Here is a 222,859-nt window from a genome sequence, read left to right as displayed (position 1 = left end):
CGCTCACACCATCATTGACGTCATGGAGACGAGCCGGACCTGCTCTGTTGTTCACATCGACGCCGCCGCCGGCCGAGGGCACGGCGGAAGCGGAATCTGGACGCCCTTCCCAGCTCGGTGATTGCATGGCCGCATGAACGCGGGGGTGGACAGGCACGGCCGGGTCGGCACGGATCTGGTCGGACGGGACGAGGATCTCGCGTTCGTCCGGTCCTTCCTGGCCGACTCCGAGGTCCAGGGCGCGGCCCTGCTGCTCTCGGGCGAGGCGGGGGTGGGCAAGACCGCGCTGCTCGACGAGGTGGCGCGGGACGCCGCACACCAGGGCGTCCGGGTGCTGCGCGCGAGAGGCGTGCAGTTCGAGGCGGACATCGGCTACGCCGGTCTCAACCAGCTCCTCGTACCCCTCTTCGACGACTTCGACGTCCTGGACCCGGTCCACCGCGACGCCCTGCGGGTCGCGGTCGGCATCGGCACCGGGCCGGCGCCCGACCGTCTCCTGACCTCCACCGCGGTCCTCCTGCTGCTCCGGCGGACGGCCGCGCGTACGCCCCTGCTGCTCGCCGTCGACGACCTGCCGTGGCTGGACCGGGCCACCAACGCCGTACTCGGCTTCGTGGCCAGGCGGCTGGTCGGCAGCCCGATCGGCTTTCTGGCCGCCGCCCGCGAGGGCACCGACAGCTTCTTCGAATCGAGCGGTCTGACCGAGTACCGGCTCAAGCCGCTGACCGACGCGTCGTCGGCGGAACTGCTGGCCCTCGCCCACCCCGACGTGTCCCCCGCGGTACGGCGCCGCATCACGACCGAGGCGAGGGGCAACCCGCTGGCACTGGTGGAGCTGCCGACGGCGCTCTCCGCCGAGCAGCGCACGACCCTGGCGGCAGTGCCCTCTGTCCTGCCCCTGAGCGAGCGGCTGCAGGCCCTGTTCGCCTCGCGCGTGGCCGGACTGCCCGCGCCCACGCGGAATTTGCTCCTGATCGCCGCCCTCGACGGCACCGGTGACCTGGCCGCGATCGAGGCGGCCGTCGCCGGCCGGGTCGGCGTGGACGATCTCGCTCCCGCCTCCCGCCACCGGCTGGTGACGGTCTCGGCCGACCACCGGCGGCTGTCCTTCCGGCATCCGCTGATCGGCTCCGCGGTGGTGGAGCTGGCGACGCCCGCGGAGCGCAGAGAAGCCCACCAGGTGCTCGCCGACGCCCTCGAGGACCGACCGGAGCGCCGTGCCTGGCACTTGGGCGAGGCCGCCCTGGGTCCGGACGAGACGGTCGCGGCGCTGCTGGAGGAGGCGGCACGACTGCGCCTGCGCCGCGGGGACGCGCTCGGCGCGGTGGCCGCGTTGACCCGTGCCGCCGCGCTGAGCCCCGCGCGGGCCGACGAGAGCCGCCGGCTGGCCGAGGCGGCCTACGTCGGTGTGGACTCCGGCGGCGAACTGGAGGACGCCACGCGGCTGCTCGCCGGAGCTCAGGCGCATCCTTCCGGGCAGCAGTCGCTGCACGCGGCGGCCGCGTCGGCGTTCCTGCTGATCAACCGGGACGGAGACATCGACACCGCCTACCGGCTGCTGGTCGGCGCGATCGAGACCGGGCAGCACGGCTGGGACGCCTCGGACGACGCTCTCGTCGAGGCTCTGCACCTGCTGGTGCTGCTGTGCTGGTACGGCGGTGAACCGGAGCTGTGGCAGCCGCTGTTCGCCTTCGTGGACCGGCTGACTCCCGAACCGCCCGAGCTGCTGTGGGTGATCACCCGGACGTTCGCCGACCCGGCACGCACCGGACCGGCCGCACTGCCCCGGCTGGCGAAGCTGATCGCGACCGTGGGCGACGAACCCAACCGGGTGATCCGGGTGGGCACCGCCTCCGTCTTTCCCGACCGGCTCGGGGAATTCCGGTGGGCCACCCGCCGGTTGGCCGAGCAGGGCCGCGCCGGCACCGCACCGGTCCGCAGGCATCTGGGCGCGCTCATGCACCTCGGCCTGGACTATCTGCACCTGGGCCGGTGGGAGGACTCCGACGACCTGGCGGTCGAGGGCCTGGCCCTGTGCGAGGACCACGACTACCGGTTCTTCGCCTGGTACTTCCAGTACATCCGGGCGGTCGTGGCCGCGGTGCGGGGCGACCGGGAGACCAGCGACGCGCTCACCGGGGAGATCGTCCGATGGGCGGGACCGCGCGGAGCACGCGGCGCGGTGTACTTCGCCGAGCACGCGCGGGCGCTGGCGGCCCTGGGCAGCGGCGACTTCGGGACCGCATACCAGCATGCCTGCGCGCTCAGTCCGCCCGGGACCGTGGCGCCGTACGTCCCGATCGCCATGTGGGGCACGATGGACCTGGTCGAGGCGGCCGTCAGGACCGGCCGGGACGCGGAGGCCGCCGCCCACACGGCGGCGATGCGCGCCTCCGGGATGGCCGGACTGTCACCCCGGCTGGAACTGCTCGTCCTGGCGTGCGAGGCACTGACCACGCCCGGCGAGGAGTCCGTGGCCCTCTTCGAACGGGCGCTGTCCCTGCCCGACCCCGAACGCCGGCCCTTCGACACCGCTCGCGTCCGTCTCTTCCACGGGGAGCGCCTGCGGCGGCTGCGCGCCACGACGGAGGCCCGGGAGCAGCTGACCCTGGCGCTGCGGTCGTTCCAGCAGTTGGGCGCCCAGCCCTGGACGGCCCGGGCGGCGGCGGAGCTGCGGGCGAGCGGCCGGGCCGCCCCGGCCGCGGCCACGCCGACACGGTCCGCGCTCACCGCGCACGAGCTGCAGATCGCCACCCTCGCGGCGACCGGCCTGACCAACAAGCAGATCGCCGAGCGGCTGTTCCTGTCCCATCGGACGATCGGCACCCACCTGTACCAGATCTATCCCAAGCTGGGCATCACCTCGCGGGCCGCCCTGAGGGACGCCCTCGCCGAGCTCGACGCCGAGGCGGGCGCCTGAGGAGGCCGGAGAATCGTTCCGGCCGCCCAGTCATTCGACGTATGCCGGGCTCCGGACACCCGCGCAGAGTGGACGCCCAGTGGCCGTGCCCCGATGCCACCGAGCGCCACGAAAGGAAGAACCGGATGCCTGGTGTCTCGGACAGTCATCCCGACATCCACTGGCCGTCCGGCTTCTCGCCCGATCACGCCCACAGCTTCTGCCAGGCGCAGGCCGTCGTGCACGCTCCGCCGGCCACGGCCTTCGGCCTGCTCGCGGAGGTGCGGCGGTGGCCCGACTGGGTTCCGGGCATCACCGAGGCACGCGCCGGAGTCGCGGAGGACACCTTTCACGTCCGGTTCCACGGCCACCGTTTCGAGGTCTACGTCGGCGAACGGGTGCCGCCGCACCGGCTCGGCTGGTCGGGTGTGGGCGCCGGAGTGCAGTTGTACCAGGCCTGGTTGCTCACCGAGGTCGACGGCGGCACCCACGTGGTGTCCGAGAACGTCGTACGGGGGCCCGCCGCCGAACGCCTGCATGCGCTGCCGCCCGTGTGGGCCCAGCGCATGCAGGCTCTGTGGCTCGCGCAGCTGAAGAGGCTCTCGGAGAACGCCCCGGCGTAGTCCTCCGCGGGCCTCGGCGGCGACTCAGGCCGCGGTGACGGTGTCCTCGGCCGCGCGGACGGGGGCGGGGGCGCCGGTGGTGTTCCCGGTCCTGCGGGACGGCTTGAGGAAGAGGGCGAGGACGATGCCGACGGCCAGGGTGGGGGCGATCCAGAGGTAGCCGGTGGCCGTGGCGTGGGCGAAGGCGTCCAGCGCGGTGTCGCGCAGGGCCCCGGGCAGCCGGCCGATGGTGTCGGGGCGGGCCGCGTCGAAGCCCTCGCCGGCCGGCAGGTCGTCGGTGCGGTCGGCGAAGCCGGTGTTGAGGAGCGTGCCGAAGACGGCGACCCCGAAGGCGGCGCCGATGGAGCGGGCGAAGGTGACCACGGCGCTGGCGGCACCGAGGTCGGCGGTGGGGACGCTGTTCTGGACGGTGGTCAGCACGACCATGGGCACCATGCCGATGCCGATGCCGGTGATCAGGAAGTAGCCGCTGAGCACCAGGGTGCCGGTGGCGGCCCCGATGGTGCCCAGCAGGAGCAGCCCGGCGAGGTTGGCGGCCAGGCCCGCGAGCAGGATCGGGCGCAGCCGGTCGGCGTGCGCGGACCAGCGTCCGGCCAGGGACTGGCTGATGACCAGACCGGCGACGAGGGGCAGCATGTGGATGCCGGAGAGAGTGGCCGAGATTCCGTGCACGATCTGGAGATACGTCGGCAGGTACACCAGGACCGCGAACATCGCGGCGTTCGCGAAGAACCCGATCAGCGAGGAGAAGACCACCGTCCGGGAGGCGAGCATGGCCGGGGGCAGGACCGGGGCGGCGGCGCGGCGCTCGGCGGGCACCAGCAGCACGGCCAGGACGACGGTGGCGGCGATCAGACCGACGATGGACGGCGAGCCCCAGCCCCAGCGCTCGCCGAAGGACGTGATCAGGACCAGTCCGGTGGCGATGGCGGCCAGGAGGGTGGCGCCGAGGTAGTCGATACGGGCCTTGGCGCCGCGGGTGGCGGTGGGCAGCGCCCGCGCCGCGATGGCCAGGGCGACGAAGCCGACGGGCAGGTTGATCAGGAAGGCCCACCGCCAGGACAGCTGGTCGGTGAAGACGCCGCCCAGCAGCGGTCCGACGATGCTGGCCACGCCGTACACCGAACCGAACATGCCCTGGTAGCGGCCGCGTTCGCTCGGCGCGACGATGTCGCCGACCAGGGCGAAGGTCAGCACGATCATGCCGCCGCCGCCCACGCCCTGCAGCACCCGGGCGCCGATCAGCTCGGGAAGGTTCTGTGCCAGGCCGCAGGCGACCGAGGCGACCAGGAAGATCGTGGTCGCGGTCAGGTAGAGCCGCTTGCGGCCGAACATGTCGCCGAGCTTGCCCCACAGCGGTGTCACCGCCGTGGAGGCGAGCAGGTAGGCGGCGCTGACCCAGGCGATGTCGTCGAACCCGTTCAGGTCCCGCGCTATGCGGGGCAGTGCGGTCGACACGATGGTCTGATCCAGGGCCGCGAGCAGCACCGCGAGGATCAGCGCGCTCATCGCCGCGGCGACACCGCCCTCCCGGGGTGAGGGGGACTGTGACTTCGGCATCGGAAGTTGCCTTTCGCTTGGCGCTACCAGAGTTAACTGTCACTTTAATGTAGCACTTAGATGGCAGATATCTACAGTCATGAGGTGTTAGCTGTCTCAGAGGTCACATGCCGGGCTAGACTGCCTGCCGTGAGAGCCGACGCCGTACGAAATCTGGAAGCCGTCCTGACCACCGGGGCCCGCATGCTCGCCACCGATCCGGGCGCGAGCATCGCGAGCATCGCCGCCGAGGCGGGGGTGGACCGGCGCACCGTCTACCGACGCTTCGCCTCGCGCGAAGAACTCCTCGCCGCCATCTACGAGTCCCGGCTGACGGCCGTCGAAGAGGCCATCGAGGACGCACGGCTGCGCGAGGCCCCCGTCGCCGTCGCCCTGCACCGCTATGTCGAGAACATCATCGCGGTCAACCGCAGATGGCCCGTCGACCTCGCCCGCATGCTCGCCGACGACACCGTCCGCCGACGCCGGGACGCGTCCGCCCACGAGGTCGACGTCTTCCTCGAACGCGCCACCGAAGAGGGATTGCTGCGCCCCGGGCTGCCCGAGGGCTGGGCGAGCGCGCTGCTGCCCCAGCTCATGCATCTGGTGTCCCGGCAGCTGCCCGAGTCGAGCCCCGCGCGGGCCGCGGACGTCGTGGTCGACACCCTGCTGAACGGTATCGGAGCTCCCTGACACGACGAAGCCCCCGGAGACACATGTGTTCACGTGTGCCCGGGGGCGGTGTGCGCGACGGTCGGGCGTGTCCCGTCAGCCGCGTCGCACGCCGTCGATGAAGCGGCCTGCCAGGTCGACGCGTTCGGCCAGGGTGGCGGGGGTCTGCCCGAAGTCCATGAACAGTTCGTGCACGCCGGCCTCGGCGGCGGTACGCGCGTAGTCGATGTACTGGTCCAGCGTGCCCGCGCGGGGCATCAGCTCCGCGTCGGTCCTGATGTCGGTCAGTTCCGGGTTGACGCGCAGCGCCATGTGCAGGCCGGCCGGGTCGCGTTCGGCCTCGACCGCCTCCTTGCGGATCACGTCCCACATGCCGAGGAGGTCCGGCAGCGGCATCGCCACCGGCAGCCAGCCGTCGAGCCGCCGGCCGATCCGGCGCAGGCCGCCCGGAGTGAACGCGGCGAGCAGCACGGGCGGTCCGGGCCGCTGGCTCGGCTTGAGCCCCACCACCGTCTCCGGGACCGTGAACAGCGGTCCCTCGTGGGCGAGGACGTCGTCGGCCCAGTACTTCTCCAGCACGTCCAGCGTCTCGTCGAGCCGCACTCCGCGACCCTTCCAGGGCACGGAGACCGCGGTGTACTCGTCCGGCATCCAGCCCAGGCCCAGCCCCACCAGCAGCCGTCCCCGGCTGAGCAGGTCGAGGGTGGTCAGCGAACGCGCCAGCATGATCGGCGACTGCCACAGGCCGTTCAGCGTGCTCGTGCCCAGCCGGACACGGGTCGTGTGGGAGGCCGCGAAGGTGAGCGCCACCAGCGGGTCCATGTGGTTCTCGTAGACGCGCGGCATCCGGCCGTCGGGGCCCGGGTAGGGGGCGGAGGGCACGAGCGGGGCGAGGACCCGGTCCCCCGTCCACAGGGAGTCGTACCCCATCTCCTCCGCGGTACGGCAGACTTCAAGGATGCCTTGCGGCCGGGCGTCGGGACCGAAGGTCGGTATGGCCAGGCCCAGTCTCATATGTGTCTCCTCGTGACGTGACGGCCCTTGCGATGTGACGGCCATGCTCACACCAGGGTGATCGGGATTCCAAAACACATGTGTCGAGCCGCGTGTCGGGGACCGGCCATATCCAGGAAAGTACGAGCAACAAGAACCTTTTCGGCCAAACCGCGTGACGAGGCGAGCTGAGACATCTACTCTTCTCGCGTGAGGTCCGAGGTGTGAAGTGGGCGGTCGGTGGCGGCACGCCACCACCGGTCCCCGCACCCGCCCGGAGACCGCTCCGCACCGGCGTGTGACGGGCCGGACACCGGCCGCGCAACCACGATGCCCCGGAGCGACGTAACCTCGCTCTTGCGCCTCAGCGGGGAAGACAGTGGGGGGAAGTATGGAGTCCGTCGTCGGGACCATGTTCGGCCGCGCACGCGAACAGGAGATGCTGTCCGAGTTCGTGACGGCCCCTGAAGGCCGGGCTCTTGTGCTGCGCGGCGAGACGGGCGTCGGCAAGAGCGCCCTGCTGGATCATGCCGCCGAGCTGGCGGCCCGCGAGAACCACCGGGTCATACGCGCGGCCGGTGTCGAGGCCGAGTCGGAGCTCCCGTTCGCCGGTCTGCACCAGTTCCTGTATCCGCTGCTGTCCTACGTCGACCGCCTGGACGACGTGCACCGGCGGGTGTTCGACGTCGTCTTCGGCCGGAGCGAGAGCACACCGCCCTCGGTCATGACCCTCGGCATCGCCGTGCTCGACCTGCTGTCGCTCGCCGCGTCGCACAAACCCCTGCTCCTGGTGCTCGACGACGGCCAGTGGCTGGACTCCTCCAGCACCGAGGTGTGCGGCTTCGTGGGGCGCAGGCTCACCGGCAGTTCCGTCCGGCTCATCGTCGGCCTGCGCTCCGACATACCCTCCGGCTTCGACACCGCCGCCCTGTCCGTACTGCCGGTGGACACACTGGACGAGAAGGCCTCCGAGCAACTCCTCGACCTGCGCCACCCCGGCCTCGACGCCCGGATCCGCCGGCTGGTCCTGGACGAGGCGCGGGGAAACCCGCTGGCCCTGCTGGAACTTCCGCCCTACGTCGAGCGGGCGGGGCTCAACTCGGCCGAGGGCGTCGGGTACACCGGCGTCCCGTTGCCCCTGCGTCTTCAGCAGGTGTACGGCTCCCGCATCGAGGGCCTCGGCGACGCCCTGCGCGCCGAGTTGCTGCGCGGCGCCCTGGACGGTGTCGAGGCGGGTACGGCGGCGGGCGGCACCCGTGGCACGCGCTACCGGATGCGGGACGCCGACGAGGCGGTGGCGGCCGGCCTGCTGGACATCGACCCGCTCAGTGGCGCCTTCGTCTTCCGGCATCCCCTGGTGCGGTCGACCGCGGTCCAGATGGCCACCCCGAACGAGCGACGGGCCGCACACGCGGCCCTCGCCCAGGTCCACCGGGACGACGTGGAGCGACGTGCCACCCACCTGGCGGCCTCGGTGGTCGACCCCGACGAGGAGGTCGCGCTCGCGCTGGAGGCCGCCGCGGAGTCGGCCACTCGGCGGGGCGGCGCGGTGGCCGCCGTCGCCTGGCTGACCCGGGCCGCGGAGCTGAGCGAGCGGCACGAGGACCGCTCCCGCAGACTCGGTGACGCGGCCTTCGTCGCGGGCCACACCGGCCGCCTCGACCGGGCACAGCAACTGCTGCGCTCCGACACCGCGTCCGGGCCGGGTGACTCCCCGGCCGCGGTGGTCGCCTCGGCCTACGCCGCGCTGTACGAGGACGGGGACGTGCGGTCCTCGCAGCACCTGGTACGGGCGGCGATCGAGAGCATCCGGGACGACGGCGCGGGAGAGCCGAGCGAGGTACTGACCCGGCTGGTCAACCTGCTCCTGGCCATCAACCAGTACGCGAGCGACGAGACGTCCTGGCAGCGGACCCATGAACTGCTCGACTCGCTGGGCGGCCTGGTGCCGCCGTACTCCCGCATCTACCAGGACTCCTGGAGCGATGTGGTCCGGCGTGGGACCGGCGTCCGCGAGCGGGTGGAGCGTGCGTTCGCCGACCTGCGCGCGCTCGAACCGTGGGACATCAGCCGGCTGAGCGTCGCCGCCTACCACGTGGACACCCTCAGCCAGTTCCGGCCTCATCTTCAGCGGACCGTGGACCGGGAAGTGGAGACCGGGGCCATGGCGCCGGGCATGACAATGCTGCATCTGATCATGCTCGACCAGATCGCCGTCGGTGAGTGGGCAGAGGCCGAGCGGACCGGGCAACGCGGTCTGGAGCTGATGACGTCGCACCGCCACGACCTGTTCGCGCACCACAGCCGGGCCTACCTGGGCCTGCTGGCCGCCCTGCGCGGCGACACCGACCGGGCACGCGAACTCCAGGCCGCCGTCGACTCCTGGGCCCGCCCCCGCGGCGTCGGCTTCCTCACCCAGATCGCCGACGCCATCGGCACGACCGCCGCCCTCAACGACGGCGACTACGAGGCCGCCTACCTCCACGCCATCGGCATCACACCCCCCGGCACCTTCCAGCCGTACACCCACCAGGCCCCCCGCACCCTGCTCGATCTCGTCGAGGCGGCCCTCCACACCGGTCGCACCGAACAGGCCCGCGCGCACGCCCTCGCCGCCCAGCACGCCCGGCTCCCGGACATCTCCCCCCGCCTGGCCCTGATCACGTACGGCGCCCTGGCCATGACCGCCACCGATCCCGGGGAGGCGGACACCATGTACCGCCGGGCCGAGACACACCCCGGCGCCGCCGGCTTCCCCTTCGAACTCGCCCGCATCCGCCTCGCCCACGGCATCCGCCTGCGGCACACCCAGGGCCGTAAAGCCGCACGGCACACACTCATGATCGCCGCGGAGACCTTCGAACGGCTCGGCACACCCGCGTGGACCGAGCGAGCCCGCGCCGAGCTCCTCACCGCCGGATCCTCCGCCCCTGCCGCCTCGGCGCACCCCACCGCGCTGACCTGGCAGGAGCGCCGGATCGCGGATCTCGCCGCCGGCGGACTCACCAACAAGGAGATCGGCGACCGGATGCACCTGTCGCCGCGCACGGTCAGCTCCCACCTCTACCGCGTCTTCCCCAAACTGGGCATCACCTCTCGCGCCGCCCTGCGCGACGCACTGGGCAGGCTGCCGAGCGATCAGGACATGTAGGGCCGGACGCCGTTCTCGTCGAGCCAGCCGAGCACGTAGTCGGCCACGAAGCGCCATCCGCTGTCCATCACCAGGGAGTGGGCACGGTCCGCGAACTGCTTGAGGTCGGTCGCGGCGGTGGAGTCGCCGTACCGCTTGTAGACCGCGCGTGTCACGGCGTCGGGTACGAGACGGTCCTCCTGCCCCGAGATCAACAGCAGCGGTCCGCGCCGCACGTTGCCGGTGTCGGCCGCCGCGAGGGAGTGGCGCTCCGCTCCCCCGCATCCGAGGTCGGTGAGCAGCCGGCGCGGTGCCGGTATCGCGTAGCGCTCGAAAAGGCGGCCGGACTCCTCGGGCCCGACGGTGTTCGCGACGACGTGCCGGAACTGCTCCGGGGACAGGGACACCAGCGGGTCGGTGCCCTCGCCCCGGCCGGGTGTCCACAGCGGGGTGGGGGGCGCCGGCTGGGTGACGGGGTGGATCGGGACGGGCGCGATCGCCACCGCGGCCCGGCCCACGTCGGCGCCGATGAGATGCTGCGCGATGAGCCCGCCGACGGAGTGACCGACGATCACCGGTGAGACGTCGAACGACCGCACGATGCCGGCGTAGTGCTCCGTCAGCGCCTCCAGGCCGAGCTCGCCGAGCAGCCTGGGAGACATGCGCGTCTCGCGGGCGGCCGCGGCCTCCCCGGGCCAGCCGGGGGCGACGGCGAGGAACCCCCGGCTCGCGAACCGCTCCGCCCATCCCTCCCACGACAGCGCGTGCAGCCACGCGCCATGGATGAAGACGACGGGAGTACGGTTCACGGCTGGTTCCTCCGAGCATCACGACCACCCGGCACCGGCACGCGGGCGATTGGTCCAGCATCGTTCAGGCGTGGGCCGGAGACGACAGTCGAATGACTGAATGTGGAAGAGCCTGCCCGGCGCGTCCGCGGGCTCCGGCCGGGCCGGAAGGCCTCGACCTGACGCACCCCGGAGACGGGCAACTGCCCGCAAACCGGCCCCCGGGCAAGACGATCACCCTCAAGCCAGGTGAGACGGGACAGTCAAGTTACTTATGTACACGGCTCCCGCGGCGACGAAAGTGGATCGGGCCACCCTCCGTCCCAGCGAAGGACCACTCCGACATGAGCGGCAACGAACCCGGTGTCCAGGCCCCTCGAACGGCACCGCCCGGCCGACTCGACCTGACCCTGGACATCGAGCGCGTACTCGGCGTCTCCGCGCGCCAGCCCGTCCGGGCGGAGTTCCGGTTCACTCCGGAATCCCCCTTGATCGTGAGCGTGGAGCTCCTCGTCGAAGGAGGCCCGCGGGTCCTGTGGCGGATCGGCCGGGACCTGCTTCAGCAGGGGCTCTACTCGATCAGCGGCCTCGGCGACGTCCGGATGTGGCCTTCCCAGCTGGAGGACGGCGCCACCGCGTGGCTTCAGCTGGCCGCGGGTGACATGGCGGCCCTCTTCGAACTGCCCGTACCGCCGCTGGCGCAGTGGCTGGAGCGCACGTATCACCTCGTCCCCGCGGGACAGGAACTCGCCGGCGTCGACTGGGACGTCGCCACCGCGGACCTGCTCCCCGCCCAAGGAGCGCCGTCCGACTGACGGCACGGGAACGCGCCCCGGGGAGCCGCCTCCTCGCCCACCGGACGATCACGCGTCGCCGCCGGCCGCGGACCACCACACGGCCGTCTGCGCCGTAGCCTCCGACACGACTGCGAGCCGCTCGTAGTCCAGGGTGCCCGGACGGTCCGTCGACCGGTGGTAGTGCGGATTACGGAAGTTGGCGGTGTCCGTGAGCATGAGCGCGGGGATCCCCCGGTTCCAGAACGGTGCGTGGTCGCTGCGCCCCAGGTGGTTGGCAGGCGGCACGGCCAGTCCGACGAGCAGCCCGAGCAGACCGTCCGGCCGCCGGTCCCGCAGCAGCAGACCAGGAAGGGCCGGGGACGCCTCGGCGGCGGCCCGCTGCCACACCTCGGCCGCCGGGGCGGAGGAGCGGCGGTGCACCACGAGGGTGAAGTCACCCCGCAATCCGTGGGCGCGGGTCATGGCAGACGCCTGCGGGAAGACCCGGTCGAAGCCGACGGGGAGGCGCTGCGTACCCGGGGCGTCGTCGAAGTAGCCGACCGATTCCAGGCAGATCATTCCGCGCACACCTCCGTCCCGGCCCAGGTCACGGGCGACTTGACGCGCGCCGATCAGTCCGAGCTCCTCCATGTCGAACACGGCGAGCACGACGTGCGGGGGCGTGGGCATCGTGGCCAGCAGCCGTGCCGTCTCCAGGAGCGCCGCCACGCCTGAGGCGTTGTCGTCCGCGCCCGGACTGCCACTGACGCTGTCCAGATGAGCACCCACCACGACGACCGGCCCCTCGCCGGAACCGGGCAGCGAGGCGATGAGATTCGACCCGGACAGGCGGCGGTGCAGCCGCGGTTTGAGGGCGAGCCCCCGATGACCGTGCCGGTCCGTGCAGCCGATCCGCCACCGGACGTCGAACGGCCGCCGTTCCACCAGCCAGCCCGCCCCCGCCAGTTCGTCCCGCACGTACGCCTCGGCACGCTTCATCGCCCGGGGCGCCCGCCGTCGGCTGCGGGGCTCGGCGGCGAGGAACTCCACATGCCGTCGCAGCAGGCCGGCTTCGGCACTCGGCCCCGGCCAGGGTGGCGGTGTCGGTGTCGGGTCGTTGGTCATGTGCGGCTCAGGGTCGCGCCGCGGTGAGAACCTCGCAATCGGCCGCCCGTGCGTCTTCGAGGGCCTGCAGGATGGCGGTCGGCGGGGCGGTGATGCTGCGCGCGCTGAGGTCGATCCACGCCCCGAGAGTACGCACTACGGCGGCTTCGGTCCCGCTTCGAGGGGAAGAACCTCCCGCAAGTAGCGGACCTCCTCGCCGAGCGACACCGCCGCGACCCCGGCTTTGAGCAGGTCTCTCGCGTCGTCCCAACGGACCTCGATGGACTTCGTCAGTTGTTCGGGCACCCCGGAGAACCAGCCTTTCCGTGCCGTGGTCGGCGATCGAAACGCGATCTCCACGTACACGAGTGGAAGGGCGGCGAGGGTTCACCACCACTTCCCGCGCCCCTACGACCGCGGCGGCACCGGACGTGTCACCATCACGGGGTCGGCGGGGCGAGGAGGACAGCCATGAGCACACGCACTGGCGCTGGCGGCCGGGTGGTCTGCGACATCACGATCTCCCTGGACGGGTACTCGGCCGGGTTCAACCAGACCGAGGAACGCCCCTTCGGCGACGACGGAGGCGATGGAAGCGGAAGCAGACTCCACGCCTGGATGTTCGACACGCCCGACGAGAACCGGGCCGAGGTCGAACAGGCGACCGCCGCCGGAGCGTTCATCATCGGCCGCAACATGTTCGGCCCCGTGCGCGGCGCGTGGGATCGGCAGTGGAACGGCTGGTGGGGCGACAACCCGCCCTTCCACGCGCCGGTCTTCGTGCTCACCCATCACGCGCGTGAGCCGCAGCCGATGGACGGCGGCACGACGTACCACTTCGTCACGGACGGAATCGACTCGGCACTGGAACGGGCACGTGCGGCTGCGGGCGAGGGCGACGTCTCGGTCCTCGGCGGGGCGACCACCATCAACCAGTACCTCGCGGCGGGCCTGGTCGACGAACTGCGCCTGCACTTCGTGCCGTTCACGCTGGGCGCCGGCACCCGGCTCTTCGACGGTGTACCGCCGCTGAAACTGGAGCAGGTCACGTCGCGGTCGGCGAGCCTGGTCACACACGTCACGTATCGCGTGCTGCCCTGAGCTCAGGCTAACTGCCGTAGTCATGGAGGCCGGCGAACAGGCCGTCGAGCGGGGCCGGCACACGGTCGGCGTCGAGAGCTTCGACGAGGACCCGGCCGTAGTGGATCTTGCGGCCCTTCTTCGTGCCGAGGAACCGCCTGAGCTGCCGCTCCGGGGCGCGGCCCTGCTGAGCGGGCTGGCGCAGGAAGGTCCGCAGCGGACGCAGGTCGCCTTCCGCGCGGACGAGTTCCTCCACCCGTGCCACGCCCAGTGCACGGATGAGCTCGTCCTCCAGGTCCGCGGCGCAGACGAAGAAGCCGTGCCGCGCCGCGCCGGCCCGCTCGAAGCCGCGGGCGTAGTACGCCCGTTCCGCCTCGTCGCACAGCCCCGTCAGGCGCAGGCCTAGTCCGGTCGGGCCGAGGAGTCCGGCGTAGCGCCCGACGCTCATCGCACCCCCGATCGACAGGACGCACACCCCCTCCGCCGCCAGGTCCCGCCCGCGGCGCTCGGCCAGCGCGTCGACCGCCGCGACGTCACTGAGCCCTTCGACCAGCACCGCCACCCGGACGGGCAGCCGCTCGGCCAGCTCCCGTGCGGGGCCGCCGGGGCCACCCGCCGCCCACGCCGTGACCGCGTCCCGGAACGCCCCCATGTCAGCCATGGGACGAGTCTCAGCCCGTTCTCGGCGCCGCGCGAGGGAATTTCCGCGATCCGGTCCCCGGTCATCGGGAGATCCGGTGATCCGGCGCCGCGGTCGTCACGCTACGGGCCTGCGCGTGGCGCGGCCGCCCTTGGAGACGATGGTGGTGACGTTGAGGCGCTTGCTGAACCGGTAGGTGAGCAGCGGGCTGCCGCTGACGAACTCCTTGTACGCGACGGCGCCGCGCCCGGTGAGGCGCATCCGGCCGGGGGTGTCGTCGGGCCGGGTGAACTGGATGACGGCGTCCCGGCGGCCGAGGCTGACCGGCTGGTGGAAGTAGCCGAAGCGGAATGGCCTGACGGTCCTGCCGCGCACGAGCCGCGCGATGGTGTCTGCGGTGTACTGGGCGGTGGGCAGTCCGCTCTGGCAGGTGCCGTGGATCCGTCCCCAGGCCAGGCGTACGGCGGCGGCGTCGCCGATGGCGTGGATCTCGGGGTGGGACACCGACCGAAGCGTGGCGTCGACCACGACGAGGCCGCGGTCGTCGGTGGCGATCCCGGCCTCGGCGGCGAGCGGGGACACCTTGACGCCGGTGGTCCACAGGCAGGCGTCGAAGGCGACGAGCCGGCCGTCGTCCAGCTCGACGGCGTCGGGCAGCACCTTGGTCACGCGGGCACCGCTGACCACGGTGACACCGAGGCGGTCCAGCGCGCGGTGGAGGTAGGCGCGGGCCTTGGCGCCCATCATGCCGCCGGGCTCGTCCAGGCTGATCAGCCGGACGTCCAGGCCGGGGTGGCTCTCGGCGATCTCGGTCGCCGCCTCGATGCCGGTCAGGCCGCCGCCGCAGACGGTGACCGTGCCGCCGGCCGCGGCCACCTCGGTGAGCCGTGCGGCGAACCGGCCCGCGATCTCGGGGCTGTTGAGGGTGAAGGCGTAGGTGTCGGCGCCGGGGACCTTGCCGGTGTCGGTCGAGCTGCCGAGCGCGTAGACGAGACGGTCGTACGCGAGGACACGTGTGCCGTCGACGACGACCTGCCGGGCCTCGGGGTCGATGGCGGTGGCGGCGCCCTGCACGAAGGTGACACCGGTCCCGGCGAGCAGGGCGGGGATCTGACGGTCGGGCAGTTCCTGTCCGGCGGCGATCTGATGCATCCGAAGGCGCTCCACGAACCGGCTGGACGGGTTGACCAGGGTGATCTTCACACCGGTCCGGCGGGTGCGGTGGGCCAGCCGGATGGCGCAGAACATGCCCGTGTATCCGGCACCCAGCACGACGACGTGACGGTCATTGCTCATCTCATCCTCCGAGGTCCCGCACCGGCTTCGGCGCCGGTGACACCCCTTTGACAGGCTGCGCGCGGCGAATCTGACAGACCGGCGATGTAAACCACGTCACAGCCGTATGGGCGGGTGAACCTGGAGCCGCCCCGGCGTATGGGGCGCGCGGCTGCATATATCTGCCCCCGCCGGTGCGCCAGCGCTCACCTCATACGGCGAATTGCGCCTCGCTGCTATAGCCACTCTCCGTCGCGCCCGCTGCACTAGGCCATCCACCGATCACCTACGACCGCAAGGCGCAACAGCACGGACAGTCGCGACCCCACACGGATCACGCCGACTGGGCAGGCCCCCGCGGATCCGCGCGGAGTCGTCCCGGACGTCGGCACCCCACAAGGAGGCTCGGATGGCACTCGCAGAATGGACGAGGTCGATGGAGTGGCTGGCGGCGGCGTCGGAGGACCCCCGCGCCTGCAAGGACGAATGGCAGAACGGCTACACCGGCATCGCGCTGCTGGCGGCCGGCCGGTTCTGGGACGTGCTCGTCGTACCCGAGGAACTGGGGCTGCGCGTCGCCGGCATCCTCGACGACCTGCCGCTGGTCCAGCCCGGCCCCTGTCTGCTGGACACCCGCACCCACCACGTCGGCTTCCTCCTGCCCCCCGACCCCCACGCGGTGTGGGTCGGCACGGGCGTGCGCTACCTGAGCAAGGGCGCCTGGATCGCCGCTCCCGCACCCCACTGCCGCTGGGGCGATCTGCGCTGGCTGTGTCCCCCGGACGGCACCGGCAACCTCACCATGCCCGAGGTCCTGGAACTGGCCCTGCAGCGCTGCGCCACCGAACTCTCCCACCTCCAGGGCGATCCCGCCCCGAGAACGCCCGCCCACCCGGCGGACCGCGGACAGCAGGAGGACACGTCGTACAAATCCCTGGCCGGCGCGGGCACACCGCACTGGTACACGTCCCAGACCCGTCAGGAGCACAGCTAGCCGGCCCGGCCCCCTCGGCGAAGCGTGCCGGGTCCTCCGCCCGCGACGGTGCGGCCCTTACGGCGCACGGCGATGGGCTCCTGTGACTTGCCGGAATCAGCGGCCGGTCGTGCCGTCGATGTGTTCGCGGAGGATGTCCGCGTGGCCCGCGTGGCGGCCGGTCTCCTCGATCATGTGCGCGAGTGCCCACCGCACACTGGGCGCTGGGCGGTCCGGCCGTGACCGCGGGAGCGGTGCGCCCAGGTCGGCGCAGCCGTCGAGCACGTCGTTCGCGCGCTCGACCGCGTCCCGGTAACGGGCCACGACATCGGCCACGCTGTCCGTAGGCGCGGCCTGGAACGTCGCCTTCCAGTCGGTGACGTGCTCGCCGAGGAACAGTGAACGCTCCACGAAGGTCAGGTGGTTGAGAAGCCCCAGCAGGTCGTGCCCGACGGCACTTGCGCGGTGCGCGCCTGCGGTTCCGGGGCGCCCTCGACCTTCGCGGCGATCGAGGTCCGGAGGTAGTCGAGGAAACCGCGCAGGACCTCGGCCTCACTGTTTCCGGTCCGGGGCGGCGGGGCGTCGCGGCGCCGGGGCTTCGATGGCACGGGGGTCTCCTTGGCGTCGGGGGCCTTCGGCGGGCTGCCGCCGGGTCAGGCCGTACGGCGGATGACGAGGACGTGGTCGGTGACTTCGGCGGTACGTCCGTCAGGCCCGGTGGCGATACGGCGGGGCGCGTCGGCCCGCTGGACGGTCCACCTCACCGGGTCCAGAGCCAGGTCCGCCGCGACCTCTTCCGGGCTCGGGTAGTGGAGATCAGGATCCTGGTTCCACGACCAGGGCGCGGCCGAGCCGTGGTCGACGACCAGCAGCAGCCCGTCGGCGCGCAGGGCGTGCGCGGCCGTACGCAGAAGGGGCGTCCGGTCCAGGTCGTAGGGGGTGTGCAGATAGTGGGCGCAGATCAGGTCGAACGCGCCGGCGGGGAACGACGCCTGCAGGTCGTGTCGTACGGCCGCGACGAGGTCCCCCAAACCCTGCGCGCGGGCCAGGTCGGCGAGCCGGTCGACCGCCACGGCCGAGATGTCCGTGGCGGTGACGCGCCACCCCTGACCGGCGAGCCACAGCGCGTCGCCGCCGTCGCCGCAGCCGAGGTCCAGCGCGTCACCGGGCGGCAGGCCCGTCACCGCTTCGGTGAGGCGGACGTTCGGCCGCGGGCCCTCGCCGGCGGCCGGGCCGCGTAGACGCCGTCCCAGAACGCGACCGCATCGGTGGTGCTCATCAAGGCTCCGCGTGTCGGTGTGCGGAGAAGTCTCGTGGTCCTCTGTCCGACTTGGCACGCAACCTTGCCGTTCCGGCAAGTCCGGCACTGCGCGCCCAAGCACGGCTCGCCCGCGTCACAGAAGGGCCCGTGCAGTTCGCCTCGTCAAACGCACGGGTCTGATCCGCCCCTCCGGGCATGCCCAGTGCCCCCTTCCGACACCCCGGGGAGGTATTGGGTAGGGTCGGAGGCAGTCAAGGTCATGAGCCGGAGACGGAGTTCCGAAGTGCGAGTGAGTCGGTGTGTGCGCGCGGGGGGTGCCCTCGGGCATCTGCTGCTCGTGGCCGGCCTCGCGTTCGGCATCTTCGCGATGCACACCATGGGGCACCCGGACGAGTCGTCCGGATCCGCCATGAGCACCGCCTCACATGCGTCGGCGCCCGACATGGGCGCTCCGGCGGCACCACACACGAGTAACTCCGGCCATACGGCCTCCTCCACGGAGGCGTCCTCACACGGACCCGGCATGGCCATGGACATGGCCTCGCTGTGCGTGGCGGTCCTGTTCGGCGCGTGGGTGCTCGCCGCGCTGCTGAAGTCAGCGTTCGCCCGTCACCAGGAGTGGCTGGCGCTGTTGCGCGCCCAGGTCGGGGTCGTCCTGCGACCCAACCCGCCGCCTCGCGGCCCTGATCTCACCCAGTTGTCGGTGCTGCGGCTGTAGGCCGAAGCGCACTCGCGGGCGCGCACTTGCGCGAACCCGCGACTTCGCGTTCGCCGAGAACAGTCACAGAACCGACGTAAAGGGTGAAATCAACCATGACCTCGTTCACGCGCGCCTCGCTGCGCCGCACGTCCACCCGCCGTATCGCCGCCGTCGGCCTCGTCACCGCCGGCGTGTTCCTCCTCGCCGCCTGCGGTGACGACGACATGGGCGGCATGGACCACGGCAGCGACGGCGGCTCCGCGTCCGCCTCGGCCACCGAGAACGCCGCGGACTTCAACGACGCCGACGTCACCTTCGCGCAGATGATGATCCCGCACCACGAGCAGGCCCTGGAGATGGCGGAGCTGGCCGACGGCCGTGCCTCCGACGCCGAGGTCAAGACCCTCGCCGCGCAGATCGAGAAGGCCCAGGACCCCGAGATCAGGACCATGAAGGGTTGGCTGACGTCCTGGAAGCAGCCGACCGCCGCCGAGTCCACGCCCGGCATGGACCACGGAGGCCACGGCAGCGGCGGCCCGAGTGGTGACGGCATGATGTCCGACGCCGACATGGGTGAGCTCAAGTCCATGAAGGGCGCCGAGTTCGACAAGGTCTTCGCCGAGATGATGATCGAGCACCACAACGGCGCGATCGCCATGGCCGAGGACGAGCGGAAGAACGGCGAGAACTCCGACGCCAAGACCATGGCAGGCGCCATCGTCAAGGGCCAGTCCGCCGAGGTGAAGCAGCTCCAGAGCATCGCCGACCGGCTCTGAGCCGCCAGTGACGCGGGCACCGCACGACGGCCCGCGTCACACCCCGTGAGCCGGGGCCCGCACACCAAGGGCCCCGGCGCACAGCCTGGGCACCGAATCGTGCCTTCACCCGGGTGTGCCCCGCGACCGGGTTGCCGCGATACGGGAGCGTGGAGAACACGTCGACCTGCATGAACGATCGCGGTGAACTGGACTGATTGCCCGGGGCGTCACTCGGGCAGTCGCCGCGACACGCACCGACATCCCCTGACCGTCAGGCCGTCGCCGAACGAACCGTCCCCGTGCTCAACTCCCGTGATACACAAGGAAGATCACCACGACGTCAGCAGAAAGGCACACGCATGGGCCGGCCGACGACCATGACTCCGTTGCCGCGTGGCACGAAGGTGTTGTCCATCGGGCTGCACCCCAGCGCCCTCGACTACAGCCGGATGCCCGACGGTATCGACGAGCCAGGCTTCACCGCCCGCATCGCGGCGGCCAACTCGGCACTCGTCGAGTCGGGGTTCGCTGTCGTTCCGTGCCTGGTCGACGCCTCTCCGGACCGCGCCGAGGCGGCCGTACGGGAGCGGCTGGCGGAGCAGGCCTTCGGCCTCGCGATGATCGGGGGCGGCGTACGGATGCTGCCCGAGCACACGCTGCTGTTCGAGCGGCTGGTCAACGTACTCACGGAGGCTGCGCCCGGGATCCGGCTGTGCTTCAACACGTCGCCGGAGGGCACCGTCGAAGCCCTCGGGCGATGGATCCAGCCGTAGGCGTGATGGAGGCAACGCACGCGGCCCGCCCCGGAGTTCGGGACGGGCCGTGTGTTTCGAGCGCCGGGCAGGCCTTGCACCTGCATTTCCCCGCAGGAAGCGGGGCGTCTTTCCTTGGACCACCAACGCAGCACCGGTTGCCCTTGGTTGTGGCGACCAGCTCAAGATCAATCATACCAGCGTTTCGCCGGTCCGCTGACCTCACGCCTCCGCGTCCACAAAGCGCTCCGCGACGGCCAGCGCGGCCGCCATGATGCTCAATTGGGGATTCACCTCCGGGCAACTCGGCAGCAATGAGCCGTCGGCGATCAGGACGCCGTAGACACCCCGCAGGCGGCCCTCCGGGTCGGCCGAGGCGCGTTGTGGGTCCGATCCGGCGGCGGCGGTGCCCGTGGGATGGAACGCGGACACGTGGAGGTGGCGTGCCGTCAGCCCGTTCAGGAGCGACTCCAGCTCGTCCGGCGTACGGGCCCTCGGAGCGTGCGCCACTCCCGTGAGGACCTCCTCGGCGCCCGCGGCGAACAGCAGGCGTCCCATGGCCCGTTGGGCCCGGAGAAGGCGGGCGGCGTCCCGGGGCGCCAGGGAGTAGCGCAGCAGGGTGCGCTCCCGGCCCAGGACCCTGCCCGACGGCCTGTCGGCGATCATGGCGCCGAGGGTCGCCAGGTGCTCGGTGCCGTCCAGTTCTCGGCGCAGGGCACGCCCGACGCCCGGCAGTACGAAGGACGTCATGCCCGGGGGTGCGGCGGTGGCCTCGATCAGGATGCCGTCGGCGTGCAGTTGCTCCACTCCGACGCTCTGGAGCACGCCGGCGCCACCGGTGACGGGGTCACGGAAGCGGCCCGCGACGCTGATCGCGGGGTGCACGCTCAGGTTCCGGCCCGTCCAGGGGTGTCCGCCCAGGCCGGAGCGGCGCAGCAGCGGCGGGGTCTGCAGGGCGCCGGCGGCGACCACCACCAGCGGGCTGAGGATCTGCAGTTCGCTGCCGTCCGGGCGGCTGACCAGGACCCCTGCCGCGCGCGAGCCGCCGGGCCGGTCGGGGTCGGTGAGGATCCGCCGTACGCGGGCGCCCGTGACGATCCGGGCGCCGACCGCGCACGCGTCGGGAAGCACCGAGAGCTGAACGCTCTGCTTGGCGCCGGTGGGGCAGCCGACCACGCACTGGCACGAGCCCTTGCAGCCGGGAGCGTTACGGCGCAAGGGGGCCGCCTGCCAGCCGAGTTCCCTCGCTCCGGTCAGGGCGAGCCGGCCGTTCGCGCCGAGTACGTCCACTGGCTGCCGCGCCACGCGCAGTGTGCGCTCCACCTCGTCCAGGTACGCGTCGAAGCCCTCGGCGGCGGCGAAGCCGTGGCCGTCGCGCCAGCGGGCCACGACCGTGGCGGGAGTGCGGTAGCAGGTACCGGAGTTGACGACCGTCGTCCCGCCCACCGCGCGCCCCACCGGCAGGACGAGCGGCGGATCGCCCACCGCGATCGTCGCGCCGCCGTCACGGTAGAGGTCGGTGAAGCGGTCCAGCGGTGCCCGGCGCCCGAACGACGCGGTCGTGTGGTGCTCCCCTTCCTCCAGGACGACGACCCGCAGGCCCGCTCGGGCCAGTGTCCTGGCGGCTATGGCGCCGCCCGCCCCTGATCCGACGACGACGGCGTCGGCCGTGGACCGCGTCGGCCACTCGCGGGAGGGGGTGCAGTCCAGCGGCGGATCGTCGGGGGCGGACGACGTCGAGGCGGGGGCCCGGTGCAGTGCCCGTTCGGTGCCGGCCGCGAGCAGCACGGGAACCTTGATCGCGTCCAGCAACGGCAACAGGGCAGGCCGGGCCGCTAGTTGGGTCAGGACACGCTCGCGTTCGGCGGAGCCGAGGGTGGCCAGGCGGCGGCCCGTGCGCGCCACGGCGTAGGCGTCGATCGCAAGCGAGGCGCCATGGATGCCGGAGCGGGCGGGCGCGGGCAGGGCGTCCAGCAGGGTCTGGAGGCGCCGCGGGACACCGCGGGTCCACTCGGCCGTGCCGTCGTCGGCGAGCAGTGCCGCGGCGAGTGCCGCGACGGCGGTCGGGGGTGTGCTCATCGGTCGCCGACTTCCGCGTGGGCGGTGCCCGACAGCCGCCATACGGCCTCCTGCCGCCACCGTCCCCACCAGTGCTCCAGGCTCACCACGGCGTCCGCGGTCTCGCTGTTGCGGCATACGGCGCCGGCCCCGTCGGGGTCCGTGTAGTCCAGGGCGAGGGTCCGTTCGGGCGGCTGTGTCACGGTCACGCGGATGCGGCGCCTGCCGACGCGGCCGGTCACGCGCCACTCGGGCAGGCCGATGGCGGCGCGGAACCGGCCGCCGCCCGCCCAGCCCACGGCCGTGCGTTCCGGGCGCCGGGGCCAGGTGCGGCCCTGGTGCAGCAGGCGCAGGAAGACCAGCGGCGGCAGCCGGGTCAGGCCGGGCCGCATGGACACGGCGGCGATGATCTCCAGTACGTCGCCGCCGCCCAGGTCCGCGTGCAGCCAGGCCCAGCGCCGGGCGTTGCCGTGGCCGTAGATCCGGGCGCTCGCGCCGACCGCGTTCTCCAGCCTCAGTTCGGAACTGCCGTGGCGGACCGTGCCGTTGTAGCGGCAGCGCGCGGCGGGCAGCATGTGGCTGGCGGGCAGTACGGGACGGCGCCACGACCAGCGGGGGAAGGTGTGGACCGGCGCGCCCTCGGGTGTCTCGATGAGGTCCCAGGTGAAGGAGCCGACCGAGCCCGTGAGGCGGCCGGGCCGCGCGCTGACTTGCTCGGCGAGGAACCCTTCCCGGTCTCCGGTCCAAGGTACGGGGCCGAAGCGGGCATGTTCCGCGGGCGCGTCCTTGGGGAAGACGGCCGTCCAGCCGTGGGCGTAGGCGGGGGATCCGTCGGTGGGTGCCACCAGTTCGTGGTGCAGCCAGACTCCGGTGCCGGTCGCCGGGTCGGTAAGGGTCGTGTACCAGACCTCCGTACGGCCGGGTGTGCCGTCCCAGCGCGGGGCCAGGTCCCCGGGAGCTCCGGCCCGGGGGAAGCGGAAACTGGTCAGGAACGGCAGGAGTCCGGTGGTGAGGGGGAAGCGCAGGGTGCCTTCCCCCACTCGCGTGCCGTCTTCGTACAGGGTGAAGGGCAGTACGGTCATCGAGGTGAACGGCCGCGCGGGCGAGACGGACTTCCAGCCGTCCAGGAGCATGCTGCGGCCCTCCAGGGTGAAGGTGACGCGGTAACGGATCCTGCGGCGGGCCAGCGGGGAGATCTCCAACTCCCCCACGGCTCCCGCGTCATCGGCCCGCCCGGCTATGCGCACCCGTCCTGTCAGGCGCGCCGGGGTCGTGCGGTGGGGCAGCAGCACCGTGTCGGCGCGGACCGCGAGGTCCAGCCGTACCGGCCGCTCGCGCTCCTCGTCGGTCAGGCGCACGCGGCCCAGCATCGTCTCCTCGAACTCCGTGCCGCGGGACGTCACCAGGCACCGTCCCGGGGACGGCGGGTGCGTGCCAGGTCCTCGAGCATGATGCGTTCCGTCGCCGACAGGTAGGCGCCGGCAGCCGTCCGGGCCGCTTCCTGGTCACCGGCGGCCACCGCGTCGACGACGGGAGCCAGCCGCTCGTGAGCGGCCCGCGCGTCGACGAACGGCCCCACCAGTGCTGCCCGCACCGGGAGATAGGCGTTGAACAGGGTGTTGGTGAGCAGCACGTACACCCGGTTGCCCGTGGCGCGGGCCAGCGCCCGGTGCACCTCGGCATCCGCCAGCTGCGCCTCCTCGCCCCCGTCCGCGTCGGCGACCGCGGCCAACAGCAGGCGCAGTTCGGTGACTTGGAGCTTCGTGGCGCTGGCGGCGGCGCGTTCGGCGATCAACGCGCCGATACTGCGCCGTACTTCGAAGATCTCACCGATCCAGTCCGGGCTGTGCCGCACGAGCATCGGCAGCAGATCGGCGCCGCCGAGACGCAGGAAGTCCCGCACCCGGGTGCCGACTCCGTGCCGCGTCTCCAGCAGCCCCGCGTGCACCAGCCGGCCGAAGGCGTGCTTGAGGGTGGTGCGGTTCACCCCGAACTCGTCGGCCAGCTCCCGCTCGGGCGGCAGATAGCTCCCGGCGGGATGACGACCGCCGAGGATATCCTCCCGCAGCCGCTTCTCCAGTACGTCGACCGTGCTCTCGCGCTCCAGCGCGCCCATCCCGACCCCCAGCAACCCGAAGACTCAGTGGTTCAGTGGCTCAGCCACTGAACCACTTGGTTGACGCGGGGTCAACAAGTCGCGCGCGAGCGCCCGCTCAGATCTCCGGCTGCTCCGGGGGCTCCGCGGGGGACTCCGCCGGCGGCCGGAAGAGGACCGCCCTGGCCACCTCAGGGGCGAACAGGGCCGTGACCGGTGCCGAGAGGGTCAGTACGGCTCGGAAGGCACGCCCCACGACGGGGTCGCCGGGGGCGCAGTCCGTCACGCGCTGGAGGTACCAGTCGGCGACACGGTCCGCGGGGCGCCCCTCGACCGCGTTGCCGACCGCGCCCGGCATCTTGCGGTCCGCCCCGGCGGAGATGTCCCAGGCCAGCCGGGACGACGTGAGCAGCGCCTGCTGCACCCTGCGCGTCGTGGGGATCCGGCGCGCGTCGGTCAGCGCGTCGCGCAGGGCGACCGCGTTCATCGCGGCGACGGCCATGCCCTGGCCGTAGATCGGGTTGAAGGTGCACAGGGCGTCGCCGGTGGCGAGGAATCCGGCCGGGCCGCGGGCCGAAAGGTCGTAGCGGCGGCGGACGTTGGCGGTCCGCCGAAACCCGAACGGCGGTGTGAGCGGCTCCGCCTCGTGCAGCCAGCGGTGCAGTAGGGGATGCGGCAGCCGCTTGGTGTACGTCACGAACTCGTCCTCGTCCGTGGGCGGTTCATCGCCCCGCAGTCCGGAGACGATGACGAGATGGCTGCCGTCCTCCAGCGGCAGGGCACCGCCCGCGTGGACCTGGTCGGGGCTCGGGTAGACGTAGTAGCCGGCGGTCACCCCGTCGAGGACGCCGCTCTTGCCGCGGTAGACGCGCGAGGCGTACGCGAGCCCCGTGTCGATGGTCTCCTCGTACGGCGCCTTCGCCCCGATCGCCGTGAGCCACTGCGATGCCTTCGTGCCGCAGCCGGAGGCGTCGACGACCAGGTCGGCCTCCAGGGTCCGCTGCTCACCGCGCTCTTCGCCGGACCGGTCCCGCAGCAGCACGCCCCGCACCCGCGTGGCGTCCCCGAGGAGCCCGACGACGTCCGTCCCCTCCACCACACTGATCAGGGGGTTGGCGAGGACCCGGCGCCGGACGAGTTCCTCGAGCTGCGCGCGGGAGCCGGTGTAGATGTGCGTCGTCTCCGGCACCCGGCGGAACCAGCGGCCGTTCTGCCACAGCACCAGGTTCGTGGGCAGACCCACCCGGGGCGCCCCCGCCGTCCGCAGCTCGGCCAGAAAGCCCGGGAGCAGCGACTCCAGGGCCGACTGGCCGCCCGCGAGCAGCACATGCGGGTGCCGGCCCTGCGGCACGCCCGACCGCGCGGCCGTCCCGTCCGGGAAGCGGTCTCGCTCCACCACGGTCACCCTGTCCGTGTGTTCCGCGAGAACGTGCGCCGCGAGCAGCCCAGCGAGGCTTCCGCCCACGACGACCGCGTGCCGCCCGGAGCTGCCGCCGTCCACGTGCCCACGAACCGTTGCCTCCGACGAGTTCACCGAACCGCTCCCCTGGTCGTCCGATCCGTCCGGTCGCCACATCGCGTCCGCCTGACCGCCACATCGCGACAAACCACCAGTATCGCGATCCTCAAGGCGGTTGACCGTTTTCCAGCCCTCTCGCGCCGCCCCGAATACATCCGTCCGCCCCCTCCCCCTGGCGGGTGACGGTTCGTTCACGCCCGGACGAACGGCCGAAATTCACCCCACCGTCTCGACCGCCGGACGCCGGTGCGGGTGACCCGGTAGGGTCCGGGCGTGCGTTGATCCTCCGGGCGGCGGCCGTGAGCCGCCGCGGACGGTGCGGGGCGCCTCCCACCATGGGGGGCCGCCCCGGCAGGCATGCCCGCCACCACCCCACCGGAGACCCCGCCTTGACTGCCCAGCAGCCCCTCGCCTACGACGCGTTCGTCGACCTCGCCACCGCCGATCCGGCCGTCGTCGGCCTCGTCCTCAAAGGCTCCCGCGCCCACGACGGCATGGTCACCCCGCACTCCGATCACGACCTGTACGTGGTCCTCGCCGATGACGCGCCGACCGGCCTCACCCGCTTCGCGGGCCACCGCACAGCCGCACTCGACCTCGTCGTCCTCACGCTCACCGAGTTCCGCGCGGCCGGCATGCCCGGCTTCGAGCGCTACGCCCTCGCCCGCGCCCGAGTCGTACTCGACCGGCTCGACGGAGACATCGCCCGCATCCTCGCCGACAAGGCCCGCCTGACGGACGACGAGGCGTTCCAGTTGGCCCGCGACCATCTCGACGCCTACGCCAACTCCCTCTACCGCTCCGTCAAGAACCACCGCGACGGCCATCACCTCGCCGCTCGCCTCGACGCCGCCGACAGCGTCCGGTTCCTGCTGGAACTGCTCTTCGCACTCGACCGCCGGCCCCGCCCGTACAACAAGTACCTGGAGTGGGAGCTCACCCGGCATCCGCTGCCGGGCTGGGACACCGACGTACTGCTCCGAGCCGTGGACCGCGTCACCGCGACAGCCGACCCGGATGTGCAGCGGCGCCTCTTCGCCCTTGTCGAGCCCGCGGCCCGGCGAGCCGGACATGGTGAGGTGCTGGACGCCTGGGGCGCGGACCTCGACCTCATGCGACCGCGCCGAGGAGCCGGGACCCTCGGCAGTCCCTAGTCGGCGGCGGCGCCGAGGCTGCCCAGGATCAGTTCGGTCAGGGCGGTGACCGCCTCCTCGGGTGTCACACTCTCGCGGTTCAGCTCCCCCGCGATCGCCTCGGCCGCGCCCAGGAGGGCGGTGCAGCGCAGTCGGAGGCGCTCGCGGGTGATGTGGGTGTACGGCTCCAGTGCGGCCGTCATCAGGTCCGTGTAGCGGTCCGTCAGCTCGGTCGGGTCCAGGTCCGGGCTGCCTTTCAACGCGGCGTCGACGGCGGTGAGTTCGGGTATGTCGGTGGCGCACGCGAAGTAGGCAGCGCTGATGACACCGGCGACGTCGGCGGGGGTGGCCGGGGCGTCCCGCAGAGCCTCGGCGATCGCGGCCAGGTGGCGTTCCTCCAGACGCCTATGGAGGGCGCGGAGCAGGCCGGGGCGGGTGCCGAAGTGGTCGTACACGATGGGCCGGCTCACTCCCGCGGCCTCCGCGAGCGTGACGAGTGTCAGCCCGTCGGTGCCCTGGCCGCGGACGAGGGCCAGGGCGGTGTCGAGCAGCTGTTCCCGTCTGGCCTGCTTGGACATCCGGGGCGTCGTGGTCGCCATGGCCCTCCTTCGCGCACCCCTTCGAGATTAGGCTACAAAACGTAACCTACAAAATGTAGGCTACGGGATGTAGCTAAGGCTCACACGACCGCCACCCGGCGGTCCTGCGAAGGGAGTTCCTCGTGGAACCCATGGCACCCGTACTCATCCTCGGCGGCTCGGGACAGACGGGCGCGGCCACCGCCGCCCTGTTACGTCGCTGGCATCCCGAACTGCCGCTGACGATCGCCGCCCGCGACCTCGACCGCGCACGACGGGTGGCCGACGACCTCGGCACGGCCACGGCCGTCACCGTCGATCTCGCGCGCGCCGACCTCGGACTTCCGCCCGGACACCGGCACTCCGCGGTGGTGGCCGCGCTGTGGGACCGCGAACTCAACGCACTGGCCTACGCCCAACGCCATCACCTGCCCTGCCTCAGCCTCTCCAGCGGCCTGGTCGACATCGCGCCGGAGGTCGTCGGCGCGGCCCAACGCGCCACTGCCGCGCCGGTGTTGCTGGCCAGTCACTGGTGTGCCGGTGTCCTCGTCCACGCCGTACGGGACCAGGCGCGCGAGTTCGAACGCCTCGACACCGTCCGGATCGGGGCCGTGCTGGACGAGGCGGACACCGGCGGGCCCGCGGGCGTGGCGGACCTGGAGCGGTGGGGCTCGGTCACCTCGGCGGGTCTGGTGCGCCGGGACGGCGTGTTCGCCTGGGTGGACGGCGCCGACGCGGAGGTGGCCGTGACCACTTCGGACGGCCGGGTCCTGCCCGGTCGCGCCGTACCCGTCCTCGACGTGCCCAGCCTCGCCCTCGCCACCGGCGCCCCCGACGTCAGCTTCGCGCTCGTCGTCGGCGAGTCCGCCGGCCGGCTCCGTGGGGACGGTCCCTCCCTCGAGGTCCGGATCGACCTCGAAGGGGTCTCGGAGGGCGGCGAGCCGCTCAGCAGGAGCCGCTACCTGGTCCACCCGGAAGGGCAGAGTCCGCTCACCGCGCTCGGTGTCGCTCTCGGGGTCGAGCGCTTGACCGGGCTGCGCGGAGAGGCCGTGCCGCCGGGGATCCACACACCGGAGGCACTGGTGGACAGCGCCTACGCGGCCGTACGACTCGCGGAGGTCGGCGCTACGTTCGTCGAGGCGCTGCCCGCTCGGCCGGACGCCAAGTGCGCGGTCAGCCGGCCGCGTTGAGCTGGTCGAAGGGCTGCTGGACCTGGTGCTCGGCGAGGAGCGCGCGAAGGGCTTCGAGCTGACCGGCCGTTGCTCCTTCCGGACTCCACAGCCGGACCCGGGTGGTGGCGGTGACGTCGATGCGGCTGCCGTCGTGCGTGCGGCAGCCGTCCCCCTGGGGAAGGCCCGCCTGCCAGGCGCCCTCGCCTGTCTCGAACTCCCAGAGGAGGGCGTGGGCGACGATGCCGGTGAGCGGGTGATCGCGGTAGTAGCGGGCCCACTCGCTGTGCGGCCACACACGCTCCTCCCGCAACAGCGCACGCAGCCGCAGACGCTCGGCGACCAGCGTGTCCTCTATCGCCCGTGCCAGCAGACGGGTCCCGTCGACGTTGTGCGGCAAGTACTTGGCCTTGAAGCCGGTCGGCGAGCGGAAGGGCGCGTACGTGCGTGTAGTGGCGCCGCCCTCGTCGACATCGATCCAGTCGACGCACACCCGGCCGGTGCCGGAGACGGTGATGACGGCCTCGTAGGGGACATTGATCCAGATCGCCCCGCGGCCTGTCCACCCCAGGCGCAGGGTTCCGTCGTCGCCCACGCCGTGCGTGAGTACCGTCCGCTCCTCCCATTGGTGGGGCGGAACGCCCAGGCGGCGGGCCGTCTTCTTCACCATTTTCGACAGGAGCCGGTGGGAGTGCGCGCCGGGCTGGACCTCGCGATGCAGGGTCCACAGGGCTTCCATGGCCGACAGATCGGCGAGCGCGGTGAAGACGGCACCGGACAGGTCGTCGTCGCGCTTGTAGTACCCATCGAGAACGAAGGCGTTCTTGCGTGCCACCATCACCAGGTCGTCGATGAGTGCGCCGAGTTCGGCCGGTGAGGCGCCGCGGGCGAGGTATCCGGCGGCCAGGGCGAAGCCGTTCGCCAGGTCGCGGGTGGGCGTGGGATCAGACTTCGCCCACAGTTCCTGCCAGGTGACGTTCGGGTCGGTGCAGTCGTGGAGGGAGCCGTCCGCCGCGAGTTGCCGTATCGCCTCCGCCACCAGCTCCCTGGCGCCGCTCGCCTTGAGCAGAACCTTGGTCTGACGCTTCCAGGCGGCGTCGACCTTGTAGTGCCAGTCCCAGAACGTTCCGGCCCGTCCCAAGTGCAGTACGAGGTCCGTCAAGTCGGGCGGCAGATCGGTGACTCGGTCCCGGATCCGCTCCGCCCACCTGTTGCCTTCGTCCAGCAGGTCATCCACACGCTCAGCCATACCCGCGATCTTGTCAGGCGGCACTGACACCGCCTCCCGCGACGGCTACTTTGGGCACTGACACGGCAGTTGGGCCGTGTCACCGAGGGGGAGGCACGGGGGATGAAGCGACTGTGGGGGCTCGGTGCGGCCGTGGGGCTGGCGGCGCTGCTGCTGACGGGGTGCAGCCAGCCGACGGACTACAGCGAGATCGTCACGTTCACCGATGAGCACGGCCGGGCCTGCACGGCCGCGGTGGTCGTGGACCAGGAACAGAGCGAGGGCGACGACTACGAGATCTCGAGCGTCGACTGCGACTACCCGCCGGAGGGCCGCACTCCGGGGGCTTCCGGCTACTCGTCCCTGCCGGACCGGGACGAGAAGTGATCCGTTGACCGCCGAGGACCAACTGTCGCGGCTGTGGAACGAGTTCCTGCAGATGCCCTTTCCGCGGGCCTTCTACCGTCGGGAGCCGGAAGGCGAGTGCATGGTGTCGCTGGACACCGCCGTCGCCGGCTGTGTCTCCTCGGCCATGAACGGTCCGCTGGACACGTCCCGCAGCCGCGTCCTGCGCCGGCAGACCGCGATCCTCGGCAGAGTCCTGCCGTCGATCGACGATGACGAGTACGCGGCGCGGTACTTCACGCGCCTGCACGAACTGGCCGTACTGGCAGCCGGGATCGACTCCGCTCGACACCATTGACTGATCGTTCCGCCCTGCTGCAGCCGGCGCACCGGCGTTGCCTGGCGCGCCGGGTGCAGGTGACCCCGTGGGCGTCGGTGCGCGTTCGGCTCCGGGCCCGCGTCATGGTGGTCACGGCGGGGCGCGTGGGCGGGCGCGCCCCGCCCACGCGCCCCGCCGTGACCGACTCACAGGGCGAACAGGGCGCGGCCGGCCGTCTTGGGATCGGCCAAGGGCCTGAGGGCGAGGCGGAGCAGGGCGAGCGGGTTGTCGTCGCCCGCGATGCGGTTGGCGCTGAGCTCGCCGCAGGTGACGCACTGGTGGATGATCATCCACTCGCCGTCCGGGCGGACGGACATGCCCAGTGCCTCCATCCGGCCTCGGCAGTCCGCACCCCGGTCGCCGGGGAGCTTCCGGTCGACGTGCAGGCTGGCCAGGCAGTTGGGGCAGTGGTTGCGGTGCGCGGTGCCGGGTGCGTCCAGGGACACGTCGAGCCGGCAGGACGTACACCGGAAGTCGTTGGCACGATGCCCGCCCTGGGTGTGCAGGACGTCCTTGTGCCGCTGCGGACGGCGCTGTCCACGTGTGCTGCGGTTGTTGCGGGACACGGCTGTGACTCCTTTCCTTCCCGGGCGGTCAGAGGGTTCCGAACGCTTCGAGCGGGAAAGGCGGTTGTGCCAGCGGGCGGACCGCCATACGCATCAGGATGAGCTGGTTGTCGTCCGTGCGGACCGGGTTCGAGGTGAGCTCGTCGCAGCGCACGCAGCGGTGGATCACCATCCAGTCACCGGTGCGGAGCACGGCGATGGCGATCGGGGACATCCGGCCCTCACAGTCGCTCGCACCGCCCTCGACGTGGTCGAGGACGTGTCGGGAGTGCAAGCAGGAGGGGCAGTGGTTGCGCGGCGCGCCGTCGGCGGCGTACGCGGACACGGTCAGACCGCACCAGGCGCAGGCGAAGGTGCCGAGGCTGAGAGTGTTGTTGTTGGTGGTGGTGTGGCTGGACACCCGGGTGCTCCTTGCTGGAAGTGGGTCAAGACAGCAAGAGCAGGCCGAGTGGCCTCGGGAGCACCGGAGGACACGTCCGGCGACCGCCCGGAGAAACGGGCGGCGGAAGGCTACGGACGGTTACGCGGTACGGCGAGGCGCACTCGGCGCGGGCCGGGTCATCAAACACCCTTTTCCAGGGCACACAGGCCCAGAACGATTCAGAACGACGGCTTGAGTTAACAGAACGCCTTCCAGCGGTGTCAACGCATTATTCGACGCACTACGCCCCTGTGTAAGGCGCATCGCCCGCGCCATCCGTGTATCGGGCGGCGGTCGCGGCGGCGCGCTCGCGCAGGCAGGTGCGCAACGAGGCGGGGGCCAGGGCTTCGGCGTCCGTGCTGAGCTGCCACAGCGCCCACTCGGCATGTCGTAGATCCTGGTAGGTCACTTCGAGTCGCAGCCAGCCGTCGGCATCGGGTTCCTCGGCGCGGACGGCCACGGCGGTGCTCAGCAGTTCCTCCCGACGCTGCGGGTTCACCCGTACCAGCACGGCTATGTGGTCGTCGGACAGGAACCGCGAGCAGCGTTCCCGCCAGGCCCGGTCCAGGTCGACCTGGTTCGGTCGCTGCGCCGGTTCGGGAAGCTCCTCGGCCGCCAGTACCCGCGACAGCCGGTAGGTGCGGTCCGCGCCGGAGCGTGTGGCCAGCAGGTAGACCCGGTCCCGTACGGTGACCAGGCCGATCGGGTCCACCGTGCGCCACTGGGGTGTCTGACCCGTGGCCGCGTAATGGATGCGGAGCCGGTGGCCGGCCAGTACCGCACGCCTGACCTCGACCATCGTGGTGTCGGCGACTTCCTCGGTGACCTGCCGCCGCGAGAGCAGGTCGGTCTCCGGTTCGACGAGAAAGCGCTGGGCCGCGTCGTTCGCGGTGGCCCGATGGCCTTCGGGCAGCGCGTCGACCACCTTGCGCATGGCCGAGGCGAGCGCCGAGCCGAGGCCGAACACCTGCTCGCCGCGCCCCGATCCGGCGGTCAGCAGAGCAAGGGCCTCGTCGTGGTTCAGCCCCGTGAGCTCGGTCCGGAAACCGGGCAGCAAGGCGAACCCGCCGTGCCGGCCTCGCTCGGCGTAGACCGGCACTCCGGCCGCTGACAGCGCCTCGATGTCGCGCAGCACGGTACGGGTGGACACCTCCAGCTCGCGGGCGAGGGTGTCCGCGGTCATCCGACCGCGCTGACGCAACAGGAGCACCAGCGAGACCAGCCGATCGGCGCGCATACAAATAGCCTAACGAATACATGACCAAGGGTGTCATGATTTGTTGGAAGGCTCCTGACCAGCGACGTCGACAAACGCGGCAACCGTGCCGAGGGACGTACGCACCCCCTGAACCGAATGGAGCTGAAGTGGCGATGGAACGCACGGCGGTCAACCCGGTGACGTGGTCGGTGGAGCTGGGTTTCAACCAGGGTGAGCTCGTCACCGGGCACACCCGGACCCTCTACTGCTCCGGACAGACCGCGATGGGCGAGGACGGCAAGCCCCGGCACGACGGCGACATGGCCGCACAGCTGGCGCTGAGCCTGGACAACCTGGAGGCGGTACTGGGCGAGGCCGGCATGTCCCTCGCGAACCTCGTCCGGCTCAACGTCTACACCACCGACGTCGATCAACTCTTCCCGCACTATGGCGTGCTGGCCTCGCGGCTGGGCGCCGCCAGGGTGGCACCCGCCACCACCATGCTCGGGGTGGCGCGGCTGGCGATCCCCGGCCAGATGGTCGAGCTCGAAGGGACCGCCGTCGCATGACGGTGCCCAGAATCGTGACGGTCGGCGTCTACGGCTTCGACGCCGCCTCCTTCGTCCAGCGGCTGCGGGACGCCGACGTGCACCTCCTGCTCGACGTACGTCAGCGCCGTGGCGTCCGTGGACCGGAGTACGCCTGGGCGAACGCCCGAAGGCTCCAGAGGGCCTTGGCCGAGGCGGGAATCGCCTACGAGCACCACCCCGACCTCGCCCCCACCACCGAACTGCGTCACCTCCAGTACGCCGAGGACGACCGCCAAGGCGTCGGCAAGCGCTCACGCCGTGAACTGGCCGCCGAGTACATCCGCCGCTATACGACGGAGATCCTCGACGAAGCCGACCTCACGCCGCTCGTCCCGGCGCTGTCGAGCGGTGGCACCGCGGCGCTGTTCTGCGTCGAGCGCGACCCGGAAGCCTGCCACCGCTCACTGATCGCCCGGAGGCTGGCCGAGCGGTACGGCGTCGTGATCGAGCACTTGCGCCCGTGAGAGCCCCATAGCCCCCCGGTCCGATCGCACGCCACAGGTTGCGAGAGGGTCGCACCATGAGCGGACACGGGAACGGTCGGAGCACTGAAGGAGTCGGCGCCGCAGTCACTTTCGGGCTGTGGGCCGCGTGGGCGGCGCACGACGCGGAGGAAGTGGCCATGGTCCCGCGGTGGGCTCGGGCCCGGGTGCCCGAGCTGCGGGAGCGGTATCCGCAGGTGCCGGAGCGGATATGGCAGGGGCTGGAGTCCGTCGACGAGCGCGAGTTCGCGGCCGCCGTAGCGGTGATGGCGTGCGTGGTCGCCGCCGCGGCGGCGGACGGGCACCGCACCGGCGGGCGCTCCGCCTTCTACCAGGCGTCCCTGAACGGATTCGGGTTGCACGGCCTGGTCCATCTGGCGCAGGCCGCCGCCGTACGCGGATACACCCCCGGCTCGGTCACGTCCCCGCTGCTGGTCATCCCCTTCACCCTCTGGGCTCGCGGCCGTATGCGGCGCGCCGGGGTGCTGCGCCCCGCGCGGCCACGCGATGTCGCGCAGGGCCTGGCACTCGCCGCGGCGGCCACGGCGGGGGCCCACGCCCTGGGCCGACGGCTGGTCGGTCGCCGCACCTGAACTCGGCCTGGGCGGTGTCCGGAGTCGTACCCGAAGCGCGCCCGCCACAGGTCGCGCAGGAGGGCGATCTCCGCCATGTGGTGGATGAACTCCAGGCAGCCTCCCGACAGGACGCCGATGAACGGTTCGTCGGGGTCTGAGCCGTAGGGGTACTGGGACAGGCCGACCGTGTCGAGTCGCTCCTCGGTCAGGGCCCCGACGTCGGCCCGCCAGCGGTCCAGCGCGGGCCAGAAGCGGGCGAGGGCCACGGCGGCGGACGGGCTGAAGTCGACCATCCGCCGGGGGTCCTGGCGCCGTTCGCCGAAGGTCCACTCCCACTGACCGTCGAACTGGACGTGCAGATGCGCCAGTCGCCACGCGACGGTGGTGACCGGTGTCTCGCCGGGCTCCAGCGGGCCGGTGTGGTGGAGGATCGACCTCCTCGTACTCGTTCGCCGGGATGTCCGGGGCGGCCAGGTCCAGAACCCACAGCACACCCAGACGATCCGTCCGCACCCCCGAGATCTCCATCTCGGCTCCCCTCGCGGTCGCGTGTCGCAGCCTCGTCGCGCCGCGGAGCCCAACGGGCGGGACAGCGACGGGCGAGCCGTCTTCCCGACGGCACCACCCGTGAACCCGCCTTGCCGAAACGGCAAAGCCGCTCGCGATGACGGCTGCTGCCTCGCATGATCGGCACTGATACGGCACAGCAGCGGAGATCCACGACCTGGAGGACACGTATGCCCCAGCACCCCTCGCAGCTCACACACCGGCTGGTCTCCTCCCCCGCCGGCCGGATCCACCTCGCCGAGCAGGGCACCGGGCCCCTCGTACTGCTCCTCCACGGCTTCCCCGAGTCCTGGTACTCCTGGCGCCACCAGCTGCCCGCACTCGCGGCAGCCGGATACCGTGCCGTCGCGGTCGACGTCCGCGGCTACGGCCGCTCCTCCAAACCGGCCGCCGTGGACGCGTACCGGATGCTCGACCTGGTCGAGGACAACGTCAGCGTGGTCCACGCCCTGGGCGAGGAGTCCGCGATCGTCGTCGGGCACGACTGGGGCGCCGCCATCGCCGCGAACTCCGCCCTGATCAGGCCCGAAGTCTTCAGCGCGGTCGGGCTGTTGAGCGTTCCCTACACCCCGCGCGGAGGCCCCCGCCCCAGCGATGTCTTCGCAAGCATGGGTGGCGAGGAGGAGTTCTACGTCTCCTACTTCCAGGAGCCGGGCCGCGCCGAGGCAGAGATCGAACCAGACGTACGCAGCTGGCTCGCCGGCTTCTACGCCGCCCTGTCCGCCGACACCATGCCCGCACCCGGCGCCCCGGACCCGCACTTCGTCGGCAAGGGCGGGAGACTGAGTGACCGCTTCCCGCACGGCCGCCTGCCCGCATGGCTCAGCGAGCACGAACTCGACTTCTACACAGCGGAGTTCGAACGCACCGGCCTGACCGGAGCACTCAACCGCTACCGGAACATGGACCGCGACTGGGAGGACCTCGCCCCCTACGACGGCGCTCCCCTCACCCAGCCGTCCCTGTTCATTGGCGGCACGCTCGACGCCTCCACGGCCTGGCTGGCCGACGCCATCGAGGCCTACCCGGTCACGCTGCCCGGGCTCATCTCCTCCCACCTCCTGGACGGCTGCGGTCACTGGATCCAGCAGGAACGCCCCGACGACGTCAACCGGATCCTCACCGACTGGCTCGCCGCACTGCCAGCCCTGACGGCATCACACGGCCGGACGCACCGCTGACGCACCGGCCAGCCGGGCACGCACCCCGCTAGACCGGCTCGGCAGCCGGGCGCGGGCTGCCGCGGAAGACCTGGCGGGCGTGCCAGTCGCGGTGGCCGGCCGCGACCGGGGGCGTGCCCGGCTGGGGGCCGACGAGCGGACGGCCCGCCAGGGCTATGACGTGCTCGCGGGCGGCGGCGCTGTGGCCGACGAAGGACTGGGAGACCAGGATCCGGTGGCCGTCGCCGACACCGAGGACTCCCTTGTCGAAGAGCCTGTGGTGCAGCGAGCACAGGCACAGCCCGTTGTCCACGTGGTCGGGGCCGCCGAACGCCCACCACCGTACGTGCGCGGACTCCAGACCGACCGGCACGGGACCGATCCGGCCGTCGTAACCGCAGAAGGCACAGCGGAACTCGTAGGCGGTCAGCACCAGTTCGCGCATGCGCCGGTCCCGCCGTCGGCGCGCGGCCACGAGACGTTCCGCCTCCGCGGGCTCCAGCTCCAGGCCCACGGCCTCGCACAGCTCGGTATGGAGCGACGGCGGGAAGTGCAGGTCGAGCAGGACCCGGGCGATCCGGCCGAGCAGCTCGGGGTCGCGCCGCAGTGCCGATCTCAGCCCGGGTGCGAGGCGTCCGGCGGCGCCCGTTTCCCGCAGGTCACGCAGACCGGTGCCCGGACTGCCGGAACCGCGGTCCGTGCGCACCTCCCACACGCCGTCGCTCACCAGGTGGTGGAACGGGTAGGCAGGTGTCGTGCGGTTCGGCGGGCCGTACTCGTTCAGCAGACGCTGGAGATCGCTCTCCACGGCGCTGTACCGCAACGCGCCCTCCGCGTCCTCCTGGAAACGGCCGAGGGCGTACAGGAGCAGCAGCGGTTTGTGGGGCGCGCGGGTTCCGTTCCGCGCCCACTGCCTGAGCTTCGCGGTGCGTTCGAGCCAGTCCATGGGCGGTGATCGTAATGGCGTTGCCTCGGTCTCCGATGGTGACTAGGGTCGGTCTCGTGACTGCCGGGTCGGCCTTGAGCCATGCACGAGTTGGGGTCCCGGCCTCGGCGTGAGCGCGGGGCGGGCGAGGGGCCCGCCGTCTGTTTCCTGTCTTTGCGACCGCCGCCCCATCGCGGCGCCTGTCACCAGCGCATCCCGAGACCGGAGACCCATTCACTGATGTCCCATGACCACCCGCCCGTCGCCGAGCCGCCGTCGGCCGGCGTCCAGCTCAACCACACCGCCGTCTACGCGAGCGACCGGCAGCTGTCCGCCGAGTTCATCGCCACGATCCTCGGCCTGGAGGTCGGCGCCCCGTTCGGCCCGTTCCTGCCCGTCGACCTCGGCAACGGCGTGACCCTCGACTACTACGAGATGCGGGCCGAGCCGATCCAGTCGCAGCACTACGCCTTCCTCGTGCCCGACGACCGGTTCGACACGATGATCGCCCGTCTGGAGGCGGTCGGGGTGACGTACTACGCCGATCCCGGCCACACCGAGCCCGGGCGGATCAACCAGCTGTTCGGCGGTCGAGGCGCCTACTTCGACGACCCGGACGGCCACAACATGGAGATCATGACCCGGCCGTACGTCCGCCCCTGAGGCACCGGCGCTCGCCGCGCGGTCCGGGGCAAGGCTTCTTACGATCAACGGGTGGCACACACCTTCGACGAGCTGATCGAGAAGCAGCGCGCCGCGGACCAGGCGCAGCGCCGGGTCGAGGCGCTGCGTGAGCAGTACGGCCCCCAGCGCGGGGCCGGTGGCTGGTCGCACACCCAGACCGAGACGTACAACACCGCGTGGCGCGCCTCGCGGGACCTCGCCCGTGACGCCCATGGCGCCATCACGGAGTACGCGAGGGAGCGAGGCGCGTCGCGCGGCGCCGTCGAGGCGGAGGTGGCGGAGGCCGCCCGCAAGGGCACGTAGGGCGACGCCGGCCGCCGCTCGTAAGGGCACATAGTGCGGCGCCGGCCGCGGTCACGGCCTCCCGCACGCTTCAGGCGGGCTGCGACCGGTCCGCGACCTGCGCCGTCCAGGTGATCCTCGGCGGTACGACCCGTGCGCCCAGCGGCAGCCCGCAGGCGTCGGTCAGGCCCAGGCGCCCGACGAGCAGTCCGTCGCGCGCGGCTCGGTCGAGGACGCCCGCGGGGACGGCGTCCAGCATGAGCCTGGCGCGCCGGAACATGGCGAAGGCGCCGGCCTCGTCGACCGCTCCCCCGGACAGGTCGATGAACCGCGCGCCCGGGCAGCCCTGCACGTACGCCCCCTGACGTCGGTGCCCGTGGCGGACGGCAGCGCGGTGCGGTCCAGGGTCCAGGTCTCGGTCCGCGCGTCACCCGGTCGGCGGCCGAGAAGCTCGGCCGGCCGGTCACGGCGCTGCAGGGCGACCTGGAGCGGCGGGGCCGCCTGATGACCCTACTCACGGGTACCGCTCATCGGTACCGCGCACGATCACCTACGTGGTGTTGAGTACGCGTGCTCACGTCCGGGCCTGCCCCGCGTTGCGAGGATCGGTGCAGCGGCGCGGACCAGCGCGCCGGCTCCAATCCAGTTGAGACAGTTACGGAGAACTCGCCATGTCCCGTCGTATCGCTCTGTCCGTGGCAGCCGGTGTCGTCGTTCTCGGAGGCGCCGGGGCCGTCGGCCTCGCCTACGCGGGCGACCAGCCTCCGGTGCTCGCGGACAGCACGGCGCGCTACACGACCCCGGACGGCGGCCGGGACGGCTCGCTCGCCTTCACCACCGAGGTCACGGCGTCCTCCGGCATCAAGAGCGTGAAGGTGCTGGCCTGGGCGGAGAACTCCTCGCTCGCCAAGAAGCAGGTGACCGCCGAGGAGATGGCGAAGGTGGAGTCGGCCGACTGCGCGTCCGTCGACGAGGACACCGTGCGCTGCACCTACCGCACCCCCGTGACCAGCGCCGATGCCGCGTCCTCCCCGAAGGGTGCGTGGCACGTGGCCGTCCTCGCCACCGCGGAGGACGGCAGCACCACCCTGGACCGGAAGGCTGCGGGCTTCACCGTAGGCTGATCGGAACGCATCGAGGCCGCCAGGCCTCACTTTCCAGGAAGCAGGCCCATGACCTCGGACGGCGAGCGATCACGCATCACGGTCGACGGAGAGGAGTTCGAGGTCGTCGAGTCCCACGACGGCCCCGGGTCCTACGACCTGACCTGGTTGTCCGGACCTGACCCGCAGTACGGATTCGGCTTCCGCACGCATCCTCCCGCGCGGGTCAGCCGGGCCGAACTCGAAGAGGCCGTACGGGACTTCCTCTCCCAGGTCGACCCGGCTACGGGCCACATCGAGTAACGGGCCCTACTCCTCCCGGCCGCCGAACTCCCAGTCGTGGACCTCGATGTCGGCGTACCGGTCCTTGGTCAGTACGGCGCGGGCGGCCTCCGGGTCGGGGGCCCTGAGCAGCACCGCCGTACCCAGCCAGGTGGTTCCGTCGTCGGCGAGCAGAGGCCCGTACGCGATCAACTCCTTATCGACGGTGGGCAGGTCGAGGTCGGCAGGCTGCCCCTCCCCCAGGCCGAGGACGAGGTAGCGGTTGCCGCCGGTCCGGCCGCCGGGGAAGTCCCACATCGTGCGTCCGAGGAGGTTGCGCCACCGGCGCAGCAGTACGTCCCGGTACGCGCCGGCCTGGTAGTTGGGCTCCTCGAAGGCGAACGCGCGGGCAGCGGCGGCGTCGGGCAGATCGAGGATGTGCACGCTGCCGGTCGGTGTGTCGCCGTCCTCGCCGAAGGTCGGGCCGCGGGCGATCATCCGGGCGGCGTACCCGTCCATGTACGACCAGTGTTCCTCCAGCAGTCGCTCGCGCAGCGGGAGGGAGCCGGGGCGGTCACGGTGGTAGCAGAAGTACTCCATGGGCACGGAGCCTTGCCGACATGGGCCGGGCTCTCAACCGAGTTGTGGGGCGCGACCGCGCCCGTCACGAGCGGTCGCCGGAGCGTAGATCCTCAAGGCGTGCGAGGGTGTCTCGCGCCGCCTCTCGCTCCTCGCTGCTGAGCGGGATCGCCGCGGCCCGGGTGAGGGCCGAGGCCGCCAGTTCCTCCTGGGCGAGCCGTTGGGCGATGTCCGCGCGCAGTACGAGGAGTTGAAGCAGCTGCACGGGTGTCGGCTTCTCCTCGTCGAGGCCGAGCACCCGGTCGATGATCTTCGCCGCGCTCGCCGGGGCCTCCTTGGAGTCGGCGAGGAGGGAGGCGTGGTGCAGGGCGTGCGCGAAGGTCTCCTCGGGTGCGGGCCAGTAGTGGAGGTCCTCGCTCGTCTGCTGTCCGACGCGGATGCAGTTGCCGCCGGGGTCGGTCATGAGGAACTGCCGTACGCCGTAGGGCATGTCCTTCAGCGGGCCGATGCGCGGGAGACCTCGGGTCGGGATTCTGCCGTAGGCGGCCTTGAGTCCGGCCCGGAACGCGGCGTGCAGTGCGTCCACGGCGTCGGTCTGGACGTAGCAGGTGCTGTACGACTCGGCCGGCTCGTACCGCTTCATCGCGAAGAACTGCAACTGGATGCCGCCGCGCTCGACGACCGCGTAGGGGTTGGGACTCCGCTGCTGATAGGTCAGGTCGAAGCCGAGGGCGGTGTAGAAGTCCAGCACGGGCTGCAGTGTCTGGCAGGGCAGGATCGGAATGGTCTTCTCACTCATGCCAACATTGTAGTCAAACTTGACTAGCATCGTCGATGCCGCCGACCCTGGCGAATCCCCGGCTCCAGTCAGCAGGGACGATTCGATCGCCGAGTACCCGGCGGTGAACAACTCCCCCTCCACGCCCGTACTTCCCACCGATGACCGGCGGTTCAGGACAGGTGGATGACGTGCCCGAGCAGCAACCATGGGGATCCGGCGGGCGAGGGGGGTCCATCCGGGCGGCGAGACGTGTGGCCGTCGCCGGAGGTCTGGCGTTCCTGCCGCTCCTCGCCGGATGCGGTGACGGGGAGGAGAGAGCGAGCGACGCGGCCAAGGCGGCGAAGGTGTCCGCCGCTCCGTCCGCGGGCGTCGTCGCGCCCGCCAAGGTGGAGGTGATCGCCGGTCTGACGGGGTGCACGGCCAAGATCCGGATCGAGGCCGACGAACTGCGCCAAGGGGTGTGCCACACCAAGAAGGCGGACTACCTCATCACCACCTTCCCGGAGGAGAAGTACAAGCGGACCTGGCTGGACTCGGCCAGGGTGTACGGCGGCACCTATCTGGTCGGCACGCGTTGGGTGGTCAGCGCGGAGCCGGAGCTGCTGGGCTCGTTCCGCGAGAAGCTCGGCGGCACGATCCAGCAGCTCCAAGGGATCGGGTCCACCCCAGGGTCGTAGGCGAGGGGTCGGGTCGTTCGGCGTCCTGCGCGGATTGTCATACTCCCCGAATGGAGACGCGGGCGATGGAGGCGGCGCGGCGTTGGCTGGCCGGTCAGGGCGTCAGCCAGGTGGCCGGCGGATGGGTGAGCACGGAGGCTCCCGACACGCTGCTCACCTCCGGTCAAGTGGCGCATTCCTGGGCGGCCGACGTGTTCGCCGAGGACCTGGACGCGGCCGACCGGGTACGGCTGGCCTTCGGGTTGCTCGACCTCCTCGACGCCTACTGGGTCACCTGCGAGATCCGGTTCGCGGACGAGGGCCCGGAAGGCCCCCTGCCGGCCGACGTGCTGTGGGACGGTTACCGTCGGCGGCTGGAGGCGGACCGGGACGTCGAGGCCGTCACCTACTCGCTGTGGGTGGACTGGTTCGAGGACCGCGGTACTGCCGCGAGGGCCTTCGCCGAGGTGCTCGGCGACGACATCGACCGCGTGGTCGCCGACCCGTCGGAAGCCCTCCTGCGGCGGGCCCGTCGAGTACTGGAGTGCTCGGGCCCGGCGCCCTGGCCGGTGAAGGAGCCGACGTACCGCACCGCTGTACGGCTGCCCGCCCTGCACCCGGCGCTCTTCCTCGGGCTGCGGGCGGGCTACCACGACGTGTACGGCGACCTGGAACCCGCCGCCGCGCTGGACCTCCTCGACCGACTGGAACTCCCGCCGGACACCGAGCACTTCGCCGCACTGCGTCACGTGCTCGCCGCGGGGCATCAGAACCATCACCGCGCTCCCCACGCGTGGGAGGACGCGGCGCGCTCCTCCTCCCGCTCCTGAGCGGAACGGTCAGACGCCCTTGGGCCGGTAGTCGGTGATGACGTAGGACGCCTCGTCGTCGATCGCGTTCTCCAGCCAGTCGATGGTGATGCGTTCCGGGTGGCCGTCGGCGGCGCGTTCGGCCTCCGCCTTGTCGGCGTTCTCCTTGCGGGCCTGGTCCAGTTCGTCCAACAGGTCGCCGATCGTGGGCACTTGGTCCGGCGACTGGGCGACCAGGCGGCGTGCGCTGTCGTCGAGGCCGACCGCATCGGCCACCTCGCCGTCGCGGACCGTCACCTTGAACCTGCCGATCAGAGCGCGTTCCCCCTGACTCGACTCCAGCGTGTACGTGTACGCGGCGGGCTCCTCCCACACCACTCCTCGCGGGGCTCCGGGCGAAGCGACGCTGTCCTCCTCGCTGCCGCAGGCCACGGTCATCGACAGCAGAGCACCGCCGAGTACGGCGGCGGAGAGGGCGCGGGCGCGCAACAGCACGGGGTTCATGACGAGGGTCCCTTCGACACGGTTGCTCCTGTGACGCCGACCGGGGCCGGAACGTTCGGAGCGACGGTGACGGCTTCTCGGATCATCAGGTGCTCGCCGTGGCCCCCGTCCCGCCCTTCGCCTCCCCGCCCACGTCACGCACCCACACGGGAAAAGGTGGCGTCTCCGGCTCGTCCCCGCCATGGCCGTCCTCGAGGTCCGACCAGGCGACCACACCGGGATCCGGGTCCATGAGGAAGCCCTCGATCACCGGACCGAGGTCGCCGGAGAGCACGTACGCGGCGGAGAACGGCAACTCGTCCTCGGCCACCGACGCGGTGGAGCACCGGAGTTGGCCGGCCTGTCGGTCGTGCCACACGTAGAAGGTCGCGACCCCTGCGTAGCCCAGCTCACGGATCCGGCGCCGGATGCCTTCGGCGGTCCCTTCGAAGGCCGCGACCACCTCGGGCACGGACAGGGTCCGCCTGTCCTCGTCCGTCGCGCCGAGCCACCAGGTGTTGGTCCGCGACTCCGCCTGCCGGCCGGCCGGGTCCAGAACGAGGGGTTCGTCGGCCACCTCGGCGATCCACGTCAACAACACGCCGCAAGTATGGCCCGCCCGGCCGGCTCAAGACCCGGCGGGCGGCCGGTCACACCGACGAGAGGTCGATCGCCCGGTCCACGTCCTGTGGCCGCAGAACCCGCAGGATGCCCTCCAGCAGGTAGTAGTCGGCGTACGGGAGGGAGATCTCGACACCGTCCTCCGCGGGGCGGTTGCGGGTGCAGCGGGCCACGACCGCTTCGGCCCGCGAGGAGTTCTCGGTGAGGCAGTTCCGGGAGAGGGCGGTGAGCAGACGCAGGGCCGCTGTGCGGTAGTCCTGTCTGCCCGTGACCGCGGCGAGGTCCAGGAGGCCGCAGGCCATGATGGCTCCGGCGGAGGCGTCCTTGATGTCGTGCGGTTGCTGCGGGGCGCGGTAGTCCCAGACGGGGATGTGGTCCGGCGTCAGCGCGGCCAGCGCGTAGTCGGCCAACTTCCGTGCGGTGGCCAGGAATCCCGGGTCTCCGGTGCGGCGGTGGATCGTGGTGAAGCCGTACAGCCCCCATGCCTGTCCGCGCGACCAGCACGACGTGGGGCCGTAGCCCTGGACGGTGCCGGGTCCGAGCGGCGCGCCGGTCGCGGGGTCGAAGTCGTAGACGTGCGGGGTCGATCCGTCGGAGCGCGGGAAGACCCGCTGGGCCGTCTTCGCGTGTTCCACGGCGATGTCGAGGTACTTCGCGTCCCCGGTCTGCTCGCTCGCGAAGGCCAGCAGGTCGAGGTTCATCATCGTGTCGATGATGACCCGGCCGGCGTTGCGCGGATCGTCGAGCGCTCCCCAGGCCCGGATGAAGCGGTCAGGCGCCAGGCGGTTAACCAGGAGGGACAGTAGAGGAACCCGAGGTCGTGGGTGGTGGTGTCGTACTGGCGGGGTGCCAGCTTGCGCGCCGACTCCATCGCTCTCGCCCGCAGGTCGTCGTCACCGCTGTGCAGCCAGGCCATCCACAGGCTTCCCGGCCAGAATCCGCCCACCCAGTCGCCGTTCTGCGAGTAGACCCACTTCTCGAACTTGGTGCCGACGGGGAAGGCGGTCACCCGCGGGGCCACCTCGCGGATCTTCGCCACCGCGTAGTCGGCGGCGTCGCGCAGGGTTCGGGCGACCGAGGCGGGTGGCTGCGCCGATACGGGAGCCTGCCCGGGCAGTGCCTGTGCGTTCGGTGCCGAGGTGACGCCGAGGGCCGCGGCACCCGCCGCGGTCGTCAACACGGTTCGCCGGGAAACAGTCACAGGTCGTCCGCCTCGCCAACTTCAGTTCCATGTCCGGGAGTTGAGGAGTCTGGCACAGCGGCCACCGGATTGAACACCTACGTGTGCGATATTCATGTACGTGAACGATGATCGTGACCGCCCTCGCCTGGGAGTCGTCGGCTGGGAGGTATCCGGCTGCACGGACGCCGAGACGCTGGCGGGAAAGCTGCCACGGGAGCGGAGCATCGGGTACCTGGTCCCCCAGGGCGCCGGCCTCTTAACACCCGAGTCCTACGGCTTCGCAGTGCCGTCCGGGTCGAGCGCGTCGAGGATGAGCGTGAGGCCGTAAGCGAACTCGTCGCCGTAGTCGTAGCCGGGTTTGAGGACGTGCTCCGTGGCCAGTTCGGCGAGGTGGGGATAGGCGTCGGCCGGCATCTCGCGCAGGATGTCTCCCGCGACCTCGCCCAGTTCCTCCTCCCCCCTGAACGGCAGGCTCAGCTCCTGAAGCACGAAGCCGTACAGGTAGCTGTCGATGAGCGATACGGCGTGCGCGGTCATGGCGACGGAGAGCCCTCCGGCGCGCAGCGCGCCGATGACGGCGTCGTGGTGGCGCAGGGTCGCGGGGCCGGGGCGGGAACGGGAGTCCATGAGGCCGATGGCCCACGGATGGCGTTTGAGAGCGGCACGGGCGGAGTGCGCGCGCTCGCGCATGGCGGCCTTCCAGTCGGTGTCGCGCGACGGCAGCTCGATCTCGGCGAACACGGCGTCCACCATGCCGTCGAGGATGTCCTCGCGGCCCTTCACATGGTGGTAGAGCGACATCGCCTCGACGCCCAGCGGTTCGGCGACGGCCCGCATGGTGAGCGCCGCCGAGCCCTTCTCGTCCGCCACCGCCACCGCCGTACGGATCACGCGCTCGCGATTGAGCGGGGCGCGCCGGGCCTTTCCCGCGTCCCCCATCCGGAACCTCTCCACTCCGTCGACCTGGTCGGACGGACTCGCCCGTTGACCGCCTTACAGCATAAGGCTAGCGTACCTTACAACATAAGGTCGCTGGCGGAGGGAGCCGCGCCATGGGCACTGATCGGATGAAGAAGGTCTGCATCGTCGGAGCTTCGGGGAAGCTCGGGCGGTACATGGTCCGGCACGCGCTGGAGCGCGGCTACGAGGTCGTCGGCGTGTGCCGGGAGCGCAGCGTGCCGAAGCTGGCCGAGTTCGAGGGGCGGATGACCGTCGTTCCGGGGCAGACGGACGACCCCGAGGTGATCCGGCGGGCGGTCGCCGGGTGCGACGGCGTGCTGACGGTGCTGGTTCCCTGGGGCGTGCGGCAGTACTCCTCGGGTACGGCACAGGCGGTGCTCGACCATGCCGGGCCGGGGGCCCGGCTGGTCTTCTCCTGCGGCTGGCACATCACCCGCGACGGCAAGGACTCCTACTCGCGGATGTTCACCCTCGGCGTCCGGATCGCCGCCGCCCTCGGCAAGCTCGTCCGCGCCGTCGAGATCGACGACCAGGTGGAGGCGTGCCGGCGGATCTTCGCCAGCGACACCCGGTGGACCGTGGTGCGCGGCAGCTCCCTGGAGGAGGGCGAGAGCCAGGGGCTGCCGGTGTGGAGCCGGCATGTGGGCGATCCGGTGCTGGCCGGCAATCTGACGCGCCGGGTGGACTTCGCGCTGTTCATGGTGGCGGCGCTCACCGACGACACGCTGGTCCAGGAGGCCCCGGCGATCGTCGGCTGCCGCACGCCGAGCGCGCTCGCCCGTCAGGCCTGAAGCCGCCCCTGGCTCAACTGATCTGGCACCCCTGGGAGTCGGTGGCGACACCGTCGATCCTGTTGCCCCAGGACCAGTCCGGCGACCGGTCGCCGACCCAGATCTTCCGGTAGTAGCAGGTGCCGCCCGCGTGGTCGATCGCGTAGACGACGACGTCCGAGTTGGACTCGAAGGAACGCGCCTTGTCGTGCATGTGTTCCGGCACGTCCGTGTAGCCGTACGGGCGGTAGCACCAGGAGGCTCCCCGGTAGCCGGGCTCGGTGTAGAAGCACACTTCGCCGGGGCCCGCGGCACCGGACGGAGTCGAGAGAGTCATGGGCAGGACCGTCGCGAACACGGCGACGGCGAGGGCCCGCAGGATGCTGTTCATGCACCGCAAACGATCTCCCTGGGATGGAGACACGCCTCGGGGGCACCGTGCGACCGGTGCCCCCGCCGGGTTCCTCAGTCCTCCTTGGGCAGTTCACCCGAGAAGGCCGCGGCCATACGGAGCCAGGGTGCCGCTTCCTCCGGGCGTCCCTGGCGTTCCAGGGTGCGGCCCAGCATCAGGTGGGCGTAGTGCTCGACCGGGTCGCGGTCGATGACGCGCCGCAACTGCTCCTCGGCTCGGCGCAGTTGCGCGGAGTGGTAGTAGGAGCGGGCGAGCAGGAGCCGGGGGCCGGTCTGCTCCGGGACCTCCTCGACGACGTCGGCGAGGAGGCGGGCGGCGCCGATGTAGTCCTTGGCGCCGAAGAGGAGTTGGGCCCTCTCCCAGCGTTCGAGAGCGGTCTCCTCGTGCGGGGCGCCGGCGCCGTTGTCGAACAGGTGCAGGGCGCTGGCCCAGCGGTCGGGCGCGACGCCGTCGTGCGCCGGGTAGTCGTTGAAGGTCATTGCTCAGTCATCCTTCCCGAGGGCGATTTGGTTCGCGGCGAGCAGCGAGGCGTGGGTGGGCGCGTCGGGCACGTCGGCGGGACGTCCCCTCGCGAACTCCTTCCGCAGCACGGGCACGACCTCCTCGCCCAGCATGTCGATCTGCTCCAGCACCGCCTTCTGCGGAACTCCCCCGCCGTCCACCACGAACAGCTGGCGCTGGTAGTCGCCGAAGTGCTCGCGGAAGGTGAGCGTCTTCTCGATGACCTGCTCCGGGGTGCCGACCGTCAGCGGGGTCTGCTCCATGTACTCCTCCAGAGCGATCCCGCCGCCCATCACCGGGGAGTGGTCGAAGTACGGGCGGAACTCGCGGACCGCGTCCTGGGAGCGGGGACGCATGTACACCTGGCCGCCGAGTCCGACGATCGCCTGCTCGGCGGTGCCGTGGCCGTAGTGCGCGTACCGCTCCCGGTACAGGTCGATCAGCTTCCTGGTGTGCTCCTTCGGCCAGAAGATGTTGTTGTGGAAGAAGCCGTCGCCGTAGTAGGCCGCCTGTTCGGCGATCTCCGGCGAGCGGATGGAGCCGTGCCAGACGAACGGCGGCACGCCGTCCAGCGGGCGGGGCGTGGACGTGAAGCCCTGGAGCGGGGTGCGGAACTTGCCCTCCCAGGTCACGACGTCCTCGCGCCACAGACGGTGCAGCAGCGCGTAGTTCTCCACGGCCAGACTGATGCCGTCGCGGATGTCCTTGCCGAACCAGGGGTAGACCGGGCCGGTGTTGCCGCGGCCCATCATCAGGTCCACCCGGCCGTCGGCCAGGTGCTGGAGCATCGCGAAGTCCTCGGCGATCTTCACCGGGTCGTTGGTGGTGATCAGCGTGGTCGAGGTGGACAGGACGATGCGCTCGGTGCGCGCGGCGATCCAGCCCAGCATCGTGGTCGGGGACGACGGCACGAACGGCCGGTTGTGGTGCTCACCGGTCGCGAAGACGTCGAGACCGACCTCCTCGGCCTTCAGCGCGATGGCGGCCATCGCCTTGATCCGCTCGTGCTCCGTCGGCGTCCGGCCCGTGGTGGGGTCCGGCGTGACGTCGCCGACGCTGAAGATGCCGAACTGCATCGTGATCAGCCCTTCCATGAGGTTGATACGTCAACCGTACGGCCCTAACGCGGGCCCGGGCCCCGCTATTCCGGCATGGTGGTCAGGCGCGCGGCGGGTTCCGGCGGGGCCTGATCGTGGCGTGCGGCAGGGCGGGGGCGGGCAGGCGGTCGCCGGGGTAGCCCTCGACGGCGCCGAAGCGGTCGGAGGCGGCCTCCCAGTCCTGGCGGGCCCGGGCGATGTCGTCATGGCTGCGGCCCACGAAGTTCCACCACATGACGATCTCCTCCTCGAACGGCGACCCGCCGAGCAGGACGGTCCGCGCCGGCTCGTCGGTGAGGTTCACCAGGGTGAGGGCGTGCACGCCGGGGTGGACGTATCCCAGCTCCGCGCGGTCCAGCAGGGTGCCGGAGAAGCGGACCTCGCCGGTGTCCACGAGCAGGCCGTGCTCGAAGCCGGGGTCCACGGCGAGGGTGACCTCGGCGCGCGGCGCGAGAACGATCTCGGCGCCGAGCAGCGGCGAGAAGGTGCGCACCGGGGAGGTGACCGAGGCGAGCGAGCCGAGGAAGACCCTGATCTCGGCGCCGTCGAAGCGCACCGGCTCGGGGACGTGGTGCTGGAAGTCGCGGGCGGTGTTCCGGTGCTCCTCGGGCAGCGCGACCCACAGCTGCACGCCGTGCAGGACGGTCGTGGCGGGAGTGGAGACTTCCGAGTGGGCGATGCCGTAGCCGCCCGTCATGAGGTTCATCTCGCCGGGCCGGACGAAGGCGTGGGAGCCGAGGCTGTCGCGGTGCTCGATCTCCCCGCTGAACAGCCAGCTCACCGTCTGCAGTCCGGTGTGCGGATGGGGTGGGACGCGCATGCCGTCCGTGGTGGCGACGTCGTCCGGGCCGTAGTGGTCGGCGAAGCACCAGGCGCCGATCAGGGTCCGGGCCCGCTGGGGCAGTGTGCGCCGTACGGTCATCGCGCGCGGGCCGCCCAGGGGCACCTCGCGGGCGGAGAGCACCTCGATCTTCGGCTCGTCGTCCGCACGGCTGTCGTCGATCGACACGCCGCAGCGCACCGCCGCGGGCTCGGCTTCCACATTGCTCACCTGGACCATCTCCCTCGTGCCTGGTCGTTCATGAGGAAAGCCTACGCGCGGTTGATCAATCACCTAAGGGCGCGCCAAGCGCTCCCCCCGCAGTTCCTCCAACCCCGCCCTCAGCGCCCCCGCCAGCTCATCGGCCGTGGCCAGCTGAGCCGGCGTGAGCGCGGCGACGAACAGCTCGCGCACGGCGCGCAGATGCGGCAGGCAGGCGCGGCGGAACGCGTCGGCGCCCTCGCCGGTCAGTACCACCTCGGCGCCCCGGCTGTCGGTGGCGCACTCCTCGCGCCGGACCAGCCCTCGCCGTTCCATCCGGCCGAGGTGGTGCGAGAGGCGGCTGCGCTGCCAGCCGACGCGGACGGCCAGCTCCGAGGAGCGCAGCCGCCGCCCCTGCGCCTCGCGCAGCGCGAGCAGGACCGCGTAGTCGCCGGGCGAGAGGGCGGACTCGCTCTGCAGGCGGGAGGTCAGCTCCGCGCGGAGCGCTTCCGTCGTCTCGATGAAGTCGCGCCAGATGCGCAGCTCTTCGGGGGTCGGCAACGCCTCGCGTCGTTCTTCCATGGGGTCACCGTCCTCTTGGTTGACACATCAATTAGACCGCGCGATGATTGACGCGTCAACCACTTGTTGGCCGCCTCGCCCGTTGGCCGCCCCGCCCTCGAAGGAACCCAGCCATGTCTGATCTCGTCTTCGGCCTGGACACGTTCGGCGATGTGCCGCAGGACGACAACGGCGCCCTCGTGTCCGACGCGCGCGCCATCCGGCAGGTCCTCGACGAGGCCGTGCTGATGGAGGAGACCGGCGTCGACGTCATCGCCCTCGGCGAGCACCACCGCCCCGAGTACGCCATCTCCACCCCCGAGACGGTCCTCGCCGGCATCGCCACACGCACCGAGCGGATCCGTCTCTCCTCCGGCGTGACCGTGCTCAGCTCCGACGACCCGGTCCGGGTCTTCCAGCGCTTCTCCACCGTTGACGCGCTCTCCGACGGCCGCGCCGAGATCATCCTCGGACGCGGCTCCTTCACCGAGTCGTTCCCCCTCTTCGGCTACGACCTCGGCGACTACGACGTCCTGTTCGAGGAGAAGATCGAACTCTTCGCCGAGCTGCTGAAGGAGAAGCCGGTCACCTGGCGCGGCACCCAGCGGGCCCCGCTCGACGCCGCCGACGTCTTCCCCAAGACCGAGTCGGGCCGGCTGACCACCTGGGTCGGCGTCGGCGGGACGCCCCAGTCGGTCATCCGCACGGCGCGCTACGGCTTCCCGCTGATGATCGCCATCATCGGCGGCACCCCGGAGCGCTTCGCACCGTACGTCGACCTGTACCGGCGCGCCGCCGACCAGTTCGGCACCACCGCCCACCCGGTCGGCATGCACTCGCCGGGCTTCATCGCCGACACCGACGAGGAGGCCCGGGAGCTGCACTGGCCGCACTACAAGGTCATGCGGGACCGGATCGGCGCGCTGCGCGGCTGGCCGCCGGTCCGCGAGGAGGAGTACGCGGCCGAGATCGAGCACGGCTCCCTGTACATCGGCTCGCCCGAGACGGTCGCCCGCAAGATGGCCCGCGCGATCAAGGCGCTCGACGTGGGCCGGTTCGACCTCATCTACACCACCGGAGCCCAGTCGATCAGCGCCCGGCTGCGGTCCGTGGAGCTGTACGGCACGAAGGTGCTACCGATGGTCCGCGACCTGCTGGCCTGAAACGACTCGTGCCTCACTGGACCTTCTTGGGAGCGGACATGACCACCACCATCGGAATCCTGGGCGCCGGCAAGGTCGGTACCGTGCTCGCCCGGATCGCCGTCGCCGCCGGGTACCGCGTCCTCATCGCCGGATCGGGCGACCCGTCCAAGATCGCCCTCACCGTCGAAGTACTCACCCCCGGCGCCGTCCCGGTCAGCGCGGACGAGGCCGCCGCGAAGGCGGACATTGTCGTGCTGGCCCTCCCCCTCGGCAAGCACCGCGGCGTCCCGGCCGACGCGCTGGCGGGCAAGCTCGTCGTCGACGCCATGAACTACTGGTGGGAGGTCGACGGCAGCCGCCCGGACCTCACGGATCCGCGCACTTCCTCCAGCGAGATCGTGCAGACCTTCCTGGCCGGGGCACGGGTGGTCAAGGCCTTCAACCACATGGGCTACCACGACCTGGAGGACGGGGCCCGGCCCCCCGGCACCGGCGGACGCAAGGCCATCGCGATCGCCGGTGACGACCCCGACGACCTCCGCACCGTCTCGTACCTCGTCGATGCCCTCGGCTTCGACCCCGTCGTCGCGGGCCCGCTGGCCTCGGGCGTACGGCTGGAGCCGGGCACGGAGCCGTTCGGCGCCAACGTCGGCGCCGAGGAGCTGCGGGCGATGATCCGCCGCTTCCCGGAATCGGAACGGGGCCGGGCCGTCGCCGCTGCGCGAGCGGCGTGATGCCGGGCACTTACCCACGGTCACCGGCCGAGCAGGTGTTAGCGTCCCGGCCGTGACTCCCCCGGCCCTGGGCGTATCGGCGCCCGATCTCACCGCTCTTGACCTCTTCGGCGACGACTTCACCCGTGATCCCTATCCGTGGCTGGAGTCGCTGCGCGCCGAGGCGCCGGTGCACTTCGATCCCGGCACGGGACTGTGGCTGGTCAGCCGCTACCAGGACGTACGCCATGTGCTGCTGGCGCCGGAGGACTTCCTGCCGGACAACGCGCAGCACGCCGTCAGCCCGCTGCCGTTCGGCGTGCTGCGCGTGCTCGCCCGGGCTGGCTTCGGCCTCCCGCCCGCGCTGGCCAACAACGGCTCCGAAAGCCACCCCGGACTGCGCCGGGTGGTGACGCGGTTCTTCAACGCCCAGCGGGTCGCCGCCGCCGTACCGGCGATCGAGCGCATCGCCGACGAGCTGCTGGAGGACGTACAGCAGCAACTGGCCACCCCCGGGGACCGCGTCGATCTGTTCACCTCGTTCGCCCAAGTGCTGCCGTGCCGGGTGCTGATGGAGCTGCTGGGCATCGACAGGGTTCCGCCGGCCACCCTGATCCGCTGGAGCGACGCCTCGCTCGAACTGTTCTACGGCCGTCCCGCACCGGATCGTCAGCGGGAACTGGCGGTCCTGGTGGGCGAGTTCCATCAGTGGCTGACCGAGACGGTGGCCGGCGGCGCGGCCCGTCCCGGCTCCTTCGTCCACGCCCTGACCGACCACCGCCTCCCCGACGGGGAACGGCTGGACATGCCGACCGCGGTCGCCGCCTGCTTCTTCGTCTTCATCGCCGGGCAGTCCACGACCGGCCAGCTCATCGCCACCGTGCTGCGTCACGCGCTGACCGAGCCCGGCACGTGGGACCGCGTCGCCGCCGAGGAGGGCGCGGCGGGGGCCTGGGTCGAAGAGGTGCTCCGGCGCGAGCCCCCGGTGACGACCTGGCGGAGGGTCACCGCCCGCCCGCTGCGACTGGGCGGCGTGGACCTGCCGGCCGGAGCGGAGCTGCTGCTCATGCTGCTCGGCACCGGATCGGACCCGGAGGTCTTCGACGCCCCGGAGCGCCTGTGCCCGCACCGGCCGAACGTACGACAGCACCTGGCCTTCGGCGTCGGCCGCCACCGCTGCCCGGGCGCCTCCCTCGCCCGTACCGAAGCGACGGTGGCGCTCACCTCGACGGCCCGCCGCCTGCCGGGCATCCGACCGCTCACATCGGCGGACGACCCGATGCTGGGCCTGCTGTCCTTCCGCGCGCCGCTGCGGGTGCTGGTGGAGGCGTCGTAGCGCTCTACGGCACGAGCGCGTCGACGAACGCCTCCAGCACCCGGGCCACACCGTCCTCGTCATTGGAGGAGGTGCGGTGGCGAGCGGTGGCCAGCACGTCCGGGTGGGCGTTGGCCATGGCGTAGGAGCGGCCGACCGCGGTGAGCATGGGCAGGTCGTTGGGCATGTCGCCGAACGCGGCGATCTCGTCGGCGCCGATGCCGAGCCGTGCGCTCCAGTCGATCAGGGTGCTCGCCTTGGTGACGCCGGGCGCGCTGAACTCCACGAGCGACAGACCGGTGGAGTGGGTGGTCTCGGCGTCCGGGCCCGCTGCGAGCCGGGCCCGCTCGAAGAAGTCGTCGAGCGGCAGCGTCGGGTGGTGGGCGAGGATCTTCAGCAGCGGCCTGGCGGGGGCACGGGCGACCAGCGCCTCGGCCGTACCGACGATCTCGACGGCGTCGCCGCCGAACGACCAGGTCGGATAGGCCGGTTCATGGCCGAAGTCGCGATCGTACTCGACGGAGAAGGAGACGCCGGGGACCGCGGCACGCACGCGGGTCACCAGCCCGGTGGCCGCGAGGGGCCCGATCGGCGCGGCGAGGGACAGGGATCCGTCGGGGGTGTGTACGGCGGCGCCGTTGGCGGCGATGACGTGGTGCGGTCCGATGCCCTCCAGCAGCACGGGGACGACCCGGGACGGGCGCCCGGTGACCAGCACGACAGGCATGCCGGCCGCTTCGACCGCGGCCAGGGCGGTCCTGGTGCGCGGCGACAGCGTCCCGTCGCTGCGCAACAGCGTGCCGTCGAGGTCGGTGGCGATGAGTCTGGGCGGGTCGACGGGCGGCGTCATGGCCACGGCGGGCACCTTCTCGGTCGGGACGGGCGGGAGCGCGCGCCCCAGTCTAGTTGATGCATCATCTTCGCGGTCTCACGACGGCTCGGCGCCCCAGCCCGTGACGGCCACGACCTCCCGGGCGATGTCCACCACGCGCCGGCCGTCGGTGGCCACCCGCACGGTCTGCGCCGGTGCCCGGCTGTCCAGGAGCCGCGCCTTGCGCATACTGCCCGCCAGTTCCTGCTCCAGCTCGGAGCCGAGTTCACGTCCGGCCAGACGCCCTCGGGCCGTGGCGTCGGAGGCGGTCAGCAACACGCGGACGAGACGCACGCCGGAGCCCATGGCCCGCTGGAACATCCCCGTCGCCTCCGGGAGCACACTCGCGGTGTTCGTGTAGATGAGGCGCCGGCACCCGCGTGCGGCGAAGTTGGCCCATACGGCGGTCAGGTTGCTCTGGGTGATGGCCGCCCGATGCGGGTCGCCGTCCGGTGCCGGATGGATCTGCCCCATGAAGTCGCCCTCGATGACCGCGTGGGCGACGGCCGAGGCCCGCAGCTGCGCGGAGACCTCCCAGGCCACCGTCGTCTTGCCCACCCCGGCCCGGCCGCCGATCAACAGTGCTTCCGCGTACGTCATGGCTGCAGCGTGCCAGCGGGTGAGGGCCGGGCGCGATCGGGTATCAATGATCGTGCGGTTGCGGAGGAACCTTGACGTGTTCGCGGCCGTTGAGCGGTTTGAGAAGAGTCAGACGAGTACCGAGGTGACGGCAATGGCAATGTTCGACCGGCTCAAGGACCAGGCGAAGAGCTTGCAGCGCCAGGTTCAGGGCGGCCAGGGGGCGGCTCATGGGCACGGCAGCAGCTCGCACGGCGCCGGCTCGCACGGCAGTCCATACGGAAGCGGTTCGCACGGCAGCGGTTCGCAGAGCGGATCCCGGGCCAAGCTCGTCGGCCTGGTGAAGTCACAGCTCGGCTCGCTGAAGGCCGAGCTGAAGAGCGGTGCCTACCGGGACGCCAGCATGGCGATGTGCGCGCTGGTCGCGGCTGCCGACGGACACGTCGACGCGTCCGAGACCGCGCAGATGGAGTCGCTGATCCTCGGCAACGACGTCCTGCAGAACTTCCCGCCGGAGCAACTGCGTCAGCGCTTCCACCAGCACGTCTCCGCGCTCACGCGCAACTTCGTGCAGGGCAAGGCCGAGGCGATCCAGGAGATCGCCAAGGCCGCGAAGAAGCCCACCGAGGCCCGCGCGGTGATCCAGACCGGCATGGTGATCGCGGGCGCGGACGGCCACTTCTCCCAGGCGGAGGTGGATGTCCTCCGGGAGGCGTGCGGAGTGCTGGGCCTGAACCCGGCGGAGTTCCAGCTCTGACAGCCGAGGGACGCTCCCTCAGATGAAGGGCCCCGGCCCAGGGGGGTCGGGCTCGGGGCCCCATCGCTGCCCACATGGCGCGAGCACTCAGCGCGGCGATGACACGCTTGACCATGTCCGCGCAGAGTGCGGTCGTCCGGGTCGACTTGTTGTCGGCCATATCGGCGGCTCCCCCCAGGGCCCGAGGTGCTTCATGAGCCGTTCGAGGTGGAGCGTCAGGTTCTTGTGGCGTCGTAGCTCTCTGATCCGATCGACCTGTCGGAGGCGAGTGTCTCGGGGGCCCACTCCGGGTGCGGGCCGAGTGTGTCGATGACCCACATCCGGAGCAGGAAGTCGTCGTGGAGGTCGTGAGCGCCCCAACTGCCAGTGCCCTTGCTCCGGTTCGCGAGGAGGGACAGCGCCGCCCATGCGCGCCGAGTCTCGGTCGGCTTGTCGGCGTCGTAGGCGGGGCCCAAGTCGCTCCAGTGGCCAGGTGCTGAGGTCGTCCGTAGGACCCTCCCGGTCCGCGCCGGTGCCCACCACTCGGCTCCCCCAGGTCCGCAATTCGTTTCGTCTCATGTCCCGGCCGTCCTACTGTGGCCCGGTGACGACTCAGCTGATCATTGTCAACGGCGGTTCCAGCTCGGGGAAGTCAGGGCTCGTACGGTGTCTGCAGGCCGTCCTGCCGGATCCATGGCTGGCGTTCGGGGTGGACTCGTTCGTCGACGCCCTGCCCGCGAGGATGCAGGCGTCGGACGGCGGGATCACCTTCGCCGAGGACGGCGGGGTGAGCGTCGGGTCCGACTTCATGGCGCTCCAGTCGGCCTGGGCGGAAGGCATCGCGGGGATGGCCCGCGCGGGCGCCCGGGTCATCGTCGACGACGTCTTCCTTGGTGGAGGCGCCTCCCAGCAGCGGTGGAAGAAGGTGCTGGACGGGGTCGACGTGCTGTGGGTCGGCGTCCGGTGCGCGCGTGAGGTCGCCGCGGGCCGGGAGATCGCGCGGGGGGACCGCGTCCAGGGGATGGCGGCGCTCCAGGCGGACCTCGTCCATGAGGGTGTCGTGTACGACGTGGAGGTGGACACGACCCGTACCGAGTCCCTGGACTGCGCCCGCGTCATTGCCGCGCGGCTGAGCTGATCGACCAACTCCTTCTCCGGGCAGCCGAGTTGAGCACCGAATCCCGTCGCTCAGCTGAGCCGAGTCCCGGCCACCTGTCGCCTCTCACCAAGAGACGATCAACTCTTCACCATGGGCTGTCCACGCCCTGTCCACGATTGGGTTGGACGGGCAAGCGTTCGCACGCCCGGACATACGTTCTGCCCGTGAACTCTGATTCTCTCGCGGGCGCCGAGCGCCCCGCCGAGCCCACCACCCCCCGCCGTTCCCTCCTGCGCGGCGCCCTCACGGGTGCCGCTGTCCTCGGCACCGGACTCGCCGTCGGTGCCACCCCGGCGGCAGCCGCCCCCGCCACGCGACCGCGCCCGACGACACCCGGCGAGGCCCTGCGCGAACTGGCCGCGGGCAACGCCCGTTGGCGCGCCTTCCACCAGAAGCACCCGGACGAGACGCATGCCGTCCGCCGGGAACTCGTCTCCGGCCAGCACCCGTTCGCGGTCGTCCTCGGCTGCATCGACTCCCGCGTTCCCCCGGAGCTCGTCTTCGACCAGGGCCTCGGGGACCTGATGACCGTACGCAGCGCCGGCGAGGTCCTGGACGAGGCGGTGCTCGGCAGCGTCGCGTACGGCGTCCTCGAACTCGGCACTCCCCTGGTCCTGGTGCTCGGGCACCAGTCGTGCGGCGCCGTACGGGCCGCCGTAGAGGCCGAGGAGAGCGGCGGGCAACTGCCCGCCCACATCCAGTACATCGCGGACGAGATCCGCCCGGCCATCGACCACTCCCAGGAGGGCGACGCCCGCATAGACGCCACGATCGACGCCAACATACGGCTGGTCCGCGACCGCCTCGCCGCGGAACCGGACCTCGCGGCCAAGGTGTCCTCCGGCGAACTGGCCATCGTCGGAGCGCGCTACGAGCTGACGAACCAGCTCGTCCACCGCATCGCCTGACGGCAACCTGCCCGCCGCCGTCCGGCGTCTACCGCCCCACCACCCGCAGCTCCCGTTCGGCCACCGTCCGGAAGCTGTTCGGCGGTCGGCCGGTGAGGCGCTGGACGGTGTCGGTGGTCCGGTCCTCGGCTCCGTCGGCGATGGCCCGGTCCATCCCGGCCAGCACGGCGGCGAACTCCGGCGGCATGGTGGCGGCCAGCCGGTCCCGCATTTCCTCGTACGTCAGCCGCTGGTGGACCACCCTGCAGCCGGTGACGTCCGTGACGACCGCGGCGATGTCGTCGTAGCCGAGGGTCTCGGGTCCGGTGAGCACCAGGTCGGTGTCGGGCGAGCGGTCGTCCGTGAGGGCGCTGGCGGCCACGGCGGCGATGTCGTCGGCGTCGACGAATCCGACCCGGCCGGTCCCGGTCGCGGTGCGGATGACGCCGTCCGCGCGGATGCTGTCGGCGTGCATGTGCGCGCCGGTGAAGTTCTGCATGAACCAGGAGGGGCGGAGCACCGCCCACTCGTCGAAGAGGCCGGGCAGGGCCCGGTGCACCGCTCCGACGCCGGGGCCCCCTGCGGGGATGGCGGAGGAGGAGAGCAGCACGGCGCGTCGTGCACCCGCGGCGCGGGCCCGGTGCAGGAACGGCAGCATGACGGCGGCCGGGTCAGGGTCGCCGACCGGCGGGACGAGGTAGAGGCGTTCGGCTCCGGCGAGGGCGTCCGCGTGGGTGGTGGGGTCGTACCAGTCGAAGCGGACCGGCCGCGTGCCCGGGAGCGGTGTGGCGCGACGGCTCGCGGCGCGGACGGGGTGCCCGGCGGCGGCCAGTGCCGCGGTGGTTCGGCTGCCGGTGGTGCCGGTTGCTCCGGTGACCAGGGTGATCATCGGGCGGTGTCCCCCGCGAAGGCGAGGCCGGGCTGGACGGCGAGCGGGTTCCAGTAGTCGCGGTAGGAGGTGAAGCGTCCGTCCTGCACGGTCACCACGGCGATGTAGGTCATATCGAACGGGGCTCCGGTCTCGACCAGGCGGCCCACGCCGCGCATCTCGACCACGACGGTGTCGGGATCGGCGGTCTGATGGATCCTCAGGTCGGGGAACGCGTGCAGGTCGATGTGGTCGGGGTAGTCCCGCATGTACGCGGCCACGGCGGCCCGGCCCTCCAGTCGCGTCGGCCAGCCCGGCGGAGCGAAGGGGAACTCCATGACACCGTCCTCGGCCCACAGGGCGACTCAGGCGGGGATGTCCTTGGCGAGGAGCAGGCGCAGGCTGTCGCGGTAGAGAGCCTCTCCTGAGGTCATGGGAGTCCTCCGTCGAGTACGATACGGACCCGTGGTCCGTTTCGCTCGACAATACGGACCGCCGGTCCGGATCACAAGGGACCCACGGGACCATGGGACCAAGGGAGCTTGGAACCACGGGAGCTTGGAACCAAGGAAGCTTGGGACCAAGGGGGCAAGGGAGGCACGCATGACCGAGCGCAGACCGCGCAAGGACGCGACGCGCAACAGGGCGGCCGTGTTCGCGGCGGCGGACGCGCTCTTCGCCGGCGCCGAAAGCCCCGAGAGCATCACCATGGCCGACATCGCCGCAGCGGCCGGCGTCGGCAAGGCGACCCTCTTCCGCGCCTTCGGCGACCGCACCGGGCTGATCCGGGCGCTGTACGAGGCCCGGCTGGAGCCGGTCCTCCGTTCCGTCATGGAAGGCCCGCCGCCGCTGGGCCCCGACACCCCGCCCGGGGAGCGCGTCCCGGCACTGCTCGACGCGGTTCTCTGCTTCAAGCTCGACAACCGCCACCTCGCGCTGGCCCTGGAGGACACCGGGGCGGCCAGCCCGTATCGGGCGGAGCACTACGAGCGCTGGCACACCCTGCTGCGGGACCTGCTCGAACGGATCCCGGGCCCGGGCGACTCCGGCTTCACCGCGCACGCGCTCCTGGCCGCCACCCGGGCCGACCTCGTCGCTCACCTCGCCACGGACAACAGTCGCGAGCGACTCCGTTCCCAGCTGGCGGACTTCACCGCCGCGGTCCTCGGCACGCGCGTCTGACCCGCGTCCAGGTCACCCCCCGTCCTCGGAGGAGAGGGCCACGCCGTCGCGGGCGAGGCTCCGCCACTGGCTGGGCGTGACGCCGTACGCCTGCCGGAAGCGGCGGGAGAAGTGGGCGGGGTTGCCGAAGCCCCAGGTACGGGCGACGGCCTCGATGGTGCGCGGGGCCTGGTCCGTCGCGGCCAGTTCGCCGCGGGCACCTTCGAGCCGGCGCCGGATGATCCACTGCTCGAGACTGACCCCGCCCTCCTCGCAGAGCCGGTACAGAGTCCGTACGGAGATGCCGTGCACCCAGGCCACGCGCCGCGCGGTGAGGTCGGGCTCCGTCAAGTGGGCCTGGACATAGGCCAGTAAGCGGGCGAGCAGGGTTTCATGGGCCACTTCGCGCCGGGTGCTCCCGGTACCGGCGACGGACACGATCAGTGCCCGGGTCAGCTGAACGGTGGCGGCGGCGAGAGCGTCGGCCTCGGGCCCGGTGCCGATCCGGTCGGCGATCCGGTGCAGCTCGCGGATGTGCCGTACCAGCAAGGACTCGATCGGGCTGTGCTGGAGCAGCGGAACCGCCGCGCGCACCATGTCGACCGGTAGCGCGACATGGGCGATGTCCACGCTGAAGGCGACGGAGCGGCCGCGGCCCGACCAGCCGTACTCGTGGGAGGCCACCATGTGCGGCACCAGCCCCACGCTCCCGGGGAAGAGGTGCCGCTGGTAACCGTCGCAGCCGAAGCTGCCCGTGCCGTGCCCTTCGAGCTGCATCATGATCGACACGTTGTTCGCCAGTTCCCGGCGGGTCTTGCGGTAGGAGCGCAGGAACCGTACGCCCGTGCCCTGGGTGTCGAAGAGGGTGAGCGGGCCGAAGGTCCAGACTTCGAGCCTCTTCCACATGCTGGCCGCCGGCTCGGCCTCCTCGACCGAGGAGATTCCGCCCTCCTGGGCCACCGCCGCGTGCAGCGCCGCGAACCGGTCGGTGGAGGGCAGGGCGTCGGTGTCAAGAACCAGCACGGCGCCTCCCAGGCCAAGGAGCGGCCCTGACGCCGCTGCTTCCCGAGCGGCAGTGTCCGCTCCGCCCGTCGTCCTCGGCAAACGTGTGTGCACCGGACACCTGGTTCGACCGCACTCCGGCCTCTCCTGTCACGGCGGTGTGGAGGGGCCTGGCACTCAGGGGCAAGGCTCTGGCACACAGGGAACGAACGGCGTCGCCGGCCCGTGCGATGCTCCTCGCGAAGTCGCTTCATGACGGCTGGTCACGGCGAGGGCCGATCTGCACCGATACGGTCCTTGCGTGCCTTCTGCACGGCCGAGGAGTGGAACGCGTGCGTCTGGCAGGCCGATCCGCCCAGCGCGGACTCGTCGTCGGGAGGTCGGTGCGGGCTTCCGGAACACCTTGCGCAGGCTCGCCCGCGCCCTGCGCGCCTGACCCGGGGTCAGAAGCAAGTGCTCCACGTGGTGCGCCCGTCCTCCCCCGCCGACATCGATCGATTCCCCGACAACCCCCTGCGACCGGGAGTGATCCCATGCCATTCGTCACCACCGACGACGGAACCCGGATCCACTACAAGGACTGGGGTACGGGCCGGCCGGTCGTGCTCAGTCACGGCTGGCCGCTGAACGCCGACAGCTGGGAGGCCCAGCAACTGTTCCTGGCCACCCACGGCTACCGTGCCATCGCCCACGACCGGCGCGGCCACGGCCGTTCCGACCAGCCGTGGCACGGCAACGAGATGAACACCTACGCCGACGACCTCGCCGCCCTCGTCGACACGCTCGACCTGCGGGACGTCACCCTCGTCGGCTTCTCCACCGGCGGCGGCGAGGTGGCCCGCCACGTCGGACGGCACGGCACCGCCCGGGTCGCCCAGCTCGTCCTGGTCTCCGCCGTGCCGCCGTTCATGCTCAGGACCGACGACAATCCGGGCGGTGTCCCGGGCGAGGTGTTCGACGCCATCCGCGCAGGTTCCCTCGCCGACCGCTCCCAGCAGTACCGCGACCTGGCCGACGGGCCGTTCTTCGGCAACAACCGGCCCGGCGCCGAGGTCTCCCAGGGCGTCCGGGACGCGTTCTGGCGCCAGGGCCTCCAGGCCGGTCACCGCGGTGCCTACGAATGCGTGGCCGCGTTCTCCGCGACCGACTTCCGCGCGGACCTGGACGCCGTCGACGTGCCCACGCTCGTCATCCACGGAGACGACGACCAGGTCGTCCCCATCGAGGTGGGCGGCCGTGCGTCGGCGGCCCGGATCAAGAACGCGACGCTGAAGGTCTACCCGGGCGCCCCGCACGGGATCACCGACACGCACAAGGACCAGCTCAGCGCCGACCTGCTCGACTTCCTCGACTCCTGACCCGTAAAGGACCCCGCATGACTTCCGAACGTCACCCCCGCCGGCGCGTCCTCGGCGGAATGCTCGCGGCGGGCAGCGCCCTCACCCTCGGCACCGCCGCCCCGGCCTCGGCGCACTCCGGCGGCACCAGACCGACCGTCGTACTCGTCCACGGGGTGTTCGCCGACGCCTCCGGCTGGAGCGCCGTCACCGCCCGGCTGCTGGACGCCGGCTTCCCGGTCATCGCCCCGGCCAACCCGCTGCGGGACCTCGCCGGTGACGCGGCCTACGTCCGCAGCGTCGTGGACACCCTCCCCGGGCCCGTCATCCTCGTCGGCCACTCCTACGGCGGCGAGGTCATCACCAACGCCGGACGCGACCACGAGAAGGTCAAGGCCCTCGTCTACGTCGCCGCCTTCGCGCCCGACGAGGGCGAGAGCGCCCTCCAACTGGCCGGCATGTTCCCCGGCAGCCGGCTGGAACCCGCCCTCGTCGGACGGCCGTACCCCATCCCCGGCGCGGAGAAGCCCGGCCTGGACGGCTACATCGACCCCGCGAAGTTCCACGACGTCTTCGCCCAGGACCTGCCGCGCGCGCAGACCCGTGTCATGGCCACAGCCCAGCGCCCCGGCAGTGTCGGCGGCCTGGGCGGGGCGAGCGGTGTACCGGCATGGCGGACCGTACCCTCCTGGTATGTCGTCGCGACCGCGGACCGGGTCATCCCGCCGGCCGCGCAGCGCTTCATGGCCGAGCGCGCCGGGAGCACGGTGGTCGAGGCCAAGGGCGCCTCGCACGTCGTGATGATGTCCCGCCCGGACTGCGTCGTGCGGCACATCGAGGCCGCGTACCGGGCCACCCGCTGACCATCGAGGAGGGTCCATGACCACGCCGGACACCATCGTCCTGATCCACGGCTTCTGGGTGACCCCGAGGAGCTGGGAGCACTGGATCGCCCACTACGAGAAGCGCGGCTTCCGCGTCCTCGCCCCCGCCTACCCGGGCTTCGAGGCGGAGGTCGAGTCCCTCAACGCCGACACCACACCCATCGAGAAGGTCACCGTCGCGCAGATCGTCGAGAGCCTGGAGACCCTGATCCGCGGCCTGGACAAGCCGCCCGTCCTGATCGGCCACTCCGCCGGCGGCGTGTTCGTGCAGCTGCTCCTGGACCGCGGCCACGGCGCGGCCGGCGTGGCGATCAACTCCGCGCCCACGGAGGGCGTCGCCGTGCTCCCGCTGACCCAGATCAAGTCGGCCTTCCCGGTGCTGAAGAACCCCGCCAACCGCCACCGCGCGGTCGGCCTGACCTTCGACCAGTGGCACTACGCCTTCACCAACACCTTCCCGGAGTCCGAGTCCAGGGCCCTGTACGAGCGGTACGCCATCCCCGCCTCCGGTGCCATCTTCTGGGACAGCGCCCTGGCCACCCTGCGCCCCGGCCACCAGAGCACGTACGTCGACTACCACAACGACGCGCGGGCCCCCTTGCTCTTCATCTCGGGCGAGAAGGACCATCTGATGCCGCCCAAGGTGCAGCAGTCCAACGCCCGGCACTACAAGTCGGACACCGTCACCGAGGTCAAGGAGTTCCCGGGCATGCCGCATCTGCTGCCCGCCGCCCCCGGCTGGGAGGAGGTCGCCGACCACGCCCTCGACTGGGCGCTCTCGCAGGCCCGGTGACCGCTGATCCGGGGCGGCGCACCGGCCGCCCCGGCCCCCGGGAAGGAATCCGCGCATGTCCGAGGTCCGCGTCACCCACATCGGCGGCCCGACCACACTGATCGAGGCGGCCGGATGGCGGCTGCTGACGGACCCGACCTTCGACCCACCGGGCCGCCGCTACTCCTTCGGCTGGGGCACCTCCTCGCGCAAGACGGCGGGCCCCGCCCTCGACCCGGCCGAACTCCCGCCCCTGGACGCCGTACTGCTCACCCACGACCACCACGCCGACAACCTGGACACGACCGGACGGTCCCTGCTGCCCTCCGCCGGTCTCGTCCTCACCACACCCGCGGGCGCCCGCCGCCTCGGCGGCAACGCCCGAGGCCTCGCGCCCTGGGCGACCTGGCGGCTGGAGCGGCCCGACCGCCCGACGATCGAGGTCACCGCCACTCCCGCCCGGCACGGCCCGCCCCTGTCCCATCCGATCGTCGGCGACGTCACGGGCTTCGCCCTGCGCTGGGAGGGCCAGCGGCACGGAGCGCTGTGGATCTCCGGGGACACGGTCCTGTACGCCGGCGTGCGCGAGGTGGCCCGCCGCGTGGACGTGGGCACCGCGCTGCTGCACTTGGGCGGGGTGCGCTTCCCCGTGTCCGGCCCGCTCCGCTACACCCTGACGACACGGCGAGCGGTGGAACTGTGCTCACTCCTGCGCCCGCACACCGCCCTGCCCGTCCACTACGAAGGCTGGTCCCACTTCCACGAGGGACGGCGCAAGGCGGAGTCCGAGCTGGCGAAGGCCCCCACCGGCATCCGCGACCGCTTCCGCTGGCTCCCGGTCGGTTCCGCGCTGGAGATCACGGTCTGACGTCACCGCGGGGCTGATGCCGCCGAAACCGGTCACCGAAGGACAACGCAGAGCGCCTCCCTCCGCGTATGCCGACGCACTATTCTCCTACCGCACAGGCAAGTTGGGGGCGGGGGACGCATGAGGTTCGTCTTTGTTCACGGGACCGGGGTCCGTCGGGAGCGGTTCGACGAGCTGTTCCGGTCGGTCGCGGCGGGATTGCGCAAACACTTTCACGGGGCCGAGGTCGAACCCTGCTACTGGGGGGACGAGTTCGGGGCCGCGCTCAGTGCCGGTGGTGCGTCCGTGCCCGGGTTGCGGCCGGTGGTGGCCGCGGAGATCGAGGACGACCCGGGAACCGCCGAGTGGCTGTTGCTGCTGACCGATCCGTTCTGCGAGCTCAGGGTGCTGGCCGAACTGGGCAGCGAGGGCGGCGAAACCGGGTTCGGGCTGCCCGGTGTGCAATCGGCCGGCGAGGCGGCCGGGGACCGACTCCGCGAGCTGCCGCGCAGCCTGGACTCGGACGACCAACTCGCCGTACTCCTGCGGGAGACGGGGCTGATCGACAGCTATCGGTACGCCCTGGACGTCGTATCGGACTCCGACGAGTTCCGTGACGCGTGCCTCGCCGCCGACGACGACGCGACCGCCGCCGAACTCGTGCTCCTCACCAGCCGAGCCGTCGTCGCCGTCCTGCTCGCCGAGGCCCAGGACACCGCTCTGTGCACCGGTGACGAGCGGGACCGGATCGTGGACGTGCTCAGCGAACGGCTGGGAGGCACCGCACGCGGGGTCCTGATGCGGACGGCCGGGGTGCTCCTCAAGCTGGGGCAGCGGCTGATGACGCAGTCCCTCATCGACCGTAAGCGGGGCGAGGTCACCTCCGACAAGGCCTCGGAGGTCGGCGACATCCTGCGCTACCAGGCGCGCGGCGGGCATCTGCGCGCCCACCTGGAGCAACTGATCGGCAGCAGCCCGGAGCCGCCGGTCGTCATCGGCCACAGCCTCGGCGGCATCGCCCTCGTGGACACCCTGGCGCTGGCCGCACAGCGCCAGCCCGCCCTTCCGGTACGCCTGTTGGTGACCGTCGGCTCCCAGGCCCCGTTCCTGCACGAGCTGGGCGCCCTCGCCGGTCTGGAGCCGGGTGCCGCGCTGCCGTCCGGCTTCCCCGACTGGCTCAACATCTACGACCGCAGGGACCTGCTCTCCTACCTCGCCGAACCGGTCTTCCCGAAGGACGCCCGCGTCACCGACCACGAGGTACGCAGCCGCCAGCCCTTCCCCGTCTCGCACAGCGCCTACTGGCGGCTCGACCCGGTCTTCGACCGGATCGCGGAGGCGCTGCGGTGACAGGCACGTCCGCCGCCCTCGAACTGTCGATCCCACCGGAGCGGGCCTTCGCACTCGTCGTCGGTATCGAGTCCTACGACATCGGCTCCCGTGTGGACCTGTCCGGGCCGGCCCGTGATGCCGTGCGCTTCGCCGAGTGGCTCACCGGCACCGTCGCCGTGCCCGAGTCCAACTTACGGCTTCTGCTGTCGCCGCTGCCCAGGAACCAGGCGCGCGTGGAAGCCGCCCCGGCCACCCAGGCGAACGTGGAGGATGCGCTCTTCAAGGACCTGCCCCAGCGCGACGGAGACCTGCTGTGGATCTACTGGGCCGGGCACGGCTACCTCGACGACCGCCAGCAGTTGCTCCTGCCCTACGCCGACGCGACCGCCGCTCACACCATCCACCTCAATCTGACCTCCGCGCTGCATTGGTGGCGGTCGACCAAGCTGAGCGGCAGGCGCTTCGGCCGCGTCATCACTGTCGGCGACACTTGCCGGATCGACCAGAAGATGCACGCGGGCCTGGGATTCCCCGACATCACGTACGCGACCGGGCTTCCCACACCCGAGCGCCGGCAGTTCACGTTGTACGCGGCGCGGCCCGGGGAGTCGGCGATGAACCGGGCGGGGCGGGAGGACGGCCAGTTCACGGACACTTTGCTCCAGCGCCTGGCGGACCGGACGCATCAGGAAGCCGTCGGAGATCTGGTCGGTGTCGCCCGCGCAGTGCAGGGGGACTTCACCCAGCTGAAGGCGGACGGCGAGGCCTGGCAGGAGCCGGTGTTCGAGATCGCCAAGGGCTGGGACGACTCCGACGTCCACGGTGACCGCTGGACGGAGGACGGCAGGGCATCGGGGCCGACCGGTGCGCCCGCTCTCGACCCCGTGGCCTGGTCGGAGCTCGGGGACTTGCTGTCCGGCCGGGAGGTACCACCGTATGCTTACGAGGCGTACCGTTGGGCCTTCGACGTGGCGGGGTGCGCCCCGCCCGCCGAACACGGTCTTCCGTCGACACACCTGACGGAGATCGTGCGAGACCTCGACAGCCGCCAGGGAACAGGCCGTGCCGTCCCACTCGCCCTGCCGTTCGTACGGCACTTGGCGTCCAGGGCTGAGTGCGCGGACTGGGCCGTCGCCGCGAACGACTGGGTGGACCGCACTCGCGAACGGCTCGGCGCCGATGCCGTGCCTCCCCCTCCCGCGCCGGCCTCGGAGCCTCTCGCGCTGCATGTACGCCTGACACCCGAGGAAGAAGACACCTTCTGGCTCCAACTGTGGTCGTTCCAGGGAGACTTTGAGAACGTGGGCGACTTCGAACAGCCCATGGCCCTGACCGCGGTGCGCACCAGGCTCGGCGAGCATCTCCTGGCCAACGCTTCCGGCACGCTGGGGCGCATCGAGTTCCACGTCCCTTACGAGCTGCTCGATGAGCCGTTTGAGAACTGGCTGGTGCCCACCGGCAACCGTCTCCACCCCGCCGCGCCCCTCGGTCGACGATACGAGGTCGCGCTGCGCTGCCCCGACGAACGCGAGGGACAGGCGGAGTCGAAGTGGCGGGACAAGTGGCAGTGGTACGAGACCCACGGGGGCCTGCAGTCGAAGGCCGTCCGCCACGTCCGGGACCACGAGGTCTCCGGCGACCTGGTCGATCACTTGCTCGTGGACCCCTGGCCCGTCTGTGTGCTGGCCGACGTGGCCGAGCCCCTCGTCATGGACGCCTTGGGCGCGGTGCTCGCCGGCGGCATACCCATCGCCGTCTGGCGCCGCCCCTCCCCGGCCACGGGCCATTGTCTGCGTACGGAAGTGGGGGCGCCGCCCCGGACGCAGCTCGACGTGGAGAAGCTGCCCGACCTGCTCAAGCGCGCCCGTGTCCTGCATCGCCCGCTCGCCCTGCTGTGGGACGACCCGCGACGGATACCGGTGCGGCGGTCACTGTCCTCATGAATCACCCAGCGCAGAGAGGAATCGGGATGGACACCGCCAAGGACTGGTGGATCTACCGGGGTTCGGGGCCGGTCGGGCGGAAGCACGCTCTGCTGGACGAACACGAGCCGCCGTGGCGGGAGTTCAAGGGCGAACCGGACCCCGAGTACACCCCGCCGACCACTTCCGGGCCCGCCTGGGAGGAGACCTACGAGCGCGGGAACGGTTACGTGCCGGACCAGGCGGAGATCGACGCCGTCAACACGGCTCTGTATCTGCGCCGTCCGCTGCTCGTGACGGGCAAGCCGGGGGTCGGGAAGTCGACGCTGGCCCACAGCATCGCCGCCGACCTGGAACTAGGTCCCGTGCTGCACTGGCCGGTGACGAGCCGGAGTTCACTGCGGGACGGGCTCTACCAGTACGACGCCATCGGCCGCCTGCACGACGCGAACCTGCGGCACCTGGAGATGAGGCGGAGCACACCGGGCCCGAGGCGTGCGTCGGGCAGCGCCATCGCGCCGTATCTGCGCCTCGGACCGCTCGGCACGGCGCTGCTGCCGCAGGAGCGACCGCGTGTCCTGCTGGTCGACGAGATCGACAAGAGCGACATCGACCTGCCCGGTGACCTGCTGACCGTGTTCGAGGAGGGCTCCTTCGAGATCCCCGAGCTGGCGCGGATCGCGGCACGGCAGCCATGCGTGAAGGTGGGCACCCAGGACGATCCCGAACTGCGGGTCGGTATCGAGCGCGGGCGGGTCCAGTGCCGGGCCTTCCCCGTCGTCGTACTGACCAGCAACGGCGAGCGCGACTTCCCGCCCCCCTTCCTGCGCCGCTGCATCCGCCTGCATGTCGAGCCGCCGAGCGAGGAGAAGCTGACGCAGATCGTCCGCAAGCGCCTGAAGCTCGACGAGACGACCGGCGAGGACCGCTACCGGGACCTGATCAGCGACTTCCTGGCCCGCCGCACGGAGGGCGACCTGGCCACCGACCAGCTCCTCAACGCCGTCCAACTCCGGCTGAGCGGCGCCTGGTCCGGCCCGGACGAGCGGACGACGTTCCTGGACACCGTGCTGCAACGGCTGACGGGCCCGATGGCGTGATCGAGGAGCTGTTCCGCGCTCTGGAGGAGTCCGGCGCGAACGCCGGGCCCGAGGAGCTCGCGGACGTCCTCTGGCTGGCGGCACGGATCGGCGCCGCCACCGAGGGCGCTGCCGTACCCGATCTGCCGGAGCCCGGCGAGGAGCCGCAGGAGGCACCGCTTCCGGAGCCTTCGCCGACCGGCCAGGGCGGTGCGGGCTCGGAACAGACGGAGGAGTTCTACAACGCCGGAGACGCCACCGACGCGCCCGCCCCGGCCCGGCAGCGGGTCGATCTCGTACGGGTCCGGCGCGCCGCGTCCGTCAGGGAACCGCTGGCCTTGATGCGGGCGCTGCGACCGCTGGGCCGAAGCACGGGCAGAGCGAAGGACCGCAACGGCCCCTGGCTCGAACTCGACGAGGAACTCACGGTCCACCGAACCGTCGAGCAACGGCTGCCGATCCCGGTCCTCCGCCCTCGGCGGGGCCGCTGGCTCGACCTCGCACTCGTCGTGGACGCCCACCACTCGATGCTGCTGTGGCACGACCTGGTGGCGGAGCTGCGGCGGGTGTTCGTGCAGACGGGCATCTTCCGTGACGTACGCACGTGGTACCTGCGGGGTACGGGCGCACAGGAACCCCTTTGCGTGGCCCGCACCCCGGAGGGCGGACCACGCAGCGTGCAGGAGGTGTCGGACCCGTCGGGCCATCGCCTGGTACTGGTGATCACGGACACGGTGGCGGGTGGCTGGGCCGGGGCGGAGGTCGCGCAGATGCTGCGGCAGTGGACGGGCCACGGTCCGGTGGCGCTGCTGAACGTGCTGCCGCGCCGGTTGTGGGACCGGGGTGCGGTGCGTCCGCGCTCCGTGGCGGTCCGCTCGGTGGGCCCTGCCTCGCCCAACACGTCCTGGCGTCAAGGCCCGGCCAGGCGGACCCGACGCCTACGGCGGCCCGCCGCGCCGGAGGGCATCACGATTCCCGTGGTGGAGGCGACGGCCGATTCCGTCTCGGCACTGGCGAAGCTGGTGGCGGGGAACGGTCAGTGGATGCGGGTGCCGTGCCTGACGGTGCCGCGCGCCCCGACGGAGGTGCCGGCGGTCGGTCCAGAGGACGCCGGCTCACTCGAAGTGGACGAGATCCTAAGGCGATTCAGAGCCGGCGCGTCGCCGCTCGCCCAACGGCTCGCCGGGTACCTGTCCGCCGTACCACTGAGCCTGCCGGTGATGAACCTGGTCCGCCAGATCATGCTGCCCGAGGCGGATCACGGGCATCTGGCGGAGGTCGCCCTGGGCGGGCTGTTCGTTCCGTGGGGACGGGAACACACGACGGACCCGGACCAGGTGCCGTTCGCCTTTCTGCCTGGGGTCGGCGAGGCACTGCTGGGTGGGCAGCGGCGGGATGCGATTACCTCGGTTCAGCAAGTGGTGCGGCGGGCAATGGGGGCGGGGGTCAGTGAACTCGGCGCCGCCAGTGGAAGGGACTTTCTGGCGGGGCGCGGTACCGGGGAGGTGGGCGGGGAGCGAGGGCTCGCGCCGGATGCTGAGCCGTTCGCGGCGCGGGCAGGTGCGAGTACGGGGGACGCTGTCGAGGCCGGGGACTCGGGCGTGGCGACGCAGGGCGAAGGACCGCGCGTCTCTGCTTCACTTCCACCGCTTCAGCCCATGCCTGAGCTGGCCTACCGCTACGTGGACGAGCGACTTCGGGAGGTGATGACGCGGGCGCAACAAGGGCGCGGGGAATTCGTGCTGTTGGTGGGTGAGCCCGGAGTGGGGAAGACCCTGGCGATGGGCCGGGCTGTGGCCGAGCTGCCGGACGACTGGTCCTGGTGGGCTCCGACGGAGGACGAACTCCTCGGGGACTCGGGGCAGGTCCGGCCGCGCACTGCGGTGGTCATGGCCGGCTTCCGCTCCTTCTCGTTGGCACTCGTGCTCTCAAAGCTCCGCGAGCTGGTGAGGGATGTCGACCGGGGCCCCATCCTGGTCCTTGGCGAGATGAGAACGGATGACCTGGCCGCGATCACGGCGGACGATTCAGCCGAGGCCCGAGCCCTCGGCGAAGTGCTCGGCAGCATCACTCTCGTGCGGGTCTACTCGATGGACACCGAAGCCGAGGTGATGAGGCGTGTCCACGAAGCGCCGGAGCCCGCAAGGACCATGCTTCGCGCTGCGCTGGACATCCGGCGTCTGGGGCACGGTCCCGCACTGTCCCGGGCGCTGCTGGAGGCAGCGACGATTGCCTACTTCCACCCCGGCCTCCGGGAAGCCCAGCAACGCAACTGGTTCTCGTACTCCTTGCACTACGCGCGTGAGATGGTTGCGGAGGGTCTCTCGATCATGAGCGTGGCGGCGCGCGATCCTGATCATTTTCATCTCAGCCGATTCGTGGAGTGGGCGGACCGCCAGGAGGTTTCGCGCATCGACCCGCCCGACGAACTCTGGGCGGTCCTGGCGCGCCTCGCTGACCCGCAGTCACTGGAGCCCCTCGCCCTGTCCGCGCGTGAGAGAGGACTCGACGAGGCGTCCCGCCTCCTCGAGAGTGCCTCGGTATTCCACCGCGGCTCGCCCGACCGATCCGAATTCGTCCGGCGGCTGGCCAGAGATGCCGAACGACGACTGGTCAGGATTCAGCACGGATCAGGCCAGTTGGGAACAGGAGTCCTTCTGTCGGGCGGGCAGGTAGTAATGGATCAGCCCAATGTCCTGGATCCGGACGGCTCCGCTCTTCTACGCATCGAGTCGGCTCCCTGGGCGGCGTCCCCCCGCTCGTGGTTGGCGCGGAAGCGGGATCCGGACGAGGAGTCGCGCCTCACCTTCCTGTCGCCGGTGGAACTCGAAAGAGTTCCGGACCTGCCTCCTCTGACAACCGCAGCCATGCCGGAGGTCGGCGCTTGGGTTCTCGTTGTCGCCCTCCCGCCCGCTGACCTCCCCTCGCATACTCCGACACTGCTGCGTTGTCGCGTCACAGCAGTCCAGCGCGACGACTATCTGCTGAGACCGGACTCGGCATCTCTGCCCACATCCGGGGCGGCAGTGGTCGACCTGCACGGCACCGTGATCGGACTGGTGTCACACACCTCAGTACACAGAGGCACTCTTGTCGCCACCCGCCTCCAGGTCCCAACAGCCATGCGGAAGCCGTCGCGCGCAGCGGAGCCCTCGTCGAATCCCGCACTGCTCGACCCCGCGCACTCACATGCCGTAGTCCTCAGCGTGCAACACTACGAGAACCTCCAGGATCTGCCCGGCGCCACCAGGGCAGCAAACCTCCTTGTGCGCGCCTTGGCGCCGAGGGGAGACGACAAAGTCTTCGATGCCGGCAATGTCTCAGGCATCACCACCGACCGCCTTTACCCGGAGTTCGTCCGCCACACACTGCGCACCGCGGCACGGCAGGCCGAACACACTCTCTTCGTGTACTACACAGGCCACGTACTCGAAACACCCCACGACGCTTTCCTGACCTTTCCGCATACCAGTGACCGGCGTCCCGACGAAACCGCACTCTCCGTCAGGTGGCTCAATTCACTGCTTGAGGACAGCCCGGCTCGGTTCAAGGTCCTCGTCCTCGACACCGACGCCAGACACACGGAGCGAATCGGGTCGTGGCTCTCAGCGCACGGGACACCGGAGGGCAACTGGACACTGCTGGCCTCGCAATGGCAGCAGACCGCGCCACACGCCTTCACCCACGTCCTCGCCTCGGTACTCACCGACGGAATCCCCGGTGGCCCGGAATTCCTGACCCTTTCCGACATTCATTTCCACATCCGCAAGAGCGAGACCATGAGGGACGTGTTCTTCTCCGGTCGCATGGGCTCCAGGACCTCCGAGCTCTGCCTGAGAAACCCCGCCCTCGTACCGCCGGCCGCCCCCCAGCGGCCGGGCAACGGCACGGTCAAATGGTTCAACAAGGAGAAAGGCTTCGGCTTCATCGCCCTGGACAACGGGCCGGACGTGTTCGTCCACTACAGCGTGATCGACGTACCGGGCTTCCGCTCACTGGAGGTAGGTCAGCGCGTCCAACTCCGTTTCAGCCAGGGCTCAAAGGGCCCACAGGCAGAGTACGTCCGGCCCATCCCCTCCGAGCCAGAACACTCACGGCGCTGATCGCTCCTGCTCTGCGCGGCATGCGGCTCAAACGGCTGGTTCAGACGTCAGCGGCCCGATGAGCAACCGCCCCGTCCACCACCGTCAACACCACCGGAAGATCCGCCAGTTCCGTCGCATCCGTGGTCAGCGGATCGTCCGCGAAGACCGTCAAGTCGGCCCGATGGCCCACCCGGAGGCGTCCGGACTCGTGCTCCTCCCCCGCCGCGTAGGCCGCGTTCACCGTCATTCCCTGTAGCGCTTCCAGGGCCGTGAGCGCCTGTTCCGGGCCGTGCGGTGGGCGGGTCAGGTCTCGGGTGGGGCGGCGGTGGCGGGCGCCGGCCATCACGCCGAGCGGCGGGTAGGGGGCGATCGGCCAGTCGGAGCCGAGGACCACCACGGCGCCGGAGTCGTGCAGATCCCGGCAGCGCCAGGCTCGGGACGCTCGGGTCTCTCCCAGGCGCCGGGACCAGTTGTCGGTGTGGTCGGCCCGGGTGAAGTCGCAGCAGTGGGTGGGCTGCATGGAGGCGACGACCCCGAGTTCGGCGAACCGGGCCAGCGTGTCGTCGGGCACCGTCTCGATGTGCTCGATCCGGTGCCGTACGGGCCGGTGCAATACGCCGGACGACCCGGTGGCCTCTCCCTCGGCCCGCGCCTTCGCCACCGCGTCCAGCACATGCCGTACGGCCGCGTCACCGATGGCGTGTGTCGCCACCGGCACTCCGGCGCGGTGGAGTTGGCCCACCACCCGCGTGTACTCCTCGGGGTCCGGCCAGAAGGCGCTGCGCGACTCGCCGTGGCAGTCCGGCTGTTCCAGCCAGGCGGTGCCGTTGTCGATCGTGCCGTCCATGAAGATCTTCACGCCGGCGGTCCGCCACAGCCGCCCGCCCGCGCCCTGTCCCGCGATGAGCGCGCGCACACCCTCGGCGTCGGTGCCGGGCTGGCACCACGGGGCGACGCGCAGCCGCAGCGGCAACTGACCTGCCGCGTCCAGTTCGCCGTAGAAGGCCAGGCTGTCGCCGTTCGCGTCCATCACGTGGCCGCCGGTCAGGCCCGCCGCGGCCATGGCCCGCAGCACGGCGGCGAGCCGGGCGCGACGCTCCTCACGGGTGGGCTGCGGGGCGACGCGCTCCACCAGCTCGCAGGCCGCGTCCTCGAGAAGCAGTCCGGTCGGGCGGCCGTCGGCGTCGCACACCACCTCGGCGGTGGCCTGGTCGAAGGAGCGCGGCCCGTCGACGCCCGCGAGCTCCAGCGCGCGCCGGCTGGCCAGCATGGAGTGCGCGTCGAAGAGCAGCAGCAGGGCGGGTATGCCGTCGAGTACGGCATCGAAGGGGGCGGTCTCGACGGGGCTCCCGGCGAAGACGTTGGGGTCCAGGCCCCAGGCGTGCAGCCAGGCGCCGGGGGCGAGTTCGCGCACCGCGCCGGCGAGGGCCTCGCGTACCTGCGGCACGTCGGTGCAGCCGGACAGGTCCAGGCCGTGGGTGAGTTCGGCGCCGGAGACGGGGTGGAGGTGGCCGTCGACCAGGCCGGGGGTGACGACGGCGCCCCTGAGGTCGATCACCGTGGTGGCGGGGTCCGCGAGCGCGCGGATCTCCCGGTCGTCCCCCAGCGCGGTGATACGGCCGTCGGCGGCGGCGAGCGCGGTGTGCGGCAGGAGCCGGCCGGTTGCCGGGTCGAGCAGCCGGGCCGACAGCAGGACGAGGGTGGTGCGCACGCGGAACTCTCCTTGGGAAGGGGTCAGCTGGGAGTCAATGTGCCGGGCGGCAGGCCGAGTTCGCGTTCGGCGGTGAGGGCGGGCATGAGCCGGATCTCCGGCGGGTCGTCGTCGGTGTCGGCGCTGTTGACGAGCATGCCGAGGCCGTCGAGGACGACCAGGATCCGGATGGCCGCCAGCATCGGGTCGTCGGTGCGGAACTCGCCCCGCGCGACGCCCTCGCTGATGACCGACTCGAGCCGGTCCCGCCAGGCGGCCTCCTGGACCGCCACCCGGTCGCGCAGGGTCGGCCGGTAGCGGCTGAGGTGCCGGGCGTTCAGCCAGAGGCGGCTGATGTCGTCGTACGACGCTCCGCCGCCCGTCCGGGTGAAGAACCGCGCCAGCAGTTCGGTGGGCGTGGCTTCGGCGCGGTCGGGCGGGAGGAGTTCGTCGAGTTCGGATCCGGCCGCGGTGCCGTAGGCCTCGGCGACCAGGTCGTCGACGGCCGGGAAGTAGTGGCTGATCAGTCCGGGGCGGACATCGAGCTCCTCGGCGATCCGCCGCAGGGTGATGCACTCCAGCCCTTCGGCGAGGGCCACGGAAGCGGCGGCGGCAACGATTTCCGCACGTCTCTCCCCCGGAGGCTTGCGGATTCGCTTGTTCGGGACGCTTGACGGCATGGAATCGATGCTATTGAGTGTGCGACCAATAAGCAAGCAGGTGGGTACAGGTACCAGCACCGGAGGGGCCGCATGGCGTCCACGATCGACGACCCTCAGCACAACGCCGCCGTCGCGGCGGACCGGGCCGAGGGGGCGGGCCGTATCGAGGCTCATGGCATCGACGTCATCCCCGACGCCGAACGCCGTGGCCGACCGCGGCAGTTGTTCTCCGTCTGGGCCGCGGCGAACGTCAACTATCTGAGCCTCGTCATCGGCGGCGCGCTGATCCTCATGGGCGTCACCCTCTGGCAGGCGCTGGCCGTGATCGTGGTGGGCAATCTCTTCTGGCTGCTCACCGGGCTGCTGTCCATACCCGGCCCCGCCGCGGGCGCGCCGAGCGAGGTGATCACCCGCGCGATGTTCGGTGTGCGCGGCAACCGCGTGAACAACGCGGTCATGGGCTGGATGATCTCCGTCTGCTACTTCGCCCTCAACCTCGCCGCCGCCTCGACGGCCGCCTTCGCCCTGGTCGAACTGGCGGGGGTCACCGCGACCACACCCGTCCAGGTGGTCGTCGTCCTGGTGGTCGCCGCGCTGACCCTGACCATCGGCGTGTACGGCCACGCCCTGATCATGAAGCTGTATCTGCCGATCACCCTGGCGCTGACCGCGGTGTTCGCCGTCGTCGCGATCGGCGTGTTCCGGCACGCGGACTTCTCCTACACCCCGGCCGAACCGCTCACCGGCCTCGACCTGTGGGCAGTGCTCCTCGCCGGAGTGACGCTGATCGGCGCCGGGCCGCTGTCGTACACCACCAGCGCCGACTTCTCCCGCTACCTGCCCCGGACGACCCCCGCGAAGGCGGTCGTCGGCTGGACCTTCCTCGGTGGCTTCCTGCCCAGTGTCGTGGTCTGCTCCCTGGGCGCCTTCGCCGCGACCGCGGTCGACATGACGGACCCCCAGTCCGGGCTCCAGGGGATTCTGCCGGGCTGGTTCGACCCCGTCTTCCTGCTCGCCCTGGTCCTCGGCACCATCGCCATCAACGCCCTGACCGCCTACAGCGCGGGCCTCGCCCTCCAGGCCGTCGGCATCCGCATCCGCCGCTCGCTCAGCGTCCTCGCCGACGGCACCGTGGCGGTCGCGCTCACCCTGTACGGGCTGCTCGTCTCCGACTTCCTCGACACCGTCAGCAACGTCCTCCAGCTCACCGTGGTCCTCCTCGGCCCCGCCGTCGCCCTCTTCGCCACCGACATCGCCCTGCGGCGCAACCGCTACGACGGCCCCGCCCTCACCGACGAGAGCCGGAACAGCCCCTTCTGGTACACGGGCGGCGTCCACCTGCCCGGAGCGGCGGCCCTCGCGGCGGGCGTCACGGCGGCGGCCCTGTGCGTGAACACCGCCTACACCGGCCCGGTCGCCGAGGCCCTGGGCGGCCTGGATCTGGCGCTGCCGGTGGGGATGGTGGTGTCGGCGGGGCTGTACGCGGTGCTGGGGCGGCGCACACTCCGGTGACCGGTACGCGGTGCTGGAGCGCGCACGGCTCGCTGACCGAGACGTGGTGCTGAGATGGGGCGCACGCGGTGCTCGGGCAGCGCGGACCCCGCTGACCAGCACACCAAGCCCTGCGGCACACCCCCTCCGCCCGGCGCCCCGGCTTGAACCTGACGGGTGTGAGCGAGCCGCAGCCCCCACGCATTTCCAGGTTCTCGAGGCGACTCCGGCCACGCCGGTCCCCTAAGGGCGCGGGGAACTGCGCGCCCCTAGGGGACCGGCGCTCGCCGGGCGACGGAACCCGGCACCCCATCAGGCGTCCCAGGTGCGCCCGGCGGCATCCGAGGCGCATTCTTGCTGTGTCGCCCCGTGCGACGGCGCACGGACGAGGTAGGGGCCGATGACAGGGAGCGCCGAGTACGCGCAGCGGACATCCGGGCGGCCGACGGCCTTGCTGATCGACGCCTCACTGGAGGCGCTCAGGGTGGCCGGCGGACACGCGGCCGGGGTCTATCTGTGCTCCAACACGCCCAAAATCCTGCGCCTGTCGGTGCTCGTCGGACTGCCCGGCCCCCTGTTCAGGCCCTGGTGGCGGCTGCACGCGGACCGCCCCTTCCCGGTCGCCGACGCCCACCGGCTGGGCGTGGAGGTGGTGCTGGCCAACGCCACCGAGACGATGCGCCGCTACCCCCAGTTCGCCGCGGGTCTGCCGTTCCAGTTCGGCTCGCTGTACGAGCCGGTCGCGGCGGGGTCGACGGCGTACGGCGTACTGACGGTGCTGCGGCCGTCCGCCGCGGACGCCACCGAGCTGCTGCCCGAGCGGGAGCTGCTGGCCGGTGTCGCGGACGAGCTGGCCCGACAGCTGCGCGGCCTGGAGGACGACGCGGTGTGGTGGGACGGCGAGCCATTGTGCGTACGGCCGCCCGCCCTGCACCCGCCCGGACGGGCCGGAAGCTTCGCCTGGGATCCCGCCACCGGCGCCGTGACCGTGGACGAGCGGCTGCGCGGTGTGCTCGGGGCGTCCGCCGAGGAGTGCGTCGCGAGCGAGGCGGCCTTCGCCGCCACCGTGGCCCCCGAGGAGGCGCAGCCGCTGCTGGCCGCGCTCAGGGACACGGCCGCGGGCCGTCCGCCGCCCCTGCCGCTGTACGTTCGGGGCACCGACGGCGCGCTGCGGCTCGTCGAGCTGTGGAGGTCGTACGACGACCCGAAGGGTCCCTCGTCGGTGGTGCACGGAGTCGTCCTGGAGCCGGGACCCGGCGCGGCGGCCGACACCGCGGCCGATCTGCTGCCGGAGGGCGTGTTCGCGCTGGACCGGCTCGGGACGGTCGTCTACGCCAACCCGCGCGCCGCCGAGCTGCTGGAGCGCCCGCGCCCGCAGCTGGTCGGCAGAACCCTGTGGGACGCCGTGCCGTGGGTGAACCAGCCCGGCTGTGAGGACCATCTGCGCGGGGCATTGCTGTCGCCGGAACCGCTGCACTTCCACGTCGGACGCCCCAACCCGGATGTCGCCGGGGAGTACGACGGTGACTGGCTCGCCCTGTCGCTGCACCCCGGCCCGGACCTGCTGACCTGTCTGGTCCGCCCGGCGCACCGGGTCGCCGAGGCGCCCGCCGGAGCACCGGCGGACGATGTCGAGACGGCCTCGGCTCCCTCCATGGCGCCCCTGTACCGGCCGATCGTCCTCGCCATCGCGCTGACCGAGGCGGTCACCGCCCGGCAGGTGTCCGCGGTGGTCATGCAGGAACTGCTGCCCGCGTTCGGCGGGCGCCGACTGGCCATCTACCTGCTGCAGGAGCGGCATCTGTACCTGGCCTGGGAGAGCGGCTTCCCGCCGGGATTCCTCGCTCCCTTCGAGGGCGTGGGCCTTGACGCGCGGCTGCCCGGCGTGGAGACGCTCACCAACGGACGGCCGCTGTTCTTCGACTCGATGCAGCACCTCAAGGACGCCTACCCGGGCATGTCGCTGGACGCCACCGAGGGCGCCCGCGCGTTCCTGCCGCTGATCGCCTCCGGGCGGCCGGTCGGCTCCTGCATCCTCGGTTTCGACCGGCCCCGCAGCTTCAGCAGCGAGGAGCGGGCCGCGCTCACCGCGCTGGCCGGGCTGATCGCGCACGCCATGGAGAAGGCCCAGCGCTACGAGACCGAGGCGGCGCTCGCCCGCGGGCTGCAGCAGGCACTGTTGCCCCGGCGGCTCTCGGCGCACCCCCTGTTGGAGACCGCAGGACGCTATCTGCCCGCGACGCAGGCGATGGAAGTGGGCGGGGACTGGTACGACGTCGTCGCCGCCGGGGACGCTCTGGCCCTGGTCATCGGAGACGTCCAGGGCCACGGTGTGCAGGCGGCGGCCGCCATGGGTCAGCTGCGCACCGCCGTACGGGCGTTCGCGCTCGGGGACCGGCCGCCGGACGAGGTGATGAGCGGCACCAACCGGCTGCTCATCGACATCGACTCCGGGCTGTTCGCCAGTTGCTGCTACATCCGCCTCGACCCCGTCACCGGGGTGGCCAGGGCCGCGCGGGCAGGGCATCTGCCGCCGCTGCTGCGCCGCCCGGACGGCCGTACGCATCCCGTCGACCTGGCCGGCGGTATCGTGCTCGGGGTGGACCCGCAGGAGCGCTACCCGGTGACGGAGCTGGTCATCGAACCCGGCGAGGTGCTGGCTCTGTACACCGATGGTCTGGTGGAGCGGCCGGGCGAGGACATCGACGACGGCATCGGAGCGCTGCGGGTGGCCCTGGCCAAGTCCGGTGCCCCGCTCGGTCGGCCCGGCGGGCACGGCCTGTCCAAGGTGGCCGACTGGCTCACCACGACCGCCCGGCACACCGTCGACCGGCCGGACGACATCGCGCTGCTGCTCGCCACCCGCCGCACCGCACCGGGACGTGACACCTGACGGGGGACGGCCGAGGGGAGAGCGCGACGGCCTGTAACGGTGTGTGACGCCTCTCGCCTCCGGCGGTCGGGCAGTGTAGACATGGCTCATGGTCCGACTCTCGGGTCGATCCGGGGCCCGGTCGCTCCGTCGCCGCAGCGGTCCGCGCCCCCACCGTGCGCCCGGCCGCGCCCGAGGAGTGCGCGCGGGCGGCGCGCCGGACCCCGGACGGCCCGGGAGAGCGCACCACCGGCGTGCGCCTTCGCCGCTGAGCGGGCGCAGTGTGGCGGGCCAGGTGTTCCTGTTCCAGGTCGTCATCGTGCTGCTGCTGGTCGTGGCCGCGGTGGTGGCGCTGGTGCTCCAGGTACGGCACGACAGCACCCAGGAGGCCAAGAACCGCTCGGTGGCGGTCGCCCAGTCGTTCGCCAACGCGCCCGGTACGCGTGAGGCGCTCGACGCCCCCGACCCCTCGGCCGTGCTCCAGCCCCGCGCCGAGGCCGCCCGTGAGACGACGAAGGTCGACTTCATCGTCGTGATGAACACCGACGGCATCCGCTACAGCCACCCCAAGCCGGACCGCATCGGCAAGCAGTTCGTCGGGAACATCGAGCCCGCGCTGCGCGGCGAGGTCGTGACCGAGGAGATCACCGGCACGATCGGGCCGCTGGTGCAGGCCGTGGTGCCGATCAAGGACGACGACGGCACGGTGGTCGGCCTGGTGTCGGCCGGCATCACCACGGCCACCGTCGGCGGCACCGCCGACGACCAGCTGCCGCTCCTGCTGAGCGCGGCGGCGGTGGCCCTGGCCCTCGCCACTGGCGGCACCGCGCTGGTGAGCAGGCGCCTGCTGCGCCAGACGCACGGCCTCGGCCCGCACGAGATGACCCGCATGTACGAGCACCACGACGCGGTGCTGCACGCGGTGCGCGAAGGCGTGATCATCGTCGGCGACGAGGGCCGGCTGCTGCTCGCCAACGACGAGGCGCACCGCCTGCTCGATCTGCCGGCCGACGCCGAGGGCCGCCAGGTCGCCGACCTCGGGCTGGCCCCCGACACCGCCGAGCTGCTGGACTCGGGCCGGGTCGCCACCGACGAGGTGCACCTGGTCAAGGAGCGGCTGCTGGCGGTGAACCAGCGCCCGACGAACCTGCGCGGCGGCCCGTCCGGCAGCGTGGCCACGCTCCGCGACTCCACCGAGCTGCGGGCCCTGTCGGGGCGGGCCGAGACGGCGCGCGAGCGACTGAGCATGCTCTACGACGCCGGCGTGGGCATCGGCACCAGCCTGGACGTCACCCGCACCGCCGAGGAGCTGGCCGAACTGGCCGTGCCGAGGTTCGCGGACTTCGTGACCGTGGACCTGTTCGGCGCCGTCCTCAGCGGCGGCCAGCCGGAGACGGTGACCCCGCTGCGCCGTACCGCCTCCAGCGGGATCGGCAAGGACGCGCCGCTGTATCCCGTGGGCCAGGAGATCGCGTTCGTCGAGACCTCGCCGCAGGCCCGGGCACTGGCCGGCGGACAGGCGGTGCTGGAGCCGCTGCTCGCCGAGGCGCCGGGCTGGCAGGCGCAGGACCTGGAGCGGTCTGCGCAGGTCGTGGAGTACGGCATCCACTCGCTGATCGCGGTGCCGTTGCGCGCGGGGGCGCTGGTGCTGGGCGTGGTGAGCTTCTGGCGGTCGCGGAAGCCGGAGCCCTTCGACGCCGAGGAGCTGGAGCTGGCCGAGGAACTGGTCGCGCGGGCCGCGGTCTCCATCGACAACGCCCGCCGCTACACCCGCGAGCACAGCATGGCGGTGACGCTCCAGCGCAGTCTGCTGCCGCGCAACCTGCCCGAGCAGAACGCCCTGGAGATCGCCTACCGGTATCTGCCCGCGCAGGCCGGGGTCGGTGGCGACTGGTTCGACGTCCTCCCGCTGTCCGGGGCGCGCGTCGCGCTCGTCGTCGGCGACGTCGTGGGGCACGGACTGCACGCGGCGGCCACGATGGGGCGGCTGCGGACGGCGGTGCACAACTTCTCCGCGCTGGATCTGCCGCCGGAAGAACTCGTCTCCCTGCTGGACGAGTTGGTCGGCCGGATCGACCAGGACGAGGCGGCGGCGGGCAGTACGGCGCCGGTGACCGGGGCGACCTGTCTGTACGCGGTCTACGACCCGGTCACCCGGCGGTGCACGGTGGCCCGGGCCGGTCATCCGCCGCCCGCGCTCATCCGCCCGGACGGCACCGTCGACTTCCCCGACGTGCCCGCGGGGCCGCCGCTCGGGCTCGGCGGACTGCCGTTCGAGACAGCCGAGTTGGACCTCGCCGAGGGCAGCCGTCTGGTGCTGTACACCGACGGTCTGGTCGAGGACCGGGTGCGGGACATCGACGAGGGGCTCGAACTGCTGCGCGCGGCCCTCGCGCGGGCGGGCGAGTCGCCGGAGGAGACCTGCCGCACGGTGCTGGACGCGCGGCTCCCGGACCGTCCGGGCGACGACATCGCCCTGCTCGTCGCACGGACCCGGGCCCTGCCCGCCGACCGGATCGCCGAATGGGACGTACCGTCGGATCCGGCGGCCGTTGCCAAGGTGCGCTCCTCCGTGAGCCGGCAGCTGACCCAATGGGACCTGGACGACCTGGCGTTCACCACGGAGCTGATCCTCAGCGAGCTGGTCACCAACGCGATCCGGTACGGCGGCGACCCGATCCGGGTGCGGGTGCTGCGCGACCGCACGCTGATCTGCGAGGTCTACGACAGCAGCAACACCTCACCGCATCTGCGGTACGCGGCGATGACGGACGAGGGCGGGCGGGGCCTGTTCCTCGTCGCCCAGGTCGCCGAGCGCTGGGGCACCCGGTACACGCCCGCGGGCAAGGTGATCTGGGCGGAACAGCCGCTGCCGTAATCCCGCGGATCGAAGTTCCGACGCGTGGGGTGTACTGCGGAGCCATCTGATAGTAAACCTTCCTATCAGTGCCACGTACCTCCAACCACCCACCCCCCACCACTCCTTGGAGCCCCCGTGAGGCACCCCTCTCGTCGCGCCCTGCTCGCCGCGCTCGGCGTGTCGGTCACCGCGACACCCCTGCTGAACGCCCCGTACGCCGGCGCCGTACGCGCGCCCGGACTCGACGACCCGGCGAAGAAGGAGATCGCCATGAAGCTGGTGTCGAGCGCGGAGAACTCCTCGCTCGACTGGAAGGCGCAGTACAAGTACATCGAGGACATCGGCGACGGCCGCGGCTACACCGCCGGGATCATCGGCTTCTGCTCCGGCACCGGCGACATGCTCGACCTCGTGGAGCTCTACGCCGACCGCAGGCCCGGCAACGTGCTCGCCGGGTACCTGCCCGCGCTGCGCGCGGTGGACGGCACCGACTCGCACGCGGGGCTCGACCCGCACTATCCGCGGGACTGGCGCAGGGCGGCCCAGGACCGCGCCTTCCAGCAGGCGCAGAACGACGAACGGGACCGCGTGTACTTCGACCCGGCCGTCCGCCAGGCCAAGGCGGACGGGCTGCGCGTGCTCGGGCAGTTCGCGTACTACGACGCGATCGTGATGCACGGGGGCGGATCCGACCCCCTCAGCTTCGGCAGCATCCGCAGGCGGGCGCTGCAGAGCGCACGGCCGCCCGCGCAGGGCGGCGACGAGGTCAGGTACCTGCACGCCTTCCTCGACGCCCGGGTGTGGGCGATGAAGCAGGAGGAGGCGCACAGCGACACCAGCAGGGTCGACACCGCCCAGCGCGTCTTCCTGCGCGCGGCCAACCTCGACCTCGACACCCCGCTGGACTGGAAGGTCTACGGGGACAGCTTCCACATCGACTGAGCCACCCGAAAGGCAGCCGTACGAGGGCGCCGCGACCCGGCCCCTCGTACGGCTTTCACTTCCCATAAGCCGGCCTTATGAGCTCATAGACCGGACCCGCGTACCGACTTAGGGTTGCCTTAGCTTAGGCTTCCCGTCGAGTTGCTTGTCATCGCTCGAAGGGAACCTGATCATGCCCCGCCCCCTGCGGGTAGCCATTGTCGGAGCCGGCCCCGCCGGGATCTACGCCGCCGACGCGCTGCTCAAGTCCGATGTGGCCGCCGAGCCCGGTGTCTCCATCGACATCTTCGAGCGCATGCCGGCCCCGTTCGGTCTCATCCGTTACGGCGTCGCCCCCGACCACCCCCGCATCAAGGGCATCATCACCGCCCTCCACCAGGTGCTCGACAAGCCCCAGGTCCGCCTCTTCGGCAATGTGGACTACGGCACCGACGTGCACCTGGACGACCTGCGCGCCTTCTACGACGCCGTCGTCTTCTCCACCGGCGCCATGGCCGACCGCGAGCTGAAGATACCCGGCGTCGAACTGGACGGCTCCTACGGCGCCGCCGACTTCGCCTCCTGGTACGACGGCCACCCGGACGTGCCGCGCACCTGGCCGCTGGAGGCCGAGAAGGTCGCCGTCCTGGGCGTGGGCAACGTGGCGCTCGACATCTCCCGGATCCTCGCCAAGACCGCCGACGAGCTGCTGCCGACCGAGATCCCGCCGAACGTCTACGACGGACTCAAGGCCAACAAGGCCGTGGAGATCCACGTGTTCGGCCGCCGCGGCCCCGCGCAGGCGAAGTTCAGCCCGATAGAGCTGCGCGAGCTGGACCACTCCCCCAACATCGAGGTCATCGTCAACCCCGAGGACATCGACTACGACGAGGGCTCCATCGAGCAGCGCCGCTCCAACAAGCAGGTCGACATGGTCGCCAAGACGCTGGAGAACTGGGCGATCCGCGACATCGGCGACCGCCCGCACAAGCTGTTCCTGCACTTCTTCGAGTCCCCGGCGGAGATCCTCGGCAAGGACGGCAAGGTCGTGGGCCTGCGCACCGAGCGCACCGAGCTGGACGGCACCGGCAACGTCAAGGGCACCGGCGAGTTCAAGGACTGGGACGTCACCGCGGTCTACCGCGCCGTCGGCTACCTCTCCGACAAGCTGCCCAAGCTGCCCTGGGACATCGACTCGGGCACCGTCCCGGACGAGGGCGGCCGGGTCATGCAGGAGTCCGGCGAGCACCTGCAGTCCACGTACGTCACCGGCTGGATCCGGCGCGGCCCGGTGGGCCTCATCGGCCACACCAAGGGCGACGCCAACGAGACCGTCGCGAACCTCCTGGACGACTTCGCCGGCGGCCGCCTCCAGACGCCCGCATCCCCCGAGCCCGAGGCCGTGGAGCAGTTCCTCGGCGAGCGCGCGATCCGCTTCACCACCTGGGAGGGCTGGTACAAGCTGGACGCCGCGGAGAAGGCGCTGGGCGAGCCGCAGGGCCGCGAGCGCGTGAAGATCGTCGAGCGCGAGGACATGCTCCGCGAGAGCGGCGCCTGATCCGAACGGATGCCGAGGGGCCCGGGGCGGTGCGCCCCGGGCCCCTCGGCATCCGGCTGAGAGGATGTCGGGCATGGGAACCGTCCTGAAGGGTCTGCCCCGGGTCCGCTGGGCCGATCTGCGCGATGCCCAGGGAGCCCCCGCCCGGCACATCCCGTCCCTGCTCTCCCGTATCGCCTACGGCGACGACGAGTCGGCCGCCCTCGCGCTCGACGAACTCGGGGACGCCGTGTGCTCCTTGGGCTTCGTCGTAGGCGAGGCGACCGCGCCGACGGTCCCGTTCCTGCTCGAACTGGCCGGTGCGCCGGACGTGCGGTGCAAGGCCGGGCTGCTGGAGTTGCTCGGGAGCATCTGCCGGACCGAGCAGTGGCACTCCTCCGCTGCCGCGGCCGGCGGCCCCCGGCGCACCGCCTTCCGGGGGCAGCCGGGCTGGGAGTCCGCCGCCCGATCCGCCGTATGCGCGGGAAGGCCCGTCGTCGTCGCTCTCACGGAGTCGGTGCGGGCCGAGGACGCGCGGGCGGCGCGGGAGCTGGTGCGGGTGCTGGACGGGCTGCGGCCCTTCCCGGAGGTGTGAGCCTCCGAGTGGCTGCCCGACTACACGTCGTGCACGATGTGGCAGGGGGGAGCCAGAGCCCGACGGAAGGATCACCGGCGATGCGCACAGGCCCCCCGCGACCGACTCGGCCGCCCCGGAAGCACTCGGCGGCCATGGCCGTGTCCGGAGTGCTCGTGGCGGCGCTCTGCGCGGTCACCCTCGTGTCCTGCTCGGACGACGACGACAACGGCTCCTCGGCCACGACGACTCCGACCGCGCCGAAGACCGTGTCCTTCTCCGGCAGCGTGCCCTCGGCCCTGGGCACGCTCGCCGAGTCGGTGAAGGCGTCCCTGTCCGCCGCGGCGTCCTCCGCCGAGGCGCGCGCCTCCGAGTTCGAGGCCTCCGTGTCCGCCGAGGTGGCGCGCGCCAACGCCGCCGCCCAGGAGGAGCTGAAGGACGTGGACGGCCAGGGCAACGCCACGGCCGACGTCTCCCTCACCGGAAAGCCCCGCGCCGACACCGGCGGACTGCGCGCCGTCGTCGTCAACATCACCAACAGCACGGACAAGACCGCTTCCTACGCCGTCCAGGTCGACTTCCTCGACGCCGCCGGCAAGGTCGTGGACACCCGCTACGTCGGCGCCGAGGACCTGGAGCCCGGGGAGAGGGCCCAGCCTCTCGCCATCAGCCACGAGCCGCCCGAGTCACAGCTGACGGCGAAGGTCACCAAGGCACAGCGCTACTGAAGCGCGTCCGCGACCGATGGGGGCGCGCGGTGGCGCGGGCTCCGGCGCACAGGGGCGCGGTCGCGCGCCCCGCTGACCGGCGGAGCAGGTCCACCCGATCAGTCACCGTCCGCGCGACCCACCGCCCCGGCTCCCCGCAGCACCCGGGTCCCGCCCCAATGCTGGCCGCCACTGGGAACAACCGTTCCCAAAAGCGAACAGACATTGGAGGCGACCGTGTCGCATCTGACTCCCATCGACCACAAGGTCGAACACACATCGACCATCCCGGCGAACCGCGACGAGGTGGTCGAGCTCTTCGTACGGGAATACAAGGCCGTCGGACACTCCGGCCCCGGCACCCCCCAGCCGGTCCTCATGCTCCACGGCAGAAGCGTGCCGGTCCTGCCCGGCTGCGACCTCGTACTCCCTCCGCAGGGCGGTTCCCCGCACCCGGACACGAGCTACAGCTGGGCGCAGGCCCTGGCGAGCAAGGGCTTCAACGTGTACCTCATGGACCTCCAGGGCTCCGGGCTCTCGCCCCGCCCGAGAATGGAGGACCCGTGCAACGCCAATCCCGCTCAACGCGGCCTCCTGCAGACCAATCCCGGCACGTCGAACTGCATGCAGGACACGGCGTCCTACGCGAAACAGCTCGGCAACTCCAAGAGCGAGTGGGACGAGCTGGCCACCGTCGTCAAGTTCATCAGGGCGCGGTGCAACAACCAGAAAATCGCCTTCGTCGGCTGGTCCGCGGCCTCGTTCGTCATGGGTCCCTACACCCTGCAGCACCCCGGGGACGTGGCGAGCCTGTTCCTGCTGGCGCCCATCTTCCCCCCGGACGGCCGCTGGTCCACGGATCCCTCCAAGCCCTTCGCCCCACCTCCCGGAGCGAAGGTGCCCAACGAGGCCGAGTCCACGCCGGCCCAGGTCTTCGGCTTCCCGATGAACCTGACCAGCAAGGCGGGTGTCCAGAACGGCATCCCCGACAAGAACCTGGCCAACCATGTCTGGAAGTCCATCATGGAGTGTGACGCCGAGGGCCAGAAGTGGGGCGGCACGACCGCCGGGCAGCCCGAAGGCGTCATGCGGTGGCGCAACTCCTACTGGTGGGGCTGGAACAAGCACACCGCATCGCACGGCAAAGTCCTCGGCGGCACCGACGTACCGGTCTGCATCGTCTACGGCGACGAGGACCGAACGGCCAACACGCCGGAGATCCTGGGATCGACGCTGCATTTCTCCGTTCCTCGGCTCTACCAGCACATCAGCGGCGAGAAAAAGCTGATGATCCGCATCGAGGGCTGGGACCACAACCCGGTCTGGGAACGCAAGGCCAACAAGGACCTCCAGCACATCTCCTGGAAGTGGCTCGAAGGCAAGAAGGTGTACGGCGTGTCGAAGGGAAGCTGGGTCAGGGACCCGGACGGCGTCATGTCGGAGGTGCCGCCGGAGCAGTGAACCCCGCGACCAGTCGTATGATCCTTGTTCTTCACTGAACCTTCACAAGGGGGGACTTCGTCATGCGTATACGCATGCTCTTCGCGACGGCCGCTGCCGCGGGCACCCTGGCCGCGCTTGCCGCCGCTCCGGCCCAGGCCACCGAGTACTCGTCGGCGCTGAAGATCCGCGGCGTCCAGTACGACGCTCCGGGCAGCGACTCCAACAACTGCACGACCGGCAACTCCAAGGCCGAGTACCTGGAGATCAAGAACTACTCGTCCAGCAAGACGGTCAACCTCAAGGGGTACGTCGTCAAGGACGCCGCCGGGAACAAGTTCGTCTTCACGGCCAACCACTACCTGCAGCCCGGCGACCAGATCAAGCTGCGCGGCGGCCACGGCACCGACTCGGACGCGAACAACGTCGTCTACCGCGACAACTGCAACTTCATCTGGAACAACGACAAGGACTCGATCTACCTCTACAAGCCCACGGGCGCCGGCGCCGACTCGCACTCCTACACCAAGAGCGGCTCGGACGCGGACGGCAACGGGTACATCAAGTACCACGGCTGACCGGAAGTGCGCAGGGCCCGCCCCAATGCGGATGGTGGGCGGGCCCTGCGCACGGCCATTCTCATGACCGGGGCCGGACCGGGCCACGAGTGAACCGCACTCGACCCGAGCGGTCCGCGCACACCCCGTGTGCGGACCCCCGGTGACACGTGGCTGCCTGCGGCGTCGATACTGGGACGAGCATCTGCCCCCGTCGCCCCCAGGACTCATGCCAAGCTCGCAGACCGTCCACCCCACGACTCCGACCACGGTGTGGCTGGCCCGAGGCCAGTACGCCGAACCCGCCGCCGAGGAGGTGGTGCGGCAGTGTCTGAAACGGCACAAGGACGGCGGCGGCCTCGACGACTTCCTCGAACCGGCCGAGGCGCGGCACGAAGGCGAGCGGGTGTTCGAGGCCCGCTGGCAGGTCGAGGACACGGTGACCGTACGGGCCCGGCTGACCCTCTCCGAGGGCGGGGCGTGGGTGCTGGCGGCGGAGGCCGAGCGCCCCTGGGACCCGCGGTGGCCCTCGCCCGCCGAGCTGTTCTGGCCGCACGAACCGGACTCCGGGTGGGACCGTGAGCCCGTCACGGGCGGGCGGCTGCGCGAGTTGAACCCTCTTCCCGACGACGACAAGGCCGTACGGCGCCTGCTCAAGGACGCCGCTCGCGACGGCTGGACGATCCATGTCGTCGTCCACGAGGCGATGACCACCGATCAGCGCGGGCGGACCCCGCTCGCGGGCATGCTGCCGCCGAGCCTGCGGCACCGGGTGGTCGAGCACCGGGCGGCCCCGCAGCAACTGCGGGTGGTGAACTGGGCGCTGCGGGACGCGGGCGTGGAGGTGCCGCGGGGCGGCGCCGTCGTCCTGCCCGGCTCTCCGGCCCCGTCGGAGTACGACGCGACCGGGTTCTCGGTGCGCAGCGTCTTCCTCGACGGCTCCGAACCGGCCGAGCTGATCGCCGCCGTGACCCGGTTCGCGGCACTGGTCAGGCCGCTGCCCGCGGGCGCCGACGAGGCCGTCACCGCGCTGCGCGAGCGGTGGAGTCTGCTCACCGTGGAAGAGGAACTAGCCCGTCAGCGCGCGCTGGTGACCATGTACGCCGAGGCGCTGGAGGCGATGACGAAGTCCCGCGACCTGTACCGGGAGGCCGCCGAGCAGGCCCATGAGGCGCTCGCCGCCTACCGCGAGTCCGCCGGCGCCCCGCCCGAGAGGCAGCCCCAGCCGGACTCCCCGCTCCAGCAGCTGACCCGAACCTTCGGACGCCTCAAGGAGACGGCCCTGGCACTACGGCCGCAGCCGGGGCCGGCACCGGAGGAGACCGGAAGCCGGGCGGGGACGGACGACGAGCGGCCGGAGGACGTACCGGCGTCGGCTGGAGGACTGCCCAAGGGGCGCGGCGACGCCGGCTGATCCCTTCCGGGCAGTCGGAGAGTGGTACGCGTATTTGCCCTGTTCGCCGGGTTGACCGTCGCCTGCTTCGGCGTGGCCTCCCTGACCGATACGACCGCCGAGAGGCACGCGGCACTGGGTCGGTGCCGCTGTCATGGCACTGACCGGAGCCGCCCTGGCGCTCGTCGTGCACCTGCGAAGTCGCACACGCCGTACCGGGCTTGACGCAGACGCGACGGCCCAGCCTCCCGCGCCGGCTCAGGTGCCGTCGCGGGCCCCGTACCGATGCGGTACGAGTAGCCCTCGAAGCCTGTGCCGACGCCGCGTGAGGCGTGCCCGAAGGGCCGTGTCCCCGACGCCGGTGCGGGCGGCCGTACCGGCGTCGGGGGGACGGTCACTCCGCCGCGCTCGTCACCCCGGCCGGTTCGCGCGCCTCTGTCGTCGCCTTCCCGCCCTGCGTCGACACCGCCAGATGCACCAGCAGGGCGGTCAGCGACGCCAGGGCGGCGCAGACGGCGGCGGGTCCGGCCGCCCAGGCCGGGGCGAGGGTCAGGTCCAGGGCCCGGGCGAGGCCCGCCGAGGGCAACCGGTCCGCCAGGAGCTGGGCCGCGGCCAGCACCCCCGGCACCAGGACCGCGCCCGCCAGGACCGGCGCCGTGATCCGCAGCGTCAGCAGCAGGGCCACGCCCAGACAGGCCACCGACATGCCGAGCGCGAGCCCGTAGACGCGCAGTGAGGATCCGTCCCAGTGCAGCGGGAAGTAGGCCACCGCGCACACCACGAGGGCCGCGACGGCGATCCGGCCCGGCCAGGCGGGAGGCCGTGGCGACGGCGGCGCGGTCCTCGGCGCCGGGCCCGTCACGACCGGCACGGCCTGCTCACGCTCTTCCGCCGGCGGCTCCTCGGACGACCGCTCCTCGGAGAGCCGCTCCTCGGACGGCCGGTGGTGGGACTCCCGGCCCTCCGAGAAGCGCCGGATCAGCTCGACGATCTCCTCGACCGGGCGTCCGGTCGCGGCCGCTCGCACGGCCTCCTCGCCGCAGTGGGGCTCCAGGTCGGAGCGGTGCAGCAGGGCCACGAGCCGCGTCACGTCGTCCAGCGACCGTCGCTCGGCAGCGGCTCGGATCGTCTCGTCGGCGCTGTCGGCCGTGCGTGGCGGCCGGGTCAGCAGGTCGATCAGCCGGGCCACGTCCTCCACGGAACGGTCCACGCCGACCGCGCGGAGCGCTTCGAGAGCGGCCTGGGCATGGTCGGGAGAGCGTTCCAGCAACATGACGAGCTGGGCGACCTCCTCGACGGGACGGTCGGCCACGGCGGCGTGCACCAGGCCGCCCACGGGGTCGAGGTACGGGAGCTCGGACTCCTCCGCCAGGGCGGAGGATATGTCGGAGTCGTTCGAACTGGGTGATGAAGAGCGGGTGATCATTCCTCGGCTCCAGGGAAGGGTGAGCTGCCGCTCCTGCGCCCCCGCAGCGACACGCGACTGTACGCAGACCATTACTAGGGGTTGCCGACCCGACCCGCCACCCGAGGGGGCCAGGGGTATGACGACCCGTCCGTACTCGTGCTCTGCCGGACGTTCGATTGACCCGTTTGCCACGCGCCGGCCATAGGCGCGCCGGAGGGGGGAATCCGTCAAGAGACGCGTGTGCGCGGGCCCCGCCCGCGAGTTCCTGTGCGCGCCCTCGAGTGAGGAGGGGTCGGTGGACACGACCACAGCGGTGATCGTCGTCGCCGCGATCCTCGCGGCCGCCCTGCTGGCCGTGGCGGTAGCCGTGCTGGTCCGGCTGGTGCGGACCCGGCGCAGGCTGCGCCGCGCCGGCCTGCCGACCGGACCGCGCTGGGTGTTCTGGGGCGCGCTCGCGTACTTCGCACTCCCGGCCGATCTACTGCCCGATCCGGTGTACCTGGACGACATCGGCGTACTTCTGCTCGCCCTGCGCGCCTTGCGCGGGTCCGTCGGCAGACGGGGTCCGGGGGCGCTGTCCGGGCCCGCGGGCGTCGGTCGACGCGGTGATGCCGCCTGAGTCCCGAGCCGGCCAACAGGCCTGCTGGGGACAGCAGTCGGAGGACCGAACGGTCGATGGTCACTCAGAGTAAGGAAACCAACCACCCGTTCGATTCGTATAAGTGGGTGGAAGCCGAAGGAAGTCGGCGGACCAAGCGACGTCCCAGGGTGGGTGGCTCGCTTGATCGGAGCAGCACCGGCGAGGGAGAGACGATGCAACCGTTCGCGCTCAACTACGCACGTCCGGCAGCGGATACGAAGGTCACCGCTGCCTACGCCTACGATTGCGGACTGCAGTTGAACGTGCTCCTGGACGGGCGGATCGCCGCCAGCGACCACGCTCTGCTCAGAGAGCTGGGGACGACCACGTCCACGGCGGGCTCGAAGACTCACTTCGACGACTGAACGCGGAACCGGCGACGATGACCGTGTTGATTCTGACCACCGAAGAGGACGTGACCGCCGACATGGTGGTCGTGCACCTCAACGACCGCGCGACGCCGGTGGTCCGGCTCGATCCCGCCGACCTGACCGACGGGGCCGCGCTGTCCGGTGAGTACGTCCACGGCGCCTTCCGCGGCCACCTGTCGTCGGGGGGCCGACTGGTGAGCATCGACGGACTGCGCTCGATATGGGTACGCCGCCCGGGTACCCCGGCGGCCCGCGCGGCCCGCCCGTCGCCCTGGCTGACGGAGGAGTCCGCGCAGGCGCTCTACGGCATGCTCCGCTCCAGCGGTGCCCGCTGGATGAACGACCCCGACGCCGCCCACAGGGCCCGCCACAAGCCATGGCAGCTCCGCCTGGCGCAGGGCTGCGGCCTTCCGGTCCCGGCGACCCTGATCACCACTTTTCCGCAGGCGGCCCGCGAATTCGCGGCCCGCTACCCCGACTTGGTGGTCAAGCCGGTCTCGGGCGCACACCCTCAGGACCCCCCGCGCGCGGTGCCGACGAGCCGGGTCGCGCCCGACGCCGACTTCTCCGCGGTCGCCTTCGGCCCGACGCTGCTCCAGCGCCGAGTGGCGAAGCGAGCGGACATCCGCCTGACCGCGGTGGGCGACAGCCTCCTGGCCGCCCGCAAAGCGGTACCACCGGACGCGTCACCGGACGAGGTGGACGTCCGCTTCGCCACGACGACGACTCCGTGGCAGCCGGCGGAGGTACCGCCCCGCATCGCGGAAAGCGTCCACGCCTACCTGCGCGGCGCCGGACTCTCCTACGGGGCCTTCGACTTCGCCGAGGACGCCGACGGAACCTGGTGGTTCCTGGAGTGCAACCAGTCAGGCCAGTTCGGTTTCATCGAGGTGGAGACGGGCCAGCCGATAGCGAGAACGATCGCCGAGTGGCTGTCACAACCTGCGCAGCCCCCGGCGTCTCGGCTGAACGGGGCGAACTCGGTGACACATCTGAACTAGGCGGACGCCTGTTCGCCCTGGGGCCGGAACGCGCGGCTCAGGGGTTCTACAGCTTGGTCATCTTGGAGTACGGGCTCAGGACCCGCACCTGCTCCGAGCCGAAATCCACGAGCGCCGCGATTCCGTCCTCGATGCCGATCACCCGGCCGAGTCCGTACACGTCATGCGTGACCTGGTCACCCATGCCGAAATGCTTGGGAGCCGGTGTGGCCGGAGCCTTGAAGGGGCTGGTGGGCAGGTGACGCTTCGGTACCGCGGGCTTGGTCATGGCTCAGTATGAGCCCACTCGCACCCCCCTAGTCCATGCCCGTCGGCACACACGAGGAGAGAAACCCGGCGCGTCACCCCAATGACCCGAGGCATCAAGGCCCAGTGAGGGGGGAAATCCTGCCACCTGGCTGAGCCCTGCATCCAATCCCGTTGTGACACAAATCTCATTCACACCCAGCGGCTCAACCCGGCCGACGGGCCCGCGGCAGCCACTGGAGGAGCTCGGGCATCGAGCGTGGGACGATCTGCGGGCACATGATGATCGGCGTCCGAGGCGCATCGCCGGGATCGGGGTCAGTGCTGGGAACCCGGCGGCAGGGCCGAGCGTTGCCAGCCCGCTCCCGGGTTCGTGGGGCGTTCCACTGGTGGTGGGGTGCCGAAGGAATGGAGGGGTTGCATGACGAACTCCAGTTCCCTGCTGACGCGTTCGGCCTCCCGGCGCACCTGTGTGGGAACGTCACCGCGCTCCGAGATCAGTCGGTCGTAAATAGGGGAATCCTGGAACACCCGTCAACGCGCCTTTCGTGTCGTGGCCCATCCGCATGGGCACGACCGCCGAGTGTAGGCGCCCGGGCACACGGGGGTGCTAATTCAGGGATCCGGCTTGACGGGCGAAGACCAGCCGCCCAAGCCCCCACGAGCCGCCATTCTGCCTGGTCAGGCGCCTGTCGTGGAGCCCGGCCGGACGATCATCAGGACCGTCACCGTAGCCCACAGCAGGTTGAAAATGCCTGTGAACATGGCCAGTTGGACCGTTCCTGACCGATCCGGCGCCTTGTCCGTCGTGAGCTGTTCCAGGATCTCGTCCTGGCGAGGCAGGACGAAGGCGACCAGGATCCCCGCTGCCACCGCCGTCAGCGTGATGGACGCGATCAGCCAAGCACTGCCCAGAACGCCCATCGCGACAGCCGTCGCGAAGCCGAGCAGGGGTACGGCGAGGCCGACGCCGGAGTAGACGCGGCAGATGCGATGCAGCAGGCGGACCGTGTGCAGCCCCTGCTCGCCCGCCGCGCGTGCCGCCGGTGGGAACATGCTGGCCGCGACCGTGACCGGGCCGATGGCCACGATCGCGGCCAGGACGTGCAGGGTCAGCAGGAACTTCGTCATCAGGGGGCGTCCGCCTCTGTGCCATGGGTGTGCCGGGGTACGCCGTCACGCTACGAAGCGCCCGAGTGATCGCACAGAGGCGCAAGTGACAGCTTCCAACGGATTCTCGCCAACAGTCCTGGACTGCGCTTGTCCATCGCTCAGGGGCGTGACCTGCGTCTCTGACCTCGGCGCGAATCCGCCTATCGTGACTCCATGCACACCGTGGCGATCCTTGTCCTCGACGACGTCGTGCCGTTCGACATGGCGGCGCCCATGCAGGTGTTCGACTGGACCCGGCTGCCGGACGGCCGGCCCGCCTACCGGGTCCGCCTCTGCGCCGAGACCCCCGAGGTGCGCGCCGACTGCGGGTTCGGACTGAGGGTGGACCGGGGCCTGGAGGTCCTGGCCGACGCGGACACGATCATCGTGCCGGGGCGGGCCGAGGGAGCCCCGCCACCGTCGGAGCGGGTCGTGGCCGCGCTGCGGCAGGCCGCCGAGGCCGGCACCCGGATCGCGTCGGTGTGCGTGGGCGCGTTCGTGCTGGCCGAGGCGGGGCTGCTGAACGGGCTGCGCGCCACCACCCACTGGGTGGCCGCCGATCTGCTGGCCCGGAGCTACCCCGAGGTGGAGGTCGAGCCGGACGTGCTGTACGTCGACAACGGCCAGATCCTCACCTCCGCCGGTGCCGCGGCCGCCCTCGACATGTGTCTGCACATGATCCGCCGGGACCTGGGCTCCGCCGTCGCCGCGAACGCCGCCCGCATGTCCGTGATGCCGCTCGAACGGGAGGGCGGACAGGCCCAGTTCATCGTGCACGAGCACCCGCCCGTACCGCGCGGATCGACCCTGGAGCCGCTGATGGACTGGATCGAGGACCATCTGTCCGACGACATCACGCTCGCGGTGCTCGCCGCCCGGTCGGGGATGAGCGAGCGGACCTTCAGCCGCCGCTTCCGCGAGCAGACCGGGACGACCCCCTTGCAGTGGCTGCTCCGGGCGCGGGTGCGGCGGGCCCAGTACCTGCTGGAGAACAGCGACCACTCCGTGGAGCGGATCGCCCAGCAGGCCGGGTTCGGCTCGCCCACGGCCTTCCGGGAGCGCTTCCGCAAGGTCGTGGGGACCACGCCGTACGCCTATCGCGCTGCTTTCCGTACACGCGTGGTCGGTGTCTGACAGCAGTTCGAAGGGGCGGGGCGGGAAATCACCCGAGTCCCCGGGGCGCCGCGCGCCGTTGGACAAGCGGCATCCCTCATCGCACGGACGGTGTACGCCCATGAACTGCTTCAGCCGCCTCCTCACCGCCCTCTACGTCGCCACCAGCGCCGGGCTCGCCTGGATCGCGGTCCTCGAATACCGGTACGGGCCGATGTGGGCCGCGTGTCTGTTCGCGGCCGCCAGCATCGTCCCCGTCATCGCCGTGGTGCGCGAGAGCGTGATCGGTGACCAGCGCCGCGCCCTCGCCGAGTGGGCGCGGCCGGCGGCGCCGCACGCCGTCTCCGGGCCTGCGGCCGACCCCGCCGAGGGCATCGTGCGCGCCGAGCTCGACGGGGCCTGCTGCGAGCGCTGGTGGACGAGCCTCGGCAGCGATCACGACCGGACCTGCCCGCACCAGGTCCCGCGGAGCAGCGCCGCCTGACCGGGCGGCGGAACGGTACCTCAGGCGACCTGGCCGCTGTGCAGCGCCGCGTACGCGCCGCCCCGGTGCAGCAGTTCCTCGTGGGTGCCGGTCTCCTCGATGCGGCCGTCGGCCATCACCACGATCCGGTCGGCGCCGCGCACGGTGGACAGCCGGTGGGCCACCACGAAGGTGGTCCGTCCGCGCATCAGCCGGGCGAGCGCCTGCTGGACCAGCGCCTCCGAGCGGGTGTCCAGCGCCGAGGTCGCCTCGTCCAGGACCAGCACCCTCGGGTCCCGGATCAGGGCGCGGGCGATGGCCAGCCGCTGACGCTGGCCGCCGGACAGGCGGGCGCCGCGCTCCCCCACCAGGGTGTCCAGGCCCTGCGGCAGCCGGTCGACGAACTCCAGCGCGTTGGCGTCGCGAAGAGCGGCGCGCACGGTCTCCTCGTCGGCGTCGTCCATGCCGTAGGCGACGTTGTCGCGGACCGTGCCGTCGAACAGGGTCGACTCCTGCGGGACCACGGACACGAAGCGCCGGTACGTGCGCAGGTCGAGGGTGTTCATGTCGGTGCCGTCGAGGAGGACCCGGCCGGTGGTCGGGCGGATGAAGCCGATGACGAGGTTGAGCACGGTGGACTTGCCCGCGCCGGAGGCGCCGACCAGGGCGACGGTCTCCCCCGGCGCGACCGACAGGCTGAAGTCGCGGACCGCGGCCCGGCCGCCGTCGTCGTAGGCGAGGCCGACGTCGTCGAAGGTCACGGACCCGCGCAGGCCGGTGAGTTCGGCCTTGCCCTCGTTGTCCTCCAGCTCGGGTGCCTGGAGCACCTCGCCGACGGAACGCACCGATTCCAGGCCCTTGGTGATGACGGGGGCGAGGCCCGCGAGCGTGGTCGTGGAGCCGGTGAGCGTGGTCAGGAAGGCGCTGAGCATCACGACGTCGCCGGGGGTGACGCCCCAGACGCCGTAGTACGAGATCAGCGCGGCGCCCGCGAGGACCAGCACGCCGACCACGTTGAGCACCACCCAGGACAGTGAGCCGAAGCGGCCGTTGACCAGGTCCAGGCGCATCCCGGAGGTCAGCAGCCGGTGCAGGGTGCCGTCCATGCGGCGCAGCGCCTTGCCCTCCAGGCCGTGGGCACGGGTGACCGGGATGAGGCGGGTCATCTCGGTGACGCGGGAGGAGAGCGTCTCGACCTCGTGCCGGAAGTGCTCGTTGTGGGTGCGCAGCCGGGACCTGAGGCGGGCTACGACCAACGCGGCGGCGGGCACGACGACGAGGAAGACGGGCAGGAACTCCGGTGTGCGTACGGCGATGATGACAAGGCCGCCGATGAGCACGGTGGTCGCGCCGAGCCCCAGTTCGGCGGTCTGCTGCACCATCTGCTCGACGGTCTCCACGTCCCGCACGACCTTGGCCTGGAGCACACCGGCGCTGACCCGGGAGTGGTAGCCGATGGAGAGCTGCTGCATGCGGGTGCACAGGGCGGAGCGCAGGGTCGTGCCCATGCGGCGGACGCTGCCGTAGAGCAGGCGTACGTAGAGCACGTGCAGTGGGTAGTTGACGAGCAGGATGAACAGGATCAGGCCGGTGCTGAGCCAGAGCCGGCTGATCGAGTGGTGGGCGACGACGGTGTCGATGATCTCCGCGGTGACCAGCGGCAGCAGCCAGATGGGGCTGTGCTTGACGGTGAACACACCGACCGCCGCGACGAGTCGGCGGCGGTCGGCACGGAGCAGGTAGGCGAGGGTGCGGACGGGGTGCTCGCCTCGATAACGATGGTCGAGCGGTCTTTCCAACGGCGAGGCCACGGGCGGCGGTCCTTCCCAGGATCCGGGATGAGCGTTTGGGCAAGCGCTTACTCCCCAACTCTTCCAGGGCTATGCCGCGTCCGGGGTGGCGATCTCGCCAGCGGCCACGCTTCGGTGGCCGTCACAGAGCAGCACAATTAGACTGAAATCGGTTGCCGGGCGGCCGGATTCCCGCCGCGCGCGGTCGACGTCGTACGCAGTGCCCCCGGCGCTTCCCACTCCTCGAGGCCGCCCTGGAGGGTGACATGACTGCCATCGACGAAAAGTGGAATCAGATCCAGTGGATCGGCGTGCCGTTCGACGCGGGAGCCGGAAGCCACGAGGGCTCGAACCCCGACGGTCGCGGTACCTCGCGTGACTTCGAGCACGGCTCCATCTACTGGTCCGCCGGGACCGGCGCCCACGAGGTGCACGGGGACATCCGAGTCAAGTACGCCCAGTGCGGCGGATCGGGCGGCTTCCTCGGCTATCCGGTCACGGACGAGTTGGGCTGCCCCGACGGCACGGGCCGCTTCAACCACTTCGAGGGCGGCTCGATCTACTGGACCCCGCAGACCGGTCCGCATGAGGTGCACGGCGCGATCCGCGACCAGTGGGCCGGAATGGGCTGGGAGAACAGCTTCCTCCGGTACCCCACCTCGGACGAGGGCGGCTCCGACTCGCAGCGCGTCAGCCACTTCCAGGGCGGTCACATCACCTGGTCGGCGTCGGCGGGCGCGGTCGCACAGCGCAGCACCCGGTTCGACGACCACTGATCGACAGAGCCGCCCGACTCACGCCCCGAGGGCCCGCGTTCGTCACGGCCATGGCTCGGTCGGCCGTACCGTGTCGAAGGCCAGGCCACTCGCGCTCTCCCCGGTGCCCGCGGTCTTCTCTCTGCGCACCCAGCTGTGCCAGGAGCCGTCGGACCAGCGGGCCAGGACCGGGCGGCGGGCCACCAAGGCGCCCTCGCGCGGTACTTCCTCCTCGTGCAGCCACAGCCCGGGCGTGATCAGCCGGCCCTCGGGGCGTGAGTCGAGGCCCGGGCCGGTGAGGGTGGCGAGGCGGAAGCGGATCCGGCCGGGCCGCACCGGTTCGGGGACCAGGGGGAACCAGTAGTCCGGGACGATGGACTGGACCGCGTACGCGGCTACGGTGCCGGGGCCGGGTACGGCCGTCTCGGGCGGTGCGTTGCGGGCCCAGTGGTCGCGCCGGTCGACCGGTTCGCCGCGGCCGTCGGTGTAGTGGTGCTGAACGGCCCAGGCGAGGTTGGCCAGTTCGTCGCGGGCGAGGAGGACCCGTTCGAGGGGCTGTCCCGGCTGGCCGCGTTCGGAGGGCAGGATCAGCAGCCCGGACGCGGCAGGGTGGTCGGGGTCGGGGCTGTTCAGGGTGAACATCGCCCAGGACGGGTCGTCGCGGCCGGCCCGCTCGATCAGATGGTGGCGGCCGAAGACGTCCCGTACGAGGAGCCGGTTCAGGACCGTCAGCGAGGCGGTCGGCACCTCCAGCGGCACCAGGAACCAGTCGTTGCCGAAGACCGTGGCGAACGAGATCAGCAGCAGCCGCCCGGTGTCCAGCGTGGACACGTCAGCCGCGCTGAGGTCGACGCGCGCGTCCTCCATCTCCCAGAAGCGGTCGGCCGGCAGCCCGCCGTACCGCACCGTCGACGGCAGGCCCTCCTCCGCGAACGCAAAGCTCTGTCCCGCCGGTGCCGCCTCGGTGTCGGGGTCGGGGTGGACGTCGAGGGAGTACCAGTCCAGGCCGTCGCCCTGGTACTCCTCGGCCCGCAGGACCGTGCCGCCGGCGGACAGTTCCGCCGCGTACTCGCCGCGGTGCGGGTCGAAGCAGTCCGGCCCGCGCTCGGCCGGTTGGGCCGCCCACCACAGCCGCCACCGCGCGGCCACGTCGCCCAGGCGCGGGTCGGGTCCGGCGTCGAAGGTGCCCGCGTCCAGCGCGGCCGCCACCGCGGCGGCGTCGGGCAGACCGCCGTCCAGCAGGCCGACCAGCCCCGCGCCCGGCTCCCCCGTGGCGAGTCGGTGCGGAGCCAGGGCCGTCAGCGCGGCGGCGAGCAGTCCGGCGTCGTCGGACATGCGCAGCAGCGCGGCGCCGCCCTCGGCGCGCAGCCGCTCGTCGACCTGGACGGGCTCGTCCTCGATCTGGGTGTCCAGCGGGCCCTGGCCGAGGTCGTAAGGCACCCAGTCGGTGGCCCCGCCGGGGCGCCAGGCGTCGATGGGCGCGCTGCTGCCGCTCATCCGCACCACGGCCGGGGATCCGGCGTCCTGGGCGGCGAACTCCCCGAACTGCCACTGCCGGGTGAGCAGCCACAGCGGGTCGTGCACCCGCGCGGCGAGGCCGGCGTCGACGTCGGAGGCCCGGTGTCCCGGCTCCAACTGGAACGGACCGTCCGGGTCGGTGTCGTCCCGTTTCGACTCGATACTCGCCAGCGCCCGGCCCGTCGCGCTGTGCTGGGGGATACGGATGCCGGGGAGGAGCGAGTTCCACGGAGCCAGGTCCTGGTGGTCGACGGCGCGCAGTTTGGCCAGCTCCAGGGTCTCCCGCAGCACCTGCATCAGTCCGTCGGAGGTCCAGCCGCGGTCCAGGTCCGGGGGGACCGCGAGGAGCACACTGTGCGGCGCCTTGGCGTCCGGGCGGTCGTAGTGGAAGGCGACGCCCGTCAGTTCGGTCTCCGGGGCCGGCTCGGGTCCCGGCGGGGGCTGGTCGGAGCCCGGGAGGAGTTCGATCCACTCGTCCAGGACGAGACCGGTGACCTGCGCGTCCGGCGCGATGTCGGCCGGTGCGTGCCAGACGAGGTGGGTCGTGGCGGGCGGGCGCTGCCCGGCGGGAAAGGAGCCGCCGATCCACGCGTCGCCCTCGGCCGTGGGGTGCTGGACCGCGCGCAGCCGTTCCATCCGCCCGGCTCGGTTTCCGGCCAGCAGCAGTGTCTCGTGCAGGGTGCGCACCGTGGGGCGTACGGCCGCGTTGCGCCGCAGCCAGTCCTCGATGTCGGCGCCGGGCAGGTTGCCGCGGCCCGCCGGTGGCGGGGCCGGGGCGGTGAGCGCGGGCAGCAGCGGGAGGTCCGCGCCGAGCACCGCGGCCAGCGTCGTACGCGCCCGCGCGAGCCAGGCGTCGACCGGCTCCTCGGCATCCGGCCCCGTGGCCAGCGCGCGCACCTCCTCCTGGACCGGGTGCCCGTCAAGCGGATGGCTGACGGCGAAGGCGGCGAGGCGGGTACGGAGTTGTGCCGTGTCGAGGGTGCGCTCGGCCGCGCCGTCGAGCAGATGCGACGGCAACAGCGGTTGTGCGGTGGCCAGCAGGGACCGGATGCGGGCCGCCCGGCCGTGCAGCCCGTGCCACCCCGGTCCGGTGAAGGTGACAGCCGTCTCCGGGGGGACGGCCGTCACGCCCTGAACGGCCCTGCGCAGCGCGGCCGGTTCGGCGGCCGCCGCGTCCAGTACGGCGCTCAGGGCGCCCAACCCGAGCTGGTCCGCGCTGAGTTCGAAGGGGCGGGGCTCCGCCTGGGGGTCGCCGAGGTTCCCGGCGAGGGTCCAGCCGGTGGCCGGGCCGAGCAGATGGGCGACCCAGGACTCCAGCGCGGGTTGCAGCTCGGCGAGCGGGTCGGCGGGCCAGCCTGTCGGGGCGGTCGGCTTGGCCGGGAGCAGCGCGGCCGTGCGGTGGGTGAGGGCGCGGGCCCGGTGCGGGGTGCGCAGCACGCGGAAGGTGTCCGGCACGTCCTCGCCACGGCCGAGGGTGTCGGCGGTCAGGCCCGCGCGGATGGGGTTGCCGCCCACCAACTGGTGGACGCTCTCGGCCAGTACAAGGTCACCGACCGCGTCGAGCGCGTCGGCGAGGTCGTCCAGCAGCGGCCTCACGGCGGCCCGGTCGCTCTCGTCGCCGACGCCGGCCAGGTCGGGCGCCCCGGCCCCGGCCCGTGCGAGGGCCATGCCGTCGACGACGTTGCGGGCGGAGATCGCCTCCGCGCTGCGGGCCCACAGGTCCGCGGTCTCGGGTTCCTGGGCCGGTGTCCCGGACACGACGGGCAGCGGGAAACGGCGGCGGAACCCCTCGATGAGGTGATCCAACTCGGCGTCGTGCAGGGCACGTTCAAACCGGTAGCCCAGCAGCGAGCCCAGGTTCTGGCCCTGCCGCACACCGCCGAGCAGCCAGCGGGCGACCCGGGCGCGGCGGGAAGTGAGGCTGACGGCGTAGCTCTGTTCGTCGGGGTTGCCGAGGAATCCGGACCGCAGGACGGCCGCCGTGGCCGCGTGGTGCAGTGAGGGCGCGTGGATGTAGCCGTCCTTGCCGGACAGTTCCACCGTGGTCGACTCGTCGTCCAGTTCGATCTCGGACTGTTCCCTCGGCACCGGCGGGCGCAGGTTCTCCACCCAGCCGTAGCAGCCGAACCGCACGCCCTCGGTTCCGGACGCCCGCAGTTCGGCCAGGCGCTTCGACGCCAGTGAGGTGATCCAGGCGTCCAGGCGGTGCGAGTGGACGTCGATGACCTCCAGCAGCAGTTCGGGCAGCCGGGTTACCGGTACGGCGGCCAGGGTCCGCAGGGCCTGCTCCAGCCGGGGCAGCGCGGCCGCGGCGTGGGAAGCGGCGGCGACGCGTTCCGCGCGCTCGCTCTCGTCCAGGCCCTCCAGCACGTCGGCCACGAGCTGGTCCACGTCGCCGGTGACGGCGAGGGCCTGGCGCAGGGGATCGCCGGCGGGGTCGAGGTCACCCAGGAAGGTGGACCAGTTCGGCAGGAACAGCAGGGCGTCGAGCACGCCGCTCATGTCCCGTTCGGAATCGGGGACTTCCTCGGTTCCCTCCTCGTCGACCGGCTCCTCCCCCTCCGCGGGCGGTTCCTCCTCCCCCACCGGCTCCTCGGCCAGGGCGGGGAGGTCGAAGAACGTACTGGGCCGGGGCGGGGTCTCCCGTCCGGTCGACAGCTCCACCGGCCAGGCCAGGTCGTAGGCCTCGGCGGCCAACTCCCCCGCCAGGAACGTCCGTACGGCGGCCAGGTAGTCCGCCGTGGCGGTCGCCCGGGCCGGGAAGGCCTCGGCGTCGGGGGTCAGCCGGGTGACGAACTCCGGGACGCCGGTGGCCTCGTCCAGGCCCCAGCCGAGCGAGGTCGAACCGTTGCTGATCGTCGTCCAGCGGGCCAGGCCGTCGGGCGGCAGACCGGGCAGGCCGAGAAGCGCGGGGGGTGCGTCCAGCGGCGTGAACGGCACGGCGCGTCCCGGCCCGCTCATCCGGGTCATCTCCAGACCGGTGGCCACGGGCAGCCGCTGCAGCGCCTCCACCGCGACCCGGTCCACGGGCTTGCCCGGCTCGACGCGGGGGACCGTCACCTCCTCCTCGCCGTCGTCGTGCACCACGCGCTCGTCCAGTACCGCCCGCCAGCGTTGCCGCAGCCGCAGCAGCCAGGGCGCGATCACCCCGTCGACGTCGTCGGCGCGGACCGCGCGCCAGTCGTCCAGCGCGGTCACCGGCAGGACGCCGTACGGCTGGCGGCCGACGCGCAGCATGGGCAGCGGTCCGCGCCCTCGGACGTGTTCGGCGAGGTGGTCACGGACCGCGCGCCAGGGTCCCTCGGGGGCGACCCCGCTGGGCTGTCTGGTGCCCAGGTCGATGGTGGTCAGCGCGGCCTCGGCGAAGCCCTTGCCCAGCGTGGGCCAGGTGAGCAGGGTCAGCGCGGCGACGGCCGAGGGGGCGGCGTCGGTGGCGCCGGGGCAGCCGCGCAGGAAGCCGGGGTCCGGCAGGCCGAGCGCGGTCGCGAGGGTGTCGGCGACCGGCCGCTCCCCCTGCTCCGGGTCGGGATCCGGGCCGGGGTAGGCGGGGGCCGAGGACCAGCCCGAGCGGGAGCGTGGGGTGTTGTTGGTGGCGGTGCCGGAGGGCAGCAGGCCGAGGCCGCCGCCGTACCGGTGGCCGTGCAGCAGGTCGCGCAGGCGGGCCGCGCCGGCCGCGGGCGCGTCGTCGCGTACCCCGACGACCAGCAACTGGTCCAGGTTCTCGGTGTTCTCGGGCGGGACGATCAACTCGACGCCCATGCCGGCCTTGACCGCCTCGAACCAGTCGGTCTCCCAGCCCTCCTCCTCGGCGCGCAGCAGACCGATCGGCAGCGGGTCGGGCACCGGACGGCCCAGTTTGTCGACGACGATCCGGCCCTCGAACAGACCGAGGAAGCGCCAGCGTCTCGGCATCGCGACCGCGTGCGGGCGGTGCTGCTGGGGGTCGTCGGAACGCGTCACGGGCGCCGGGGCGCCGGGGCGGCAGGCGCGGACCGCCCAGGAGGCACGGGCCGGGCGCAGCTTCGTGAGCACGTCCTGCCAGGCCTCGGGGCCGGGGTTCTGCCAGTACGCGGTACCGGCGGCGACCTCGGCGGGGGTGAGCGCGGGCTCGAACCGGGACAGCAGGATGTCGTCCGGGTAGATCCGCACCCGCAGGGTCTTCGGCTCCCACCAGATGGTCTCCACCCGTACCGGCAGCAGCGCGATGGGCGCGGTGTTGTCGTCGGGGAACAGTGCCTCGCCCTCCGCCAGGGCCTGGTTCAGCTCCTCCTGTGCTCCGGCGGCCAGGCGGTTCAACTCCTCTGCCCGGGTCTGGAGTTCCGGCAGCGCCGCCTCGGCCGCGGCCAGCGCGTCGGCCGCGGTGGGCGGGAAGGGGGGATCCGGCAGGCCGGCCTGGACGTGCGCCCGCAGGCGGCGGACCACGGCTTCCTGCTCGTCGGCGAGGGCCTGCGCGGTGTCCGCTTCGGTGCGTGCGCGGTCCAGCTGCGCGCGGGCGGCGAAGGCGTCGGTCATGTCCCCACTGCTCCTGTCCTCGGCACGGTGGTCAGCCGCCCAGCAACGTGGTGGCACGGAAGGCCAGTTGGAACGGCTGCTGGAAGGCGATACGGGCCATGTCGGCCGCGTCCCGGGCCCAGACCGGTGGATCGGGCTGGGTGAACTGGTTCGGCGTGCCGTCGGGCGGCCGGCCGAGCTGGACGCATCGGGTGGGCTCCACGTGGACGCCCTGCCAGGTGAGGTCCGCCCAGGTCTTCATCGTGGCGGGTTGATCACCGGTGTCGAACCCGAACTGGGTGCCCCGCATGGGTTCGCGGAACACGAAGAACCAGTCCTCGGCGCGGGCCCGCTCCTCGTCCAGGTCCGCGAACAGGTACAGGACGGTGGACTCGTCCAGCGCCAGCGCGGTGGCCGGTACGCCGTCGAAGGCGGCCGGCAGTCTGCCGTCCACTCCGCGTACGGCGAGCAGGGCGGTGCCGGGGAAGCGGCGCAGCAGGTCGCCGCGCACGAGCATCGCGAGGTCACCCTCGCCGCCGGTGCGCAGCTGACTGCCCAGGGGGGCGTCGGACGGCCACAGGGCGATCTCCTCGACGTCCGCGCCGGCGCCGGGCCAGAACCGGGCAAACGGGGTGCCGCGCTGGTCGGTGGGGAACTCCCGCCACAGCAGCTCGCGGTTGAACTCGTGGTTGAGGCCGACCAGTAGCGCGGCGATGAACTCGGGGTTGGTCTCCAGCAGGGTCACCGAGTCCTGCGGCAGCCCGCCGATGCCCGGCAGCGCCCAATCCGGCCAGCGGGCCAGCAGTTCCTCGGCGATCGGTACGGTGAACCTCGGGTGGGCCATGATCGGCCGCAGTGGCCGGTCGTCCTCGGCTGTGCGCCGGGCCCAGAAGTCGGCGGGGATACGGTCGGCGAGGCGCAGCAGTTGCAGCCGCACCGGGCTGAGTCCGGCGCGCAGTTCACCGGGCAGGCCGGCCTCGGGCTCATCGTCGCTGATCATGTTCAGGGATCGGAGCTTTCCCGTGAGGAACGACCCGGTCGGCGGCGGCTCGGCGCCCTCGTCGGCCGTCACCCGCTGGACCCGCCGGGCCAGCGCGCCGTTGGCGCGGGTCAGCCGGGCGAAGGAGGTACTGGCCGTGGCGGCCGGCAGGTCCGGGGCCTTGGCGAGCATGGTGGCCAGCGTGGTCGGCTCCGCGTCCGGCTGCGTGGCGGACACGGGCACGCGCCCGCTCACCGGTGCCATGACGGTGACCAGGTCGGCCGCGTCCAGCGGGTCGAGGTGCTTGCGCTGGGCCCGCTCGGCGGCGACGGCCGCCAGCTCGCCCGCCGCCAGCAGCCGGTTGGCCTGCCGGATCTCACCGACCTGCTCCCAGGCCCGGGCCATCAGGAACTCCTGCTCCAACTGCACATAGCGGCAGCCGAGTGCGGCGGCGACCCGTCGGCGGACCTCGACGTTGAGGGTGTGCATCCAGGTGCCGGGCGCGGCGGGCACGGTCTGTTCGCCCGTGTGGTGGCTGCCGTACAGCGGTGGGGCCACGGCGGCGACGTCCCGGTCCTCGACGGGTTCCTCCTCGGGCACGGGCTCGCCTCGGAGCAGGGCCGGTGCGTCGACCCGTTCGCGGATCAGCGCCCGGAACCGCTCCTGGGCCGCGGGGTCGGACCAGGCCTCGGGTGTCGTCGTGCCGGGCGGGCGCAGCGCGCCGTCCATGGCGACGGTGGCCGGGCCGGTGCTCTCCTCGGCGGGCCAGGGGCGGCCGACGTCGATGGTCCGGGTGCCGAGTCCGGACTCGGCGGCGGGCCGGAAGCGCAGCCTGCGGGCGAGTTCCTCGAAGGTGCCCGCCTGTCCCGTACGGAAGGTCCACGAGTGGTAGACGGGCAGGTCGACGGTGTCCCGGCCGGGGACCGGCCAGGCGTCCGCGGTGGCCGGTCCCTGGGGCGTGACCCTCAGGCCCGCGTCCCGGCCCGCGGCGGTGGCGGGCACCACGGCGGCGATCCAGCCGCGGTTCGGGGCCAGCCGGCGCGGGCACAGCAGCCGTCCGACGACGCCCGCGGAGTGTTGGCGCACGCCCTGTTCGACGAGCCGCCGCGCGCTCTCGCCATCGGTGACGTCGTCGGGCAGCCGTGCCTCGACGTGGGTCCAGGCCCATCGTTCGGCCAGTGGCGGCAGCGCGGCGACCGGGGCGGTGAGGACGGGCAGCGGGTTCCCGGGGCGGGGTGGTGCGGCCTCGTCCTCGGCGAGCACAATGAGCGCGAGCCAGGGCTGCGGGGTGGGCCCGCCCGCGGTGGGCACCGTCCCCGGGGACAGCAGCCAGGGCAGGTCGGCGTGCGCCAGCTCCACGCTCGCCAGCACGTTCTCCGCCGCGTCGGGTGTGCCGGGCGGCGGCTCCTCGCGCAGCACCATCGAGCGGTCGAAGCCGAGCACGTCGCCCGGTCCCACCAGCGACAGGGTCGGTCCCGTCACCTCCGGCTCCTCGCGGCGGCCGTCGATGTCCCGGAAGAACCGCACCGCCGTGCGCAGTTGCTGCCCGTCGGCCGAGGCGGCGGCACCGACCCGCGCGGAGGAGAAGAACCAGCGTGTGCTCATACGGCGCTCCCGAGGGGCCGGTGACGGGTGCGGGGCGCTGTCATCGGCCCACCTCCCAGCTCTCCAGGAGCCGCAGTGTCTCCTGCGGCTGGTCGAGTCGGCCGCTCACCGCCTGCCAGGCGTCGGCGGTGGCGTCGACCATGGTGACGTCGTCCAGCAGTGGCGCCAGCGAATCGGCGGCGGCCACGCTGAGCTTGGCGGAGCGCACCTTGATGGCCGCTTCCGGCGTACGCCACCGTTCCAGTCGTTCGGCCGCGCTGACCGCGAAGACCGACTCGAGGCGGAACAGCCCCGGCCAGAGGGAGAACTCCCGCTCGGGCAACCGGGGTTCGTAGCCGGTCTCGTAGCCGTCGTCTACGCGGTGGCCGGTGCCGACCGCGACGCCCTCGGTGCGCGCCTGCAGCCCGCTCGCCCGGGTGATGAAGGCGGGCTCGCTGAGCTGCGCCTCCTCGTTGAGGTCGAAGAACTCGCCGGGCACGAACCGCTCGGACAGCGAGGGCAGTCCGGCGGCGGCCTGCGTGGTGCCGAGGGTGATCTCCTTGATCGTCCAGGTCTGTGCCGGTACCGGCCGTCGCTCGAACCGGGAGATCGGCACACCCAGCGGGACCACGCGCTGGGTGACGCGGAGGGTGGCGTCGGGGTGCACGAGGGTGCCCTGGTTCAGCTTCTCGTTCGCGTCCCGGGTGAACACCAGCGCGGTGCGTTCGGCGGCCGGCCGCTGCGCGGCCCAGGCCTTCGACTGCGCCAGTTCGGGGGCCAGTGCCTCGATCGGATGGCGTCCGGCCTTCTGCGCGACGGCGGGCGGCGAGCCCCAGCGGATGTCGAAGTCCAGCTCGACGTCCCAGAACAGCACCGAGATGCTGCCGGTGCCGAAGGCGTGCCAGGGCGCGGGTCCCTCCAGCGTGAAGTCCAGGGCGATCCCGGCCAGTCGGCGGCCGAAGGCGCGCACCGCCACTCCGGCGCGTACGTGCACGGAGAACGCGAACACGGGGTCGAAGACGAACAGCGCGTCAAGGCCGAGCCAGCCCGTCACCCCGCAGCCGGCGATCGTGGCGTTCAGCTGGACCTGGCCGCCGAACATCACCGCGTTGGAGGTGACGGCGAAGTAGGCCTCCATGCGCAGTCCCCAGCCCTGGCCCGGGGCCAGGTCCACCTGGAGCCGGTTCAGCGCGGGGACCCGCGCGGGGCGGGTGTAGCGGGGGTGGAAACCGCCGGCGGACAGCACGAACTCCGGCTGCCGGCCGCCGCGTACGAGCAGATACAGCTCGCCGCGCACCGCGAGGCCGACGATCCAAGAGCCGGACAGCGACACCAGCAGTTCGACGAGCGGTTCGGCCGGTTCGATCCGGCCGAGCACACTGGCCTGGAGGCGGATGAGCGGTACGGCCGGGTCGGGCAGCCCGACCAGCAGCCGTCCCAGCAGCAGAGCGCGCGCCGGTGCGGGCAGTTCCAGGATCAGCGCGCCGGACAGCGACACCATCCGGCCGCCCCAGTTGAGGCGGATCATCGGCCCGACCAGGAAGCGCCCGGACGCCACCGGGAACGCCGAGCCCAGCGAGCCGATGATCTCCTGGGCGCGTTCCACCGCACGGTCGGGGAAGAGCACATGATCGGCGTTGCCGTCGCCGACGAGCTGCTGCAGCGAGGTGACGTCCGCGCGCCGGTTCACCCCGACCAGACCGCCGACCGCGTCCAGCGCGAAGCCCAGGCCGAGTTGGATGCCGGGGGTCGGGAACTGGGCCGAGAGCAGCGCCAGGAAGCTGGTGGGGGCCTTGCCGTCGGGCGGCCGGAACAGGGCGACCGCCTGGACGCGCAGCACGCCGAGGTCGATGGAGATCAGACCGCCGTACCCCTGATCGGGGGTGCGCCGGACCAGGCCGCCGCCGGAGACGGGCGGCACTTTCAGCTCGGTGCCGATACCCTCCGGGAACAGTTCGCGCAGCCGGCTCGGGTCGAGGCCCGGGCGGCTCGACGGGGCGAACGTGACGGGCAGTTCGATGCCGGCGCGCTCGAGGTGGACGCTCAATGGCAGGCCCGGAAGACCGGCGCTGGCCGACACCGACAGGGCCAGCCGTGGCTCGCCCCCGTCGGAGGTCAGCTCCAGGGACGCGCCCCGGCTGGACACGGCCGGGGCGTTCAGCCGGAACGGGAGGGGGACGTTGAGGCCGCCGGTGCCGGTGAAGCGCAGGCCGCCGGTCCGGTCGGCCCGCAGCACGATGGGCGCGGGCGGGCCCGACATCGGGCTCGCCCCGCCGATGCCGAGCAGCCGGGCCAGTGCGGCCGGCAGTACGGCGGCGGTGAACCCCTGCAGCTCCAGCTCGGCGGCGGCCGGGGTGCCGGGTTCCGAGGTGACGGTGAGCGCGATGCCGTCGACGCTCATGCCCGGCCCGTCGGTCATTCCGGCGGTGAGCTTGCCGGTGCGGCGCAGCCGGATCGTGGCGCTTGCGTTGGGCGGTTCGGGCGGCAGGACCGGTACCGGTCCGGCGGCGATCGTCGCCTCGGTGGTCCACGGTCCGTGGGCCGTCAGGGGCAGCGTCAGGGTCGCTCCCGGGGTGACCACCACGTCGAACACCGGTCCGTCCGGGGTCACTCCGAGGACGGCGCGCCCGGCCGGGTCGGTCAGGACGAGGGCCACGCCGAGCGGGGCGCCGGGCTCCCGCCGCCAGCCGTGCAGCCGTACGGGCGAGGCCCCGTCGAGGTCCCCGAGCGTCTCGCGGACCAGTTCCACCAGCGAGTTGCCGGGCGGCAGCTTGTCGTGCACGGCGAGCAGTCGCCCCGCGAGCTCGGTGCCCGCGGCCGAGGGGTCCTCACCGACTTCGGGCAGCGAGCGGACCAGGCCGGCCACGGCGTCCGCGGCCAGCGCGCGCAGTTGGCCGGCGACCTGCTGAAGGAGTACCTGCGGGTCCATGGCGGCTCACCCCTGGCCGGTTTCGCCGTTGTCGATCACCAGCGCGCCGTTCATGGTGCCGACGCCGAGCCAGCGGCCGTCGGGGCTGAACTTCAGCGCCAGCACCTCGTCGGTGGAGACGGTGTACAGCTCCTTGCCCTCCAGGTTGAACAGCCGTACGACGTTGTCGATGGAGGCGCTGGCCGCGTGCTTGCCGTTGGGGCTGAACGCGACGTGGGTGACGGCTCCGAAGCTCTGGTCGTCCGGGGCGCCGGGGGTCAGTTTGGGCGCGCGGCCTTTCTCGATGCCGGCGTCCGCGTCCAGGACCCGGGCGAAGCCGTCGGCGCCGCCGACCACGGTCCACTTGCCCTTGGGGTCGAACGCCAGGCAACTCGGCGCGGTGACCTGGTCGTCGATGTCCTCCGGGGTGGGCCACACCTGTTTCCCGGTCTGCGCCTCGAACATGCGGGTGGTGTCGTCCGCGGCGCAGCACAGCACGGTCAGCCCGTCGGGACTGAACGCGACGGCGAAGACGGCGTCCTTCGGGGTGAGTCGGCTGATCTGCTTGCCGGTGGCCAGGTCGTGCACCCGCGCGGATCCGGCGTGCTGGTGGTTCCCGCCGTGGCGTTCGTCGACGGCCAGCGCGATCCGGGTGCCGTCCCGGCTCAGGTCCACGTCGGCTATCAGCGGCGGGTCGACGGTGATGCGCTGCTTGATCTCGCCGGAGGCCTGGTCGAGTACGGCGACCAGGGTGTCGGTGACCGCGACGATCCGTCCGTCGGGGGCGAACCGCACGGTGTTCACCGAGTTGCCCGGGGCGAGCGGTCCCTGCCAGAGGGCCGTGCCGGTGTTGCTGTCCCGCAGGAACACCTGCTCGAAGTCGGCGACGACGATCCGGGTGCCGTCCGGGCTGAAGGCGATGCCGGTGACGGATCCGTTGGTGGTCACCTCCAGCGGGGGCGGCCCGATGCCGATCGAGCGCACCCGCAGCTTCGTGTCGCTGCCGCCACTGGCGAAGCGCTTGTTGTCCGGGCTGAAGGCGACGGCCTGGACCGTGCCGTCCTGGTGGGCGCGGAGTGCGACGGTACCGGGCTCGCTCATGACCGGTTCCTCCTCATGCCGGAGTGTGTCTAGCCGACCGGCAGTGAGACGTCGAACGTCGCGCTGCCGCCGCGCACGGTGACGGTGACCGTCTCCGGTACGAGACCGGCCGGGTTGTCGAAGCGGTACAGCGCGTATGCGTTGGCGCCGGTCATCTGGACGGCGGGAAGCGGACCGGGGGCGGGCGCTTCCGCGATGCTCAAGGACTGTCCGCCGGCGAGGAGTTCGACGGCGACGTCGGTGTCCTGCAGGTCCATGGGCTGCTCAACCGCGATGGCCACGTTGACGCGCACCGACGTGCCGGTCACCTCGCTCAGGGAGGGGTAGACCCAGAAGTCGCCCGCGCGTCGGGGGGTTTCGTCGTTCATGGGGCTCCTCACGGCACCTGGCAGTTGACGGTCCACTCGCGGGTGAGCAGGACCCTTCCGCCGTTGCACACGTCGATCAGCTGTCCGCGGAAGTCGACATCGATCTTGAAGAAGGTGCCGGGCGATCCGACACCGCCGGGCGTGTCCCGGCCTGCGTACTGCTCTCCGGAGCGCCGCTTGATCAGATACATGTCGTTGAGATTCCCGTTCCCGACCGCGGCGTTCCGGTGTCCGTAGTCCAGGTCGACGTGGAAGGGGTTGGCCGGGCTGGACGCGGCCTGTCCGTCCTCGATGAAGTGATCGTCGGTGGAGCCCGGTGCCGGCCGGGCGCGCATCAGACGGGGCGTCGGAACGCCGTTCTCCTTGGTGATGAAGCGCACGGGCTGGCCGTTCACCTCGAGCTCACCCCGGATGTACTGCCGGTATTCGCCGCATGCGGGAATCGAAGGATCTGCGTGGGCGAACACCGCGTGCATCTCGAATTCACCGCCGCAGCGCACGTCCGGCTGCGTGCGCTTGCTGCAACTCACCAGCCTAGCCGGAATGTCCGCGCTCGCCACATCAGCCTGCAACCACTCGATCACCTCGTCGATCGGGCCGGTGAACCCAGCCCGCACCAGCTCCGGCCACTTTCCCGGCTCGGTGATCGGCAGGGGATAGCCAGGCCGCACCTTCTCGTTCCGGATGTCGTAATTCAGGTACTGGCCGCCCTTGAAGAAGTACGCCGTCCCGTTGCCCCAGTTGACGGCCGCGTCCACGCCGGATGCGAATGCGGCAGGGAAGTCCGGCCAGCCCTCGGAGATGTCGCGCGGGTAGACGGCGTGGTCGACGGAATCGGTCTCGAGGTCGTACCGGACGTATTTCGGGCCCTTGAAGAAGAACACGCGACCGTCTCCCCAATTGATCGCCGCGTTCATTCCGGCGGCGAAGGAGGCGGGCAGCGCGGGCCACTGCGAGGCCGTGTCGTGGGGGTAGAAATCCGCGTCAACCGTGTCGTTGGTGGCGTCCCAGCGGACGTATTGCGAGCCCTTGAAGAAGTACACGAAGCCGTCCGGCCAGTTCACCACGGCGTCGACGCCGTGGGTGAAGGAGGCGGGCATCGCGGTCCACGCCTCGGCGACGGCGCGCGGGTAGACGTCATGGTTGACCGACTCCGCGCCGGTCACCGGGTCGATCTCGTAGCGGACGTATCTGCCGCCACGGAAGAAGAACACCGTCCGTGCCTGCGCCATGGTCGCTCCTTCCCGGGCGTCCACGTGGCGGTCGGCGACCAGCACGTAACGCACCGTCATGAGAGTAGGGGAAGGGTGGCGGTGCGACGAGGATTCGGCCCGTGGCGGTCGCGTGGCGTGGCCCTCCGTGTGGTGCCAGCATGGAAGTGGTGCTGGGCGCCGCTCCGCTCTCGTGGGAGGGAATGCCATGGCCAAGCGACTGGTCGTCTGCTGCGACGGCACATGGAACTTCGCCGACCAGCCGAGCAAGACGAACGTCGCCAAGGTCGCCCTGTCCTTGATCCCCGGCACCGCCGGTGGCAAGGAGCAGCGCGTCTACTACCACAGCGGCGTCGGCACCCAGCGGCGCGAGCGCGTGCGCGGCGGGGCCTTCGGCGTCGGGCTGTCCCGGAACGTCGTCAACGCCTACCGCTTCCTCGTCGAGACCTACGAACCCGACGACGAACTGTTCCTCTTCGGCTTCAGCCGGGGCGCGTTCACCGCCCGCAGCCTGGCCGGACTGATCCGCAACGGCGGCATCCTGCGCCGGGACCACGCCGACCGGATCCCCCAGGCCTGGGCCCTGTACCGGGACCGGATCGAGCAGCCCAACGGCGCCGCCGCCACGTTGTTCCGCCGCTCCTACGCGCGTGAGACGGAGATCCGCTTCATCGGGGTGTGGGACACCGTCGGTGCGCTCGGCATCCCGATGCCGAGCGCACCGTGGCTGCAGCCGTACGCGGGGCGGTTCAACCGCCGCTGGGCCTTCCACAACACCGAGTTGAGCAGCTGGGTCGGGGCGGCCTTTCACGCGCTGGCCGTCGACGAGCAGCGCTCGGCGTTCCGGCCGACCCTGTGGCACCAGCAGCCCGGAGCCGACCGGCAGGGCCAGGAACTGAAGCAGGTGTGGTTCGCCGGGGTGCACTGCGATGTCGGCGGCGGCTACAAGGAGACCGGACTGTCCGACATCCCCCTGCTGTGGATGGTCGATCAGGCCCGCAGATACGGTCTGGAGTTCGACCTCGACGCCCTCAGCGCGGCGGGACCCAAGGTGATGCGCCCCGAGGAGAGCACCGAATTCCGCGTACGGCCGGACAGTTCGGGGATGCTGCACTCCTCACGCAACGGCATGTACCGCCTGGCCAAGCCGCTGCACCGGCCGATCGGCGAAGCGGCGAACGACAAGGGCGAACCCGACGGCAACGAGTTCCTGGCGGTACCGGCCAAGGAGCGGTACGACCGCGATCCGGGCTACCGGCCGCCGCGGCTGGAGGGGTATCTCGGCGCCCAGGAGCGGATACGGCTGGAGCCGGTGCTGCTGCCGGACCTCGCCGCCGGGCTGCCGCCCATACCCCCCGTGCCGTCCGGACCGGAGGCCGCGGCGCCGCAGCCGCCCGGTGAGCTGCCCCGGACCCCGTGACAGCACGGTCCGGACCGTCCGAGAGGCCCGGACCAGTACGCCGCCGCGGGCAGCACCAATCTGAACTTCCGCTCCCACACCACGGATTCGGAGCTGCATCTCGGGGTCCTCGACACGGACCTGGCCGACGGCACCATGGGCGGCGCGCCGCACCGGGCCGGGGTGTCCGTCCGTGACCTGCGCGCACAGATCTGGGGCGAGCACCTCAACGAGGACCCGTCCCTGCACCAGGACCCGCTGGCGGGCCTCGCGCGCATGCCCACCGCGGGCGGCAAGACCGCCTGGCGCCGATCGTGCTCGGCCCCCTGGCGCTGCCCCTCTCCCTGTACCGGACATGGACCTCGGCGTCGTCGCCGACGCCATCCCCAATCCGGAGTCGTTCCTGCGCGATCTGCTCAACCCGCACACCGTCTGCTGAGGACAGCGGCGGACCGCTCTACACTCCGTCCACCCGCCAGCCCTTCGCCTGCAGGGCGGCGGCCAGCGCGAACAAGGTGTCGCCCGCGCACACTCCGTCCTGCGGCAGACCCTGGTCGCCCTGGAACGCACTCACCGCGGCCCGGGTGCGCGGACCGTCGAGTCCGTCGATGCGGCCGGGGTCGTAGCCGAGGGCGGTCAGGCCCTCCTGGATGCCGCGTACGGAGCCCAGGTGGAACACCTTGGGGCCCACCTCACCCCCGGGTACCGGCGGTGTGCCGTCCTGAGCGAAGGTCACGGGGGCGACGGTGTCCGTACCGGTGATGCTCAGGAGGAACTCGTTCAGGTCGACGCCCCGGTACTGGCCGCCCGGCGCGCCGCCGACGATCTCGACGAGGGCCCAGTGGAGGTGCGTGGCGGTCCCGCCGCTGCGGCAGACGGTGCCCAGCGGATCGCCCCGGCTGACCGAGCTGCCGACGTCCAGCCCCGGCGGGACCCCGGTGATGTGGGTGAAGTAGCCGCCCATCATGTCGTTGTGGGCCCGCATGAACAGCTGGGCCCCGTACACCTTGGGTGTGTCCTCGGCCGGACGGTGGGGGTTGTGGCGGGTGATGTGCGCGTCGAAGGCGGCGCGGACGAGGGTTCCCTCGGGGGCTCCGAAGTCCATGCCGTACTGCTCGTACCAGTGCGGTGGCTGGTGGCCCCCGACGTTCGGGCCGCCGAGGTCGGTGGCGCCGGTGCCGGGCTGGAAGGGGCCGGAGAGGTCGATGGTGAAGGCGGACATGGCGCGCTCCCTCGGTGCCTTGTCGTCGGTCAGGGTACGAACACGGCGAAGCCCAGGCCCGAGAGCTGGGCAGCTAGGGCGGCCACCGTGTCGGGGTCATTGAAGGCGCCGTTCTCGCCGAGGCCGGCGGCCGACTGGAACTCCTTGACCTTGCCCTGGGTGCGAGGGCCGTCGACGCCGTCCTGCGTGAGCGGTTTGAAGCCCAGGGCGAGCAGCGCCCCTTGGACGCCGAACACGTCCGACACGTCCAGGGCGATCTGCTCCGGGGACAGGCCCTGGTCCTCCACGGCGCGGGCGAGCAGGAAGTGGGCCCGGTCGAGCTTGTTGCGGATCCTGATGGTGCCGACGTCCGGCTGGAAGCGGCATTCGTCGGCGGCGCCGACCCAGTTGCGGCTGCCCACATGACCCTGGAACTTGGGGAAGCGGAACATCGGGCCCATGCCCCAGGCCATGCTGAGCGTGGCGAGCTGGGCGTTGGCCGGCCAGGAGGCAAACTCCCCGAAGCCCGTCCGGCCGAGGAGCACCGACTCCATCTCGTCGAGCTTCTCGAACACGTGCCGGTCGATCTCGTCGTTGGTGACGTGGAGCCGCGTCAAGGGCGGCGCGAACTGGCGGTGCCCGAGCGGGGCGAGGTCCAGACGGGACTTCACGGTGTCCCACTCGGCGGCGACCTCGTCGGACGACGCCTCCGATCCGACGTCGTTGACGAGCCAGCGCAGCCTGTTGGCGGCGGCCAGGGAGGCGGTACGTTCCGGGTCCGTCGGTGCGGAGTTGTCACGGGCCGTCTGGTCGATCTTGTTGCCGATGCCGGTGCTCACATACCCCTTCACGTCCAGGTACATGAAGTTGACGCGCCCTTCGAGGGGGTCGTTGAAGCTGATCCAGTAGTCGCGAACGCTCTGGTGCATGGTGCCGCCTTCCTGTCCGGGTTTCCCGGCCGCACCGGCAGCATCCGGGCGAACGCCGGTGAGGGCTCGACGCCCAGTTCCTCCTCCAGGAGACGGCTGAACGCCTCGTAGTGGCGCACCGCCTCGCCGATGTTGCCCTCCGCGAGATGCGCCGAAACGACGGCCCGGTGCGCGCTCTCGCGCAGCGGCTCCGCCCGTACGCTCGCCCACGCCGCCTCCATCGCCAGGGCCGGTCTGTCCTGGCGCACCAGGGCCTCGGCGAGGGCGTCCAGGGCGTGCAGGCGGAGCTGCCGAAGCCGCTCACGCTCCATCAGGACCCAGTCCTCGTCCCAGCCCGGCAGCAAGTCCTCTCCCGTCAGCAGGCCGAGCGGCGGGCGGGCACCGAGCGGCGGGCCGCTGCCTTCCACGATGCCGAGTGCGGTCCGGGTCAGGGCGTGCACGTCCACCCGCAGGGCCGGGGCGACGATCAGGGCGTCCCCGCAGCAGTCGATGAGGGGCGGCTCGCCCCGCGGCAGCTTCCACAGGGTGGTGCGCAGGCTGCCCCTGGCGTGTCCCTCGGTGACCTCGGGCCACAGGGTGCCGGCGAGGACTGTGCGGCACACCCGCCCGCGCAGCGCCATGAACGCCAGCAGCCGCTGGCCGTTGCGGCACAGTTCCACCGGCTCGGCACCCAGTTCCAGACGGAACTGGCCGAGCAATCGCAGCCTGGGGGGAGCAGACACCGACTTGACCGCCTCACGAGCAGTGTGCCGCCCGGGCGCGCCCTCCGACAGGGCGTGTCGTCACCAGTTTCGGCTCCGCGTGCACACTCCGCAACTCGAACACCCGCCCGTGAACCCGCCGATGACGGCACGGTGACGCCGCGCTGACGCCGTTTCCGTATGTTCGAACAGAGCGGATCCGCCCGCTCGGTCACCCCACCACGTCGACTCAACGGGTTCGTCATGGTCGCTCTGCCCACGGTCCAGTTGTCCAACGTCCGCTTCGGCATGCGGAACGACGACGTGCGCGTCGTGCAGCAGGCCCTCATCAAGCGGGACCGCCGGATTCCCGACGGCGCCACCGGGCTGTTCGGTGAACAGACCAAAACCGCCTACCGGGACGAGCAACTCGCCCAGGGTTTCCGGGGAGCCGACGCCGACGGCATTCCGGGCCCCACATCGCTGGCCGAACTCGGCAGGCTCAGCGGCCTGTTCCGCCTCGACGACGGGCCCGTGCAGCCGGGCGGCGCGGGAAAGCTCGCCCTCACCCAGGTCACCTTCCGCGACCCCCACGACAAGGCCGGTGAGGCGGCCATGCGGGTCTACGCGCGCAAGGCCTGCGAACTGACCGGGATGGACCCGGAGTTCGGAGTCCCGGCGCTGGCCACCATCGCCAAGCGCGAGTCCGCCTCGAACCACCCGAGGTTCCGGGTGAACACGACGGACATGAACGCGCGCGGCCGGAAGGTCGCCGACGGGCACCCGCTCAACTGCTCCCGGGGTGCCACGCAGTGCATCCCGGCCACGTTCGCCACCTTCCACCAGGCGGGCACCGCCACCACGCCGTACGACGTGGTCGCCTGTATGTGCGCCACGGTCAACTACGTGCGCCACCGCTATCGCGTGAACCAGTCCGGCTCGAACTTCGCCGCCCGCGTCCAGCAGGCCGATCCACGCCGGGCGCCCCACTGGTACTAGGAGTCCCCCATGGCCGCTGAGTCCGTCATTGTGTCCAACGTCCGGTTCGGGAAGAAGAACGACGACGTGCGCGTCGTGCAGCAGGCCCTCGTCAAGCGGGGCCACAAGATCGACAAGGTGACCGGCCACTTCGGCCCCCAGACCAAGAAGGCGTACGAGGCAGAGCAACGCAAGCAGGGCTTCCGCGGAACCGACGCCGACGGTGTACCGGGTCCCACGTCCCTGGCCAACCTCGGCCGCCTCACCGGCATGTTCCGCGTCGCCGGCGAGCCGAAGCGCGCCGGCAAGGGCAAGGTCGCCTCACCCGTGCCCGGGCACAGGGTCACCTTCGGGTTCTTCCAGCGCGGTCCCTACGCCTGGAAGCCCGACGGGTTCGGCCGGCACACCGGGCAGGACTTCGCCGCCATGTCCGGTGTCCCGGTGGTCGCCGTACGCGGCGGGAAGATCGCCTGGTCGAACGGCCAGGGCGGCGCGTACGGCCAGTGGATCGGCCTCGCCGCGGACAACGGGCACGTCTACACCTACTCCCACCTCTCGCAACGCCAGGTGAGGGCCGGTCAGCGAGTCGCCGCCGGCCAGCAGCTCGGCAGGGTCGGCAGCACGGGCAACTCCAGCGGTCCGCACCTGCACTTCGAGATGTCGAAGGGCTCCTCCTGGGCCTACGGCAGTGTCGCGAAGCCCACTTGGTGAAGCAGTCCGCCCGGTCAACCAGCGAAAGAGGCACCGGCATGACACAGCGCAATCCCCACCCGGTCCCGCGGGAGCCCGGCACGATCGTGCCCGCCGAGGTGAGGGGCTGGCAGAAGGGCTACGACGCGGGCATCAGCTCACCGCCGGACGTACCGCCGACACCGAGTGTCCGGCACACCGGCTTCATGCACGCCTGGGCCGAGGGTGCCGCCGCGGGTAATGCCGACGGGCGTACCGAGGGCTGGCGTTGGGCGTACTTCGACGGGGGTGCGGTGCCGCAGCCCGGGGACGCCGGCTCGTACGGGCCGCGGGCGAGCGGTGAACCGGAGGCCGACTTCGCGCAGAGCTGGGCGTGCGTGGGGGAACGGCCGCTGCGGGTGCTGCTGGCGCTGTTCGCCCCGGGCGACGAGGCGGAGGACGGACTGGTCGGCCGTACGCTGGCACGCGCCTGTGCGGACAAGGGGGTCGCGCGGCTGTACCTGCCCGTCCGCACCTCGTCCCGGGGGCCCGCCGCCGAACCGACCGGAGACGCGCTGCTCGACGCGGGCTTCCGGCACGGTTCGGTGACCGAGTCCCTGGCCGAGGCGGCCCCCCAGGCCCGCCCGGAGGTGCAGACACGCGTGCCCCACTTCGGTGCCCTCGTGCGCTACACCCCCGCGGCCGAACATCACTTCTTCGACCTGCTGCCCCTGGCCGGCCAACTGGCCCGGCGGATGTGACCGCGCGCGTCAGGCGTCCTCGAAGAGCAGGTCCTCCGGGGGATGCGTCATCCGGATCGTCTGGCCGTTGGTGACCTCCACGACACGGTGCAGGCCCACGCACCGCTCACCGGTGGACAGGATCGAGAAGCGGTCGCCGACACCCCCCAGGAAGGCCGGAGCGCACGCCAGTGGCATGTCGAGCCGGAGGTAGTCCACGAGCCGGCGGAACAGCTTGGGCAGGACCAGGACGTCGTCCGTCAGCGAGGACAGGCCGGTGATCTTCGCACCGGAGAGGGTGGCGTCGTCCGGCCACAACCCCCGGCCCTCGTCCCGGGCCTGCTGAGTGACGGTGGCCAGTTCCACCCGCAGCGTGGTGAACAGGGTGCGGTAGAAGGTCGGGTAGGCGAGGCCCTGCGTGATCAGGTGGTGGTTGACCGTCGTGCGCAGCACGGCCTCGTCGACGTCGATCTCCAGACCGCTGGTGCCGGGGCCCGTTCCGCGTCCCGCGAGCGCGATGCAGCGGCCGTGGACGTCGGCGCCGCGCGTGAGCACGAAGCCGGGCACGGTCTCCGGGGTGGTCGCGGTCACGGTCTCGTCGGGGCGGTGCTGGACGTCGGTGAAGCCCAGCCAGCGCAGCAGTTCGTCGCGCGCGGCATGGGCGGCCGCCAGCGGCTGATGGACCCGCTTCGGGCCGTAGTGGGTCTCGGGCGCGTCGACCGCGTCCAGCCGCAGCTTCGCGCGGCCCGCGGCGCTGTGCTCGACGGCGCGCCCGCGCCCGCCGCCGACGAGGCTCCACTGGGTCGGGTCGTCGGCCGTGAAATGAACCGTGTCCCCGTCCGGCTGCGAGCCCTTGATGTCGTAGAAGCCCTGGATCAGAAGCATGGGCATGGCGACTCCTCAACCGTGCGACGGTGCTCGATGGCGTCGAAATGCCCCCGATTCCGATGGTGCACCCGAATCAGGGGTTCCGCACCCGCGAGGGGTACGTCGAGCGCCGGCGCCGTTCCCCGGCCGTGCCGCCGCGCCCGGTCCGCGGTGCTCACGGCACCGCGGACCGGACGACGAACCGTCAGGAACCCTTCGAGGCCAGGTACTCCTCCACTCCGGGCGCCTCGTGCGCCTCCTCGACGTTCACCATGGCGCCCACGGCCTTGGCGTCGGGCTTGAGCACATAGGTGGACGAGCTGGCCGGCTTGGCCACGTCGGAGAAGTTCTGCGGGGTGCCGAGCCCGGCGTCGGCGTTCGTCTGCGAGCGGTGCGCGGCGACCACGTCCTCGCGGGCGAGGCTGCCTCCCTCGCAGGCCTTCTTCAGATCGGCGCCCATCAGCTGGGCGGCGTTGTAACCGGAGAGCACGCCCGAGTCGACCAGCTCGCCGGGGTACTTCTTCTGGTAGGAGGCGACCATCTTCTTCACCCCGGGCACGTCCGAGCTGACGGCGGGGGCCGCGCTCACCACGTTCAGCATGGCCTCCAGAGCGGCCGCCGCGGGCGTCTTCATGAGCTGCGGGGCGTATCCGGGGGCGTTGCTGACCACGGGGACCTTCAGCCCGCGGGAGGCGGCGACGCCGACCAGCGAGGCGGTCTGGGCCGGTCCGGCGCTGATCAGGATCGCCTTGACGCCCGCCTTGCGCAGCGCCGAGACCTGGGCGGACAGGTCGGTGTCGGTGGCCTTGATCTTCTGGTCCGCGACCTTCAACCCGGCCTTCTTCGCGGCCCATTGAGAGCCTTCGAGGGCGTTGGCGCCGTAGTCGCCCTCGAAGTAGACGTGCCCGATCGTGTCGCCCTTCTTGAGGCCCTTGGTGCGGGTGAGGAAGTCGACGGCGGCGATCATGTCGAGGTCGTAGGTGGTGCCGAGCACCTGCACGGAGTCCTTGCCGAGCAGGGAGGCCGCCCAGGCCTGCGGGAAGGTGAGCACCTTGTCCCGCTCGATGTCGTCGAGCAGCGCCGCGACCACGGGCGAGCCGATGACCTGCGGAAGCGCCACCACGTCCTGGGAGATGTCGGCGTAGGCGGTGACCGCCTTCTGCACGTCGTAGCCGTGGTCCTTGACGACGATCTCGACCTTGCGGCCGCAGATGCCGCCCGCGGCGTTGGTCTCGTCGGCCCACATCTGCTGGGCCTGCACGATGGACTGGCCGAGGGTGGCGTAGGGGCCGGTCAGATCGGTCAGGGCGCCCAGCTTGATGGTCTTGTCGGTGACGCCGGGGCCTGCCTTGACGCCGTCGGCGCCGTCGGCGGCGCTGCCGTCGCCGTCCGCCTTGGAGCTGCATCCGGTGCCCGCGAGCAGCAGGGCCGTCAGGGCGGCGGCCAGGACCGTCCTGGTGCGGTGCGTGGGGTGGTTCACGGTGTCGGCTCCTTGGCTCGTACGGCTGAGGCGGTGGATTGGGTCGGGGGCGCGGGGTCCGCGTCCTTGGCGGCGGCCCGTCGGCGGTGCAGACGGGCGCGGGTCCGGCGGAGCAGTCCGTGCAGTCCGTCGGGGGCGAAGAGCAGGATCAGGACGATCGCCGCTCCGTAGAGGTAGCGGGCCGCCTCGGTCGGGCCGACGGCTCCGTCGGTGGTGCCGGGGGCGGCCACCAGGGGAAGCTGGTCGGCGTAGCGGGTCATCAGCAGGGGCAGCGCGGTGACGAAGACGGCTCCCGCGGTGGCTCCGGCCACCGAGCCGATGCCGCCGATGACGATCATGGCGAGGTAGTCGACCGAGAGGGCGAGGGAGAAGTAGTCCGGTACGACGCGGCGGAAGGCGAGGGCGAGCATCACCCCGGCCAGGCCCGCGTACATGGAGGAGACCACGAAGGCCGCCGAGCGGTAGCGGGAGACGTTGACGCCCATCACCGCGGCCGCGGTCTCGCTGTCGCGCAGCGCGACCAGGGCCCGGCCGGGGCGTCCGAGCCGCAGTCCGCGCGCGGTGAACCAGGTGAGCGCGAACAGGGCGAGGCCCAGGTACCACAGGCGTTCCTCGGCCCCGAACGGCACGCCCAGCACGGTCATTTCGGGGTCGGAGGCGGTGAAGGAGAAGCCGCCGAGCTCCAGCGGCGGCACCGAACGGCCGTTGAATCCGCCGGTGACGGAGTCCGCGGTGAGCAGGACGTGGTGGCCGAGGAACACCAGGGCGAGCGTGGCGACGCCGAGGTAGATGCCGCGCACCCGCCCCGCGACGGGGCTGAACAGGCCTCCGGCGACCCCGGCGAGGACCACCGCCAGGACCATGGCGAGGGCGGGCGGCAGTCCGGGACCCGGTTCACCGGCCAGCCAGACGTAGCCGTACGCCCCGACGGCGAGGAAGAAGGCGTGGCCGAGGGAGAGTTGGCCGGCCGTTCCGGACAGCAGGCCGAGTCCCACGGCTCCGACGGCGGCGGCCATGGAGAACAGGCCGATGCGCAGCCAGAAGGCGTCCAGGTAGAAGGGCAGCGCGCACATCAGGACGACCAGCAGGACGGTCCAGGCGCGGTAGCGGCGCAGCAGCTCAGACACGGGCCGCCCCCTTCGCGCCGAACAGCCCGGTGGGCCGTACGAGAAGGACGAGGACCATCACGGCGTACGGCGCGACGTCGCCGAACCCTTCGCCGAGGATGTGCAGTTCGGACTGGTATCCGGCGACGAGTGCCTCCGTCAGGCCGATCAGCATGCTGCCGGCGAGGGCGCCGGGCGGGGAGGCCATGCCGCCGAGGATGGCGGCCGGGAAGGCCTTCAGGGCGATCTGTCCGGTCGTACGCTCCAGGCCCGGGGCCGGGAACGCGGCGAGGAACACCGCCGCCAGCGCGGCCAGTCCGCCGGCCAGGCACCAGGCGAGGGTGCGCATCCGCACGAGGCGGACGCCCATCAGCGCCGCCGCCTCCATGTCCTCGGCCGAGGCCCGCAGTGCCAGCCCCCAGTTGGTGTACCGGAACAGGGCGAAGACGCCGCCGATGACGACGGTGGAGACCACGATCGCGGCGAGGCGGCTGTCGGCGACCGTGATGGGGCCGAGGCCGCTGACCGAGTCGCCCCAGGGGTCGCCGAGGGAGAGCAGGTCGCCGCCGATGCGCCGGGACAGGTCGGTGAGCAGGACGATGTCGACGCCGATGGTCACGATCGTCTGCACATGCGCGGAGTGCGCGTCCTGTTCGCCGAGCTGCAGCAGGAACCGGTCCATGAGCCCGGCCACGGCCGCGGTCGCCAGGACGGCCACGGCGAGGGCGCCCGCGAAGCCGAGGTCGTCGTGGAGGACGGCGGTGAGGTAGCCGCCGAGCAGGAGCAGGGAGCCGTGGGCGAAGTTGATGACGCCGGAGGCCTTGAAGATGATGACGAAGCCGAGGGCGACCAGGGCGTAGACCGAGCCCAGGGCGAGGCCGTTGAGGACGTTGTCGAGGAAGCCGGTCATGCCGCGTCCTCCCCGGTGGCCTCGGTGCCGAGGTAGGCGCGCAGCACCTCGGGGTCGCCGCGGACCTCGTCGGGGGTGCCGTGGGCGATGACGCGGCCGAAGTCGAGGACGGTCACCTCGTCGGCCAGGCGCATCACGAGGCCCATGTCGTGCTCCACCAGCACCACGGACAGGCCGAGTTCGGCGCGCACGGCACGGATCGTGTCGGCGGTGCGGGCGCGTTCGGCGGCGTTCATGCCGGCCACGGGTTCGTCGAGCAGCAGCACAGAGGGCTCCAGGCAGAGGGCGCGGGCGAACTCCACGCGCTTGCGGTCGCCGTACGACAGCAGTGCGACGGGGGAGTCGAAGTGCGGGCCGAGGCCGGTGAGTTCGGCGATCTCGCGGGCCCGCGCGAGATGCGCGCGCTGTTCGCGTACGGCGCTCGGCAGGCGCAGCGCGCTGGCGGTGAAGCCGGCGCGGGACAGGATGTGCCGGCCGAGCATCAGGTTGTCGGCGACGGTTCCTTCCGTGGTGACGATGTTCTGGAAGGTGCGGGCCACGCCCAGGACGGCGATGCGGTGCGGGGCGAGGCTGGTCAGTTCGGTGTCGCCGAGGCGGACCGTGCCCGAGGCGGGGCGGTACAGGCCCGAGAGCACGTTGAAGCAGGTGGACTTGCCCGCGCCGTTGGGCCCGATGAGGGCGTGCACCGACCCTGGGACGACCGTGAAGGACACGGAGTCCAGGGCGGTGAGCCCGGCGAACCGGACGGTGACGTCCCGTACGTCGAGCACGGGTGGCGTGGTGGTGCGGTCGTTCACGCGGCCCCCTGACCGTCGGCGGTCTCGCCCAGGTAGAGACGGCGTACGGCGTCCGTGCGGGCGAGTTCGTCGGCCGGCCCGGACAGCCGGATCTCGCCGACCTCCAGGACGTAGGCGCTGTCCGCGAGGGAGAGCGCCATGCCGGCGTTCTGTTCGACCAGGAGCACGGCGGTGCCCTGGCTGTTGATCTCCTTCACGACCTCGGCGATCCGGGCCACCATCTGCGGGGCGAGGCCGAGGGAGGGCTCGTCGAGCAGGAGCAGACGCGGGGCGGCCATCAGGGCCCGGCCGATGGCGAGCATCTGCTGTTCGCCGCCGGAGAGGAGGCCCGCGGCCTGGTGGGTGCGTTCGGCGAGCCGGGGGAAGAGGGTGAACACCCGGTCGCGGGCGGTGCGTACGTGGGCGGGGTCGCGGCGGCCGAGGCCGAGTCCGCCGGTGCGCAGGTTCTCGTCGACCGTCAGCCCGGCGAACACCCTCCTGCCCTCCGGGACCTGGACGACCCCGGCGCGCACGGCGGCGACCGGGTCGCGGCCGTCGAGTTCCGTGGTGCCGTAGCGGATGCGGCCCGCGGTGACCGCGCCGCGGTGCAGGCGCAGGGTGCCGGACACCGCCCGCAGCAAGGTCGTCTTGCCCGCGCCGTTGGCGCCGAGCAGAGCGACGACGCCGCCGTGCGGGACGGTGAGCGACACGTCGCGAAGGGCGGACAGGGCGCGGCCGTAGGTCACGTCGAGGCCTTCGACGTGCAGGGCCGGTTCCTCGTCCGGTGGTGCTTCGGGCATCACGGCTCCTCGCGTCCGTGCCGGCGGGCACGGGACGGGTTGGGGAAGGGGAGCTCACGACAGCACGTGGGCGGGCGGGCGGAACAGATGTGCGGGCGGGGTCGCTGCGTGGTCCCAACGGGGGTGGGCCGGGACTGTGCGGGTGCCCAGGCCGGGCATGCCGGGGATTCCACGGCGGGGAGCGGGGAAGGCGCGGGCCCTCGGTCGCGGGGGCGTCCGGCCGGGGAGGGCGGCTGGCCGGGGGGCGACCGGCCAGGGGGCGACCGGCCGAGGGAGCGACCAGCCAGGGGAGCGACCGGCCGAGGGAGCGACCAGCCAGGGGAGCGACCAGCCAGGGGAGCGACCGGCCGAGGGAGCGACCAGCCAGGGGAGCGACCGGCCGAGGGAGCGACCAGCCAGGGGAGCGACCGGCCGAGGGAGCGACCGGCCAGGGGGCGACCAGCCAGGGGAGCGACCGGCCGAGGGAGCGACCGGCCAGGGGGCGACCGGCCAGGGGGCGACCGGCCAGGGGGCGACCGGCCAGGGGGGCTGGACGGGACGTCCGGTCGGGCGGCGGCTGGTGCGCCTGGGCGCTGTCGACCCCCCGAACGGCCCAGTGCCCGCGGGCCGGGGAAGCGCGGGCCCGTTACGGATGTGACCGTGGTGGAACGGATGTGTGCGCTGACGGATGCGAGAAGGCAGGAGGCGCAATGCCCAGGGGCCTGACCAAGGGCGGTGCGGTGGACGTCGTCCCCGCGACCGGCGAGGAACTGCCGCCGGACCTCGCCCGCTGCGACTTCGAGCGGCTGAGTGCCGTCGCCGACGCAGTCCTCTACGAGGGCTACCTGCTCTACCCCTACCGCCGCTCGTCGGCCAAGAACCGCGTCAGGTGGCAGTTCGGGGTGCTCTTCCCGCTGGAGTGGGTGGAGGCGGCCGGCCCGGCGGTCCCGGGCGTGTCCGGCTCCGCGGACTCCTGGTACCAGCGCACCGAGTGCCTGCTGCGCGTCCGCCGGCCCGGCGCGGTCGTACGGGTGCGGGTGCGCTACCTGCAGATGCAGCACAAGCAGGTGGAAGAAGCCACCGCGGACGGCGGCCACCATGCCGTCGCCTCGCTGCGGACCGACGACGGCACGACGCATCTGACCTTCGAGGAGGCGGTGCCGCGCGAGGCCGAGTTCGCCGTCCCTCTGGCCGACCTCCTCCAGGGCGAGCACACGGTCGCCGTCGGTTCGGGAGACGGCACGGACATCGAGCAGCTGCCCGGCCGCGCCGGACGGCTCGTGCGCCGCCGCGAGGAAGTGCGCGCCCACACCACACTCACGGCGGAGCACCTCTTCGAGGACGTGTGCCGGATCCAGGTGCGCACCGCCCACACCGGACCCGCGCCCGATCCGCTGCTGCCGCGCGACGAGGCCCTGCGCGGTGCCCTCATCGCCACGCACACCCTCCTCGCGGGCGACGGCGTGGACTTCGTCTCGCTGATCGACCCGCCCGCGGACCTGATCGAGCACACCCGGGCCTGCCGCAACGAGTTCACCTTCCCGGTGCTGGGCGGCGAACCCCCCGCGGAAGGCGCGGACGACGGCGGAACCAGCCCCCTCCTGCTCTCCGCGCCGATCATCCTCCCCGACCACCCCCAGGTGGCGCCGGAGAGCCCCGGCGACCTGCACGACGCCGGGGAGATCGACGAGATCCTCACCCTGCGCACGATGCTGCTGACCGACGAGGAGAAGCTCGAGGCCCGCGCCACCGACCCGCGGGCCGCCGCCATCCTCGACCGGGTCGACACCATGCCCCAGGAAGTCTTCGCCCGGCTGCACGGAGCCGTCCGCTCACTGAAGCCGGCCGCCGCCGAACGGCCCACCTGGTGGCAGGAGGGCGCCGACTCCGGGCTCTCCCCGACCACCGACACCGTGCTCGTCGACGGCGTGCCCGTCGCCGCGGGCAGCCGGGTACGGCTCCGCCCCCGCGGCCGGGGCGCCGACGCCCAGGACATGTTCCTGGTCGGCCGGACCGCCCGGGTCGCCGCGGTGCTCCACGACGTGGACGGCAGCATGCACCTCGCCGTCACGCTCGACGACGACCCCGCGGCCGAACTGCACTCCTGGTACGGCCGTTTCCACTACTTCCGCCCCGACGAACTCGAGCCGCTCACGTCCGCCGACGCAGCGGCCCCCGGCACGCCGCGGACCGACTCCCCCCACCCCCCACAGCGGAGGCCGTTGACATGACGACGAACAGTGGCACCACCGAGGTCAGCGGCGAACCCAGCCGCGGCGAGGACCGGCAGGGCTTCGACGAGATCCACATCCTCTGGATCTCCGAGGGCATGAGCTGCGACGGCGACACCGTCTCCCTCACCGCCGCCGACCAGCCCTCCATCGAGGACCTGGTGCTCGGGCTGATCCCGGGCCTGCCGAAGGTGAACCTGGTCAACAAGGTGCTCTCCCCGAGCCTGGGCGGCGAGGACTTCCTCGCGCCCTACCGGGCGGCGGCACGCGGCGACCTGGCCCCCTTCATCCTCGTCATCGAGGGTTCGATCCCGAACCAGAACGTCATCGAGGGCGACGGCTACTGGACGTCCTTCGGCAACGACCCGGAGACCGGTGAGCCGCAGACCCTGAACTCGTGGATCGACCAACTGGCCCCCAAGGCCTGGGCGGTGGTGGCCGCGGGCACCTGCGCCACCTTCGGCGGCATCCACGCGATGGCCGGCAACCCGACCGGCGCCATGGGCCTCGCGGACTACCTGGGCTGGGACTACAGGTCCCAGGGCGGCCTGCCCGTGGTGAACGTGCCGGGCTGCCCGATCCAGCCCGAGAACTTCATGGAGACCCTGATCTGGGTGCTCTACCACGCGGCCGGCTCCGCTCCCCCGCCCCCGCTGGACCACATGCTGCGCCCGCAGTGGCTGTTCGGGAAGACCGTCCACGAGGGCTGCGACCGTGGCTCGTACTACGAGCAGGCGAGCTTCGCCCGGGACTACAACTCCCCCAAGTGCCTGGTCAAGACGGGCTGCTGGGGTCCGGTCGTCAACTGCAACGTGCCCAAGCGGGGCTGGATGGCCGGGATCGGCGGCTGCCCGAACGTCGGCGGCATCTGCATCGGCTGCACGATGCCGGGCTTCCCCGACGCCTTCATGCCGTTCATGGACGAGCCGCCCGGCGGCACGCTGTCGTCGCTCGCCATCAAGCCGTACGGCGCCGTCATCCGCCGGCTGCGCGGCGTCACCAACGAGCTGGTCAACCACGAACCCCGGTGGCGCCACAACAAGAAGAAGCTGACCAGCGGTTACAACCCGCACTGGCGGCCCTGACCCGGCGACGACCGGCACCCCACCCACGGACCTTGAGGAACACCGACAGCGAGGGGCAACACCAGCGATGACCACAACCGAGGCCCGGCCAACGGACCGCAAGCCACCGCAGATCGTGGACATGTCCTGGGATCCGATCACCCGGATCATCGGAAACCTGGGCATCTACACGAAGATCGACTTCGCCAACCGGGAAGTCGTGGAGTGCCACAGCACCTCGTCGCTCTTCCGCGGCTACTCGGTGTTCATGAAGGGCAAGGACCCGCGCGACGCGGGCTTCATCACGTCCCGCATCTGCGGCATCTGCGGCGACAACCACACCACCTGCTCCGACTACGCCCAGCAGATGGCCTACGGCGTCAAGCCGCCCCGGCTGGCCGAGCACATCGTCAACCTCGGCGAGGCGGCCGAGTACATGTTCGACCACACGATCTTCCAGGACAACCTGGTGTTCGTGGACTTCTGCGAGGCGATGGTCAAGGCCACCAACCCCGGTGTGCTGGCCCGCGCCGAGCGCACCGACGCGCCCCGCGGGGACATCCACGGCTACCGCACGATCGCCGACATCATGAAGGCCTTCAACCCGTTCGAGGGCGAGGTCTACAAGGAAGCGCTGAAGGTCAGCCGGGTCACCCGCGAGATGTTCTGCCTGATGGAGGGGCGCCATGTGCACCCCTCCACGCTCTACCCCGGTGGCGTCGGCACACTGCCGCAGCCGACGGTGTTCACCGACTACCTCAGCCGCCTCATGCGGGTCATCGACTTCGTCAAGAAGGCCGTCGCCATGAACGACGACGTCTTCGACTTCTTCTACGAGGCGCTGCCCGGCTACGAGGAGGTCGGCCGCCGTCGCATCCTGCTGGGCTGCTGGGGCGCCTTCCAGGACCCCGACGTCGTCGACTACCGCTACGAGAACATGAACCACTGGGGCAAGGCGATGTACGTCACCCCGGGCATCGTCGTCGACGGCGAACTGGTCACCAACAACCTCGTCGACATCAACCTCGGCCTGCGCATCATGCTGGGCAGCTCCTACTACGAGGACTGGGTCAACGAGCAGCCCTTCGTCACCCACGACCCCCTCGGCAACCCGGTCGACATGCGCCACCCGTGGAACCAGACGACGGTCCCGGTGCCGCAGAAGCGGAACTTCGACGAGAAGTACAGCTGGGTGATGAGCCCCCGCTGGCACGACGGACGCACCGGGGAGCACCTCGCCCTGGACACCGGCGGCGGCCCGCTGGCCCGGCTGTGGTCCACCGCGCTGAGCGGCCTGGTCGACACGCCCTACATCAAGGCCACCGGCAGCAGTGTGCGGATCTCGCTGCCCAAGGGCGAGTCGCTGCCGGAGACGACCCTGGAATGGAAGATCCCGCAGTGGAGCAACACCATCGAACGGGACCGCGCCCGGCCGTACTTCGTCGCCTACGCGGCCGCCATGGCCCTTCAGTTCCTGGAGGAGGCCATGGGTCTGGTGCGGGCCGGTGACACCAAGGTGTTCGAGAACTTCGAGGTGCCCGACGAGGCGATCGGCTGCGGCTTCCACGAAGCGGTGCGCGGTGTCCTCTCCCACCACCTGGTGATCAAGGACAAGAAGATCGCCAACTACCACCCCTACCCGCCCACCCCGTGGAACGCCAGCCCCCGCGACAAGTTCGGCACCCCCGGCCCCTACGAGGACGCCGTCCAGGGGCAGCCCATCTTCGAGGAGAACGGGCCGGACGACTTCAAGGGCGTCGACATCATGCGCACCGTCCGCAGCTTCGACCCCTGTCTGCCGTGCGGGGTGCACATGTACGTCGGCAAGGGCAAGACGCTGACGACCCTGCACTCGCCGACGTACGGGGCCAACCATGGCTGAGCCGCAGGCCCCGGCCGAGCGGCTGGCCGACCCGGACGTCGAGGCCCGGCTGGCCCGGCTCGACGGACTGCTGGAAGGCCTCGCCGCCGCTCCCGGCCCCGCCGACCGCTCCGCCCTCGAAGCGGTGGGGCTCCTGACGGAGGTCTACGGCGAGGCGCTGGCCCGGGTCATGGACCGGGCCGACGGACCGCTGGCGGAACGCCTCGCCGACGACGAGCTGCTGGGACATCTGCTGGTGCTGCACTCCGTCCACCCGGAGCCCGTCGAGCGCCGGGCGGAGCGCGCGGTCGAGCGGCTGCGGCCCGCCGTGCGGGAACGCGGCGGCGACGTGGAGTGGGCCGGCGTCGAGGCCGGCGTGGGCCGGGTCCGGCTGACGGCCGGCGGCGGTTGCGGCTCCGGATGCGGTACGGGCTCGGGCGACGTCACCGCCGTGGTCCGGGAGGCCGTGCTCGCCGTGGCGCCGGAGCTCACCTCCGTGGAGCCGGTCGAGGTCACACCCCCCGCGTTCGTCCCGCTGACCACGCTCACCCACCGGGGCGCCCCATGACCACGGACGGAGCCCTGGCCCGCCTCATCCGCTCCTCGGCCGATCGCAGGGCGGCGGCCGAGGCGGAGCGGTGCGACCTGTGCGCCGCGCCGGTGCCCGACGAGCACGCCCATCTGTACGACACCTCCGAGGAGCAGGTGACCTGTGCCTGCGGCGCCTGTTCGGTGCTGTTCGCCGACGGCGGCGCGGGCGAGGGCCGCTACCGGCTCGTCCCCCGCAGGCGGACCAGGCTCCCCAAGGTGGACACTGAGGTCCTGGGCGTACCCGTCGGCCTGGTGTTCTTCGTGCCCCGCGCCGACGGCACGGTCACCGCGGAGGGCCCGAGCCCGGCCGGGGCCATGCGATGGGAGGTGGACGCGGCCGCCTGGCGACGCCTGGTCACGGACCGGCCGGAACTCGCCTCCCTGCAGCCTGACGTGGAGGCCCTGCTGGTGAACACCGTGCACGGCCTCGACCACCACTGGATCGTGCCCGTCGACGACTGCTTCCGGATGATCGCGGTCGTCCGCCGGGAATGGCGGGGCCTGTCCGGTGGCGGCCGGATCTGGCCGGCCGTCGAGCGGTTCTTCGAGGACCTCACCGAGCGGCCATGACCGCCGCACCCCGCGGCGCGGCGGCGAGAAAGAGGAAGGAACACCTCATGGGCAGCATCAGGGTCGGCCGACCCCACATCAAGCCCGACGCGACCGGGCACGTGCCCGGCATGCATCAGGGCAACCGGGGCCCGTACACACACCAGACCGGGCACCACAAGGACGGCACCGCGGACGCGCGCCGCTCCACCGGGATCCACTGGAAGCGGCACGACGCCCTGCTCGACGTCATGCCGAACATCCCGCCGGGATGACGAACGACAGGGAGTCGCCGTAATGAAGGTCCAACGAGCACGAGACAAGAGAGCCATGGCGTCGGGACACCGCGTGCTGATGGCCGAGGCCGTCCTGGCGGGCGGGGTGGCACTGGCGTTCCTGGTCAGTGAGTTCCCGAGCCTGCGCCGCGAGGTGCGGATCTGGCGGATGGCCGGCGGGCTGCGCGCGCGCCGCCGCTATCCGTGAGCCGGGCGTGCACGAGCTCTCGATCGCGACCGCGATCATCGAGCAGGCCGGCGAGCGCGCCCGGGCGGACGGGACCGATGAGGTCTCGGCGGTCACCGTCCGGGTCGGCGAGCTGGCCGGGGTCGTCCCCGACGCGCTGAGCTTCGCCTTCGAGGTGGCCCGCGACGGCACCGCCCTCGCCACGGCCCGGCTCGTGGTGGAGCAGGTCCCCGCTCAGGCCTACTGCGACCCGTGCGCCCAGGAGTTCGCGGTGGGCATGCCACCGTTCTTCTGGTGCCCGCGCTGCGACCGGCCCTCGACCGAGCTGCGCAGCGGCCGGGAGCTGGAGATCACCAAGATCCACTGACGGACCGGGCCCCCGCGACGGCGTGTCGCGGGGGCCCGGTCCGTGCGGATCAGCAGATGCGCGGCAGTTGCTCACCCAGCGGCAGGTCCACCACCCGGGTCCCGCCGAGCCCGGTCGCGACCACCACCATGCCGGGGTGCTCGGCGACGCACTCCCCGATCAGCGTGGCGCCCGAGCCCCGCGGGTGGGCGCGCATCGCCGCGAGGACCTCCTCCGCCGCCGACGGGGACACGAAGGCGACCAGTCGTCCCTCATTGGCCACGTAGAGGGGATCGAGGCCCAGGAACCCGCACGCGTTGGCGACCGCGTCCGGCACCGGGATCGCGCGCTCCCGCAGCCGGACACCCGTGCCGGAGGCGCGGGCGATCTCGTTCAGGGACGCGGCCAGTCCGCCCCGGGTGGGGTCGCGCAGGACATGGATGTCGGGGGTGACCGCCAGCATCGTGGCCACCAGGTCCGCCAGCGGCGCGGTGTCGCTGGCGATCTCGACGCCGAACTCCAGTCCCTCCCGCACGCTCATGATCGCCACCCCGTGCAGGCCGATCGGCCCGCTGACGATGACGGCGTCCCCGGGCCGGGCGCGCTGGGGCCTGATGTCCACCCCGGCGGGGACGAGCCCCACCCCGGAAGTGGTGACGTAGACGCCGTCGCCGTGCCCGGACTCCACCACCTTGGTGTCACCCGTGGCCACCACGACCCCCGCCGCGTCGGCCGCCGCGCCCATGGCCCGCGCGATCCGCTCGACGACGGCCAGCTCCACGCCCTCCTCCAGAACGAAGGCCGCGGACAGGAAAGCGGGCCGGGCTCCGCTCATCGCCAGGTCGTTGACGGTGCCGTTGACCGCGAGGTCGCCCAGGCTGCCGCCGGGGAAGAACAACGGCCGGACCACGTAGGCGTCGGTGGAGAACGCGAGCCGTGCTCCGCCCAGTTCGAGGACGGCGGAGTCGGCGAGCGCGGCAAGGGTGGCGTTTCCGTAGGCGGGGGTGAACACCTGCTCCATCAGCTCGGCGGACAGGGCACCGCCCCCGCCGTGCCCCATCACCACCACGGGCTGGTCGCGCAGCGGGGCCGGACAGGTCCAGTCGGCGGGATCGACGGTCGGTTCGACGAGGTCAGACAACGGGGTTCAGCTCCTCGTGGACGGCCGGGGCGGGCTGCGGCGCCGGGGCGTTCATCCGGCGGTAGAGGTAGTAGGCCGCGCAGGCGCCCTCGCTGGAGACCATGGTCGCGCCGAGCGGGGAGCGCGGGGTGCAGGTGGTGCCGAACGCGGCACACTCGGTGGGCTTGATCAGCCCCTGGAGCACCTCGCCGCTGCGGCACTCGGCGGGCTCCTCGGTGCGGATGCCGGCGACGTCGAAGCGGTGCTCGGCGTCGTAGGCGCGGAACGCCTCGGTCAGCCGCCAGCCGCTGCCGGGGATGGGCCCGATGCCGCGCCAGTTCCGGTTGGTCACCTCGAACACCTCCTCGATCATGCGTACGGCGGCCGGGTTGCCCTCCTCGCGCACGGCACGGGCGTAGGCGTTCTCCACCCGGTGCTCACCGCGCTCCAGCTGGCGTACCGCCCGGCGGATGCCCTCGAGGATGTCCAGCGGTTCGAAGCCGGTCACCACGAGGGGTACCCGGAAGCGCTCGGCGAGCTCCGGGTACTCGGCCATGCCCATCACGCTGCACACGTGTCCGGCGGCGAGAAAGCCCTGCACGCGGCAGGCGGGGGCCGTCATGATGGCCTCGATCGCGGGCGGCACCCGCACATGGGAGACCAGCAGGCTGAAGTTGGTCAGGCCCAGACGGCGGGCCTGGTGCACGGCCATGGCGTTGGCAGGGGCCGTCGTCTCGAAGCCGATGGCGAAGAAGACCACCTCCCGGTCCGGGTTCCGGCGGGCCAGTTCCAGGGCGTCGAGCGGCGAGTAGACCACGCGTACGTCGCCGCCCTCGCCCTTGACCCGGAACAGGTCGCGGTCGGTGCCCGGTACCCGGAGCATGTCGCCGAAGGAGCAGAAGATCACCCCGGGGCGGGCGGCGATCTCCAGGGCCTTGTCGATCACGTCCAGCGGGGTGACACAGACCGGGCAGCCGGGCCCGTGGATCAACTCGACCTGCTCGGGGAGCAGTTGGTCGATGCCGTGCCGGATGATGGAGTGGGTCTGCCCGCCGCACACCTCCATCAGCGCCCAGGGGCGGGTGGCGGTGGCGCGGATCTCGTCCAGCAGATGCCGCGCCAGGTCGGGGTCGTTGAACTCGTCGAGGTACTTCACCGGGCCTCGCTCTCTCGGGTCTCCTCGGGCACCGCCGCGACTCCCGCGTCCCGGGCCGCCTGCTCCCAGGCGTCGCCGAACTCCTCCTCCAGCAGCCCCAGTTCCTCGAAGAGCTTCAGAGAGGCCAGCGCCGACTCCTCGTCCAGGCGCTGGAGGGCGAACCCGACGTGCACGATGACGTACTCACCGACCTGCACCTCGGGCACGTACTCCAGACACGCTTCCTTCTGCACGCCGCCGAAGTCGATCAGCCCGGTGAGCGGATCGGCTCCGGCATCGATGGACACGACCTTGCCGGGCACTGCCAAACACATGGTCACTCCGTTCGTCGTCGGTGTGCCGCGACCGCCAGCTGGCCGAGGGCCAACCCGCCGTCGTTCGGTGGGACTTCGCCGTGCGCGAGCACCGCGAAGCCGTCGTCGGCCAGCAGCGTCAGGCACTCCAGTTCCAGCAGCGCGTTGGCGAAGACGCCGCCGCTGAGGGCGACGGTCGTGAGCCCGGTGGACCCACGCGCGCGTCGGCAGATGTCCAGCACGGCGCGCGCGACACCGCGGTGGAAGCGTGCGGCGATCAGCGGCGCCGGGGTGCCCCGGCGCAGATCGGCGAGGATCGAGCCGAGCACCGGTGCCGGGTCGAACCCCCGCGGAACGGCCGCGAAGGTGTACGCCGTGCTGTCGTCGCCCCAGGCGGAGGCCGCGGCGGCCTCCAGTTCCACCGCGGCCTGGGCCTCGTAGCCCGCCCGGTGGCACACGCCCGCCAGGGAGGCGACGGCATCGAAGAGCCGGCCCATGCTGGAGGTCGGCACACAGGCCAGCTCGCGCGTCAACTGCCTCTTCAGCAAGGAAAGTTCATCGGGAGCGCAGGCGGCGACGCTCGGCAGGTCCGGGTCCCAGGGCAGTCCGGCCGCCCACAGCCGGGCCAGCGCCAGCCGGCAGGGGTTGGCCACCCCCGCGTCCCCACCGGGGAGCGGGGCCGGGGTCAGCCGGCCGAAGCGCCGGTAGCCGCGGTAGTCGGCGAGCAAGACCTCGCCGCCCCAGACGGTGCCGTCGTCGCCGTAGCCGGTGCCGTCGAAGGCGACGCCGATCACGGGCGTGGTGCCGTCGAGCCCGTGCTCGGCCATCGTGGAGGCGACGTGAGCGTGGTGGTGCTGGACGAGGACGGGGCGCGGCTGGGGCAGCCCGGAGGCGCGCCGGCGGGCCCAGCGTGCCGAGTGGTACCCGGGGTGCCGGTCGGCGGCGACGCGTTCGGGGCTCACGCCGGTCAGGCGCCGCAGGTGCGTCTCGGCCTGCCGCGCGGCCTCGAGGGTGGTCAGCTCCCCCATGTCGCCGATGTGCGGGCCGAACCAGGCCTGATCGCCCTCGCCGAGGCAGAGCGCGTTCTTCAGGTCGCCGCCCACCGCGAGCGTGGGGCGCAGTGAGAACGGCAGGTTCAGCGGCCGGGGCACGTAGCCGCGGGAGCGGCGCAGCACCTGTTCGGTGCCGTCGGGGCGGACCCGCAGCAGGGAGTCGTCGCAGGGCGAGGCGATGGGGCGGTCGTGGGCGAGCCAGGCGTCGGCCAGCCCGGCGAGCCTGGTCAGTGCTTCCTCGTCGTCCGTGACGATCGGCTCCCCGGAGCGGTTGCCGCTCGTCATGACCAGCGCGCGCGGGCCCGGCGGATCGCCGGGCAGCCCGAACAGCAGGGTGTGCACCGGGGTGTAGGGCAGCATCACGCCGAGGTGCGGGCTGCCCGGGCAGACGCCCGGGGCGAGGTGCGACGGGCGGGGGCGCAGGAGGACGATCGGGCGCCTGGGTCCGGTGAGGGCGGCGCGTTCGGCGGCGGAGATCTCGGCGAGCCGCTCGGCGTCGGCGAGGCCGGCGCACATCACCGCGAAGGGCTTTCCGCCACGGGCCTTGCGGGCGCGCAGTTCGTCGACGGCCCGTGCGTCGCCGGCGTCGCACGCCAGGTGATAGCCGCCGAGGCCCTTCACCGCGAGGATCCGGCCGGCGGCCAGCAGTGCCCGGGCCGCCGTCATCGCGTCGGCGTCCTGGGCGGGGCGGATGCCGCTGCCGGGTGCGGGCAGCAGGCGCAGCCGGGGACCGCAGTCGGGGCAGGCGACGGGCTGGGCGTGGAACCGGCGGTCGCCGGGGTCGCCGTACTCCCGGGCGCAGGCGGGACACAGGGGGAAGCCGGACATCGTCGTGAGCGGGCGGTCGTACGGCATCCCGGTGGCGATGGTGAAGCGGGGTCCGCAATGGGTGCAGGTGACGAAGGGGTGGCGGTGCCTGCGGTCGGCCGGATCGGCCAGCTCGCGCAGGCAGTCGGCACAGGTCGCGGTGTCGGGCGGGAGGTGCGTGCGGCCCGTGGTCTGCTCGGTGGCGCGGATCGTGAAGGCGTCGTCGGCGCCCGTGGCGGGCACGTCCTCGACGCCGAGGGCGGTGACGGCGGCCAGCGGCGGCGGCTCGGCGGCCAGCCGGTCGCAGAAGCGGCCCACGCCGTCGGGTGTGCCCTCCACCTCGATGAGCACGCCGTACGCGGTGTTGCTGACGAAGCCGGACAGCGTCAGGTCGCGGGCCAGCCGGTGCACGTACGGGCGGAAGCCCACGCCCTGCACGGTGCCGTGCACGACGACGCGGCGGCGTACCGCCGGGGTGGTGGGCGCGGTCACGAGACCTGGCCGGCCGGGACGCCGGAGTGCGTGCGCGCGTGGCCGTGCGGGTGCGGCGCGAGGGGCGGACGGTGGACCGGAGCCCCGTCCCGCACGGCGAGCACGCGTTCCAGGACGGTGTCGACGCCCTCGCCGGTGCGCGCGCACGACCGTACGATCTCCACGCCCGGGTTGACCTGCCGCACATGGGCGTCGAAGGCCGCCGCGTCGAAGCCGGCGGGGTCGGCCAGGTCCGTCTTGGTGAGCACCACCAGATGGGCGGAGCCGAAGGCGGTGGGGTACTTGAGCGGCTTGTCCTCCCCTTCCGTCACCGCCATGAGCACGATGCGCAGGGTCTCGCCGAGGTCGTAGGAGGCGGGGCAGACCAGGTTGCCCACGTTCTCCACGAAGAGCAGCGCGGTGTCCTGGGGCAGCCAGTCCGCCACGTGCCCGCGCAGCTGCCGGGCCTCGAGATGGCACAGCCCGTCGGTCAGCAGCTGCTTCACCGGGGCCCCGGAGCGGGCGAGGCGGCGGGCGTCGTTCTCGGTGGCCAGGTCGGCGGTGAGCGCGGCCACCGGGATGCCCCGCTCCACCGCGCGCGCCAGTACGCCGCCGAGCAGCTCCGTCTTGCCGCTGCCCGGGCTGGACAGCAGATTGACCACGCTCACCCGGCGCCGGTCCAGGTCGGCGCGCAGGCGCGCGGCCAGGCCGTCGTTCGTGGCCAGGACGGCCTGGACGGCGTGCGTGACGTCCTCGGACTCGCACATGGGGGCAGCTCCTCAGGTTGGACACGCGGACGAACCGGGACGCGGGGGGCGTCCCGGTCATCGATCCTCGACGCCGCGGGCCTACGGAGCGGCGAGCCCGGCCGCTGACGGGTTCGCGGATTCCTCCGGGCGGCTCAACCGGGGCATGGCCGCGGGGTCGGCGAGGAGCGCGGGGACCATGGCGTGCAGGGCCTCGACGGCTCGTTCGACCGCGTCCGCCACCGGCGCGCTGACGCCGGGCACGATGTCCTCGTCCTCGCGCGGCCGCACCTGGGGTTCGCAGGCCAGCACGAGGACCCGCGGCAGCGGTCCGTCCCCGAGGTGGGCGGCCAGGGCCAGCACCTTCGCCGGGTCCATGCCGTGCGCCTCGGGCGGGGCCGCGGCGCGGGGGCCGTCGGGGAGCTCCGGCTCGATCAGGGACAGCGTGCCGGGCGGATGGCCCCGTTCGGCCGCGTCGACCAGGACGGTGACGTCGTAGCCGTCCAGGAGGGTGTAGGCGAGGTCGAGGCCGCGGATGCCGAAGTCCCGCGCCCGCACCTCGGGCGGCAACGGGCGCCGCTCCAGGGCGCGCAACACCTCGGGGCCGAAGGCGTCGTCCGCGAGGAAGATGTTGCCGACCCCCGCGACCAGCAGCCGCACACCGGGGCGGGTCATCGCGCGTCCCCGCTCAGGGGCCGGGCGGATCCGCCGGGCTGCTTTCTGACGAAGGCGGACCGCAGGGCGTGGTAGGGGGCCTGCGCGTCGAAGAACACGGCGCGCATCCGGGCGAGTTCGGCGCGCCGGTGGTCCGCGAGGGGCCGCCGTGCCTCGTCGGCCTTGCGCGTCTCGGCCTTCGCGGCGACGCGCCGCGCCAGGTCCGGGGCGGCGGCGAGGGCCGCGGCCCCGCATTCGGTCTCGGCGGCGAACTCACGGGCCGCGACGGGCACGAGCCGGTCCACCAGCCCGATGCGGGCCGCGGTGGCGGCGCTCACCGGCAGCGCCTCGCTCGTCAGCTGGCGGGCCGTGTCCGCGCCGACGCGGCGGGGCAGCGTGTACGTCCAGTACTCGGAGCCGTACAGGCCCATCCTGCGGTAGTGCGGATTGAGGACGGCACCCGCGCGGCACCACACCTCGTCGGCGGCCAGGGCGAGCATGAGGCCGCCGGCCGCCGCGTTGCCGCCGAGCGCGGCCACCACCAGCCGGTCGGTGGTGCGCAGCACCGCCTCGACCAGGTCGTCGATCGCGTTGAGGTTCGCCCAGGACTCACCGGCCGGGTCGGCCGCCGCCTCGATGACGTTCAGATGGATGCCGTTGCCGAAGAAGTCGCGCGCCCCGCCGAGGACCAGGACCGAGGTCGGGCGGGTGAGCGCGTGCCGGTAGGCGGCGAGCAGCCTGCGGCACTGGTCGGTGCTCATCGCCCCGCCCGGGAAGGAGAAGGTCAGGAAGCCGGTGTCGCCGCGCTGCCGGTAGCGGATGTCGGTCCAGGTCCGCCGGTCCGGGGGCAGTTCGAGCGGGGCGGGGTCCTCCGGCAGCGGAGCGCGCCCCGGGCTCGCGGCCGTGAAGGAGGCGAGCACGGAGGCCGCGGGGCGGCGGAACGGCGAAGGGTCGCCGGAGCTCTTGCGGGGGCGCAGTTCGGGGATCCACACCGCTCCGTCGCGGGTGGCCCGGCAGACCGCCCCCGCCCGGGTGGCGAGCAGTTCACCGGGCCGTCCGCGCAGCCGGTCCTCGGGGTGTCCGCCGTGCAGGAACACCTCCCGGCCGAGGATCTCGTCGAGGACGCCGGGCTGCGAGTCGCCGCCGCGCAGTTTGCGCAGCACGGCCTCGGTGCCGTCCGTCTCCCAGTCGATCCTGCGGCGCTCCTGCCGGAATGCGTCACGCCACACCACGCCGATCTCGGGGTCGCTCTGCGGGCGCGGCTTGAACGAACCCTCGGCGTAGCGCCGTACGGCCGTGCGGACGGCGGCCGAGGCGGCGTCGGCGACCTCGCCCCGGTACAGGTCGCTCTTGCCCACCGGCGGGACCGGGAACGACTCGGCCGCCCAGACGGGGCCGGCGTCCATCGCGGCCTCGGCCTGGAGAACCGTCACTCCCCAGCGGGGCGCCGCCCCGGCGATCGCCCAGTCCAGGGAGGACGGGCCGCGGTCGCCGGGCGGACCGGGGTGGACGACGAGGCAGGTGTGCTCCCGCCACACGTCCTCGGGGAGCGGCGTCTTCAGCATCGGAGCGATGATCAGCTCCGGGCGCATGTCGCGGACAGCGGCACGGACCGCGTCCGGGCCGTGCGAGGCGAGGACGACGTCCACCCGGTGCCCGAGGTCGGACAGTTCGGCGTACACACGCTGGGACAGGCTGTTGAACGCGCTGGCGACGAGCAAGATGTCCATATTGCGGGATGCTCGCCGGTTTCGGCAGGGCTGGAAAGGATAGCCACGGCGTTTCGCCGGCCCGTGTCGGCCCGCTTCCTCCATCCGGATCCCGCGGGCACCTCAGCCGCGCAGCAGCCGCCGTGCCGTCAGCGCCAGACTGATCTCCACCACGTCCAGCGGCCGGGCCAGCGAGCGGCCCGTCAGCTGCTCGCAGCGGCGCAGCCGGTTGAGGACGGTGTTGCGGTGGCAGTACAGCCGCTCCCCCGCCCGCTGGGCGGAGCCGTCGCACGACAGCCACGCGGAGAGGGTGTCCAGCAGGACGTCCCGGTCGGCCGGTTCCAGCCGCAGCAGCGGCCCCAGGACCTGGTCCGCGAGGGTCGCGCCGAGTTCGGGGCACGAGACGACCAGGGCCTCGGGGAGGTGTTCCGTCAGGCGGATCTTGCCGCCCTGGGGCGGGCAGATGCTCAGGGCGAGGTCGGCGAGGCGGCGGGCGTCGCCGACCGCTGCCAGGCCGGTGACCACGTTGCCCACGCCCACCTTGGTGCCCGGCGGCGGGTCCAGGGCCTCCAGCGGGTCGTCCTCGCCCTCCGGATCCTCGTCGCCGACCAGGACGATGCCGTAGTCCACTTCCACTCCTGTGTGCCAGTGCACGCGCGTGCCGGGCGGTACGGCGGCGGCGCGGGCGCCCGAGGGGCCCGCCTGCCGTCCGCCGGTGACCGCGACGACCACGTACCGGCCGTGTTCCGGCAGGCCCAGTCCGTCGGCGGTCTCGGGCAGGTCGGCGATGCGGCTGGTGCCGTCGAGAAGGGCGGCCGCGAGCAGCCGTACCCGGTTCTCGCGCCGCCAGGCCAGTTGCCGCTCGGCCTGCCGGTAGGCGTCCGCCACGAGGGTGCAGTGCTCGTCGACGAAGTTCCATACGTCGGTGGCCACGTGGACCAGCAGCCGTACGTCCTCGGGTGCCGTCCGGGAGGTCTCCTCCACCAGCCGCTGCCACACCAGTGACCCACCCAGGCGGAACGCGTGCAGGAGGGCGTCCAGCGGCACGCCCTGTTCCGCGCGCCGCACGCCGATCTGCCAGGAGCAGCGGCGCGCCGCGTCCCGGTTGCCGCGCGGGTCGAGCAGCGACAGCACACTGTGCCGCAGGGAGCGGTTCACCTCCTGCCAGGTGCCCGCGTAGTCGCTCTCCACGGCGGTCCGGTAGGCGCTCTCCTGCTCCTGGAGGACGGCCACCAGGCGGTCGGTGAGGTCGGGCAGGTCGTCCAGCAGGACCCGTGCGGCCCCGTGCAGGACGCGCAGGGCGTCGGCGTCGATCAGCGACCGTCCGCGTCCGGTCCGCGGCTGCGGAACGGGCACCGGCCCGGTGCGGATCATCGCGCGTGCCCGTACGGCAGGATGCATCGCGGCCCTCCCTCGGACTCCCGGCGGTGCGCCCGCACCGGGAGACTCAGCGGTGTCCGGTCGGCCGTGTCGTCGGCTTAGCCCGTACGGCGGGGGCCGCCCGACTCGTCCTGCCCCGAAGGATGACATACCGTCCGGTCGGTCCCTAGGGTTGTGCACCGGTCTTTTTCCTCCTGCCTCTCACAGAACCGCACGTCGGCCGTCATCGGCCCTGCTGATCGACCATGCGGGCCAGCTCCATCCGGGACCGCACGCCGAGCGTGGCGAAGACGTTGCGCAGGTGGTAGTCGACCGTGCGGGTGCTGACCGCGAGGCGCAGGGCGACCTCCCGGTTGGTGGCGCCCTCGGCGACGTGGCGGGCGATCCGCAGCTGCTGCGGTGTCAGCCGGGCCAGCTCCCCGCCCGCGCCCTCGAACCCGGCGGCCCCGTTGGCCCGCAGCTCCCCGCGCGTCTGTTCCGCCCACGCCCGCGCCCCGCACCGCTCGAACCCCACCAGCGCGGCCCCGAGCCGCACCCGCGCCTCCCGCAGCCGCCGCCGGCGCCGTAGCCACTTGCCGTGCAACAGCTCGGTCCGGGCCCGTTCGAAGTCCCCGCCCGCCACGTCGTGCAGGGCCAGCGCCCGCAGATACAGCTCGTCCGCCCGCTCCCCGGGGGCCAGCAGCGCACGGCAGCGGGCAAGTTGGGCGGGCGCGTGCGGATCGGCGCCGAACGCCGCCCACCGTGCGAAGTCCTCCACGACGGCCCGCGCGTCGTCCGGCCGGTCGGCGAGCAGCGCCGCCTCCACGAAACAGGGCACCATCAGCATCCAGACCGCGAAGTGGCCGCGCCGCACACCGGGCAGCACCAGCGGCCCGAGCCGGTCCGCCGCGTCGAGGGGACGGCCGCAGCCCAGGTCGGTCCGGGCCAGCGCCCACTCCGCCAGCGTCGCCGCCTGGGCCAGGCCGTGCCGGCGGGCCGTGGTCAGCGCCGCCGTCGCGTGCCCGGCGACGGTCGCACGCTCCCCCACGATGGACGCGGCCAGCGCGAGCATCGCCCGGTGATGCGCGACCGTGTTGCGGCGCCCGGCCCGGTGCGCGGTCCGCACCCCTTCCTCGGCGTGGGTGCGCGCCTGGGCGTGCCGGCCGGCACGCAGCTCGGCGTAGGCGAGGTACTCCAGGGCCCGCGACTGCAGCGCGGCGGAGTCGCGGTCCCGGGCCACGGCGAGGGCGCGGGCGCCGGCCCGGCGGGCGGCGACGACATCGCCGAGCAGCAGGGCGGCCGTGGCGCAGCGCAGGAGCTGTTCGGGCCGGTCGCTGTCGTGGGCCAGCACGCGGCGCAGCGGCGCCGTCGCGCGGTCGGGGCGCTGCTCCAGCAGGGCCTTCATCCCGGTGCGGTAGTCCGCCGCGGCATCGCCCGCGGCCGGTTCGCCGAGCGCCTTCAGACAGCCCGTCAGGTCTCCCGCGGCCCAGGCCGCGTCGACCGCGGCGAGCCGTGCGGCCTCGGCCTGCTCCGGCTCCTCGGCCGCCAGCAGGGAGGCGGCCAGCAGCAGGGTCTCCCGGGCGTCGTCGACGGGGCCGTCCCCCAACCGCGCCCTGCCGCAGGCGAGTTCGGCCCGGCCGCGGTCCGTGGTCCGCGCGCTCCTGTCACCGATCATTCATGCGAGGTTACTTACGCGTAACGCACGAGGGAAGCCGGTCGCCTCCGCCGCAACGTCCGCCGAAGCGGGCTGTGACCTGCGGCTCCGCGCGACCGTGGTGGAAAACGGACTGTGCCGCCGCCCAGACTTTCCGGGCGGCGGCCGTGCGGGAGCACAACGTCAGCCACTGTGCGGGCAGTTGCCCCGGTACTCCTCGATGGTCAGGCTCGGGCGGGGCAGCGGACACAGGAACTGCTCGTAGCGGGTGTCGTTGTCGATGAACCGCTTGAGCCAGGAGATGCTGTACTTCGCGATCGTCGTGTCGGACGAGTTGGGCGTGAAGTGGGTGGCGCCGTTCAGCTCCAGATAGGCGCGGTCCAGGCCGGAGGACAGGCTCGTGTAGAACGGCTCGGCGTGGCTGGAGACCGGGGCGATCGTGTCGCCGTCGGCTCCGAAGATGAGCGTGGGTGTGGTGAGCTCGGGCCAGCTCTTGTCGAGATTCCACGGGGTGAGCGGGATCGCCGCCTGGAGCGAGGGGCGGGACTTGGCGGCCTCCAGGCTGCCGCCGCCGCCCATGGAGTGGCCCATGACACCGAGCCGGCTGCTGTCGACGCGGCCGCGCACGGAGCTGCGCTGCGTCAAGTAGTCCAGGGCCGCGAGGAGTTGACGGCCCCGGGAGTCGGGCTGGTCGAGGGTGGTGTTGGTGTCGATGGTGAACACCACGAAGCCCTGCGAGGCCAGGCGCGGGCCCAGCCAGGCGATCGAGGACTCGTAGGCGGTGTACCCGGGCGAGATCGCCACGGCCCCGAAGGTGCCGTCGGCGGTGCTGGTCGGGTAGTAGATCGTGCCGCCGCCGAAACCGGTGACGGCGAGGGAGGAGACGGAGGTCTGCGAGACGGCGTAGGAGCCGCGGGCCGCCTCGATGCTGGCGGTGGTCGGCGCGGGGCCGCGCTCGTAGGGGTTGTCCGCCGCGTGGGCGCCGGGACCGGCGAGGGTGCCGAGCCCGAGGACCACGGCGAGCGCCGCCGCGGCTCCGGCGAGCCGGCCGGCCCTGCGGGGCCTGGTGTGGGGGTGGACCTGCACGACGAGTCGTCCTCTCTGTCGTGGCGGACGGGCGGCACGAGAGAACCGTGCCGCCGGTCACCGCTGGTTGACTGGAGGTGCCACTGTGGGCGCCGGGCCGGTCGCCGGGGACCGGCAAGTTCACCGGTCTCGTGCGCCGGGTACCGACCGCGCTGTTCCCCGCCCTGCTCGCTCCGGGTTCCGGCCCCGCCGTGCCCGCCCTGCCAGCCCCGGTTCCGACCGCCCCGATCCCCGCCCTGCCTGCCCCCGGCCCGGCCACGCCGCACCCGCACCGCCTGCTCCCGGTTCCGGCCCCGCCGTACCCGCCCTGCCAGCCCCCTGTTTCGACCGCCCGATCCCCGCCCTGCCTGCCCCCGGCCCGGCCACGCCGTACCCGCACCGCCTGCTCCCGGTTCCGGCCCCGCCGTACCGGCCCTGCCTGCCCCCCGGTTCCGGCCGCCCCGATCCCGCCCTGCCTGCCCCCGGCCCGGGCGGGTGTGAAACGCTCGGTCGTCATCCGTTACGGCTGCATGGAGAGGCGACGGTATGCGCATCGGACTGCTCGGCACCGGCCCGTGGGCGCGGGTGGCCCACGCCCCGGCTCTCGAAGGGCACGCGGACGTGGACTTCGTCGGGGTGTGGGGCCGCCGCACGGACGCGGCGAAGGAACTCGCCGACGCTCATGGCGTACGGGCCTACGACGACGTCGACGCGCTGCTCGCCGACGTGGACGCCGTCGCCGTGGCCCTGCCCCCGGCCGTCCAGGCCGAGCTGGCGGTGCGGGCCGCGCGCGCGGGGTGTCATCTCCTCCTGGACAAGCCGCTGGCCACGACGGCCGAGCAGGGCCGTGCGGTGGTCGAGGCGGCAACGGAGGCGCAGGTCGCCTCGGTGGTGTTCTTCACCACCCGGTTCCAGCCGGAGACCGAGCAGTGGATCGCCGAACAAGCCGCCGCGCAGGGCTGGTTCACCGCGCACGCGCAGTGGCTGGGCGCGGTGTTCAGCGGGGGCGACAGCCCGTTCGCGAACTCGCCGTGGCGGCGCGAGAAGGGCGCTCTGTGGGACGTGGGACCGCATGCCCTGTCGGTGCTGCTTCCGGTGCTCGGTGAGGTGCGGCGGGTGGCGGCGGCCGCGCCCGGCCCCGGGGACACCGCGCATCTGGTGCTGGAGCACGCCGGTGGCGCGTCGAGCGCGCTGGCCCTGAGCCTGACCGCCCCGGCCGCGGCCGCCGGAGCCGCCGTGGAGCTGCGCGGTGCCACCGGGGTGAGCCGTCTCCCGGCGAGCACGCAGGGTGCGGTGCCGGCGTTCGCGCGGGCGACGGACGCCCTGCTCGACGCGGTCCGCACCGGCCGCCCGCACGCGTGCGACGCCGCGTTCGGTCTGCGGGTCACCGAGATCCTCGAAGAGGCCGACGCCCTGCTGAACGGCGGCGGTTGAGACCGGGACGGTCAGTCCTCGAAAGGCTCGTCGCTCCACCGGAACCAGGCCCGGTCACCGTCGATGTGCAGCAGGAACTCGGCGACCGGGCCGTCCGGTGAGGCGAGGGAGACGCGCCGCTCGATCTCGGCGTGGACCGCCTCCCACTCCTCCATGTGCTCGTCGATCCCGTCCAGCAGGGCGAGTTCGCGGGCGAACAGCTCGCGCACGCGGGCGTAGCCGGGGCCCGGCGTGAAGTGGCCCGACAGCCAGGGGAAGTCGGCCTCGTCGATCCTGATCTCCCCGACCGCCCCGTCCCCGCCGCGGACCTGCCACACCTCACCGTCGAACCCAACCGCGCCTCCGTGTGCCGTCACTGTCAGTGCCGGATCAGCATGGCATCCGACACTGACAGTCCGGCCGGCTAGCCGGTGGCGCCGGGGAGGTGGAAGTCGATCCGCTCCCTGACCACCGGGTGACCGGCCTTGGCGAAGTTCGCGGCCATCGGGAAGTTGCCCTGGTCGGTGGCTCCGCTGATGAACTCCGCGCCCTGCTCGGCCAGGAAGTGGGTGCACTCCACGAGCAGGTCGTAGGCGTAGCCGCGGCCGCGGTGTTCGGGCAGGACACCGATGAAGCCGATGACGGGCGAGGTCTGGTTGCGGGCCGGGATGTGGATGCCGGCCAGTTCCCCCTCCGGAGTGCGCGCGATCTGCCACCACTCACGCGGGGACGGGCACCAGTGGAAGAAGTCCAGCTCCTCCTGGGCCGCCTGGTCGAGGCCGCCCTGCTCGATGGCCTTCAGGGCGTGGGCGTCCAGGGTGACGGAGTGGATGCGGCGCAGCGCGTCGAAGAACACCCCGTCATCGGGCTCGGGCTCGAAGACGAGCCGTCCGGGGCGTTCGGGGAGCCCGCAGTCGGGCGTCCACCGGTAGAGGTAGCGCTCGACGAGGAGCTCGTATCCGGCCGCGCGGGCGGCCTCGAAGCGGGCTTCGGCCGCGGCGCGCGTGGCCGGGTCGTCCCGCCAGCCGGCGGGCAGGTTGAACTCGAGATCGACCTGCCAGGGAGCGGAGCGCAGGAGTTCGGCCCCCGCCTCCTCCTCGCCGTCGGCCACGTCGAACCAGTTGATGTTCATCGGCTCCGTGGCCTCGGGGCCGCCCCACCAGGCGCCGCGCGCGACGACGCGGCCGTCGCGCAGGGCCACGCGCTTCCAGTCGGGGCGGTGCACGGTGGCGCGGTGCGCCTCGCTCGCGCCCAACGGGTCGGGCAGGGTGTCGAACAGGTGGGCGTCGCTCTCGTCGAGCGGACGGATGACCAGATCGGTCATGGTGGATTCCTCCGGGATGCAAGCTGCGAAGAGCGCTCCCGGTCAGGTCACACGAAGCACGCCGGGACAGCGGTGAAGGGAGCGCTGGTGAGAGAGAACTGCACGGCACTCGCCCCCTTTCCGTCGTCTCGAGGCGTGATGATCACAACGTAGGGGATCTTCCCCGGGTGCGTCCACACATTTTCCCGAGGCGGGCGCGATTAGGGTCTGCGGCATGACCGACAACTCCCTGCGCTCCGTCACCGTCGAGCGGACCGCCACCGGCCACTTCACCGCGGTCAACGCCCGCGGCGGCACGATCGAGTTCGGCACCGAGGGCGCCGACTTCACCCCCGTGGAACTGCTGCTCGCCGCGATCGGCGGCTGCACCATGGCCGACGTGGACGTCGCCACCACCCGCCACGCGGAACCCGACCGGTTCACGGTCACCGTGACCGGCCACAAGGTCAGCGACGAGGAGGGCAACCGGATGATCGACCTTCAGGTCACCTTCTCCGTCGCCTTCCCCGAGGGCGAGGGCGGCGACCGCGCCCGAGCGATCCTCCCCCGCGCGGTGAAGACCTCTCACGACCGGCTCTGCACGGTCAGCAAGACGATCGAGGCGGGCACACCGGTCACGGCGACGGTCGAAGGCGCCTAGCGTTTTATTCCGTTGCGGTCGGCCGTCCCGGGGCCGGACCCTGACGGCATGCCCTACGTCATACGCCCGGCCGACCTCACCGACGCGCCCGCCGTCACCGAGCTGCTCAACCAGGTCGATGTGCTCGAGATCGGCCGGCCCGAGACCGACCTCCACACCGTCGAGGCCGATCTCAAGCACCCCGAGGCCGATCTGTCCCAGGACTCCTGGCTGGCCTTCCACGAGGACCGGCTGGTGGCCTACGCGCTGGTGTGGGACGAGTCGAACGGCGAGCGCGTCGACGCCGACCACTATGTGCTGCCCGACCACCAGGAGGCCGGGCAGCGGCTGTTCACGGCGCTCGAGGCCAGGGCCCTGGCCAGGGCGCGCGCGAACGGCGCGTCCAGGGCCGTGGTCCACCTCCACCTCAACATCGAGCCCACGCTGGACACTTCGCTGATCGAGGAGCGCGGCTGGTCCGTCGTACGGCGTTACCACGTACTGCACCGCCCGGTGGATCCCGCCACGGACCTCACTCCCCGGACCCCGCCCGGTGTACGGCTGCGGGCCTGCGCCGACGAGGCGGACCGCGAGCGCGTCCACGCCCTTTACCAGGCCACCTTCGCCGAGCACTTCGACTTCCAGCCGCGCTCCTACGAGCAGTGGCTGCACGACGTCGACGCCGAGACCCTCGACTGGTCCCTGGTGTGGATCGTGAGCACCGAGGAGCAGGGCGACGTCGGCTTCCTCCTCGCGCGCAACGACCGCGAGGCGATGGGCTGGATCCGCAGCATCGGCGTCCTGCGCGAGGCCCGTGCCCGGGGTCTCGGCGGTCTGCTGCTGCGGCACGCGTTCGCCGCCTTCGCCGAACGCGGCCGGGACACGGTCGGCCTCGGCGTGGACACCGGCAACGCCACGGGCGCGCCCGGCCTGTACGCCCGCCACGGCATGACGGTCCACTTCGCCGTCGACACGTGGGAGACCGTGCTGACCTGACGACCGCTCAGCGCGGCCCGCCCCCTCAGTAGGCGCGGTGCGGGTAGTGCGGGTCCTCCCAGCGGTCGGGGCCGGTGAGACCGATCAGGCGTATGCGGTGCAGGAGTTCGTCCGGTACGTCGTCCAGGGCACGCAGTCGATCCGGGGCGTACCGGACAAGCCAGGAGGCCAGTTCGGTGCGCAGGGCGTCCTCGTCCTCCCAGGTGTCCCAGGGGAGCTCGTCGCCGAGCAGGGGGTACTCCCACTCGTCGGCCGCCAGGGCCAAGTGCCGGTCCGCGACGGGGTCGTCGAGTGCTTCCCAGGCGGTGAGCCACGGGGTGAGTGTGCCCGACGCCTCGGCGCACAGGGCGAGCAGCTCGTGCACCGGCACGGCGGGATCCGGGTTCTTGAGGCTGTGCGCCCACCAGGCGTGCAGGAACTGCCACACGGCGAGGCTCTGTTGGAGGGGCCACCGCCGCCAGTGGCCGCGCGCGAACGACCGGCCGACCTCGTGCATGCCGAACATGGGCGCCACCCGGCCACCGACCAGCTCCCGGGCGAACTGCGGCAGGATGCGGCGCAGGACCGCGCCGTGGTCCGTCCAGTCGGGGGCGTCCCAGGTACGGCGCAGCAGGTCCGCCTCCAGCTCCACGTCCGGGATCTTCAGCAGCTCCAGCTCCTCGTCGCCGCCCCAGTGGCAGGTGCACTGGGTTTCGTGGCTGCGGGCGGTCATCCCGCGGAAGGTGACGGACAGGTCGTCCAGGGCACGGTCGAGTCGGAGCTGTGCGGGGGTGACGTCGTCAGGGGGCATGTGGTCGGCCTCTACGGGACTCCGGAGGCTTGCGCCGGCCGAAGATCGCGACCTTACCTCCTTAAGGGGCCCTTAGCACGCGGTTAAATGACCGCCGGTTTCCGTCGGCCTCTCGATTTGGTCGAGGACGGCGAGCATCCTGAGAGCGCTCTCAGACGGCGTGATCGCCACCTGAGCGGCAACCCCCACGCCTGCCCGCCACAACGCTCCGGGAGACCCCCCACATGACACCCCGCAACCAGCACCGACTCGGCCGCCGCAAGCTGCTCCTCGCCCTCGGCGGTACCGCCGTGGCGGCGCCCGCCGTCGCCGCCCTCGCCCCGCACGCCCTCGCCGGATCCACTGAGTCCGCGAACGCCGGCGCCGCCGCGGGGCTGCCGCTGACGATCGTCAACGACAGCGGCTCCTTCGACAACGCGAACGTCCACGTCTACATCGTCGGCAACCAGGACGGCCGCCAGGTCCGGGTCACTCCCGACGGCACCCTCGCCCCGGTCGCCCTCTCGGACAACGGCCCCGACGGCTTCACCGATTACGCGATCCCCCTCGCCGGCAGCGGAGAGACACGCCTGACGCTGCCCTACCTGTCCGGGCGGATCTACGTGGCCCTCGGGCAGAAGCTGAAGTTCAAAGCGGTGACCGACGGCAACGGCGCCGCGGCGCTGCAGTACCCGGCCGGTTGGGTGACCTCGGACCCCAACTACCCGGTGCTGCACGACTGCGCCGAGTTCACGTACAACTCCGCCGGGATGTTCTGCAACACCACGATGGTCGACATGTTCAGCGTGCCGCTCGGCATCCGGCTGACCGGCGCCCAGGACCAGACGACCGGCGTGCTGCGCCCCGGCGGGCGGGCGTCCGTCTTCGCGGCCGTACGGCAGCGAGAGGAGTTCGCGCGTCTCGTGGTGGACGAGACCCGGGTGATCGCGCCCGGGCACGGGCTGGACGCGGGGCTGTTCCCGAAGGAGTACTTCGCGCCGTACGTCGACGAGGTGTGGAGCATGTACACCGGACGAGTTCTCGTCGTCTCGACCAATGCGGGCGCGTTCACCGGGCGGGTGCGGGGCGATCGGCTCGTCTTCGACGGGCCCGCCCAGGTGTCCTTCGCCCGGCCCTCGACCCGGGACGTGCTGTTCTGCGACGGCGCCCTCGCCGCGCCCAACGACGGCACGACCGGCCCGGTCGCGGCGGTCCTCGGCGCCGGGTTCAACCGTTCGACGCTCGTGTCCCACCCGGCCCAGCCGACGACCGACCCGGCCGCCTTCTACCAGGGCCCGCTCACCAACCACTACTCCGCCGCCGTGCACGCGGCCACCGCGGACGGGCGGGCGTACGGCTTCGCCTTCGACGACGTCGCCGACTTCGCGTCGTACATCCAGGACACCGCCCCCACCGGCATCCGGCTGACACTGACACCGTTCCAGGGCTGAGGCGGCGTCAGGCCCGCTCGTGCTCTCCCTCGGCGTCGATGTGCGGGAGCATCCGGTCCAGCCAGCGGGGCGTCCACCAGGCGTGCCGTCCGAGCAGGGTCATCACCGCGGGCACCATGAGCAGTCGCACGACGGTCGCGTCGATCAGAACGCTCACGGCGAGACCGAGGCCGAGCATCTTGACCACGATGTTGTCGCTGACGATGAAAGCGGCGAAGACGCTCACCATGATCAGCGCGGCGCACGTGATCACCCGCGCGGTGATCTCCAGGGCGTGGGCCACGGATGCCTTGGCGTCCTGGGTGCGCAGCCAGGCCTCGTGCACCCGGGAGAGGAGGAAGATCTCGTAGTCCATGCTCAGCCCGAAGATGATCGCGAACATCATCATCGGCACATAGCTCTCGATGGGCACCTTGCCGTTGACGCCCAGCGCCGGGCCGCCCCAGCCCCACTGGAAGACGGCGACGACCACGCCGTAGGAGGCGGCGATGGACAGGACGTTCAGGACGGCCGCCTTCACGGCGACGAGGAGGCCGCGGAAGACGGCCAGGATGATCAGGAAGGCCAGCGCCACCACCACGCCGATGATGAGGGCCAGTCGGCTGGAGACGATGTCCCGGAAGTCGACCTGGGCCGCGGTCGTGCCGGTGACATAGCCCTTGGCGTCGGTGCCGGAGACCGCGCCGGGCAGCGTGTCGTCGACCAGGCGGTTGGTCAGGTCGGTGGTGTCGGGGTTCTGCGGGGACACCTTGGAGTACACGGTGGAGATCAGGACGTCCCCGTCCTGGGTCGTCGTGAGCGGGGTGACCGCGGCGGCTCCCGACACCCCGTCGAGGCTCTTCTGCACCTTCGAGGAGAGGTCCGAGCGCTGGGAGTCGGGCACGTCGGTCTGGTCCACCACGACGGTCAGCGGGCCGTTGGAGCCCGGCCCGAAGGCGTCGGACATCAGGTCGTAGGCACGCCGGTCCGTGAAGGACGTGGGGTCGGCGCCGTCGCCGATATGACCGAGCTGCATGGAGAAGACGGGGATCGCGAGGACGGCGACGGTCACGAGCCCGGCGGTCAGATAGCGCCACGGCCGGCGTGCCACGCGCTGGGCGTACCGGTGCCAGGTGCCGTGCGGGGTGGCGCCGGGCTCGGCGTCGGTCTCGGCGACCGGTCTGCGTACCCGGTAGCGGTCGATCCGGGTGCCGATCAGGCCCAGCAGGGCCGGTACGAGGGTCAGGGCGCCGAGCACCGCGGTCACGACCGTCACCGCGGCGGCCAGGCCGAGTTTGCCGATGAACGACACCCCGGAGGCGTACAGGCCGGTGAGGGCGACGATCACCGTGCAGCCGGAGACCAGCACGGCCCGGCCGCTGGTGGCGGTGGCCCGTCCGGCGGCGTGGACCGGGTCGGCGCCGTCCATGAGGTTCTGCCGGTGACGCGTGATCAGGAACAGGGCGTAGTCGATGCCGACGCCGATGCCGATCATCGTGGCGAGTGTCGGGGAGACGGTGGCGAAGGTGAACGCGGCGGCGAGCAGTCCGAGGCAGGCGAGACCGCCGACCACGGCGATCAACGCGGTGACCAGGGGGACCACCGAAGCGATCACACTGCCGAAGCCGATGAGCAGAACGACGATCGCCACCCCGAAACCGATCAGTTCGCTCACCCGGTCGTCCGCCTCGGGCCGGGCCAGCTCGCCGAGCGGTCCGCCGTACTCCACGTCCGCCCCGGCCGAGCGCAGCGGCTGCACGGCGTCGTCGACGCCGTTGAGGTAGCTGTCGCCGAGGGTGGAGGGCTGGACGTCGAAACGGACGGTGATGTAGGCCGTCTTGCCGTCGGTGGACAGCGGTCCGACGTTGGGCTGCCCGTCGGCGGGGGGCGGGGCGTTCAGCGGGTTCTGGACCGACAGGACGTGCGACAGCTTCTGCAGGTCGCCGACGGTCGTGGACATCTGCGAGTCCAGTGAGCTCAGGGACTTCTGCGCGTCGTGCACGACGATTTGGCTGCTGTAGCCGCCGGCTTGGGGATCGTGCTTCTTGAGTACGTCCTGGCCCTTCTGGGACTGCGACTGCGACAGCGAGAAGTTGTCGGAGTACTCACCGCCGTGCAGGTGGTTCAGCGTCTGCAGGGCGACGAGTGCGACCAGCCAGGCGACGATGACGATGACGAAATGCCGGGCACAGGTTTCCCCGAGCCGACGCAGCATCCCCCGCGCGGGAGCCCCGCGCTCTCCCCCCTCGCTCACGCGAGTCGGTGACATGTATGTGGCATCTCTCCGTGACCCGGGACATGACTTTCCTTCATTAGACGCCGAGCCGATCAGTGCGTCATTTCCAGGCGGCGGTCCCCTTCCGGATGCACGGCGGACGAAGGCGTTGAATGGTGATAGGAAGCGATCCGGACCCGAGGAGCAGATCATGCCGACGTCACAGCCCGCGTCTGGGCCGTCCGAGGACCGTGCCACCCCGGACGACCTGCTCCACGCCCGCACCGGCACCGAAGTGTCACCGGAGGACCTGGTCCTTGCCTCGGGCAAGGACATCACCCCGCGCAGTCTCGAATGGGCCAAGCGGAAGCTGGAGGCGGAGGGTCCCGCGGCCCTCGACAAGATGCTCCCCTGACCTGTCTACGGGTCCGGGCACACCACCCGGACCCGCTGGACCAGGTTGTTGGCGAAGCCGCCGCGGTTCCACGGCTGCCGCAGCGGCTGGGTGTGCCCGTCGGCGTCCGTGGCCCGTGCGCTGAGCACGTGCTCGCCGGGTGTCGCGGTCCAGTCGTACCGCCAGCGGTGCCATGCCCACCGGTGGCCGCCCCGGGGTGCGACCTCGGCCCGCCGCCAGCCGCGCCCGTCGTCGGTGCTGACCTCGACCCGGACCACCGGGGCCAGGCCGGACCAGGCGCGCCCCTCCAGGGCCACCGGGCCGGGCGCGACGACCCGGGTCCGGGACATGAAGTCCGGGAAGCCGGGCGGGACCAGCAATGCCCGCGGCGCGATCCGTGTGACGGGCTCGCCCCGCTCCTCGGGACGCTGCCGCAGCCGGTAGGCCACGGCCTGCTGGAAGCCCGTGAACGGCTCGTCGACGACCTGGATCTCGCGCAGCCACTTCACGTGCGCCATGCCGTACCAGCCGGGCACGACCAGCCGCAGGGGCCGGCCGTGCTGCGGGGGCAGCGGGGCACCGTTCATGGTGTGCGCGACCAGGACCTCGGGGTCGGTGCCCAGCGCCACGTCCAGCGGGAGGGCGCGCTGGTAGTCCTGCTCGACACCCCGCTCCACCCCGTGGTCGGCGCCGGTGAACACCACCTCGACACCGTCGCCCTCCACCCCGGCCTCGCCGAGCAGCAGCCGCAGCGGTACGCCGGTCCAGTCGGCCGTGCCGACCGCCTCGACGAGCCAGGGCTGGCTGACCGGGCGGGGGGTGAGCAGAGCCCGGCCGTTGCCCGCGCACTCCAGCGTGACGCGCGTGGTGACCTGGGGGAACGCCTTCAGGTCGGCGAGGCCGAGGCGGAGCGGCCGACGCACTCTGCCGTGCAGGGTGAGGGTCCAGGGGGCCACGTCCGGCACGTACGGGATGTCGTAGTGCGTGAGGACGTAGTGCAGGCCCGGCGGGGTGAGGTCGTAGCGCAGGGCCTCGAGCGGCAGTCCGTGGTTTCTGGTGGCGAGCGCCAGTTCGTCGCGGCCGATCGCCTCGTCGGGGCCGGCCAGCCGGGCGGGCGCGCTCGCGGCACCGAGTCGTGCACCCATACCGGCATTGTCCCGCCGTAGCGCCGCGACCGCCTCGCCGGGTTCACGCGACGGCCGCCCGAAGGCCCAACCGCCGCTCCCCCGGGGCACGTTCGCGCCGTCCGTTTCCGGCCCGCCCTTTCGGAAACGGTCTTCCGGCTGCCAGACTCCTGAGGGTGCCCGACTTCGACATGCTCGTCCTCGGATCCGGTCCGGGTGGCCAGAAGGCCGCCATCGCCGCGGCCAAGCTGGGCCGCCGGGTGGCCGTGATCGACCGCTCCGACATGGTCGGCGGGGTCTCCATCCACACCGGCACCATTCCCTCCAAGACCTTGCGCGAGGCGGTGCTCTACCTCACCGGTCTCACCCAGCGCGATCTGTACGGCCAGAGTTACCGCCTCAAGGAGGACATCACCGTCGCCGACCTGATCTCGCGCACCCAGCATGTGGTGGGGCGCGAGGTGGACGTCATCCGCAGCCAGCTCTCCCGCAACCAGGTCGCCCTCTTCGCCGGGACCGGCCGGTTCGTCGACGACCACACCGTCGCGCTGCGCGAGGTGACCGGCAATGAACGGCTGATCACCGCAGACCACATCGTGATCGCCACCGGCACCCGCCCCGCGCGGCCCGACACCGTCGAGTTCGACGGCCGCACGATCATGGACTCGGACAACGTGCTCGCCCTGGAACGGGTGCCGCGGTCGATGGTCATCGTCGGCGCCGGCGTCATCGGCATGGAGTACGCGTCCATGTTCGCCGCGCTCGGCAGCAAGATCACCGTGGTGGAGAAGCGGGCCGGGATGCTCGACATGTGCGACGTCGAGATCGTGGAGTCGCTCAAGTACCAGCTGCGGGACCTGGCGGTGACCTTCCGCTTCGGCGAGACGGTGGCCTCGGTGGAGCGGCACCCCAGGGGCACGCTGACCGTGCTGGAGAGCGGCAAGAAGATTCCCGCCGACGCGGTGATGTACTCGGCGGGCCGGCAGGGCCTCACCGACGGGCTCGACCTGGACAAGGCCGGGCTGTCCGCGGACCCGCGCGGCCGGATCTCGGTCGATGAGCACTACCGCACCGAGGTGCCGCACATCTATGCCGTCGGCGACGTCATCGGCTACCCGGCGCTGGCCGCGACCTCCATGGAACAGGGCCGCACGGCCGCGTACCACGCCTTCGGGGAACCCGTCGGCCGGATGCACCACCTCCAGCCCATCGGCATCTACACCATCCCGGAGATCAGCTTCGTCGGCCGTACCGAGGACCAGCTCACCGACGACCGCGTCCCCTTCGAGGTCGGCATCTCCCGCTACCGGGAGCTGGCCCGCGGACAGATCGTCGGCGACTCCCACGGCATGCTGAAGCTGCTGGTCTCGCCCGTGGACCGCACCCTGCTCGGCGTGCACTGCTTCGGCTCCGGGGCGACCGAGCTGATCCACATAGGCCAGACGGTGATGGGCTGCGGCGGCACGGTCGACTACCTGGTCGACGCGGTGTTCAACTACCCGACGCTGGCGGAGTCCTACAAGGTCGCGGCCCTGGACGCCACCAACCGCCTCCGGCAGGTGGACCAGATGGACGACTAGGACGCGACGGCGACCTCCCGCCGCCGTCAGACCGTGCCGTCCTCCCCGTCCGGGAGGCGGCCGTCGTCCTCCACTACGTGTACGGCGGCCTCCTCGGCGCCCGCCGCTCCGCCGTCCACGCCCGCGTCGAAGGCGATCTCGTCCTTGGTGGTGTCGGGGTGGGCGCCCTCGTCCGGGGCGACCAGGCGGCCGGCGCGCCGGTCGCCCGTCTCCGGGTCGGTGGGTTCGCCCTCCTCGGCCGCGGCGCCGGACTCCTCCGGGACCTCCTGGGCGAGGCGCTGGTCGAGGGTCTCGCCCTCGTGCTGTTCGGCGGCCGTGGTGCCGTACTTGGTCACGCCGAGCGGTTTCTCCGGCGGTGAGTAGCCCTCGTCGAGGATGTCGTCGTAGGTCCGTTCGTCCACCGCGTCCTGGAGGTCGAGCGGAGCCGCGTCCTGCTGTTCCTCGTTGGTACCGGTGGGCTGATAGGCGTCGTCCGCCATAGACCCGGGATCGCCGCGGTCCGTGCCCATGCCTGCCTCCTGCGTGTACTCGTGGGCGCTGGTTTCTCTCCTGTCTCCCGAACCGCGTTTCCCGATCCGCGTCCGCCAACCACCCGGCCGGTCCTGGGCAGTCGGCCGTGGGGCTATCATCACTCATCACGTGCACACGCGGTGTGATCGTACGCCGACTCTGCGGCTGCACGACCCCGACCGCTCCAACACTTTTCGCCGCCCCCGGCCCGAGGCCATCCCTCCACGGCCCCGGGCGGGTGCAACCCCCCACCCCCCATACGGCGTCGGGCCCCTCGGTGCCCCGGCGGCGTGCACGACGGAAAGCAGCACAGGCCATGAGCAACAACAGGGGCAGAGGGCTTCAGGCAGGCGCCCTCGGTACGTTCGACACGGTGGTGATGGCGGTCGCGGGCAGCGCCCCGGCGTACTCGCTCGCCGCGACCACCGCGGTCCTGGTCGGCGTGGTGGGGACCGCCAGTCCGGCCGCGCTGCTGTACTGCGCGATACCCATGCTCGGCATCGCGCTGGCGTTCAGCTATCTCGGCCGCATCGATGTGAACGCGGGCGCCAGTTACTCGTGGGTGGGCCGAACTCTCCATCCCTTCCTGGGCTTTATGAGCGGCTGGGCGCTGGTGGTGTCGGCGACCATCTTCATGGTGGCCGGTTCGCTGCCCGCCGGTTCGATGACGCTCGCCCTGTTCGACGCCGAACTCGCCGACAACACCGCGCTGTCCACGCTGGTCGGCGCGGCCTGGTTCCTGCTCATGCTGCTGGTGGTGCTGGGCGGTGCCCGGCTCACCGTCCGCGCGCAGCTCGTCATGTCCGGCGTAGAACTCGCCCTGCTCGCACTGTTCGCGGTGCTGGCCGTCTTCCACACCGACAACGCCCGCGCCTTCGACTGGTCCTGGCTCGGACTCGGCCAGTTCGACGGCGTGTCGGGCTTCGCCTCGGGCGCGTTGATCGCCGCGTTCTACTACTGGGGCTGGGACGTCACCAGCAACCTCAGTGAGGAGACCCGCAACAGCCGCCGGACGACCGGACTCGCGGGCCTGATCGGGGTCGGTGTCGTCTTCCTGCTGTTCGAGGTGTTCACCATCGCGGTGAACGTCATCCTCTCCGCGGACCAGATCCAGGCCAACGAGGCCAACGTGCTGGCCGTTCTAGGCGAGGAGATCTGGCCCGGGTGGGGCGGAAAGCTGCTGATCGTCGCGGTCATGCTGTCCACCGTCGCCACCCTGGAGACCACGCTCATCCAGGTCACCCGCTCGCTGTTCGCGATGGGCCGCGACCGTACGATGCCGTCCGCGCTGGGGAAGGTCCACCGCACCTGGAACACGCCGTGGGTGGCCGTCGCCGTGGTGGGCGCGGTGGCCCTCGCGATGTTCGTCGCCTCCAACGCCCTCGGCACGGTCGGCGACATCCTCTCCGACGCCATCTCCGCGATCGGCCTGCAGATCGCCGTCTACTACGGCCTGACCGGCCTCGCGGTCGTCGTCGCCTACCGCAAGATGCTGCTGAAGTCGCCGGCCAACTTCGTCTTCGGCGGAATCTGGCCGCTGTTCGGCGCCCTGTTCATGTTCTGGGTGTTCGTGGAGTCGCTCGGCGAGCTCAGCCCCGCCGCCGTCGCGATCGGCGTCGGCGGCCTGGCCGCGGGTCTGATCCCGATGTTCTGGTACTGGCGCCGCGGCAGCGACTACTACCGGCCCGCGAAGCTGGACGCCACGCACACCGTCGCGACCGAGTACGTCCCCGCCGGCCGCCCGCCCGAGCACGCCCGCGTCCACGAGGGCCTCCCCACCGACTTCTGAGGGGGCCCGCGATGGCGCGCGAGCGCTTCACTCCCGACTTCGACCCCGACTGCGGGGACGCACCCCTGACCTCCGCCCGCCAGGACATCGTCATCGGACGCTGGCAGGGACTGCGCGATCTGCTGCGCACCACCGGACCCGACTGGCTCTCCCGGGGTCACCGGGTGCGGACGCTGGCCCAGGCCTGCGCCGGAAGCTCCACGATGGAGTCCTGGCTGGCCGCCGAGCCGAACAGCGCCGACGCGCTGGTGCTGCGGGCGGCCACCGAGACGGCCCGGGCCTTCAATCTGGCCATCGCCGCGGGCCGGGGCACGCCCATCGACCAACAGCGCGTCGACACGGCCGTACTGGCGTGCCTGCGGGCGGCCGAGGCCTACGTCGACGATCCCACGCCGTGGATCTCACTGATCTCCGTGGCGCGGCTGTACCCGTCCGGGGTGCGGCGGCGGGAACTGGCGCGCTGGTGGGACGAGCTGCACCGGCGCGACCCGTACAGCGTCGAGGGGCACCTGCAGGTACTGCACTACTACTCGGCGCGCTGGCACGGCACCCACGGCCTGATGTACGACTTCGCCCGCGACGCGGCCGGCGCGGCCCCGGCGGGCTGCCCGCTGCCGGTCCTGGTCCAGTACGCCCGCGTCGAGGAGTACCGCTACGCCCTGGACGCCGCCCACGGACAGACCTCCGCGATGGGTCTCGGGCAGCACTGGGACCACGACGGCGCGGTGGGCGACGTACGGCGGACCTGGCAGCGCTGGGTGACGGGCCGCACCGCGACGGCGGTCGCCCCGGGCGAACTGCGCGATCTGCACTGCCTGACGCATGCCGCCTGCCTCGCCGGGCTTCCGGACATCGCCGCCTCGCTGCTGCGGATGACGGGCCGCCGGGCGACCCGCACCCCGTGGTCCTACACCGGGGACCCCGTCAGACAACTCACCAAGTGGCACAAGGAGTTGCTGCCGAGGGGCTGAGCTCACGGGATGGCGTTCGGGCCGTCCGGGCGGCTGCGGCGCTGTTCGACCATCTCACGGCTCAGCTGTTCCGTCTCGGCTTCGGGCAGCCGCTCGAAGCCGTCCTCGGTGATGACCGAGACGATCGGGTAGATCCGCCTGCTGAGGTCCGGGCCGCCGGTCGCGGAGTCGTCGTCGGCCGCGTCCCAGAGCGCCTGGAGCGCCGCCAGGGACGCGTCGCGGCGGGACATGCCCCGGTGGAACAGCTTCTTCAACGCGCCCCGCGCGTAAGGAGATCCGGAGCCCTCGGCGTGGAAGTCCTTCTTCTCGTAGAGTCCCCCGGCCAGGTCGAAGCTGAAGATGCGGCCGTGTTCCCCCTCGGGCCTGGAGGCGTCGTAGCCGGTGAGGAGGGGGACGACGGCGAGTCCCTGCATGGCCTGGCCGAGGTTCTCCCGGATCATGCCCGCGAGGCGCCGCGCCTTGGCGTTGAGGGTCATCGGGATGCCCTCGATCTTCTCGAAGTGGGTCAGCTCCACCTGGTAGAGCTTCACCATGTCGAGGGCGAGTCCGACGGTCCCGGCGAAGGCGACGGCGGTGTGGTCGTCCGCCGGGTGCACCTTCTCCAGATCGCGCTGGGCGATCAGGTTGCCCATCGTGGCCCGGCGGTCCCCGGCGATCAGCACTCCGTCCGCGTAGGTCAGGGCGAGCACGGTGGTGCCGTGCGGCACCTGGTCGGGTGCGGCCCGTACGCCGTCCGGCAACACCCGGCGGGTGCTGAGCAGTTCCGGGCGGTGGACCGCGAGGAACTCGGAGAAGGAGGAGGACCCCGGGACGAAGAACTCCTCGTCCAGTCCTCCGCCGTACTCGCCCTGTGTCATGGCACTCCCCCTCGTCCGCGGTCCGACAACGGGAGTCCTACCTGGAGCGTGCGCGCGGGAAACTCCGCGCCGGTCACAGGGCCTTGCGCCGGATCAGCACCGCGAGCACCAGCAGTCCCGGCAGCAGCGGCAGCCACATCGTCAGCAGACGGTAGCCGAGGACGGCGGAGGCGGCAGCGGCGCCGGGCGCCCCGGCCGCCGTCAGCGCGAACGCGAGCGCGGCGTCGAGGGAGCCGAGTCCGCCGGGGGTGGGCAGCAGGGCGGCCGCGCTGCTGGCGGCGAGGTAGAGCAGCGCCACCCGCAGGGGCGGCAGCGGCAGGCCGACGGCCTGGGTGACGGCGATCAGTACCAGACAGTGCAGTACGGCGAAGGCGAGCGAGCCGCCCCACAGCGCCGCCGCCCGCTGCGGCTGGGCGTGCACGGCCCGGACGTCCTCGACGGCGGTGCGCAGGAGCCGTCGGCAGCGGCGGCGGAGCAGCCAGGCCAGGAGTGCGAGGCCGCCCGCGGTGGCGAGCGGTACCACCGGGGAGACGTCCGGAAGGCGCAGCACGCCGGGACAGGCGACGGCGAGCCCGGCGATCAGGGCCGCGCGCACGATCACTCCGGCGAGGCCCTTGACGGCGACAGCGGTGGCCGCGCGGGCGGCGGTCAGTCCGCAGCGCATCAGGAAGCGCAGGTTCACGGCGCCCGCGCCGAGCCCGGCGGGCAGTACGTGATTGGCCGCGGACGCGGCGAACTGCGCGGCGACCAGGCGACCTCGGGGCAGCCGCTCGGGTACGGCGCCCTGCTGGGCGAGCGAGGCGCACAGCCAGGTGCCGAGGGCCGCCGTGGCGGCGACGAGCAGCCATCCCTGGTCCGCCACGGCGAGCCGCACCGCGCCCGTCTCCAGCGTCGGCCAGTGCCGCCGGGCCAGCCAGCAGGCGGCGACGAGAACGGTGACGGTGAGCGCGGTGTGCCAGTAGGCGGCCCGTCTGCGGGTGGGGGCGGGGGTGGGGGTGAGCGGCTCGGTCGTCATCCGGCTCCGCCCGCACGCGCGGCCGGTGCGACCCGGACGTCCATGCCCTCGAGCCGGTGCAGCTGCCAGCCCCGGGCGTAGGAGGGCGGGACACCGCCGGGCACGCTGAGCGCGGCGACCGGTTCGACGCGTGCGGTGCGCACAATCTCCGCCTTCGTCATATTGGCGTTGTTGCCCCGGATCGCGCCCGAGGAACAGCCCGCGTAATAGGCGATCGGGATCGCCTCGTGGCCGGTGAGCAGACAGGGCGGGCGGACGCCGAGGGCGTGCAGCTCCGCGACGTCCCGGGCCCAGACTCCGTGGTCGCGCACGGTGCGGTCCACGATGTGGTTCAGGACCGCGAACTGCACGGCCAGGTGCGCGGCCACCGCGACCGCCAGAACGCTCGCGGCGACCGGCCGCCACCGCCCGTCGGGAGTGGTGACCGGATGCAGCAGGCCGTCGGCGACGGGGACGGCCAGCAGCGCGTAGGCGGGCAGCAGGAAACGGGGGGCCGCGTAGCCGATCAGGAACAGGTAGGGGACGGCCGCGGTGGTGGCGCACAGGAGCGGTACGAGCGTGCGCGCGGTGCGGCGCGCCCGTACGGCGACGACGAGCCCGAGGACGGCGAGCAGCGGGAGCAGCACCCACCACACCATGACGACGGGCTCGGGCATGGGTCCGGAGCACGGCCGGCACAGGGTACGTCCGACCAGGCTCCGCATCTGGTCGTCCACGGCGAGGTGCCCGCCGAGGCCGCCCTGGACCCGGGAGGCCTCGGCGAGCCGCTCGCGCAGTCCGCCGTAGGAGGTGAACGCCTCGACCACCCACGGGACGGCACCCGCGAGCAGGCCGGCCGCGGTGACGAGCCCGAGCCGCCAGTGCCGCGGGACCAGGGCGGTGACGAGCAGCGGGAGGGCGACCCAGACGGCGTCGGTCGGACGCATCACCGCCATCAGGGCCGTGCCGACGGCCACGCCCCACAGGGCCCGCCGGTCGGGCCGGTCCGCGGCGCGGGCGCGCAGGAAGCAGCCGACGGAGAGCAGGGCGCCGATGGCGACCCAGAGGTTGGGCATGGCCTGCGGGGCGTAGAAGAGCGTCACCCACAGCGAGGCGAACAGGGCGCCCCCGGCGGCCAGGACCCGGGGCGGGAACAGGCCGCGCCAGGCGCGCAGGGCGAGGTAGAGGGCGAGGCCGGAGGCGACGGCGAGGTAGATCCGCAGCAGGCTGGTGGACTCCGACCAGGAGGCGACCGGCGCGACGAGCACGGAGACGCCCCGGGCGCGGGGTGCGCTGAAGAAGGCGGGCGGGGCCTGGTCGCCGACCTGGCTGACGTAGACCGTCTCGTCCCAGCCGAGGCCCATGTCCGGGGGCACGAGCAGGAGTTGTGCGGCGGTGAAGGCACCGGCCACCGCCGCGAGCAGGGCGTCGCCGCGCGTCCGCCAGGATCTGCCGGACACGGCCGCCGCCTCGCGTCGCCCCATACCCGCCAGCATCGCGTTCGTGCCGTGCGCCATCGTCCACCCCTTACCGCCGCGGGTCGTAAGGCCCCTACGACCCGTGCCCGGCCGTCCGAGGCCCGCAGCCAGGGAAACGGGAGAAAACACGGACAAACTAACTCGCGTGAGGCGGATGCGCAGGGTCGAGTTCGGCCAGGTGCCTGACGGGATCCCGGCGGCGGGCGCGGGAGCGGATGAAAGACTCGGTGCGTGCCGCAGACCTTCGACGCTCTCCTCGCCCGCGCCCGGTCCCTCACCGCCTCCGGGCACCGCGCGATCCTCGGCATCGCGGGCAGCCCGGGCGCGGGCAAAACAACACTCGCCGAACGCCTGGTCCGGGACCTGAACGGGTCGGGCACCCCCTGGGTCGCCCACGTCCCGATGGACGGCTTCCACCTCGCCGGCGCCGAACTGGACCGGCTCGGCCGCCGTGACCGCAAGGGCGCGCCGGACACCTTCGACGCGGCCGGGTACGCGGCACTGCTGCGGCGCCTGCGGGAGGAGGCGGACGGGGAGGTGGTGTACGCGCCGGGCTTCGAGCGGGTTCTGGAGCAGCCGATCGCCGGCACCATCCCGGTACCGCCGAGCGCCCGCCTGGTGGTGACCGAGGGCAACTACCTCCTGCTGGAGACGGGCGCCTGGTCCCGCGTACGCCCCCAGCTCGACGAGGTCTGGTTCTGCGAACTCGACGAGGCCGAACGCCTGCGCCGCCTGATCGCCCGCCACGAGGAGTTCGGCAAGACCCACGAGGAGGCGGTGGCGTGGGTGATGAGGTCGGACCAGCGCAACGCCGAGCTGGTGGCGGGGACGCGGGGGCGGGCGGATCTGGTGGTGGGCGCCTGCTCGGGGCCTCCAGAAATGCGCGGACAGCGGGCCGGTGCTGCAATTGAGGCGAGGGGGTGTCGCTGGGGGCAGTCGTGAGCACCAGGGGTGACAGCGTGAGCGAGGAACTCGAAGAAGTGGGCCCGATCGACTACCTGGTCGTCGAATTCCCCGGCAACCGGATGACAGGCGAGGGCTTCCCTCTCCTGGTCGACCTGGTGGACCGCGGCATCATTCGCATTCTGGACCTGATGTTCGTCAGGAAGGACGCCGACGGAACGGTGACCGGCATGGAGATCGCCGACTTCACCGGTGACGGACAGCTCGACCTCTCCGTCTTCGAGGGCGCGTCGTCCGGGCTGCTGGGCCAGGACGACCTCGAGGAGGCGGCCAACGCACTGGAGCCGGACAGTTCCGCGGGCATCCTGGTCTACGAGAACCGGTGGGCCGCGCCCTTCGCCGGCGCCCTGCGCCGTGGCGGTGCCCGGCTGGTCGCCTCGGGACGGATTCCGGTGAACGCGCTGGCCGCCGCCCTCGACGAGGTCGAGGCCACGTCCTGAACGACGGCCGATGACGGCTGACGCAGAAAGGGATCAGTCATGCCAGGTCTTCTTCGCGGGGTGGCCCGCACCGCCGTCGTGGCCGGGACCGCGACCGCCGTGTCGAACCGTGTGAGCCGCCGGCAGCAGGGGCGATGGGCGGCACAGGAGCAGTACCAGGCCGCGCCGCAGCCGCCCCAGCCGACGTCGTACGCGGCGCCGCCGGCGGCGGCCCCCGACATGACGGACAAGATCGAGCAGCTCAAGCAGCTCGGCGAGCTCAAGGCGCAGGGCGTGCTGTCCGAGGCCGAGTTCGAGGAACAGAAGCGCCGGGTGCTGGAAGCCTGACCCTTAAGCTTCACCCATGGTTACTGCGACGGTCCGTGAGTGGCGCGACGAGGAAGGCTGGGGCGTGCTCGACTCGCCCGAGACGCCGGGCGGGTGCTTCGGGCACTACTCCGACATCCAGGCGCCGGGCTTCCGCACCCTGTCCCCCGGCCAGCGGGTCGACCTCGTCTGGGAAGCCCCGGGCTTCAAGCAGGACGGGTACGACTACCGCGCGGTGAGCATCGTCCCCCGGCGGGCCGACTCCTAGCCACCACCGCCCTGGGGCCGGACGGCCCCGGGGCGTGGTCACGCGACCCCCTGTCGTCCGGTGTGCGTCACCCGTGCAGGGTCAGTACGGGAGCCCCCGTGGCGTCGCCCGACGGAGCGCCGATCAGTGCCGTGAAGGATTCCGTGCGCACGGTCAGGCCGTCCCGTGTCTGCTCGAACGCCGGGGCGTACGGCCCTGCTCCCCCGTAGCGCACCGCGAACACGTGCAGGTCCGCAGGGGCGTCCGGGACCGGGCCCGCCTCCAGTGCCGTGGACGCGACCAGGTGGCGCCAGCCCTCGTCGGGGTTGCCGTAGCCGCGGGGGTCCGCCGCCAGGGCGAAGGCCGCCAGTTCCTGGGTGGTGTCCGCGCGGGCGTCGAAGTGGTCGGGGCGGTCCGCGGTGGGGTGGGTCAGGCGAAGGGCGCCTGCCGATGACACCTCTCCCGTCGCCGTCCTGCGCACCCGGTCGCCGTCGTCCGTGGCGTACGGCAGACCGGCGAGCAGGTACGGCTCTCCGGGCAGCCGCTGCACCACGACCGTCGTCCACAGACTCGTGCCGTCGGTGACGTACAGGGACCGCACGTGGCGCAGGACGTGGTCGGGGCCGACCACCGGTTTGGTGACCAGCTTGGCCGTCAGGCCGTCGGCCCGGACGTCCCGGACCCGGACCTCGCCCATCGGGCGGCAGAACAGGAAGCCGTCCGTCACCGGGCCGAAGCCGTGCTGCCGGTTGACGGCCGCGGGCAGGTAGTACGTGCCGGCCGCCTCGACCAGTGAGGGGGTCATACGGTCGTCGAAGGCCACCGAGACCGTCCCCGCGCGGAGTTGGTGACGGGCCGCTGCCGTGGCCGCGGTGCGGTGCCACCGGCCGGTGTCCTGGATCTGCCAGACGAGCATCCACGCGAAGTGCCCGTCCACTCCGCCGTCCCCCTTGACCGCGTGCCGGCCCCACCGGGTGTCACCCCGGTAGCGGCCGAGGTCGGAGCCGATCCGGCGGCCGAAGTAGCGCAGACCCAGCACCGACTCGAAGCCGCTGTGCTGCTCGCTGTAGCGCGGGCCGCCGAGGTCAAAGCCGCCGTTCGTCAGACGGGCGTCGATGTAGCGGGCCAGCGCCTCGCCGTCCTCGGCGAACATCTCCTCGCCGCTGACGCGGTGGGCCTGGGCGAGGAAGGACAGGGAGATCGGGCCGTAGTTGTTGTCGTACGCCCCGCCGTGCTCGGGAGGCAGCAGCGCGCCGCGGTCGCGCACCCGGTGGGCGCGGATCTCCTCGGTGTACAGGCTCAGCGCGCGCTCGCGGACCGCCCCGGCGCGCCCCTCCGGCAGGTGCCGGGCCAGCATCAGGCCGCCGACCACACAGCCGATCGCCTGGTTGCCCGCCTCCTGCGGGTTGAAGAAGGTCGCCTCGGTCAGCCACCGCCAGTAGCCGTCGGCCACCTCGACGAGTTCGGCGCGCTGCTCGTCCTCGACGAGCCCCTCCGCCAGGTCCAGCACGTCGACGGCCTGGAGCAGCGCCCACACCGTGCTCGGCCAGTCGCCGATGGGGTGGGCGCCGGAGGCCAGGGTGTAACGGGCGTACGGCAGACCGGAGTCGCGGGCCTTCAGGTTCGGGTAGCCGGGGTTGTCCTCGGTGTACACCCGCTCGCGCAGATGGAAGCCGAGGCTGCGGCGCACCGCGTCCGGCAGGCGGGGGTCCTTGCCGCGGTGCCAGGCGAGAGCGAGCAGGGACGTCACACCGAGCGAGGTGTCGCCGATGTCGTCGACGCACTCCGGGTGCTCCAGGTTGCCCTCGGGCGTGAGCCGCGCCAGGGCCTCCTCCACGACTCCGGCGAGGACGGCGTCGTACGCCTCCGGGGTGTCGGGAAGGTCGTGCAGGGCGCCGAGCTGGCGGGGAAGATGCACGGGTGGTCAGCCCTTCATGCCGGAGGTGGCCATGCCTTCCACCAGCCTCTTCTGGAAGATGAGGAAGCAGATGAGCGTGGGCAGGAGCGCGAGTGTCGACATCGCGAACATCGCGCCGTACGACGAGCCGCTCGTCTGGTCCAGGAACAGGGTCAGGCCGAGGGGGACGGTGAAGCGGTCGTTCTGCTGGAGGTAGACGAGCTGGTGAAGGAAGTCGTCGTAGGTCCAGATGAAGGTGAAGATGGTCGTGGTGATCAGGGCCGGCTTCATCAGCGGCAGGATGATCTTCCAGTAGATCTGCAGGGGGTTGGCGCCGTCCATCATGGCCGCCTGGTCCAGCTCGCGCGGGATGGAGCGGATGAACTGGACCATGAGGAAGATGAAGAAGGCGTCCACCGCGAGGAACTTCGGCACGATCAGCGGCAGGAACGTGTTGATCCAGGTCAGGTTGTAGAAGATCGTGTACTGCGGGATCAGCACCGCCTGCGTCGGCAGCATGAGCGTGCCGAGCATCAGGCCGAACCAGAGCTTCTTGCCGCGGAACTCGAAGCGGGCGAAGGCGTAGGCGGCCAGCGAGCAGGAGATGACGTTGCCGATCACCGCGCCGATCGTGACGATCAGCGAGTTGGTGATGTAGAGGGAGAAGGAGTTGCCGGAGCCGCTCCAGCCCTCGGAGTAGTTCTCGGGGCGCACCTGGTTCGGGATGAGCCCTGGGTGGGTGAAGATCTCGGTGTCGGGCTTCAGGGAGCTGCTCAGCATCCACAGCAGCGGGTACAGCATCACGACGGCCACCCCGATGAGCAGGGTGTGCACGAGGATGCGGCGCGAGCCGGTGAGCGAGCGCAGCCGCTGGAGGGGCGAGGCGCTCGGGCTGATGGCGGACATGGTGAAGGACTCCTCGCTCAGGCTCAGTCGTCGTAGTGGACCCAGTAGCGGCCGGCGACGAAGTTGACCGCCGTGAAGCCCGCGATGACCAGGAACAGCACCCAGGCCAGCGCCGAGGCGTATCCCATCTGGAGGTCGGTGAAGCCCTTCTTGTACAGGTACAGCGAATACAGCATGGTCGAGTTGAGCGGTCCGCCGGAGCCGTTGCTGATCACGAACGCGGGAGTGAACGTCTTGAACGCATCGATGATCTGAAGGACGACATTGAAGAAGACGATCGGAGTGAGCAGCGGCAGGGTGATCCGGAAGAAGCGGGTGACCGGACTGGCGCCGTCGATCGCCGCGGCCTCGTAGACGTCCTTCGGCAACTGCTTCAGACCGGCCAGGAAGATCACCATCGGGGTGCCGAACTGCCAGACGGCCAGCAGCACGAGCGTGTAGAGCGCGGTGTCGGGGCTGGAGATCCAGTCCTGTCCCTCGATCCCGAACCAGCCGAGGAAGTCGTTGAACAGCCCGTCCCCGCCGAAGACCTGCCGCCACACGATGGCGATGGCGACGGCCCCGCCGAGCAGCGAGGGCAGGTAGAAGGCGGCCCGGTACAGCCCGATGCCCTTCAGATCGCGGTTGAGCAGCATCGCGACGCCGAGCGCGAGCGCCAGCTTCAGCGGCACGGACACCACGACATAGACGAGCGTGGCGTGCACCGAGTCCCAGAAGACGGGGTCGTCGGTGAACATCCGCTCATAGTTGTCCGCCCCCACCCACCGCGCCGGAGTGAGCAGATCGAAGTTCGTGAAGGACAGATACAGCGAGTCGAGCATCGGGTAGACCGTCAGCCCGAACAGCCCCACGAACCAGGGGGCCAGGAAGAGATACGGCCACCATCCGCCGCCGCGCCGTCTGGCGAGGCGACGGCGCATGCGGTCACGCTCCCGCTGATCGGACGGGGTCGCGGGAGCGGACGGCTCCTTCACGACCGCGTCGGTCTGCACGGTGGTCATACCCATCTCCCTGGCCCAACTTCCGGTGTCTCAAAAGATGCGGCGGCGAAGCTCCCTCAAGGGGCGCGGGGAACTGCGCGACAAGCCACGACGAAGCCGCGGACAACAGCCGACAAGCCCTGGCAGCCCCTTGGTCCTAGCCGCCCAGAATCCCCGCGGCCTGATCGAAGAACTCCCCGAGCTGCGCCTTGATCGACTTCTTCCCGAAAGCCACGGCCAGGTTGGACTGGAACAGCAGATCCCAGATCTGGTCGGCCCCCTGCGGCGGAGGCACCGGCGCCGGCAGCGCGTTGCTCGCCTTGGACACCCGCTGCGCGATGTAGTCCGCGTTCTCCATGTTCAGCTTGTCCGTCTCGGTCAGCCCCGAGGCGATCAGATTGCGCGCCTTCTCCGTCGGCGGGATGCCGCGCAGCAGCTGCATGTCCTTGATGGCGGTCTCGCTCTGCGCGAAGAAGTCCATGATCTTCACCGAGTCGGCGACCTTCTTGCTCGCCTTGGTCGCGCTGAGCAGCACACCGCCGTTGACGAAGTTGCCCTCACGGGCGCCGGAGAAGTCTCCCTGCGGGGTGGGCAGGAAGTCCAGCTGCGCGTCGGTGATCGAGCCGCCCGCGCCGTAGACGCCGGAGTCGAAGGTGAACAGGGCCTTGCCGATGACGACCGCGTTTTTGGTGAGGTCGTTGTGCGCGGCGGAGGTGATCGCGGGCGGCGGGGAGGCGTTCGCCTTGCGCATCCCGGCCCAGTACTCCCACCACTCCTGGAGGGTGTCGGAGGTGAACCCGAGCTTCTTGCCGTCGTCGGAGAAGAACGTCTCGCCGTGTTCGCGGGCGAAGACCTCGAAGGCCTGGAGGGTGCCGCCACCGCCGTCGTCGACGCCGTAGGTCTTGCCGCCGCTCTTCTTGTACACGTCGGTGGCGATCTTCTTCAGGTCGGCCCAGGTCCACTCGCGGTCGGGGAGCTCGAGGCCCAGCTCCTCCAGGCCGCTGCGGTTGACGGTGAGCTGGTTGACGCCGATGCCGGAGGGCACGCCGTAGAGCTTGCCGTCGACGGTGCCGGCGGCGAGGAGGGTCTTGGAGAAGCCGGTGAGGTCGAGCGTCTTGCCGACGTAGGAGTCGAGCGGGGCGAGGACTCCCTTGCGCGCGTACTGGGCGACCAGCGCGGTGTCCATCTGGAGCAGGTCGGGGGCGCTGCCGCCGGCGATGTTGGTGTTGAACTTGTCGAAGTACCCGTCGTACCCGGAGTAGGTCTCCCGGATCTTGATCTTCGGGTGGTCCTTCTGGAAGGAGGCCAGCGCCTTCTTGTAGGCCGCGTGCCGGTCGTCGCTGCCCCACCACGTCATGGTCAGGTCGCCGCTGGTGCTGCCGGCACCGGTGCCGCCGCCACAGGCGCTCAGGGCGCCCCCGAGGGTGCCGGCGACGGCGAGGCCGCTCGCGGTGCGGAAGAGGGTTCTGCGCGAGATCTGGTGACCCACCGGGTCCTCCCTGGATGTGCGTGACGGATCGCCCGGCCGTCGCGGCTCGGGATCCTCGTGGATGGCGCCTCCCGGCTCGCCGCGACCTCGCCCGGTCGCGCGGCCCTGGCGGGCGGGGGGCCACGGCCGTCGTCCCAGCCGTGTCCGGACGAGCACGCCCTCGTCCGGCTCGCCGTACGTTCCGTACGGCTCGAAGCCCCGCCCTGAACCGGGTCCCGCCGGTTCAGAAAGCGCTTGTCCGGACATTGGCAGAAGCGGACGGAGTCCGTCAATGCCTGCCCCGGTCCATGCCGGTCACGGTTTGGATTCCGCGGGCCACCGCCAGCCGGGTGGCACCGACGACCGTGCCGCTGTCGCCGAGGGCGCTGCTGACGACGTCGGTGGGCCAGCTGAGCCGCGCGAGTTCGGCCCGGACCCCGGGCAGGAGCCGCGGGTGGGCGCCGACCGCGCCACCGAGGACGATCAGTCCGGGATCCAGTACGGCGGCCACGGCGGCGGCCAGCCGGCCGATGTCGGCGGCGTGTCCGGCGACCACGGCGGCGGCGGTGGCGTGTCCCTCGTCGGCCAGCGCGAAGAGCCGCCCGGCGGTGCGCGGGCAGGGCCCGTCGGCGTCCCGCCACGCCTCGGCCGTACGACGCAGCAGGGACCGTACGCCGATGTGCTCCTCCAGGGCCTCGCGGCGTGGTGCGCGGCCGGTGTCCCAGGGGTAGGGCAGCCGGGCCACCTCGCCGGCCGCGCCGTTTGCGCCGCGCAGCACCCGGCCGCCGATGACGACGCCGAGGCCGATGCCGACGCCGATGCGCAGGTATCCGAAGGTGTCATGGCCGAGGGCGGCGCCCTCGTGCAGTTCGGCGAGGGCCGCGCAGTTGACGTTGTTCTCCAGGTGGACGGGGACGCCCGGGGGCAGGGCGACGGACATGGCGTCGTAGACCGGGCCCGCCTTGGCGGTCGCGGGCCGCATGCCCCCGCCGTCCCGGTCGCGGGTGGTGACATCGCCGACGGCGACGACGACGGTGCGCAGCGGGGCGCCGGCGGGCAGGCCGGCCAGGGCCGTACGGACGGTGTCGGCGGCCTCGTCGCGGGGTCCGTCGCTCTCGGCGAGCAGGGTGCCGTCCAGGGCGCAGCCGCGTACCCGGGTCCGGTCGGGGCCGAGGTCGACGGCGAGGACGGAGCCGGCGGCGGGCCCGAGCCGGTAGACGGCGGCGGAGCGGCCGGTGGCGCCGGCGGCGGTGCCGGAGTGGGCCGCGAGCCCCACGGCCTCCAGCTCGGCCACGGCGGTGGACACGGTCGGCTTCGACAGTCCCGCGTCCGCCGCGAGCCGGGGACGGGTGGCGGTGCTCGCCCCGGCCAGCACGGCGAACACCGCACGCGCGCTCTCGCTCAGGTCCATGGTCTCCCCAGGTCGTGCCGTGGCCGTCCGGTGTGGATCCGTCCGGCCGCAAGGATCGTTCGGCGGTGGGTGATCGGACAACTCCGGCCACCAGCACCGGGATTTCCGCGCCTCTTGACGCACCCTACTTCGTTAGTTAACTTCCTAACGAACTCGGTGGCACTCGCCTGCCGCCCCCTCAGAAGCCTGTCCCGAGGCTTCCCGACCGACGTCCCTGCCGGGGCGCCGCACGCGGTGCCCTTCGCCGGGCGCCGACGTCTTCCAGGCACGGCTCGCCCGCCGTAGCAGACCGCTCTGCGACGACGAAAGAGAATCCGTGCAGGACGCTTCCCCCCTGTCCCCGCTCGTGGTCGGTATCGACGTGGGCGGCACCAAGACGCATCTGCGCGCGGTCGCGGGCGCGGAACTGGTCGCCGACCGGGTCCGGGCGAGCAGCGGCTGGCGGCCGCACGACCCGGTGGCCGCCGCCGGCTGGCTCGCCGCGCTGGTCGCCGACGCCCTGCCGGGCGGCGGACGGCCCGCCGCCGTGGCGGTCGGCGGACACGCCTGTGAGACGCCGCGCCAGTGCGCCCAGATCCGTACCGCTCTGCAACTCCACTTCGACGCGCCCGCCTTGATCGTGGGCGACGCCGAACTCCTCGTGCCGGCCGCGGGCCTGGACAAGGGTGTCGGCCTGGTCGCCGGCACCGGGTCGGTCGCGGTCGGCCGGCTGCCCGACGGCACCGCCGTCCAGGTCGGCGGCTGGGGCGCGCTCCTCGGCGACGAGGGCGGCTCGGCCGGGCTCGTCCGGGAGGCCGTACGGGCCGTGTGGGCGGCGCACGACCGGGGCGAGCGGCCCGACGCGCTGGCCGAGGGGCTGCTCGCCGCGATCGGGGTCGCCGAAGTGCCCGCGCTGGGCGCCGCCCTGGAGTCCGCCGAGGAGGTCTCCGCCGACTGGGGCCGCCACGCTCCCGTGCTGTTCGCCGCCGAGGAGGCCGGTTCCGCGCTCGCCCGTTCCGTGGTCGCCGAGGGCGGCCGGTCGCTGGCCGCGCTCGTCTCGCGGCTCGCCTCGCGCGGGGTGGCGGTGGACGACGTGGTCGTCGCGGGCGGCACGATCCTGGCGCAGCCGAGCCTGTACGACGCCTTCACGGCCGCGCTCGCAGAAAGCGCTCCCCAGGCCTGGGCCCGGCCACTACGGGTGCCACCCGTCGTCGGGGCGATAGCGCTTTCCCGTTCACTTCTCTGACACCGGTCGGTCGCCGAGTGCTCCCGCGACCGACATGACTCGCCCGTAGATCTTCGTTCGTACGACTCGCTCGTACGACTCGATCGTCCGCGAACTCCGGGCTCCCGTCCACGCGCAACGGTCGAGTCGATCACTTCGATCCCCCTCCTCCGCCACACGGCCGCAGCACTCCGCCGTACGAGCGAAGCACTCCGCAGTACGACCGGAGAACTCCGCCGTACGACCGAAGAACTCCAGAGAGGCAGTCGCATGTCGTCCACCGCCGGGCATCCGTCCCCCGCGCCGGTCAGTGAAGTCGCCCTGAACAGAAGGGGTTTCCTCAGGACGTCCCTGGGTGCCTCGGCCGGCGTGGTCGCCGCGCCGGCCTTCGTGACCTGGCTGGCCGCCGCGGACGCCAAGGCCGCCACCGGTGCCGCCGGTGCCGCCGCCTTCGTCGACGACTTCCGCACCAACGTCGTCGCCAACCTCACCCCCGAGACCAACGCGGTGGTCCGGATCCTCGGCGGCTTCGCGCAGGTCTGGAAGACCGGCGACGCCTGGAACACCGGCACGCCCCTCCTGCCCGAGGTGCTGCGCGCCAACGTCCGGCACTGCGTGCGCGTGACGACCACGCGGACCGAGGAGCAGGCGAAGCAGGCGTTCATCGTCGACCGCCAGCACCAGAGTTACGCCATGATCGCCGGTCTCGGCCCGCTCGCGGAGCTGTACCGGCAGGGCGCCAAGGCGGTCACCTCGATCACCAGTGCCCCCGACGGCACCCCGGCCACCACCGTCAGTGACGCCGTCCCCGTCGGTGCCCCGGCCGGATCGGCGCTCGGCGCGGGCTCGCAGAGCTCGGAGCTCGGCAAGGTGGCCCAGCTCGTCGACACCGTGCGCGGCCCGTTCGCCTCCGGCAACCCGGCCAAGTTCGCCTACCAGTACCCGCGTCCGTGGCGCATGAACGAGGACAGCGAGGTCGTCGACACCGGGCGGAAGGACGCGCTCGGCTACCCGGTGTACGACTCCCGGGTCGTCGTCGCCCCGCAGCTGCTGCGCCAGCGCTCGGCCAACCCGGCCGAGGACGGCGGCTTCCCCAGCGGCCACACCAACGCCCTGCACCTGGCCGGCCTCGCGTTCGCCTACGCCATACCCGAGCGCTTCCAGGAGCTCGTCACGCACGCCTTCGCCCTGGCCGACACCCGGATCGTGGCCGGCATGCACTCCCCCGTCGACGTCATCGGCGGCCGGGTGATGGCCACGGCGCTCACGGCGGCCGCCCTCTGCGACCCGGCGAACGCCGAACTGAAGGCCGCCGCCCGCGCCCAGGCGCTGGCCTACTTCCAGGCCCGTACCGGCAAGGCGGCCGACGAGCTCTTCGCCCACGCGCACTCGGCCGGCACCGACACCGACCCGTACGCCGACCGGGACGCCAACGCCCGCTCGGTGCGCCCGCGTCTGACGTACGTCCTCCCCCGCCGCGGCCGTGACCTCCCGCTCACGGTGCCGAAGGGCGCGGAGGTGCTGCTGGAGACGCGGCTGCCCTACCTCGACGCGGAGCAGCGGCGCGCGGTGCTGCGCAGCACGGCGCTGCCCGCCGGGTACGTCCTGCTGGACGGCTTCGAGCAGTGGGGTCGGCTGAACCTGTTCGCGGCGGCGGACGGATACGGCGCGTTCGACTCCGATGTGACGGTCACGCTGGACGCGGCGGCCGGCGGCTTCCACGCGGCCGACAGCTGGCGCAACGACATCGACGGCGAGGGCGGCCTGACCAAGCGGGGCACCGGCACGCTCACCCTGACGGGCCACAACCGGTACCACGGCGGCACGGTCGTCGAGGACGGCGTGCTGATCGCCGGGTCCGCGGGCGCCCTCGGGCAGGGCGACGTGCGGGTGGTGGGCGGCACGCTCGGCGTGGACAAGGTGCTGCGGGTGCGCGGCACGTACGTCCAGGAGGGCGACTCGGCCCTGGAGCTGCGCCTGCGCAAGAGCCACGGCCCGGCGCTGGAGGTGTCCCGCCGGGTGGTCCTGGGCCGGGGCAGCGTGCTGTCGCTGCGCCTGGACGCCGAGCGTCCGCCGGTGGCGGGGACCACGGTCCCGGTCATCGAGGCGCAGCGGCTGAGCGGTCAGTTCTCCCGGGTGGAGCTGAACTCCGCGACGCTGCGGGCCGTACCCGTGTACACGGCGGAAGGTCTGTCGGTACGACTCCTGAAGCGGTGACACTCCTGGTGGCGGGAGCTGGTGCACAGTAGGCGCATGAGGCGCCGCAGCACCCCTCCCGCCACCGCGCGGCCGGTGGCACGGCGGGACGGATGATGGCAAGCGAACCGCTCCTGGACACCCGGCCCGCCGTCCCCGAGTCACCGCGCCCGTCCCGCGGGCGCTGGCTCGTGCCGCTCGTGGTCGTCGTCCTGCTCGGCCAGATGGCCGTGGCGATGATCACGACCGCCGTCCAGCAGACGCCGACCATCGACGAGCCCGTGTACGTGGGGACGGCCGCCGTCTACCTCGACGAGCACAGCCTGCGCCTCAACCCCGAGCATCCGCCGCTGGGCAAACTGGTCGTCGCGGCCGGGGTGGCGCTCGCCGATCCGCGTTACGACGCCGCGTTCGAGGGCGACCAGGGGGAGATCGGGCGGCATCTGCTGTACGAGTCCGGCAACGATCCCTGGCGGCTGATGCTCTTCGCCCGTCTGCCGGTCATCGTGCTGACCCTGCTGTTCGGTCTCGTCGTGTTCGCCTTCGCACGGGAACTGGCCGGTCCGGCGGCCGGGTTGACCGCGCTGGCCCTGTACTGCTTCTCCCCCGACGTCATCGCGCACGGCTCGCTGGCCACGCTGGACGTCCCGGCGGCCGGATTCCTGCTGACGTCGGTGTGGCTGCTGTGGCGGGCGCGTCTGCGGCCCCGGCTCTGCCTGCCGCTCGCCGGGGCGGCGCTCGGGGCGGCTCTCGCCACGAAGATGAGCGCGCTGAGCGCGGTGCCGGTGCTGCTCGGTCTCGCGGTGGTGTCGGTGTGGTGGGCAACCTCCGCGCCGGTCCGGCGTGTTGTGGTGAGACGGGCCGCGGCGGGGGCCGCCGTCGTGGCGCTGGTCGCGGTGGCCGTCGTATGGGCGACGTATCTGGTGGTCGATCCGCGGCTGCGCTGGGCGCCGGAGCAGCCGGTGCCCGTCGTGCACGGGCTGCGGGGCCTGGTCGTGGAGGCGTTGCCGTTCCCGGAGGCGTACCGGGACGGGATGCGGATCCAGTTCGCCTTCGAGGAGCACCCGTGGCAGGGGTTCCTGTTCGGACGGCTGTACACCGGCTCGCTCTGGTACTACCTGCCGGCCGCGCTGCTGGTGAAGACGCCGCTCGGGATGCTCGCGCTGTGGGCGGCGGGTGCCGTGGCGCTGCTGGCGGTACGACGGTTGCGGCCCGCGGCGCCCTATCTGCTGGTGCCCACGGCCGTACTGCTGCTCGCGGCGATGCAGGGGTCGCGTGACTTCGGGACGCGGTACGCGGTGTTCGTGCCGATGTTCCTGGCCGTGGCGGCGGGTTGTGTGCTGGGGGTGGGGAGCGGCCGGTTGCGGACGGGGACGCGCGTGCGTGTGGGTGTCGCGGCGGTGACGGCGGGGCTGGTGGTGTTCGTCGCCGTCAGCTCGCTGCGGACGTTTCCCTACTATCTGCCGTACTCCAACGAGGCGTTCGGGGGTCCCGCGAAGACGCATCTGCGGCTGCACGACGCGGCCGTGGACTGGGGGCAGGACCTGGGGCGGCTGGCCGACCGGCTGCGCGAGCGGTATCCGGGCGAGCGGGTCTGGCTGGTGTACAAGGGCAGTGGCGTGCCGTCGTACTACGGCATCGACGCCGTCGACCCGCGCACGGTGCCCGCGCGGGAGGTACGCGGGCTGCTCGTGGTGTCGGACTCGTCGGTCGCGAAGGCGACCGGCCGGCTGGCCGAGTTGATCGAGACCAGTCACCCGATCGATACGGTCGGCCATTCGATCACCATCTATCGACGATGAGCGTTGTGATCCTGACTGCTTCCTGACCTGTCGGAAGGGCTTTCGGCCTCCGGTTCGGCACGGTGTGTGAGCTATGTTGAGGCACTGTGGAAGACAAAGGAGGCGCACCGGTGCCATCGCCGCAGCAGGCACGCGCACAGGCATCCGCGATCACCTCGGGGAAGACCGCCGCGGAAGCGGAGGCGTCCCCGACTTCCCAGCTCAGAGTGCTCTTCGACGGCCCCCATCTGTCCCCGGGGCAGCGCCGCATCGCCCAGTACCTGATCGAGAACATCACCGAGGCGGCATTCCTGTCGATCACCGATCTCGCCGAGCGGGTGGGGGTCAGCCAGCCCTCGGTGACCCGTTTCGCCGCCGCGGTCGGCTTCACCGGTTACCCGGCGCTACGGGAGAAGCTCCAGTCGATCGCCCTCGGCGCCCTCGCCGGCGGCCCCGGCACCGAGGAGAACGGCAGCAACGAACTCCAGGCCGCGGTCGACGCCGAGATCGACAACCTGGAGAACCTGCGGCGCGACTTCGGCAACCCCGACCAGGTGATCGAGGTGGGCCGGGAACTGTCGCGGTCGACCCCGTTGACCATCCTGGGCCTGCGCATCTCGGCATCGCTCGCCGAGTACTTCGCCTACGCGGCCCGCCGGATCCACCCGGACGTCCGGCTGGTGACGCGGGGCGGCAGCGTGGCCTACGACGCGCTGCTCCAGTCCCGCGAGGCGGGCGGCACATGGGTGCTGGCGTTCTCGATGCCGCGGCACGCCCAGGAGACGCTCACCGCGGTGCAGGTGGCGCGCAACGCGGGCTTGCGGGTCGCGCTCGTCACCGACCTGGCGCTCGGCCCGGTGGCCGACTCGGCCGACGTCGTCTTCGCCACAGGCACCGGATCTCGGCTGGTCTTCGACTCCTACGCCGCGCCCGGCGTCATGGCCGCGGCCCTGCTCCAGGCGATGACCGACGCCGACCCGGAGCGCACCCAGGCCCGGCTCGAGGAGTACGAGCACATCTCCGACCAGCACCAGTTCTTCCTCCGGGACTGAACCCCGGGGCTCCCCCGCCACAGCCGCCAAACCGCATCACAGGGGCATCTTCCTCCCCTTTTCGAGCATGAATGTTTTCATACGTCTTGCAAAGCGGACGGCATATATAAATACTGCTCCACGCCGCACCCGCCCGCAGAAAGGCCGACGGTCCGCTCATGCGCACGTCACCCCATCCGCCGTGCGCACTTCCGTCGGCCCCGCGGGCTCCGCGACGGGCACCCTCAGCCGCCGTCTCCTACCCCGTCGGCGCGCAGGGTGTTCGGCAGGGCGGCCCCGGTCATCCCCTAGGCCGGGGCCGCCCCGACCTCGTCGGCCCACCCCTCACGACGCCGCACACCCGGAAGCGAGCACCATGACCCTGACGACCACGCGCATCAGCTCGGACTGGCCCTGCCAGGTCAAGACGCCGGGCAGCTACGACTGGGAGCGCTCCGCGGCCAAGTGGCTGCGGGAACTGGTGCCGGCCCGCTACGCCAGCTACCCGGCGCTGATCCGTCACCCGGTCCTGCTCGCCCGGCACGCGCAGATCCAGGTCCAGCAGGAGATCCGCGTCGCCCGCACCGCCCTGCAGACCGCCCGCGCCGACCTGCCCGCGCTCGGCATGCCCGAGTCGGTCATCGAGCACACGATCAAGATGTACGCGGCCGAGGTCATGCAGCTCCAGCACATCGCGCGGAGCGTGCGGGCGGTATCGCAGGCACTGTCGGAGCGCCGCTGAGGGCGCACGCGCGGCTCGCTCTCCGAGGCACCCGCTGAGGCACGCGCCCGAGGCTCCCCCTTGAGGCACCGCCACCTCTGTCACTTCGCCCGCGGCGCGCGTCCGTGGTGCGATGGGACGGGGGGCGGAAGGAGAGCGATCATGCCCGCAGCGAAGCGTACGAGTGTCGCCGCCTCGGTGTCGGTCCGCCCGCTGGCCGAGCCGGACCTGGACCGGGCCGACGCGATCTTCAGGGTGGCCTTCGGGACCTTCCTCGGCTTCCCCGAGCCGGAGACGTTCTTCGGTACCGCCGACTATGTCCGCACCCGCTGGGCGGCCGATCCGCACGCGGCCTTCGCGGCCACCGTCGACGGCGAGGTCGTCGGATCGAACTTCGCCGCCGACTGGGGCAGCGTCGGGTACTTCGGCCCGCTGACGGTACGTCCGGATCGGTGGGACCAGGGCGTCGGCAGGCGCCTGATGGACCCGGTCATGGCCTGCTTCGACACCTGGGAGACCCGCCACCGCGGCCTGTTCACCTTCTCGCACAGTCCCAAGCACCTCGAGCTCTACCGCCGGTACGGCTTCTGGCCCCGCTTCCTCACAGCCGTGATGAAGAAGCAGGTCGCCGTCAGTGCCGCGGTCCCCGGCCGAGTGCTGTACGGCGAACTGACCGCCGCCGAGCGGCCCGAGGCTCTGACCCTCGGTCGCGCGCTGACGGAGTCCGTGTACGAGGGCCTGAGCGTGGAGCGCGAGATCGTGGCCGCACAGGCGCAGGGGCTCGGTGACACGATCCTCCTCGAGGGCGCCGACTCCGGCCTCGACGGTCTGGCCGTCTGCCACTGCGGAGCGGGGTCGGAGGCCGGTGAGGACGTGTGCTTCGTCAAATTCGGCGCCGTACGCCCCGGCCCGGGCGCCGGGGACCGGTTCGAACGACTGCTGAGCGCGTGCGAGCAGCTGGCCACCGAGAAGGGCCTGGGCCAACTGGACGCCGGAATGAACCTGGCCCGCGAGGACGCCTACCGCCGCATGGCCGACCGCGGTTTCCGCACCTGGCTGCAGGGCGTGACCATGCACAGGCCCAACGAGCCCGGCTACAGCCACCCGGACGCCTACGTCATCGACGACTGGCGCTGAGTCCGTCGCCGGTATCGGTCAGTCGTCGTGGCGGTGGCGCCAGTACCAGACCGCGCCCACGAGGAGGGCCAGCAGGAAGACGACGGGCAGCACCAGGCCCGGAATGCGGGAGGCGTTCATCGGGGAGGGCCTTCGGGTCGAGCGGGCCGGGCGCCTGATGCGCGGGGCCCGCTATCAGGCTGACAGCCCGTCATGCGCCGATTGCTCCGCTTTCCGCGCCCCTTGCTCGGTGTTCGAAGAAGCGGCCCTCGTCAGCCTCCGGTGTTCGACGTGCGGGACTCCAGTGCGAGGCGGGTGTCGTTGCCGTAGACGCCGGTCTCGTCGCCGCGGATGCCGTACCAGAGTTGGAAACGGGCCACGGCCTCGGTGAGCGTGGCGTCGTAGCGGCCACTGGTGGAGCCGGGGACGTAGACGTCCGGGACGTCCAGCAGGCGTCGCTGGAGTTCGGTGACGTCGGGGCCGGTGTCTCCCTCGCGCAGGGTGCCGGGGCCGTCGGGGTCCGGGGCGGCCGAGTCGGTGGGGTGCGGGGCGGCGGCCGCCGGGGGTGGGGGCGCGGCGCTCCGGGCCGGGGTGTCGTCCTTGGCGTCCGGCAGGACCAGGGCTCCGCCGAAGCCGATCAGGGCGGCCGCGGTCACGGCGAACGCGACGGTGGCCCGGGGCAGGCTGCGGCCGGAGCGGCCGGCGCCTGCGGGGTCGACGGGGTCGGCAGGGACCGGGGGCAGTTCCTGGGTGTCGTCCTCCGAGCCGCGCGGCGGGGCAGGCAGGGGTACGGGCTCGTACTCGGCGGAGCCCTCCGTGCCGCCGGGATCCCGTCCCGGCTCGCGGAACAGGTCGGCGAGGGCGTCGGTACGGCGGGGACGCAGGACTCGGGCCGGTTCGAGGGGTGGGCCGTTGTGCTCCACGTTTCGCTTCCTTCCGTCCCGTGGGCGGGGGCGAAATCACTCCGCCGAGTGATACGGGCTGTCCGCTTCCGGAGTTCACCCGCCCTCATTCCACCAAACGATCGATACGTTCAATTCGGCCAGAGTTGTTGAGCGTTTGATCGAAGACGTGCTAGAAACCGCCGTCATGACGACTCGTTGGTCACGTCGCGGCTTTCTGACCGCGAGCACCGCAACCGCTCTCGCCCTGACCCTCCCCAACCCCGTCACCCCCGCCGCCGTCGCCGCCGAGGAGGCGGACGAGTTCGCGACCCTGCGTGCGAAGTGGCGCACGCTGATCCTCGGTGAGGGGTTCAGCCCCACCGCCGAACCCTTCAAGAGCCGGCTCACGGAACTGGGCAGCACCGCCGCCCAGTTGCGGTCCGCGATGGCACCGGCTGCCGGATCGCTCTGGCCGGACCTGGTGTACGCCGACCCCGAACCCGACACCGACCAGGAGTCGTACGGCTACTCGGGCAACCTGAACACGAGCTACAACCGCCTCAGCACCCTCGCCCAGGCGTACTGCCGGCCCGGAACGGGACTGACCGGCGACAGCACGCTCAGGACGGCCATCCTGACCGGACTCGATCACCTCCACTCCGAGGTCTACAACGCGAACCAGACCCGCTACGGCAACTGGTACAGCTGGCAGATCGGCGCCCCGCAGGCACTGCTCGACGTGTGCGTGCTGATGTACGACTCGCTCACCGCCACCCAGCTCGCCGACTACTGCGCCGCCGTCGACCACTTCGTGCCCGACTCCGCTGTCGCCAACTACACCGGCACGAGTACCGGCGCCAACCGCGTCGACCTGTGCCGCGTGCTGGCGCTGCGCGGCATCGTCGGGGGCAGCGCCGCCAAGGTGGCCCTGGCCCGGGACGCCCTCTCCCCCGTCTTCCCGTATGTCACGAGCGGGGACGGGCTGTACACCGACGGTTCGTTCATCCAGCACACCACCGTGCCGTACACCGGCTCCTACGGCTCCGTGCTGCTGGGCGGCCTCGGGATGCTGTTCGCGCTGCTCGCCGGGTCCACCTGGGCGGTCACCGACACCAAGCGGCAGAACGTGTTCGACGCGGTCGAGAGCGCGTGGGCACCTTTCCTCTACAACGGCCTGGTCATGGACGGCGTTTCCGGGCGGGCGATCAGCCGGGGGCTCTCCGCCTCCGACGCCAAGCAGATCCAGCAGGACGATCACCTGCGCGGTCATCCGATCCTCGCCTCGATCGTTCTGCTCGGACAGGGCGCGAGCGCGGCGGAGAACGCGCGCTGGCGCGGGCTGGTCAAGGGCTGGCTCCAGCGCGACTACTACAGCCCGCCGATGAGCAACCCCTCCATAGGGCTGACGAACCTGGTCCGGCTCACATCGGTGCTGGACGACACCTCGGTCACGTCCGTCGCCGAGCCGACCGGGCACCGGCTGTTCCCCGGTATGGCCCGCGCCACCCACCGCAGGCCCGGCTGGGCGGCCTCGCTCAGCATGGCCGATCGCAGGATCACGTACTACGAGACGGGCAACGGCGAGAACCTGCGCGGCTGGCACACCGGTTCCGGAATGCTCTACTGGTGGGGCGACACCTTCGCCAACGGCCAGTACAGCGACGCCTTCTGGCCGACCGTCGACCCCTACCGGCTGCCCGGGACCACCGCCTCGCGCAAGGTGCTCGCGGACGCGGCCGGCGGCGACTGGGGCGCCGCACTGCCCGATGTGAACTGGGTCGGCGGCGCCACGGACGGACAGCGGGCGGCGATCGGCCAGTATCTGAAGGGACTTCAGTCCACGCTGCTGGCGAAGAAGTCGTGGTTCTTCCTCGACGACACGGTGGTCTGCCTCGGCGCCGGCATCCGCTGCACCGACGGCACGGCGGTGGAGACCACCGTCGAGAACCGCAACCTCGGCCCCACCGGCAGCGCGCCCTTCACGGTCGACGGCACCACCAAGCCGTCGGCCCACCCCTGGTCGGAGACGCTCACCGGCGCGAGCTGGGCGCACATCGGCGGTCACGGCGGCTATGTCTTCCCCGGCGGGGCGACCGTCAAGGCGCTCCGCGAGGCCCGCGACGGCCGCTGGAGCGACATCAACAAGGGCGGCTCCACGACCGTACTGAACCGCAAGTACCTGACGATGTACGTCGACCACGGCACCGATCCGACCGCCGGCACCTACGCCTACCAGCTGATGCCGGGCGCGACGGCGGCGCAGACCCAGGCACGGGCCGCCGCCACGGGCTGGCTGACCGTCCTCGCCAACTCCAACGACCAGCAGGGCGTGGCCGTTCCCGCGCTCGGGTTCACCGGCGTCAACTTCTGGTTCGGTGGCACCGTGGGCTCACTCGTCGCCGACAACCCCTGCTGCGTGATGATCAACGAGAAGAGCGACGGCACCGCCGTGATCTGCGTCAGCGACCCGATGCGCATGCGGACGAGCCTGACGCTCACCTGGAACCGCCCGGTCACCGGCGTGACGTCGAAACCGGCCACCGTCACCTCGGCGACGACCGGTTCCTCGCTCAGGCTCACCTTCGGCGACCTGAGCACGACGGCGGGCGCGACCCAGCGGATCACGGTCAGGCTCGGCTGAACATCCCGTGCAGGGACGCCTTCATCGCCGCGACGAAGGCGTTCCCGCGCTCCTCGTCCAGCGCGTCCAGGGACAGGTACGGATTGAGGTCCTCCAGCTCCACGAGCAGCAGTTCCCCGCCCGGTGCGCGGCAGGCGTCGACGCGCTGGATGCCGTGGCCGATGGCGTTCCAGTCGACGAAGCGGCGCGCGAACTCCAGGTCGGCGGCGGTGGGTTCGTAGGGCTGGAGCTCCCATCGCCGGTCCGGGTCGGGGGCGTAGAGGGCGTACTGGAAGTCGTGGTCGACGAAGTAGAAGGAGACCTCGTAGGCGAAGTCCACGCAGGGCTGCACGAGGACGCTGCCGTCGGCCAGTTCGCGGGCCCGGTCGGCGGGGACGATCCGCAGGCCTATCGAGTCCGCGCCGAGCTTGGGCTTGACGACGTACCGCTCGGCGGCGGGCAGCCGGTCCAGGTCCTCGGGCCGGTCGACGGTCGGGATGACCGGGTAGCCCTCCGCGGTCAGGTCGAGCAGGTACTGCTTGCCCGCCATGTCGGCCCGTCCGGTGAGCTCGTTGTAGACGAGCGCGCCGGTCGCGGCCGCGTGGTCGCAGAACGCCTGGTAGGCCTCCGGGTACTCCAGGACCGGCCCGCTGTTGCGCACCACGACGGCGTCGAAGCCGTCCATCAGCGCGACCGCGTCCCGGGGGTGGCACAGGGCGAGATCGAAGTCCTCGCGGAGCCGGGCGGTGAGCCGGATGTCCTCGTCGCAGTAGCGGCGCCCGCGGGCCGGATAGGCGAGGTCGGTGACGTACAGCAGGCTGCGGCGGGCGGACGGCATGCGGGCTCCTCGGGGCGGGCGGGAGGCGATCGTATGCGGGCCGACCGACATCGAACAAATGTTGGTTTACGAGGTCACAGTCCCCGCCGTCGAGGTCACAGTCCCCCTGGACGTCACGGTCCCACCATTGGTGTCACAGTCCCACCGCCCACAGCTCCCGCCTGCCGATTCCCGCCAGGCCGCGGCGGACCGTGCGCCGGACGCCCGGTTCGATCGGCGTGTACGAGGGGACGGCGAGGACGCGGCAGCCCGCCGCCTCGGCGGCGCTGACGCCCGCGGGTGAGTCCTCGACCGCCAGGCAGGCCGCCGGGTCGACACCGAGCGTCCGGGCGGCGGCGAGGTAGGGGTCGGCGGCGGGCTTGGTGCGTGGTGTCTCGCCCGCGGCGACCGTGGTGCGGAACCGGTCGGTGCCGAGCGTCTTGAGCACCGCGTCCACGACCGGCCGCGAGGACGCCGAGACCAGGGCGGCCGGAATACCCAGCTCACTCAGCAGGTCGAGCAGCTCCAGCGCGCCGGGCAGGGGTGCGGCCTCGCGTTGGACGGCCGCGAGGAAGCGCGCCGCCAGATCCGCGGCCAGGGCATCTGGGTCCTCGGGCCGCAGAAGTACCGCGGTGTCGGCGGCCGAACGGCCGAGGGCCTGGAAGAGGTCCTCCTGCTCGATCGCGGGCGCGGCCTCGCGGACCGTGCGCAGCCACAGCGACTCGGTGTCGACGAGCGTGCCGTCCATGTCGAGGAGCACGGCGTGCGGGGCGGCGGCGAAAGGCGTTCCGTCGAGCGTCCAGTGCCGGTCGGGGTGGCGGCCGAGCGCGGCGAACACCTGGGCTGCGACGTCGGCGTGGCGCAGGGTGCGGGCAGGCGCGCCGATCCCGGGACCCGCGGCGGCCAGCCACGCCGTGCGCTCCTCGGACGTACGGCCGCCATGGCCGCCCGCGTCGACATGGCCGTGGTCGGTGACGACGAGGACGGTCCAGGACTCGTCGGCGTACGACGGCCGGGAGCGCACCGCGTCCAGCAGCCGGCCGAGGCGGGCGTCGGCCCGGCGGATCGCGGCCTCGTACGCCTCGCCGCAGCCGAGGAAGTGCGCGGTCTCGTCGGGTGCGCCCAGGTAGACGAAGGAGGCGGCCGTGTCGTCGGCGGGGTCGGCGAGGAGGCGGACGGCCGCGTCGGTGATCCGTTCGTCGCAGTGCTCCCACGCCTCGGGGGTGTCCTCGGTCGGCGAGACGTACACGGACCGGGAGGGCGCGGCGAACAGGGGGCCGCCGGAGCGGGCCTGCATCAGGGGCTGCCAGCCGGCGGCGACGAAGGTGCGCCGCCCGTCCTGGACGGCGAGCCGGGTCGCGAAGTCGGGGAAGACGTCGAGGCGGTGGCCGGTGAAGTCGTTGCTCCACACGCCGTGCCGGGCGACCGTGACGCCGGTGACGACGGTCGCCCAGCACGGCCCCGACATGGTGGGCGTGTGCGCGTCCACCTCGACGGGCGCCAGGAACCCCTCGGCGGCGAGCCCGTCGAGGTGCGGGGTGGTCAGCCGGTTCAGGGTGTCGAGGCGTACGCCGTCGATGCCGACGACGAGGACGCGGTGGGCCGGGTCGGGCATGAAGGTCCTTTCCTGCGGCGGAGGTTGACGCGGTCGCGCGCCTTCACGCCGAGCGGATCAGCTCGTCGGGGGCGACCTCGTACGCCAGGGGCAGACCCTGGGCGTAGCGGGCGACCTCGTCCACGGCCCAGTCGGTCATCCGGCCGAGCTCGTTGCCGAGGGAGCCCGCGATGTGCGGGGTGAGGAGCACGTTGGGCAGCGTGTACAGGGGTGAGTCTGCCGGGGGGACGTCCGGTTCGGTGACGTCGAGGACGGCGTGGATCCGGCCGGTGAGCAGGAGGGTGGTGAGCGCGTCGGTGTCGACGAGGTCGCCGCGGGCGGTGTTGACGAGGGTGGCCCCGTCCTTGAGGAGGGCGAGGCGGCGGGCGTCGAACATGTGGTGCGTCTCGGGGAGTTGCGGTGCGTGGATCGACACCACGTCGCCACGCCGGACCAGTTCGTCCAGGCCGACCCGCTCCACACCGAGGGCGCGGGCCTGGTGGGCGTCAATGTAGGGGTCGTAGAGGAGGACGTCGAGGTCGAAGGGGCGCAGCAGTTCGATGACCCGGCGGCCGATGCGGGAGGCGCCGACGATGCCGACGGTGCGGTGGTAGTTGCCGTGTCCGCCGTAGTACGGCAGCAGGTCGGGGCGGGTGCGGGTGTCGGCGTAGACGCGGGCGGCGTCGAGGACGCGTTTGCCGGCGAAGAGGATGGCGGCGAGGGTGAACTCGGCGACGGGCAGGGCGTTCGCGGCGGCGGAGGAGGAGACCGTGATGCCCCGGCGCCAGACGGCGTCGGTGACGTGGTGCTTGACGGAGCCCGCGGCGTGGACGACGGCGCGCAGCCGGGGCATCAGGCGCAGCGCGTCCTCGTCGAGCAGGGGGGCGCCCCAGTGGGTGAAGAGGACTTCGGCGGCGGCGAGTCGGCTCGGGTCGGCGGTGGTGAGGTCGGTGACCGTGGTCGTGGTGTCGACGCGGGCGACGGTGTGGAGGCGGTCGAGGGCCGGCTCGGCGAGGAGCTGGCGGTGGATCTGGGCGCCCATGGCCAGGACGGTGTGCGGGCGGCGCGAGCTGTCCGCGGAGTTCAAGGGGTTCGGGGGGTTCAAGGGGTTCGGGGGGTTCAGGGGGGTGCCTTCCGGTGCGGGCATCGTCACTTCACCGCGCCGGCGGTCAGCCCGGAGCGCCAGAAACGCTGGAGGCAGACGAAGGCGACGATGAGCGGGACGACGGCGACGAGGGAGCCCGTGATGACGAGGGAGTAGAACTCGGGCTGTTGCTGGGTGACGCTGTTCCACATGAACAGGCCGAGGTTGACCGGGTAGAGCTGTTCGTCGTTGAGCATCACCAGGGCGCCGAAGAAGTTGTTCCAGCTGGCGGTGAACGAGAACAGGAAGATGGTCATGAAGCCCGGCGCCAGCATGGGCAGGCCGATCCGGGTGAAGGTGCGCAGTTCGCCGGCGCCGTCGACGCGGGCGGCCTCCAGCACCTCGCCGGGGACGTAGCCCTCGGAGAAGACGCGGGCGAGGTAGACACCGAAGGGGTTGACCAGGGCGGGCAGCAGCAGCGCCCAGTAGGTGTTGACGACGCCGGCCTTGGTGGCCAGCAGGTACATCGGCAGCTGGATGACCGTGGTGGGGACGAGGACGCCGCCGAGGACCAGTCCGAACAGCTTCTCCTTGCCGCGGAACTCGTACTTGTCGAAGGCGTAGCCGGTGGCGACGCACAGCAGGGTGGAGGCGGCGGAGCCGACGACGGAGTAGAGGATGCTGTTGCCGAACCAGCGCAGGTAGATGCCGTCGTTGAAGGTGAAGACGCGTTCGAGGTTGGCGAAGAGGTTGAAGTCGCCGAAGGAGAAGCCGGAGGTGGCGAAGAGGTCGCGGTGGTTCTTGGTGGCGGCGAAGAGCAGCCAGCTGACCGGCATCAGGGTGTAGAACGCGGCGACGATCAGCAGGCCGTTGACGAAGCCCTTGGAGAGCAGGGCGCCGGAGGGGCCGCGGCGGCGGGCGGCCGGGGCGGGCTCGGGCTCCTTCGTGACGGGGCGCGCGGTGTCGTGGGTGAGGGTGCTCATCGGGTCGCCTTCCACCGGTTGCCGAGCCGGGTGACGAGGTAGGAGAGGGCGACGCCGAGGGCGGCGAGCATCAGGGACGCGGCGGCGGCCAGGCCGTAGTCGTGCTGCACGAAACCCGCCTTCCAGATGTAGAGGGTCGGGGACCACTCGGTGTCGATCGAGGGTGCTCCGCGCTGGTTGAGGAGCTTGGGTTCGGTGAAGATCTGGATCGCGCCGACGCAGGTGAACAGAACGGTCATGACGATCGCGGAGGAGATCATCGGGACCTTGATCTGGAGGGCGGTGCGCAGGGCGCCGGCGCCGTCCACGACGGCCGCTTCGATCACTTCGCGCGGAACGGCCTGCAGGGCGGCGTAGAAGATGACCATGTTGTAGCCGGTCCACTGCCAGGCGGTCAGGTTGACCAGGGACATGAGCACGTGATCGCTGCGGTAGAAGTCCCAGGAGCCGCCGAGCGCGCCGATCCATTCGAGCACCGGGCTTAGACCGGGTGTGTACAGGTAGATCCAGATGATCGAAGCGATCAGTCCGGGGATCGCGTGCGGCAGGAACAGGGCGAGCTGGAAGAACCGCTTGGCGCGGGCGAGGGCTGAGTCCACCAGGAGGGCCAGGGCGAGCGAGCCGCCGATCATCACCGGGATGTACAGGGCGCAGTACAGCGCTATGTGCCCGAAGGAGGCACGGAAGCCGGGGTCGGACAGCGCCCTGGTGTAGTTGCCCAGGCCCGCGAACACCCGCTCTGTGCCGCCGAAGCCGAGTCCGGAGGAGCGTTCCTGGAACAGGCTCATCCACACGGCGTAGACGATGGGGGCCGCCATGACGGCGGCGAACAGCACGAAGAACGGGACGATGAACAGGGCGGCGGTACGGCGCTGACTGCGCCGCAGCCGCGAGGCGCCGGAGGACCGCGGCGCGGGTGCGCGTACGGCCGCGGGGCGCGCGACTGGGGCGGACGGTGCTGCCACGGGGGCTCCTTGGCGGGGTGGGACGGGTGAGGCAGGGCCGCGGACGGGCCCGGGGCGCCGGGCCGCCGGGGCTGTGGGGCGTTCCGGCGGGGCCGGCGGGTCTGGCGGCGCGGGTGGGGCGACGAGGATCAGGCGGCGCGGCGCGGGTCGGGCACCCCCGGGCGCCCCCGGACGGGCACCCCGGGCGGGCGCCGCGGGGCGGGCGGCGCGGGGCGGGCGGCGCGGGTCGGGCGGCGCGGGTCGGGCGGCGCGGGTCGGGCGGCGCGGGTTACTTCGCGAGCTTCAGGCCGCGTTCCGTGATGCCCGACTCGGCCTTCTCCTGGCCCGCCTCGACGCCCGCGGTGAAGTCGGACTTGGCGGTGCGGTCCTGGACGGCGGTGTAGACGTCCATCTGGTTCGGGCCCCAGGTCCAGCCGGGGACGATGGTGTCGGCCTGCTCGGAGGCGAGGGCGTAGAGGTCCTGGCCGTCGAGGTAGGCGGTGTCGAACTTCGCGGCGGCCACCTCGCGCATCTCGGGGTTGGCCGGCAGCGCGCTGCTGGGCGACTCCAGGTCGGCGAGCCGGGCCTGAACTCCGGCCTTGTCCGTGGTGAGCCAGGTGATGAACTCGGCGGCGGCCTCGGCCTGGTCGCTGCCCTTGAGGACGCCGTAGGAGGTGCCGCCGTAGTTGCCGCTGGCGGCGGTGCCCCAGTTGGGCATGGGGGCGGCGGCCCACTTGCCGGCCAGGTCGGGCATGGCGGTCTTCATGCCGCCGGCGGACCAGGAGGCGCCGAGGAAGGAGAGGGTCTTGCCGGAGGTGCGGGCCTTGGTCTCCTCGGGGCTGTAGCCGGTGTAGGACTGCACGAGGTCGTCCTCGATCAGGCCGTCCCAGTAGGCGGCGACCTTGTTGGTCGCGGCGTCGTTCACGGCGGGCTTCCAGGCGTCGCCCTCGACGGAGAACCACTTGGCGCCGGCCTGCCAGGACAGGGCGGCCAGCAGGGCGGGGTCGTTCTTCGGCATGGAGGCGAGGCGGACGCTCTTGTCCTGCTTCTTGACCTTTTCGGCGGCCGCCTTGAACTCGTCCCAGGTCGTGGGGACTTCGATGCCGAACTTCTTGAACAGGTCGGTGCGGTAGTAGTAGAGCTGCGGGGCCGCGTCGTAGGGGACGGTCCAGGTCTTGCCGCCGAAGGTCACCAGGTCCTGGACGGCCTGCGGGAACTTCGTCTTGACCGTTTCGCCCGCGTACTCGGTCAGATCGATCAGATGACCTTGGCTCGCGAACTCGGGGACCATCTGGTACTCGATCGTGGCCACGTCGGGCGCGTTGCCCGCCTTCACGGCGTTGGCGAGCTTGCTGTAGCCCTCGGTGCCGCTCGGTATCTCGGTGAGCTCGACCTTGATGTCCTGGTGCGTCTTGTTGAACGCCTCGACGGTCGACTTGGCGCCGAGCGTCCAGGTCCAGTAGGTGAGCGTGACCGGCTTGCCGTCGGCGGCGGTGTCGGTCGAGTCGCCGTCGCCGCCGCAGGCGGTGGCGAGCAGGCCGAGGGCGGCGACGGCGGCGAGGGTGGCGGTGGTGCGGAACGAACGTGAACTGCGCGTCATGGCACGGCTCCTACGAGACCTCGTACGGGAAGAGGCGGTCGCAGGACATCCTTTGTGAGCACACGATCGGCGTCAAGAGCGTTCGACCAAGACAATCAAAACGATCGCACAACGAAAGGAACGATCATTCGGCGATCGGTTCGCCGCCGCAGGACGAGCGGATCCGCAGCACCGGGAGCAGATCGAGGTGCTGACCGGGGCCCGGAAGCTGTCCGCCACGGCGCTCGGCGAGCCGCTGGAGCAGCAGCTTGGCGGCGAGTTCACCGACCGACCGCTTGGGCGGGGCGATCGCGGTGAGCGGCACGTCGGACAGGCCCGCGACCTCGTCGTCGTAGGCGATCAGCGCCAGGTCGTCGGGGACCCGCACACCGGCCGCCTGCAGCCGCGGCACCAGCACGATCGCGTCCTCGTCGCTGTGCACCAGCGCCGCCGTGACGCCCCGCTTCTGCACGGCGCCGACGAGGTGGTCGACGCTCGCCTCGTAGTCGCCGTGCTCGCGCACGGTCGGGGCGTCGATGTCGACGTCCAGGCCGAGATCCCGCACGGCGGCCCGGAAGCCGACGGAGATCTGGTCGGCGTGCGGGCCCTCCTGGAGGACCGCGGTGATCTTGCGGTGGCCGAGGGCGGCGAAGTGCCCGACGGCGACGGCGGCACCGTGGGCCCGGTCGGTGCGGACCCGGTCCAGGACGGCGGCGGGGTTGCCGGGCGGCGCCGAGCGCTCCACCAGGACGGCCGGGACGTCATGGGCCAGCAGCCACTTCTCCTGGCCGCCCTCGGGCACGCCACCGAACCAGCTGGGCGCGACGAGCAGCCCCTCCGCTCCCCCCGCGATCAGGTGCTCGGCCTGCACGGAGTCCTCGGCGTCCACGTAACCGGACACCCCGAGGACGAGCCGTCCGCCCTGGGCGGCGACGGCCTCCCGGGCACCGCGGACGATGTCGGCGAAGATGTAGTTCGTGGTCGGCACGATCATTCCGATCACCGCGCCCCCGGAGGCCGCCGGGCGCTCGCGCGGTTCGGCCGCCGCCTCCTCCGGCCACACCACGGCGCCGTGCAGCCGCTGCACCCGGCCCTGAGCGGCCAGCGCCTCCACGTCCCGCCGCAAGGTGACCGCGGACACGCCGAGTTCGGCGGCGAGGTCGGCGACCCGGATGCTGCGCCGCTCGCGGACGAGTTCGAGCACCCGCTCGTGGCGCTGGTCGACATGGAGTCGCATCGGTTCCCCCTGGTCGGTGGCGTGTCTCCGGGCAGAGGCAGTGATCCCGGAGCGCTTACTCTACGCCCACAATCGTATCGATCGTTTGCGATCAATACGATCGTCGCGGGGGCTCGCCACCGACCGGGATGGTCGGCTCGTCAGGACGTGACGGTCAGCTCGTCAGGACCTGGGGCGAGGTCTCCTTCAGCTCGGCGTTGGCCCAACGCAGCTGCCGCAAGGTGTCCGGGTGGCAGCGCTGGGCCAGGTCCAGCAGTCCGTCGTCGGAGGTGGCCTGCGCCGCCTGGGCGACCAGCTCCCAGTCGAGGGAGACCGTCGAGGCCCGCCCGTGGATCTCCCGCAGGTCGTGCAGGAGGAGCAGCCCCGGGTCGGTGCGGAGGCCGAGCAACGCGCTGCCCTTCTCCCGCAGCCGGTCGGTGCGACGGGGGCCGTCGTCGGGGTCCGCTTCGAGGTGGACCCCGTACCGGTCGGCGACCTCGGCCACGTCCCGCAGATGCCGGCGCGACCAGCCGGCGAGGTCGAGGGAGAGATGGTGGATGTCGTGGGCGCTCCGGTGCCGTTCGGCCGTGAGCAACAGACAGCGCACCAACTCCCGCTCGTCTTCGTGCAGTTCGCGCAGGACGGCGCCGATCTTCATGTGCTTCCTCCCCTGGACGGTACAGGTCCGGCCTCCTCGACGGCCGCGCCGGTGCCGCCGTGCGTGGCGGGCACGGCGGCGTCGACGGGGGACGAGGCGGTGGTCGTGGGCGCCGGGGCCGGGATACCGCCGGCCGGGGCGATGCGGCGCAAGGAGGCGGCCGCGGTCTTGTAGAGCGGTTGCTTGGAGGCGGGGTCCCAGTCAGTGGGGGTGAGTTCGTTCGCGGCCCGGTCGGGTCCCTCGCCGGAACGGCCACCCGCGTCCCCTTGGCCGTCCCGTCCGGGTCCCTCGCCAGGCCGATCGCCCGCGTCCCAGTAGCCGTAATGGAAGGGCAGGAACAGCACTCCGGGACGGATACCGCTGACGCGGGCGCGGGCCCGTACCGTGCCCCGGGGCGTGGCGATCTCGACCTGGTCGCCCTCCCCCACACCGTGCGCGCCCGCGTCCTCGCCGGAGATCTCCACCCACACCTCGGGGGCGGCGGCGTTCAGCCGCGGTGTCCGGCCGGTCTTGGTACGGGTGTGGAAGTGGTAGAGGGTCCGGCCGCTGATCAGGGCGAACGGGTACTCGTCGGTGGGCTGTTCGTGCGGCGGCAGGTAGCCGGCCGACTTGATCACGGCCTTGCCGTGCGGGTTCAGGGCGCGGTACTCCACGGGCTCCACGGGCGCGCCGGTGACCAGGTCGAGGCCGTAGCTCTCGCAGGTGTCGGGGCCGCTCCAGAACGCGCCGCCGGTGTAGAGGCGTTCGGTGCCGTCCGGGTTTTCGGACGTGCACGGCCACTGGATGCCGCCGGCCTCGCGCAGCCGGTCGTAGCTCAGGCCGGTGTAGTCGCAGGGGCGGCCCCGCGAGCACTCCTGCCAGGCCCGGAACGCCGATTGCGGGTCGTGCCACTTCACCAGCGGGGCGCCGTCCTTGTCGCGCAAGTCCAGGCGCCGGGCGTAGTCGAGGAGGATGTCGAGGTCGGGGCGGGCCAGGCCGGGCGGTTCGACGGCCTTGTCGGAGAGGTGGACGGTGCGGTCGGCGTTGGTGAAGGTGCCCGTCTTCTCGCCCCAGCCGGCCGCGGGCAGGACCACGTCGGCGAGTTCGGTCGTCTCGGTCGGATAGAGGTCCTGGACGACGAGGAAGAGGCCTTCCCGGGCGAGGACGGAGCGGATCCGGGAGAGTTCCGGCAGCGAGACCGCGGGGTTGGTGCCGGTGATCCAGAGCATGCGCAGCGAGCCCTGCTCGGCGTACCGGAAGATCTTCATGGCGTGGGTCGGCGGGCCGTAGTGCGGGATGCGCCGGGGCTCGACGTTCCACACGCGGGCCAGTTCGGCGACATGGTCGTCGTTGGCCCAGTTGCGGAATCCGGGTAGGTCGCCGTCGGCGCCGCACTCGCGGGTGTTCTGCGCGGTGGGCTGTCCGTTCATCTGGAGCACTCCGCAACCCGGGCGGCCGAGCATGCCGCGGACCAGGTGGAGGTTGTTGACCTGGACGGCCGCGGCGGTGGCCTGGTGGGACTGGTAGAAACCCTGCAGCACGGTGGACACCAGCCGGTCGCAGGTGCCCAGCAGCCGGGCCGCCTGCCGGATCAGACCGGCGGGGACGTCGCAGATCACGGCGGCCCGTTCGGGCGGCCAGTCCTCGACGCGCTGCCGCAGTTCGTCGTAGCCCACCGTGTGCCGCTCGAGGTAGCCGGTGTCGGTCCAGCCGCACGCGATGATCTCGTGCAGCAGGGCGTTCATCAGGGCCACGTTGGTGCCGGGCCGGGGCGCGAGGTGTACGGTCGCGGCCCGGGCGACCGGGGTGGAGCGCGGGTCGACGCAGACCAGCTCGGGCGGTTCGGGCCCGGCGAGCCGGTCGAGGACGCGGGTCCACAGCACGGACTGGGTCTCGGCCATGTTGTGCCCGAACAGGGCGATGGTGTCGGCGTGGTCGAGGTCGGTGAAGGAACCGGGCTGTCCGTCGCAGCCGAAGGACTCCTTCAGCGCCGTGGCCGCGGTGGCCGTGCACAGCCGGGTGTTGCCGTCCAGGTGGCTGGTGCCGAGCCCGGCGCGGGCGATCACGCTCAGCGTGTAGTACTCCTCCAGGAAGAGCTGGCCGCTGGTGTAGAAGCCGATCGCGCCCGGTCCCCGCTCGTCGAGGAGGTCCCGGGTGCGGGTCACCACTTGGTCCAGCGCGGTGTCCCAGTCCGTCTCGACCAGCCGGCCATCTCGTCGTACGAGGGGGGCGGTGAGCCGGTCCGGGGAGGAGACCGCCTGCCAGGCGTACAGGTCCTTGGGGTCCAGGCGCCCGTGGTTGACGCGATCCTCCGCGCTCCCGCGCACCCCGACGATCCGGCCGTCGCGCACCGCGATGTCGAGGGCGTCGCCGTTGGAGTGCAGCACCGACGCCGAGCGCACCCAGCGGTCGACCTGCTCCGGCCGGATCCCGTCGGCCAGGTGGGTGTCCACCCGCATCGGCCACCGTTCACCCCTGCCGTAGGGGGTACGTACGCCCCACGGCTCGGCGATCCGGTCCACTCGCCCCATGTCCGCTGCTTCCGTCGTCCTGCGTCGCGTCGTCCTGCGCCGCGTCGTCCTGCGTCGCGCGCCCCGAGTGCCCCGCGTGGAGGACGTGAATCCGCAGGCCCCCGGGGCTTCACGGCGGGGGCCGAGGCGGCGGCCGACCAGGACAGCGCTCAGGCCCCGCCCTGGCGCGCGGGCTCCGTCGCCTGCAGACGCAGATGGGCGCCCTGGCGGAGCAGAGCGCGCTGGACCAGGTGGTGAGGTACCTCGCGGGGCGCCCTCCCGAGGCGGACCGACAGCGCGGCGCACACGCCCGCCGCCTGGCCGGTCGCCATCGCGATGGGCATCACCCGGTACGAGGAGTGCGCCACGTGCGAGCCGGAGATGCAGCGCCCGGCGACCAGCAGCCGGTCGGTGTCCCGGGGCAGCAGACAGCGCAGCGGGATGTCGTAGAAACTGCCGCGCGGAACCCGTTTGAGGACGGTTCCGCTGCCCCGCGGGTTGTGGATGTCGACCGGGTAGGCGCCGTGCGCGACGGCGTCCGGGAAGGCGCGCGCGGCGAGGATGTCGTGGCCGGTGAGGTGGTAGTCGCCGAGGATGCGACGGGTCTCGCGGACGCCGATCTGGACACCGCTCTGGGCCACATAGGCCTCCTCGAAGCCGGGCACGCGCCGGCGCAGGAAGCGGTCGATCTGGGCCAGTTGGCGACGCGCGGTGAACTCGGCCCGGCTGAGGTCCCAGACATCGGTGCCGAGCGCCCGGGTGACCCGGGTGCTGTTGACGCTGACCTCGCGGGGGTGCGGGGTGCCGAAGAAGAGGACGTCCTCGCGGGGCAGCCGGAGTTCGCCCGCCTCGGTGGCCGCCTGGACGAGGTCCCACAGCCCGTGCACGCCCCGCCACTGGTCGGGGTGTTCGCTCACGTAGTCGCTGAACCGCGGCTGCACGAAGTCGACGATGCGGAACATGAGCGTCATGGGCTGCACCAGCCCGTCCTCCGGCCGCCCGATCTCGTACGGTGCCCCGCAGGCGGCGGCGATGTCGCCGTCGCCGGTGCCGTCGACGACGACCCCGGCGTCGATCACGACCGGCCCGGACTTGGTCTCGAAGACCACCCGCCAGCCGTCGTCCAGGGGCAGCGCGGTGGAGGCGAAGGAGTGGAACAGCATCCGCACGCCCGCCTCGTCGAGCAGATCGAGGAGGACGAGTTTGTAGATCTCCGGGTCGAAGGGGACGGTGTATCCGGTGTCGGGGGACGGCGGGACGCAGCCGCCGCGCTCGGTGAGCCGGTCCAGCAGCAGCCAGAGGAATCCGGCCACCACGGGATCGCCCTCGCCGTGGTCGGTGGGCAGGAGCCGGCCACTGTGCCCGGCTCCGTCGAACACGGCCTGCTTGCGCTCGTTGTGGAACGACATCAGCGGCATGACCAGGGCCACGGTGGCGTTGCCGCCGAGGAAGCCGTAGCGCTCCACGAGGACGACGTCGGCGCCGGCGTCGGCCGCCGCGTACGCCGCCGCGGTGCCCGCCGGTCCGCCGCCGACGACCAGCACGTCCGTTCTGCCGCCGTGGCGGGCCGCCCGTGGGGGCAGGGTGACCGTGTGCTCGGGCTGGGGTGGCTTGAGGATCGGCATCGCTGCTCCCTCGACTCACGAGCCCGGGGTGAACAGGCTCAGGTCCGCGCGTTCGGTCCGCCGTCCGCCGTCGAGGGAGTCCAGCAGCGCCCCGCAGCGCTCGCAGGTCTCCCGGGACCGCTCCTGAAGTCCGCGCACCCGCCTCTTCAAGTCGGCCTGGCGCAGCGGGAACTCGTCCCAGAGCCGGTCCACCTCGGCGAGCAGCAGCCCGGCCTGTTCCCGTGCCACGCCGACCAGCGCGGGCGAGCCGGTGCGGCGGGCGAAGTCGAAGACCTTGCCCGAGTACGGCAGCGGCAGCACGGGCAGCCCGGCGAGCGCGGCGAACATCACGAAGTGCAGCCGCATGCCGACGACGACGTCCAGATGGCTCATGAAACCGAGGATCTCGCCGGGGCTGTAGGAGTTGTGGAGGATACGGCCCTGGTCCGGGGCGCTCATCCGGGAGAGCACGCCGTGGGCGTGGCGGACGTCCTGGCGCTCCATCGGGACGAAGACGACGTGCGCGTCCAGTCTGCGGGCGAGGAAGTCGGCGACGTCGGCGAGGAGCGAGTGGTAGTCGGCCTCGTCGAGTTTCTCGGCGGCGCGGCCGGGCTCGCGCACCGACATCCCCACCAGCCGGGAGCCGGTCGGCAGGCCTTCCTGCCGCATCATCGGCTCGGTGAAGGGCTCGGGCGGCAGGAGCAGCGCCGGATCGGCGGTGACGGTGAGGTCGCGGTCGACGCCGACCTCCTCCAGGACCAGGCGGGACTCCTCGTCGCGGACGACGACGTCGGTCATGGCGGGCAGGACGGCACGGACGGCCTCGCGGTCGTCGGCCTCGCGCAGCGGGCCCGCGCCGACGGCGTAGGCGAAGGTGGGCACGCCGCGCTCGTGTGCGGCGCGGACGAGCCGCAGATAGCGGCGCGCCTCGCCGTCGTAGAGGATCCCGCCGCCGCCCAGGACCAGCAGGTCCAGGCCGGCCAGGGTGTCCAGTACGGGTTTCTGCGGGACGCCCTCCCAGTCGACGACCTCGTCGGCCCGGGGCTGGTGGGCGCGGGTGTGCTCGGCGTCGCGGCTGAAGACCACGAGCCGGGCGCCAGGGCGGTGGGCGCGCAGACAGCCCAGCACGCAGCTGAGGATCGCCTCGTCGCCGATGTTGCGTCCGCCGTAGCTGCCGAGCAGGCCGATCCGCAGATCCGGCGACGGCGAGAACTGGTCGAGGGTCATCCGGAACTCCCTAGCGAAGGAGGTGCGGGACCTGGGAGGAGCGCTCGTGGGGACAGTGACCTGGGCAAAGCGCTGGTAGAGACAGTATGTGGGCCGCCGCGCCGCCCGTCCTCTCCGGGCCGCGGCGCCCGTCGTTTCCGCCGCCGAGTACCCGTGTCCGGGAGTCGATGTCAGCTCGGAGGGGGCTGTGTGGGCGCGCGTGGGGCGGGCACTCGGGTGCCGCGGCGGGTCCGCCCGGGCCGCCGTCACTTGGAGGTGAAGAACATGGGTCACGGCGGAAACGTGATCGAGGAACTGGTGACCGACCATCGCGAGGTGCAGGAGCTCTTCGGCAAGATCGAGGCGCTGCCGCCCGGGCACAAGGACCGTAAGACGTACGCCGACCAGGTCACGATGGAACTCGTGCGGCACTCCGTCGCCGAAGAGGCCTACCTCTACCCGGCGGTGCGCGAGCACCTCCCCGGCGGGGACATGCTCGCCGACGAGGAGATCGCCGAGCACTCCGAGGCCGAGCGGATCATGAAGGATCTGGAGAGCCATGACGCGGGCGACGCGGAGTTCGACCGGCTCATCGGGATGCTGATGACCGAGGTCCGTTCGCACATCGACGACGAGGAGACCAACCTCTTCCCGCGGCTGCGCGAGACCTGCTCCGCCGCCGTGCTCGACGACCTCGGTGACAAGGTCCGTACGGCGAAGAAGACGGCGCCGACCCGGCCGCACCCGTCGGCCCCGGACACCCCGCCGGCCAACAAGCTGCTGGCGCCCGGCGTCGGCATGGTCGACCGGCTGCGGGACGCCCTGAGCGGGCGCGGCAAGAAGGACTGAGCCGAGAAGACAAGCAGTCAGGGGCTCGTGGCCATGAGCCACGGGCCCCTTTTCCGCGCGGCTCAGCTTTTTTTCCGCGCGGCTCAGCTTTCCGCACGGCTCACCCCGCCGCCGGTACGGCTCACCCCGCCGCGGCCCGCTCCCGCACCGGCAGGTGGTACACGTGGAAGGCCCGCCCGATCACCGGCTGGGCCACGTTGCGCACCTTCACTCCGCCGCTGGTCAGGCCGTGCTCGGTGCCCAGATGGGCGTGTCCGTGCACCGCGAGGTCGGCGCCGGCCGTGTCGATCGCCTCGGCCAGGAGATAGCTCCCGAGGAACGGAAAGATCTCCAGGGGCTCACCGGCCAGGGTGTCCGGCACCGGCGAGAAGTGGGTGAGGGCGATCCGTACGTCGCAGTCCTGCTCGCCGAGCTCTTCCAGGGACCGGCACAGGGCGTCGGCGCAGCGGCGGCTGTACCGGACGAACTCCTTCATGATCGGCTCGCCGAACTCCCCGGCGCAGCGGCCGACGAACCCGCCCCCGAACCCCTTGGTGCCGGCGACCCCGATCCGTGTGCCGTCCCGGCCGACGACGGTCGCCTCTCCCTCCAGGACGTGCGCGCCCGCGTCCCGGAGCACGGCCGTGACCTCCTCGGGGCGGTCGTCGTGATGGTCGTGGTTGCCGAGGACCGCGACCACCGGCACCCCGAGGTCCTCGATCTCCTCGGCCACCACCTCGGCCTCCGCCACGGTGCCGTGCCGGGTGAGGTCCCCGGCGAGGAGCAGGACGTCCGCGGAGTCGGGCAGCGTCTCGAAGGAGGGCCGCAGCGAGCCCCGGCTGCCGGGCCCGAGGTGGATGTCGCCGACGGCCGCGACCCGGATCACGGCAGCTCCTCGGCGTGGTCGGGCGCGGAGCCGTCCGCGACGACGAGGTCGGAGTGGACCGGGTGGTCCGGCAGCTCCTCGCGGGCGAGCCGGATCACCTCGTCGCGGCAGTCGGCGGAGGGGACCGTGCCGGTCAACAGGACCGCCTCGCCCCGGATCTGGATCCGTACACCGAGTTCGCCGAGGGGCCCGGCGGCCAGGTGGTCGGTGAGGTGGGCGACGCGGTAGTCCAGGTGGTGCGCTCCGCCGGTGCCGGGAGCGGGCTGGGCGGGGGTGCGGTTCATCGCTCCTCCTTCGGCGTGTCGATGACGTTCAGGCGCTCCAGGAGGAAGAAGAACGCCGCGGGCATGGGCTGGTCCCCGCAGTCCCGTCGTACGGCCGTCCAGTCGACCTTCTCGCGCAGGGCGCGGGCGACGGCGAGCGCGGAGCCGAAGTCGCAGTAGTGCTCGGAGAAGGCCTCGACGAGACCGCGCATGAGGTCGGTCGGGGCGAGGACGGGCATGTGCACCGAGTCGAGGTCGCGTTCCTCGGCGCGGGCGAGCATCTCGGCGGTGACCGGGCGGTGGGCCAGCTCGAAGATGAAGTCGACCTCCTGGCCGAGGCAGGTGGTCTTCATCAGCCAGTCCTCGGGTGGGGTGCGGACGGTCAGTCCGGCCTCGGCGAGCGTCCTGGTGACGGCTTCGGTGTCCTCGCGGCGGACGCAGAAGTCGGCGTCGTGCCGGATCCGGCTGCCGGCGCCGTGGGCGTAGGCGGCCAGGCTTCCGGCGAGGGCGAAGGGGTGGCCGGCGCGCTTGAGCAGTCCGCCGACCTGCTTGGCGGCCTCCAGGATGGCCTGGCTCCGGTCCGGGGGCGGTGCGTGCCCGGAGGGCGGCTGATCGGGGGGCGGCTGGTCGGGGACCGGCAGCCTGAGGGGCTCGGCGGCGTTCTCGGTGACCGGGCGGAGTCCGGGGACTGCCGCCCGCCGTACGAACGCCGGATCCTCGCCGTTCTGCGTCATGGCCTCTCCCTTCGCGGCGCGCCGGTCCGGGGCGGCAGCGCGCCCCCGCCAGGCGGGACGCGGCTCCGAGTACCCGGCCGCGACGGCGTTCACGCCGACCGTGCGGGCACCGGACTCCGGTCGGCGCGCGCCCAGCCATACAGGACGACCGAGCCGCGACGGCCTTCACCTGGCCGGTGTGGGCACCAGACTCCCCCCGCCGCCCACCCAGCCGTACACCACGACCCAGCAGACAGCCCGCGCCGGCCTTCACCCCGACGACACGGGCACCGGACTCCCCCCGCCGCGCACCCAGCCGTACAACACGACCCAGCAGACGACCCGCGCCGGCCTCACCCCGCCGACATGGGCACCGGACTCCCCCCGCCACGCACCCAGCCGTACAGGACGACCGAGCCGCGACGGCCTTCACCTGGCCGGTGTGGGCACCGGACTCCCCCCGCCGCGCACCCAGCCGTACAGCACGACCCAGCAGACGACCCGCGCCGACCTTCACCCCGACGACACGGGCACCGGACTCCCCCCGCCGCGCGCCCAGCCGTACAGCACGACCGAGCAGACGGCCGCGACCGCGCACCAGGTCGAGACGAACTCCGTGCGCCACAGCACCGCGCAGATCAGCGCGCCCACGCCCGCCAGGACACCGAGGCCCACCAGGTGGCGTTGGCCGGACAGCAGCAGCGCGCCGACGGTGGCGAGGAGGTAGCCGGCGATCACCAGCTCGGCGTGCGCCAGGCTCACGACGTATCCGACCGTGTGGCCGCGGATCTCGGCTCTCACCGGGCTCGTGGCGAGGGCGTGCGAGAGCATCGCGCAGATGGCGATGCCGACGGCCAGCGGCACGAGGAGCCTCGGCCGGGCCGGCCGGGGCGCGGCGGCGAGCACGGCCACCGGTACCCACAGGGGCAGCAGGGGGAGGGCGATGACGGCCCAGGCGAGGGTGGCCGGGCCGGTCCCGCCGTCGCCCGCCCAGACCGCCGCCTCGATGAGCTGGTGGGCGCCCAGCAGCAACGGCAGTGCGGCCAGCGGCAGATCACGGGCACGGCGGGTTCGCGCGACACAGGCCACGCCCACCGCGGCTATGCCGACACCCGCCACGAGATCGGCCTGCGCGCTCCAGCACATCGCTCCACACCCCGGGTCGGACGGCAGGGGCTCCATTTTCTCCTGTGCACGCCAAGTGCACTCAGTTCCCCCGGAAGACTGCACTGAGTGCCATCAATGGAGATCGGGTGCTACGTTCCCGACCATGAGCTCCAGCAGTGCGGCGCCCGGCCGCGGCGAGAAGGCGAAGCCGCCGATGCGGGAGGCACTGGTCGCCGCGGCCTTCCAGTTGTTCCTGGAGCGGGGTTACGAGCAGACCACCGTGGACGACATCGTGGCGCTGGCCGGGGTGGGGCGGCGGTCGTTCTTCCGGTACTTCCCGTCCAAGGAGGACGTCGTCTTCCCCGACCACGAGCGCTGTCTGGCCGACATGACCGCGTTCCTGGCCGACGGCGGTGACGACGGGGAACCGGTGCGGCGGGTGTGCGACGCGGCCCGTCTGGTGCTGCGCATGTACGCGGAGAACCCGTCCTTCTCCGTGCAGCGCTACCGCCTCACCAAGCAGGTGCCGGGCCTGCGCGCCTACGAACTGTCGGTGGTGTGGCGCTACGAGCGGGCACTCGCGGAGTATCTGCGGGCGCGCTTCGCGGGCCGCCGTGACGGCACGCTCCAGGCCGACGTGATCGCGGCCGCGGTGGTCGCCGCGCACAACAACGCGCTGCGCTCCTGGCTGCGTTCGGACGGCCGCGCGGACGCCGGCGCCACCGTGGACCACGCGCTCGGGTATGTGCAGTCCGCCTTCGGCGCGGGGCCCGCGCCGCTCGACGGGGCGCGGCCCGAGGACGTGGTGGTCGTGGTGGCGCGCCGGGGCGCGCCGCTGTGGCGGGTGGTGCAGGAGCTCGAGACCACGCTCGCATCCGGCACAGATTGAGGGTACGGAGTGCCTTTACGTGTGGCACTGAGTGCCATACGCTGGCGCCGTGCACGGTGGCACAGCGACCGGGCACGTGCGTGCGCGGCCGTCCCGCGCACGTGGGATTCCGGCCGAGCGCAGGGAGTTGACCAGCGTGTACCACCCCTCAGGAAGCGTTGCTCGTCCGACCGTCGGCTCCGCGGTCGGCGTTCTGGAGGCCACCGGTGCGGCCCTGGACACGGACGCCATGCACTTCCAGCGCTGCACGTGGTGCGGCACCGCGATGTACCACCGGCTGCTGTGTCCGGTCTGCCAGGGCAGCGACCTGCGCACGGAGCGCAGCGAGGGCGTCGGCACGGTCCGGCACTCCACGGTGGTGCACCGCAACACCCCGGCCGCGCGCAATGTGTCGCTGATCGAGATGGCCGAGGGGTTCGTGGTGCGCGGCCGGGTGATGGGTCCGCCGATCGGCATCCACAGCGGGGACCGGGTGCGGCTCTCGCAGGCCACGGACCCGGTCCGGGGCGAGCCCGTGTTCCAGCTGGTCGATGAGCCCTACCGCGCCTGGACGTGAGGGAGTTCAGGACAGCCGTACGACCTCTGCGACGACCCCCTACGGCGTGAGCGTCACGCGGATCCCGACCGTGCCCTTCGTCCCCCGCCGGACGCGGCTGCCGAGCAGGGTGAGGCGGCCGACGATGCCGTACTTGCGGGTGATCAGCTTCCGGTAGCGGGCGACCGTCGCCGCGTCGGTGATCTCCGCGGTGGCCGGGACCTGGTCGCCGGTGGGCCTGCCGCGCAGGTCGCAGGGGCCCACGAGGACGTCGGCGCGGTTCCTGATGCGCTTGACCTTCCAGGAGTCGGCGACGGTCCACACACCGAGGGTGTCTCCGTCGCGCACCACCCACACCGGGGTGGGCACCGGGGTGCCGTTCTTCCGGTAGCTGGTGATCAGCAGGTACTGGCCGGAGCCGAGCCGCTCGAGCGGCGTGTCGTCCATGGGCGGAAGTCTAGGCAGGAGCCCCGCGGGCCGCCGGTGGGGGATGCTGGACCCGGGGCACACGACAGGGGGCTGCGCGGTGACGGGCAACGGCGGGGACGACGTACCGGCGGCGGCCGGCCGGCTGGTCGAGGTGGGCTGCGACGAGTCCGGCTCGGACGGGGAGAACCTCACCGGCGGCAACACGGACGTGTTCGCGCACGCCGGTGTGCGGCTGCCGGTGCCGGTGGCCGCCGCGTACGTGCAGGAGATCCGGGACCGGATCCGCTCCCCCGCCTCGGAGTACAAGGCGACCCATCTGCTGCGGGAGAAGCACCGGGCGGTGCTGGAGTGGCTGCTCGCGCCCTCGGGGCCGATCCACGGCACGGCCCGGGTGCATCTGACGGAGAAGGCGTTCTTCGTGGTGGACCGGGCGCTGGAGCTGCTGCTGGAGGACCGGACGCGGGCCGTGGCGCTGTACCGGCGCGGGCCGGAGCTCTTCGGGGACGAGCGGTGGCGGGAGTTCCTCCAGGCCGCCAATCAGCTGCTGCGGGTGCGCCACGAGGCCGAGGCCGAGGAGCCGGTCGACGCCTTCTTCCTCGCGCTGTCGACGACGACGCCGGCGCGTGGTGAGGTCGCCGAGACGCTGGAGCTGCTCATGGCGGCCCGGTCCCGCGCGGACGCGTACCGGGCGGGGCTGCCGGCCGGCCCGCCGCCATTGATCCCCCCGCTCAACCCCCTGCTGCCGGCCATCGTCGCCACGGCCGCGTACTGGAGCGCGGGCGGGGCGACCGTACAACTCGTGCACGACCGGCAGAACATGCTGACACCCGAACGGATCGACTGGATCGAGGAGCGGGCGCGCCTGGCCGGAATCCGCCTGGCCGGGGTGCGTCTGGTGGCCGCGCGGGAGGACCCGCGGGTCCAGCTCGCCGACTTCCTCGCCGGGATCGCCCGCAAGATCGCCTCCGACGAACTCCACGGCAGCGCGGATCCCGGCCTGACCGCGCTGCTGCGTCCGTACGTGGATCCGGCGTCGGTGTGGGGCGACGAGGGCAGCTGGGCCCGGATCGGTCCCGGTGAGACGAGTTGTGCCGCACCCTCGGCAAACATCAACTCGGCCGTCTAGATTGCCGGTTGACACATGTCGATCCAGCCATCGCAGGAGCCGTCCCGTGAGGGAGAACCCGCCGGCCGCGCACGAGCGCAGCGCGTCGCTGCGCACCCGCATCAACACCCTCCAGCCGCACACGGCCCGGATCTGGAACTACTGGCTGGGCGGCGGCGACTACTACGAGGTGGACCGGGTCGCCGGTGACCGGATCCGGGAACTGCACCCGGCCATCGGCGACTACGCGCGGGCGGACCGCCAGTTCCTGGGCCGGGCGGTGCGGCACCTCGTCGTCGAGGCCGGAATCCGCCAGTTCCTGGACATCGGCACGGGGCTGCCCACCGCGGACAACACGCACGAGGTCGCCCAGCGGCTGGCCCCGGACGCCCGGATCGTCTACGTCGACAACGACCCGCTGGTCCTGGTCCACGCCCGGGCCCTGCTCACCAGCTCCCCCGAGGGCCGCACCGACCATCTCGACGAGGACCTGCGCAACCCGGAGGCCATCCTGGAACGCGCCGCCGCCACCTTGGACTTCAGCCGTCCGGTGGGCCTGCTGCTGCTCTCGGTGGTCATCTTCCTCGGCGACGAGGAGAACCCGTACGGCATCGTCCGCCGGCTGCTGGACGGTCTGCCGCCGGGCAGCCATCTCGTGCTGTCGCACACGGTGACCCGTCCGGAGATGCCGGACGTGGACCAGGCGGTGCGGTTCTGGAACGAGCACGGCACGCCCCGGCTCACCCAGCGCTCCCCCGAGGCCGTCGCCCGCTTCTTCGACGGGCTCGAACTCCTCGATCCGGGCGTGGTGTCCTGCTCGCGCTGGCGCCCGCAGGGCCCCCTTCCCGCGGAGGTCGCGCTGTACGGCGGGGTGGGCCGCAAGCGGTGAACGCACCGGCGCCCGGCCACGTATGAAGTGCGGGCGCTCGACTCCGGGAGGGCCCCGCCGTGTTGGAACCGGGGTTCGGGAGCCAGGCATGAGGCACGCACGACGACGGATCGTCCGGCGAGTGACACGGCTGGCGGCCGTCGGCGGACTGCTGCTGGGCTCGGCGATGGTGACGCGCGCCGTCGCGAGCGAGCCGGCGGACACCGTGCCGGAGGCGTCGGTGCGGTCGGCCGTGGACACGGGCGCCGCCATGGTGGAACGGCTCGGCACCTCCCGTACGGCGGGCAGCTGGGTCGGCGCCGACGGGCGGCCGGTCGTCGCGGTGACCGACGAGGAGGCCGCCGCCGAGGTCCGCCGGGCGGGCGGGCGGCCGAAGCTGGTCTCGCACAGCATGAACGAGCTGAAGTCGGCCACGTCCACCCTGAAGGCCGCGCCCCGCGTGCCGGGGACCGCCTGGGCGATGGACTACCGGTCCAACGAGGTGGTGGTCCGGGGCGACAGCACGGTCTCGGCCGCCGACTGGTCGCGGCTGACGCGGGTGGCGGGCGGGATCGGCACCTTCGTACGGATGGAACGCTCCGAGGGCACCTTCACCACCCGGCTCAACGGCGCGCTGCCGATCCTGTCGACGGCCGGGCGCTGCTCGGCCGGGTTCAACGTGACCGACGGGCAGCGCGACTTCATCCTCACCGCCGGGCACTGCGGGCCGAACGGCTCGGTCTGGTTCACCGACTCCCAGGCCCGGGAGCAGGTCGGCAGCACCGTCGAGCAGAGCTTCCCCGGCGGTGACTTCTCGCTGGTGCGGTACGCGAGCGGGGACGCGGGTGCGGGCGCCGACGTGGTGGCGATCGGGGACGGACAGGGCGTGCGGATCACCGGCGCGGGTGATCCGTCGGTCGGGCAGCGGGTGTTCCGCAGCGGCAGCACCAGCGGGCTGCGGGACGGCACGGTGACGGCACTGAACGCGACGGTGAACTATCCCGAGGGCACGGTGACCGGGCTGATCGAGACGAACGTGTGCGCGGAACCCGGGGACAGCGGCGGACCGTTGTTCTCGGAGGGCATCGCGCTGGGGCTGACCTCGGGCGGCAGTGGTGACTGCGCCACGGGCGGTACGACGTTCTTCCAGCCGGTGACGAAGGCCATGGCCGAGGTGGGGGTCCGGTTGATCGCGGCTGCTCCCCAGGGCGGGCAGAGCGCGGCGCCCTCGCCGCAGCCGTCGGCCACGCAGAACGCGATCGCGCCGGGCGCCGCCACGCCGGGCTCGTCGGCGCCGGTCGGCGGCGGGGTCGAGGGATCGCAGCTGCTGTCCCGGCTGGCGGATCCGCGGAACGTGGGGCCGGGGCTGCTGATCGTCGCGGGGTCGCTGGTCGCCCTGGTGGCGACCCGGTTCATCCGCTCCGAGCAGGACCGCAAGGCGTATCAGCGGTACTACTCGGCCACTTGGGGATGACGGAGGAAGAAGGAGAAAGGGCACCCGTCATATCAGGGTGCCCGTCGGGGTCTTCGAGGCTCGGCGGTCGGTCCTCGGGGAGCTTCAGGCCGCGTTCACCGGGTGGGGGGCCGCCGTGGCCCACTCCATGACCAGTCGCTGGTACTCCTCGCGCTCCTCGACGCTCAGTGTCCCGCCCGCCCGGCGCCACAGGGCCCGGATCTCCTCGTTGACCTCGTCAGCCGATCGATCGGAAACGGGTTCAACACTGGTGGACATGCTGTGAAGCATACGGCCATGGAGGTGAAGGCGCCGTGAGTAAGGACACTCAATACAGACATACCAGACAGTGTTGCTGATCACGTCCGATCATGGCCATACGTCAATCCCCGCACCCCGGTTCAGGCTTCGGCGGCGCCCAGCACCAGGACCTGAATGGCCAGGACCGCGGCGCCGCGCGCCCAGTCGTGGAAGTCGGACATCCGGGTCTCCAGGTCGAGGGGGGCGGCGAGCGGGTGACGGTGCTCACGGATGACCTCCGTCACGCGCTCCCCCGCGACGTCCATCAGGCCGACCCCCTCACCGGCGAGCAGGATCCGCTGCGGCATGACGAAGTTGGCGATCTGCGCGACGAGGATCCCCAGGGCGCGGGCGGCCTCGTCGACCACCCGGGCGGGCAGCGGGTCCCCGGCCGCGGCGAGCCGGAGGATCTCCTCGTAGGTCCGGTCCCGGCCGGTGCCGGCCTGCACCTGGTAGCGGATGTTGGGGATGGTGAGCATCGACACGGCGCTGCCGCGGGCGCCGTCCGGGGTGAGCGGACCGTGCGGATCGATGATCCAGTGCCGCCCGAAGCCGCGGTCCTCCTCCTCGCAGGGCACCCGCCGGCCCCCGAGGACCAGTGAGTAGCCGAGGCCCGCGCCGATGGTGAGCACGACGAAGCGGTCCAGGCCCCGCCCCGAGCCGAACCAGGTCTCGGCCTCGGTGAGGGCGGCGACGTCGTTCTCGACGACGACGGGCAGGTGGGTGCGCTCCTCGACGAGGGCGGCCAGCGGGACGTCACGCCAGCCCAGGAAGGGGGACTCGGCGACGACCGCGCGGCCCTGGACGAGACCGCCGACGCCGATGCCGATCCCCGCCAGGCGGGGGAAGTCGCGGGTGAGCTCCGCGGTCATCTCCGCCAGCAGATCGGCGACCCCGGCCGGGTCGTGCGTGGCGAGCGGGCGGTCGAGGCGGGTGACGATCTCGCTCCTGAGGGTGGTGACGACGCCGTAGACCATGTCCGCGGTGATCTTGTAGCCGATGAAGGAGCGGGAGTCGGCGACCACGTCGAGGGGCTGCGAGGGGCGGCCCTGGCGTACCCCGGCCGGGGTGCCCGCCTCGGGGACCTCGACGAGCAGACCGGACTCGATCAGCGGCTTGGTCAGCCGGGTGAGGCTGCCGGGCGAGAGATGCAGGCGCCGGGCGATCTCGGTGCGCGACAGCGGGCCGCCGACGAGCACCTCGATCGCCACCGAGCGCTCCCCCGCGCTCAGTGGATGCCAGTCGGCGACGGCTGCGGTCATGGCGTTCAAGCCCTCTCGTCGGTCGGAACCCTGAGACTATTTTTTCGAAACGAAAACAACAAGGTCACTGTACGGCCAGGCTTGCGGCCTGGAAAAGATGTTCTCCCACCCCTTGACGGCTCGATTCTTTCGCCTCAAAAGTAAGTGGCCGAGGATGAGCCGCCGCGGACGAGGGAGTCTCCCGATGACCATCGCCTCCAGCAGCCCTCCGTCGCGTCTGCCCCTGGGCGACGCGAAGGAGGCACGGACCCGGCCGAGAGCGGACCGGGCGACAGCCCGGGAGACGGGGGGTGACGGGCGGCTCGCCGCCGTCTTCCTGGCGCCGGCCCTGCTGGGCTTCGTGGTCTTCCTGCTCTGGCCCACGCTGCGCGGCGTCTACCTCAGCTTCACCCGCTTCAATCTGCTCACCCCCGCCGAGTGGGTGGGCCTGGACAACTACGTCCGGATGGTCAACGACCCCATCTTCTGGGACTCGTTGTGGGTCACCGTCGAGTACGTGGTCATCAACATCGGCGTCCAGACGGTCGCCGCGCTCGCCATCGCCGTCCTGCTGCAACGGCTGACGCAGTCGGCGGTGCTGCGCGGGATCGTCCTGACGCCGTATCTGATGTCCAACGTCGTCGCCGGCATCGTCTGGCTGTGGCTGCTGGACACCCAGCTCGGCATCGGCAACGAGATCGTCGCCGCGGTCGGCGCCGACCGGATCCCCTTCCTCGCCGACGAGACCTGGGCGATCCCCACGATCGCCCTGATCAATGTGTGGCGTCATGTCGGCTACACCGCACTGCTGTTGTTCGCGGGGCTCCAGGCGATCCCGAACGACATGTACGAGGCGGCGAAGGTGGACGGCGCGAGCGAGTGGCGCATGTTCTGGCGGATCACCATGCCGTTGCTCAGGCCGGTCCTCGCGGTCGTACTGATCATGACGGTGATCGGTTCCTTCCAGGTGTTCGACACGGTCGCCGTGACGACCGCGGGCGGACCCGCGAACGCCACCAACGTGCTCCAGTACTACATCTACGGCGCCGCGTTCGGACGCTTCCAGTTCGGCTACGCCTCCGCGATGTCCGTGGCCCTGCTCGTCGTGCTCAGCGCCATCACATTCCTGCAGTACCGGCTCACCCGGGCCGGCCAGAGCGACCTCGGCTGACGGAAGGGAGCGATCCGACATGACCGCCGTGACGGCGACCACCACGAAGGTACGGCTCACCCGGCGCCGCGGGCTCTCCCCCGGCCGGGTCCTGGCCTGGGCGGCGATGGCCGCGATCGTACTGATCACCCTGCTGCCGTTCTACTGGATCCTGCGCACCGCGCTGTCCTCCAACAACGCCCTCGCCGCCCATCCCGGCGACCCGCTCCCCGTCGACCTCACCACCGGCGGCTTCGAACGGGCCCTGGGCCTGCAGTCCACCGAGGAGGCCATCGCGCAGGGCGGCGCGGGCGGCGGCCTCAAGTTCTGGCGCTACCTGATCAATTCGGTCATCGTCTCCACCCTGATCACCGTCTGCCAGATCTTCTTCTCCGCCATGGCCGCCTACGCCTTCGCCCGGCTGCGCTGGCGCGGCCGGGACAAGGTCTTCGCGCTGTTCCTCGCCGGGCTGATGGTGCCGACCATCTTCACGCTGCTGCCCAACTTCGTGCTCATCAAGGAACTCGGCCTCGTCGACTCCCTGCTCGGCGTCGCCCTGCCGACGATGTTCATGACCCCCTTCGCGGTGTTCTTCCTGCGCCAGTTCTTCATGAACATCCCCCGCGAGGTCGAGGAGGCCGCCCTGCTCGACGGGGCCGGCAAGGTCCGGATCTTCTTCCGGGTCATGCTGCCGATGGTGTCCACCCCGGTCATCACCCTCGGCGTCCTGACCTACATCACCGCCTGGAACGACTACTTCTGGCCGCTGATGGTGTCCTACAGCGACTCCTCGCGGGTGCTCACCGTGGCGCTCGCGATCTTCCGGGCGCAGACCCCGCAGACCGGCTACGACTGGTCGGGTCTGATGGCGGCCACCCTCATCGCCGCGCTCCCGATGCTGCTGCTCTTCGGGGTCTTCGCGCGCCGCATCGTCAGCACCATCAGCTTCACGGGCATCAAGTAAGGGGACAGGGATGCGAATTCGTACTGTCGTGGCGCTGACCGGAGCACTGGCCCTGTCCCTGGTGTCCGGGTGCGCACAGGGCGGCGCGGCCGGATCGGGCGCGAACACCGTGACGTACTGGCTCTGGGACGCGAACCAACTGCCCGCCTACCAGGCCTGCGCCAAGGGCTTCGAGAAGCAGAACCCGGGTCTGAAGGTGAAGATCACCCAGCTGGGCTGGGCCGACTACTGGACCAAGCTCACCGCGAGCTTCATCGCGGGCACCGAGCCGGACGTCTTCACCGACCACATCCAGAAGTTCGGCCAGTTCGCCGATCTGCAGGTGCTCGAACCACTCGACGACCTCGGCATCGACGACTCCGCCTACCAGGAGGGCCTGGCCGCCAACTGGACCGGCCAGGACGGCCGTCGCTACGGCGCCCCGAAGGACTGGGACACCGTCGCCCTCTTCTACAACGAGAAGATGACCAAGGAGGCCGGACTCACCGCCGAACAGCTGGGCAGCCTCGACTGGAACCCCGAGGACGGCGGCACCTTCGAGAAGGCCATCGCCCACCTCACCGTCGACGAGAACGGCAAGCGCGGCGACGAACCGGGCTTCGACAGGAACAACGTCAAGGTGTACGGCCTGGCCACCGGCGGCGCCGGCGACGGCGACGGGCAGACCACCTGGAGCCCGTTCGTCTCCTCGGCGGGCTGGCACTACACGAACAAGGCGCGCTGGGGCACCGAGTACCGGTACGGCGACAAGACCTTCCAGTCGGTGATCGACTGGTACTTCGGCCTGGCGAGGAAGGGCTATCTCGCCCCCTTCACCGACTACACCGACGGCGCCAACCCGGCCAACGCCCAGCTCGCCTCCGGCAAGGCGGCGACCTCCTTCGACGGCGCCTGGATGATCTCCACCTACTACGGCACCAAGGGCCTCGACGTCGGCACCGCCGTGACCCCCATCGGACCGACCGGCAAACGGGCCACCATGATGAACGGCCTCGCCGACTCCGTCACCAAGAACGCCCGCAACAAGGCCGGCGCCAAGAAGTGGGTCAAGTACCTGGCCTCGAACGAGTGCCAGAAGACCGTGGGCGGCTACGGCATCGTCTTCCCCGCGACCCCGGACGGCACGCGGGCCGCCGTGGCCGCGTACGAGAAGAAGGGCATCGACGTGTCCGCGTTCACCGAACCGGTCACCGACGACCGGCACTCCTCGACCTTCTCCTTCCCGGTCACCGACTACGCGGCGGACGTCTACGCGCTGATCCGCCCCGCGATGCAGGACGTCTTCGCCAATGACGCCCCGGTGAGCGGACTGACCAAGACCAACGACCAGATCAACTTCATCCTCGGCCAGTGAAAGGCACTCACTGAAATGACGTTCTCCCTCGGCATCGTCGGCGCCGGGCAGTTCTCCGGCAGTTTCGCCAAGCTGTTCCTGGCCCACCCCGGCGTCGGCGACGTCTACGTCACCGATCTGCTGCCGGAGCGCGCCGGACGACTGGCGGCCGCCGAAGGGCTGTCGGGCACGTTCCCCTCCTACCAGGCCATGCTGGAGTCGGAGTCGGTCGACGCCGTCGCGATCTTCACCCAGCGCTGGACCCACGGCCCGCTCGTGCTCCAGGGCCTGAACGCCGGCAAGCACGTCTACTCCGCCGTCCCCATGGCGATCACCACGGAGGAGATCGCCGCGATCATCGACGCGGTCAGGGCGACCGGACTGACGTACATGATGGGCGAGACCAGCCAGTACAACCCGGCGACCGTGCACGCCCGCAACCAGATCGCCGAGGGCGCCTTCGGACGGCTCTTCTACGCCGAGGGCGACTACGTCCACGACATGGACCTGGGGTTCTACGAGGCGTACCAGTACAGCGGCGGCGAGAACTGGAAGGCGACGGCCTCCTATCCCCCGCTGCTGTACCCCACGCACGCGGTGGGCGGAGTGCTCGGCGCCTGGCAGACGCACGCCGTCAGCGTGTCGGCGATCGGGGTGGTGGACGACCGGGGCGACGGGGTCTTCGACAAGTCCGTCAGCCAGTTCGGCAACGACGTGTCCAACGCCACCGCGCTGTTCGAGGTGGCGGGCGGCGGATCGTTCCGTACGAACGAATTCCGGCGGGTCGGCTATCCCTCCCACATCCGGGAGTCGCGTTTCCGCTTCTTCGGGACCCAGGCGAGCATGGAGCAGCTCGCCACGGTCGCGTTCTGGCAGGACAAGAACGGCGTGAAGGACATCAGCGAACTGCTGGAGCCCAAGTCCACCCTGTCCCCCGACGACCCGTCGCTCCAGCACATCGCACCGGAACTGCGCGCCGCCTTCACCTCGGGCTCGGCACCGGTGCACGACCGCGCACGCCTGCCGCGGGTGTTCGACCACCTCCCCAACGGCCACGAGGGCAGCCACCACTTCCTGGTGGACGACTTCGTGACCGCGGTCACCACCCGCACCCTGCCGTCCGTGAACGCCTGGGTGGCCGCCCGCTACACCCTGCCGGGCATCATCGCCCACGAGTCCGCACGGCAGGGCGGGGCACGGCTGGACATCCCGGACTTCGGGGACGCGCCTCAGGCGTGAGGCGGCTCCGCGAGCCGGGTGCCTGCCCTGACTCAGGTGCCCGGCTTGCGGCCGTACACGAAGACGTCGTCGCCCTTCTTCAGCAGGGACCAGTACTTCTTCGCGGTCGTCTTGGTCATGTTGACGCAGCCGTGCGAGCCCGGCGGGTTCCACATGCTGACGCCGACCGAGTGGAAGGCCTGACCGCCGTCGAAGAACTGGGCGTAGGGCATGGGCACGTCGTAGATGGTCGAGACGTGGTCGATGTTGCGCCAGTAGATCTTCTTCAGGCCGGTACGGGTCTCGTAGCCGTTACGGCCGGTGCGCACCGGGACCGGGCCGTAGACGAGCCGGTCGCCGTCCTGGATCCAGCTGAGCTGGAGCGTGAGGTTCACACAGGCGATCCGGCCCTTGTTGACCGGGCACTTGCCGTCCTTGTTGGGCTTGTTGCCGACGGCCTTCTGCTTGTTCATGAGGTCCATGACGCCCCAGGTCACGGGACCGGCGTAGCCGGCGTTCGGGGTGATCCCGTGCTTGGTCTGGAAGGCCTGGATGGCCTTGCAGTCGGCGCTGGACTGCTTCCCGTCGACCGGCAGACCGAGGAATTTCTCCACCTTCGCCTGATACGGCCCGGTCTGCGTCGTACAGCTCGCGGCCTGCGCCGGCGCGGCCCCGAGTGCGACGGTCAGCGGCGCCGTCAGCGCGGTGATGCCGAGGATGACGGCTCCTCGTCTGCGTATGTCCCCCATGGTCGGCCCTTCCCTTTTCCCATGTGTCCGGATCTCTGCCTGCTAGACGGACATGCGGGGAGAGAGGTTGTAGAGCTGACCGGGCTGTGACGAAACAGAGAACTTCGGGCCGTCCTCGCAGCCCGGCCGGTCAGTCCCGCATGAGCCCGAAACCGGTGTTGATCTCCGTGAGACCGCCGTCCACGACGAGGGTCGTGCCCGTGATCCAGGAGGCGTCGCGGGAGGCGAGGAAGGCGACCGCGGCCGCGATGTCCTCCGGTTCCCCGACCCGGCCCAGGGGGTACACCTGGCGAAACGCTTCCAGTTGTGCTTCCCGGCCCGCCCATGCCGTGGTGCGTACCGTGCCGGGGGCGACCAGGTTGACGCGGACCCCTCGGGGTGCCGCGTGCCCGGCGAGGGTCCGGGTCAGCGAGGCGAGGCCCGCCTTGGCGGCGCTGTAGGCATGGTTGCCGAAGCTCTGGATACCGTTGACCGAACCGATGGAGACGATCGCGCCCCGCCCGGTGGCCACCAGGTGGGGCAGGGCGGCGCGGCAGCAGCGGTAGGCGCCGGTCAGGGTGAGGTCCAGGTCACGGGCCCATACGTCGTCGGCCTCGTCCTCGAAGAGGGGCTGGTCGGGGGTGCAGCCGTAGGCGTTGTTCACCAGGACGTCGAGCGACCCGAAGGCCGCCACGGCGCGGGCCACGGCCGACTCGACGGAGGCGCGGTCCCCCACGTCACAGACGTACGGCTCCGCGGCGAGCCCCTGATCCCGCAGCGCTGCCGCCGTGCGGGCCGCCGCCTCCTCGTCCACGTCCGTCACCAGCACCCGCGCGCCCTCCGCGGCGAACCTGCGGGCCGTGGCCGCGCCGATGCCGCGGGCCGCGCCGGTGACGAGAACGCCGTACCCCTCGAAGCGTGTTGTGTCCGTCATGGGGCAGCACGGTACTGCCGTCGAGATCAACTCGGCAGATACCGTGCACCCATGTCTGCGTTCCTCCAGCAACTCCCGGCCCTGCTGGGCGTCGTGATCGGCGCACTCGGCTCCTATCTCGCGCTCGTCCGCAGCGACCAGGCCCGGTTCCGGCGGGAGGAGGCGGCGCGGTGGGAGGAACGGCGGCTCTCGGTGTACTCCGATTACGCGCGGTCGGTGAAGAAGACGGTCACCGTGGCGTACCGGGTCGCCGCCGAGCAGGGCAGCGGCACGCACCCGGACCCGCTCTCCCTCGAAGAGGCCAAACCGCTGCTGGCCGAGGCGAACGACGGACGCGACCCCTCGGGCGAGGCGCTGCTCATGCTGGGCAGCGTCGAGGTGGTGGACAAGGCACGGGCCTGGGTCGTGACGGTGATGGAGATGGAGCGGTTCATACGGGAGGGCCGGCCCGACCCGGAGGCCTGGCAGGCGCTCCTGGCGCAGCAGCGCGCCGGGCGTGAGGGCTACTACACGGCCGTGCGCAAGGACCTGGGCCTGCCGCCCGGCCACTCGGCGCGCTGGCGACTGCCGGTGTCGCAACCGGTGCCCGATCAGCGGTAGCCGGTGGTGTCGGCGGGCTTGCCCGCGTCCTGGACCTCGACCAGATACCGCCAGGCGTCCGGGCGGCTGCCGTCGAGGTCGGTGAAGCCGTACTCCTGGGCCAGGGCGCCGCTGGACAGGGAGCCGCCGTTGAAGCGGGCCACGTCGGGGTCGGCGGCCAGGGCGGCGACGGCACGGCCGACGTAGCGCGGGGTCTCCGAGATCGCGAAGTGCGGGACCTTGTCGAGGGCGTCGCGCCAGTTGTCCTCGCGCACCCCGTACGTGTCCAGCATCATCTCCGAGCGCAGCCAGCCCGGGGTGAGGGCGAGGGCGGTCGCCCCGCGCGGGCCGAGCTCGTGGCCGAGGGAGAAGGCCATGCGCAGGACGGACGCCTTGACGAGGTCGTAGAAGAAGGAGGCCCGGTAGCGGGTGCGGTTGTAGTCGTCCGTGCCGTCGGTCATCTCCACGACCAGCCCACCCGGGTTCCGCAGGAGCAGGGGCAGGGCGTAGTGGCTGGTGATCGCGTGCGTCTCGACGCCGAGGCGCAGCAGCCTCAGCCCGTTGTCCAGGTCGTGCTCCCAGACGGGGGTGTCCCAGCCGAAGAGCTTCTCGCCGCCCCAGACGTCGTTGACGAGCACGTCGAGACGGCCCTTCTCGTCGGCGATACGGTCGACCAGCGCGCGCACCTGGTCGGGTTCCAGGTGGTCGGTGGGTACGGCGATCCCCAGGCCGCCCGCCTCCGTGACGAGCTCGGCGGTGTCCTCGATGGTCTCCGGGCGGTCGTACTCGGAGCGGCGCTCGCGGGTGGTGCGGCCGGTGACGTAGACGGTGGCACCGGCCGCGCCGAGCTCCACGGCGATCCCGCGCCCGGCTCCGCGGGTCGCTCCGGCGACGAGGGCGACCTTGTCCTTCAGGGGCTGTGACGACATGTGCGGCCTTTCGTGGGTGGCTTTTCTGGTACCACCTTCTCGGGTAAGCCGGACATCTTCTGTCGGGATTTGGGTCGGGTGGGGGATGCCGGGGGTTGGTTCATGGACCACGTCGTTGGCTGCTTCCCCGGAGACGACCCGGACGCGCTGAACCAGGCCGGGCGGCGGGGCCGTTCAGTGGCCCCTGGCGATCCACTCCTCCAGGTGGGGGGCCTCCGCGCCGATGGTCGTGGCCTCGCCGTGGCCCGTGAGGACCTTCGTCTCGGGTGGGAGGGTGAGCAGGCGGTCCCGGATGGAGTCGATGATCGTCGGGAAGTGGGAGAAGGAGCGGCCGGTGGCGCCGGGGCCGCCCTTGAAGAGGGTGTCGCCGGTGAAGACGGCGCCCAGGCCCGGGTCGTAGAGGCAGACCGCGCCCGGCGCGTGGCCGGGGGTGTGCAGGACCCTGAGGTCGGCGCCGGCGGCCTCGATGACCTGGCCGTCCAGGAGGTGGGCGTCCGGGTCGCGGTCGGGGTGGGTCTGCTTCCACAGCGCGAGGTCGTCGGGGTGCAGCCAGATGGTGGCGCCGGTGCGCTCGGCGAGGGCGGGCGCGGCGTCGATGTGGTCGTTGTGGGCGTGCGTGCACACGATCGCCGTCAGCCGGCGGTCGCCGACGGCCTCGGCGATGGCGTCCGCGTCGTGGGCGGCGTCGATGACGACGACCTCGTGGTCGTCACCGACGAGCCACACGTTGTTGTCGACGTCCCACGTACCGCCGTCGAGGCTGAACTGCCCCGAGGTCACGAGTCGTTCGATGCGCGCGGCCATCACAGCACCACCACCGAACGCAGCACGTCACCCTCGTGCATCCGCTCGAACGCCTTCTCCACCTCGTCCAGCGCGATCGTCTCGGTCACGAACGCCTCCAGGTCCAGGCGGCCCTGCAGATGCAGGTCGATCAGCATCGGGAAGTCGCGGGAGGGCAGACAGTCCCCGTACCAGGACGACTTGAGCGCGCCGCCGCGGCCGAAGACGTCCAGCAGCGGCAGTTCAAGCTTCATCTCCGGGGTCGGGACGCCGACCAGGACCACTGTCCCGGCCAAGTCGCGCGCGTAGAAGGCCTGTTCGTACGTCTCCGGGCGGCCGACCGCCTCGATGACGACGTCCGCCCCGAAGCCGCCCGTCAGCTCGCGGATCGCCTCGACGGCGTCCGTCGTACGGGAGTTCACGGTATGCGTGGCACCCATGGCGCGGGCCTTGTCCAGCTTGCGGTCGTCGATGTCGACAGCGATGATCTTCGCGGCGCCCGCCAGCCTGGAGCCGGCCACCGCCGCGTCACCGACGCCGCCGCAGCCGATGACCGCGACCGTGTCGCCCCGGCCCACGTTCCCGGTGTTGATCGCCGCGCCGATACCGGCCATCACCCCGCATCCCAGCAACCCGGCGACCTGCGCGGAGACGGCCGGGTCGACCTTGGTGCACTGCCCGGCCGCGACCAGCGTCTTCTCCGCGAAGGCGCCGATGCCGAGGGCGGGCGACAACTCGGTGCCGTCCAGCAAGGTCATCTTCTGCTTCGCGTTGTGGGTGTCGAAGCAGTACCAGGGCCGCCCCCGCAGACAGGCACGGCACTGCCCGCACACCGCACGCCAGTTGAGGATCACGAAGTCGCCGGGCGCGACATCGGTGACGCCGTCGCCGACCGACTCGACGACCCCGGCGGCCTCGTGGCCGAGCAGGAACGGGAAGTCGTCGTTGATCCCGCCCTGTTTGTAGTGCAGATCGGTGTGGCAGACACCGCAGGCCTGGACGCGGACGACGGCCTCGCCCGGCCCCGGATCGGGCACGACGATCGTCTCCACCCGGACCGGTTGGTCCTTGCCCGGTGCGATCACGCCGCGTACCTGCTGCGCCATGGTGCTGACCCCTCTTCCTAGGGCGATGTCCGTCTCCCCGACCCTACGCGTCACTGATCGGAAACGGCAGGCGACGCGGAAAGCGGTTCAGGCCCTCAGCACCTGCTCCAGCGAGGTGGCGGGGTGGCCGGTCAGCTCCTCGATCGCGCCGGTCACCCCGGCCAGGGAGCCGTCGGCGACGGCGGTGTAGGTGGAGACCCAGGCGTCGAGCTGCCAGTCGGGCGCGCCGTAGCCCTCGCGGGAGGCGTAGGCCTCCTCGACCGTCTCCGGGACGTACGAGACGGCGCGTCCGGTGACGGCGGCGACGGTGGCCGCGATGTCGCTGAAACCGAGCGCCTCGGGGCCGGTCAGTTCGTAGGCGCGTCCGGCGTGCGCGGCGGGGTCGCGCAGGACCGCGACGGCCGCGTCGGCGATGTCGTCCTGGGCGACCACGGCGGCCCGCCCGGCGCCCGCGGGGCCGCGGATGACGCCGTCCTCACCGACGAGGGCGGGCATGAAGTCGGCGTACAGGTTGTCCCGCAGGAAGGTGAACGGCAGGCCGCTGGCGCGCAGATGCTCTTCGGTGTGCCAGTGGTCGCGGGCCAGGGTGAAGGTCGCGTCGGGGGCGGCGCCGTAGAAGGAGATGTACACCAGGTGCGCGACCCCGGCCGCGACGGCGGCGTCGATGAAGGCGCGGTGGTGTTCGACGCGGTCGGGGGTCTCCGAGGCGGAGACCATCAGGACGCGGTCGGTGGGGCGCAGGGCGCGGACGACGGCGTCGTGGTCGTCGTAGACGCCGGGTACGGCGGTGGCACCGGGCAGTTCGGGGGCTCGGGACGGGTTGCGGACCAGGAGGGTCTGCGGGATTCCGGCGGCGGCCAGTCGGCGGGCGATACGTCCGCCCAGGCGGCCGGAGGCGCCGGTGACGGCGTAGGTGGGCTCGGCCATGGCGTGCTCCTTGCGGGGGGGGTGCGGGGGTCGGCTGTCGATCCGTATCAGACGTGTGTGCGGTCGACAGGGGTGACACGCGCTGGTGGGCAGGGGTGACACGCGCTAGTGGAACGGTCCCGCGCGGGGCGCCCGGGGTCCGTGGCGCGGGGCGGCTCCCGGGCCGAGTTCGAGCAGGCGGACGACGCGGTAGCGATGCGGGCGCAACGGCTCGTAGAACGCCTCGATCTCGTCCTCCGCCAGCGGCCGCCCCAGGAGCGCCACGCCCGTGAGCGTGCCGAGGTGGTAGTCGCCCAGGGGCAGCGCGTCCGCGTCACCCAGGGCCCGGTGGCCGACCTGGGCGGCGGTCCAGACGCCGACGCCGGGCAGCTTCGCCAGCACGTCGTACGCCCGTTCGGGATCGCCGGCGCAGCGGTCGAGCCGTACGGCGTGGCGGGCGGCCTCGACGACGGTGGCGGAGCGGTGCAGGTCCACGCCCGCCCGGCGCCACTCCCAACTGGGTACGGTGCGCCAGATCTCCGGGGGCGGGGGCACGCGCATGCCGTCGGGCGCGGGGCCGGGCGGCGGCTCCCCGTACTTCCGGACCAGGCGGGCGAAGGAGGCGGCGGCGTCCAGGCCGACGACGCGCTGTTCGAGGACCGCGGGCACGAGGGCCTCGAACAACCGCCCGGTGCAGGGGATCCGTAGGCCGGGCAGGCGGTGTACGGCCCCGCGCAGCACGGGGTGAGCGGGCCGGAACAGTTCGGGCCGGTCGCCCTCGCCGAGTTCACGGCGCACGGAGTCGGCGAGTTCGGCCGCGCCGGGTCCCCAGACGTCGACGCCGAGGTCGTCCAGGCGGTACTGGCGGATGCGGTAGGTGACCGCCCCGGAGGCGGTGCGCGCGACGCGCCAGACGGTGCCGTCGGGTTCGACCCGGTGCGTGGGGTCGCGGGAGCCGCGGCGCAGGCTCGACAGGGTCAGCCGCGCGTCCACGGGGAAGCCGGGCCGCCAGCGCACGGACCGGTCCGGAGGCTGCCGCATGCCTCCACCCTCCCGGAAACCCCGAAGGGCCGCCCGGCGGTCCGGGCGGCCCTTCGGGGCGGGGTACGGCGGGTCAGTACTCGATGCCGGGGAGCAGACCGGTGACGGGGGCGGCCAGGTCGGTGACCTGGTGCAGCTGGTTCAGCTCGTGCACCCGGTTGAGCTCGTTCAGCTGCGCCGAAGGCCGCGGCATGGCCGCCTTGTGCTGCTCCGGGATGTCGCTCACGGTCAGTGAGTCGAGCATGCGGATCGGGCTGAGGTTCGCGCCGGGGGCGGCCTCCGCCTCGGCCGCGCTCGCCAGCGGCGCGGCGAGGCCGGTGGCCGAGACGGCCAGACCGACGGCGGCGACGATACGTCGAGTTGAGATCATGTTCGGAGCAACGCCGACGGGCCCCCGCCGGACACGGCCGCCGACCACGGCTCACCCGTGAGGCGGACCGGCCCACCACGCTCGCCCCGCCCGCAGACCAGCGCGCCCGCACCCGCGAGGCCGCCCCGAGGCCGCGGCCCCGACCGGGAACCCACCCCAGCCCCCCGACCGCGAGCGACGGCCGCCCGGCCCGGCCCCCGTGGTCGCCCCCGCTGCGCTTGCCGAGGCTGCCGGGGCGGAGGAGCCTCGTAGGTGAGGCCGTCGCGGCACGCTCCCCCGAGGCCGCGGGCCTTCGAGGAGGCAACCATGGGCAGCGCGGCACGCCCCGGCTTCGACACCGAAGCCCTGCGCCGGGGCATCGAGGGAGACACGGCGACGACGCTCCTGTCGCTCTACGCGGACGACGCCGAACTGCGCGTCGTGGACCGCAACACCCAGCCCAGCAGTCCCCGGGTCCTGCACGGCCGTGACGAGATCAGCGAGTTGCTGGAGGACGTCTACAGCCGCGACATGACCCACAAGCTGGAGCGCTGCGTCGTCGAGGGCGACACCGTCGCCTTCAGCGAGTCCTGTCGGTACTCCGACGGGGTACGGGTGCTCGCCGAGTCGATGGCGTCCGTGAAGGACGGCAAGATCGTCGAGCAGACGATGATCCAGGCCTGGGACGAGTAAAGGAGTCCGTTAGGGTGGGGGCGGGCCGTGACTGGCGCTGAGGTGGAGCACCACCGGGGAGCGGCCTACGCAGAGTCGATGCCGTGCGCCTGGGCGAACCGGAACAAGCCCAGGAGTGGATCATGTCTCAGGCACGGCTCATGGACGGCACGTCCCTCGCCCGCACGATCGTCGAGGAGACCGCCGAGCGAGCGGCCCAGCTCACCGAGCGCACCGGCACCACGCCCTGTCTGGCGACGGTTCTGGTCGGCGAGGACCCGGCGTCGGTCACCTACGTCCGGATGAAGCAGAACCGCTGCCGCAAGGCCGGCATCGAGTCCCGGCACGTGGCGCTGCCCGCGGCCACCACCACCGAGGAACTCGTCGCCGAGCTGCGGAAGCTGTCGGACGACCCCGGGGTGCACGGCATCCTGCTCCAGCACCCGATGGGCGCGCACATCGACGAGCGGGCCGCGTTCGAGGCGATAGCGCCGGAGAAGGACGTGGACGGCGTCACCTTCGCCTCCTTCGCCACGATGAGCTTCGGACTGCCGGGCTTCGTGTCCTGCACGCCCGGCGGCATCATGCGGCTGCTGGACGCCTACGACGTCGATCCCTCCGGCAAGCGCGCGGTGGTCGTCGGCCGCAGCGCGATCCTGGGCAAGCCGGCCGGCATGCTGCTGCTCGCCCGCGACGCGACGGTGACCTACTGCCACTCCCGTACGGCGGACCTGTCGGCGGCGGTCCGGGAGGCGGACATCGTGGTCGCCGCCGTGGGGCGGCCCCGGCTGATCCGGGGTCAGGACATCAAGCCCGGCGCGGTCGTCGTCGACGCCGGGTACAACGCGGGGAACGTCGGCGACGTCGACTTCGACTCCGCCGTCGAGCGAGCCTCGCTGATCACGCCGGTGCCGGGCGGGGTGGGTCCGATGACGATCGCCGTCCTGCTGGAGCAGACGGTGACCGCGGCCGCCCGGCAGCTCGGGGTGTGATCAGCGCGTCCAGGCGCGGTACGACATCACGTCACCGGCCCTGACGCCGTACTCGGGCTCCGCCGCGGCGAAGGTGCTCTCGAGTCCCAGGACGGCGCCGGTGGCCGGGTCCAGGATCAGCATCCGGCGGATGCCGGAACCGTCGTGCACGTACGCCTGTCCGACCCGTCCGAGCCGGTCCGTCACCCGGCCCACCGGCCTGAGCCCCTCGGCGTCCGCCAGCAGCCGGGTGAGCGCGGCCGACTCCCGGGCGCCGAGCGTCCAGGTGTCGAGCAGCACCCCGACGGCGTCGAGGAGTTGGCCGGTGTCCAGCCGGCTTCCGCTGTACGTGGCCTCCTGGAGGTAGGCACGCAGGCGCGCGGGGTCGGCGGGCGGCCCCGACTGGGGCGGGGCGTCGCTCCAACTGGGCGGGTACGTCCGCCTGCTGAGGACGTGGCCGTCGTCGACGAGTTCCCCGTCGTCGGTCAGCACCGGCCGGCCGGGGTGCGTGGGGTCGGTCGCCACGACGAGTTCCGTGTGGCTGCCGTCGGCCCGCCACCGCACGAGACGTTCCTCGGGGAGCGTGACCGGCGGCTCGTCCTCGCTCATCCCGAGGCTCCACGACCGTACGTGGGTGCCCTTGCGGAGCTTCGGCGCACCGTCGGCCGCCGCCGCCTGCCCCCTGTCGGCCAGGGTCCGCAGGGTTACGGGCGTGGCGTCGGCCCGCACCACGAGCGGGCGGGGTGCGGCGAGGGCGGGGGTGGTGGTCCGGTCGGAGAACAGCAGCGCCGACACGAGCGCGGCGACCAGGGCCGTGGCCGTCAATGCCCAGCGCAGGCGGGGCCGGCGGGAGGTCCGGTCGTTCAGCAGCCGGTTCAGGTGGCGTTCGGCGGTGTGGTCCAAGGGTCCGTCGCCGAAGTGGGGGCCGTCGGTCGGGACCGGGTTGGCGCCGCGGAGGAGGTCGAGTTCGTCAGCCATGGCCGTGCTCCTTGGCGGGGGTCGTGGGGCCGATGCGGTCGATCTCGGCTCTGAGCCGGCGCCGGGCCCGGTGCAGGCGCATGGCCGCGGCGCGGGTGCCGCAGCCGAGGGCGAGGGCCACTTCGTCGATGCCGAGTTCCTCCCAGGCCGTCAGCCGCAGCACCTCCTGGTCGGCCGGGGAGAGCCGGGCGAGGGCGTCGTGCACCCAGGCGCCGGGGGCCTCCGCGTCGGGGCCGTCCTCCACGTGCCGGCCGTGGGCCGCGTCGTCGTTGCCCATCCGGCGCACCAGTCGCCGTCTGCGGCCCTGGCCGCGTACCGCGTTCGCCAGGCAGTTGCGTGCCACGCCGTACAACCAGGGCAGCGGGGTCGCGGGCAGGTCGGCACGGCGCCGCCAGGCCACCGTGAACACCTCCGCCACCACTTCCTCGACGTCGTCCGTGCGCCCGTCGAGGCGCCGCGCGACATAGCGGCTGACCGCCCAGTAGTGCTCGCGATAGGCAGCGGCGAAGATCTCGTCGTTGCTCATGTCCCGTTCGTGTCCGGCACCCCCGGGATCGTCACACCCGGTCTCGGTGATTCTTGTCGCGTCCCCGAAGTGTGACGTGGGCCCGGGGCGCGGACACAGGCGGGTCGTGAGAGACCAAGTCGACAGAGACCGAAACGTCAGCAGCATCAAGTGGCTGACGACCACCGACCACAAGACGATCGGAACGCTCTATCTGATCACCTCGTTCGCGTTCTTCTGCGTCGGTGGCGTCATGGCGCTGTTCATGCGCGCCGAGCTGGCCCGGCCTGGTCTGCAGATCATGTCGAACGAGCAGTTCAACCAGGCGTTCACGATGCACGGCACGATCATGCTGCTGATGTTCGCGACGCC

Annotated in this window: 208 protein-coding genes, 7 pseudogenes and 1 riboswitch; of the genes and pseudogenes, 101 read left to right on the top strand and 114 right to left on the bottom strand. The window is 71.9% G+C overall.

Annotated elements, in window-relative coordinates; all coding sequences use genetic code 11:
- Positions 1-133 precede the first annotated feature (133 nt).
- Together AC068Z_RS05785 and AC068Z_RS05780 are read left to right on the top strand one after the other, a co-directional pair.
- The gene (locus tag AC068Z_RS05785) at positions 134-2,920 is read left to right on the top strand and encodes an ATP-binding protein (protein WP_478552664.1); all 2,787 of its coding nucleotides are present in this window, start codon (positions 134-136) and stop codon (positions 2,918-2,920) included.
- 125 nt (positions 2,921-3,045) lie between these two features.
- On the top strand, positions 3,046-3,522 hold the full coding sequence (locus AC068Z_RS05780) for an SRPBCC family protein (RefSeq protein WP_478552662.1): 477 nt from the start codon (positions 3,046-3,048) through the stop codon (positions 3,520-3,522).
- Between the two features lie 24 nt (positions 3,523-3,546).
- On the opposite strand, the gene AC068Z_RS05775 is transcribed toward AC068Z_RS05780, so the two are convergent.
- Positions 3,547-5,082: an MDR family MFS transporter gene (locus tag AC068Z_RS05775; RefSeq protein WP_478552661.1), complete on the bottom strand. Its 1,536-nt coding sequence runs from the start codon at positions 5,080-5,082 to the stop codon at positions 3,547-3,549.
- Positions 5,083-5,265: 183 nt separating this feature from the next.
- On the opposite strand from AC068Z_RS05775, the gene AC068Z_RS05770 reads away from it, so the two are divergent.
- Positions 5,266-5,754, top strand: a complete 489-nt coding sequence (locus AC068Z_RS05770) for a TetR/AcrR family transcriptional regulator (protein WP_478553723.1) — start codon at positions 5,266-5,268, stop codon at positions 5,752-5,754.
- Between the two features lie 75 nt (positions 5,755-5,829).
- Here AC068Z_RS05770 and AC068Z_RS05765 read toward each other — a convergent pair whose 3' ends face one another.
- Positions 5,830-6,747 carry a TIGR03619 family F420-dependent LLM class oxidoreductase gene (locus AC068Z_RS05765; RefSeq protein ID WP_478552660.1) on the bottom strand — a complete coding sequence of 306 codons (918 nt, stop codon included), beginning with the start codon at positions 6,745-6,747 and terminating at the stop codon, positions 5,830-5,832.
- Between the two features lie 370 nt (positions 6,748-7,117).
- Here AC068Z_RS05765 and AC068Z_RS05760 point away from each other — a divergent pair, with 370 nt between their 5' ends.
- Positions 7,118-9,877, top strand: coding sequence for a helix-turn-helix transcriptional regulator (locus AC068Z_RS05760; protein ID WP_478552658.1), 2,760 nt, complete (start codon positions 7,118-7,120; stop codon positions 9,875-9,877).
- Here the strand turns inward: AC068Z_RS05760 and AC068Z_RS05755 are convergent.
- Complete coding sequence (locus AC068Z_RS05755) at positions 9,865-10,665, bottom strand: alpha/beta hydrolase (RefSeq protein ID WP_478552656.1); 801 nt, start codon at positions 10,663-10,665, stop codon at positions 9,865-9,867. The two genes, AC068Z_RS05760 and AC068Z_RS05755, sit on opposite strands and share 13 nt — an antisense overlap.
- 323 nt (positions 10,666-10,988) lie before the next feature.
- Here AC068Z_RS05755 and AC068Z_RS05750 point away from each other — a divergent pair, with 323 nt between their 5' ends.
- Positions 10,989-11,459 (top strand): SsgA family sporulation/cell division regulator, encoded by a 471-nt coding sequence (locus AC068Z_RS05750; protein ID WP_478552655.1) that lies wholly within the window; start codon positions 10,989-10,991, stop codon positions 11,457-11,459.
- A 48-nt stretch (positions 11,460-11,507) separates the two neighbouring features.
- Here AC068Z_RS05750 and AC068Z_RS05745 read toward each other — a convergent pair whose 3' ends face one another.
- Positions 11,508-12,545, bottom strand: a complete 1,038-nt coding sequence (locus AC068Z_RS05745) for a M28 family peptidase (protein ID WP_478552653.1) — start codon at positions 12,543-12,545, stop codon at positions 11,508-11,510.
- 135 nt (positions 12,546-12,680) lie between these two features.
- Entirely contained in the window at positions 12,681-12,884 is a 204-nt protein-coding gene (locus AC068Z_RS05740) for a hypothetical protein (RefSeq protein ID WP_478552652.1), read from the bottom strand.
- 111 nt (positions 12,885-12,995) lie between these two features.
- On the opposite strand from AC068Z_RS05740, the gene AC068Z_RS05735 reads away from it, so the two are divergent.
- A complete protein-coding gene (locus tag AC068Z_RS05735; RefSeq protein ID WP_478552650.1) occupies positions 12,996-13,625 on the top strand; it encodes a dihydrofolate reductase family protein in 630 nt (209 codons plus the stop codon).
- A gap of 7 nt (positions 13,626-13,632) precedes the next feature.
- Here the strand turns inward: AC068Z_RS05735 and AC068Z_RS05730 are convergent, their stop codons facing one another.
- Together AC068Z_RS05730 and AC068Z_RS05725 are read right to left on the bottom strand one after the other, a co-directional pair.
- Positions 13,633-14,265 carry a TOPRIM nucleotidyl transferase/hydrolase domain-containing protein gene (locus AC068Z_RS05730; protein ID WP_478552648.1) on the bottom strand — a complete coding sequence of 211 codons (633 nt, stop codon included), beginning with the start codon at positions 14,263-14,265 and terminating at the stop codon, positions 13,633-13,635.
- Positions 14,266-14,361: 96 nt separating this feature from the next.
- Positions 14,362-15,540, bottom strand: coding sequence for an NAD(P)/FAD-dependent oxidoreductase (locus tag AC068Z_RS05725; RefSeq protein ID WP_478552646.1), 1,179 nt, complete (start codon positions 15,538-15,540; stop codon positions 14,362-14,364).
- A gap of 388 nt (positions 15,541-15,928) precedes the next feature.
- Here AC068Z_RS05725 and AC068Z_RS05720 point away from each other — a divergent pair, with 388 nt between their 5' ends.
- The gene (locus AC068Z_RS05720; protein WP_478552644.1) at positions 15,929-16,513 is read left to right on the top strand and encodes a hypothetical protein; all 585 of its coding nucleotides are present in this window, start codon (positions 15,929-15,931) and stop codon (positions 16,511-16,513) included.
- A 96-nt stretch (positions 16,514-16,609) separates the two neighbouring features.
- Here the strand turns inward: AC068Z_RS05720 and AC068Z_RS05715 are convergent.
- Positions 16,610-17,100 (bottom strand): annotated as a pseudogene (locus AC068Z_RS05715) (DinB family protein).
- Between the two features lie 45 nt (positions 17,101-17,145).
- A pseudogene (locus tag AC068Z_RS05710) lies at positions 17,146-17,771 on the bottom strand (SAM-dependent methyltransferase).
- Positions 17,772-18,036: 265 nt separating this feature from the next.
- Here AC068Z_RS05710 and AC068Z_RS05705 point away from each other — a divergent pair.
- The 3 genes from AC068Z_RS05705 (at position 18,037) to AC068Z_RS05695 (ending at position 19,984) form a co-directional block, all read left to right on the top strand.
- The gene (locus AC068Z_RS05705) at positions 18,037-18,471 is read left to right on the top strand and encodes a DUF6153 family protein (RefSeq protein ID WP_478552642.1); all 435 of its coding nucleotides are present in this window, start codon (positions 18,037-18,039) and stop codon (positions 18,469-18,471) included.
- Between the two features lie 95 nt (positions 18,472-18,566).
- Entirely contained in the window at positions 18,567-19,229 is a 663-nt protein-coding gene (locus AC068Z_RS05700) for a DUF305 domain-containing protein (protein ID WP_478552640.1), read from the top strand.
- 359 nt (positions 19,230-19,588) lie between these two features.
- Positions 19,589-19,984 (top strand): hypothetical protein, encoded by a 396-nt coding sequence (locus tag AC068Z_RS05695; RefSeq protein ID WP_478553721.1) that lies wholly within the window; start codon positions 19,589-19,591, stop codon positions 19,982-19,984.
- A 201-nt stretch (positions 19,985-20,185) separates the two neighbouring features.
- Here AC068Z_RS05695 and AC068Z_RS05690 read toward each other — a convergent pair whose 3' ends face one another.
- The 4 genes from AC068Z_RS05690 to AC068Z_RS05675 form a co-directional block, all read right to left on the bottom strand.
- Positions 20,186-22,042 (bottom strand): GMC family oxidoreductase, encoded by a 1,857-nt coding sequence (locus AC068Z_RS05690; protein WP_478552638.1) that lies wholly within the window; start codon positions 22,040-22,042, stop codon positions 20,186-20,188.
- The gene (locus AC068Z_RS05685) at positions 22,039-23,424 is read right to left on the bottom strand and encodes a hypothetical protein (protein WP_478552636.1); all 1,386 of its coding nucleotides are present in this window, start codon (positions 23,422-23,424) and stop codon (positions 22,039-22,041) included. The genes AC068Z_RS05690 and AC068Z_RS05685 overlap by 4 nt, the downstream gene beginning before the upstream one ends.
- Positions 23,421-24,137, bottom strand: a complete 717-nt coding sequence (locus tag AC068Z_RS05680; protein WP_478552634.1) for a FadR/GntR family transcriptional regulator — start codon at positions 24,135-24,137, stop codon at positions 23,421-23,423. The genes AC068Z_RS05685 and AC068Z_RS05680 overlap by 4 nt, the downstream gene beginning before the upstream one ends.
- 97 nt (positions 24,138-24,234) lie before the next feature.
- Positions 24,235-25,581 (bottom strand): FAD-dependent oxidoreductase, encoded by a 1,347-nt coding sequence (locus AC068Z_RS05675; protein WP_478553719.1) that lies wholly within the window; start codon positions 25,579-25,581, stop codon positions 24,235-24,237.
- A gap of 443 nt (positions 25,582-26,024) precedes the next feature.
- Between AC068Z_RS05675 and AC068Z_RS05670 the strand changes: the two genes are divergently transcribed.
- On the top strand, positions 26,025-26,789 hold the full coding sequence (locus AC068Z_RS05670) for a hypothetical protein (protein ID WP_478552632.1): 765 nt from the start codon (positions 26,025-26,027) through the stop codon (positions 26,787-26,789).
- Here AC068Z_RS05670 and AC068Z_RS05665 read toward each other — a convergent pair.
- Positions 26,786-27,367, bottom strand: a complete 582-nt coding sequence (locus AC068Z_RS05665) for a TetR/AcrR family transcriptional regulator (RefSeq protein ID WP_478552630.1) — start codon at positions 27,365-27,367, stop codon at positions 26,786-26,788. The two genes, AC068Z_RS05670 and AC068Z_RS05665, sit on opposite strands and share 4 nt — an antisense overlap.
- Positions 27,368-27,498: 131 nt before the next feature.
- On the opposite strand from AC068Z_RS05665, the gene AC068Z_RS05660 reads away from it, so the two are divergent.
- Positions 27,499-28,536, top strand: a complete 1,038-nt coding sequence (locus AC068Z_RS05660; protein ID WP_478552628.1) for a saccharopine dehydrogenase — start codon at positions 27,499-27,501, stop codon at positions 28,534-28,536.
- On the opposite strand, the gene AC068Z_RS05655 is transcribed toward AC068Z_RS05660, so the two are convergent.
- The gene (locus AC068Z_RS05655) at positions 28,520-29,764 is read right to left on the bottom strand and encodes a DUF4132 domain-containing protein (protein WP_478552626.1); all 1,245 of its coding nucleotides are present in this window, start codon (positions 29,762-29,764) and stop codon (positions 28,520-28,522) included. The genes AC068Z_RS05660 and AC068Z_RS05655 overlap by 17 nt on opposite strands.
- A 102-nt stretch (positions 29,765-29,866) precedes the next feature.
- Between AC068Z_RS05655 and AC068Z_RS05650 the strand changes: the two genes are divergently transcribed.
- Together AC068Z_RS05650 and AC068Z_RS05645 are read left to right on the top strand one after the other, a co-directional pair.
- Positions 29,867-30,130 (top strand): hypothetical protein, encoded by a 264-nt coding sequence (locus AC068Z_RS05650; protein ID WP_478552625.1) that lies wholly within the window; start codon positions 29,867-29,869, stop codon positions 30,128-30,130.
- A gap of 4 nt (positions 30,131-30,134) precedes the next feature.
- Positions 30,135-30,446: a hypothetical protein gene (locus AC068Z_RS05645; protein ID WP_478552623.1), complete on the top strand. Its 312-nt coding sequence runs from the start codon at positions 30,135-30,137 to the stop codon at positions 30,444-30,446.
- A 167-nt stretch (positions 30,447-30,613) separates the two neighbouring features.
- Here the strand turns inward: AC068Z_RS05645 and AC068Z_RS05640 are convergent, their stop codons facing one another.
- From AC068Z_RS05640 to AC068Z_RS05630, 3 genes are all read right to left on the bottom strand, one after another.
- On the bottom strand, positions 30,614-31,033 hold the full coding sequence (locus AC068Z_RS05640) for an RNHCP domain-containing protein (RefSeq protein WP_478552621.1): 420 nt from the start codon (positions 31,031-31,033) through the stop codon (positions 30,614-30,616).
- Between the two features lie 28 nt (positions 31,034-31,061).
- Positions 31,062-31,433 carry an RNHCP domain-containing protein gene (locus tag AC068Z_RS05635; RefSeq protein WP_478552619.1) on the bottom strand — a complete coding sequence of 124 codons (372 nt, stop codon included), beginning with the start codon at positions 31,431-31,433 and terminating at the stop codon, positions 31,062-31,064.
- 262 nt (positions 31,434-31,695) lie between these two features.
- Positions 31,696-32,691 (bottom strand): helix-turn-helix transcriptional regulator, encoded by a 996-nt coding sequence (locus AC068Z_RS05630; RefSeq protein ID WP_478552617.1) that lies wholly within the window; start codon positions 32,689-32,691, stop codon positions 31,696-31,698.
- A 134-nt stretch (positions 32,692-32,825) separates the two neighbouring features.
- Here AC068Z_RS05630 and AC068Z_RS05625 point away from each other — a divergent pair, with 134 nt between their 5' ends.
- Genes AC068Z_RS05625 through AC068Z_RS05615 form a run of 3 tightly spaced genes read left to right on the top strand, consistent with a single transcriptional unit; the run spans position 32,826 to position 34,317 of the window.
- A complete protein-coding gene (locus AC068Z_RS05625; protein ID WP_478552615.1) occupies positions 32,826-33,221 on the top strand; it encodes a RidA family protein in 396 nt (131 codons plus the stop codon).
- A complete protein-coding gene (locus AC068Z_RS05620; RefSeq protein ID WP_478552613.1) occupies positions 33,218-33,706 on the top strand; it encodes a DUF488 domain-containing protein in 489 nt (162 codons plus the stop codon). Before AC068Z_RS05625 ends, AC068Z_RS05620 begins: the two co-directional genes overlap by 4 nt.
- Before the next feature lie 56 nt (positions 33,707-33,762).
- Positions 33,763-34,317 (top strand): HXXEE domain-containing protein, encoded by a 555-nt coding sequence (locus AC068Z_RS05615; RefSeq protein ID WP_478552611.1) that lies wholly within the window; start codon positions 33,763-33,765, stop codon positions 34,315-34,317.
- A 35-nt stretch (positions 34,318-34,352) separates the two neighbouring features.
- On the opposite strand, the pseudogene AC068Z_RS05610 reads toward AC068Z_RS05615, so the two are convergent.
- A pseudogene (locus tag AC068Z_RS05610) lies at positions 34,353-34,785 on the bottom strand (DinB family protein); the annotation flags it as partial.
- 251 nt (positions 34,786-35,036) lie between these two features.
- On the opposite strand from AC068Z_RS05610, the gene AC068Z_RS05605 reads away from it, so the two are divergent.
- Positions 35,037-36,047: an alpha/beta fold hydrolase gene (locus tag AC068Z_RS05605; RefSeq protein ID WP_478552610.1), complete on the top strand. Its 1,011-nt coding sequence runs from the start codon at positions 35,037-35,039 to the stop codon at positions 36,045-36,047.
- Positions 36,048-36,075: 28 nt separating this feature from the next.
- Here the strand turns inward: AC068Z_RS05605 and AC068Z_RS05600 are convergent, their stop codons facing one another.
- The gene (locus AC068Z_RS05600) at positions 36,076-36,972 is read right to left on the bottom strand and encodes a phosphorothioated DNA-binding restriction endonuclease (protein ID WP_478552608.1); all 897 of its coding nucleotides are present in this window, start codon (positions 36,970-36,972) and stop codon (positions 36,076-36,078) included.
- Between the two features lie 219 nt (positions 36,973-37,191).
- Here AC068Z_RS05600 and AC068Z_RS05595 point away from each other — a divergent pair, with 219 nt between their 5' ends.
- Together AC068Z_RS05595 and AC068Z_RS05590 are read left to right on the top strand one after the other, a co-directional pair.
- A complete protein-coding gene (locus AC068Z_RS05595) occupies positions 37,192-37,614 on the top strand; it encodes a VOC family protein (RefSeq protein WP_478552606.1) in 423 nt (140 codons plus the stop codon).
- Positions 37,615-37,665: 51 nt separating this feature from the next.
- Positions 37,666-37,938, top strand: coding sequence for a hypothetical protein (locus AC068Z_RS05590; protein ID WP_478552605.1), 273 nt, complete (start codon positions 37,666-37,668; stop codon positions 37,936-37,938).
- A gap of 70 nt (positions 37,939-38,008) precedes the next feature.
- Here the strand turns inward: AC068Z_RS05590 and AC068Z_RS05585 are convergent.
- A pseudogene (locus AC068Z_RS05585) lies at positions 38,009-38,406 on the bottom strand (DUF5990 family protein); the annotation flags it as partial.
- 182 nt (positions 38,407-38,588) lie between these two features.
- Here AC068Z_RS05585 and AC068Z_RS05580 point away from each other — a divergent pair.
- Both AC068Z_RS05580 and AC068Z_RS05575 read left to right on the top strand, forming a co-directional pair.
- Positions 38,589-39,041, top strand: a complete 453-nt coding sequence (locus AC068Z_RS05580; protein ID WP_478552603.1) for a DUF5707 domain-containing protein — start codon at positions 38,589-38,591, stop codon at positions 39,039-39,041.
- 48 nt (positions 39,042-39,089) lie between these two features.
- Positions 39,090-39,323 (top strand): hypothetical protein, encoded by a 234-nt coding sequence (locus AC068Z_RS05575; RefSeq protein ID WP_478552602.1) that lies wholly within the window; start codon positions 39,090-39,092, stop codon positions 39,321-39,323.
- A gap of 6 nt (positions 39,324-39,329) precedes the next feature.
- On the opposite strand, the gene AC068Z_RS05570 is transcribed toward AC068Z_RS05575, so the two are convergent.
- Together AC068Z_RS05570 and AC068Z_RS05565 are read right to left on the bottom strand one after the other, a co-directional pair.
- Positions 39,330-39,881 carry a YciI family protein gene (locus AC068Z_RS05570; RefSeq protein WP_478552600.1) on the bottom strand — a complete coding sequence of 184 codons (552 nt, stop codon included), beginning with the start codon at positions 39,879-39,881 and terminating at the stop codon, positions 39,330-39,332.
- Positions 39,882-39,945: 64 nt separating this feature from the next.
- Entirely contained in the window at positions 39,946-40,659 is a 714-nt protein-coding gene (locus AC068Z_RS05565; protein WP_478552598.1) for a bleomycin resistance protein, read from the bottom strand.
- 170 nt (positions 40,660-40,829) lie between these two features.
- On the opposite strand from AC068Z_RS05565, the gene AC068Z_RS05560 reads away from it, so the two are divergent.
- Both AC068Z_RS05560 and AC068Z_RS05555 read left to right on the top strand, forming a co-directional pair.
- Positions 40,830-41,318 (top strand): hypothetical protein, encoded by a 489-nt coding sequence (locus AC068Z_RS05560; protein ID WP_478552596.1) that lies wholly within the window; start codon positions 40,830-40,832, stop codon positions 41,316-41,318.
- 50 nt (positions 41,319-41,368) lie between these two features.
- Positions 41,369-42,127 carry a hypothetical protein gene (locus AC068Z_RS05555; protein ID WP_478552595.1) on the top strand — a complete coding sequence of 253 codons (759 nt, stop codon included), beginning with the start codon at positions 41,369-41,371 and terminating at the stop codon, positions 42,125-42,127.
- Positions 42,128-42,136: 9 nt separating this feature from the next.
- Here the strand turns inward: AC068Z_RS05555 and AC068Z_RS05550 are convergent, their stop codons facing one another.
- The 5 genes from AC068Z_RS05550 to AC068Z_RS05530 form a co-directional block, all read right to left on the bottom strand.
- A complete protein-coding gene (locus AC068Z_RS05550; protein WP_478552594.1) occupies positions 42,137-42,610 on the bottom strand; it encodes a DUF6174 domain-containing protein in 474 nt (157 codons plus the stop codon).
- A gap of 85 nt (positions 42,611-42,695) precedes the next feature.
- A complete protein-coding gene (locus AC068Z_RS05545; RefSeq protein ID WP_478552593.1) occupies positions 42,696-43,190 on the bottom strand; it encodes a hypothetical protein in 495 nt (164 codons plus the stop codon).
- 49 nt (positions 43,191-43,239) lie between these two features.
- Positions 43,240-43,914: a hypothetical protein gene (locus AC068Z_RS05540; protein ID WP_478552592.1), complete on the bottom strand. Its 675-nt coding sequence runs from the start codon at positions 43,912-43,914 to the stop codon at positions 43,240-43,242.
- Positions 43,911-44,390, bottom strand: a complete 480-nt coding sequence (locus AC068Z_RS05535; RefSeq protein ID WP_478552590.1) for a hypothetical protein — start codon at positions 44,388-44,390, stop codon at positions 43,911-43,913. The genes AC068Z_RS05540 and AC068Z_RS05535 overlap by 4 nt, the downstream gene beginning before the upstream one ends.
- A gap of 273 nt (positions 44,391-44,663) precedes the next feature.
- Complete coding sequence (locus AC068Z_RS05530; protein WP_478552588.1) at positions 44,664-45,332, bottom strand: TetR/AcrR family transcriptional regulator; 669 nt, start codon at positions 45,330-45,332, stop codon at positions 44,664-44,666.
- A 113-nt stretch (positions 45,333-45,445) separates the two neighbouring features.
- Between AC068Z_RS05530 and AC068Z_RS05525 the strand changes: the two genes are divergently transcribed.
- Complete coding sequence (locus tag AC068Z_RS05525) at positions 45,446-46,144, top strand: NAD(P)-dependent oxidoreductase (RefSeq protein ID WP_478552586.1); 699 nt, start codon at positions 45,446-45,448, stop codon at positions 46,142-46,144.
- 13 nt (positions 46,145-46,157) lie between these two features.
- Here the strand turns inward: AC068Z_RS05525 and AC068Z_RS05520 are convergent, their stop codons facing one another.
- The 5 genes from AC068Z_RS05520 to AC068Z_RS05500 all read right to left on the bottom strand — a co-directional run bounded on the left by AC068Z_RS05520 (position 46,158) and on the right by AC068Z_RS05500 (position 49,736).
- On the bottom strand, positions 46,158-46,514 hold the full coding sequence (locus AC068Z_RS05520) for a hypothetical protein (protein ID WP_478552584.1): 357 nt from the start codon (positions 46,512-46,514) through the stop codon (positions 46,158-46,160).
- A 74-nt stretch (positions 46,515-46,588) separates the two neighbouring features.
- A complete protein-coding gene (locus AC068Z_RS05515) occupies positions 46,589-47,014 on the bottom strand; it encodes a tetratricopeptide repeat protein (RefSeq protein WP_478552582.1) in 426 nt (141 codons plus the stop codon).
- Positions 47,015-47,017: 3 nt separating this feature from the next.
- The gene (locus AC068Z_RS05510; RefSeq protein WP_478553717.1) at positions 47,018-48,112 is read right to left on the bottom strand and encodes an LLM class flavin-dependent oxidoreductase; all 1,095 of its coding nucleotides are present in this window, start codon (positions 48,110-48,112) and stop codon (positions 47,018-47,020) included.
- Positions 48,113-48,194: 82 nt separating this feature from the next.
- Positions 48,195-49,184, bottom strand: coding sequence for a pirin family protein (locus AC068Z_RS05505; protein ID WP_478552580.1), 990 nt, complete (start codon positions 49,182-49,184; stop codon positions 48,195-48,197).
- Between the two features lie 63 nt (positions 49,185-49,247).
- A complete protein-coding gene (locus tag AC068Z_RS05500) occupies positions 49,248-49,736 on the bottom strand; it encodes a MarR family winged helix-turn-helix transcriptional regulator (protein WP_478552578.1) in 489 nt (162 codons plus the stop codon).
- Between the two features lie 113 nt (positions 49,737-49,849).
- On the opposite strand from AC068Z_RS05500, the gene AC068Z_RS05495 reads away from it, so the two are divergent.
- The 3 genes from AC068Z_RS05495 to AC068Z_RS05485 are packed head-to-tail and all read left to right on the top strand — an operon-like array spanning position 49,850 to position 52,909.
- Complete coding sequence (locus AC068Z_RS05495) at positions 49,850-50,878, top strand: LLM class flavin-dependent oxidoreductase (RefSeq protein WP_478552576.1); 1,029 nt, start codon at positions 49,850-49,852, stop codon at positions 50,876-50,878.
- Positions 50,879-50,916: 38 nt separating this feature from the next.
- Complete coding sequence (locus AC068Z_RS05490; RefSeq protein WP_478552574.1) at positions 50,917-51,594, top strand: NADPH-dependent F420 reductase; 678 nt, start codon at positions 50,917-50,919, stop codon at positions 51,592-51,594.
- 52 nt (positions 51,595-51,646) lie between these two features.
- Positions 51,647-52,909 carry a cytochrome P450 gene (locus AC068Z_RS05485; protein ID WP_478552573.1) on the top strand — a complete coding sequence of 421 codons (1,263 nt, stop codon included), beginning with the start codon at positions 51,647-51,649 and terminating at the stop codon, positions 52,907-52,909.
- A 4-nt stretch (positions 52,910-52,913) separates the two neighbouring features.
- Here the strand turns inward: AC068Z_RS05485 and AC068Z_RS05480 are convergent, their stop codons facing one another.
- Both AC068Z_RS05480 and AC068Z_RS05475 read right to left on the bottom strand, forming a co-directional pair.
- Positions 52,914-53,738, bottom strand: a complete 825-nt coding sequence (locus AC068Z_RS05480) for a Cof-type HAD-IIB family hydrolase (protein ID WP_478553716.1) — start codon at positions 53,736-53,738, stop codon at positions 52,914-52,916.
- Between the two features lie 78 nt (positions 53,739-53,816).
- Positions 53,817-54,359, bottom strand: a complete 543-nt coding sequence (locus AC068Z_RS05475) for an AAA family ATPase (RefSeq protein ID WP_478552571.1) — start codon at positions 54,357-54,359, stop codon at positions 53,817-53,819.
- A 133-nt stretch (positions 54,360-54,492) separates the two neighbouring features.
- Here AC068Z_RS05475 and AC068Z_RS05470 point away from each other — a divergent pair, with 133 nt between their 5' ends.
- Positions 54,493-55,095: a tellurite resistance TerB family protein gene (locus tag AC068Z_RS05470; protein ID WP_478552569.1), complete on the top strand. Its 603-nt coding sequence runs from the start codon at positions 54,493-54,495 to the stop codon at positions 55,093-55,095.
- 215 nt (positions 55,096-55,310) lie between these two features.
- Here the strand turns inward: AC068Z_RS05470 and AC068Z_RS05465 are convergent, their stop codons facing one another.
- Positions 55,311-55,550, bottom strand: coding sequence for a hypothetical protein (locus AC068Z_RS05465; protein ID WP_478552567.1), 240 nt, complete (start codon positions 55,548-55,550; stop codon positions 55,311-55,313).
- 128 nt (positions 55,551-55,678) lie between these two features.
- Here AC068Z_RS05465 and cpt point away from each other — a divergent pair, with 128 nt between their 5' ends.
- Positions 55,679-56,212 carry a chloramphenicol phosphotransferase CPT gene (gene cpt, locus AC068Z_RS05460; protein WP_478552566.1) on the top strand — a complete coding sequence of 178 codons (534 nt, stop codon included), beginning with the start codon at positions 55,679-55,681 and terminating at the stop codon, positions 56,210-56,212.
- A gap of 185 nt (positions 56,213-56,397) precedes the next feature.
- Complete coding sequence (locus AC068Z_RS05455) at positions 56,398-57,141, top strand: carbonic anhydrase (protein WP_478552564.1); 744 nt, start codon at positions 56,398-56,400, stop codon at positions 57,139-57,141.
- A 28-nt stretch (positions 57,142-57,169) separates the two neighbouring features.
- Here AC068Z_RS05455 and AC068Z_RS05450 read toward each other — a convergent pair whose 3' ends face one another.
- Together AC068Z_RS05450 and AC068Z_RS05445 are read right to left on the bottom strand one after the other, a co-directional pair.
- Positions 57,170-58,009 carry an NAD(P)H-binding protein gene (locus AC068Z_RS05450; RefSeq protein WP_478552562.1) on the bottom strand — a complete coding sequence of 280 codons (840 nt, stop codon included), beginning with the start codon at positions 58,007-58,009 and terminating at the stop codon, positions 57,170-57,172.
- Positions 58,006-58,422: pseudogene (locus tag AC068Z_RS05445) on the bottom strand (nuclear transport factor 2 family protein). The gene AC068Z_RS05450 and the pseudogene AC068Z_RS05445 overlap by 4 nt, the downstream one beginning before the upstream one ends.
- Positions 58,423-58,591: 169 nt before the next feature.
- On the opposite strand from AC068Z_RS05445, the gene AC068Z_RS05440 reads away from it, so the two are divergent.
- Complete coding sequence (locus tag AC068Z_RS05440) at positions 58,592-59,170, top strand: TetR/AcrR family transcriptional regulator (protein WP_478552560.1); 579 nt, start codon at positions 58,592-58,594, stop codon at positions 59,168-59,170.
- Between the two features lie 12 nt (positions 59,171-59,182).
- Here the strand turns inward: AC068Z_RS05440 and AC068Z_RS05435 are convergent, their stop codons facing one another.
- Positions 59,183-60,172 carry a helix-turn-helix domain-containing protein gene (locus AC068Z_RS05435; RefSeq protein ID WP_478552558.1) on the bottom strand — a complete coding sequence of 330 codons (990 nt, stop codon included), beginning with the start codon at positions 60,170-60,172 and terminating at the stop codon, positions 59,183-59,185.
- 512 nt (positions 60,173-60,684) lie between these two features.
- Here AC068Z_RS05435 and AC068Z_RS05430 point away from each other — a divergent pair.
- The 8 genes from AC068Z_RS05430 to AC068Z_RS05395 all read left to right on the top strand — a co-directional run bounded on the left by AC068Z_RS05430 (position 60,685) and on the right by AC068Z_RS05395 (position 72,427).
- The gene (locus tag AC068Z_RS05430) at positions 60,685-61,509 is read left to right on the top strand and encodes an alpha/beta fold hydrolase (RefSeq protein ID WP_478552556.1); all 825 of its coding nucleotides are present in this window, start codon (positions 60,685-60,687) and stop codon (positions 61,507-61,509) included.
- A 17-nt stretch (positions 61,510-61,526) separates the two neighbouring features.
- Positions 61,527-62,351: an alpha/beta fold hydrolase gene (locus tag AC068Z_RS05425; protein ID WP_478552554.1), complete on the top strand. Its 825-nt coding sequence runs from the start codon at positions 61,527-61,529 to the stop codon at positions 62,349-62,351.
- Between the two features lie 16 nt (positions 62,352-62,367).
- A complete protein-coding gene (locus tag AC068Z_RS05420; RefSeq protein WP_478552552.1) occupies positions 62,368-63,165 on the top strand; it encodes an alpha/beta hydrolase in 798 nt (265 codons plus the stop codon).
- Between the two features lie 55 nt (positions 63,166-63,220).
- A complete protein-coding gene (locus AC068Z_RS05415) occupies positions 63,221-64,012 on the top strand; it encodes an MBL fold metallo-hydrolase (RefSeq protein WP_478552550.1) in 792 nt (263 codons plus the stop codon).
- A 285-nt stretch (positions 64,013-64,297) separates the two neighbouring features.
- Positions 64,298-65,341 (top strand): alpha/beta fold hydrolase, encoded by a 1,044-nt coding sequence (locus AC068Z_RS05410; RefSeq protein WP_478552548.1) that lies wholly within the window; start codon positions 64,298-64,300, stop codon positions 65,339-65,341.
- A complete protein-coding gene (locus tag AC068Z_RS05405; RefSeq protein ID WP_478552546.1) occupies positions 65,338-67,266 on the top strand; it encodes a VMAP-C domain-containing protein in 1,929 nt (642 codons plus the stop codon). The genes AC068Z_RS05410 and AC068Z_RS05405 overlap by 4 nt, the downstream gene beginning before the upstream one ends.
- 26 nt (positions 67,267-67,292) lie before the next feature.
- Positions 67,293-68,345 carry an AAA family ATPase gene (locus tag AC068Z_RS05400; RefSeq protein WP_478552544.1) on the top strand — a complete coding sequence of 351 codons (1,053 nt, stop codon included), beginning with the start codon at positions 67,293-67,295 and terminating at the stop codon, positions 68,343-68,345.
- Positions 68,342-72,427: an SAV_2336 N-terminal domain-related protein gene (locus tag AC068Z_RS05395; RefSeq protein ID WP_478552542.1), complete on the top strand. Its 4,086-nt coding sequence runs from the start codon at positions 68,342-68,344 to the stop codon at positions 72,425-72,427. The genes AC068Z_RS05400 and AC068Z_RS05395 overlap by 4 nt, the downstream gene beginning before the upstream one ends.
- A gap of 40 nt (positions 72,428-72,467) precedes the next feature.
- On the opposite strand, the gene AC068Z_RS05390 is transcribed toward AC068Z_RS05395, so the two are convergent.
- Both AC068Z_RS05390 and AC068Z_RS05385 read right to left on the bottom strand, forming a co-directional pair.
- On the bottom strand, positions 72,468-74,120 hold the full coding sequence (locus AC068Z_RS05390; RefSeq protein ID WP_478552540.1) for an amidohydrolase: 1,653 nt from the start codon (positions 74,118-74,120) through the stop codon (positions 72,468-72,470).
- Positions 74,121-74,143: 23 nt separating this feature from the next.
- Positions 74,144-74,779, bottom strand: a complete 636-nt coding sequence (locus tag AC068Z_RS05385) for a TetR/AcrR family transcriptional regulator (protein ID WP_478552539.1) — start codon at positions 74,777-74,779, stop codon at positions 74,144-74,146.
- A 72-nt stretch (positions 74,780-74,851) separates the two neighbouring features.
- Here AC068Z_RS05385 and AC068Z_RS05380 point away from each other — a divergent pair, with 72 nt between their 5' ends.
- From AC068Z_RS05380 to AC068Z_RS05335, 10 genes are all read left to right on the top strand, one after another.
- On the top strand, positions 74,852-76,273 hold the full coding sequence (locus AC068Z_RS05380; RefSeq protein WP_478552537.1) for a purine-cytosine permease family protein: 1,422 nt from the start codon (positions 74,852-74,854) through the stop codon (positions 76,271-76,273).
- A 379-nt stretch (positions 76,274-76,652) separates the two neighbouring features.
- Positions 76,653-79,145, top strand: coding sequence for a SpoIIE family protein phosphatase (locus AC068Z_RS05375; protein WP_478552535.1), 2,493 nt, complete (start codon positions 76,653-76,655; stop codon positions 79,143-79,145).
- A gap of 88 nt (positions 79,146-79,233) precedes the next feature.
- Positions 79,234-82,002 (top strand): SpoIIE family protein phosphatase, encoded by a 2,769-nt coding sequence (locus AC068Z_RS05370; protein ID WP_478552533.1) that lies wholly within the window; start codon positions 79,234-79,236, stop codon positions 82,000-82,002.
- Between the two features lie 117 nt (positions 82,003-82,119).
- Positions 82,120-82,926 carry a chitosanase gene (locus AC068Z_RS05365; RefSeq protein ID WP_478552531.1) on the top strand — a complete coding sequence of 269 codons (807 nt, stop codon included), beginning with the start codon at positions 82,120-82,122 and terminating at the stop codon, positions 82,924-82,926.
- Between the two features lie 172 nt (positions 82,927-83,098).
- The gene (locus AC068Z_RS05360) at positions 83,099-84,463 is read left to right on the top strand and encodes an FAD-dependent oxidoreductase (RefSeq protein ID WP_478552529.1); all 1,365 of its coding nucleotides are present in this window, start codon (positions 83,099-83,101) and stop codon (positions 84,461-84,463) included.
- A 73-nt stretch (positions 84,464-84,536) separates the two neighbouring features.
- Complete coding sequence (locus tag AC068Z_RS05355; RefSeq protein WP_478552527.1) at positions 84,537-85,037, top strand: hypothetical protein; 501 nt, start codon at positions 84,537-84,539, stop codon at positions 85,035-85,037.
- Positions 85,038-85,117: 80 nt separating this feature from the next.
- On the top strand, positions 85,118-85,744 hold the full coding sequence (locus AC068Z_RS05350) for an FxLYD domain-containing protein (protein ID WP_478552525.1): 627 nt from the start codon (positions 85,118-85,120) through the stop codon (positions 85,742-85,744).
- 216 nt (positions 85,745-85,960) lie between these two features.
- Complete coding sequence (locus AC068Z_RS05345; RefSeq protein WP_478552523.1) at positions 85,961-87,184, top strand: alpha/beta hydrolase; 1,224 nt, start codon at positions 85,961-85,963, stop codon at positions 87,182-87,184.
- A 62-nt stretch (positions 87,185-87,246) separates the two neighbouring features.
- Positions 87,247-87,741 (top strand): lamin tail domain-containing protein, encoded by a 495-nt coding sequence (locus tag AC068Z_RS05340; RefSeq protein WP_478552521.1) that lies wholly within the window; start codon positions 87,247-87,249, stop codon positions 87,739-87,741.
- Between the two features lie 208 nt (positions 87,742-87,949).
- Positions 87,950-89,134, top strand: a complete 1,185-nt coding sequence (locus tag AC068Z_RS05335; protein WP_478552519.1) for a hypothetical protein — start codon at positions 87,950-87,952, stop codon at positions 89,132-89,134.
- A 373-nt stretch (positions 89,135-89,507) separates the two neighbouring features.
- Here the strand turns inward: AC068Z_RS05335 and AC068Z_RS05330 are convergent, their stop codons facing one another.
- Positions 89,508-90,539: a hypothetical protein gene (locus tag AC068Z_RS05330; RefSeq protein WP_478552517.1), complete on the bottom strand. Its 1,032-nt coding sequence runs from the start codon at positions 90,537-90,539 to the stop codon at positions 89,508-89,510.
- 277 nt (positions 90,540-90,816) lie between these two features.
- Between AC068Z_RS05330 and AC068Z_RS05325 the strand changes: the two genes are divergently transcribed.
- The 3 genes from AC068Z_RS05325 (at position 90,817) to tgmB (ending at position 92,533) form a co-directional block, all read left to right on the top strand.
- Positions 90,817-91,140 carry a DUF1232 domain-containing protein gene (locus AC068Z_RS05325; RefSeq protein ID WP_478552515.1) on the top strand — a complete coding sequence of 108 codons (324 nt, stop codon included), beginning with the start codon at positions 90,817-90,819 and terminating at the stop codon, positions 91,138-91,140.
- A 194-nt stretch (positions 91,141-91,334) separates the two neighbouring features.
- The gene (tgmA, locus tag AC068Z_RS05320) at positions 91,335-91,526 is read left to right on the top strand and encodes a putative ATP-grasp-modified RiPP (protein WP_478552513.1); all 192 of its coding nucleotides are present in this window, start codon (positions 91,335-91,337) and stop codon (positions 91,524-91,526) included.
- Between the two features lie 17 nt (positions 91,527-91,543).
- On the top strand, positions 91,544-92,533 hold the full coding sequence (gene tgmB / locus AC068Z_RS05315; RefSeq protein ID WP_478552511.1) for an ATP-grasp ribosomal peptide maturase: 990 nt from the start codon (positions 91,544-91,546) through the stop codon (positions 92,531-92,533).
- A gap of 46 nt (positions 92,534-92,579) precedes the next feature.
- Here the strand turns inward: tgmB and AC068Z_RS05310 are convergent, their stop codons facing one another.
- The 3 genes from AC068Z_RS05310 to AC068Z_RS05300 form a co-directional block, all read right to left on the bottom strand.
- Positions 92,580-92,801 carry a hypothetical protein gene (locus AC068Z_RS05310; RefSeq protein WP_451732466.1) on the bottom strand — a complete coding sequence of 74 codons (222 nt, stop codon included), beginning with the start codon at positions 92,799-92,801 and terminating at the stop codon, positions 92,580-92,582.
- Between the two features lie 296 nt (positions 92,802-93,097).
- Positions 93,098-93,310, bottom strand: coding sequence for a hypothetical protein (locus AC068Z_RS05305; RefSeq protein WP_478552508.1), 213 nt, complete (start codon positions 93,308-93,310; stop codon positions 93,098-93,100).
- A 150-nt stretch (positions 93,311-93,460) separates the two neighbouring features.
- A complete protein-coding gene (locus tag AC068Z_RS05300; RefSeq protein WP_478552506.1) occupies positions 93,461-93,910 on the bottom strand; it encodes a hypothetical protein in 450 nt (149 codons plus the stop codon).
- Between the two features lie 195 nt (positions 93,911-94,105).
- Between AC068Z_RS05300 and AC068Z_RS05295 the strand changes: the two genes are divergently transcribed.
- Positions 94,106-95,065 carry a GlxA family transcriptional regulator gene (locus tag AC068Z_RS05295; protein WP_478552504.1) on the top strand — a complete coding sequence of 320 codons (960 nt, stop codon included), beginning with the start codon at positions 94,106-94,108 and terminating at the stop codon, positions 95,063-95,065.
- A 100-nt stretch (positions 95,066-95,165) separates the two neighbouring features.
- Positions 95,166-95,528: a hypothetical protein gene (locus AC068Z_RS05290; protein ID WP_478552503.1), complete on the top strand. Its 363-nt coding sequence runs from the start codon at positions 95,166-95,168 to the stop codon at positions 95,526-95,528.
- Between the two features lie 20 nt (positions 95,529-95,548).
- Here the strand turns inward: AC068Z_RS05290 and AC068Z_RS05285 are convergent, their stop codons facing one another.
- Complete coding sequence (locus AC068Z_RS05285; protein ID WP_478552501.1) at positions 95,549-97,318, bottom strand: ABC transporter ATP-binding protein; 1,770 nt, start codon at positions 97,316-97,318, stop codon at positions 95,549-95,551.
- A gap of 245 nt (positions 97,319-97,563) precedes the next feature.
- On the opposite strand from AC068Z_RS05285, the gene AC068Z_RS05280 reads away from it, so the two are divergent.
- The gene (locus tag AC068Z_RS05280) at positions 97,564-98,073 is read left to right on the top strand and encodes an LGFP repeat-containing protein (RefSeq protein ID WP_478552499.1); all 510 of its coding nucleotides are present in this window, start codon (positions 97,564-97,566) and stop codon (positions 98,071-98,073) included.
- 42 nt (positions 98,074-98,115) lie between these two features.
- Here the strand turns inward: AC068Z_RS05280 and AC068Z_RS05275 are convergent, their stop codons facing one another.
- From AC068Z_RS05275 to AC068Z_RS05250, 6 genes are read right to left on the bottom strand one after another with little or no spacing between them, the layout of a single operon-like run.
- Positions 98,116-104,082, bottom strand: a complete 5,967-nt coding sequence (locus AC068Z_RS05275) for a hypothetical protein (protein ID WP_478552497.1) — start codon at positions 104,080-104,082, stop codon at positions 98,116-98,118.
- A 31-nt stretch (positions 104,083-104,113) separates the two neighbouring features.
- Positions 104,114-106,645 (bottom strand): hypothetical protein, encoded by a 2,532-nt coding sequence (locus tag AC068Z_RS05270; RefSeq protein WP_478552495.1) that lies wholly within the window; start codon positions 106,643-106,645, stop codon positions 104,114-104,116.
- A 40-nt stretch (positions 106,646-106,685) separates the two neighbouring features.
- Positions 106,686-109,553, bottom strand: a complete 2,868-nt coding sequence (locus AC068Z_RS05265; RefSeq protein WP_478552493.1) for a DUF6603 domain-containing protein — start codon at positions 109,551-109,553, stop codon at positions 106,686-106,688.
- A 6-nt stretch (positions 109,554-109,559) separates the two neighbouring features.
- Complete coding sequence (locus tag AC068Z_RS05260) at positions 109,560-110,633, bottom strand: WD40 repeat domain-containing protein (protein WP_478552491.1); 1,074 nt, start codon at positions 110,631-110,633, stop codon at positions 109,560-109,562.
- A 29-nt stretch (positions 110,634-110,662) separates the two neighbouring features.
- Positions 110,663-111,001: a hypothetical protein gene (locus AC068Z_RS05255; protein WP_478552489.1), complete on the bottom strand. Its 339-nt coding sequence runs from the start codon at positions 110,999-111,001 to the stop codon at positions 110,663-110,665.
- Between the two features lie 8 nt (positions 111,002-111,009).
- Positions 111,010-112,293: a hemopexin repeat-containing protein gene (locus AC068Z_RS05250; protein WP_478552487.1), complete on the bottom strand. Its 1,284-nt coding sequence runs from the start codon at positions 112,291-112,293 to the stop codon at positions 111,010-111,012.
- Between the two features lie 127 nt (positions 112,294-112,420).
- Here AC068Z_RS05250 and AC068Z_RS05245 point away from each other — a divergent pair, with 127 nt between their 5' ends.
- Positions 112,421-113,632: a DUF2235 domain-containing protein gene (locus AC068Z_RS05245; protein WP_478552485.1), complete on the top strand. Its 1,212-nt coding sequence runs from the start codon at positions 112,421-112,423 to the stop codon at positions 113,630-113,632.
- 436 nt (positions 113,633-114,068) lie between these two features.
- Here the strand turns inward: AC068Z_RS05245 and AC068Z_RS05240 are convergent, their stop codons facing one another.
- From AC068Z_RS05240 to AC068Z_RS05230, 3 genes are read right to left on the bottom strand one after another with little or no spacing between them, the layout of a single operon-like run.
- Positions 114,069-114,833, bottom strand: coding sequence for a peptidoglycan-binding protein (locus AC068Z_RS05240; protein ID WP_478552483.1), 765 nt, complete (start codon positions 114,831-114,833; stop codon positions 114,069-114,071).
- Positions 114,834-114,862: 29 nt separating this feature from the next.
- Positions 114,863-115,741 carry a peptidoglycan-binding domain-containing protein gene (locus tag AC068Z_RS05235; RefSeq protein WP_478552482.1) on the bottom strand — a complete coding sequence of 293 codons (879 nt, stop codon included), beginning with the start codon at positions 115,739-115,741 and terminating at the stop codon, positions 114,863-114,865.
- A complete protein-coding gene (locus AC068Z_RS05230; RefSeq protein WP_478552480.1) occupies positions 115,660-116,463 on the bottom strand; it encodes an AfsR/SARP family transcriptional regulator in 804 nt (267 codons plus the stop codon). The genes AC068Z_RS05235 and AC068Z_RS05230 overlap by 82 nt, the downstream gene beginning before the upstream one ends.
- A 159-nt stretch (positions 116,464-116,622) precedes the next feature.
- Here AC068Z_RS05230 and AC068Z_RS05225 point away from each other — a divergent pair, with 159 nt between their 5' ends.
- Genes AC068Z_RS05225 through AC068Z_RS05215 form a run of 3 tightly spaced genes read left to right on the top strand, consistent with a single transcriptional unit; the run spans position 116,623 to position 118,829 of the window.
- Entirely contained in the window at positions 116,623-117,420 is a 798-nt protein-coding gene (locus AC068Z_RS05225; protein WP_478552479.1) for a hypothetical protein, read from the top strand.
- Positions 117,421-117,429: 9 nt separating this feature from the next.
- The gene (locus tag AC068Z_RS05220; RefSeq protein ID WP_478552477.1) at positions 117,430-118,110 is read left to right on the top strand and encodes a peptidoglycan DD-metalloendopeptidase family protein; all 681 of its coding nucleotides are present in this window, start codon (positions 117,430-117,432) and stop codon (positions 118,108-118,110) included.
- Positions 118,111-118,148: 38 nt separating this feature from the next.
- Positions 118,149-118,829, top strand: coding sequence for a hypothetical protein (locus tag AC068Z_RS05215; RefSeq protein ID WP_478552475.1), 681 nt, complete (start codon positions 118,149-118,151; stop codon positions 118,827-118,829).
- Between the two features lie 9 nt (positions 118,830-118,838).
- Here AC068Z_RS05215 and AC068Z_RS05210 read toward each other — a convergent pair whose 3' ends face one another.
- The 6 genes from AC068Z_RS05210 to AC068Z_RS05185 all read right to left on the bottom strand — a co-directional run bounded on the left by AC068Z_RS05210 (position 118,839) and on the right by AC068Z_RS05185 (position 124,747).
- The gene (locus AC068Z_RS05210) at positions 118,839-119,699 is read right to left on the bottom strand and encodes a thermonuclease family protein (protein WP_478552473.1); all 861 of its coding nucleotides are present in this window, start codon (positions 119,697-119,699) and stop codon (positions 118,839-118,841) included.
- Positions 119,700-119,880: 181 nt separating this feature from the next.
- A complete protein-coding gene (locus AC068Z_RS05205; RefSeq protein WP_478552471.1) occupies positions 119,881-121,155 on the bottom strand; it encodes an ABC transporter substrate-binding protein in 1,275 nt (424 codons plus the stop codon).
- The gene (locus AC068Z_RS05200) at positions 121,152-122,228 is read right to left on the bottom strand and encodes a branched-chain amino acid ABC transporter permease (protein WP_478553715.1); all 1,077 of its coding nucleotides are present in this window, start codon (positions 122,226-122,228) and stop codon (positions 121,152-121,154) included. Before AC068Z_RS05200 ends, AC068Z_RS05205 begins: the two co-directional genes overlap by 4 nt.
- A gap of 46 nt (positions 122,229-122,274) precedes the next feature.
- Positions 122,275-123,171, bottom strand: coding sequence for a branched-chain amino acid ABC transporter permease (locus AC068Z_RS05195; protein ID WP_478552469.1), 897 nt, complete (start codon positions 123,169-123,171; stop codon positions 122,275-122,277).
- The gene (locus AC068Z_RS05190; RefSeq protein WP_478552467.1) at positions 123,168-123,968 is read right to left on the bottom strand and encodes an ABC transporter ATP-binding protein; all 801 of its coding nucleotides are present in this window, start codon (positions 123,966-123,968) and stop codon (positions 123,168-123,170) included. Before AC068Z_RS05190 ends, AC068Z_RS05195 begins: the two co-directional genes overlap by 4 nt.
- On the bottom strand, positions 123,965-124,747 hold the full coding sequence (locus tag AC068Z_RS05185; protein WP_478552465.1) for an ABC transporter ATP-binding protein: 783 nt from the start codon (positions 124,745-124,747) through the stop codon (positions 123,965-123,967). Before AC068Z_RS05185 ends, AC068Z_RS05190 begins: the two co-directional genes overlap by 4 nt.
- Positions 124,748-125,436: 689 nt before the next feature.
- On the opposite strand from AC068Z_RS05185, the gene AC068Z_RS05180 reads away from it, so the two are divergent.
- The 8 genes from AC068Z_RS05180 (at position 125,437) to hypA (ending at position 131,851) form a co-directional block, all read left to right on the top strand.
- On the top strand, positions 125,437-126,957 hold the full coding sequence (locus tag AC068Z_RS05180) for a hypothetical protein (RefSeq protein ID WP_478552463.1): 1,521 nt from the start codon (positions 125,437-125,439) through the stop codon (positions 126,955-126,957).
- Positions 126,954-128,042: an NADH-quinone oxidoreductase subunit B family protein gene (locus AC068Z_RS05175; protein WP_478552461.1), complete on the top strand. Its 1,089-nt coding sequence runs from the start codon at positions 126,954-126,956 to the stop codon at positions 128,040-128,042. The genes AC068Z_RS05180 and AC068Z_RS05175 overlap by 4 nt, the downstream gene beginning before the upstream one ends.
- Before the next feature lie 67 nt (positions 128,043-128,109).
- Positions 128,110-129,903 (top strand): nickel-dependent hydrogenase large subunit, encoded by a 1,794-nt coding sequence (locus tag AC068Z_RS05170; RefSeq protein WP_478552459.1) that lies wholly within the window; start codon positions 128,110-128,112, stop codon positions 129,901-129,903.
- Complete coding sequence (locus AC068Z_RS05165) at positions 129,896-130,450, top strand: NifU family protein (protein ID WP_478552457.1); 555 nt, start codon at positions 129,896-129,898, stop codon at positions 130,448-130,450. Before AC068Z_RS05170 ends, AC068Z_RS05165 begins: the two co-directional genes overlap by 8 nt.
- On the top strand, positions 130,447-131,043 hold the full coding sequence (locus tag AC068Z_RS05160; RefSeq protein ID WP_478552456.1) for a DUF5947 family protein: 597 nt from the start codon (positions 130,447-130,449) through the stop codon (positions 131,041-131,043). The genes AC068Z_RS05165 and AC068Z_RS05160 overlap by 4 nt, the downstream gene beginning before the upstream one ends.
- Positions 131,044-131,090: 47 nt before the next feature.
- On the top strand, positions 131,091-131,297 hold the full coding sequence (locus tag AC068Z_RS05155) for a hypothetical protein (RefSeq protein ID WP_478552455.1): 207 nt from the start codon (positions 131,091-131,093) through the stop codon (positions 131,295-131,297).
- A 55-nt stretch (positions 131,298-131,352) separates the two neighbouring features.
- Entirely contained in the window at positions 131,353-131,505 is a 153-nt protein-coding gene (locus tag AC068Z_RS05150) for a hypothetical protein (RefSeq protein ID WP_478552453.1), read from the top strand.
- 7 nt (positions 131,506-131,512) lie between these two features.
- Positions 131,513-131,851, top strand: a complete 339-nt coding sequence (gene hypA / locus AC068Z_RS05145) for a hydrogenase maturation nickel metallochaperone HypA (RefSeq protein ID WP_478552451.1) — start codon at positions 131,513-131,515, stop codon at positions 131,849-131,851.
- Between the two features lie 49 nt (positions 131,852-131,900).
- Here the strand turns inward: hypA and hypE are convergent, their stop codons facing one another.
- The 10 genes and pseudogenes from hypE to bdeA all read right to left on the bottom strand — a co-directional run bounded on the left by hypE (position 131,901) and on the right by bdeA (position 143,937).
- Positions 131,901-132,890 (bottom strand): hydrogenase expression/formation protein HypE, encoded by a 990-nt coding sequence (gene hypE / locus AC068Z_RS05140; RefSeq protein WP_478553713.1) that lies wholly within the window; start codon positions 132,888-132,890, stop codon positions 131,901-131,903.
- 73 nt (positions 132,891-132,963) lie between these two features.
- Positions 132,964-134,106, bottom strand: a complete 1,143-nt coding sequence (hypD, locus tag AC068Z_RS05135) for a hydrogenase formation protein HypD (RefSeq protein WP_478552449.1) — start codon at positions 134,104-134,106, stop codon at positions 132,964-132,966.
- Positions 134,103-134,420 carry a HypC/HybG/HupF family hydrogenase formation chaperone gene (locus tag AC068Z_RS05130; RefSeq protein ID WP_478552447.1) on the bottom strand — a complete coding sequence of 106 codons (318 nt, stop codon included), beginning with the start codon at positions 134,418-134,420 and terminating at the stop codon, positions 134,103-134,105. The genes hypD and AC068Z_RS05130 overlap by 4 nt, the downstream gene beginning before the upstream one ends.
- Before the next feature lie 2 nt (positions 134,421-134,422).
- A complete protein-coding gene (gene hypF, locus AC068Z_RS05125; protein ID WP_478552445.1) occupies positions 134,423-136,750 on the bottom strand; it encodes a carbamoyltransferase HypF in 2,328 nt (775 codons plus the stop codon).
- Entirely contained in the window at positions 136,747-137,496 is a 750-nt protein-coding gene (hypB, locus tag AC068Z_RS05120) for a hydrogenase nickel incorporation protein HypB (protein ID WP_478552443.1), read from the bottom strand. The genes hypF and hypB overlap by 4 nt, the downstream gene beginning before the upstream one ends.
- Before the next feature lie 81 nt (positions 137,497-137,577).
- Positions 137,578-138,150, bottom strand: coding sequence for a hydrogenase maturation protease (locus AC068Z_RS05115; protein ID WP_478552441.1), 573 nt, complete (start codon positions 138,148-138,150; stop codon positions 137,578-137,580).
- On the bottom strand, positions 138,147-139,859 hold the full coding sequence (locus AC068Z_RS05110; RefSeq protein WP_478552439.1) for a hydrogenase maturation protein: 1,713 nt from the start codon (positions 139,857-139,859) through the stop codon (positions 138,147-138,149). The genes AC068Z_RS05115 and AC068Z_RS05110 overlap by 4 nt, the downstream gene beginning before the upstream one ends.
- A 102-nt stretch (positions 139,860-139,961) precedes the next feature.
- Positions 139,962-141,239, bottom strand: coding sequence for a PucR family transcriptional regulator (locus tag AC068Z_RS05105; protein WP_478552437.1), 1,278 nt, complete (start codon positions 141,237-141,239; stop codon positions 139,962-139,964).
- A gap of 202 nt (positions 141,240-141,441) precedes the next feature.
- Positions 141,442-142,842 (bottom strand): annotated as a pseudogene (locus AC068Z_RS05100) (LuxR C-terminal-related transcriptional regulator); the annotation flags it as partial.
- A gap of 192 nt (positions 142,843-143,034) precedes the next feature.
- A complete protein-coding gene (gene bdeA / locus AC068Z_RS05095) occupies positions 143,035-143,937 on the bottom strand; it encodes a bis(hydroxyethyl) terephthalate hydrolase (RefSeq protein ID WP_478552435.1) in 903 nt (300 codons plus the stop codon).
- 525 nt (positions 143,938-144,462) lie between these two features.
- Between bdeA and AC068Z_RS05090 the strand changes: the two genes are divergently transcribed.
- Positions 144,463-145,350, top strand: a complete 888-nt coding sequence (locus AC068Z_RS05090) for a Gfo/Idh/MocA family protein (protein WP_478552433.1) — start codon at positions 144,463-144,465, stop codon at positions 145,348-145,350.
- 11 nt (positions 145,351-145,361) lie between these two features.
- Here AC068Z_RS05090 and AC068Z_RS05085 read toward each other — a convergent pair whose 3' ends face one another.
- Both AC068Z_RS05085 and AC068Z_RS05080 read right to left on the bottom strand, forming a co-directional pair.
- Positions 145,362-145,706, bottom strand: a complete 345-nt coding sequence (locus tag AC068Z_RS05085; RefSeq protein ID WP_478552431.1) for a hypothetical protein — start codon at positions 145,704-145,706, stop codon at positions 145,362-145,364.
- A 47-nt stretch (positions 145,707-145,753) separates the two neighbouring features.
- Positions 145,754-146,653 (bottom strand): GNAT family N-acetyltransferase, encoded by a 900-nt coding sequence (locus AC068Z_RS05080; protein WP_478552429.1) that lies wholly within the window; start codon positions 146,651-146,653, stop codon positions 145,754-145,756.
- A 214-nt stretch (positions 146,654-146,867) separates the two neighbouring features.
- Between AC068Z_RS05080 and AC068Z_RS05075 the strand changes: the two genes are divergently transcribed.
- Together AC068Z_RS05075 and AC068Z_RS05070 are read left to right on the top strand one after the other, a co-directional pair.
- Entirely contained in the window at positions 146,868-147,293 is a 426-nt protein-coding gene (locus AC068Z_RS05075; RefSeq protein WP_478552428.1) for an OsmC family protein, read from the top strand.
- A 48-nt stretch (positions 147,294-147,341) separates the two neighbouring features.
- Positions 147,342-148,268 carry an N-acetyltransferase family protein gene (locus AC068Z_RS05070; protein WP_478552426.1) on the top strand — a complete coding sequence of 309 codons (927 nt, stop codon included), beginning with the start codon at positions 147,342-147,344 and terminating at the stop codon, positions 148,266-148,268.
- Between the two features lie 25 nt (positions 148,269-148,293).
- Here the strand turns inward: AC068Z_RS05070 and AC068Z_RS05065 are convergent, their stop codons facing one another.
- Positions 148,294-149,058, bottom strand: a complete 765-nt coding sequence (locus AC068Z_RS05065; RefSeq protein WP_478552424.1) for a hypothetical protein — start codon at positions 149,056-149,058, stop codon at positions 148,294-148,296.
- Between the two features lie 224 nt (positions 149,059-149,282).
- Here AC068Z_RS05065 and AC068Z_RS05060 point away from each other — a divergent pair, with 224 nt between their 5' ends.
- Positions 149,283-150,488, top strand: coding sequence for a glycoside hydrolase family 64 protein (locus AC068Z_RS05060; protein WP_478552423.1), 1,206 nt, complete (start codon positions 149,283-149,285; stop codon positions 150,486-150,488).
- 7 nt (positions 150,489-150,495) lie between these two features.
- On the opposite strand, the gene AC068Z_RS05055 is transcribed toward AC068Z_RS05060, so the two are convergent.
- Complete coding sequence (locus AC068Z_RS05055; RefSeq protein ID WP_478552421.1) at positions 150,496-152,736, bottom strand: MMPL family transporter; 2,241 nt, start codon at positions 152,734-152,736, stop codon at positions 150,496-150,498.
- 157 nt (positions 152,737-152,893) lie between these two features.
- On the opposite strand from AC068Z_RS05055, the gene AC068Z_RS05050 reads away from it, so the two are divergent.
- Positions 152,894-153,097 carry a hypothetical protein gene (locus AC068Z_RS05050; protein WP_478552419.1) on the top strand — a complete coding sequence of 68 codons (204 nt, stop codon included), beginning with the start codon at positions 152,894-152,896 and terminating at the stop codon, positions 153,095-153,097.
- Between the two features lie 5 nt (positions 153,098-153,102).
- Here AC068Z_RS05050 and AC068Z_RS05045 read toward each other — a convergent pair whose 3' ends face one another.
- Positions 153,103-154,221 (bottom strand): sulfite oxidase, encoded by a 1,119-nt coding sequence (locus AC068Z_RS05045; RefSeq protein WP_478552417.1) that lies wholly within the window; start codon positions 154,219-154,221, stop codon positions 153,103-153,105.
- Between the two features lie 155 nt (positions 154,222-154,376).
- Between AC068Z_RS05045 and sthA the strand changes: the two genes are divergently transcribed.
- Positions 154,377-155,780, top strand: coding sequence for a Si-specific NAD(P)(+) transhydrogenase (gene sthA, locus AC068Z_RS05040; RefSeq protein WP_478552415.1), 1,404 nt, complete (start codon positions 154,377-154,379; stop codon positions 155,778-155,780).
- 26 nt (positions 155,781-155,806) lie between these two features.
- On the opposite strand, the gene AC068Z_RS05035 is transcribed toward sthA, so the two are convergent.
- Complete coding sequence (locus tag AC068Z_RS05035) at positions 155,807-156,289, bottom strand: DUF5709 domain-containing protein (RefSeq protein WP_478552413.1); 483 nt, start codon at positions 156,287-156,289, stop codon at positions 155,807-155,809.
- Between the two features lie 317 nt (positions 156,290-156,606).
- Here AC068Z_RS05035 and AC068Z_RS05030 point away from each other — a divergent pair, with 317 nt between their 5' ends.
- The gene (locus tag AC068Z_RS05030) at positions 156,607-158,079 is read left to right on the top strand and encodes an APC family permease (RefSeq protein WP_478552411.1); all 1,473 of its coding nucleotides are present in this window, start codon (positions 156,607-156,609) and stop codon (positions 158,077-158,079) included.
- Between the two features lie 11 nt (positions 158,080-158,090).
- Complete coding sequence (locus AC068Z_RS05025) at positions 158,091-159,050, top strand: hypothetical protein (RefSeq protein ID WP_478552410.1); 960 nt, start codon at positions 158,091-158,093, stop codon at positions 159,048-159,050.
- A 2-nt stretch (positions 159,051-159,052) separates the two neighbouring features.
- Here AC068Z_RS05025 and prcB read toward each other — a convergent pair whose 3' ends face one another.
- The 3 genes from prcB to AC068Z_RS05010 all read right to left on the bottom strand — a co-directional run bounded on the left by prcB (position 159,053) and on the right by AC068Z_RS05010 (position 162,418).
- The gene (gene prcB, locus AC068Z_RS05020; protein WP_478552408.1) at positions 159,053-159,907 is read right to left on the bottom strand and encodes a proteasome subunit beta; all 855 of its coding nucleotides are present in this window, start codon (positions 159,905-159,907) and stop codon (positions 159,053-159,055) included.
- Between the two features lie 73 nt (positions 159,908-159,980).
- Positions 159,981-160,922, bottom strand: coding sequence for a lysylphosphatidylglycerol synthase domain-containing protein (locus AC068Z_RS05015; protein WP_478552406.1), 942 nt, complete (start codon positions 160,920-160,922; stop codon positions 159,981-159,983).
- Positions 160,919-162,418, bottom strand: coding sequence for a hypothetical protein (locus AC068Z_RS05010; RefSeq protein ID WP_478552404.1), 1,500 nt, complete (start codon positions 162,416-162,418; stop codon positions 160,919-160,921). The genes AC068Z_RS05015 and AC068Z_RS05010 overlap by 4 nt, the downstream gene beginning before the upstream one ends.
- Positions 162,419-162,610: 192 nt before the next feature.
- Here AC068Z_RS05010 and AC068Z_RS05005 point away from each other — a divergent pair, with 192 nt between their 5' ends.
- From AC068Z_RS05005 to AC068Z_RS04990, 4 genes are read left to right on the top strand one after another with little or no spacing between them, the layout of a single operon-like run.
- Complete coding sequence (locus tag AC068Z_RS05005) at positions 162,611-163,321, top strand: nucleoside/nucleotide kinase family protein (RefSeq protein WP_478552402.1); 711 nt, start codon at positions 162,611-162,613, stop codon at positions 163,319-163,321.
- A gap of 17 nt (positions 163,322-163,338) precedes the next feature.
- A complete protein-coding gene (locus AC068Z_RS05000) occupies positions 163,339-163,782 on the top strand; it encodes a DUF6325 family protein (RefSeq protein ID WP_478552401.1) in 444 nt (147 codons plus the stop codon).
- A gap of 39 nt (positions 163,783-163,821) precedes the next feature.
- Entirely contained in the window at positions 163,822-164,109 is a 288-nt protein-coding gene (locus AC068Z_RS04995) for an SHOCT domain-containing protein (protein ID WP_478552399.1), read from the top strand.
- Between the two features lie 16 nt (positions 164,110-164,125).
- Complete coding sequence (locus AC068Z_RS04990; RefSeq protein ID WP_478552397.1) at positions 164,126-164,356, top strand: cold-shock protein; 231 nt, start codon at positions 164,126-164,128, stop codon at positions 164,354-164,356.
- Positions 164,357-164,423: 67 nt separating this feature from the next.
- On the opposite strand, the gene AC068Z_RS04985 is transcribed toward AC068Z_RS04990, so the two are convergent.
- The 5 genes from AC068Z_RS04985 to AC068Z_RS04965 all read right to left on the bottom strand — a co-directional run bounded on the left by AC068Z_RS04985 (position 164,424) and on the right by AC068Z_RS04965 (position 170,997).
- A complete protein-coding gene (locus AC068Z_RS04985) occupies positions 164,424-166,253 on the bottom strand; it encodes a hypothetical protein (RefSeq protein ID WP_478552396.1) in 1,830 nt (609 codons plus the stop codon).
- A 6-nt stretch (positions 166,254-166,259) separates the two neighbouring features.
- Complete coding sequence (locus AC068Z_RS04980) at positions 166,260-167,138, bottom strand: carbohydrate ABC transporter permease (protein ID WP_478552394.1); 879 nt, start codon at positions 167,136-167,138, stop codon at positions 166,260-166,262.
- A gap of 23 nt (positions 167,139-167,161) precedes the next feature.
- Positions 167,162-168,139, bottom strand: a complete 978-nt coding sequence (locus AC068Z_RS04975; protein WP_478552392.1) for a carbohydrate ABC transporter permease — start codon at positions 168,137-168,139, stop codon at positions 167,162-167,164.
- Positions 168,140-168,275: 136 nt separating this feature from the next.
- Positions 168,276-169,607 (bottom strand): ABC transporter substrate-binding protein, encoded by a 1,332-nt coding sequence (locus AC068Z_RS04970; RefSeq protein WP_478552390.1) that lies wholly within the window; start codon positions 169,605-169,607, stop codon positions 168,276-168,278.
- Between the two features lie 268 nt (positions 169,608-169,875).
- The gene (locus AC068Z_RS04965; RefSeq protein WP_478552388.1) at positions 169,876-170,997 is read right to left on the bottom strand and encodes an ROK family protein; all 1,122 of its coding nucleotides are present in this window, start codon (positions 170,995-170,997) and stop codon (positions 169,876-169,878) included.
- A gap of 316 nt (positions 170,998-171,313) precedes the next feature.
- Between AC068Z_RS04965 and AC068Z_RS04960 the strand changes: the two genes are divergently transcribed.
- The 6 genes from AC068Z_RS04960 (at position 171,314) to AC068Z_RS04935 (ending at position 179,067) form a co-directional block, all read left to right on the top strand.
- Positions 171,314-172,222 (top strand): N-acetylglucosamine kinase, encoded by a 909-nt coding sequence (locus tag AC068Z_RS04960; protein WP_478552387.1) that lies wholly within the window; start codon positions 171,314-171,316, stop codon positions 172,220-172,222.
- 249 nt (positions 172,223-172,471) lie between these two features.
- Positions 172,472-174,418, top strand: coding sequence for a phosphatase PAP2 family protein (locus tag AC068Z_RS04955; protein ID WP_478552385.1), 1,947 nt, complete (start codon positions 172,472-172,474; stop codon positions 174,416-174,418).
- A gap of 95 nt (positions 174,419-174,513) precedes the next feature.
- Positions 174,514-176,199, top strand: a complete 1,686-nt coding sequence (locus AC068Z_RS04950) for a phospholipid carrier-dependent glycosyltransferase (protein WP_478552383.1) — start codon at positions 174,514-174,516, stop codon at positions 176,197-176,199.
- A 110-nt stretch (positions 176,200-176,309) separates the two neighbouring features.
- The gene (locus AC068Z_RS04945) at positions 176,310-177,230 is read left to right on the top strand and encodes a MurR/RpiR family transcriptional regulator (RefSeq protein ID WP_478552381.1); all 921 of its coding nucleotides are present in this window, start codon (positions 176,310-176,312) and stop codon (positions 177,228-177,230) included.
- A gap of 355 nt (positions 177,231-177,585) precedes the next feature.
- The gene (locus AC068Z_RS04940) at positions 177,586-177,951 is read left to right on the top strand and encodes a hypothetical protein (protein WP_478552379.1); all 366 of its coding nucleotides are present in this window, start codon (positions 177,586-177,588) and stop codon (positions 177,949-177,951) included.
- A gap of 141 nt (positions 177,952-178,092) precedes the next feature.
- Positions 178,093-179,067, top strand: coding sequence for a GNAT family N-acetyltransferase (locus AC068Z_RS04935; RefSeq protein WP_478552378.1), 975 nt, complete (start codon positions 178,093-178,095; stop codon positions 179,065-179,067).
- Positions 179,068-179,318: 251 nt separating this feature from the next.
- Here AC068Z_RS04935 and AC068Z_RS04930 read toward each other — a convergent pair whose 3' ends face one another.
- Positions 179,319-179,969, bottom strand: a complete 651-nt coding sequence (locus tag AC068Z_RS04930) for a peptidoglycan-binding domain-containing protein (protein ID WP_478552376.1) — start codon at positions 179,967-179,969, stop codon at positions 179,319-179,321.
- 166 nt (positions 179,970-180,135) lie between these two features.
- Between AC068Z_RS04930 and AC068Z_RS04925 the strand changes: the two genes are divergently transcribed.
- Positions 180,136-182,571 carry a polysaccharide lyase 8 family protein gene (locus tag AC068Z_RS04925; RefSeq protein WP_478552374.1) on the top strand — a complete coding sequence of 812 codons (2,436 nt, stop codon included), beginning with the start codon at positions 180,136-180,138 and terminating at the stop codon, positions 182,569-182,571.
- Here AC068Z_RS04925 and AC068Z_RS04920 read toward each other — a convergent pair.
- From AC068Z_RS04920 to AC068Z_RS04870, 11 genes are all read right to left on the bottom strand, one after another.
- A complete protein-coding gene (locus AC068Z_RS04920; protein ID WP_478552372.1) occupies positions 182,558-183,388 on the bottom strand; it encodes an ATP-grasp domain-containing protein in 831 nt (276 codons plus the stop codon). The two genes, AC068Z_RS04925 and AC068Z_RS04920, sit on opposite strands and share 14 nt — an antisense overlap.
- A gap of 133 nt (positions 183,389-183,521) precedes the next feature.
- On the bottom strand, positions 183,522-184,982 hold the full coding sequence (locus tag AC068Z_RS04915) for an HAD-IA family hydrolase (RefSeq protein ID WP_478552370.1): 1,461 nt from the start codon (positions 184,980-184,982) through the stop codon (positions 183,522-183,524).
- A gap of 43 nt (positions 184,983-185,025) precedes the next feature.
- The gene (locus AC068Z_RS04910) at positions 185,026-186,003 is read right to left on the bottom strand and encodes a hydroxyacid dehydrogenase (RefSeq protein WP_478552368.1); all 978 of its coding nucleotides are present in this window, start codon (positions 186,001-186,003) and stop codon (positions 185,026-185,028) included.
- 107 nt (positions 186,004-186,110) lie between these two features.
- Positions 186,111-187,028, bottom strand: coding sequence for a carbohydrate ABC transporter permease (locus AC068Z_RS04905; RefSeq protein WP_478552366.1), 918 nt, complete (start codon positions 187,026-187,028; stop codon positions 186,111-186,113).
- Positions 187,025-187,993: a carbohydrate ABC transporter permease gene (locus AC068Z_RS04900; RefSeq protein ID WP_478552364.1), complete on the bottom strand. Its 969-nt coding sequence runs from the start codon at positions 187,991-187,993 to the stop codon at positions 187,025-187,027. Before AC068Z_RS04900 ends, AC068Z_RS04905 begins: the two co-directional genes overlap by 4 nt.
- Positions 187,994-188,261: 268 nt before the next feature.
- Positions 188,262-189,572: an ABC transporter substrate-binding protein gene (locus tag AC068Z_RS04895; protein ID WP_478552362.1), complete on the bottom strand. Its 1,311-nt coding sequence runs from the start codon at positions 189,570-189,572 to the stop codon at positions 188,262-188,264.
- 124 nt (positions 189,573-189,696) lie between these two features.
- Positions 189,697-190,788 (bottom strand): substrate-binding domain-containing protein, encoded by a 1,092-nt coding sequence (locus tag AC068Z_RS04890; protein WP_478552361.1) that lies wholly within the window; start codon positions 190,786-190,788, stop codon positions 189,697-189,699.
- A 154-nt stretch (positions 190,789-190,942) separates the two neighbouring features.
- Positions 190,943-191,425 (bottom strand): hypothetical protein, encoded by a 483-nt coding sequence (locus tag AC068Z_RS04885; protein WP_478552360.1) that lies wholly within the window; start codon positions 191,423-191,425, stop codon positions 190,943-190,945.
- Positions 191,422-193,935 carry a molybdopterin oxidoreductase family protein gene (locus tag AC068Z_RS04880; protein WP_478552358.1) on the bottom strand — a complete coding sequence of 838 codons (2,514 nt, stop codon included), beginning with the start codon at positions 193,933-193,935 and terminating at the stop codon, positions 191,422-191,424. Before AC068Z_RS04880 ends, AC068Z_RS04885 begins: the two co-directional genes overlap by 4 nt.
- A 149-nt stretch (positions 193,936-194,084) precedes the next feature.
- On the bottom strand, positions 194,085-195,539 hold the full coding sequence (locus AC068Z_RS04875) for an FAD-dependent oxidoreductase (RefSeq protein ID WP_478552356.1): 1,455 nt from the start codon (positions 195,537-195,539) through the stop codon (positions 194,085-194,087).
- 15 nt (positions 195,540-195,554) lie between these two features.
- Positions 195,555-196,745 (bottom strand): polysaccharide pyruvyl transferase family protein, encoded by a 1,191-nt coding sequence (locus tag AC068Z_RS04870; protein ID WP_478552354.1) that lies wholly within the window; start codon positions 196,743-196,745, stop codon positions 195,555-195,557.
- 264 nt (positions 196,746-197,009) lie between these two features.
- Here AC068Z_RS04870 and AC068Z_RS04865 point away from each other — a divergent pair, with 264 nt between their 5' ends.
- Positions 197,010-197,573, top strand: coding sequence for a hemerythrin domain-containing protein (locus AC068Z_RS04865; protein WP_478552352.1), 564 nt, complete (start codon positions 197,010-197,012; stop codon positions 197,571-197,573).
- Positions 197,574-197,694: 121 nt separating this feature from the next.
- Here the strand turns inward: AC068Z_RS04865 and AC068Z_RS04860 are convergent, their stop codons facing one another.
- The 4 genes from AC068Z_RS04860 to AC068Z_RS04845 form a co-directional block, all read right to left on the bottom strand.
- The gene (locus tag AC068Z_RS04860; RefSeq protein WP_478552351.1) at positions 197,695-198,438 is read right to left on the bottom strand and encodes a metallophosphoesterase family protein; all 744 of its coding nucleotides are present in this window, start codon (positions 198,436-198,438) and stop codon (positions 197,695-197,697) included.
- Positions 198,435-198,722: a BON domain-containing protein gene (locus tag AC068Z_RS04855; protein WP_478552349.1), complete on the bottom strand. Its 288-nt coding sequence runs from the start codon at positions 198,720-198,722 to the stop codon at positions 198,435-198,437. The genes AC068Z_RS04860 and AC068Z_RS04855 overlap by 4 nt, the downstream gene beginning before the upstream one ends.
- Positions 198,719-199,435: a nucleotidyltransferase family protein gene (locus AC068Z_RS04850; RefSeq protein WP_478552348.1), complete on the bottom strand. Its 717-nt coding sequence runs from the start codon at positions 199,433-199,435 to the stop codon at positions 198,719-198,721. Before AC068Z_RS04850 ends, AC068Z_RS04855 begins: the two co-directional genes overlap by 4 nt.
- 492 nt (positions 199,436-199,927) lie before the next feature.
- On the bottom strand, positions 199,928-200,560 hold the full coding sequence (locus AC068Z_RS04845) for a DUF6629 family protein (protein ID WP_478552346.1): 633 nt from the start codon (positions 200,558-200,560) through the stop codon (positions 199,928-199,930).
- 124 nt (positions 200,561-200,684) lie between these two features.
- Here AC068Z_RS04845 and AC068Z_RS04840 point away from each other — a divergent pair, with 124 nt between their 5' ends.
- Together AC068Z_RS04840 and AC068Z_RS04835 are read left to right on the top strand one after the other, a co-directional pair.
- A complete protein-coding gene (locus AC068Z_RS04840; protein WP_478552344.1) occupies positions 200,685-201,410 on the top strand; it encodes a TetR family transcriptional regulator in 726 nt (241 codons plus the stop codon).
- A 136-nt stretch (positions 201,411-201,546) separates the two neighbouring features.
- Positions 201,547-201,966, top strand: a complete 420-nt coding sequence (locus AC068Z_RS04835; protein WP_478552342.1) for a Zn-ribbon domain-containing OB-fold protein — start codon at positions 201,547-201,549, stop codon at positions 201,964-201,966.
- A 39-nt stretch (positions 201,967-202,005) separates the two neighbouring features.
- On the opposite strand, the gene AC068Z_RS04830 is transcribed toward AC068Z_RS04835, so the two are convergent.
- Positions 202,006-202,392 carry a PPOX class F420-dependent oxidoreductase gene (locus AC068Z_RS04830; protein ID WP_478552341.1) on the bottom strand — a complete coding sequence of 129 codons (387 nt, stop codon included), beginning with the start codon at positions 202,390-202,392 and terminating at the stop codon, positions 202,006-202,008.
- Between the two features lie 79 nt (positions 202,393-202,471).
- On the opposite strand from AC068Z_RS04830, the gene AC068Z_RS04825 reads away from it, so the two are divergent.
- From AC068Z_RS04825 to AC068Z_RS04815, 3 genes are all read left to right on the top strand, one after another.
- Positions 202,472-203,500: a hypothetical protein gene (locus tag AC068Z_RS04825; protein ID WP_478552340.1), complete on the top strand. Its 1,029-nt coding sequence runs from the start codon at positions 202,472-202,474 to the stop codon at positions 203,498-203,500.
- Between the two features lie 46 nt (positions 203,501-203,546).
- Complete coding sequence (locus AC068Z_RS04820) at positions 203,547-204,368, top strand: SAM-dependent methyltransferase (protein WP_478552339.1); 822 nt, start codon at positions 203,547-203,549, stop codon at positions 204,366-204,368.
- 88 nt (positions 204,369-204,456) lie between these two features.
- On the top strand, positions 204,457-205,821 hold the full coding sequence (locus tag AC068Z_RS04815) for a S1 family peptidase (RefSeq protein WP_478552337.1): 1,365 nt from the start codon (positions 204,457-204,459) through the stop codon (positions 205,819-205,821).
- A gap of 84 nt (positions 205,822-205,905) precedes the next feature.
- Here AC068Z_RS04815 and AC068Z_RS04810 read toward each other — a convergent pair whose 3' ends face one another.
- Positions 205,906-206,091, bottom strand: coding sequence for a hypothetical protein (locus tag AC068Z_RS04810; protein ID WP_478552335.1), 186 nt, complete (start codon positions 206,089-206,091; stop codon positions 205,906-205,908).
- A gap of 110 nt (positions 206,092-206,201) precedes the next feature.
- Positions 206,202-207,362, bottom strand: a complete 1,161-nt coding sequence (locus AC068Z_RS04805) for an ROK family protein (protein ID WP_478552333.1) — start codon at positions 207,360-207,362, stop codon at positions 206,202-206,204.
- Between the two features lie 184 nt (positions 207,363-207,546).
- Here AC068Z_RS04805 and AC068Z_RS04800 point away from each other — a divergent pair, with 184 nt between their 5' ends.
- Genes AC068Z_RS04800 through AC068Z_RS04785 form a run of 4 tightly spaced genes read left to right on the top strand, consistent with a single transcriptional unit; the run spans position 207,547 to position 212,027 of the window.
- Positions 207,547-208,512: a carbohydrate ABC transporter permease gene (locus AC068Z_RS04800; protein ID WP_478552331.1), complete on the top strand. Its 966-nt coding sequence runs from the start codon at positions 207,547-207,549 to the stop codon at positions 208,510-208,512.
- Positions 208,513-208,531: 19 nt separating this feature from the next.
- Complete coding sequence (locus tag AC068Z_RS04795; RefSeq protein WP_478552329.1) at positions 208,532-209,455, top strand: carbohydrate ABC transporter permease; 924 nt, start codon at positions 208,532-208,534, stop codon at positions 209,453-209,455.
- Positions 209,456-209,465: 10 nt separating this feature from the next.
- Complete coding sequence (locus tag AC068Z_RS04790) at positions 209,466-210,809, top strand: ABC transporter substrate-binding protein (protein WP_478552327.1); 1,344 nt, start codon at positions 209,466-209,468, stop codon at positions 210,807-210,809.
- A 15-nt stretch (positions 210,810-210,824) separates the two neighbouring features.
- The gene (locus AC068Z_RS04785; protein ID WP_478552325.1) at positions 210,825-212,027 is read left to right on the top strand and encodes a Gfo/Idh/MocA family protein; all 1,203 of its coding nucleotides are present in this window, start codon (positions 210,825-210,827) and stop codon (positions 212,025-212,027) included.
- 32 nt (positions 212,028-212,059) lie between these two features.
- Here the strand turns inward: AC068Z_RS04785 and AC068Z_RS04780 are convergent, their stop codons facing one another.
- Both AC068Z_RS04780 and AC068Z_RS04775 read right to left on the bottom strand, forming a co-directional pair.
- Positions 212,060-212,755, bottom strand: coding sequence for a L,D-transpeptidase family protein (locus tag AC068Z_RS04780; protein ID WP_478552323.1), 696 nt, complete (start codon positions 212,753-212,755; stop codon positions 212,060-212,062).
- Between the two features lie 130 nt (positions 212,756-212,885).
- Complete coding sequence (locus AC068Z_RS04775) at positions 212,886-213,668, bottom strand: SDR family NAD(P)-dependent oxidoreductase (protein ID WP_478552321.1); 783 nt, start codon at positions 213,666-213,668, stop codon at positions 212,886-212,888.
- A gap of 51 nt (positions 213,669-213,719) precedes the next feature.
- On the opposite strand from AC068Z_RS04775, the gene AC068Z_RS04770 reads away from it, so the two are divergent.
- On the top strand, positions 213,720-214,268 hold the full coding sequence (locus AC068Z_RS04770; protein WP_478552319.1) for a hypothetical protein: 549 nt from the start codon (positions 213,720-213,722) through the stop codon (positions 214,266-214,268).
- Here AC068Z_RS04770 and AC068Z_RS04765 read toward each other — a convergent pair.
- The 6 genes from AC068Z_RS04765 to AC068Z_RS04740 form a co-directional block, all read right to left on the bottom strand.
- Positions 214,259-215,176: an SDR family oxidoreductase gene (locus AC068Z_RS04765; RefSeq protein ID WP_478552317.1), complete on the bottom strand. Its 918-nt coding sequence runs from the start codon at positions 215,174-215,176 to the stop codon at positions 214,259-214,261. The genes AC068Z_RS04770 and AC068Z_RS04765 overlap by 10 nt on opposite strands.
- A 174-nt stretch (positions 215,177-215,350) precedes the next feature.
- The gene (locus tag AC068Z_RS04760) at positions 215,351-215,980 is read right to left on the bottom strand and encodes an MBL fold metallo-hydrolase (RefSeq protein WP_478552315.1); all 630 of its coding nucleotides are present in this window, start codon (positions 215,978-215,980) and stop codon (positions 215,351-215,353) included.
- A complete protein-coding gene (locus AC068Z_RS04755; protein ID WP_478552313.1) occupies positions 215,980-217,065 on the bottom strand; it encodes an S-(hydroxymethyl)mycothiol dehydrogenase in 1,086 nt (361 codons plus the stop codon). Before AC068Z_RS04755 ends, AC068Z_RS04760 begins: the two co-directional genes overlap by 1 nt.
- A gap of 87 nt (positions 217,066-217,152) precedes the next feature.
- Entirely contained in the window at positions 217,153-217,992 is an 840-nt protein-coding gene (locus AC068Z_RS04750; protein WP_478552311.1) for an SDR family oxidoreductase, read from the bottom strand.
- 105 nt (positions 217,993-218,097) lie between these two features.
- A complete protein-coding gene (locus AC068Z_RS04745; protein ID WP_478552309.1) occupies positions 218,098-219,012 on the bottom strand; it encodes a DNA-3-methyladenine glycosylase family protein in 915 nt (304 codons plus the stop codon).
- Positions 219,013-219,085: 73 nt separating this feature from the next.
- Positions 219,086-219,382 (bottom strand): hypothetical protein, encoded by a 297-nt coding sequence (locus AC068Z_RS04740; RefSeq protein WP_478552307.1) that lies wholly within the window; start codon positions 219,380-219,382, stop codon positions 219,086-219,088.
- A gap of 306 nt (positions 219,383-219,688) precedes the next feature.
- Between AC068Z_RS04740 and AC068Z_RS04735 the strand changes: the two genes are divergently transcribed.
- Both AC068Z_RS04735 and AC068Z_RS04730 read left to right on the top strand, forming a co-directional pair.
- Positions 219,689-220,054: a nuclear transport factor 2 family protein gene (locus tag AC068Z_RS04735; RefSeq protein ID WP_478552305.1), complete on the top strand. Its 366-nt coding sequence runs from the start codon at positions 219,689-219,691 to the stop codon at positions 220,052-220,054.
- A gap of 17 nt (positions 220,055-220,071) precedes the next feature.
- A riboswitch (ZMP/ZTP riboswitch) is annotated at positions 220,072-220,156 on the top strand.
- Between the two features lie 20 nt (positions 220,157-220,176).
- On the top strand, positions 220,177-221,025 hold the full coding sequence (locus AC068Z_RS04730) for a bifunctional 5,10-methylenetetrahydrofolate dehydrogenase/5,10-methenyltetrahydrofolate cyclohydrolase (RefSeq protein WP_478552303.1): 849 nt from the start codon (positions 220,177-220,179) through the stop codon (positions 221,023-221,025).
- Here the strand turns inward: AC068Z_RS04730 and AC068Z_RS04725 are convergent, their stop codons facing one another.
- Positions 221,026-221,982 (bottom strand): CU044_5270 family protein, encoded by a 957-nt coding sequence (locus AC068Z_RS04725; protein WP_478552301.1) that lies wholly within the window; start codon positions 221,980-221,982, stop codon positions 221,026-221,028. It abuts the gene before it with no gap.
- Positions 221,975-222,508: an RNA polymerase sigma factor gene (locus AC068Z_RS04720; protein WP_478552299.1), complete on the bottom strand. Its 534-nt coding sequence runs from the start codon at positions 222,506-222,508 to the stop codon at positions 221,975-221,977. Before AC068Z_RS04720 ends, AC068Z_RS04725 begins: the two co-directional genes overlap by 8 nt.
- A gap of 145 nt (positions 222,509-222,653) precedes the next feature.
- Here AC068Z_RS04720 and AC068Z_RS04715 point away from each other — a divergent pair.
- A pseudogene (locus tag AC068Z_RS04715) lies at positions 222,654-222,859 on the top strand (cbb3-type cytochrome c oxidase subunit I); the annotation flags it as partial.

The sequence above is a fragment of the Streptomyces sp. NPDC043726 genome (assembly GCF_056436565.1).
The sequence above is the reverse complement of the archived record's forward strand: the minus strand, read 5'-3'. Positions and strand labels throughout refer to the sequence as shown.

Coding starts and splice junctions, on each gene's coding strand:
- AC068Z_RS05785 (WP_478552664.1), top strand. CDS start 134: ATGAACGCGGGGGTGGACAGGCACGGCCGGGTCGGCACGGATCTGGTC.
- AC068Z_RS05780 (WP_478552662.1), top strand. CDS start 3,046: ATGCCTGGTGTCTCGGACAGTCATCCCGACATCCACTGGCCGTCCGGC.
- AC068Z_RS05775 (WP_478552661.1), bottom strand. CDS start 5,082: ATGCCGAAGTCACAGTCCCCCTCACCCCGGGAGGGCGGTGTCGCCGCG.
- AC068Z_RS05770 (WP_478553723.1), top strand. CDS start 5,266: ATGCTCGCCACCGATCCGGGCGCGAGCATCGCGAGCATCGCCGCCGAG.
- AC068Z_RS05765 (WP_478552660.1), bottom strand. CDS start 6,747: ATGAGACTGGGCCTGGCCATACCGACCTTCGGTCCCGACGCCCGGCCG.
- AC068Z_RS05760 (WP_478552658.1), top strand. CDS start 7,118: ATGGAGTCCGTCGTCGGGACCATGTTCGGCCGCGCACGCGAACAGGAG.
- AC068Z_RS05750 (WP_478552655.1), top strand. CDS start 10,989: ATGAGCGGCAACGAACCCGGTGTCCAGGCCCCTCGAACGGCACCGCCC.
- AC068Z_RS05745 (WP_478552653.1), bottom strand. CDS start 12,545: ATGACCAACGACCCGACACCGACACCGCCACCCTGGCCGGGGCCGAGT.
- AC068Z_RS05735 (WP_478552650.1), top strand. CDS start 12,996: ATGAGCACACGCACTGGCGCTGGCGGCCGGGTGGTCTGCGACATCACG.
- AC068Z_RS05730 (WP_478552648.1), bottom strand. CDS start 14,265: ATGGCTGACATGGGGGCGTTCCGGGACGCGGTCACGGCGTGGGCGGCG.
- AC068Z_RS05725 (WP_478552646.1), bottom strand. CDS start 15,540: ATGAGCAATGACCGTCACGTCGTCGTGCTGGGTGCCGGATACACGGGC.
- AC068Z_RS05720 (WP_478552644.1), top strand. CDS start 15,929: ATGGCACTCGCAGAATGGACGAGGTCGATGGAGTGGCTGGCGGCGGCG.
- AC068Z_RS05700 (WP_478552640.1), top strand. CDS start 18,567: ATGACCTCGTTCACGCGCGCCTCGCTGCGCCGCACGTCCACCCGCCGT.
- AC068Z_RS05695 (WP_478553721.1), top strand. CDS start 19,589: ATGACTCCGTTGCCGCGTGGCACGAAGGTGTTGTCCATCGGGCTGCAC.
- AC068Z_RS05690 (WP_478552638.1), bottom strand. CDS start 22,042: ATGAGCACACCCCCGACCGCCGTCGCGGCACTCGCCGCGGCACTGCTC.
- AC068Z_RS05680 (WP_478552634.1), bottom strand. CDS start 24,137: ATGGGCGCGCTGGAGCGCGAGAGCACGGTCGACGTACTGGAGAAGCGG.
- AC068Z_RS05665 (WP_478552630.1), bottom strand. CDS start 27,367: ATGGCGACCACGACGCCCCGGATGTCCAAGCAGGCCAGACGGGAACAG.
- AC068Z_RS05660 (WP_478552628.1), top strand. CDS start 27,499: ATGGCACCCGTACTCATCCTCGGCGGCTCGGGACAGACGGGCGCGGCC.
- AC068Z_RS05655 (WP_478552626.1), bottom strand. CDS start 29,764: ATGGCTGAGCGTGTGGATGACCTGCTGGACGAAGGCAACAGGTGGGCG.
- AC068Z_RS05650 (WP_478552625.1), top strand. CDS start 29,867: ATGAAGCGACTGTGGGGGCTCGGTGCGGCCGTGGGGCTGGCGGCGCTG.
- AC068Z_RS05630 (WP_478552617.1), bottom strand. CDS start 32,691: ATGCGCGCCGATCGGCTGGTCTCGCTGGTGCTCCTGTTGCGTCAGCGC.
- AC068Z_RS05625 (WP_478552615.1), top strand. CDS start 32,826: ATGGAACGCACGGCGGTCAACCCGGTGACGTGGTCGGTGGAGCTGGGT.
- AC068Z_RS05620 (WP_478552613.1), top strand. CDS start 33,218: ATGACGGTGCCCAGAATCGTGACGGTCGGCGTCTACGGCTTCGACGCC.
- AC068Z_RS05615 (WP_478552611.1), top strand. CDS start 33,763: ATGAGCGGACACGGGAACGGTCGGAGCACTGAAGGAGTCGGCGCCGCA.
- AC068Z_RS05605 (WP_478552610.1), top strand. CDS start 35,037: ATGCCCCAGCACCCCTCGCAGCTCACACACCGGCTGGTCTCCTCCCCC.
- AC068Z_RS05600 (WP_478552608.1), bottom strand. CDS start 36,972: ATGGACTGGCTCGAACGCACCGCGAAGCTCAGGCAGTGGGCGCGGAAC.
- AC068Z_RS05595 (WP_478552606.1), top strand. CDS start 37,192: ATGTCCCATGACCACCCGCCCGTCGCCGAGCCGCCGTCGGCCGGCGTC.
- AC068Z_RS05580 (WP_478552603.1), top strand. CDS start 38,589: ATGTCCCGTCGTATCGCTCTGTCCGTGGCAGCCGGTGTCGTCGTTCTC.
- AC068Z_RS05575 (WP_478552602.1), top strand. CDS start 39,090: ATGACCTCGGACGGCGAGCGATCACGCATCACGGTCGACGGAGAGGAG.
- AC068Z_RS05570 (WP_478552600.1), bottom strand. CDS start 39,881: ATGGAGTACTTCTGCTACCACCGTGACCGCCCCGGCTCCCTCCCGCTG.
- AC068Z_RS05565 (WP_478552598.1), bottom strand. CDS start 40,659: ATGAGTGAGAAGACCATTCCGATCCTGCCCTGCCAGACACTGCAGCCC.
- AC068Z_RS05555 (WP_478552595.1), top strand. CDS start 41,369: ATGGAGACGCGGGCGATGGAGGCGGCGCGGCGTTGGCTGGCCGGTCAG.
- AC068Z_RS05550 (WP_478552594.1), bottom strand. CDS start 42,610: ATGAACCCCGTGCTGTTGCGCGCCCGCGCCCTCTCCGCCGCCGTACTC.
- AC068Z_RS05540 (WP_478552592.1), bottom strand. CDS start 43,914: ATGATGAACCTCGACCTGCTGGCCTTCGCGAGCGAGCAGACCGGGGAC.
- AC068Z_RS05530 (WP_478552588.1), bottom strand. CDS start 45,332: ATGGGGGACGCGGGAAAGGCCCGGCGCGCCCCGCTCAATCGCGAGCGC.
- AC068Z_RS05525 (WP_478552586.1), top strand. CDS start 45,446: ATGGGCACTGATCGGATGAAGAAGGTCTGCATCGTCGGAGCTTCGGGG.
- AC068Z_RS05520 (WP_478552584.1), bottom strand. CDS start 46,514: ATGAACAGCATCCTGCGGGCCCTCGCCGTCGCCGTGTTCGCGACGGTC.
- AC068Z_RS05515 (WP_478552582.1), bottom strand. CDS start 47,014: ATGACCTTCAACGACTACCCGGCGCACGACGGCGTCGCGCCCGACCGC.
- AC068Z_RS05510 (WP_478553717.1), bottom strand. CDS start 48,112: ATGCAGTTCGGCATCTTCAGCGTCGGCGACGTCACGCCGGACCCCACC.
- AC068Z_RS05500 (WP_478552578.1), bottom strand. CDS start 49,736: ATGGAAGAACGACGCGAGGCGTTGCCGACCCCCGAAGAGCTGCGCATC.
- AC068Z_RS05495 (WP_478552576.1), top strand. CDS start 49,850: ATGTCTGATCTCGTCTTCGGCCTGGACACGTTCGGCGATGTGCCGCAG.
- AC068Z_RS05490 (WP_478552574.1), top strand. CDS start 50,917: ATGACCACCACCATCGGAATCCTGGGCGCCGGCAAGGTCGGTACCGTG.
- AC068Z_RS05480 (WP_478553716.1), bottom strand. CDS start 53,738: ATGACGCCGCCCGTCGACCCGCCCAGACTCATCGCCACCGACCTCGAC.
- AC068Z_RS05475 (WP_478552571.1), bottom strand. CDS start 54,359: ATGACGTACGCGGAAGCACTGTTGATCGGCGGCCGGGCCGGGGTGGGC.
- AC068Z_RS05470 (WP_478552569.1), top strand. CDS start 54,493: ATGGCAATGTTCGACCGGCTCAAGGACCAGGCGAAGAGCTTGCAGCGC.
- AC068Z_RS05450 (WP_478552562.1), bottom strand. CDS start 58,009: ATGATCACCCTGGTCACCGGAGCAACCGGCACCACCGGCAGCCGAACC.
- AC068Z_RS05440 (WP_478552560.1), top strand. CDS start 58,592: ATGACCGAGCGCAGACCGCGCAAGGACGCGACGCGCAACAGGGCGGCC.
- AC068Z_RS05430 (WP_478552556.1), top strand. CDS start 60,685: ATGCCATTCGTCACCACCGACGACGGAACCCGGATCCACTACAAGGAC.
- AC068Z_RS05425 (WP_478552554.1), top strand. CDS start 61,527: ATGACTTCCGAACGTCACCCCCGCCGGCGCGTCCTCGGCGGAATGCTC.
- AC068Z_RS05420 (WP_478552552.1), top strand. CDS start 62,368: ATGACCACGCCGGACACCATCGTCCTGATCCACGGCTTCTGGGTGACC.
- AC068Z_RS05415 (WP_478552550.1), top strand. CDS start 63,221: ATGTCCGAGGTCCGCGTCACCCACATCGGCGGCCCGACCACACTGATC.
- AC068Z_RS05400 (WP_478552544.1), top strand. CDS start 67,293: ATGGACACCGCCAAGGACTGGTGGATCTACCGGGGTTCGGGGCCGGTC.
- AC068Z_RS05385 (WP_478552539.1), bottom strand. CDS start 74,779: ATGCCGTCAAGCGTCCCGAACAAGCGAATCCGCAAGCCTCCGGGGGAG.
- AC068Z_RS05380 (WP_478552537.1), top strand. CDS start 74,852: ATGGCGTCCACGATCGACGACCCTCAGCACAACGCCGCCGTCGCGGCG.
- AC068Z_RS05375 (WP_478552535.1), top strand. CDS start 76,653: ATGACAGGGAGCGCCGAGTACGCGCAGCGGACATCCGGGCGGCCGACG.
- AC068Z_RS05370 (WP_478552533.1), top strand. CDS start 79,234: ATGGTCCGACTCTCGGGTCGATCCGGGGCCCGGTCGCTCCGTCGCCGC.
- AC068Z_RS05360 (WP_478552529.1), top strand. CDS start 83,099: ATGCCCCGCCCCCTGCGGGTAGCCATTGTCGGAGCCGGCCCCGCCGGG.
- AC068Z_RS05355 (WP_478552527.1), top strand. CDS start 84,537: ATGGGAACCGTCCTGAAGGGTCTGCCCCGGGTCCGCTGGGCCGATCTG.
- AC068Z_RS05350 (WP_478552525.1), top strand. CDS start 85,118: ATGCGCACAGGCCCCCCGCGACCGACTCGGCCGCCCCGGAAGCACTCG.
- AC068Z_RS05340 (WP_478552521.1), top strand. CDS start 87,247: ATGCGTATACGCATGCTCTTCGCGACGGCCGCTGCCGCGGGCACCCTG.
- AC068Z_RS05335 (WP_478552519.1), top strand. CDS start 87,950: ATGCCAAGCTCGCAGACCGTCCACCCCACGACTCCGACCACGGTGTGG.
- AC068Z_RS05330 (WP_478552517.1), bottom strand. CDS start 90,539: ATGATCACCCGCTCTTCATCACCCAGTTCGAACGACTCCGACATATCC.
- tgmA (WP_478552513.1), top strand. CDS start 91,335: ATGCAACCGTTCGCGCTCAACTACGCACGTCCGGCAGCGGATACGAAG.
- tgmB (WP_478552511.1), top strand. CDS start 91,544: ATGACCGTGTTGATTCTGACCACCGAAGAGGACGTGACCGCCGACATG.
- AC068Z_RS05310 (WP_451732466.1), bottom strand. CDS start 92,801: ATGACCAAGCCCGCGGTACCGAAGCGTCACCTGCCCACCAGCCCCTTC.
- AC068Z_RS05300 (WP_478552506.1), bottom strand. CDS start 93,910: ATGACGAAGTTCCTGCTGACCCTGCACGTCCTGGCCGCGATCGTGGCC.
- AC068Z_RS05295 (WP_478552504.1), top strand. CDS start 94,106: ATGCACACCGTGGCGATCCTTGTCCTCGACGACGTCGTGCCGTTCGAC.
- AC068Z_RS05290 (WP_478552503.1), top strand. CDS start 95,166: ATGAACTGCTTCAGCCGCCTCCTCACCGCCCTCTACGTCGCCACCAGC.
- AC068Z_RS05280 (WP_478552499.1), top strand. CDS start 97,564: ATGACTGCCATCGACGAAAAGTGGAATCAGATCCAGTGGATCGGCGTG.
- AC068Z_RS05275 (WP_478552497.1), bottom strand. CDS start 104,082: ATGACCGACGCCTTCGCCGCCCGCGCGCAGCTGGACCGCGCACGCACC.
- AC068Z_RS05270 (WP_478552495.1), bottom strand. CDS start 106,645: ATGAGCACACGCTGGTTCTTCTCCTCCGCGCGGGTCGGTGCCGCCGCC.
- AC068Z_RS05265 (WP_478552493.1), bottom strand. CDS start 109,553: ATGGACCCGCAGGTACTCCTTCAGCAGGTCGCCGGCCAACTGCGCGCG.
- AC068Z_RS05260 (WP_478552491.1), bottom strand. CDS start 110,633: ATGAGCGAGCCCGGTACCGTCGCACTCCGCGCCCACCAGGACGGCACG.
- AC068Z_RS05255 (WP_478552489.1), bottom strand. CDS start 111,001: ATGAACGACGAAACCCCCCGACGCGCGGGCGACTTCTGGGTCTACCCC.
- AC068Z_RS05250 (WP_478552487.1), bottom strand. CDS start 112,293: ATGACGGTGCGTTACGTGCTGGTCGCCGACCGCCACGTGGACGCCCGG.
- AC068Z_RS05245 (WP_478552485.1), top strand. CDS start 112,421: ATGGCCAAGCGACTGGTCGTCTGCTGCGACGGCACATGGAACTTCGCC.
- AC068Z_RS05240 (WP_478552483.1), bottom strand. CDS start 114,833: ATGTCCGCCTTCACCATCGACCTCTCCGGCCCCTTCCAGCCCGGCACC.
- AC068Z_RS05235 (WP_478552482.1), bottom strand. CDS start 115,741: ATGCACCAGAGCGTTCGCGACTACTGGATCAGCTTCAACGACCCCCTC.
- AC068Z_RS05225 (WP_478552479.1), top strand. CDS start 116,623: ATGTTCGAACAGAGCGGATCCGCCCGCTCGGTCACCCCACCACGTCGA.
- AC068Z_RS05220 (WP_478552477.1), top strand. CDS start 117,430: ATGGCCGCTGAGTCCGTCATTGTGTCCAACGTCCGGTTCGGGAAGAAG.
- AC068Z_RS05215 (WP_478552475.1), top strand. CDS start 118,149: ATGACACAGCGCAATCCCCACCCGGTCCCGCGGGAGCCCGGCACGATC.
- AC068Z_RS05210 (WP_478552473.1), bottom strand. CDS start 119,699: ATGCCCATGCTTCTGATCCAGGGCTTCTACGACATCAAGGGCTCGCAG.
- AC068Z_RS05200 (WP_478553715.1), bottom strand. CDS start 122,228: ATGTGCGCGCTGCCCTTCTACCTGGACGCCTTCTGGCTGCGCATCGGC.
- AC068Z_RS05195 (WP_478552469.1), bottom strand. CDS start 123,171: ATGACCGGCTTCCTCGACAACGTCCTCAACGGCCTCGCCCTGGGCTCG.
- AC068Z_RS05185 (WP_478552465.1), bottom strand. CDS start 124,747: ATGCCCGAAGCACCACCGGACGAGGAACCGGCCCTGCACGTCGAAGGC.
- AC068Z_RS05180 (WP_478552463.1), top strand. CDS start 125,437: ATGCCCAGGGGCCTGACCAAGGGCGGTGCGGTGGACGTCGTCCCCGCG.
- AC068Z_RS05175 (WP_478552461.1), top strand. CDS start 126,954: ATGACGACGAACAGTGGCACCACCGAGGTCAGCGGCGAACCCAGCCGC.
- AC068Z_RS05170 (WP_478552459.1), top strand. CDS start 128,110: ATGACCACAACCGAGGCCCGGCCAACGGACCGCAAGCCACCGCAGATC.
- AC068Z_RS05165 (WP_478552457.1), top strand. CDS start 129,896: ATGGCTGAGCCGCAGGCCCCGGCCGAGCGGCTGGCCGACCCGGACGTC.
- AC068Z_RS05160 (WP_478552456.1), top strand. CDS start 130,447: ATGACCACGGACGGAGCCCTGGCCCGCCTCATCCGCTCCTCGGCCGAT.
- AC068Z_RS05155 (WP_478552455.1), top strand. CDS start 131,091: ATGGGCAGCATCAGGGTCGGCCGACCCCACATCAAGCCCGACGCGACC.
- AC068Z_RS05150 (WP_478552453.1), top strand. CDS start 131,353: ATGGCGTCGGGACACCGCGTGCTGATGGCCGAGGCCGTCCTGGCGGGC.
- hypE (WP_478553713.1), bottom strand. CDS start 132,890: ATGGGGCACGGCGGGGGCGGTGCCCTGTCCGCCGAGCTGATGGAGCAG.
- AC068Z_RS05130 (WP_478552447.1), bottom strand. CDS start 134,420: ATGTGTTTGGCAGTGCCCGGCAAGGTCGTGTCCATCGATGCCGGAGCC.
- hypB (WP_478552443.1), bottom strand. CDS start 137,496: ATGTGCGAGTCCGAGGACGTCACGCACGCCGTCCAGGCCGTCCTGGCC.
- AC068Z_RS05115 (WP_478552441.1), bottom strand. CDS start 138,150: ATGACCCGCCCCGGTGTGCGGCTGCTGGTCGCGGGGGTCGGCAACATC.
- AC068Z_RS05110 (WP_478552439.1), bottom strand. CDS start 139,859: ATGGACATCTTGCTCGTCGCCAGCGCGTTCAACAGCCTGTCCCAGCGT.
- AC068Z_RS05105 (WP_478552437.1), bottom strand. CDS start 141,239: ATGCATCCTGCCGTACGGGCACGCGCGATGATCCGCACCGGGCCGGTG.
- AC068Z_RS05090 (WP_478552433.1), top strand. CDS start 144,463: ATGCGCATCGGACTGCTCGGCACCGGCCCGTGGGCGCGGGTGGCCCAC.
- AC068Z_RS05080 (WP_478552429.1), bottom strand. CDS start 146,653: ATGACCGATCTGGTCATCCGTCCGCTCGACGAGAGCGACGCCCACCTG.
- AC068Z_RS05075 (WP_478552428.1), top strand. CDS start 146,868: ATGACCGACAACTCCCTGCGCTCCGTCACCGTCGAGCGGACCGCCACC.
- AC068Z_RS05070 (WP_478552426.1), top strand. CDS start 147,342: ATGCCCTACGTCATACGCCCGGCCGACCTCACCGACGCGCCCGCCGTC.
- AC068Z_RS05065 (WP_478552424.1), bottom strand. CDS start 149,058: ATGCCCCCTGACGACGTCACCCCCGCACAGCTCCGACTCGACCGTGCC.
- AC068Z_RS05060 (WP_478552423.1), top strand. CDS start 149,283: ATGACACCCCGCAACCAGCACCGACTCGGCCGCCGCAAGCTGCTCCTC.
- AC068Z_RS05055 (WP_478552421.1), bottom strand. CDS start 152,736: ATGTCACCGACTCGCGTGAGCGAGGGGGGAGAGCGCGGGGCTCCCGCG.
- AC068Z_RS05050 (WP_478552419.1), top strand. CDS start 152,894: ATGCCGACGTCACAGCCCGCGTCTGGGCCGTCCGAGGACCGTGCCACC.
- AC068Z_RS05045 (WP_478552417.1), bottom strand. CDS start 154,221: ATGGGTGCACGACTCGGTGCCGCGAGCGCGCCCGCCCGGCTGGCCGGC.
- AC068Z_RS05035 (WP_478552413.1), bottom strand. CDS start 156,289: ATGGGCACGGACCGCGGCGATCCCGGGTCTATGGCGGACGACGCCTAT.
- AC068Z_RS05030 (WP_478552411.1), top strand. CDS start 156,607: ATGAGCAACAACAGGGGCAGAGGGCTTCAGGCAGGCGCCCTCGGTACG.
- AC068Z_RS05025 (WP_478552410.1), top strand. CDS start 158,091: ATGGCGCGCGAGCGCTTCACTCCCGACTTCGACCCCGACTGCGGGGAC.
- prcB (WP_478552408.1), bottom strand. CDS start 159,907: ATGACACAGGGCGAGTACGGCGGAGGACTGGACGAGGAGTTCTTCGTC.
- AC068Z_RS05015 (WP_478552406.1), bottom strand. CDS start 160,922: ATGACGACCGAGCCGCTCACCCCCACCCCCGCCCCCACCCGCAGACGG.
- AC068Z_RS05010 (WP_478552404.1), bottom strand. CDS start 162,418: ATGGCGCACGGCACGAACGCGATGCTGGCGGGTATGGGGCGACGCGAG.
- AC068Z_RS04995 (WP_478552399.1), top strand. CDS start 163,822: ATGCCAGGTCTTCTTCGCGGGGTGGCCCGCACCGCCGTCGTGGCCGGG.
- AC068Z_RS04990 (WP_478552397.1), top strand. CDS start 164,126: ATGGTTACTGCGACGGTCCGTGAGTGGCGCGACGAGGAAGGCTGGGGC.
- AC068Z_RS04980 (WP_478552394.1), bottom strand. CDS start 167,138: ATGTCCGCCATCAGCCCGAGCGCCTCGCCCCTCCAGCGGCTGCGCTCG.
- AC068Z_RS04975 (WP_478552392.1), bottom strand. CDS start 168,139: ATGACCACCGTGCAGACCGACGCGGTCGTGAAGGAGCCGTCCGCTCCC.
- AC068Z_RS04965 (WP_478552388.1), bottom strand. CDS start 170,997: ATGGACCTGAGCGAGAGCGCGCGTGCGGTGTTCGCCGTGCTGGCCGGG.
- AC068Z_RS04955 (WP_478552385.1), top strand. CDS start 172,472: ATGTCGTCCACCGCCGGGCATCCGTCCCCCGCGCCGGTCAGTGAAGTC.
- AC068Z_RS04950 (WP_478552383.1), top strand. CDS start 174,514: ATGGCAAGCGAACCGCTCCTGGACACCCGGCCCGCCGTCCCCGAGTCA.
- AC068Z_RS04940 (WP_478552379.1), top strand. CDS start 177,586: ATGACCCTGACGACCACGCGCATCAGCTCGGACTGGCCCTGCCAGGTC.
- AC068Z_RS04935 (WP_478552378.1), top strand. CDS start 178,093: ATGCCCGCAGCGAAGCGTACGAGTGTCGCCGCCTCGGTGTCGGTCCGC.
- AC068Z_RS04925 (WP_478552374.1), top strand. CDS start 180,136: ATGACGACTCGTTGGTCACGTCGCGGCTTTCTGACCGCGAGCACCGCA.
- AC068Z_RS04920 (WP_478552372.1), bottom strand. CDS start 183,388: ATGCCGTCCGCCCGCCGCAGCCTGCTGTACGTCACCGACCTCGCCTAT.
- AC068Z_RS04915 (WP_478552370.1), bottom strand. CDS start 184,982: ATGCCCGACCCGGCCCACCGCGTCCTCGTCGTCGGCATCGACGGCGTA.
- AC068Z_RS04910 (WP_478552368.1), bottom strand. CDS start 186,003: ATGGGCGCCCAGATCCACCGCCAGCTCCTCGCCGAGCCGGCCCTCGAC.
- AC068Z_RS04905 (WP_478552366.1), bottom strand. CDS start 187,028: ATGAGCACCCTCACCCACGACACCGCGCGCCCCGTCACGAAGGAGCCC.
- AC068Z_RS04895 (WP_478552362.1), bottom strand. CDS start 189,572: ATGACGCGCAGTTCACGTTCGTTCCGCACCACCGCCACCCTCGCCGCC.
- AC068Z_RS04890 (WP_478552361.1), bottom strand. CDS start 190,788: ATGCGACTCCATGTCGACCAGCGCCACGAGCGGGTGCTCGAACTCGTC.
- AC068Z_RS04885 (WP_478552360.1), bottom strand. CDS start 191,425: ATGAAGATCGGCGCCGTCCTGCGCGAACTGCACGAAGACGAGCGGGAG.
- AC068Z_RS04880 (WP_478552358.1), bottom strand. CDS start 193,935: ATGGGGCGAGTGGACCGGATCGCCGAGCCGTGGGGCGTACGTACCCCC.
- AC068Z_RS04875 (WP_478552356.1), bottom strand. CDS start 195,539: ATGCCGATCCTCAAGCCACCCCAGCCCGAGCACACGGTCACCCTGCCC.
- AC068Z_RS04870 (WP_478552354.1), bottom strand. CDS start 196,745: ATGACCCTCGACCAGTTCTCGCCGTCGCCGGATCTGCGGATCGGCCTG.
- AC068Z_RS04865 (WP_478552352.1), top strand. CDS start 197,010: ATGGGTCACGGCGGAAACGTGATCGAGGAACTGGTGACCGACCATCGC.
- AC068Z_RS04855 (WP_478552349.1), bottom strand. CDS start 198,722: ATGAACCGCACCCCCGCCCAGCCCGCTCCCGGCACCGGCGGAGCGCAC.
- AC068Z_RS04850 (WP_478552348.1), bottom strand. CDS start 199,435: ATGACGCAGAACGGCGAGGATCCGGCGTTCGTACGGCGGGCGGCAGTC.
- AC068Z_RS04845 (WP_478552346.1), bottom strand. CDS start 200,560: ATGTGCTGGAGCGCGCAGGCCGATCTCGTGGCGGGTGTCGGCATAGCC.
- AC068Z_RS04840 (WP_478552344.1), top strand. CDS start 200,685: ATGAGCTCCAGCAGTGCGGCGCCCGGCCGCGGCGAGAAGGCGAAGCCG.
- AC068Z_RS04830 (WP_478552341.1), bottom strand. CDS start 202,392: ATGGACGACACGCCGCTCGAGCGGCTCGGCTCCGGCCAGTACCTGCTG.
- AC068Z_RS04815 (WP_478552337.1), top strand. CDS start 204,457: ATGAGGCACGCACGACGACGGATCGTCCGGCGAGTGACACGGCTGGCG.
- AC068Z_RS04810 (WP_478552335.1), bottom strand. CDS start 206,091: ATGCTTCACAGCATGTCCACCAGTGTTGAACCCGTTTCCGATCGATCG.
- AC068Z_RS04805 (WP_478552333.1), bottom strand. CDS start 207,362: ATGACCGCAGCCGTCGCCGACTGGCATCCACTGAGCGCGGGGGAGCGC.
- AC068Z_RS04800 (WP_478552331.1), top strand. CDS start 207,547: ATGACCATCGCCTCCAGCAGCCCTCCGTCGCGTCTGCCCCTGGGCGAC.
- AC068Z_RS04795 (WP_478552329.1), top strand. CDS start 208,532: ATGACCGCCGTGACGGCGACCACCACGAAGGTACGGCTCACCCGGCGC.
- AC068Z_RS04790 (WP_478552327.1), top strand. CDS start 209,466: ATGCGAATTCGTACTGTCGTGGCGCTGACCGGAGCACTGGCCCTGTCC.
- AC068Z_RS04785 (WP_478552325.1), top strand. CDS start 210,825: ATGACGTTCTCCCTCGGCATCGTCGGCGCCGGGCAGTTCTCCGGCAGT.
- AC068Z_RS04780 (WP_478552323.1), bottom strand. CDS start 212,755: ATGGGGGACATACGCAGACGAGGAGCCGTCATCCTCGGCATCACCGCG.
- AC068Z_RS04775 (WP_478552321.1), bottom strand. CDS start 213,668: ATGACGGACACAACACGCTTCGAGGGGTACGGCGTTCTCGTCACCGGC.
- AC068Z_RS04770 (WP_478552319.1), top strand. CDS start 213,720: ATGTCTGCGTTCCTCCAGCAACTCCCGGCCCTGCTGGGCGTCGTGATC.
- AC068Z_RS04765 (WP_478552317.1), bottom strand. CDS start 215,176: ATGTCGTCACAGCCCCTGAAGGACAAGGTCGCCCTCGTCGCCGGAGCG.
- AC068Z_RS04760 (WP_478552315.1), bottom strand. CDS start 215,980: ATGGCCGCGCGCATCGAACGACTCGTGACCTCGGGGCAGTTCAGCCTC.
- AC068Z_RS04755 (WP_478552313.1), bottom strand. CDS start 217,065: ATGGCGCAGCAGGTACGCGGCGTGATCGCACCGGGCAAGGACCAACCG.
- AC068Z_RS04750 (WP_478552311.1), bottom strand. CDS start 217,992: ATGGCCGAGCCCACCTACGCCGTCACCGGCGCCTCCGGCCGCCTGGGC.
- AC068Z_RS04745 (WP_478552309.1), bottom strand. CDS start 219,012: ATGCGGCAGCCTCCGGACCGGTCCGTGCGCTGGCGGCCCGGCTTCCCC.
- AC068Z_RS04740 (WP_478552307.1), bottom strand. CDS start 219,382: ATGATCTCAACTCGACGTATCGTCGCCGCCGTCGGTCTGGCCGTCTCG.
- AC068Z_RS04735 (WP_478552305.1), top strand. CDS start 219,689: ATGGGCAGCGCGGCACGCCCCGGCTTCGACACCGAAGCCCTGCGCCGG.
- AC068Z_RS04730 (WP_478552303.1), top strand. CDS start 220,177: ATGTCTCAGGCACGGCTCATGGACGGCACGTCCCTCGCCCGCACGATC.
- AC068Z_RS04725 (WP_478552301.1), bottom strand. CDS start 221,982: ATGGCTGACGAACTCGACCTCCTCCGCGGCGCCAACCCGGTCCCGACC.
- AC068Z_RS04720 (WP_478552299.1), bottom strand. CDS start 222,508: ATGAGCAACGACGAGATCTTCGCCGCTGCCTATCGCGAGCACTACTGG.